Source organism: Dictyobacter sp. Z7_2 (assembly GCF_057551105.1).
The window spans coordinates 230,685-461,370 of sequence record NZ_BAAJPE010000002.1; the positions used below are offsets into that span (position 1 = coordinate 230,685).

A 230,686-nucleotide genomic window follows, 5' to 3' on the forward strand; every position below is an offset into this window, starting at 1 on the left:
TACGCGAGAGGCGAGCATTGACCTCAATTACTGAGTATTCAGAGGTGAGAGGATTAAGCGCATACTGCACATTACATTCGCCCACAATCCCCAGGCTACGCACAATCTTCACCGAAGCCGAGCGAAGCATATGATATTCAGCATTCGTCAATGTCTGACTGGGCGCGATCACGATCGACTCGCCTGTATGGATACCCAGAGGGTCCATATTCTCCATATTACAGACGGTAATACAATTATCAAAGGCATCGCGTACTACTTCATACTCAACTTCTTTATAATGATGTAAGTATTGCTCAATCAAGACCTGTGGAGCAAAGGCCAGCGCACCATTGACAATGTTTTCCAGTTCCTGACGATCTTTCGCGATACCTGATCCCTGCCCACCGAGAGCAAACCCGGCGCGTACCATGACCGGAAAACCAATCTCTTCGGCAATCGTGAGAGCATCATCGAGCGTCTCAGCGGTCCGGCTCTGTGGCGTCGGAATAGAGATGGTACCAAGATGCTCGGCAAACTCCTGGCGATCTTCGGTCAAGATGATCGCCGAAATCGGAGTGCCCAGAATTTGTACTCCATATTTTTCCAGAATGCCTTCCCGATATAGAGCAATTCCGCAATTCAGTGCGGTCTGTCCTCCAAAGGAGAGCAGAATACCATCCGGACGCTCCTTCGCGATAATTTTCTCCACGAAGAATGGCGTGACTGGCAGGAAATAGACCTCATCGGCCATCTCCTTCGATGTTTGGATAGTTGCAATATTAGGATTCACCAGTACAGTGGCAATTCCCTCTTCTTTTAATGCCTTAAGCGCCTGTGATCCAGAGTAATCAAATTCGCCGGATTGCCCGATTTTAAGAGCTCCAGCGCCAAGCACCAATACTTTGCCTGGCTTATTCATGTTCGCCCCTTACCCTCTCCAAAAAGTAGTCAAAAAGCCAATTTGTATCCTCAGGTCCAGGAGCGGCCTCCGGATGAAATTGAGCCGAAAAGAAAGGAAGATGAGTATGTTTAATCCCCTCATTACTTCCATCATTTGCGTTAACAAACCAGGGTTCAAAATCTGTCGGCACTGTACCGACCGCAAAACCATGATTCTGCGTGGTGATATAGCAGCGTTTCGTCCCCTGCAAGATAGCAGGTTGGTTCTGTCCCCGGTGACCAAACTTCAACTTATATGTATCGCCACCCGCTGCCAGTGTAAGAATCTGATGACCCAGACAAATCCCCATTGTCGGGATGTTACGCTCCATGGCTATACGAATTGTATCGATCGTTTTCGTCAGTAACTTTGGATTGCCTGGCCCATTAGAGATCAGGATACCATCAAAGTCGAACGGACACGTCTCCGAGAACAGATCATAATCCCACGGAATGGTGATCACACGCACATGCTTTGTCAACAAGCTGCGCAAGATATTTCTCTTCGCACCGCAATCGACCAGGACAATGGTAGTATCGCCCTCGCCATCATCTTGGACTTCCGTACTCGACACCCGAGCCACGAGATTCTCCGTATTCGGGTCCCAGAACTCTATATCCTCATCAAACACTATCTTCCCCAACATTGCCCCATGCGTTCGGATATGTTGTGTCAGCATGCGTGTGTCTTTGATTTCCAGGGCGGGTATGCCTTCACGCTCCAACCAGGCTCCCAGGCTCATTTCGCTCTGCGGATGTGAAGGAGTGTCCACATAATTCGACACGATCAACCCTGATACATGAATATGATCATCTTCCCACAATGACTTAGCGGGCACACCATAATTCCCCATAATGGGAAACGTCATGGTTAGAATCTGACCTGCAAAAGAAGCATCAGTTAGTGCCTCAGGATAGCCAACCATCCCGGTACAGAAGACTACCTCACCGGCTGCCGCCCCTCGATAGCCAAATGACAGGCCTTCGAAGCGTGTCCCATCTTCCAGGACTAAAGCTCCATATGTCGGAGTAAGACTCTCGTGATCCTGCTCAGACTGTGTTGCTTCAAGCAGACCACCGGTAATACTTTTATTAGACATGGATTATTCCTCTCAAACGTGATAAATTTCCAGAAAAATCCGCTCCTAGATCAGGCTATCAAGCGCCGTGTGGAGCGGACACACGTACATGGATTATGACAAACATTGCGTAGCAAGCAAAAAAAATGCAAGATACTTTATGAATGTGAATTATATTCTTCCTAACACAAGTGCCATCAGAGCCATCCGTGTATACAGGCCATTTCTAATCTGTGAGCGCAAATAGACTGCCCGTTCATCTGCATCCACAGCCGGATCAACCGATCCAACCCGCGGTAGAGGATCCATCAAAATCATCTCCCGCTTCGCATAGCGATCCAGAAGTTCGGGTGTAGCTACCACAATCTCATGCTGAGCCTGCTGATACTCTTCAAGTGAAGCAAAACGCTCCTTCTGTACACGCGTCCAATACCAGAAATCGCAATCTTGTGGAATTTCCTCTGCCCGATGAATTTCAATCAGACGCACTCCACGATCCTGTAAGCTGACATAATCATCGCGTGTCAGACTCAAGCAGTTTGGCGACAGGATATACATCGTATTGTTGCCGTACAGCGAGAGACCTCGCAGCAAAGAATGGATGGTACGACTATTCAACGCATCACCAGCCAGTAAGCCAGTCAAATTGTGCAAGCGCCCAAAGCGCTCATAGAGCGTATACATATCCAACAGCGTCTGTGTAGGGTGTTCATTATTACCATCACCGGCATTAATCACTGGCACAGACTCAGCAGCATACGCAGCCTGCTTGGCCGCACCAGAGATACGATGTCGTAGTACGATCGCATTGGTATATGCCTCCAGCACTTGAATGGTATCTTCAAAGGTCTCGCCTTTTGAGACTGAAGAAACAGATTCTGGATTCTGCATCTCCAGGGTCTGACCTCCCAGGCGTTTGACTGCGGCTGCAAATGAATTAAACGTCCGACTTGAGGGCTCAAAGAAGAGCAATCCCACTAACAATCCCTCTAATAGGCGTGAAGGCTCATTATTCACCGCAATCCGCTTCATCTGATTCGTCACATTGAACAAAAGGCTGAAATCTTCCACTGAAAACTGATCCAAAGAAATGATATCCTTACCCTGAAAGCAACCTCTAATCATCTCAATTTCCGGCTGTGGACGTGATGTGACTTGATACATAGAACCTCCTCAGGTCAGACATAACAATAGGTTGACAGGTCATCCCCTTCTTCCTCGCCAGTGCAACAATTCTCCCTTGATCATTGCCTTATCAAGAAAACCTTTACAGTCATGCAAATTCTTTGCAAAAAAAAATTCCTCACCCCTAAAATAAAAGGGGTGAGGAAAAAATAGTTTTCCTGAGAGAAACGGCACCGGGTCCATCATGAAAGTGAATCGAATGAAATATCTTTTGCATTGCTATGCTGATATTTCTCAACTTCTTGCCCATGTAGATGCCGTGTCCTTTGCATAAAAACTAATTGGGATCTGTTTCAAATTGTTACGAGTATACCTTATCAAATTCATCTCTGTCAAGCAGATTTGACCAATGTTCTATGAGATTATATAGAGAGAACCACTATAAACACTATGCCAGAGAGCAATGTAATCATCCTCATCCTATTGCTTTTACTGTAAAAGACAAAATTGAACGCACCACATAACCACAAAAAAGTCGCGTTGATTACTCCAGGTTATATATCTTTTCCACCCAAATCTGGCATAATCAACGCGACTATCTCTTACAGCATGACAGTCAAGTTCAGTTTTATTACTGTGACTGAGAGGCCGCTATTGCGGTTGCAGTCGCAGTCACATCGCCAAAGCTCGTAGCAGTCACATCAAAGATCAGCGTTGAATTCGCAGGGATGACAACTTTTCCAGATGAGTCCTTCTCAGCCGTCGAGCCATAAGCAAGAGATGGAGGAATAATCAAACGGCGTGTCTCACCAAGCTTCATGCCAACAAGTCCCTCGTCCCAACCTTTAATCACCTGTCCTGCGCCAAGGGTCACACCAAAAGGCGTACCACCATGGTCATAACTACTATCAAACTCTTTGCCTGTCTTCTGGAGCCAGCCAGTGTACTCAACATTAATTGTACTTGTAGACTGGACTGTAGCTCCAGTGCCTTTACTAATAATGATGTACTGTAATCCACCAGACAGATTTACAGGGGTTGCAGTCGTTGGCGGAGGGGTCGCTGCGCTTTTAGGGTTCGCTTTGATCAATCCCTCTACCGTTGCGGTCGCTTGAAGATTTTCAGCAGCTTTCGTCTGAGTAGCTTGCGCATACACTCCATTCGTAGTGGCTGTTGCATCTACATTAGCCTGTAGAGCTCTGTCCTCACTTTGGCGTGCAGCCAATATAACCCATGTCAATGCACCCAACAGGATCACGAGTGCAACAACACCGCTAATTAACAGCTGCCTACGACGGCGTCGGCGGGCCAGGCGTGTCAAGCGGTCCTGCTGGCGCTGACCAGGGCGGCGAGAGGTATTTGTGTTTTTTGTCGTCTGCGTCACGAAACTATCTTCTCCTCATTAAGCGGTTGGTATAATTATAGCAAGTCGAGGTTATCATTATTTTCAGCTTCTGACAAGAGGGAAATCGACTTGAAAGGCTGCTTAATTGCTTCACCTTGACATTCTTGCTACAATAAACACAACTACAGTACTACTCGGATCAGAAGTATACAGGTGACTTAGTTGTCCCATACTCACGATTATTCTTTCAGCTCGGAACAACTGAGCAAAAGATTTTACCATTATTTCAAGTCTGAGCATGTATCCCTACTCAGACAACTTCATGGTAGCCTCAATGATGCTGATTGCTATGCCTACACGACAACCCTTCTTCTCCGCCTCCTTGTGCTCTCTTTTCTGCAATCACAAGGATTACTCGATAACGACCTACATTATCTTTCTAACCACCTCCATCACACCCAAAAGCGTCTCGGCCAGAACTGTTTCTATCGTGAGTATTTACTTCCCCTCTTTAGAATATTGTATACAGGCTCGATGATTCTAGAGGATCAAATATCTCTGTTTGGCAACCTCCCAACACTGGCACTTCCTCTTTTTCAGCCCACCACTCTAGAACAAAACAACCAACACATTATCCTACCGGACAGCACATTCCTTCACCTGTTTCACTTCTTTGATACCTATCAATGGCAACTCGATACACAGTCGCGTCCTGGACAAAATACACTCCAACCTTCTGTTCTCGCTTACATCTTTGAGCATCAGAGCGATCAGAAACAGACAGGAACGTATTATACACAAGAAGATATCGCTACATACATTGTCAGTACAACCATCCTACCGCGCCTACTTTCAATGATGGCAGAAGAATTGCCAGATATGTTTAATGTACATGCCCCATGCTGGCATCTATTAAGCGATGATCCTGACCGCTATATCCACACCGCACTTCGTACTACAAACTATCTTCCCGAAGAAACGGAACGTGAATACACTCTGCGTCGGCGGCGTTATAATACGCTCCTGGTCCACTTGCGCACTGGTTCAATCCATTGTATTGCAGATCTTATCACCTACAACCTTGATCTGCAACGTTTTACCTTAGATATCCTCGTAACTTCCCAACAAATTCATTTTCTGCTGCTTTTTTTTCAACAACTGAAACAACTCACCATCCTCGATCCCACCTGTGGTTCAGGAGCTTTTTTAGTAGTAGCCTTACAGCTATTACAACCACTTTATACACAATGCCTCGAACGTATCCACTTTCTCACCGCAACAGGAATATCGTCGCAGAATAAAAGAGAATTGACACATCATGCAAATTCCATGGAGGCGCATGCACTTTTAGCGCAGGTTGAAAAATATCCAACGCAGCAACAATATATTCTGGCTACGATTCTTATCTCTAATCTGTACGGAGTCGATCTAGCACAGGAAGCGATCAATATATGTCAAATACGTCTCTATCTTGCATTTTTAGCATCCGTACACTGTATAGAGGAAGTTCAACCATTCTCGACGCTTCCTCTACACGTGAGGATAGGCAATGTACTGGCAAGCAAGATAGAAGACAAAACGCTCAGCCTTCCGGCGCATCATCTCTCCCAGAGAAAAAAACGCGGGATACAAAAAAACTCCGAAAAACAGGCCTATCAGCCATTCTCCTGGCATCTGGCCTTTCCTGAAGTATTTGCACGTGAAGGATTTGAGGTTATTATTGGGAATCCTCCATATTTAGAACATCATAAAGTTAAGCAGCAATATCTCATTGAGGGACATGAAGAAAAAAGCTGTGGCAATATTTATACAGCCATCCTTGAGCTGTCGTTAGTATTATGCAAGCCGAGCAAGGGCTATCTCGGATTTATTGTCCCAATCAGCCTATGTAGCAGTCAAAGATTTGAAATACTCCGTAAGAAGTTGCGATGCTCGACCGCGATGCTCTGGCTAGCCAATTTTGAGATTTTTCCGAGCAAGCTTTTTGAAGGTGCCTTTCAGCGTCACACGATTCTCATTACCAAACATCAATTCAATGAGTCAGAGATTCCTCCAGCGCTCTATGTCACCAGGATTCATCGCTGGTATAGCGCGGAACGCCCTTATCTTTTCCCACTCATACAGTACACGCATGTTCAAATGCTCCCCACCTTAGCCAATATTTTTCCTAAACTTGCTGCCCCCTATCAAGAAACGTTACTACAAAAAGTTCAACAAAAAGCCTGTGACATGACTATAAGCATTGCCCTCATGCAGCAATCAACCCCACACTTCATCTACTATCAGGAAGCCACAAATTACTGGACCAAAGCTGTCTGCCACATCCCTTTTTATAAAAAAAATGGCATCCCTATGGCGCCACCACACGGCCGACTCCTCTACTTTGCCAGCGCCTCCATAGCCCAAAGTATCATGGCAATTCTCAACAGTTCACTCTTTTACATCTGGTTTTCCACGTATTCCGATGGTTTTCACCTTTCACATAAGCTTGTTAGAAATTTTCCACTCAATAGTGACCTTTTATTTTCTTCTGAGCTACAGAGCCTCTCACAACGCCTTGAAGCCGACATCCAGCGGCATGCGCGTTTGAGCTCTCGCAACACCCAATATCAGCCAACTGCATCAAAAAGGGAACAGCGTATTGAAATTGTTGAGTACTATATGCGCTTTTCCAAGCCCATTCTAGACGAAATTGATCACGTCCTGGCAGCATACTATAATTTTACACAAGCAGAATTAGATTTTATTATTTATTATGATAATAAACATCGTATTGCACGGCGCCAGCAGGATGATGATAGTATAATGAGATAATACTACTGCTTTACAATTAAATAGATAAACAGTACTATAAATGTCGCAATATATTTTGCATCAGGTAAGGATCAAATATGTTTAGTGCTGAATACTATTCATCATTTCATAATATTGAGCAAATCACTAAGCATTTCTTTGCGCGTTTCAAAGTAGAACGATCCATGTTCCAGCAGCATTTTACGCATCAAGATCCCCCTCTCACATCGAACGAGCAAGAACAACTGATATCATTATTTATAAATCGCTTGATTTTGCTCTACTTTCTGCAAAAGAGAGGTCTACTTGATGGGAATATCAACTATCTTACCTACAAGCTTCAGATCACGCGCAACCGTACTGGCCCCGACATGTTTTACACAGCATTTCTGTGCATACTTTTCCATCAGGGATTAGGAGCAAGCGAACGTTCTCCAGATGTCAATGCATTGCTCGGAGAAATCCCCTATCTTGGTGGAAACTTATTTACACAACGCCAAATAGAATACCAGCATCCCACATTGACCCTTCCAGATAGCGCTTTCGAGAGGCTTTTCACCTTCTTTGACCTTTATCGCTGGCATCTAGATGAACCACCTCTCAACGAGAAAGGTATTCTCACGCCCAATGTGCTAGGGTATATTTTCGAGCAATATATCAATCAGCAACAAATGGGAGCTTACTATACAATGGAGGATGTCACAACATATATTGCTAATAACACAATCATTCCATGCTTTTTTGATATGCTAACACAACAGCATCCAGAACTCTTTGTCCCTGAGAGTCCTATCTGGTACCCACTGCAAACGATGCCAGAGCGTTACATATCAGAAACGATAGCCTGCCAAACATATTTACCCGATGAAACACCTCACGAATATATACAACGTCGCCATGTATATATACAAATCCAAGAGCATCTCAAAACCGGCCAGATTCAGACAATTGATGATTTCATTTCTTACAATCTCTATCTCAACCGCTTTGCCATTGACTTTATCAAGTCCCTCGCCGATCCTTCTTTACTACTCACATGCTATCAACTGCTCGTAACGATGACTATCCTCGATCCGACCTGTGGCTCTGGAGCATTTCTCCTGGCCGCCCTCCACACGCTACTCCCTCTTTATGAAGCCTGCCTCGATCAATTTCAATGCTTCCGTACTCATCCAGCCTGCCAGGCTATCCTCACGGGGATGTCCATACCCTCATCTCTACGCCGCTATCAAGTTGTAAAGACAATTCTTACCAAGAACTTATATGGTATTGATCTGATGGAAGAGGCAACGGAGATCTGTAAACTACATTTATTTTTAATATTAATCGCGCAGGTAGAATTGGCTCAAGATATCGAGCCCTTGCCCAATATCGATCACAATATCCATGCAGGCAACGCGCTAATGGAAATGGATCAGTACGCCGAAGGAGCCTCTTCATCTATCACAGTCAACGCCCATCAAACTGATGACGTACCGATCCCCTCCTGGCGTTATGCATTTAAAGACATCCTGGAACGTGGAGGCTTTAATGTTATTCTTGGTAACCCACCATATGTAGAATTCTCCGAGCAGACATTTCCTTATTCGCTCAAACATTTTGCCACGAGTTGCTGCGCGAATCTGTATACCTGCGTAGTTGAACGAAGCCATCAACTCCTCTCCCATCAGGGTCGGCAAGGGATGATCTTGCCATTAGCCGCCTTCTCAACAAAAAACATGCAACCATTTCTGGAAGCATTTCGCCGCTGGTTTCCAGTCAGCTGGCTCTCCTTTTACCATTTTCGCCCCTCCATGCTCTTCTCAGGAGGCAAAGTCGCCAATATTCCCATTGCCATCTATATAACAAAAGCCAATGGCTCTGAAAAACGTTTCAGCACACAGCTAATGAAATGGTCGCACGAACAGCGCTCCATCCTATTTTCCCGCCTGATTTACCACCGTATTACAGCATCTATCGATTCGGCCAACCGTCATTACTACCCCAAATTAAGTCAGAACTGTGAAGACATTATTTTGAATCGACTCCTCGCCCATCCAACAGTGAGCACCTATATTTCGCGCACGCCCAATCCCAACACGATGTATTATCGTACTGCCGGAGGACTCTACTGGAAAGTCTTTGTTAACTTCCCATGGCCTTACCATACAACATCTAACAAACAATGCTTCTTTCAGGAGAGCTATCATCGTGACATTTTTGTCGCTTTATTCAATAGTTCACTCTTCTGGTGGTATTACACAATCACATTCGATACATTTAATCTCAAAGACTACATGCTATTTGGTTTTCGTTTTACCTATCCAGACAATCCAGGATTGATTCAAGAACTTCAGAGACATAGCCACCAACTCATGGCAGACTTTTGCCATCATGCCAAACATCTAAAACGCGGACAGACTGACAGCTATACCATTTATGCTCGAAAATCAAAGCCCATCATCGACACGATTGACAGCCTGCTAGCGCAACACTATGGCTTGAGCGCCATTGAACTAGAATTTATCTTGAATTATGACATCAAATATCGTCTGGGGCGCCCATTCAACGAGCCCTCGACTGACTAACGCCTCATTGCCCTGTGATATACAAGAAATAGACCCCCACGGCAAAGCGTCACATAGTACAGCAGTTATTACATCTCTTCACTTATCCAGATGTAGCTCGTAAGCTATACCATTTCTTTGTCTACTACTAGACAAAGGCAAACTAAAAATTTACTATTAAAATACACACTTTAATAATGCGTCATAGATACTCATGTATTATCAAAATGTATCTTTACATTCCTTGGCAATCCTATTCACGTGGTGGTCAGAGAAATAAATGGGAGACATTTAGTAGCGCCGAAATCAGGAAAGCATCAAAGCTAACCATCCCTCTTAGAAATATCTTGCCGCAACGTGAAAGGGTCACAGCATCATGCGTAGTGGGTTGCCACCAACAACGACACAGAAAAATTTGGGCAGATACAGCGTTATCTGCCTATGTGTTGTCATCATACTCTTATTTATCACCTATCAATTTGTACGTATCCCCACTACTCAAACAAAGAGCAGCACCAGCCAGCATCCAACGCTTACTGCTGTTAATATAGGCTTTGATACGGTCTATCGATCAGGATATTGGACGCCTGTACGTGTCACTATGGAGAATAATGGCCCTGCATTTCAAGGGATACTGATCGTCCAAGCTTTTTCTGATGTCATCGTTAACACTCAAAATATCGACACTGCTTCACCATGGCATTTTGCACAATCAGTAACATTGGCACAAGGCGCCCAAAAGCAACTAACTATCTATGCACCTTACATTAACGGAGATCTCGTCACGCATGGATTTCTTGCAACATTAGATAATATGGCAGGACAAACTGTCAGCGAACAAGCTGAACAGCAAGGCAACGAAATTCAATCAGGGAATATACTGATTGGCGTTCTATCAGACAATCCCAAAATCCTGGCACAACTCGCCACAATCACGCTTCCCAATCAAACACAAGCGCTCACCGTAACACGTCTGGATATACAGACTATGCCCACCATAGAGACCATACTTGAAAGCTTCGACATCATCGTATTAGACAACTTTGCTACAGATACACTGACAACACAACAACTAATCACCTTACAAACCTGGGTCAATCGTGGAGGGGTGCTGCTAGAAATTGGAGGCTTAAATTGGCAACGGACGCTGTCCAGTTTACCGGCAACACTGCTCCCGGTTTCACTGCAAGGGATTCATTTCTTACCGACTCAAACGCATCTCCTTACATTTAACGGTGATACATCTTATGGAGAGAAAGATATCGCATCCATACAAACTATCATTAGCACGGCAACCCTCCCCAAACGAAGCACATTCACCAATCTCCAAACTATCTTAGCCAGCGCCAATAGCATTCCTTTAATCGTCCAGGGAGAATTGGGATCTGGCATAGTAAGCTATATCGCCTTTGATCCGGCGGTAGCGCCGTTGGATACCTGGAAACCATCCAGGACATTCTGGCAAATACTCTTTCAGAGAGCGTTGGGAGATAAAACACTGATCATCGGTAACATGCTAAGTTACGATAGTGGACCAGGACAGATTTTGACACGTGGAGGAATCATCAGCTTTCTCGCACCATCCATATCCAACAACATCATCAAACTCTTCTTGCTATTTGGTGGCTATCTACTTTTCCTGGGATCCGTGCTACTTTGGCTACGCCGTAAAAAACACACGATACGCCTCTGGAACTGGCGTATTATTTGTAGTGGCATATTGCTATTTTCGCTGCTCACCTATACCCTGGCCTATTACCAAAGAGATCAAGCCATTGCGGCCAACAGCCTCTCGCTACTACAAATTAATCAAGATGGTACAATGGCACATGCCATCACCTATATGGGCATTATGGCGCCTGGCATTGGAAAGATGCAACTGCAAGTTCCAGGCACAAACCTGACAGAACCACTTGCAGGACAATATCTCAATACCAATACAGAATTACCTATCCCATCACAAAACAGTATTCCAGCGACCATCCAATCTACCTCCGATGCCACAAATGTGACCTTAACAAATAGCCGTCTCTGGACATTAGATCCCATTATTTCCGAGCAAGATCTCCCCCTAAATGGCACACTTTCAGGTCATCTTACAGTACAAAACGCCCACATTGCGATTGCTATTCACAACAATTTAGCGACTGCATTGGTAGATACCTATGTACTTTTCCCCCATACCGCAATTCCGCTTGGACACCTTGATGCCTATCAAACTAAGACTCTCAACGTTGAAGTCAAAAGCATCTCGACCGCCTCAGAGAGTACACTTGCCGCACAAATCGCCACACAGGCAGGGCTACCAGCAAATTATTTTCCGTATCAGCAAAAACAGCAGCCCGGGACAACGCTCCAAAGCCACATTGCCCTCTTATCGGCACTCAGTGGCACAGGATACACCTATTCCGGCTGCGAAGGTTCCTGTCAGACACATGCCATCACGATCAAAAACTCCATCTATCTTACGGGTGGGAAAATACCCAATCCTAATCTCAAAAACAGCTATGATCCGCTTCTCATTCCGGGAGCACAAGCCACCTTCATTGGCTGGACCGATAAGACCCTCGCAGGGCAGCAAGAACCAGCCATCAATCATCAAGTGTTACAGGGACAACAGACCACATTCATACAGATGCCTTTAGCGGTCAATTTTGCTGGTTCCATGCTTATCCCACAGGACATGATTACCGGTACCGTCATTACAGTAGACAGCAATGACGCAAGTGCGATCCTGCCAGGGATGTATACACTCTCCACCGGAAACATCACATTTGAGCTACCAATACCAAATATTACGCATGTCGTACTCAAGAGTGTCACCATCACCGTTCCTGATCTCATCACCCATCCAGGTGGCCCTGGTTCGCGTGCAGCATCTACTGTCAGCAATCTTCAAGCGCAGATCTATAATTGGCAAAGTCATCAGTGGGAACAGGTAACACTCTCTGCCGATGATACATTCACAACTATGCACCCCAATTTTTATACAGGACAGTATGGTCGTATCCTCCTCAAACTGAGCAGCAAACCACATGCCCAGATATACTTTGGCAAACCACTCCTGAATGTTAATGGATACATTTTTCCCTGACAAAATCAGAAAATCCTGTCTACATTTCACACCATATAACAACTAAAGTATCTCTATCGAGATGACGATTGAGTCAAATATAGAGATCTCTTCCTGATCTCGCTTCTGCAAGTCGATTGAATATTGCAGCCTATCCTTGTGCTCTTTGCAGCAGATAAAGAACAGGTGTAACAACTTAAAGTTTTGCGCAAGTATATCGATTTATCCAGATAACTAAGCACAAGAGTGAAGCAAACGACAATAGGCAATCCTGAAACATGTGATATCGAGGAGGCAAAAGTCAAACATATGAATGAAACACGATCCAAATACTTATCCATCATCATCCCTGTTTATAACGAAGAAGACAGCATCGACCATCTTCACAAGCGTCTTAAGACTATCCTAGATCAGCGACAATTTTCATATGAAGTTCTCTACATCGATGACGGTAGTAACGATACTACATTCCTGCAATTGAGCCGCCTGATCGAAGATGATGAGCATGTGCAGATAATACGCTTTCGGCGCAATTTCGGGCAGACAGCGGCCATGGCCGCTGGAGTAGAACACAGTCATGGCGAGATCCTGATCTTCTTAGATGGCGATCTTCAAAACGATCCCGACGACATTCCACGCCTGCTCGAAAAAATCGAAGAGGGCTATGATGTTGTCAGCGGCTGGCGTAAAGATCGTCAGGACGCTCAATGGAGTCGGAAATTTCCATCGATGCTTGCAAATAAGCTCATCTCGCAGGTAACCGGAGTGCACCTCCATGATTATGGCTGTACACTCAAAGCCTACCGTGCTGAAGTGTTTCGCAACATTCATCTCTATGGTGAGATGCATCGTTTCATTCCCGCATACGCTGCACTGTCTGGAGCAACCATTGCTGAAATAGCAGTGACCCATCATGCACGACAATTTGGGAAATCCAAATACGGCATCTCTCGTATCGTACGGGTAATCCTTGATTTAACTACCCTTAAGTTCCTGGGTAGCTTTGGCACCAAACCACTGCACGCCTTTGGGACACCAGGCCTTGCCTCATTAGGACTAGGCATCGGCACAGGTGCCTGCGCCTTAGGACGTACCCTTCTATCGATGCCAGAACGTCGTCAACGCACGCCACTATTGCCAATCGCATTGCTCTTATCGGGATTTGGATTATTAAGCATTATCAGCGGCTTAATCGCTGAGTTGCTTATGCGAACCTACTATGAGATACAAGAAAAGCCGATTTACACCATCAAACAGATAAAACCTGATCAAAACCATACGATTCAACTTGTTGAATATCAAACGCCCGATGACATAGTCCCCCAGGCACAAAGAAATGGAAAAATGGAAAGTTTTTCCAGTCATTAATTCTAACCGAGGCGTCACAAGTTGCTTCACTATCAAGTACAGAGCGAGAAAGGACATACGGTGAAAATTTTGATGATTGCTCCCCAACCGTTCTTGGAGGAACGAGGAGCGCCTTTCGCCATTTACCATCACATCAAAGCCCTGCTGCACATGGGACATACGGTTGATCTGGTCACCTATCATATCGGAAAGCCTGTAGATCTACCGGGACTGCGTATTTTCCGCATTCCATCCATCCCAGGCATACATCAGATTAAGGTTGGCCCATCAATGGCCAAGTTCCCACTAGATCTCCTCGTCTTTTGTCTGACATTCTGGCGCCTGTGTATCACGCACTACGATTGCCTGCATACACATGAAGAAGCCGGCATTATCGGTGTCCTTTTAAGCAGTATCTTTGGGCGCAAGCATTTGTACTATATGCACTCAGATCTATCCCAACAGATTGTCAGTTCCGAGTTCACCAAAAACCCATTCTTGATTCGCACCGTCGAGTTTTTACAGAAGCTCATCGTCAAAAAGGCACACAGCGTCATTGCCATCTGTCCTGACATCGAGACAACTGCCAGGAGTATGACGAAGAATACTCCCATTTATATGATTGAAAACTCAGCCGTCGACGAGAGCCTGCCCATACCTCATCCCGATGAAGTTGAACAAGCCAGGCAAGAGCTCAATCTAGGAACAGGGCCAGTATTACTTTATACCGGAACCTTAGAAAGCTATCAAGGCATTGATCTACTTATCCGCAGCATACCAACTGTCTATGAAATTTTGCCCGATGTTCACTATGTTCTGGTCGGTGGTCAACCCGCTCAGGTTGAGCGCCTCTCCGCGCTGGCCAGAGAATTAGGCGTTCACAACGCGATACGCTTCGTCGGACAACGGCCGTTGGCCGAGATGCCCAAATATATGGCCCTGGCTGATGTGCTTGTAAGCCCACGCAGTAAAGGCACTAATACGCCACTCAAGCTCTATACCTATCTCCATTCTGGCAAAGCGATTCTGGCCACCGAAATCTATTCACAAACACAAGTGCTTTCAGCCGAAATCGCGCTCCTGGTTCCACCGACCATTGAAGGGCTGGCACAAGGAGCGCTAGATCTTTTACTTGATCCGCCGCTCGCCAAAGCTCTTGGCAAAAACGGACAATTGTTTGCTGAGGAGCACTATAGCTGGAATGTCTTTCTCAAAAAAAGCTCTCACGTACAGGAAGAATTTAATGCTGAATTACTTGCCGCCACAGCATAACCTGTCATGATGCCAGTGGCAAAACCATGCACAGAAGCAGTAAACCACCATCAAAAATCTTCTCTGTACACGTCAGAACATACATCACAGTTTATTACGAAGGAGAACATCATGCGCTGCTTAGTTACGGGAGCTGCCGGCTTCGTTGGTTCCCATCTGACAGAGCGTCTGTTAGCAGATGGGCATGAGGTCTGCGGAATTGATGCGTTCATCGACTATTATGATCGCGCTATCAAAGAAAAAAATTTAGATGGTCCGCGTTCATGGAACACCTTCACTTTTATTGAAGGGAATCTGATTCATTTGCCACTAGAGGAGCTAATCACGGGAGTAGATTGGATTTTTCATCAGGCGGCCCAGGCCGGGGTTCGTGCTAGCTGGGGCGAGGATTTTGCTCGCTATACAGAGTGTAACGTCTTAGCCACACAGAAACTCCTCGAAACAGCCTTACGCGTTGGTGGAGTCAAGCGTATCATTTATGCCTCCTCTTCATCCGTCTACGGTGACGCGATGATATTTCCAATTGTGGAGGATACACAACTTCATCCTTTCTCACCTTATGGGGTAACCAAGCTGGCAGCCGAAAACCTCTGCACGCTCTACCATCATAACTTCAATCTCCCGACGATATCACTGCGCTACTTTACCGTCTACGGGCCACGCCAACGACCGGATATGGCTTTCCATAAGTTCTGTAAAGCGATCCTTGACCATGAGCCCATTCGCATCTATGACGATGGTTATCAGACCCGCGACTTCACCTTCATTTCAGATGTCGTCGAGGCCAACATCCGTGCTGCAACCTCCGAGACTGCAATTGGGCAGGTCATGAACATTGCAGGAGGCTCCAGAGTCACACTTAAGAGTGTGATAGATATTCTCGCCGATGTGAGTAGCAGCAGGATCAATGTCACCTTTGAAGAAAAACAGCATGGAGATGTCAGACATACCTTTGCCGATACCAGACGAGCACAACAATTCCTAAATTATCGCCCCCTCATCTCGCTACATCAGGGATTGGCCGATGAGTTTGAATATACGCGTTCACTCTATCACCTTGTCCAATCCGCCTAGTTCATGTCAGGTTTTCCAGAGCATTGCAGCTTCGGAGAGGAGCAATGTTCTGGACAGTGAGAAAATGGAGGTGCGATGAGCACACCACTGCCTCAAAGATTTATACTCTCAGATGGCAATACCCAACCAGACACTGGCTCTCAGGCTGATTTGAAGCAGTTTCCGCATCAAAAAAAACCACGCTATACCTGGCTCAAATTCGCACTACGGCTTGGATGTACGCTCCTTTTGCTCACATTTCTTTTCAAATCATTTTCCTGGTCAAGCGTCCTACAGAAATTGCAACATCTTGACGATGGCTTAGTAGTAGTAGCTGTGATTATAGGATTGATCGGAATCATACTTAGTTCATATCAATGGCAAAGTCTATTGTATGGGGAAGGTATCCGCATCGACCTGAGGCGATTGATCAATCTTTATCTCATTGGGATCGCCTTCAATCACTTTTTACCAACTGGCATGGGCGGCGATGTAATCAAAGCTTACAGTGTCGGTAAAGAGGGACACAATCCGGGGGGCTCAGTTAGCGCCGTCATCATGAGCCGCGTCACAGGCTTTGCAGGCATGTTACTCGTCTCGATACCCGCATTAATCATCTGGCACCGCACGTTTGCTCTCTGGATGATGATTACATTCATGCTCGCTTCCCTGGCAATGTGTATAGCTCTGATTTGCATTTACTGTGCAGTTACATTATTACCCAAATGCATTCGCGGCCGATGGACACATTATCGCGTAGTTACATCGCTCTTAGAGATTGGAACCACACTACATAAGAGTCTCAAGCACCCGCGAGCTTTGTGTGTGGCGACAGTGTATGGATTTCTTTTTCATATCAGCGCAGCACTAAACTATTATGGATTTGCCATGCTTTTACATGTGCATATTCCACTTCCTTTCTACCTGGTAGCAATCCCTTTGGTTTCTTTAATCTCTTTTGTGCCAACAACCATCAATGGATACGGCTTACGCGAAAAGGCTTTTGTCAGCATTTTTGCCACAATGCACACTGATACAGCGACGGCAATGACACTTGTTTTATTAGTGGATGCGCAAGGAATTTTCTTCGCCATCATAGGAGGACTTACCTACCTGCTTACAAATAATGGGAAGAAAATTTCTTATCCGCTACTTCCACAGGAACATCCTGTCTAAAGCATTCACATCAAAAGAAAAGCTGTTTGTCTGGCTACTAGCCAGTAGATATGAATGAAGAAAGAGTGAAAGCAGTGAAAACTCAACCTTCCTTGCTAACATTTATCCACAATTCAACGTTCCAATTCCGAAAGCAATCAAAACGATCACGTTACCTGACAGGCACATTCATACTGGCACTTCTCCTGCTCATAGGAATGATCGCCTATACCTTATGGTACTCGCTTCTAGCCACTCAGCAGACCACAGTATTCCGAGTTGGCAAACAGCAATCGGTCACAGCCAATGTGGGCGGTGGCGGAGTGGTGGCCGCGAAACAGAATTTCAATGTGCAATTTCCACTGCCAGAACATGTGATTGATATCATGGTCAAAGAGGGTGATCAAGTCAAAACGAATCAGCCCTTAATAAAGTTCGATGCCACACAGCTCAATGCACAAATCCAGCAGGCACAAAGCAATGTGGACGCAGCTCAAGCCTACCTAAACTCGGTCGCCAGCGTCGCCATCAACCCGATAGCAGTGGCCGCAGCGCGGCAGGCATTTCAGGTTGCTAACAATCACTATCACGCGCTCATCGCTCAGACAAACGGCATGACATTACACGATGGAAATCTCATCTCACCCGTCAACGGCGTCGTAATGACAGTGCTCGTCAATCCAGGGGAGAACTTTGGAGCCAACGCCATCTTGATGACATTAATGGATCAATCCTCAGTATTGATTCATACGCAGTTACCGCTTGCCAATCTGCAACAGGTTCGGCTCAATGCACCCGCTCAGATCGTGCCCTCCGCGCTACCTGATGTGCATCTCACCGGCAAAGTAACAGCGATCATCCCCCAGGCAAATCCGCAGACCGATACGTTCCAGGTGGATGTCAGCGTCACGCATACCCAACAAGCGCTGCTCCCGGGAATGAGTGCCTTCGTACAGGTACAAAGCCAGCAAACAGCCTTTGTAATTCCACGTATCGCCGTCCTTAATCCAGACACTGAATCGAGCGTTTTTAAAGTCCTCAACGGACGTGCCTATATGCAACAGGTGCATGTCGTTGGAAGTAATCCAAATGTCATTTATATCGATAGCGGACTCGCGCCAAACGATCAGATTATTGTCCTCCCACTGAATCGACTTCATCAAGGACAGACAATCACCATCAATAGCGTCGAACATTAAAACTGAAATGAGAGGGGAAAAGCATATGGGCATGTCTGACCGACCCTGGTCTGCGCATCGCAGTTGGCCCCCCTACCGGGTCATTCTACCAGGGATTGCGGGAGTACTAATGTTGGTAGCGAGTATACTCCCCTGGTTCAACAATCCCAACGGGACACATCTAACGGCATGGCAACTGCCAATCGATCTTGGTTGGCAGTTACGCCTTAGCATCATCAATTATGGGACATTGTGTACCTGCTGTGCACTGTACATTTTTTTCGTCAGTAGACAAACCTGGAGTGCCTATCAAGCACATATTGCTGCTGACCCTGTCGGATTGCTCATAACATCGCGGCAATCGCTGGCTAGTTGCTATCGACGAGCTGGCTTGCTCTGCCTCGTCCCACCGTTAGTGTTTCTCTTTCAGTTTCTGTTTGTAGATATGGGCATGATCGCTGAAGTAACACGCAGCCAGATCCAACTTGAGCTTGCTCGTTCTCACTTCGGCTATGCCTCTGCACCAGAATTCATACCAATTCTACCATTCTCTTTTCATCAATTACACATGACGGGTCGCGTAGCCATCCTACTCGATCAGGTAAGCATTGGTCTGTTTGCGCCACTGCTATCTATGCTGATAATGCTCATAGCACAAGGGTTTTTACCTCATACTGCATCGCATTTGGCCAGACGTCGCAACGTCATGCTTCCTCAACGCCGCGTAACGCTAGGCATCATCGCCTTGCTCGCAATCATAGTGTTGGGACGGGCACCATTCGCGCTTGCCAGCGAATATCAAGCAGAACATCAACTCAGTGTCGGCAACTATGCAGATGCTCTTTCATGGCTCAATCGCGCACAGCGCCTCAATCCCTCTTTGGATATGTTACCGGAATATCACATTGAACGCGGTCAAGCCTGGTACTTTCTCCATCCCCAACGCCCTAATGCGGAAAGCAAACTATACCTCAACCACTATTACCTGGCCCAAAACGATGTGTTTTCCTCATACCAGGGACTTAAAAACATCTGGGACACTTATCCACATACATCCTGGCTCCGCGATGAGCTAAGCCTTTCGCTGGCAAAGCTCGCAGAAATGCAAAAGCCACTCAAGGGGCAAGCACAGGTCCGCATAAATCGTGACGAGCCGGCCTTACCCTGGTTAGATGAAATTATCAGCATCGATCAGAACAATTTCTATGCACAATTTACAGCGGGACGCATTCTCTATGAATTACATAACTACTCCGGATGCGAGGCCCATATGCGTATGGTCTTACGAACCAACCAAAGCCTTGAACTCACTTCGGCTGCATACACCTACATTGCGCTGAGCAGATTCGGCCTGCATGACTTTATCAACGCGCGTGAATATCTGTATAAAGCACAGGATTTTGATCCTACCTACCATAACAATACCGCTCGCCAGTATATGTCGGGCATGCGTTAACGCCTCACGGCATTACTTGCGAGATACGGAGAAAGGTTATGAGCGTAACATCTTCAGAAAGAAAAAATGTCATTCTGTCACCGCATAGCAAGCTACCGATACAAGCCATGCGACGCATGAGACAACATCTAGCCAGTTTCATGTTATGGTGTTGTCTTTTCCTTGCCTGTACAGGTACCAGCTGGTTTGCATATCAATACTTTTTCGTGCCACAAGTCACGACCTATACACCCTCGTGGAGGGACGCACGTTGGATACAACCCGTAGATATCACATCCCCAGTCGCCTATTATCGCTACATGACTAACTTCAATGCCGTACCTGATAATGCGTACATCATGCTCACTGCCAATCAAGTGTTTCGTATCTACGCAAACGGCACATTTATTGGTACAAACGCACAAGATTTTGTCATCGGTGATACGCCAAGAACCTACATGTTTGATATCGATTCAGTACTGACCACAGGCACAAACGCCATCGGTATCCGCATCGTTGATGCGGATAAGCAAAACCCCCAACTACGCGCCATTATCGGGACCACCTGGGGAGAGAGCAGCCATTACATCGGCACCAATGCCAGCTGGCATGCCACAGGACAAACAGTGCTAGCTCATCCACGCAATGCAGCCAATCCTTATAGCTGGACGCTACCTGCATTCGACACGACACAATGGCGGTCAGCACAACTCGTTACACCAATCCCAACCACGAATCCACTTCTCGCAGTGAATCCGATCATCTATACCTACCCACCACCGCAGCACTGGCTCAGCGCGAATGGCGCACAAGATGGCTACTTTGTACATCAAATAAATCTACCAGCACACAGAGAAAAGATTTTTCTGCGTATGGTTGCAAATGGAATTGCGAATGTTTTTATCAATGACCATCAATACATACAATGGAGCGGCCAACCGCCCGTACCTGATATGACAGTAGCAGATTCACTTGATACTACAGGTCTCCCAGTTGTGTATCGTAAAGGACTGATTACAGGGGTCTACGATGTCACACCGTATCTGCATACAGGTATAAACACAATTGCAGTGCATGTACAATCGCCGGGAATAAGTACGGCGAAGGTCGGACTGGATACGTTGAAGAGTGCGTTATCAATGGACCTTCTCATGAGCAACGGACCCTCAACACAGAATTTGCTCGCCAACGACAGAGGCTGGCACGTCTCCAACCAGGCAAGTACACAGTGGACACGAGCCAATAGTGCTATATTACAGTGGCCTGCACCTATTCCTGTCGAGCGTCCAGGAGCCAGCAATACCTTCTACCTTCCCAATACTAGTACCACACTCAACGTCCAAATAATGCCGCCTATGTTGATTGCTGAAACGCTTGTCTATAGCTTAATCGCCATCCTGATTGTCTGGATGGGCATGGCATTCATATTGCTACGACGATTTTATACCTCTCGTCGAGCGGCTTTTGAAGCAGCCTGCTTGATCTTTTTACCAGCATTGACGATTGAAGCCTTACTGATAGCGCTCTCCAGAGAGCCGCTCTTAGCGCAACCATTTCCTTACACGCGTTTCTGGGGATTATTCCTCATCTTCGTCGTTGGCTGTAGCGCCATCACCCTCTGGTTTCATGCCCATAAAACACACAGCTTACGGCTAGCCAGAGCAACGCGCCAACCAGAGGTTATCAGTGATGATTTAAGTTATCTGATAGATGATGAAGAAAGGCTTCAACAATCATCGTCAGAAAGCACTCCTCAGCAGTGGAAACAACGCCTGCTCGCCTGGTCACGCCAAAACTGGGGCCTGTTTATTATTCTGCTGCTAGCTATTCCAATGGTATGCTATAACATTGGCTATGAACCATTCTGGCAAGATGAACTATCCAGCTATAATGCAGCGAAGAGCATTATCACCCAGGGCATTCCGACCTTTCCATCAGGGTTCATTTATCCGAAAGGAGAATTATTCTCCTACCTGTTAGCCGCCATCATGTCCATCTTTGGTACGGCGGGACAGGTAATACCACGTACACTCAGTCTGGTCGAATACTTAGTGAGTATTCCTCTGTTTTACCTGATCACACAGAAACTCTTCAATCGCAAAATCGCCTGGTTAGCGACAGCGATGCTAGCTTTTTCCCCATATACATTGATATGGTCGCGTCAGGTGCGGATGTACGAGCAAGCCCAATTTATGGTCATCATCGTCGTCTACATGCTATACCGAGCGCTTCAACTGCGCGAAAAAAAGCGCCCTGCATACCTGGCATTGCTCTGTCTGCTACTGGCATACTTTAGCCATGAAGAGAACTTCATTATTCTGCCGGCTGCACTCTGTTGCGGCTTACTGGCGACACGCGCGGGACCTTATGGTATTCCGTGGATACTTCGTAAGAAGCACTGGTGGATTCCATCGTTGATCGTCTGTGCACTGATCATCAGTCAACTACTCGTTGTCTTCTGGACACATCCACCCACCTTCTCAACTGATCAGAGCCGCCAGCCACAAATTGGACCGAGTTTTAATAATCTACCATACTACTTTGGAATACTCTTCCAAATGAGAACACTCAAAATCAGCATCGCTCCCTGGTTACTAACCCAACCCTGGTTGATTATCAACTCGCTCCTGACGGTCTCAGGTTGTATCCTGGCCTTTCTACGCAAGGATCGCCGTCCACGCTATTGTGCGCTCTTCTTATTGATTGCCAGCGGCACGCTTATTCTCATGTTTACCATGCAAGCAGATCGCTACTACTATCCATTGCTTCCGCTCTACTATATGATGGGGGCCTATGCTTTCTGGAGTATACTCGACCGCATCTGGCAGTTTGCGAAACCGCACCTCATCTTCAAGCATAGCATGACCAATACCAATCCACGAGCATCACTCCCTGTGCGCATTATCATGATGTCCATGGCTGCACTTCTGCTTGCCAGTGTGCTCATCTTTCCGGCACTACCGTTGAGCAATTACAACCAATTCATCAGCAGGACACTGGGCTTAAATTATCGGCATCACTACGCGGATTACGATCACGTTGGTCAGTATATGAAAAGTCACCTTCGCAAAGGAGATATCGTCGTCACAGTCGCGCCAGCGGTCTCCATCCTCTACTACGTCGGTCAGGTTGACTACTACTTCTCAATTGATCGTGCCCTGTTTTTGATAGAAAACAACAAACAGATCATTGAAACGACATCTGGAGCTCATCCAATGCTTAATCAGCAAGAATTTCAGAATGTGCTGGCGAATAATAGCCGCGTCTGGTTAATCACCGACAATGGCGGCTATCAGGGTGGTGTAACTAAAAATAGTCGTTTCATCTTTCCTCCTCAGGACTTTCGTATGGTGTATGAAGGCTATGGATCGGCAATCTACTTCCGGAGTGACAACTAATATTCAGGGAGTAGATGCCGATATATAGAATCAATAGCCATGCGAAGAAGGCTATATGCATCTTTAGAAACTTTGCTTTCTCGCTTTGAGAGGTCCTAAACGTATTGCAGAGCTTCTCAAAGTGGGAAACCGAGAAGAAGAGCTAGCATCCTTTTCTTCCAGACCTATCACTATATGAAAAGGAAGAGAAAGTAGGTAATCGCATGCAGCAAACAACTCCAATGGCTGAGTTACCTGTTGCTAATTTTCCGCCATCAAATACCGATGGCTCAGCACAAGCATCTCGTCCACCGCTTGTTCCGCCCAATAAGCAAGTAGAGACCGATCGTGTCCGGGCTTATCTACTCTTATGGCTCACCTTTGGCATTTTTTTTGCATCGACCGGGGCAGGAAAGCTTTGGGATCGTTACTGGCATGCCACAGTACGCTTCGATACTTTCTGGTCTCCCCCACATTTCTTTGTGTTTGTCATGACTTCAATGACAGGATTGCTGGTTGCGTTTATTGCGTTCAATCCACGCTTACGTGGCTGGTATGGACCTGGTATCCGTTTTCCATTCCTCCCATTTGAAATTGCTGGCTCCCTTGTCATCCTTGGCGGTGGTTTAGTCGCCCTGACTATCACTATCATCTTTGATAATTTCTGGCACTCTACCTACGGGCTGGATGAGACACAGTGGTCAGTTCCACATTGTATGCTTGGTTGGTCATGGCTGACAGTCATCCTCGGTTTCGTAGCTGCTCGTCTGGCATTTCGCAAATATTATCCTACCCACTGGATTACCAACCTCTTTATGGCATTACTGATCTTAGAATTTCTCTGCCCCGCTGTGCTGGGACCATTTTACTTGATGTATTCCCCACACCTCGTCAATGCGCTCAAAAATATCCCCATTGTCCGCACAGAGCCATCGATACAACACATGTATCGCATTTATGAGCATTTCGCACTCACACGTCAAACCCATCCACTTTATATACCCATTGCGGCCATCTTTGCAGGTACAGCCATCATGCTACTACGCCGCCTTGATGCTCGTAAACGTGTCTTCTTGCTTGCACCCTTTCTCTGGTCACTGCTTATCATGGGACGTGACTGGTACACCATCTACTTTTTACACTACGGCGGTGCAAAAAAAATCGTCGACATTTTCCCGATTCTTCAGAGGGAACCATCGCTTTGGATACCTATTCCACTTTTTATAGCCGTCCTCATCTACACCATCTTAAGCTACAGCAGCTTTAAAGAAAACCGCATACTCATATTGACGGGTATCATCTTCGGCATCGGCACATTTGCAATCTGGCACGCCAGCCCATGGATGATTCTCTTAGCCTTACCGGCAGGCGCTACTTTGCTCTTTGGAGCGTGGTTAGGCAACTACATCTATGACATGATAGAAAAGCCTCGCCTGGACACTCTCGTGCACTTTCTGCTGGCGACCTGTGCCCAGATACCAGCCACCCTGGGCATTATCGATCTGTTTATGCGCCGCGCGACGCCTTAATCATACGCTTAAAAGTAGCCCATAAAAAACTTCCTATCCCAACGAGATAGGAAGTTTTTTATGGATCAAAGCAACCTGATATTTTTTATGAAGTACTTGTGCAAGATCCATGACCAGACTGAGGTCTTTGTATAAAAGATTCGTCATAAGACAACTATATCTAATGACTATTTTCCTGCGAGCTTCGCATATAATCCAGTCTGTGACACATAGATGTCGTAGGTCTTATTATCTGCTGGCTCAAAGACAGCATTGCCATAGGCGGCATCCACAAAAGGCGATGTCCAGGCCTGCTTGTAGACAGATTTAAAAAAGTCACCCGAACCTCCATTTAGTTCGACAACTGTATGCTGGGATGTTCTCTCCAGGTCAGGATCACTATATTGTCCTTCTAAACGTGTCAGCTTAAAACTCGAATGAATCCCAAAAATATTCATCCATGAAGGGAATTTAATCATGTTACATTCTAATAACCATTGATCCCCATTCATTTGAAGCGTCTTATTTGAGGTTGCTTTTCCATCACTATCCAGCGTAGTCAGATGGACAACCATATGATTAGGATCGTTATCAAACGTGGTTGCCTGCACTTGTGCCACCTTCACATCATTCGTAAGTCCCAGATAACTTTGAATCGCCACCGTGAGCCATAACAAACTGATCGCGGCCACCAATAACAGTATGCCACCTGTGCCGCGCTTCCAGCGTACTTCGCGCCGACGCTTTCTCCAGCGTCGATAGCGTTTTCCATACTCGTCTTCAAAAATCTCCTCTTCTCGTCTGCCGCCGAGCAGCCCCATCAAAGACGAGATGAGTAGACCAATTCCTATCACCAACAGGACAAATAATAATATTTGTGGCCCACCAATCTGTAAAGGTGTTGTCATCAAAAATTCTCCAATCTTGCGAATTGCGTTCCATTTCATTCAGATAAGTCAATGAATCCAGATTATTCCAACAATGTCTCTCATCAATACTATACGATTAAAACATTCTTTTCAGTTCAAGACACTTTGATAGGTAGAATGACATATCCTCTTGACATGATTTACCGCAATTGGCCTCACAGGCATCGATGCTTATATAAAGATAAACGTAGTCAGACGCTTAATCTCCCATCAAGCCAGCACTTTATGTCCACTTCCTAAAAATGCACGGCAGCACAATTCTGGCATATCGACTATTTTATAAGAGTTATCGTATAATAAATACTTTAGAGCATCTTGAGGGGACTGATATTTTCAGCTTATCTGTTGTCCACACTTTCAGCTCTTCAACGTTTAAAGACTAGGGGGCAAAAGTCCCTCATCACAGCATGCATATTTCAAAATCCCTACGGTACCGAAAGGAAAATTTTATGCCTATAGTAAAAGCCATCTTGTTCGACCTTGATGGAGTCCTCACCGATACGTCAGAATATCACTATCGTGCCTGGAAGCAGCTTGCAGACGAAGAGGGTATTCCCTTTACCCGCGAGGAGAACGATGCACATCTTCGTGGTGTAGGACGACGAGAATCGATAGGATATATTATCCGTAATCACAAGTATTCAGAAGATCAGATACAAGCTATGATGCAACGTAAAAACGATTATTATAACGAACTGATTAAGACCATGACTCCGAGCGAATTAATTCCGGGTGGTAAAGCATTACTACAAGAAATACGCCAGGCCGGGATCAAATCGGCAGTGGCATCAGCCAGTAAAAACTGTCAGACGGTACTTGAGCGCCTGGAAATTATCGATCTCTTCGATGGCATCGCCGATGGCAACAGCATAGTCAATAGCAAACCTGCTCCTGATATATTTATCTATGCAGCTGGTCTGGTAAAGACACCTGTTATCAATTGTTTAGGCGTCGAAGATGCAGATGCCGGCATCGAGGCGATCAAAACAGCGGGGATGTATGCCTTAGGTATTGGGCCTAAAACTAGATTTCAGCGTGCTGATGAAATCCTCGCGAGTATGGAAAATGTCCATTTAAAAGATCTATTACCACATGAATAATTACCTGCACAAGGTACTCTTTTGTAAAAAAGACGAAAGTAGAAAGGTTGTGAAGTGGGAAATCTCTGGCAAGTAAGCGAAGATTCCTTTAACACCAATCTCAAACAAATCCGCAGTCAAGAAACCGCATTCACGATTGGCAATGGCTATTTTTGTACCCGCGGTGCCTTCGAAGAAGGCTATCCGCATGAGACTGCGGCGACTTTACTCTTTGGTGTCTTCGATACCGTTCCCATCGCGAAAGAAGAGCTGGCTAACGTTCCTAATTGGATAGGGATTAAGTTATTCGTCAATGGTGAACGCTTCAGACTAGATAAAGGGAAGCTACTGGCATATACACGTACTCTTGATATACAAACAGCGGTACTGCATCGTGACGTCCTTTGGGAGAGCCCGACAGGCGTACGTGTCAGGATCTCGAGTGATCGTTTTGCCAGTCTGGCTGATGAACATCTAGGTATCATTCGCTATACAGTCACCTTAGAAGAATCGCCTAAGAATCATCCGGTGGAGGTAATATTGCGTTCCAGTTTCGATGTTGGAGTAGGCAACTATGACCTGATGCACTGGAATACGCAAGATCAAGGACACACATCAGATCTACTCTGGTTACAAAGTGAAACGAAACACACCCAGGTTGCTCTGGCCCAAACGATGAGCTTTACAACTGACACTCCCGACGTACAAAAAGAATTTATCGACTCAGATGGCGCTCCTGCGATCCATCTCACCTGTACACTCGCCATGGGAGCATCATTGACCGCCGAAAAAACAGTCATGATGTACACTTCTCGCGATGCTGATGACCCATTGTATGTAGCAACCACACATCATCAGCAGCTACTCAACACTGCCGACAAAAACGTCCCTACAAAAAAAAATACAGATTTTGTGTATGAGTCACAACTCGCTAAACAGCAGGAAGCCTGGAAAGCATATTGGCAGCAGGCTGATGTACTTATCGAGGGAGATGATAAAGCACAAATTGGTATGCGCTATAACATTTATCAGTTGCGCATCAACGCCTCAGATCATGATAGCCGCTACAGTATAGCTGCCAAAGGTCTCACAGGATTCGGCTATCGGGGACATGTTTTTCACGATACTGAAATTTTCATGTTACCGTTCTTCACCTATATACTTCCCAAACTCTCACGTGACCTCTTACTTTATCGTTACCATCTTTTGCCAGCGGCACGAAAAAAAGCCGCCAGCAATGGTTACAAAGGAGCGCAATATCCCTGGGAAAGTACTCTCAATGGAGAAGAGACCACTCCACCCTCCATCATTCATCCTGAAACGGGAGAACTCATCCCTGTACTTAACGGATTTATCGAGCTGCATATTACCTCCAGTATTGCACATGCCTTTTGGGAATACTGGCAGGTAACTGGCGACGACGATTTTATGCGTGACTACGGAACTGAGCTACTCTTAAGTACCGCTCTCTTTTGGGACAGTCGTGTAGAGAAGAACGAGCAGCACCACAACTATGAGATCTCCAACGTTATCGGACCAGATGAATGGCACGAGCATGTCAACAATAATGCTCATACGAATACCATGGCCCAAAATAACATCCAAAAAGCTCTCATCGCGCTCAAATGGCTCAAAAAAGCAGAACCGACCAAGGCCGCAGCGCTCACCAAACAGCTCGATCTAACAGAAGAACGTCTGGCCCATATGCAAGATGTCCAGGAGCATATCAGAGTTCCCATCAATCCTGACACTGGCCTGATTGAACAATTTGATGGCTTCTTTAAGCTCCCTAAACTCGACCTGGATAAATATAAGGGGCGCAAAGATTCCTATCAAGGTATTCTGGGTGTCGAGAACGTCCAGAAGTATCAGCTCGTCAAACAGGCCGATGTCTTAATGCTTCTGACGATGCTCCGGCAGGAGTTTGATAAGCGTACCAAAAAGATTAACTGGGATTATTACTTTCCCATCACCGATCATGACTATGGATCTTCATTGACGCCAGCCTTACATGCGATTCTTGGCAGCGAATTAGGCCATGTTGACGAGGCATACCACATGTTTATGAAAGGAGCATTAGTAGATCTCGAAAATCTGCGTGGAAATACGCCTGAAGGTATTCATGCAGCCTGTGCAGGAGCAGTCTGGCAAGCGGTAATTTTTGGCTTTGCTGGACTACGTGTGACAGACACTGGATATACGACATCTCCTCATTGGCCCACTGGCTGGAAACGTATCGCCTTCCAGTTTAAGTATAAAGGAGAAACGATCAGCGTCGATCTGCGCAATTCAGCATAATTGTATCAGTCCATACATTTCGGCATACACACAATGAGCAGTCAGGATGGTAATCTCTATTGAAGCCAATCACCCTGACTGCTCTCTAAAAACTCTGGCTTAAAGGATATTACAGCTCATCATATTAGCGCAACGAAATCAAGCGACCAGGATAAAATTGCGTTATTAGTCAGTAGGACAGAGCCACCAGTTCATGAGTTGAATAGCCAGATGATACCATCAAACTGTTGACAAAAAAACAGAGACAGGTATAATATAGATAGCGAGTTATACTCCCTTACGACACTGGGAGTAGAGAATCAGACTAAGGCGCATTCGTCTAGCGGTCCAGGACATCGCCCTCTCAAGGCGGAGATCACGGGTTCAAATCCCGTATGCGCTACCAGCACAAAAAACAACCTCCATCAACTGATCTTGTTTTTTTGTATCGCCTCTTTCCCACGATCGTATATGCTGGACGGGTTCATACAGAAAACCTGATATACCGTTATAAAACACGCATCATCTCTCCATCATCTTTGTCAAAGCAAGCGATTTTTTGCTATAGATATATAAGACACCTGGAGAGAGACAAAGCCAGATCGACAAATTAAACGTTATAGACTCGTGAGAAGATAACATAGAGCGACCATCCAGGCGGGCGGAGACATTTGTTAGCCAATAATGCTAGGAATTATTTTTTCTTAACAAACAGCGACCTATCTCTTTGCTATATTGGTGACATTTTGCTATAGTAGGAATGTCCCCTGACAGGTTACTCTTGTCATTATCGCAAACTCATGGAGACGAACAGATTTCTCAAGGAGGACTCCAAAAGAACGTTATGAATAGAAAGATCCTATTCGGCCTTTTAGCCTTTACGCTTATCACCGTTTTATTCTCAGCCTGTCGTGTCATCGATGCTGATACTATACCCAAAAACCCTGCTGTGCATATGGGCGCAGCTACGTTTCTCGTGCCCTCAGTCACCATCAAAAAGGGTGAGAAGCTCGATATTGTTGATGACGTAGCAGTAACCCATATCATTAAAAATGGTACGTGGAACGGTGCAACCCCTGATAATACAACCGAGCCAGGTGCTCCAACGGTAAATCTATCATTCTCTGGTAGCGATACCATTGCAGTTGGTCCATTCAACCAGACTGGCACATTTAAATTATATTGCACCATCCACGGTGGCATGAAAGTCTCAATCATCGTCCAATAACCGCAAAAGAGACCTTGTATCTTACAAGAAAAGAGTAGCGCTTCATATCGAAACCCATGCTCTTTTCTTGTACATCCATCCCCTCCATTTCAAAACGCTTCATCACACATCGAGAAAATGCCATAGTACTTTTTTAGCTGATAGAGCACAAATAGCAAGCCTTACACATATGATATGCTATACTAACCATCAGTAATGTAAGTTTTATGAGGGTGATAGCAATTTATGCAACAAGAAAACGCACAAAAACCACAAAAAAATAGATCTTTCGTCTCGCTCTCTTTTAAATATGGGTTTATTTTCCTCCTTCTCATGTTGAGCATCATCCTTGTCGCCTGTGGGGCCAACAGCAATGGTAGTACTGCGGTCGGTGCCGGTGCAACCGCTACTCCTAAAGCCACTACAACGATGATTAATTTTAACAAAATCAACCAGGTCAGCCCCACCCCGGCACTTCCCGCTCAGTGGTGTGGACTCTGGGTTACAAACGAGTCTCCAGCCTACAACGCTGGTGGCAGCATTCCTATTTATACGAAATTTGTCAAACAACAAGATGGCAATCCAGTAGGTATTGGTGGCGCATCAGTAAGCATTCAAATCCAATGGGGAGATTACACAACATCCCCGTTGACAGCAACGACAACTGCTGATGGGTTAGGAATATCATATGCTTCTATGGCTGGACACGCAGGAGCAATCAATAAGCTGTCCTTGATTACTGCTACATTCAACTCAGGAAGCGTCACATGCTCCGTAGGTAGCGATCGACCAGGCTCATTTGCACTGACGATGGGCGTCTCTGCTACTAAGGCACCAACAACGACAAATGGAAATAACCCTGGCCATGGCAAAAATCCATAATCTCAATACAGGATAGTAGAAGAAAAAAGCGCTCTCAACGATAATTCCGAGAGCGCTTTTTCTTGCACTGATGCATCTCATTTTTTCATTGACATCCCAACCCTGCGTGTGCTACGCTTTTTCTGTTAATAGAAATCACTTTTTATTTCCCTCACTCATCTCTAGGAAAGCGTATCAAGCTCTTTTCTTAGCGAGAGTGTGTATAGAAATAGAGAGCATCCACTTTCTACTTGATGAAACAAGGCACAACTAGCAGAGGTAAAGGGTACTATCAATGCCGACGAAACGTTCAATCACCATCACAGTTAATGGTCAGCAGCATCAAACAGAGATCGAGCCTCGTATGCTACTTGCCCATTATTTACGTGACGTGTTAGATCTAACCGGAACACATATCGGTTGCAACACCTCACAATGTGGCGCATGTGTTGTTCTGCTCAATGGTGAGGCCGTCAAATCTTGCACTGTTCTGGCCGTTCAAGCGGACAATAGCGAAGTGACCTCCATTGAAGGACTAGCACCCGAAGGCAGCCTCCATCCCATTCAAGAAGGCTTCTGGGCCAAACATGGCTTGCAATGTGGTTTCTGCACACCCGGGATGATCATGGCTTCCTATCAACTACTTAAAAACAACCCTCATCCCACTGAGACCGAGATCCGCAAAGGGTTAGAAGGCAATATCTGTCGCTGTACTGGCTATCAAAATATCGTACGGGCCGTTCAAGATGCCGCAGAACATATGAGCCCTGGGAATGTAGACCCGGTTCATAGCGGAGATTAGCTTCAGATTTTCATCACAATCTTTCGTTATTTTTCTCAACTATCTCTTTATGTCCTTTTGTGTGATGATCAGATAGTCAAGAGCAACCCGTAGAAAAGAGGAAAGAAGTATGTCTGTACCAACGGCATTCGATTATCATCCAGCGCAATCGGTAGAAGAAGCAATCGCGCTCTTGCAGCAATACGGTGACGAGGCAAAAATTCTCGCTGGAGGTCACAGCTTGATTCCAGCCATGAAACTACGCTTATCGCAGCCGGAGCACCTGATCGATATTGGAAAAATCACAAGCCTGGCATACATCAATCAAGAACAAGACATCATCACTATCGGGACACTAACATCCTACAGGCAGGTAGAACAAGCAGAAATTTTACAACGCTACTTCCCCATTCTCCCAGAAGGAACCTCAATGATTGGGGATCAGCAGGTACGCAATCGCGGCACAATTGGAGGCAGTCTTGTCCACTCTGATCCAGCAGCCGATCTGCCTGGAATTATCCTTGCGCTCAAAGCCACACTGGTAGTTCAGGGTCCCACAGGAACGCGTACTATTCCGATCGATGACTTCATTGTTGATACATTTACCACATCCCTGGAACCCGATGAACTTCTGATTGAATTACGCCTACCATTGCCAGCTGCTCATACATACTCAGCATATGAAAAGCTGGCCAACAAAGCCTCCCACTACGCCATCGCTGGTTGTGCCGCAGTGATTACGCTCGATGAAAACAATATCTGCGCTGCTGCCAGCATAGCCATTACCGGTTCAACCACCTACACGCTACGCGCCAGCGCGGTTGAAGAGGCACTATTAGGGAAGGTCCTCGACGAAACCACCATTGCTGAAGCCAGCAGTCACGCCGCCGAGGGAGCAGAGATTGTGGCAGATATTCATGGATCAGAAGAGTATCGACGTCAGATGACCGCTGTCGTCACACGCCGTGCCATCACACGTGCGCTGGAGCGACGCTAACAAGCCAGGATGCTCAGGGGCAATGGATAAGGTATTTAATCACTGAAGGGATTACAATTGTATGCACGATATTCGTATTGACCGTTGGGCTCATACGCTAGTCCACTATTGCTTATATCTTAAAGAAGGTGATATTCTCTCTATCCAGGCCACACCATTGGCAGCCCCTCTCATAGAGGCAGTTTATCGTGAAGCTCTACTCGTAGGAGCGCATCCAATCCCCCTGATCGAGCTAGAATCGCTGAACGAAATCCTTCTGCGTGAAGGCAATGACAGTCAATTAACTCAGCCATCTCCGCTAGCACAAGCGCTGGCGGAGAAAGCCAACGCTCGTCTGAGGATTCAATCGAGCAGTAATCCCAAGGCACTCAGTAATATCCCTCCAGATCGAAGTGCGAAACGTCGTCAGGCAGATTACGCGAATGCCAATCTTTTTCGTCAACGCGAGCAGCGGGGAGATTTTCGCTGGTGCGGAACCCTATATCCGACCACAGGCTATGCGCAAGAAGCCAATATGTCACTCAAAGAATTTGAAGAATTCGTTTTTGATGTCTGCTTTCTCAACGATCCCGACCCTATTGCCCGGTGGAAAGAACTCGGCAGGGAGCAGCAACGCTTTGTCGACTGGCTGGTAGGTAAAGAAAAAGTTCATTTGATCAGCGATGGAACTGACCTGACTCTCTCTATTAAAGATCGCATTTTTATCAACAGCGACGGCAAGCGCAACTTCCCAAGCGGTGAGTTCTTCACGAGCCCTGTAGAAAACAGTGCGAACGGAGTTGTTCAATTTGATATTCCTGCCAGCTATGATGGACATGCGGTTGAGGGTGTACGTCTGGTCTTCAAAGATGGACGTGTTGTTGAAGCCAGCGCCCGTCAAGGCGAAGCATTTCTCCAGCAAATGCTCGATCTGGATGCTGGATCACGCTATCTGGGAGAATTTGCCTTCGGGAATAATGTGGGAGTCACCCACGCTACCAAGCAGATCCTATTTGATGAAAAAATGGGTGGCACAGTCCATATGGCTCTTGGGGCCAGCTATCCAGAGACAGGAGGACGCAACCATTCCGCGCTTCACTGGGATATGATTTGCGATTTGCGTACCTCCGGTGAAGTATGGATTGACGATGTGCTCTTCTTAAAAGATGGCACAGTTTTAGTATAATTGTTGCAGCCAGACATTGTCACGCGTGACAACTATAGCTTACAATAAGAGAGATTTCACTTTTTAAGCACACTTTTTTATCCATCTGGAGGCTTACGTTGGAGCAGGCACAATTTAACAATCTGGCAACTATTGAAGATGTACAGCGAGCCATGCTTGCGCAGCATTATATTGCCGACCGCAGTCTGGCTACAGCGATCTATCTCTCACTCAAGCGACGTAAGCCACTGCTGCTGGAGGGGGAGCCGGGCGTTGGGAAGACAGAGATCGCCAAGATACTCGCATCTCTGCTCGACACGCGTCTGATCCGTCTACAATGCTATGAGGGCATCGATGTCAATACCGCTGTTTACGAATGGAACTATACGCGACAGATGCTCCACATCCGCCTCTTAGAGACCACACAGGCCACGCAAGGGAACGAGATGAAAGAGATCTTCGGTCCCGACTTTTTGATGCAACGTCCACTCTTACAGGCTATTGATCCGGCCAACCTGAAAGCGCCAGTCTTACTCATCGATGAGTTGGATCGTAGCGATGAGGAATTTGAAGCCTATCTGCTTGAGCTCCTCTCAGACTTTCAGATTACTATTCCTGAAATCGGAACCATCCAGGCCAAAGAGCCACCATTTGTGATCATTACATCGAATCGCACCCGTGAGATTCATGATGCGCTACGTCGCCGTTGTCTTTATTACTGGATCGATTTTCCTACCCTGGAGAAGGAATATCAGATCATTCTAGCGCGCATGCCAGAAGCGCCAGAGCGCTTATCGCAACAGGTCACACATTTTGTACATGAGCTACGCAACCTGGAACTATATAAAGCTCCGGGCATTTCAGAAACCCTCGATTGGATGAGTTCGCTGCTGGCGCTTGATCAACAGGAACTGACCGAGGGAGCAATCCGCGATACACTTGGAGCAGTGCTCAAATATCAAGACGATATTCTGAAAGTAGGCGGACTCGACATCAAGAAGATACTTCAGAAGATACAAGGAGCGTTATAGCTATGGATGCGTCTCTACCAGGTGGTGATACGCCATCTCAGACCTCAGTAACAACAGGTCAGGAGATCGAACGTGGTGAGCGCTTATTATATCGCCTGACCGAGTTTGGCCGTTTGTTATGGGAATCTGGTATCAACGTCGGTCCCCATCAATTACTTGATCTGGCGGAGACGTTGAACAGCATTGATATTACCAACCAGGAAGATTTCTACGCCACGCTGAAATGCAGCCTGCTTACTCGCCATGAGCAGGAACCCATCTTCAATCAGATGTATCAATATTTCTGGTTTATGCGCTCCAATCTGGAAAAAAAAGCGGAGAATTCCAATAGTAGTGGAGTAAAACGCAAAGAGCAACAATTACGACTCCCACCTTCTGAACGTAAGCGACTGGCGGAACATCTCAAATTGAGCGAGGCGCGCAAGGAATTGCGCGGTGAAACGCGTCCCAATGAGCGCCAGCGCTATCCCGATGAGAAAAAGGATGATGCAGACGACGATCGTGGAGATCCTCAAAGAACCGCCTACAGTGCGATTGAGCAGCTACGCAAAAAAGACTTTGAGAACTATACCTGGGAAGAGATCCAGGAGGCCAAGCGTCTCATGGCAGAAATGCATTGGAAACTAGGACAACGCATGACACGCCGGAAAGCTCCTGCCCGCAAAGGTTCTTATCCAGACATGAGGAGAATGGTCAGACGCAATCTCAAATATGGTGCGGAGATGATTGAATTGACATGGCGTGAAAACAGGTACAAACCACGCCCACTCGTTATCATTTGCGACATCAGTGGATCAATGAGCCTCTACTCGCGACTCTTGCTACACTTCATCCACACGATCTCAAATGGTCTTATGAACGTCGAAGCATTTGTCTTCGGCACGCGCCTCACACGTGTGACGAGACAGCTCAAGAAGCGCGATGTAGATGACGCAGTTCGCGATGTCACGAGCCTTGTCCAGGACTGGTCTGGGGGCACGCGAATCGGTGATGCCATTCATGTATTCAACTACCACTGGGCCAAACGTGTACTGGGTCGTGGAGCCGTCGTCTTAATTATCAGCGATGGATGGGATCGTGGCGATGCCGATACTCTCCATCAGGAGATGGATCGCTTACAGCGTAGTTGCCATCGCCTGATCTGGCTGAATCCATTATTGGGCTCGCCAGACTATCGTCCGCTCACGATTGGTATGAAAACATCATTACCTTTCATCGACAATTTTTTGCCTTCACATAATCTGGATAGCTTGATAGATTTGGGACATCTTCTCTCCTCTATTGACGATAGCCGCCCTGATCGTAGTGAAGCAGCACGACGTAAAGCGGTAAAAAGTTGGAGTAAACCAAAACCAGGATTCAACTAGGTTCTATTCTTTACATACTCATTGGAGGTCACACAAATGCGCGACGTATTACCAGATATCGAAAAATGGAAAACTCAAGGAGAGAGAGTTGCACTGGCAACTGTTGTCAGCATGGCCGGATCAGCGCCGCGCTTACCCGGAGCCAAACTTGCCGTCAGCGAAAAGGGTGAAATAACTGGCTCTGTTAGTGGAGGATGCGTTGAGCCAGCAGTCATTCAGGCTGCGATAGAGGTTATAAAGGATGGACATCCTCAGATGCTGGAGTTCGGTATCAGTGAAGCTGAAAATATCGAAAAGATTGGTCTCGCATGTGGAGGCACTATTCAAGTTTTCGTTGAACGTCTGGATTGGTAGTAGATATATGCTCTCTTCTCATGGGGGTAGTTACATGCAAAAGGTAGGAGCGAGTCGATGAGTGGACTCTACGAAAAACTTCACGAGGCATTAGAGCAAAACAAGGCCATTGCTGTTGCTACGGTGGTCCAGGATAGCGCATATTTCGGCGCTAAAATGCTTGTGTACCCTGATGGTACAACCGATGGAACTCTGGGTCATCCCCAACTAGATACACAGGCCAGTGTCGATGCAGCACAAGCGATCTGGAAAAGCACAGCCAGGATTTATAGCTACACAATCGACAACAATAGCCAGTCAGACGCATATCAGCACATCAACGTCTTTATCGAAGGCTTCTCACCCCCATCCGAACTCATCATTGTCGGAGCGGGGCACATAGCTATTGCCCTCAGCGGCTTCGCAAAATTGCTCAACTATCGCGTCGTGGTCATCGATGCCCGCTCAGCCTTCGCAACACCTGAACGTTTCTCCGCCGCCGATGAGCTCATCATTGCCTGGCCGGATGAAGTTTTGGAGAAAAGGACACTTTATCCGTCTACATCTGTAGCAGTTCTAACCCATGATCCAAAATTCGACGAGCCAACGCTCAAAATCCTGCTAGCACGCCATAGCGGCTATATTGGAGCTATTGGTAGCCGTAAAACCAGCCAGGAACGTGCAGAGCGGTTAAAAAATCTGGGCATCACCGATGAGCAACTCAGTCATATTCATGGCCCAATCGGCTTAAATATTGGAGCTACTTCTCCAGAAGAAATCGCTCTGGCTATTATCGCAGAAATTGTTGCTTACAGTCATGGAAAACTATAGGAAAACATGGTGTGAATGTAGTACCTCATTAGTATCAATGATTACTAGAAGTAAAATGATGAAACTTCTTTATCTCTCATTCGTCTTTATGTAAGAGCCTATATACTCTGCTTTTACGATTATGTGGTCCCGGCGACAAGGAACCATACGATAACGGTATTCCTCCAGTAGACGCTAAAAAGGGGTTCTCAAAGACTTGCTCGCCATGCAAAAATGACTTTGCAGACCGTATACTAACGATAAGCTCTATCCTATATAAGATAATGATCTCAAGTAAAGGATAAAAGATGTCAGATAAATTCTCTCGGCCGGATGATTCGGAGGGCAATCCTCCTTATCCACCTCAGCAGGGACAAGGGGCGCAAGGAAAACTGATTCTTGGCAGCTTTCAGCAACAGCCACCGCAAGCACCAGGGCAGCATGCACAACAACCTCGCGGTAGACAACCTTATCCGCCGCAACCTGATCCCCGGCAACCCTATCCTCCCCAATCTGCTGGGAGGCCACCTTATCCACCACAACAGCAACAGCCTGGATATGGACCAACGCAGAATCAGCAACAACACGGATATGCGCCACAAGGGACACCATCATCCTATCCATTCCAGCAAGCAAATCAGTATCGTGGTCCCGGTAAACCTCGCAAGAAGAGAAGCAAGCGCAGAATCGGCTGTCTGGCCGTACTAATCATCCTTCTTGTGTTGGGTGTAACAGGTTTTTTGACTGCGCAAAAAGTGCTGGCCTTCGGCTCAGCAATCTCAACCAAATCGCCGCTCAGCACCCAGACGGGCTATATGACTACCGGCGATCGAACTAATCTTCTTATTATGGGATACGGCGGTGGTGATCACGATGGAGCCAACCTGACAGATTCTCTCGTTGTTGCCAGTATGATTCCATCGACACAACACACATCACTCATCTCCGTTCCACGTGATCTCTGGGTTCAAAATCCTGAAGGCTCAAATAACTATACAAAAATTAATGCTGTCTATGCAGTAGCATCCTCTAATGGACAAAACCGCGTTGTTGGAGCCGATGCGATGGCAACCAAGATGTCGCTTGTAACCGGTTTGAACGTAAAAGATTGGATGATGATCGATTTTAGTGGTTTTAAAGATTTTATCAATTCCATCGGTGGCGTTGATGTCTATGTACCGGACTCATTCAATGCTTGCTATCCCAAAAATGATGATGCAGCCAAAGATGCAAGTTGGATTAAGGTCCAATTCAACAAAGGCCAACAACACATGGATGGAGCAACCGCCATCGAATATGCCCGTGCTCGCGAACCAGTAGAAGCATGCGGTATGGGAACATCTATCAACCAGGCAGAGCTTTCAGACTTTGGTCGTTCGGCACGCCAGCAAATTATCATCAAAGCTGCACTTGGAAAAGTGCGCAACATCACAACCTGGCCCAGCCTCTTGAATGCTCTCACCAGCCTACAAAAAACCATCTACACAAACATCTCGTTTGCTGATCTGGCGCTGTTTGCCAGCAAAATGGATCTCAATGATCCACATACAGCACGCATCGGCCTGAGTACTGATAACGTGATGGATTTTTCCACTGCCGATGATGGAGAATCTATTGTCATTCCTCAAGGGAACAACTGGGGGCTGATCAAAACGTATATCAATAGCAAGCTTTATAACTAGCCAGGCTAGCATCTAGCATCTATCAGCTATGTGCACATAGACACATATCAACCTATAGATACAGGGCGATTGATATCCAGTCAGGAAATGGATATCAATCGCCCTGTATCTATCTCTTCAGAAACAACGATTTTCTACAAATTTTTGCTAATCGCGACCAGATCTGCCAGCAACCCTTGACCGGTCTCCAGACGCCCGGCCCCAGGGCCACTAATTGTCACAGATGAAAGTGAGTCGGTATAAAAAGTAATCGCATTCATTGTTCCATCCAGATGAGCCAGAACATCTGTCAGAGGTAAAGCCATAGGTTCAACCCTAGCGGCCAGTGGTACATCGCCAACGCCACGCGTCAGTGAGGCGACTAATTTGATACGTTTACCTGCTTGCTTAGCTTGTTGGATTTGTTCACTGGTAACGGAAGTAATGCCTTCTCGATAAACCTGCTCTGGTTTGAGAGTATGCCCAAACACTAAAGCAGCCAGGATCAGAGTCTTTGCCACAACGTCATATCCCTCAACGTCGGCAGTAGGATCTGCTTCAGCGCATCCCTGAGCCTGAGCCTCAGCAAGCACGTCAGCATAATTGCGTCCTTGAACCATCGCGCTTAAAATATAGTTTGTCGTTCCATTGAGAATACCACGAACGGCCAGCACATTTACTCCAGCCATTCCCTCTCGAATCGTACTCAACACAGGCGTCCCGGCCATGATAGTCGACTCCATACGCAACTGCACGCCATGTTTATCAGCCAGTGCAAAGAGCTCATTAGCAGCCAGTGCTGCGGGACCCTTATTGGCCGTCACCACATGTATCCCAGAGGAGAGGGCTGCACGAATGTGGCCAAGACCCGGCTCTGCATCCCGTAGATTCGTCCCTGTAACCTCAGCCAGAACATTACTGTCAGATGCCATTAATCCTTGCAGAGGGCTCTCATAATGCTGCACGTCGCGATGATGAGTCAGAGGAAGACGCTCTGCTGCCAGATCAAGCAATCTGGGAATATCAAGTCCCTCTGCACAATAAATAAAGCCATCACGACTATTCGCGACGCCAACCAGCGAGATATCTACATCAAAATCTTGACGCAATAATTCTCGCTTGGCATGTAACAGTTCGGCCAGCCCCTGACCAACGGCTCCAAAGCCAAGAATTGAGAGACGTAATTGTTTCATAATCCAACAACCTATATCCACGATAATTTGAGGCGATCCAGAATGCGTTTAAAAGAGCCCAACTCTTGGATACCCATACGACGAGAGATACGAATGTACACAAACAAGCCAACGAATGCCTCTATACCAAGCTTAACCATCGCCTCTATAGTTCCAACCAGACCAGTGGATTGGGCACTGGTCGTATTCAAAATATGGTCAAGTAACTCGCGCACGATAAAGACTACAATCGCCATGATCAAAGAAGCCACTAAAACTCGTCCTATGAATTTTAACATTTCCTTCGTCTGCATCTCTCCGATACGTTGATCGAGCAGCCAGAAGAGAATAGACGCCTCCAGGATGTTTGCTACCGAAGTTGATGCAGCCAGACCAGCCAGCCCCCATCCAGTTCCCCAAACAGCAGCATTCACTAAGATCAAGCTAAGTGCAATCTTGAATACAAATTGAGCAATACTTACAATCACCGGCGTCTTGGTATCGCGCATGGCATAGAAAGAACGCGTCAACAGTTCCACAGCACACAAACCAGCCATACCTATAGCAAAAGCTGCCAGGGGCAAGTACGTAGCCTGTGCGCTACTCAGATCATAGTGACCATGTTGGAGTAGCACCTGGATAACAGGCAGGCCTAAGACAATTAAGCCAATACTTGAGGGAATAGTAGTGTACAAAATATTGCGCAATGTTTCCAGGATGGTATTTCGCACACGATCAAAACGTCCCTTTGAAATATTCTCAGCCAGCGTTGGAAACACGGCCGTGGCTGGTGACAAGCCAAAAATCCCATAAGGCAACAGAACTAATTGAAAGGCCTGATAATACTGTGTGACACCTCCCCCGACACTTCCCATCACGATCGAAATTAAAGTACGATCGACAAATGTGGAAAGATAGACCATCGCGGAGTTACCGATACGCGGCCCCATCTGTTTAGCAATTTGCAAAATACCAGGATCACGCCAATCAAAAGCACGAGTATATTTCATCCCCACCTTTTTAAGGCCTGGTATCTGGACGCCAACCTGCAACGCAGCGCCTGCCACGACGCCCCATGTTGCCGCCTGAACGGCAAAAGAGGGATTGTTATGACCGGACAAAGCGAAAATCATACCGGGAACCATGCCCCCGATCAATCCTACATTATAGAGCACTGAGCCAATCGCCGAAGACTTGAAATCCTGTTGCGCATTTAGGATCGATGTCACAATGACACCGCTTCCCAAAATGATCGACTGCAATAACATGACACGTGTTAACGATGCAATGAGATCTAATTGTGCAGCTGTAGCGCCAACGTTATAGAGTGGGACAAGTTGACGGGCAAAAATGATCGCCAGGGTCGCAAAAATCACCATCAACACGATTGCCAGATTAAGCGCAGAGCTTGCGATATGCCAGGCTTTTTTGTCATCCTTTTCGCCCACCATATAATTGGTAAACACAGGAATAAAAGCAGAGCTTAGCGCTCCTCCTGAAACGATGTTAAAGATCAAATCAGGAACTAAAAAAGCTTGCAAATAAGCATCTGAGAAAGCTGTTGTGCCAAAAACATAAGCAAACATTGACGAACGTAGCAACCCCAAAATGCGGCTCGCGACAAAAGCAATTGTCAGGATCGACATTGCCCGACCCACATTCACTTTTTGCAACATACCCGTATCCTGGGCAGTCGCTGCTGCTGGTTGTAGACCACTCCCTGAGCCAACCGGTGGGCGTTTAGGAAGCCTCATACCTTCAGGAGGGAGCGTCGATGAGCGCACAGGAGCGACCTGATCTTCATCAAAGCCTGGTCGCGGAGGAAGAGAGATGCCTGGAGATAATTGCGCTGGAGTCTCAGGCAAAAGTGTCTCTTCACTTACTTGAGAGTTTGACGGGCCGCCCCCTTTCCAGGGAAACATAGCCGTCACATCTCCACCACGAATACGGCGCTGCTGACGACGCATACGCTCTTCACGTAGCTGTTGCAAACGCTCCTGTCTCAATTGAGCCATCGGTTGGGAAGGCTGTGGCACATCAAAATAATGATTTTCTGTACCTTGTCCGTACCCCAGCGTCATACCCATATCCTGGATCGGTTGTTGTGACTTTTCCTGATAACGCTGCTGATACTTTGCGATCCTACTCTCCGATGGAGACTGTGTCTGCTCCTCTGGAGGATTATTATGCGGCGCCTTCTGGGAAGATGAGGAAGACCGAGGGTGAGCTCCTGATCGAGACTGAGGCCTCAGTTCTGTTGCATCCTGGTCATACTGCCAGCCATAATATCCTTGCTGTTCCGATGGCCCCCGTTCAGGTGGAGAGCCGTGCTGTCCTTCGTTTTCCACGTTCTTCTCTATTGATACATTGCAACAAGTATAACAATCAATTCAATCACGTTTCCCCATAGCATTCGTGCGTCAAGCATACCATACTAACGATGTTCCTGACTAGAGGAGAAACTTCCTGGCGGATCCTCTCATACCATCATCCTTCAGGTATAATGAAAAGAGAGTTCTCTCTGATCAAATAGTTTTGTTATTTGACACAACCGACAAACACCGATACAATCCGACCATGCATCATACCTTCAGCCCCCTCTCCACCAACATCAAGCAAGTTGCAAAAAGTTATCATCGCTAAAGCGTGATAAAAAGGTGAGCTGAAACGTTCAATGGTCGACAAGAGTTTTTCTTAAGCAGGTCTTTCTATGACCTGGATTTGGTTATTTTTAAGGAGGCGTCATTTTTCATTATGAAACATCTTAACGCCGTCATCTTGGCTGGCGGTAGTGGAACGCGCTTATGGCCGTTAAGTACTCCCAGCTTTCCGAAACAATTCCTACCTCTTCCAAGTGGTTTAAGTATGATACAAGAAACATTGCTCCGAGTAGCACCTCTTGTAAAGACTGAACAATATTGGGTGGTAACGGGCAACAGTATGGCCGATCTCGTACAAGAACACTTACCAACCGTACTTGCAGGCCATATTCTGCGCGAACCCATGGGAAGAAATTCTGCTCCCGCTATCGCCTGGGCTGCTGCCACCATCGCTCGCGAAGACCCGGACGCCATTATGGCAATTTTCAGTGCAGATGCAGTCATTGCTGAAGTCGAAGCACTTCAACAGACACTCCAATTGGGATATCAACTGGCCGAACAAGGAAAACTTGTTACTATTGGTATTCAGCCAACCTCGCCTGAGACTGGATATGGCTATATTCGCTTTGCCGATGAGATTTGCCAGGACTTTGGATATCAAGCCTTCCAGGCAGAGCGTTTCGTCGAAAAACCTGATCTGGCCACAGCACAGAGTTATCTCGATGACGGACACTATGTCTGGAATGCGGGTATTTTTATTTGGAGCGTCAAAGCTATTCTAGCAGAGTTCCATCAGCATCTACCAGAATTGATCAACCATATCCAGACAATTGTAGAAGCGGCCCCTTCTGGTACCAGTAACCCATCACTCGAAACACTCTGGCCTGATCTGCAATCCATTTCAATTGATTATGGTATCCTGGAAAAGACAAAGAATCTTGCTGTGATTCCAGCCAATCTTGGTTGGAATGATGTTGGAAACTGGGAACAATATGGTGCTCTCTTCCCTGCTGATCACCTCGGCATTCGTGCGGTTGGTGCCCACATTGGATTAGATAGCCAGAATGTTATTGTATATAATAACACTTCACGTAGAATTTACACTGTTGGTATGCAAGACATTGTTATCGTAGAAATGGATGACATGACAGTTATCTGTCACAAAACACAAGTTCAACGTGTTAAAGAATTGGCAGAACAGTATCAAAAAACGCGTTAAACCAACGCATCCGTTATTCGCATTATCTATAGATCAAATGGCACTGTGAAGCTTATTGACAACTGCATTACAGTGCCAGCCTCCTCAATCTGTGCAAATTTACAGAATAGCCCTACATATCCAGAGGCCTCAAATTGAGCTTTGTTTGCCCTATCTCTCTGAGCATCGCGTATGTTATAATTATTAGAAGATTGGTAGTACCTCAGACAATAAAGGAGTTTGCCATGACGCCCCCCCAATATGCTGTGTCCTGTAGTTATGTAGTAGAACTACAATGAGACCACTCCTGAACATGATACTTGCTGCATCAGCTCGCTATACTCGGCAGCTAACTCTCTCATTATCATGACTCACACATCTCCATCGTGCCACACGGAAAGGTGCTCGCCATGAGATATAAAGCGACACAATATGACGGGATTCATATACAATTTCTTACGACTATGATAGACTTTGAACGCTACGTCCAATCAGCCCTTTAGGATAGTGGTAGCACAGTAGGAATGCCTCGTTAGCAGAAGAACCCACTGCATGTGACTACTATTATGAACAACTTTCTGGTAACAATAACATCTCATTTGGCCATCAGAGACAGTCGGCATATGCTAAGTCAGATGCTTCATTGTTGCCCTGTTCGCGACATTCACCGGGAGGATGGTATGGGATCAACACACGTTAAAGTCACTGATGCATATATACTTCTTTTTCAGAAGACAGTTGGCTTGCGCATCTACCGCGCATGGTAGGAATGTTTCGTGGATAGAATTTAACGTAGCAAGGAAGGAAAATATATGACTACCCATCCATATCGTCAGGGAATCCCCGAAGAGATTCTTGCACTTTCACACGAGCGCGACCTTCTTCGACGCAAAGGAAATTACGCCCGAGCCGACGTCCTCAAACAACAGCTTGAAGACGCTGGCTACGCCGTTAAAGATAATCCTCACGGAGCCCATCTGGTCATACTCCCAAGCATTTTTGTCGATGGAACCCAATATCGCACAATTCATCAATTACCTTCTTTGCTTGAGGAGACCGACCTGTACACTTTTTCAGTCAATATTCTGGCACGTAATAATAGCGATCAGGCACGTCGCTGTGTAGAGAGCGTCTTAAAATTTGCCGGCACGGCCAGCATCGAAGTTATGCTTATTGATAATTCATCACAGGATGGATTCGATATCTGGTCGGAAGCACTCCATCACCGTGATGAACGCGTTCATGTACTTCGTTCGACGCGCAAGATGGGTATCGCTGAAGCCTATAATATAGGCTTCCTCCAGAGTCGAGGACACTATATCCTGCTACTCGATACGTCCATCGAGCTTACAGGAGATATCTTCACGCCTCTGGCTCAAACGCTCGCTGATCCAACCGTTGGACTCACGGGTCCACGTGGTCTCATCACGGATGATATGCGTCACTTTGAAGAGGCCGAAGAGGTTGAAGTAGAAGTTATTGACGGTCGATGCATGGCCTTCAGACGCTCTTCACTGAAAAAGGCGGGCCTGCTTGATGAGGGTTATCGCTATCCAGAATTCATGGACGTTGATTTCAGCTTTGCCATTCGTGATAGCGATGAGCAAGCTCTACGTACACCAGATCTCGCTCTCATCTATCATCCAGAAACACAGGACACTGGCTTATCCTCTGCTGAGCAGACACGCCTGACCAAGCGTAATTTTTATCGCTACTTGTCCAAATGGGGCGACCGCGACGACCTGCTCCTGGAAGGGCACTCAATTGATGACGAGGATGAGGACGAGGATGAGGATGATATGTAAACAGAGCGCCTAATCCCGCCACGCAAGAGAAAGCTATATATGTCGCTTGTGACTTTTTTATCGTTGGTCACAAGCGCATTTTTGTTAACGCTATCTCTACCTGATCCATCATCTTTCACGCTACCTATTAGAGGATTTAGCCAAATAACCTTCTATACTCTCGATGAAAGAAAACAAATAAAGCAAAAATAACATACATATCAGCACATTGAATCAAAGTCACTGGACACGTCCAAAAACATTGGGACCTCTACCTCCAATTTTTAGGGATTTTTCCTATGAAATTGAGTCACATATATGCCACTACCGACAAAAAATCCTTCCAAATAAAGAAATTAAGATTTTTTTAGCGTCTACACGCATATTTTTCAAATCTTTCCTTCGTCAGCAACGAGTAAATAGACTTGCACGTTTGGTCAATGCTAAAATCTCAGCCAGAGTTGATAAATTCCTATACTTTTTCGTCATCATTCGCCAATACAATTCACAAACATTGTTCTCTCTTAGAGATTGCATTCCATCCTTGCGATGGGGGGCATATGATATCATATGATTACATCCAGAAACAGACCGTTTTCAGGTTAATGAGGAAAGGTCGTATCAACATTGCAAACGTACAAGAAACGTGGTGACATCCCAGTTGCGTACACATGGAATCTCAGCAGTATCTTCGCCACAGATGAAGATTGGGAACGTGATTTTCAGGCGATACAAAAGCGTCTGCCCCAACTCGAAGCGTTAAAGGATACTCTTGCAACCAGTGGTCAGGCACTGTATACCGTGCTTCAAACACGCGACGAAATCTATGAGCCACTCGAAAAACTCTATGTCTATTCATCCATGCGTAAGGATGAAGATACTACCAACAGCAAATATCTAGGCATGGCAGATCGAGCGATGCAGTTATTTGTGCGTACCTCTACAGCTGCGGCATTCATTGAGCCTGAAATTCTAGCTCTGTCACCAGAGACACTAGATCAGTACATCCAACAGACGCCAGGACTTGACCTCTATACGATGCAACTCCAAGAGCTCAATCGCAAACGTCCACATGTACGCTCAGCCGAAGTCGAAGCCGTGCTTGCGGCAGCAGGTGAAGTAACCGACGCGCCTGATGCTATCTTCTCAATGATCGACAACGCCGATCTCAAGTTACCGTCTATCACGAACGAAGACGGCGAACAGGCAGAGTTGACGCCAGGTAATTATATGACCCATGTTCGTAGCAAGAATCGTCAGGTCCGCAAAGATGCTTTTGAAGCCATGCATGGCACCTTTCTAAAACAGCGCAACACACTTGCTGCGACGCTCTCGGCACAAGTAAAATCAAACATCTTTTATACACGCCAGCGCAATTACACCTCCAGCCGTCAACGTGCCCTCTCAAACTATAATATCCCCGAGAGTGTCTATGACAATCTTGTGACCTCGGTTGGTGAGCATATCCCGCTTCTCAATCGCTACATGAATTTACGCAAGCGCATATTGCAATTGGATGAGCTTCATATGTATGATCTCTATACACCAATTGTCGAAGAAACGACGGACTCCATTACCTACGAGCAAGCGCGAGATACCATTCTCCAGGCGCTCTCTCCACTTGGCGAGCAATATACCTCAGTCCTCAGTCAAGGCTTTCAACAGCGCTGGATTGATGTCTATGAAACGCCAGGCAAGCGTGGTGGAGCATATAGTGGAGGGGCATACGGGACCCAGCCATTTATCCTGATGAACTTTCAGGAAAAGCGTGATAGCATGTTTACTCTGGCTCACGAACTAGGCCATTCCATGCATTCATATTTCACACGCACAAATCAGCCCTATCAGTATGGTGACTACACCATATTTGTCGCTGAGGTCGCCTCAACCTTGAACGAGGGGCTACTGACTGAATATCTCTTACAGAATACCCAGGATAAAGCCATACGCATCGCCATTCTCAATCACGCACTGGAGGATATCCGAGCCACACTCTTCCGCCAGACGATGTTTGCTGAATTCGAGTACCAGATTCACAGTCATGCTGAAAAAGGCGAATCGCTTACAGCCGATACCCTGACGGATATGTATGCCGCCTTGAATGCAAAATATTATGGTGGAGAAGCGATCATTGATGATCTGATCGGCATTGAATGGGCACGTATCCCACACTTCTACTACAACTTCTACGTCTATCAGTATGCAACAGGTGTCTCAGCGGCCTCAGCGCTCGTGCAAAAGATACTTCACGAAGGACAGCCGGCGGTTGAACGCTACTTGAAATTCCTTAGCTCAGGCTCATCGGATTATAGTATTGAACTCCTAAAGAAAGCTGGAGTGGATATGAATACTCCAGAGCCAGTTCGTCAAGCCTTCCAACTCTTTGAAACACATCTCACACAAATGGAACAACTTCTCGACTAAGTAAAGCAATACAAAAGGAGCAATACAACAAATATTTGTTGTATTGCTCCTTTTGTATATTCATACATTTTCACAATGATGAGGTAATTTGTATCCTTTTACACACCTGTAAGAGTATCAAAGGGAAGGGAGACAAAAAATCGCTCCCAGAGGTAAATGTATTACCACAACATTCAAAGGAGAGTATAACATCATGAGTGATCACGATGACAAAAAAGATCTTGGCGACAAAGGTAACGAGAATACAATCAAGGGTAAAGTAAAAGAAGCTGCGGGTAAAGTCCAGGAGACCCTTGGTAAAGCCACAGATAATCCTAAGACTGAAGCAAAAGGCGACTCCAAACAAGTAGAAGGCAAAACACAATCCACTGTTGGGCACACAGAAAACAAGATTGATAACGCTCTTCACCCTGACAAATCCTAAGAAGAAAAGGTTTAACCACTTCGGCCTACCAGGACACAATTTCCTCAAAGTAGGAACAGTGAGGCTAAGATACTACTATCGATCCGTCTGAAGAGGCTAAAAAGTGTCAATCGGGTTTACCCATATTACACAAAGAAGAGCAATCAATTATATTGGCTGCTCTTCTTTTATATCCTTCACCAGCGAGGTACTTCAATTAAGGATTTGTCCATTGGCGACCATCTCTGGCAATTAAATCATCAGCTTCTTTCGGTCCCCAGGAACCAGCCGCGTAAGGATATACAGTCTCCCCACCCATCTGTTTCCAGGCACTGGTAATACTGTCAATGATGATCCAGGACCGCTCAATCTCATCACGGCGAATAAAGAGAGTCGAATCACCTACGATACAATCAGCAATCAAGCGTTCGTAGGCATCCGGCAACTCAATATCAAAAGCACTATTATAGGATACACTCATATCGATTGAAGTCAGCTTAGTGGCCGCTCCTGGAATCTTAGAGCCTATTTTAAGTGAAATCCCCTCATCTGGTTGAATACGCAACGTCAATGAATCAGGTCGTAGACCAGCAGTTTCACTGGGAGTATACAGTTGATGGGGCACACGTTTAAATTGAACGATGACTTCAGTACTACGACTGGGAAGATGTTTGCCGGTGCGAATGTAAAATGGCACACCCGCCCAACGCCAATTCTCAATAAACAACTTTAAAGCCATATACGTCTCTGTCACCGAAGTAGGACTAACGCCCTTCTCATCTTTATAACCTACCACCGCCTGACCATTGATGGTACCGGCTATGTATTGTCCACGCACCGTCTGTTGAGCAACCTGCTCAGGTGTTAAAGGATTAATCGCACGTAAGACTTTCACCTTTTCATCGCGAATATCATCTGGAGAGTAATCCGCAGGAGGCTCCATTGCAATAAGAGATAAAATTTGCATCACATGATTCTGCACTATATCTTTGATTGCACCAGCCGTCTCATAATATTCAGACCGACTCTCGATGCCCAGGCTCTCAGCAACTACAATTTGGATATTATCAATATACTTTTGATTCCATAATGGCTCAAAAATGCTATTAGCAAAACGGAGAGCGATAATATTCTGGACGGTCTCTTTCCCCATATAATGATCGATGCGAAAAACCTGATTCTCATGAAATACTTTGCCAATATCTTGATTAAGCTTCTGGGCAGACTGTAAATCATGTCCAAAGGGCTTCTCTGTAATGATGTGTACCCAGGATGGCTTTTCGCCAGTCTCTACTTTATCTGATTGAGCCAGGCCAGCTTCTCCAATATGCGCTATAATCTCTGAGTCTGTATCAGGAGGAGTGGCCAGATAAAATAGCCGATTACCGCCAGTTCCCTGCTCTTTATCCAACTTATCAAGTAACTGACCCAAGCGCTGATATCCTTCAGCTTCATCAAAATTCGACTGACAAAAAAAGAGTTGCTGTGCAAATCTTTGCTTCGCAGCATCATCTAATTTATCTTCGGCGGGCATATATTTATCAAGGGATGCAAGCACCATCGAGCGCCAGCCATCATCACCGAGGGGGCGGCGAGCAAAGGCAACAATACACATTTTCTCAGGTTGGGGATGGTCGTTAATCAGATGGGCCAGCGTGGGTAATATCTTTCGCTGTGCAAGATCGCCAGTAGCTCCAAACAACACAATAGCACATGGCTCTGGCGTATGACCATCTTGCCAGATAATATGCTTTTTCAACTTGTGGATACTCTGCTCTTCAATTTGTTGAGTCATTAAATTCTCCTCATAGGGATTTGTTCAAATCGCCTCTATGTATATATACGTATAACGCACAGAAGACTTTGACATTCTTTTCACCTGACACTAAAACTGAAAACAAAGATCTGCATAAAAATAAAATACAGGATACCTCATACGAGATATCCTGTTGCTTACGGCAAAGTGTTAGCGTATTCTCTTTTTTCGAGGTGCACTCAAGTACATATTCTTAAAGAATTGAAATGGTGGACTAGCAACCATCAGAGCCACAAACGTACACACAATAATAGGGGCCAGGATAGCCAGAGTTCCAAGGGGGCCAAGCGTAACATGAAAAAAGGCAAGAAAAACAAACTGCAAGACAATCAGCAAAGCCAATAACCCCACTGAAGTTACAACTGAAGTCGCCTGCCAGCGCAAACGTAAACGATCATCGAGAGCTTTTTGGCGTAATGCAGATTGCTCACTCACGCTGTGCTGAAAGGCGACAAGTTGCTGCCGCTCTTCTTCCAGCTGATGTCTCTCTTCTTCCAACGCCTCCGCCACGCGCTCCACTTCTCGTTTCAAATGCATAGCTTCTGCTAAGAAACGCTCTCCATTCACCTTGGCCTTCGCCTCTGCCGTCCTCACAAATATCTGAAGAGGCTCGGGAGTCCAATCGGAGGCTATCTGTGCATCAGAAAGCTCCTGTAAGCGTTTCTGAGTCTCCTCATCCACCATCTCATCGAAATGTTGCAGAACTTCCTGATGCGTTTGAACAAAAGCGCTATACTCATCCTGTAGACGATTACGCTCGTCCATCAACTCGAGCAAATGTGTCTGATAATGCGCAATCTCTTGTTGATGACCACTATGAACAACGGCCAGATCACTTTCAAGTCCACTTTGTGCGGTAGACTTCTCTGCATAAAGCTGCTGAATTTCCGTCTGTAACGCATCAACAGAAGCACGTAAGCGACTATTCTCCTCACGAAGCTGGACCATTTGACGCCAAACCCATTTGGCTGAAGGAGACTCAGAACCAAGAGACGGCAATGCATCCGTCTGTTTTTGCTGTATAATATGCTGCCGACGTTCATTCAGAGCACTACGACGATCGAATGTACGGGGGAGCTTTTCAAGGGTCTCTGTGGTCTGTGCTGTCTCCTCGGATGAAAACATATTTACCGTGTCTCCTTCATGTACAGAAAAACATGCGCGAACAATTTGCATGAAATGCAACGACAATATACAGCGCGTCTCGTATTTATTATGCACGCAAATAGACAAAGATTCAAGTGTATTTGCAGGTCCTGACAACAAAAGGCATCCTATAATATACTAATGGCGCTCAGGAAGGTCGCTTAGCAAATGCTTTGCTAAAAACGTTTCGATAACATTGTCGTATTGCAGTGGATTCCAACCATAAGCCCCACAATGAACATCTGCGTCAACAAAGTAAGTCTCAAGCGGTGCACCTGAGGCAGCGGCCTGAGCCTGGATTTGATACGCGTGCTCAATGGGAATCAGATCATCTCCTGAGGAATGAATCAACAATATTGGCGTCGGCTGATATGGCAAGAGCTTTGTTGCACGCTGTTTCCAACGTTTGAACGTCATATCCGGGCGCGCAATAACAGTGAAACCGAACCGCAGGCGAAAAACAATGCTACTCATAGCGACAATACATCTAGAAGCGAGAGAGATCAGAGCACGAACTAAAGGCACGCGAGGATAGCGACGCACCCACTCATCAGTCAGACGAAACGTCACCAAACGACGTAAGATATCATCTGAACGCGAATAGGGACTATCGGCAATAATAGCAACTACATCAGGATGCGGAGGAGTCAGTAGCGCCACAGCAGCACCCATAGAGAAGCCGTGAATGATAATTTTACCCGCCAATGTCTCCGCTTGACGACCTGCGGCAAAAATGGCGGCCTCCATGTCACGAATCTCGGCATTCCCAGCTGTTGTCATAACACTCTCGCTCTCGCCATGTCCCCGAAAATCGAAGAAGAGCACATTATAGCCGCGAGCATATTCTAACCGTGCAACTGGTCGCAAATGTAAACGGGAGACACGATACCCATGACAAAGAATAATAGTTGGCGCCGCCACAGGCTGAGCCCAAAAATCTCCATAGAGTAATGTGCCGTCAGTTGTTTTAAAGTAGAGGGAACGTTGTGCGGACAGAGGTGGCTCATCAGGTACCATCTGGGGCATCCCCCAGGTTAAAACAGATTCTGGTAGAGTAATGTGAGGACGTGAAAATTCATTTACAAAGAAATGTGCAACTAACGCTAACCCACTGGTCATAGTAAGCCCCAGGATACTTGCTGTACTTGTTGCGATGCTAGCAGCGACAGCCCATCGATGTTGCCCAGCCATAGAAAAGAGCTCCTTCCAGGTAATGAACATGCTGGATCATCGATCAACAGATGAATGCCGACCACGCAGAAGAAGAGATTGTGATACCTGAGAAAGAAGAGACCTTGCTTCTATCATTTCTGATAACGATATCACAACGCAAAACCACAAGAGACCAGAGTCGCAACAATCAGAAAACTCCTAATTTTTGCGACTGGCTCCAATCAAATTTTGCATCTCCTGTGCTGGCACATTTCCACCAATCATATCTGCTACTATTTTACCCGAACTCATCACTCCAGGCAAACCCGCACCGGGATGAGTTCCCGCTCCAGCAAAATAGAGATTAGGAATATCTTCGCTGACATTGTGAGGGCGAAACCAGGCCGACTGGGTCAGGATTGGTTCCACGGAGAAGGCGCTCCCTAAATAGCTATTAAGAGTATCACGAAAATGAAGTGGATCGATGAAATGCTCTGTCACAATATGCTTGGAGAGATCTGGCATATAATGCTCTTCAAGATAGCCAATAATTGCGTCGCGATACGGTTTGGCGGCTGTCTGCCAATCCGTGCCGCTTCCTAGATGTGGCACGGGCGAGAGCACATACCAGGCGTCATGTCCTTCAGGTGCTAATGATGGATCAGTCACCGTCGGTCGATGCAGATAGAGTGAAAAATCCTTTGCCAAAACCTTTCGTTTAAAGATATCGTTTAATAAGCCCCGATAACGTGGTCCCATCAATATTTCATGGTGAGCAATATTTTCATACTTACGATCTGTACCAAAATAGATCACAAAGAGAGACATCGAATAGTGCCTCTTTTTAATTTTGCGATCCGTATTTCTGCGTCTAAATCTGGCTGGAACGAGATTCAGATAGGTAAAGGCAACATCGGCATTACTGACCACGCTATCGGCTGGAAACAACGTCCCATCGCTCGTACGTACCCCCTCTGCACGCCTCGTTTGAGGATTGATGACAATTTCAGAGACTTCCTGATTAAGCAGAACCTGACCACCGACATCCTCAAAAAGTTGTACCAACGCACGTACCAATCTTCCGGTTCCCCCCATAGCAAACCACACACCAAATCTCTGCTCCAATGTGTGAATCAAAGCATAAATTGATGTGCTCTGAAAGGGATTACCACCAATCAAAAGAGGGTGAAAGCTAAATACCTGTCGCAGACGCTCATCTTTAATATACTGATTTACAAATGCGGCCACCGACTTCTGCGCTCGCAAACGGACCAGATCTGGCAGGACCTTTATCATTGAGGAAAGATGTGTAAAAGGCTGATCGATCAACTCAAAGCCCGTCTTATAAATCTTCTCGCCAGCGCGCGCAAAGCGCAAATAGCCCTCTACATCCGATGGATTAAAGGCGCGTATCTGGCTTAATAAGCTTTCGCGATCAGCATTGTAACGAAAGACCGAACCATCTTCAAAACGAATATTATAGAAAGGATCAATGGGGACAATATCCACATACTCTTCCGTTTTTTTACCACATAAAGTAAAGAGATCATTAATCAACCAGGGAGCGGTAATGATAGTTGGTCCCCCATCAAAAATAAACCCATCTTGCTCATAGACATAGGCGCGACCGCCTGGCTTATCACGCTTCTCAATGATCGTCACTTGATGCCCTTGAGCTTGCAAACGAATCGCAGCGGTCAGGCCACCAAACCCGCTACCAATTACAATTATCTTCATTACAACTCCTCACAAAAACTACCTACACTTTAGGCTATATGAAACCAGGGCGCACGCTTAACAATATCTGTACTTTCCAGTAATATCCACATATATTCTACTTACACCTGTATCAGATAAGGAGCTGCCTCAAAATTGATACACGTTACAGATATGATAAAGACGCTATCCATGTACTAAAAGGGTATTCTGTTGAGCGCTTGTGCTTGCTGAATATGATACAATAATAACCACCAGAGATATTGTATTAATTACACTAAGTCGACATGTCACACGAAAGAAGGAAGGGAATTTTTATGCATCGCCGTATGCCTAGCTTGCATCCAGGATTGATGACAGATATGTACCATCCAGACTCAGCATATGTTTCATGGCGCACAGGTCAGAATGGGCAGACAACTTTTGATCTCTATACACGAAAAGCGCCCTTTGGTGGAGCATATCTTCTTGTAGCAGGCCTTGAATCAGCCCTGGAGTTTGCCCATACCTTTCGTTATACATCCGAAGAACTCAAATTCCTGGCAACTATTCGTGATTATGATCCTGCTTTCCTCGATGAACTGGCAGAATTACATTTCACAGGAGAAATCCTGGCTCTGCCAGAGGGTAGTATTGCTTTTCCCGACGAGCCTATCGTTCGTGTCACAGCGCCATTTCGTGAAGCAATTTTACTCGAAGCCGGACTCTTACAAGCAATCGGACTTTCAACATTAATTGCCACGAAGGCATCTCGTATCGTCTATGTAGCGAATCAAGGACGCGATCGTCGCATCTCTGAGTTCGCCTTTCGCCGTGCTCAGGAGCCAATGACGGTCGCAAGGGCCTCATATATTGGAGGATGCTCCAGTACCTCTCTCCTCAACGCCGCTTATGAATACCGCCTTCCTGCTACTGGTACCGTCCCACATGCTCTTATCGAGATGTTTGATACCGAGTTGGAGGCATTCGAGGCTGTCGCTGAAGCGTACAATCGCTATACGCTCTTATTAGACACCTACAATACACGCAGAGCCATCCACATCGCCATCGATGTTGGATTACGCTCACAGGAAACTCAGGGCCATACGCTCGCTGCTGTTCGTCTGGATAGCGGTGATCTAGTCGCTGATACTATCTATGTGCGAGAGCAGTTGGATCAGGCAGGTTTACATAATGTACGCGTTCTCGCCAGTGGTGATCTGGATGAATGGAAAATCCAGGACTTGCTTAAGGCCGGAGCCGCTATCGATGCCTTTGGAGTGGGAACTTCACTGGGCAGCGGAGCGGGCTCGGTTGAGCACGATATCGAAGGCGGATCTTTAGGAACTGTTTACAAAGAGTCCTGGTATATCAACGAGGACGGTATCGAACACCCAAAGATCAAGATTGCGGGAGAGAAGAGTACCTGGCCCGGAAAAAAAGAGATCTATCGCCATCCTGAATGGAAAGAGGACATTATTCAACTAGAATACGAACCACGCCCGGATAATTATCATCGACTCCTCAAACCAGTCATGCGTAATGGAGAAATCGTGCCCGGCAGTCTACCTCCACTTTCTGAAATCAGAGAATTAGCGCAATCCAACCTTTCACAATTACCTGAGCACTATCGTCAACTCATAGTTGACAAACCTTACCCTGTACGTTTCAGCATAGGGGCCCAATCATTACGGCAACAAGCAACACAACAAGTCAACCAGGATCAATAATGCAACGAGAGCATCAGGCGATCAGACGTCTGATGCTCTCGTTCAGGTGCAAACAAATAGGTTCTATATAGAGGCAACGAAAAGAGTTATGCTGAATTGTTAACCACATCTAAAATGTGCCAATAAGTATATCTTGTTCGTTACAAAAAACAGAAGAATAAAAAGTAACTCTTTGATATTAAAAAGAGTTACTGTGTATGACTTGTATATTTTTTACAGATAAGGCAATTTTTGTGACTGATAAACACATGCATATTTCAACAAATGATATGGCACCACAATCAGGCGGAGCTAAGCCATCCCTGGAGCAACCAGCCTCAGACGGAATACTTTGGACACCAGCATTCATCTTATTTTTCGCGCTGCTCCTTGGTCTTGGTCTTAGTATCGCAAGCCTGCTCTCTTATATCTGGGTCAATAGTCAACTTTACCCGGTAGATAAGATAGGGCAAGCCTACTCAGTTGTATTATTAGGAATATGGCTCATTGTACTGATACGGGCACATTCAGGAGGAGTACGTCTGGGAGCTGCATTTGGCTGCATCTGGGCGCTAGGAATGTTCGGCCAATTTTGGCTCAATAGCCATGCCATCGCACCACAAGCAGATATTATGACAGAGATGCGTACTATCAGTAACAGTGCACTCCTCGGCAGTGCACTCTGCTTCTCAACTAGTCATGCGCAGTTGCGACGATGGGATATTTTTTTCTTGTCGATACTCCCATTGCTGTTTTGTGGCTATCTCGCCTACAGCTATCTCAAGGCTCCCTCAGATGTACGCTCATTACTATTTATAGACGGCAAAATTGCCTCTATCACAATCTACCTGATCATAGGAGTCTGGTGGTTGCGCATGAGATGCTGGCAAGACCAGACAGGACCAACCTTTTTGTTTGGCTTAGCTGCGATTCTATGGCTTGCCACAGATACTATAGGAAATATCAATACTGAATTGTCTCTCTTTACGCTTCAACTCTTTTTCCTATGTCTCATCCTGGCAGCTATACGCCTTCTACAAGGAGAGAGACGTCTAAAAAACAAGTAGCTCATCTTATGCAATTAGAGGCACGCATACCACAAAAGTGAGAGGTAATTGTCTTCATTTATATAAGATATATTCCTCTCACAAAGGTATTTTTGCATCACAAACTTATGGAAGATTAATATTATGCATAGCAAGTATCACTAATATAGCCCCCAATGCATTATTTAACAGATGCAATATTAAACCAGGCCAATATGAACCAGTCAAGAGGCGCAAAAGAGCCAGAGCCACTCCTATACAAACAAGCACGGGAAACGATGATGGATCACCATGAGCAACTCCAAAAATTAAGGCACTCATAACAATTGCACCGACTACGGACATTCCGTTTTTCAATCCCATAAATGTAAAGCTTCTGAAGAAAATCTCTTCACAAAACGGAGCAACTAACACAGCGACAAAGAGAGAGACATAAGTAGTGATAGGCTCAATTTTCGCATTCTTTAGCAGCACCTGATCATTCGTCTGTACATTCCAATGGAAAGTCGTGATCAGAAAATCATACATTTGATTGAGCAAGACGATCAAGACCAGGGCTGCAAGCACCAGTATGATAGCATAGCCCGGATGAAAACGACGAAACCCTAATAATTCTCTTATTGAACGTGTGTCAGCAGTAGGAGCGCGTTGCGCACGCCTGGCATAATAAAATGGGGCGACCAGAAAAACGCAGTAGACAAGCAATGAGAATATTAGAAAGATAATAGCGTTTTCGCTATCAAGCTGAGGGGAAAGAGGTTTTGTAGACTGGCCTGAGGACCCCATTCGTGCATTCAAAAGCGAATCAGCAGCGAGAAAACCAATCCAGGGAATCAGGGTAAATAAGACCCCCTTAAAGGTTTGATTTATCGTCCAGGGAACACGGTCGAACTTCTGTTTAAGCAAGAGCTTACTCCAATTTTTTCATCTCCTAGTATACCATTACTCCCCCGCTGCTGTCTGTAATCGCGCCCCTATTGCCATCAAAATAGTATGGTATACTAAGTTCAAATCCTATTCACCTATATAGCACGTCACACATAGTTAGGAAGGATACCTGGTTGGCAGGGACAATCGAAACACATCCAGAAGAAAATTCAAACTGGCGTCGGCACAAAAATGCTTGCCCAAACTATCGGGAACGTTGGTTCCCCTGTAACGATGTTTCAGGCGAACCTATGTATCAGGTCTTCTGTCTCAAAGGGACCCCCCCAGAGACGCTGGAAGAACAAGAAAAATGCTTTCGCAGCAAAGTGGGTTGCTGGCGTCTCGCGCAGCGAAACAAACAGCATCAGCACATGGCTGAAGAAGAATCAATGCCAACGGCTCAAACCGCATCTCGCTAAGTGCATCCTGGTAGTCTACCTTAGATTGGATCGACGATCATCATCAACGATCTACACCCTGGTGAACGACACCATGTACTCTATGCCCGATCCAAACTAGCAGCCACCCTTGAAAAATTCAAGCGTACACCAAACAACACGTTGCCTGCATCCTCACGACGCACAACATTTTCCATGAAGCCTTCTGAGCTACAATAAGAGAACGTCAACACGTGTGTTTGTATCTCACCATGGCATCTATTCAAATGCTAAGCGTGTTCTTGTGGGATGAATTCTACATCTTGGAATTTGCACCTTATATCCAGACCCATAAGTATACATCTTACTATCTCAAATAATGATGATTAGCTCATTAGAAGGGTTAGATAGATGGAGAGTCAACACGTCAGCATGCAAGTATCATCATAGTCATCGTGTTAAAAAGCTTCCCATGACAGAAAAGGGAGTCAATCAAAAATTGATCGACTCCCTTTTCATATTTTGTGCACGACTGGTAATTTAGCGCTCTCCAGAATTATAGAGATAGCTTTCCAGGGCATCTTCATAGTCAAAAAGTTCTTCCGGCTTAAAGAAGCGAGGAACCTCAACTTGAGCGGTCTCTAACGAATCAGAGCAGTGGATCAGGTTGGCTTGCACGCTCATAGCAAATTCACCACGGATAGTGCCAGGAGTAGCTTCGCGAGATTTTGTAATGCCTGCCAGTAAGCGTACAGCATCAACACTTTCAAACCCTTCAAGGCAGAGAGCCACTACCGGGGTACGTTGCATAAACGATTTCACTTCTGGATAGAAAGGACGGCCCACCAGGTGGCTATAATGCTCATCTAATAGGTCACTGGACAAGCTGATAAACTTCAAACCAACGATTTTCAGTCCTTTATGTTCCAGGCGAGAAATAATTTCACCGACAAGATCTCTCTGAACTGCATCAGGTTTTAACAATACTAGTGTACGTTCCATAACTCTACGAGTACTCCTCTTTTACTATTGATTACATACTAGCAACCAACTGAATCAGTTGGCGGCAGGCTTTTTTCATCTCCACGCGGACGCGACCAAGATTGCCACTTCCTTGCGTCGTGACGATGAGGATAAGATCACCTGCTTCTTCCATCTGGATCGTCCCCTCCTTCGTCTCAACAATCACATGTTGTGTTTCACCGTTATGCACCTGGGCGGTCAAATCACTAATGGAGCCAAAGGCGGCTGCGGCCATTGCACCAATAACCTCCTCGTCTTCGCTATGAAGTATACCAGAGACAATCAGGCCATCTTTGCCAACAAGAATCGCATCATGTACCTCTTCCAGGTCGGTTAAACGTTGCAGGATCGTTTCCACTTCAGGACTCCTTTTCTTTCTTCGTGATAGTAACTACTTCACGCCTCTTAACCCTTAGCCTTCTTCGCCATCGTCAGAGCTTTGTTGTACGACTCCATCGCTTGCAGGTACTCTCCCTGGCGCATATACGCATCACCCAGAACACGATAACCTGCAGAATAGTTAGGTGCTAACTTCAATAGAGCACGTACATTACTCACAACCTCCCCCAGCAATTCAGGTGCATTTCTAATGATAAGGCGATACTCTTGCATAGCTTCATCGAAATCACCGATCAGTTGCGCTTGATAACCTCTCACCAAGCGCTCACGATAGCTCACGTTTCCCTTACTCTCAGACTGACGTTGCCCGGAGCGCTCGCCTGTTCGACCGCGTCCCGCATGTGAAGGACCATTATGGTCACGTGAAGCCACTTGCTGCTGCATAGGCTGCAAGCGTACCGCTGGACGCTTCATAGTCGTTTCTAATTCGCTATCCAGCAGCACATTCATCCGAATGGCAGGAGCTGGTGCTGGGGTTGGGTTGGTTGGAACAAAACCTTGCTCCATAGCTGGTACTGCTGGTAGCGGATTCGTCGATTGCCTGACGAACGGAGTGGCAGGCATCGCAGGTACTCTCACTGTCGCATCTTCCACTGGCTTTTCGGGAGTTGTAACCTGAGCAGCAATAGAAGGGATCGGAGCCGGAGCATTGTTAAGCGACGATAACCACAACGGCTCAGATGGCTGCGCTTGTTCTTGCTGTATCTGGGGTGCAGGAGCATTCAAAGGCTCGCTTTTTGGTGCTTCAACCGGATTAGCTTCTGGTCGACCAAAATTCCCCAGTTCTGCCAGCGCCGATGAAAGTGAAGGTTCTGCATTTTCATCAGATGTAGAAGCAGATGACTCCGTAGCCGCAGGCTGAGTAGAGCTCCCCTCCTGAGTAGATTGAGCAATACTGGCAAGTGAATTGGGTTCTAATGGTGTAAAGCCACGTGAGAGAAGCTTCTGCTCCAGCTCTTCCAAAGTTGTGATCAGATTCTGTTCGGTCTTCTCTTGCTCAGCAGGAGAATTCTGTTGAACAGATGAAAATCCAGGGTTGGTCTCACGATAGGGCTCCGCTTTTGCAGGCTCTACAGGTGGCTGCTGACCAGCAAGCTGCGCTAACCAATTATAATCGATAGACTGTGCTGGTCCTTGCTGACTCAATTGTGCCCAGGGATCTACTGCATCTTGTGACGAAGATGAAGATACCTGATCTGAGAGGGCACTCCAAGGATCATTACCAGATGCCTGATCGGGTACTCTTTGCTGTCCATTAGCTCCTGACGCAGCAGAGATATCGGCTTCAGGTGATTGGCTATTCCAGGCCTCAGAGGATTGAGATGTCCAATCGGTATAAGCCGCTGCTGAGCTTTCCTGACCGCTCTGACTCAACTGACTCATCCAGGAAGGCTGCTCCTGATCAGTAGTTTCTGAAACTCCTTGTTGTGGTAACGACCAGAAACTTTGATCATCCTGGGGTTGATTTTTTAAATCGGGCCAGGGTTGATAGGACTCCTGATCAGTCGGAGAACTATATGAAGAGGCCGGTTTCCAACTGGCCCAGGCATCCTCCTCCTGAGTTACCTGAGGCTCCTCAGAGGTCGCATGTTGCGGTGGGGCTTCTACACCGTTATCGCTTGACGCCGACACATCTCGTGGTTCCCACGACACTATTTCAGCCGATTTTGGTTCTACATTGACCGGTTGTTCAGAAACCGCAGGAGCCTCTTCTGCCAACGAGGAAAAATCGAATGCACCAGTCCCATCTAATGAAGCTGCACCTAATGTTTTTAACCAGTTGGGGCCGAATAATAACTCTTCATCGTCATCATCTGCCGCTACCTCTGGTTGCGGCGTATGTGCCCGCCCCGATACTTCATTAGCCGCCACCTGAGGTTGTGGGGCCGGCGCTTGCGACTGTGGGACTGGCAACGGCGACGATTGCGTCACAGTTGGTTGCGGCTTACTAACAGGAGGTTCATTACTTTCAAAAGGAGAGGGTTCGACAGGTACATATGCAGCTTGAGACGCGCTTGCTTGTGAATCACTTTGATTCAACATACTCAGCCACGCAGGAGTTGATGAACTATTATTCGACTCGTGTTCCACTTCATAAGAAAAAGGTGCGTCGAAATTCTCTTCAATATTTGGCGCGCTGTTCGGCATACTTTCAAAAGATGGGGACTGAGGTGCTGAAGCATCGGGGCCTAGCCAGGAAAGATCTTGCGATGCGGATACCCCAGGATCTGATATCTGACGTACTACTTCAGGATTTATATTGTTTAACGCGTCTTGTAATGAATCCCATGGCTCCACTGGAGCAGCATCATCTTCCGGCTGCAAAGTCGCTTGACTCAAAGCATCGGGATTCCAGTCCTCACCACCCCATTGAGAAGTGGCATCCATGAAATTTGAGTCGGCAGAGAGCCCTGGTTTGCCAGATGATGTTAGCCCTTCGGTCATCCAAGAAGGAAAAGCGGCCCCACCAGATTCGGGTTGAGACATTGGCTCAGAGCGCGGCTTCACAAGAGTTGTATCATTATTCCAGTTGGCATTGTTTCCCCATGAGGCCAATGCATCCGCAGAAACAGTTCCAGCGGAACCATTCAGGGCCGCAAAAGGATCAGCGCTTTGAGCTGCTGGCGCCTGCGCAACCTGCTCCTTAGCGCCAAGGGTCACAGGAGGCTTCTGAAGTAGCTTTAAGAAAGGATCTCCCTGCCGACTAGCCATCTGATCTGCAAATAAATCCTGAGCCATGACCAGATCGGGATCAACAACCTCAGCTTTTTTCACCAATTCCTGCGAACGTAACATATCCTGTGGAGCAGTTACATATGCAAGCAGCAACAAAGCCTTTACACAGCCCGGCACATCCTGCAAAATCTGCTCGGCCAATTGGCTAGCACGATCATACACCCCCAGGCGCCAATAGACCTCCAGCAACCCGGTGCGAGCATCTAAGCGATCGGGTGTCATAGCCAGCACAATATCCCATTCCTGGACCGCCTGGGAGAGCAGATCGCCACGCATATAGAGGCGAGCCAACCCGGCACGCGAGAGCATAAAGCCAGGTTGCCCAGCCTTCTCGCTCAATTGATTAAAAGCTTTCCTGATCTGACCATTACCACGACTCAGTTCATATGCCTGCTGATAACAATCCAGAGCCGTATCATAATCAGATGATCGCTCACTAACCAGGGCACGACTGCAATAAGCCACCACATTTTCAGGGTCATTGGTGAGCACCCAATCGAAGGCTTGTTGAGCGTCTTCTAACTTCCCCTGAGCCAGGTATACTTCCCCTAGCAGACGCTGCGTCTCAAGCGATTCAGGAAAATAAGCCAGAATGTATTGACAACTGGCAAGAGCTTCATCGACGCGCTTCGAACTAATCGCGTCTTCCGTCTCTTGCAAATAATCACGAAGCGTTATTTGTGCCATAAAACTTGGTCTCCTCTTCCCGCCTTATGCACCTGCGAGCAATTTTTCAAATTGTTTAGCCCGCTGGGTCTGATCTGGCCCAATGACAGCCAGGCGACGCCACTCAGGAGCAAAGCACGTCCGCGCTACACGCTGTATATCCTCAACAGTGACAGCATTTACCTTTGCAATTACTTCATCTACGCTCCACACGCGATTGTAGAGACATTCCTGACTTCCCAACCAGGAGGCCATTTGTTGCGTTCCTTCCAGACCGAGTAGAATGCCACCACACACATATGCTTTAATACGTTGTAACTCATCCACCGGAACGGCTTCTCGGCACAATCGTGTCAACTCCACAACAATAGCCAGTATCGCTTCGTGCGTTCGTGAAGGATCAACACCTGCACTTACTATCAAACTACCAGTTTCAGAATAACTATTGAGATAACTTCCAATATCGTAAGCCAGACTTTGCTCTTCTCGAATAGACTGAAAAAGGCGAGAACTCATTCCATCGCCCAGAATGCCATTAATGAGAAGCAAGGAATAATAATCATCTGATCCATAGGCTGTACCCAACGTTGCCAAACAAATATTCGTCTGCTCGGTCTCTTTTTGAATCATCCTTACCGCAGGCACGCCCGTTGGAGGAAAACATTCTTGCCAGTCTGGATGAGCTCCCGGCTCCCAATCATCGAACAATTGTTTGACCTGTTCGATGACCACATCGTGATCGATATTACCCGCGATACTCAGCACAAGCGAATTTGGGCGATAGTAGGTATCCATATACGCCAGCATTTGCTCACGCTGTAAACGAGAGACAACTTCAATCGAACCAGCATCATCACGTCCAAGAGGAAGTCCCGGCCACATCGCCTCATCAACCAGAAGATTAACCCATTCCTGCGGATCATCCTGGGTGGAACTCAACTCTTCAATAATAACGCCACGCTCTTTCTCTATCTCCAGAGCATCAAAGAGCGGGCGTCGAATCATATCAGCCATAACTTTCAAGACTACCGATAAATATTCGCCCGGCACACGAGCTGTATACGTGGTCAGTTCCTTGCCAGTACTGGCATTAAAATTGCCGCCCACCCCTTCGATCGCCTCGGAAATAGCCTTTGCCGTTGGATACTCTTCAGTCCCTTTAAAAAGCATATGCTCAATAAAATGAGAGATTCCTGCGATAGAGTCGTCCTCATAGCGAGAGCCAACATTAAAAAAGAAAGCGATACTTGCGGAACGCATACCAGGCATATGGTTGGTAAGTAGGCGTAGTCCGTTATTTAGTGTAGTTGAGACGTAATTCATTTATAAATGGGCACAGAGCCTCTCGCGTTCATGCGTGGAAAGAGTACCCCGATTCTCCTTAATAGTACCTTATCAAAAAATACTGATACAAAATTTAACAGTTATACTGTTATGTACAATCTAGTATACAGATCTGAAAGTATCTCGCCGTATTATAGCATGTCTGTTGCCGAATGGAACCCCGCTAGGAATTTCTGATCACACGGCGCTGATGATGTTGTGGCGTGGGAAAGCATAACATTGAAGGTTTTTGTGAAGAAAGCACAGCCAAAGCACGGGACAGGTGAAATTTTTCGCCTCACCTGTCCCGGACAGACTCAGATCAAGCCAATATCATCGGCTAATCTACCCAGGCCACCCAGTGGCCCATTATCCTCATCGCGATGATGGCGATGGTGATGATTATATCCACCAAAGCCCATATCACCTTCTACGCGATTTTCAATCTGATTTTCAAAGCCATTGATCAGCATCTCACCGCCCAGGACTGCCGCAGCTCCGCCCAGAGCACCCATGGCATACTTTCCACCATTTCCCTGGAGGAAACCGCCAATACCCCCTTGCTGCTGACCCTGCTGACCCTGCATCGGTACGGGTATCACTCCAGCCAGGCTCGTACGACAACTGATGCAATAGGCACTTCCAAGGGGAGCCATAGCCATGCACGTAGGACAACGCAAAACCATTGGCTGTTGCCCTATCATCGGCTGCATCTGATTATTTGGCTGGCCATATTGTTGCTGAGGATAAGGCTGCTGATACTGCTGCCCGGGTTGCTGATACTGAGCAGTCGATTGTTGATATTGAGGATTATACGGTTGCTGATAACCTTGTGCCGGTGCATATTGTCCAGATTGAGCAGGCGGTCCACCTACAAGTTGAGTACCACATCCGCCACAAAAACGCACACCAGCAGCATTCTGGCGCCCACATTGCATACACTGTATCCCTGCTTGAGGAGGTGCAGGATTGCGCATGTCATGTCCACACTGATTGCAAAAAGCGCTCTCATTTGGAACGCGCACCTGACATGCCGGACAGGTGCGAATCATCGGCGGCGGCGGTGGAGTTGGTGTAGAAGCCATTAAAGATGTACCGCAATGCATACAAAACGATGTTCCCGGATTCACAACTCCATGACACTGCGGACAGGTCGAACCACTGTTACTGACAGAGGATGAACTATCCATCTGTACAGGTGTACCACAATCGGGGCAAAACTTCTTACCAGTGACATTATTTCCACAGAACGTACAGTTCGCCATTCCGCGCATCCTCCTCAATTTTAGAATGCTTAAATTACTTTATATACATTTAAACGCAGTGTAACATACTTTCTCAAATTCGTCGAGATAAGTATAACCAATCGAATCTCTACTTAACATAGCTATTTATTCGGCTAGAAGTTCATCGATTTTCCCTTCAATAGTCTGTGCAGTGGGATAAAAACATGCTTCCTCTGCCACACTATATGGAGCCGGTGGGGCTGGGAGCGCAGCGATAAATGCCGGTGTGCCATCCAGATCGTAGAAACAATGTTGCACGATCCAGGAATGGATATGGCGTCCAAAACTACTCAGATCGATCTCCTCGGTCACCACAATCACACGACTCGCCTCTTTTACTGCTGCCGCCACAGTCTCCTCATCAAAGGGAGAAAGTGTACGCAGGTCAACCACCTCGATGGAGATATCGCTACGGCCTGTAACATTCACTGCCGCCGTACATGCCTCTAGCACCATCGTTCCCCAGGCCACAATAGCCAGACCAAGTGGTCCATGGCCAAAGCGCAAACGGCGTGCTTTTCCCAGTGGCAAGGTATAATAGCCTTCAGGAACATTCCAGAATTCGGCCATTTCAGGAATAATTGCGCCAGACGCATCCTTTGGGGGTTCAGAACGATAAAGACGTCCACGCTCCAAAAAAACCACCGGCGACTGTGCACGAGCCGACTCCAAAAGGAGGCCTTTGGCATCAAATGGTGAAGCCGGACAAACTGTAATAATACCTGGTGTATTTGTAAACCATTGCTCTCCGGTATTAGAGTGACCATAAGCCCCTCCACCCACCGTGCTGCTGGAGATTGGTCCACCGCCACCACTACCCGATTTTGTACGGATAAGCATAGGGGAATCCCACTTACCGTTTGTCTGATAAGGAAAGCGTGCGGCCAGGCGTAATGTCTGTGCGGATGATTGATAATAATCTACAAATTGAATCTCAGCACAACGAGCTTTTCCGTCACGTAGGCCCGCTCCAGAGACAAGTCCAATGATCACCTGTTCGTTAAGAGGACTACTCATCGCACGCCCAGGCATTTTAGACACGAGCGCTGCCGTCGCACCAAAGACGCCTCCCTTAGGGCTACCCACATCTTGTCCATAGACAAAAAAACCTGGATCACGCTGCGCCAACTCCACGAGAGCTTCATTAATTGCACCCAGCATCGTTAACGTCCGTCTTGCACCGCCTGGAATATTCTCCTGCCATTCTGGTACATTCACGACGTGCTCTAAGACGCGCTCAGCCGTAGGCTCAGGCTCTTTAAGAATCTCGCGCTCAGCTCGTTCGAGTTCCGCACGAATTTCCTTGCGAATCCGCTCGACATCAGCCTCCTGTAATATCCCCTGGCGAATAAGCTGACTGGAAAAGTTCTTTACCGGATCTTTTGTAGCCGAAGTTGCAGCGATTTCTTCTTTTGTACGATATGATCGAATATCAGTGCTACTTGAATGAGCATCCAATAATCCCAGGCGTAAATGCATAAGAGCTGGACCCCGACCCGAACGGATATGCTCCACGAGACGGCAAGCCGCCTCATATGTAGCCATCACGTCGCTACCATCGACCTCTTCAGCATACACCCCACCACCCATTGACCATTCAACCAATGAACCAGACCACTGATTGCCACCTGGCATGGTAATGGCCCAATCATTATCTTCAATTACCATCAGGACAGGGAGTTGATGAATACCTGCTTGCTTATACAATGCATAAAAATCATTCGTAGCCGCTCCACCATCACCAGTAGAGCATAAAATTAGTTCATTACTTTGCTGCTGCTTGATTGAGAAACCTATACCACCGGCAAAGGGGCATAAACCTGCAACCTCGCTTACGCCTGGTAAAATATGATGATGCCTGCTTGCATAATGGGATGGCATATTACGACCGGCATTCATTGGTCCAGTAATACGCGAATAGGCTTCACGAAGGGGGCCATGAATATCGCCCGTTCGTTGGAGCCAGGCAGCCAGATCGCGATAATATAATGCGAGCCAATCATTCTCATCGAGTGCAGCAACCACCGCCGCCATAGCTTCGTGACCTGCACAACCTATATAAAACGGGAATCTTCCTTGCGTCTTACGTGTTTTAAGCAAGTCATTCATGACTCTAGCAGTTACCATCGTGCGGTAGAGCGCCATCACATCCAGCGGCTTTGCTGGAGCCTCTGTCTCTGTATCGCGAACATTTATTGTCATTTTGTACTATTGCCTCCACCTAATTGTCTGCATTGACGCTGTAGGCTTCATCGATGCTCCCTATAATAATTCACACCATCATTATAATGGTTGGTGGCTTTGAAATGCAATGATCAGAAAAGTTCTATACGAGATTTTCTGCCTGCTCTCTTCAAAAAGACGCCCTAAAAGGTATGGTCCTACAGGATGCTGTATCCACCGTGGAGCAGTTCTATCCTCTCTTTATTTACAGATTTTACAGTGTCAAGGTTGTAAATAGAGGAAAGTTTCATGTGCATAATTCGTACCCCCAAATATACCATCGACAGGCAAAAAAATACCAGGACAAACTCAATACGAGCACCATACTCACTAGACATTCGCTTCCATTGGACACTATAATGTGTCTAACTATTTTTTTATCGGAACATGTCTCGCCAGCACGATCCTGGTCAGTGGTAGAGAAGATAACAGGCCCTAAAGAGATGTATCAATAAATGACGAGCATAGCTCTATCTTCAGAAGTTTTAAAAGATATCTACACAAAGATGCTTTTGACACGCATCGTCGATGATTGCGCTCAGAGTTTATATACAGCAGGATACATCGATTTTTTAAGTAGCTGCCGGGGACATGAAGCGACACAGATAGCCACAGCTGTCTGCATTGAGGTCGGGAAAGATTTTACTCTCCCTTACTACCGAGATCTTGGAGTTGTTTTAACTCTAGGTATGACCCCTTACGAGATTTTCCGCACGTATCTACAATCACACCACAAATCGCAGACAGAGCAGCTTATCAACTCGCAACAGACCTTTCAACACTGGGGTTATCAAAAGCACAATACAATCACCGGCCCCGCCCCCGTAGGGACCCAACTACTTCATGCAGCCGGTATTGCTTTTGCCAGCAAACTCCGCAAAGCAGCGGTAGTCACAATAGCTTATTGCGGCGACGATGTCACGACAGATCCTGATTTCGTCGAAAGTATTCAATTTGCCACCCAGCACCAATTGCCAATCGTCTTCATCTGCGAACAGGACAATCCAGCGTTCTGTGCGGCCGATGCTTCTAACCCTGATAGTCTATCTTCTTGTTTTGAAGAAAGTGCGCTCCCTTCAGGTCTCGGCTATCAACTCATCGATAGCGGAAACGTTATCGCTGTCTACTCAGCGATGCGCCAGGCAATGCAGCATGCGCGTGAGGGTTATGGACCAACACTATTAGAAATGGCAGTTGCTCGCTCACATCCCCATATCCCTGTGTCACATACCTCCATCGTGACTTCCGCTGGTGTGACACAGCACGTGCCTCTCTCATCCAGCGTCTCCAGCGCTGAAGGCATCTCTGATCCTCTTGAATACTGTCAACGCGTTCTGCAAGAGAGGGGGATATGGGACAACGAATGGGCTTCTCAACTTTCCACACGCATAATGACAGAGGTTACGCGTGCACTTCAGGATGCATTGCGCGATACACTTCAGTCAAAATGAGAAAGCCGAGCAGACACATGACAGCTTCACATCGAGAAAGCATTGACGTGCGACATATTACAATCAATCAACCGTTCTACGCAGGAGTTATTCTGATTCAACAAGGCTGTTTGATTGTCACCCTTCATACTGATCGCCATCCCACTCAAAAAGCCGAGCAGGCAATCCTGTACCGCGTCGTGGGACCATATGGCAACCAGGAACCAGGAGAAACTATCTGGGAATGTGCTATCCGTGTAGCAAAGGACAAGCTTCAGCTGCAGGTGCAACTTCGTCCTTCAACGATCATGTATTTTCACGAAATCGACACCGGTGAAATCGATCCGGTCACATGTACAGACGCAGTGCCACCATTACTCCTGGAACGTCAGAGTAACCTTTATCCATATGTCCCTCTTCGGCGTGGCTTCCCAGTTGGACCCTACAGCTATTTTGGCATCTTTCTAACAGAACCTTTTCAACCCATTATCCAGCCCGACAATGTAGAAGGCATATTATTGATCCCCCTCAGCCTCTGGCCTGAATTACTCCAACAACCAACCTTAGAAACTATCTTACAACAAGGCGCCACACTCATCGAGCATGATCTACTACCACGACAACATCACCTTTGGATTCATCCCGGAGATACTTTTACCATGGCAGTCTCATTATTGCAAAAACATCCTGAACTACTCTAATTTTTATGCTCTGGAAGATCATATGGAGTATGTGTTCACTCAAAAAAGAGCCTGCACCCTTGAAAAAGCTAATGCGTATCACAAATCTATAAAAAAGCACCCAGACCTGCATTTTGAATAATGCAGGTCTGGGTGCTTTTTTTGGTATCTTGTTCGGGTCAAATTTACCTTCCAGCAGTATCTCCACTTAACCAGGAGAGGCGCCTCTGCCGCCATTTATTTACCCCGGTTGCTTACACAGAGCTGGCATGTTACTTTATTCAATATAACCAAACAGATTATTTAGCGCTTCTGCGAGCGTTGGATGAGCAAAAACACCATCGCGCAGGACGGTATAGGGTAGTTTGCCCAGCATCGCAATTTCCAGCATTGACATAATCTCGCCACCCTCAATGCCCAGGATACAGGCCCCTAGAATCTGATCAGTATCAGCATCCACAATAGCCTTCATAAAGCCACGCGCCTCATCAACTTCCAATGCGCGTGCAACATACGTCATCGGCATCTTCGCAACTTTAATCTTACGCCCCTGCTCATGAGCCTCTGTCTCTGTAAGACCCACCCGCCCAAGTTGAGGATCAATAAACACGGTATACAGCAAAGTACGATCCTTAATGCTGGCATGTCCATGTTCAATCAAGTTTGTACGTAAAATACGAAAATCATCATAGGATATATGCGTGAAAGCAGGTCCGCCCTTTACATCTCCGAGAGCATAAATACCTGGCACATTTGTTTCCAGGAAATCATCAACCAGAATGTGGCCCTTCTCATCAGTCTTCACGCCAGCCTTTTCCAGATGCAAAGAATCAGAATTAGGCATTCTTCCAGCCGCAGCTACTAGATTCGAACCTGTGAGGACGCGCTCCCCATCAGAGTTGCGAATAGTGAGCTGGATATGTCCATCATCGCTAGCGACTACCTTGACAGCCGATGTCTCCAAAAGAATCTCGATACCATCTTCACGCAAGATTTTCGCGACCTCATCAGAGACATCAGGATCTTCAAGTGTAAGAAGCCGCTTGCCGCGCTGGATCACAGTTACCTGACTTCCAAAGCGGCGAAACATCTGACTGAATTCCAGACCAACATATCCCCCTCCCAGCACAAGCAAATGTTCAGGTACATGATCTAATTCCATGATGGAGGTCGAATTGAGCACAGGAACACTGTCAATCCCATCCAGATGAGGCAGAGAAGGCCGATCGCCTACATTCAGACAAATAGTCTCGGCCGTTAACTGACGCACCTCGCCGCTTGTCAGGCGAACCTCTACTATCTTGGGAGATACAAAATATCCTTCACCAAATAGCAGATCAACGCCTTCAGATTTCTCTATACGACTCTGACTTCCTCCACGAAAGCTCTCGACAATATCACGCTTGCGTTTCCTGACCACAGACATATCAATATTGATTGAACCAGTTTGAACCCCATAATCGGCAGCCCTGCGAGCTAAATAAGCTACTCGCGCGCTGGCAACCATCGTTTTCGTCGGTGTACAGCCCTCATTGATACAGGTTCCCCCGACATGCTCACGCTCAATAATGGCAGTTCGCTTGCCAGCCTGACCAAATGCTGAGGCAAGAGGACCGCCAGCCTGACCTGATCCGATGATAATTACATCATACTGCTCTATATTAGACATGCCCATTTCCTCTACTTTCATCTACATGTACAGATTTCCAACTACGTTACATACAGCAACTCACAAACATAGCCAACAGAGAAAAATGTGTATTACTCATAAGGGAGACGTTGATCTTCTTCAGAAGAGCTTAGTTGGTTACGTACCACTGCCCGTTCTTGATTAAGGAGAGCATCGTTTACACGTTGTCGATGTTTCGGTAACGTGTTCGGAGGTAGATCTAGAGGAGAAAAATAACGACACTCACGCGACTCTTCAGTCTCAATCAATGTCCCGCCAACCACAAGGCAACGAAAAGTTAGCACGACTTCTTGCTTTTGTGGCTTCGAATACACACCCACAAACTGTCCAACCTCAACGACTAAACCCGTCTCCTCCAGTACCTCGCGACGCACAGCATCTTCTACCGTTTCGCCAATCTCCATTCCTCCACCAGGCAGATTCCACCAGCCGATATCTCGTCGGAGAGCTAATAAAACCCTTCCCTCGTTAAAGATAAGTGCTGACACGGCTATACGAAAATTCCTTGTTGAGGAGGTATCGGTGATCATCTTTTTTCGCTTTCGAAAACACAGCGTGTCTCTTTACACAGAAGGAAGAAGACGTACAGTCTGCTTCCTCAAGCCAGAGATATCAGGCCCATCTATTGATTTATTCGACCTCAATTACTGCATAATAAATCCGTTGCCACAGCATAGCACTTCTTCACCGTTGTCGCAATGGACAACTGCTAACTCGTTCGATCCAGGCGCATCCCTGAAGTTGATGGGCCAAAAGTCAGCAAAAGAAATCTAGATAACATATCTGAAACCAACAACTTGTGTTACACGTAATCTATTCAGTGAAAGATATAAAATTAAATACGATTGTCGCTATCATACGACAGTAGACATAGGGAAAGGATAGAGATTATGAATAACTTTTTAAAAGGCATACTTGTGGGGGTCGGTGTTGGTTTACTCGTCGCCCCTATGAAAGGTGAGGAGATGCGTAAAGTTGTTAACCAGCGCATCGGTGAACTCCGCGGCTATATCCCTGAGAATGAGCAACTCGACATTTACAAGAGTCAGATCTCCGATCGTGTTAACCAGACAGCTGGAACATTGAAAGATTACGCTCAGCAAGCTGCAACTACGGTAAAAAGTTCAGCCAGTACACTCAGCAACCTCGCTCAAGACGCTAGCTCAACAGTCAAAGATAGCAGCCAGGATATCGCTGACACAACCAAACGTACCGTGAACTCAAACAACTCAACCCTCTAAAAGAGAGATTTGCTAGCCTGATCAGCCAGTCATAAGATAAATATCTCACGATCAAGTTAGTTAAAATTCACTTAAAAGAGATCCTGCTCGTTACATATATTCTTGACGAGCAGGATCTCTTTTTCTATTTATTTCCCATTCATTTCCCCTCTCTATTGATTACCTCTGATATAAAGAAACGAGCATTCATAGAAGTTTCTTATCTATTTTTAAGCAAATATTTAGAAACCTCTCATCTATTGAGCACAGTATTGATGTGTTTTAATGTATCATTCTTTGTCATTTTCTTCGTACAAAGGATAGTACAAGATAAGTTTACGCGATTAAGCACAATAACAAAAACACATGTAAGATTCGAAATGGAATATGGAAGAGCCATTAGTCTCATCGTTTGATGAGGAAAGCACAGATGCACTCCTCTTCAAAAGATAATCAACATATAAGGAGAAACTAACATGGCAACTAATAATACACCTATCGTTAGCATTTTTAACGAACGCGGAAGCGCCGAGCGCGCTATTGAAGATCTTTACAACGCAGGCATTCCAAGCGATCAAATAAGCTATTCTGGAGGTGGCACGCCAGCGACCAGCGGCGGCGGATTTTTTGAAAGCATCAAAAGTCTGTTCACTGGCGGACACGATAGAACTTCCAATGATGTTCTAAATGACCTTAACAATATGGGTATCCCCCAGGATGAGGCTGCATATTATGCAGAGCAGTATGACGCTGGGCGTACAATCGTAGCTATCCAGCAGGAAACACTCAATCAAGATGCACTGACGATTCTACGTAGCAATGGAGGCTACGACTATCAAGGCAATTGGAACAGAGCTTCATCCGATAAATTCGCCAATACGACCGATGCTTCTACCACAGCAGATAGCACCTACGAGTCACCAAAGTTTAATCAGCAAACGGCGGCAGATGTAACCGATCGAACGGATGAAAGATATCCCAATCAGGCGAGTGGCACAACGACATCGCCGGATAGAAACTTTGCAGGCACTGACGCTGGTACATATAATCAGGAGACTACAAATCCTGCATTCACAAGCCAGAGACGATATGCTCAGGCAGCCGACAGCACTAATACCGCCGACGCTACCAATCAGGATGTCACAAATCCATATTCACAGAATTCGCTAGATCCAACCAACACATATAACCAGGATACTAATTCTGCTGTCTCTGCCAGAAAACAGGATTATGCCGGTACGCCGGATATTACGGAAGCTCCGACAGTTATTAACCCACCAATCTATGCTGATCCTAATCAAAACAACTTCAACGCTCCTAACAGTGCAAGTCAGCAAGCTTATACTGATCCTAATCAGCAAGGCTACAACAATCCTAACAATGCTGGTCAGCAAGCGTACACAAACGCGGCTCAACAGGGCTTTAACACCCCGAACAATACCGATCAACAGGCTTATGCTGATCCTGGCCGCCAGGGCTTTAATAATCCTAACAATGCTAATCAGCAAGCTTACGCCGATCCTAATCAACAGAGCTACAATAATCCTGACAACACCGGCCAACAGACTTATACAGATCCTGCTCAGCAAGGTTTCAACAATCCCAATTATACAAACCAACCACCCTACGCTGATCCCAATCGCCAGGGGTACAACGCGCCCAACCAACAGGGTTTCAACAATCCTAACAACGCTGGACAACAAACGTACACCGATCCAACGATGTATCAGGATACAAACAATCCTGCGGGAACCAATGCGCAGACCTACACCGACTCCACACAGTCCGCCAGCGCATACAACCAGGGTATTAACGTTCCACCAACCCCCTTGGAGAATCCAAACGCCCAACGTATACGTAACGAACGCGACGAAGCAAACCGTAATTCTGACCAGAACTACGAACGTGAGCAGCGTAATACGACAGATCAAAATAACCAATAAATTTATACAGTTACATCAATTGTGACTGTATAAAGAAGACCAAAGAGGACCCCGCTTACATATCGGTAGCGGGGTCCTCTTTGGTCTTACCACACTGTCTCATAGCAACATACTAACGAGAGGATCAATCCGCGACCAGACACATTTTTGCCTTTCCTCCAATCTCAATTATGAATGATTTCAACCGCAAGCATAACATTTTATGCACAGTGACCGATAGAAGAAGATAAGTTACAGATACAAAAAATACATAGATTGGAAAGGGCAAGTGCTACGATGAAGTTAGTATTAGACCAGAGACGCCAATGTCGTCCTGCTCATAGCGGTCTGCTTTTACTGATTATTCTACTCTCGGCCTGTAGTATAAACGGGAATACTTCACGCTCGATGGTATCACAGACTACAGCAACTCATTGCAAACAGATCGGAGTTCTTCTACCTGATACAGCCTCTTCAGATCGCTGGCAAGCAAAAGATCGCCCGTTACTAGAAGCAGCGATCAGCCATGCCTTGCCTGGCGCACAGGTAGATGTTGTCAATGCAGAAGGAGATGCAGCTACTCAACAAAATCAAGCAGAGCAAGCAATGACAAGAGGCGACTGTATGCTGGTAGTTGCCGCCGTTGATAGTATTCAAGCCTCTGCAATCGTCAACAGTGCCTTCAGACAAAATGTGCCGGTGATCGCCTACGATCGTTTAATTCAAAACAAACATCTAAAGTATTATGTATCTTTTGACAACAAACGCGTAGGTGTATTACAAGGGCAATATATAGCTAATCATCTTCAACAGTATTCTACTGACAAACAGATCAATCTTGTCATGATCAACGGATCAAAAACGGATAATAACGCACTTCTTTTCAAACAGGGAGTCATGAGTCAGCTCGATCCGCTTATCAGTACGCATAAACTCAACAAAGTCTATGACATCTTTGTGCCAGACTGGGACAACGATCGCGCCCGCACTTCTATGGAACAGGCATTAACCGCTAATCAGAACAATATACAAATCGCATATGTCGCCAACGATGGCATGGCAAATGCCGTTATTGCAGCATTGCGTGCACAAAAACTTGATGGAAAGGTTCTAGTGACAGGACAAGATGCCACAATTGCGGGTCTTCAAAATATTCTGCTCGGCAATCAGTCGATGACCATCTATAAAGCGATCAGCAAAGAAGCTGATGCCACCGCCCAACTGGTCTCGGCCATCAGCAACCAACAAGGGACATATTCGCTTACACGTGGGAACACTACAAGCACTCAAGATGGAGCTGCTATCCCTTCAGTACTCGAAACGCCTGTGATTGTCACCAAAGACACCATTAAAGCTACAGTCATCAATGATCATTATATAGTGAAAGCACAGCTTTGCCAGAATCTACCTCAAAACCTTGACACCCAGGGCATTTGTTAAGGCTGTACAAATATCAGGCAGGTCCTCTTCAAGCCACAGAGTAGTTCCCAAGAGGATACCTGCCTACTCTATAGGGAGCAGGTCTTATGGCAACAATCATCCAATCCGTATCGGCAGCATTAGAGATTCATACCGGGCCATTGCTATCTATGCGTGGTATTGGGAAAACTTTCGGTGCAGTACGCGCCCTGACAAATATTGATTTTGAGGTCTCAGCTGGTGAGGTTGTCGGGCTGGTGGGAGATAATGGAGCCGGAAAATCTACGCTGATCAAAACAATTTCAGGAGTAGGTCCATGTGATGAAGGAGAAATCATCATGGGGGGTCAGCCGGTCAAGATCAATAGCCCGCAGATTGCAGCGCATCTCGGCATTGAAACAGTTTATCAGGATCTTGCCCTCTGCGACAATCTGGATGTCATTTCTAATCTTTTTTTGGGTCGCGAAACTCAGACACGCATGCGTACACTTAATAATCTGGAGATGGAGCAACAGGCACTTGATGTATTACGTATCCTTGACGTCAAAATTCCATCTATTCGCGCTCAAGTGGCAACCTTATCTGGGGGACAACGCCAATGTATTGCTGTGGCCAAAACAATTCTACGCCATGCCAGGATAGTCTTACTTGATGAACCCACCGCCGCTCTTGGTGTTGCCCAGACACAACAAGTATTAAACCTGATCCTACGCTTACGCGCAGAAGGGCTGGCAGTAGTGATTATCTCGCACAACCTCGCCGACGTCTTTAAAGTCGTAGATCGCGTCATCGTTCTACGTCTGGGGACACGTGTCGGAACATTTAATATTAAAACAACTACACCAGAACGTATTGTGGCAGCTATCACAGGAGCAGAATTAGGAGAAGTCGCGCTCAAGACCACTGGTGAACTACCAGGAGGACAACAGATATGAGCATTGTCGATAAAAATATACGAGCACATAGTACTTCCAACCTGGTAGAAGCCACCTCTTATCTACCCAAACAATCATTGAGGCAATCATTGCGCAATGATCTGGGCTTCATACCGGTACTCATCACGCTTATCATCATCGCGGTCTTTTTTCAGATTGCCACAAACGGCCTGTTTTTAACGCCACGCAATCTCACACAACTTGTCCTACAGATTACCACCATTGGAACTCTGGGACTGGGTATCATTCTTGTCTTACTTCTGGGAGAGATTGATCTCTCCGTCGCTTCCGTTGCTACCCTCTGTTCAGTGGTCATGGGCATCTTGTCCGAGCGTATGGGATATCCCGCCTGGATAGCCATCCTCATTGCCATCACGATGGGAGCGGCAATGGGCTTCCTTAATGGTTTTTTTATCGCTTATCTACGCGTACCATCATTTATTGTCACCTTAGCAGCCGCTATTAGTTATTCGGGATTGCTCATCTACTTACTACAGGGACAGGCAACATTAATCATCGCCAATGACTACATTATTGGCATCGCCAATAATTATCAGCCGGGCATCATAGCAGGATCAGGTCTCCCGCTATTTGCCTTAGCGCTCTACATCTCAGGCATCCTCTATAGTACGCTCAAGCGCCAAAAGATGAACTTAAAAGCGATCTCACCGCTCCAGTTATCCGCCAGGATCGGCATTCCAAGCTTGATCACCCTTGGAGCACTCATGCTTTTCTACGCATATCTGGGTGTTCCACAAGCAATACTCATCTTGAGTGGATTAATTTTGATCATCTGGTTACTCCTCACAAAAACATCCTATGGGCGTCATGTCTATGCTGTGGGAGGAAACAATGAGGCCGCCCGACGCGCTGGGATCAATGTTGTGTGGCTACGCATCAGCATCTTCACACTCTGCTCAACCTTAGCTGCCATTGGAGGCATCTTAGCCGCCTCACGAGCCAGCGCGGTCGCCAGCCAGATCAACCCAACATTACTGCTACAAGCCATTGCCGCGGCCGTCATTGGAGGCGTGAGCCTCTTTGGAGGGCGTGGCTCAGTCTGGTCAATACTGCTGGGAGCGCTCATTATCGGCAGCCTGGAGAATGGACTGGATCTTAATAATCAGCCGGTCGAGGTCAAGCAGATGATTGAGGGTGCTGTCTTATTATTAGCGGTAACCAGTGATGCTCTGATTCGCCGTGCTCAGGCTCGCACAGGGCGTTAATGCAGGTTAGATCAATGAAAAGATATCAGACAGATGTAACAGGTAGAAATAATTCTCCAGGATTACATCTGTCTCTCTATGACTGAACATGTTATACTCAGACAATATCAAAAAGGTAGGCACCAGCGTAAGTACAGTAGAGAGAGCATAGGGATACAAACACATCCATGCAAAAGACACAGACAGACATTATCGCTATCGATCCACAGCATCCAGATATGCATCAGATTAAACACGCAGCGGAACTACTACTACATGGTCAGCTCGTTGTTTTTCCCACTGAAACTGTCTATGGATTAGGCGCCAATGCGCTGAACACCCAGGCAGTCGAGAAAATTTTCATAGCGAAAGCACGCCCATTCAGCGACCCATTAATTATTCACATTGCCGACGAGGACGATTTAGAGTCGCTTGTGACATCAGTACCAGCCTCGGCCCGCTTACTCGCAACAAGATTCTGGCCAGGCCCCCTCACCATGATCTTACCCGCCAGTGAGCGTATCCCTCGACTCGTTACCTCTGGCCTTCCCAACGTGGCCGTGCGCATGCCCGATCATCCAATTGCTCGCGCACTGATTCGTACTGCTGGCATCCCGGTGGCAGCTCCCAGCGCGAATCGCTTCATGCATATCAGCCCAACCACGGCACAGCACGTCTACACAGACCTTCACGATCGAGTGCCACTTATTCTCGATGGTGGTCCCTGCACTGTTGGAGTCGAATCGACAGTGATTGATCTCTGTTCCGAAGTACCAACGATGCTACGACCAGGAGGTGTCAGCCTGGAAGCGCTACGCAGCATCTTACCCCAGGTACAACCACCCCCAACACGATCAGACAATCCCGATCTACACCAAGGACCCCAATTAGCTCCTGGACAAATGCTCGTGCATTATTCCCCAACGATCCCAACTTTTTTATTTGAGGGTACTACATCCACTATGCACACAGCGATGCTTAAGGAAATCCAAAGGCACCACGACCAGGACGAGCAAGTAGGAGTGTTGATTACGGATGAGGATCTTCCCACCTTTCTAGAAAGTAAAGCTATCGTTTATAGCCTGGGCAGGACACCTGAGCAAATCGCGTCCAGGCTCTTTGCAGGCCTGCGCGTTCTCGAAGATGCGGGTGTCGATATTATTCTCTGCCGAAGCTTTGATACACAGGGCTTAGGATTGGCAATACGAGATCGACTACAAAAAGCCGCTGGAGGCAAAATAATACATTAATCAGAATGCAAAAAACGTGAAGTGTCGACGGACGATTATGGACCGTCTAATGTTTTTTGAGATGATGGATTTTCAAAGCGATTTGCAAAGCCAGACGCAATTCTGGATCTTCAAGCGATCGGCCCAGCAGAGCTTCGATACGATTCAAACGATATAGCAAGGAGTTGCGATGAAAGTGCATAGTGCGAGCCATCTCACTCAAATTACAGTTACTACGGAAGAAGCCTTCAAGGGTATCCACATAGGTACTATCATGATTGAGGAGTGGGCCTAAGGTCTCATAATAAAAGTCATCCAGTTCGCTATGCCCGTTGAGATGAAAGAGCAAACGATAGATACCAAGGCGGCCAAAAGAATGCAGATTGCCTTCACCAAAGAGCCGGCGACCAATCTCAAGTGCTTGCTGCGCCTCACGAAATGACAGTGGAATGCCCTGTAGATTTCTGGTGATACGTCCCATACCACAAGAATAGATGGGCTTGGCTGTACCATTGTTCTTTTGGGAAGAGATACGAAAAACGACACGCTCTAAGCGTGAGTAGAGAGAATTCTCATGTTCGCGCTCGGTCTCAGCCTGATCATCAAAAGGCGGCAACGGAAGAATAGCGATCACGCGCCGTGCATCATTTTGCACCCAACATCCCGACCACTCACGCAACAACTCTTCCCGCACCCTCTTACTCCACTGAGCATAGAGACTATTCGACGAAAAATCATGCTCGCTAGGAGAAATCTCAAAGACGACGACAACCTGGGGATTTGTTAAATCGTATCCAAGCAGACGAGCACGAGCCATCATCTCCTCGGGTTGATGATAATGACCCTGGACGACATCTGTAAATGCCTCCACCTGATAACGGCTCTCGACCTCGGTACGATCACGCTCGCGTGCAAACTCGATCGCGATAATTGGTGTGGCCTGCCCCAGAATGATGCGCTCGAGATAATCGAAATCACTCTCGCTACCAACAAGGGAAAGATAACCCGCGATCTCATGACGGCTACTTGGAATCGGCTCAACCACGCGTACGAGTCCCTGTAGGCGTAGCTGATCATCAGTGAGAGGACTAGAAAGTAGTAAAGGGGCCACGCCAGCTGGCGCAATCTGAAAGCGCACATGCTGATCGGCATCTTGTATGACGACCCATTTCCCACGGCTCGTCGCAAGGTGCTCACAAACCCCCTGTATACCTGCACCACGCAAACTCAACTGCATCAATTGACTGGCAATCTCTGTCGCCTTACGTTCCGTCTCACCGCGAAAACTGACAACGAACGTAATCACTTCCCGCTCTATCTCTTCGAGCTGTGCATTTAACGGAAGTAAGATCAGAGGAAGATGCATTTGGTCAGCAAAATCTCGCGTATCCGCACCTAGAGCCTCCACAGATGGAGCTGCCACTGCTACGACAGCGACACCTGCCTGATGCAGGCTTTTGAGCAGATGGGGAAGGGTTTCGTCCAGGCGTCGCAATTGGGCGAGTGTCAATAACGCGAGCTCGCCTCCTTGAACGCTTTCAAAAGCGGGGAGACGAGAACGCATGCGACAAGCCCACGTTACTCGACGCTCCAGACCTTCCCCACCAGCAACTAATTGTGCGTCACGTGAGGCGAGCAGGGTTAAAATGTTTCGGACCGATGCCGAAGATTGTGATGGTGATGGGGACAAGATGCTCATAACTCACACGCAAAACTTTGAGTAGACTACTACTTAGCGGCGAGCGGTCGCCGGAGTGACACTAGTGCGTTGCGCACGCTGCTTGTCTTTCAACTTCTTCGCTTTAAGCAAATGTTTATGCCAGGCAACTTTTTTGGTCTTATTCATGTATTATACAACCTTTCCTCTAAAAATGTTACTCTTCACTATCAGGACTGCCCTCAAATTCAAACTCATTCATATCTTCAGCTTCGTCGCCACCATCGTAATATTCATCATCGCCACCCAGATCATCATCATCTTCACGATCATGACGCAGAATAGAATCTTTGATGTATGCACGAACGGTTTCTCCACTCCCCTGAGATGGGAAGCTGACTGATCCAAAAAGATTTGGATGCTGGTATTCTTCACGAATAATAATGCGAACAAGATTAATGTCAAGAGTCAGAATACCTGCCGCATAACGATTGCCACCTTTAATATAACCGATCAAACGGCCCGCCAGGCGGGGTTCAATCTGTCCTATCGTCTCTTGTGCTGCATTACGCACCAGTAACCGATGGCCATCAACAAACAGATTCAAACGATCGCCGACTCCGATCCTCGAAAGCACAGGAGCGGGACCAAGATTTATCAATTCAGTAATGCCTGTCTTGCCAGTCTCTTCAATAAAGAGCCTGGGATCTATACGCTCGGCTCCCACAGAACCCGTCACGGATGAGTCTGGTAAAGCCTGAAGGCGTTCCAAATTTTTCTTGGCAATCGTATTCGCCGGGCTATATTTCAGAGTCTGCGCGTACGCCTGTCGTGCCTCTGCATACTGACCCAACTCACTATGCGCTTTGCCAAGGCGGTTATAAGCATCTGGTTCTTGAGAGAAGATATTCAAAATGCTTTTATTGGTCGAAACAGCTTCTCCCCATTGGCCTTCTTGAGCCTGCTTAATGGCTAAATCTGTCCACTGCTTCTTCAGTCGTAACTTTTCCTCAGCTGACAGTGCTTGCGTCATCAAAGCCTCCTCCAACATCGTGGGACATCTTGTGTTGTTTAGTTTATCTAGTGCCGTGCAACTTCCATTGCAACAGCTTCACCCTGTAATGACCAGGCCGTGGCCCGTTCGATACGCACCTGCACAAAGTCACCAGGTCGAAGACTACTCTGCTCAGCAGAGGCATCCACACTCGGGTCGGGACAAAAAACCAGCTTGTTGGCGCGATTGCGCCCTTTTAGCTGTCGACGTTCGGGTGAGATGTTTATATCCTCAACCATCACTTCCTCTACTTTCCCAAGATAAGACTGATTCAGTTCAAGCGCAATTTCAGCTTGTACATCTTCCACTGCGTGCAACCGACGCTTTTTCTCAGCCAGGGGGACATCATCCTCCCAGCGAGCCGCCACGGTTCCTGGTCGCACGGAATAAGCAGCCACATGCACTACGTCAAAACGAATCTTTTCCAACAAGTCCAAGGTATGCTGGAATTCATCTTCAGTTTCACCGCAGAAACCGACGATGACATCAGTCGACAAGGTAATGTTCGGCCATAACTCACGGACACGAGCAATGCGCTCGACGTACTCATCTAGAGAATAGCCACGCTTCATACGCTTAAGCATAGCATCATCGCCAGACTGTACCGGGATATTCAGATGCTCACACACTTTCGGCAAGTGAGCCATGCGTTCAATCATGCTATCCGTCATGTGACGAGGATAGGATGTCATGAAGCGAATACGAGCTAACCCATCGATCTCACTCAGATTGGTCATCAAACCGGCGAGATCAGGACGATCTGGCAGGTCCAAACCATAAGCCTCTACTGTTTGTCCCAGCAGAGTCAATTCTTTGGCCCCCTTCTTCTCCACCAACGACCGAGCCTCCATCATCAGCTCATCTAGCGGGCGGCTGCGCTCTCGTCCTCTGCGATAAGGCACAATACAATATGTACAGACCTTATTACAACCAAGCATGACTGGCAACCAGGCCGATGGGCTAGCTTGAGCAGGTTCAATCTTTGTAGGATAATGTGCAACACGCTCACCCGGCTTAGGGGTAATTGCCATTGGCAGCACTGTCCGCTTACCACTGCGGTTGAACGAAGTCGCAAACGTAGGTGCCACCGGTGAGATAGGAAGCTCTGCAAAAGCATCCTCTGCGAAAACATCTTCTTCGACACTCTCGGGAAGGAAATCAATATCGAGGCAGCCAGCACCTGAAATAGGCGTCCAACGTTCTTCTAAAAACTGAGGTAAGATATCAGCCTGCTCAACCTTCATAAAAAGGTCAACATGCGGATACCGTTTCCCCAGAGCATCGATCGTCTTCTGGTTACCAATCATGCATCCCATCAAAGCCACAAGGAGATCATCCCGTTGTCCCTTTGCCCGCCGCAAGCGGGCAAGCAGATTATGTGCCTTCTCTTCAGGAGCCTGACGGACACTACAGGTGTTTAGAACGACAAGATTGGCTTGCTCCATGCTCGCCTCTTCCCATCCTAATTCATCAAGCATCGTTTGAATGCGCTGAGAGTCAGCCTGATTCATTTGACAGCCGACCGTCCAAATATGATACTTCCCTCGCGGAATACTTGTTGTAGTCATTTCAGAGCCTCTCCTAGAGCATCAATAGCTTGTGCAGTAGTTCTATGGGATACCACGCTACCTACTTGTCCTTATTCTAAGTTGCACGGTATTATACACCATGCAACGAGCCCTGTCACCATCATTCTTACCAGGATTATGACATGGCCTCGATACTCATAACGCTACAGAGCCAACTTATTTGGCACGGCGATCTTCTACACGAGCACTCGCTGTCTTAGACTCGCCCCCAGTCGCACGAGGCAAGCTATCCTGAGGCAGTAGTTCCACCTTGGGAGTGTTACCCGTAATCGACTTCACAGCGGCAGCCATATGGCTCTGAAGCACCTTCACGCGCTCTGTATCATCCAGAATCGCCCGATCTTGTACTTCAACCTTCAAGACAAAAGTATCTAGATCATTCTTGCGATCCACGACTATACGAAAGTTCGAGGCAGTCTCTGGGAACTGGATCAGAGCCGCTTCAACCTGACTTGGAAAAACAATCAGGCCACGAATCGAGACAGCATCATCGCTCCGTCCTTTAATCGACGCAATTTTTGGATGTGTACGACCACAGGCACAACGCTCATCCCACCACAGGCGTGATAGATCACGACTACGATAACGAATCATAGCGGTTCCATCGCCAGTCAGCCAGGTCCAGACCAGCTCTCCATCTTTTCCCTCTTCGACTGGATCGCCCGTCTCAGGATCGATACATTCGACCAGGAAATTATCAGCCCAGGCATGCATCCCATCGCGCACCTCGCACTCACAGGTCATACCAGGACCAAGGAACTCAGTCATACCAAACTCATCAAAGGCAGTAATATGGAAAAGGCTCTCAATCTTGAGACGTGTCTCCCAAGGCCAGGGCTCGGCACCAAACAGACCAATCTTCAACTTGGTCTCCCTGAAATCCAATCCCAGCTCTGTCGCCTTATGGCCCACGTACAGACCGACCGAAGGTGTCATACAAAAAGCCTTCACACCAAAGTCCGTAATAAAATCGAACATGCGCTCATATTGACGCGCATCAGATCCCATCGGAATGGACATTACATCCATCGCCATCGCGCCGTAGTGAAAACCAAAACCACCAGTTGGCAGGCCATAACCATAGCAATTCATCATCACATCGCCAGGACGCAGACCAACCATCCACAACTCGCGAGCATTTAAATCCGCCCAATTCTGAATATCTTTTTTGGTCGCAAACACAGGGACACTCTTCCCTGTCGTCCCACTGGTCGCATGGAGCTGTAACGCTCCATTCTCACCACCCGGCGCGTGCATAGCCGTTCCATAAGGATAGGCAGAACGGACCGTCTTCTTCTCAAGAAAAGGTAACTTGCGAATATCTTCGAGTGACTGAATATCTGAGGGCTTGACACCTGCTTCATCATAAAGAGTGCGATAAAACTGATTTTGAGTATAAGCCCGTTCCACAACTGCTTGTAGACGCTCCAATTGCAGAGCCTGAAGCTTCTGCTTCGGGAGAGTCTCCATCTCCTCGTTGAAGAACTTGCGATGACTGCTCACAGAACATCCTCCAAAGGTATATCTCATCCCAACAAGCCGCCGGGTCCCTCGGCAACACCACACCATCATGAGGTAGCCAGGTCAACTACATACAACACGCGGGAATATGATAGTATCAACATAGAAATATTTCGACGCCCACATCTTGTCAAAGCAAACGTCAATTCATCAAAATATATGTATAGCGTCAAAAGCGTTGGCTTTAAAACCCATTCTATCATGACCACTCTCACGCGTCTATGCGAAACGTGAGAATTAGGAGTCACAGCCACAATACTTACCTGGAGGTTTTTAATGACTGATCAGATTCATGCCATCATCTGGGATCTGGATGGCGTTATCATCGATAGCGCCGAAGAACATAAGCGCTCATGGTACCGCGTCGCCGAGGAGGATGGCTTTTCCTTTAGCGATCAACAATTCCAGGACACCTTTGGCATGCGCAACGATGCCATCATTCCTCTACTCTGGGGAGTCACAGCCAAAGAACGCGTGCAAGATATCGCCGATCGCAAAGAAGCCTACTTCCGAGAATTTATCCGCGACAAAGCCGCTCCACTCCCAGGTGCCATCGAGCTGCTCAGCACATTGAAAGATGTAGGCTATAAGCAAGCCCTCGCCTCTTCGACTCCCACCAAAAACATCGAAGCCGTCAGCGACGCCCTTGGCTTGAAAAGATATCTCACCGCGCTCGTATCAGGCGAAAACGTCCCCCACGGGAAACCCGCTCCCGACGTCTTTCTCAAAGCTGCCGCCGAACTTGGCGTCGAACCTTCCCACAGCCTGGTCATCGAAGATGCTGTCGCTGGCATCCAGGCTGCACAAGCTGGAGGGTTCTATTGTATTGCCGTCGCAGGCGAACGCGATCTGCCTGGCCTCAAAGTTGCTAACTTAATGGTCAAAGATCTCACTCAGGTCTCCGTCGAAAAAATCCGCGCATTGGCTTGACAAGCACTACTGACCGTGGCATCATAGGATATATTCCTCTTAAGGGATCATGTGGAGGTGTAGGGATCCCGGTGGGTCTCACCGTCTTCAAAACGGCTGGGGGGTCGCTCAGCGCGGTCCCCGGTGAGTTCGACTCTCATACACTTCTGCCATATTTCCGCAACAAGACCCTTGACTGGCGACCACCAGAGAGGTAAAATCGTAACCAAGGGTAAGCACCCCTGGCTCTGTCCCGTGTGCTTCACAAAGGACATTCCAGAGGGGCAAAGTATGTTTTCACAATCGTCACGAATCTCAAGACTCATCCAACTTTTAGGCATCCCCAGGATACGAGGACGCGAGCCACTTGTGCTTGCATTTCTCATAGACTCATTAGGCACTGGACTCTACCAGCCCTTCTCGCTTCTCTACTTCCAGAAAATCGCTCATCTCGATCTTACCTCCATTGGAGGGGTACTCACCGTTGCCACTATCCTCACCCTACCAGTAAACTTGATCACTGGCAGCCTTGTTGATCGCTTCGGGGCCAGACGACTCGTTGTGGTGAGCCAGATTCTTCAGGCACTTGGCTTTCTGGGCTACCTCGCCGTTCACGACATCCCTCTACTGTTTGTAACAGCGCTTCTTGTGACGACCGGCAATCGCGTCTTCTACGCTGCCGCCACGACACTAATCGCTGAGGTCGCGGGCCAGGTTGAGCAAGACCGCTGGTACGGCTTCGTGGGGGCGACACAGAACGTTGGACTGATTGTGGGTGGCGGACTCTCGGGTCTCATTGTGGCATTTGGTGGCCCTAATGGCTATCGAGCACTCATTCTGGCCAATGTGTGTAGCTTTTTCCTGATGGCTCTCGCACTCTGCTGGCGGAGAACTGCTCATCGGCCCAACGAACTGATTGAAAGTCCATCCAGAGATCGGGTTGAGAAGCTATCAGGTGATTTGCCTGGCAAGCATGCTCTCACCGATGAGCGGAGTGGATATCGCGTCGTTCTGGCAGATCGCCCATTCCTCGTACTGGTCGCGTGCAACGTCGTCTTTGCCCTCTGTCCTTTGATGATGTTGCTTGGATTACCGATCTATGCCACGGAAACGTTGAAACTTTCGACGGCGACTGTGAGTGCCCTCTTCGCCTTCAACAGCCTGCTGGTGATCTGCACACAGACGTTGACAGTGAGGCTACTGGAGCCCTTTCGTCGCACGCGCTCTCTTATGATTGCGTGCTTACTATGGATCGTAGGCTGCATTTTATTAGTGCAGGCCCCACTGATTCCAAGCACGTTCCTTCTCCCCTATCTGTTTGGCACAACCGCCATCTATACCTTTGCAAGTATGATTGCTAGCACGATATCGGTAGCTCTGGCAGCGGCCAGCAGTCCCACGCATACGCTGGGACGTTCCATGGCTCTCTTTGAGCTGGCCTGGGGGATTGCCGGGGCGATTGTCCCGGCAATGTTTGCGTGGCTCAATGCCACTGGCCCATCGCGCGTGTGGATAGTGCTGATCGTGCCGCTACTTCTCATCTATCCTCTTCTACATTGGCTCGAAATGCGTCTTTCAGTGCGTGCCCTCTCTGTTCGCCACCAAATCGAGGTGAGGGCCACCAAAAAACACGAGCGGGACAAGCACAGCTAAAGCACTTTTTTGAATCTCAATCTTCACGCTTAAGTATTGTTTATGTTTTCATTTCACATACCAACACATACATAGCATTGCGTTTTTAGCACAAGATTGTTATGCTACACATTGATAATAATCGATTCATGGCGGGTTACTTAGTGAGAGGAGAAACATGAGAGCCACAAACACTCATGAGCATATCAAATTCTGGCACGACACCACGCTGAGTAACCTCGAATTGCTCCATGCAACATATGTGACGCACTCCTTTGCGCCTCATACACATGAGGGCTATGTCATAGGTGTGATTGAACAAGGTGCAGAACAGTTTACCTATCGCAGAAGCCAGCATATAGCGCCGGTCGGAAGCATCGTATTTATCAATCCTGGAGAAATGCATACCGGTTCGTCCGCAGCCGAACATGGCTGGACCTATAGGACGCTCTATCCATCAATCGAGCTATTACAGCGTGCGGTATCTGATCTCACTGGTAGGTCCCATGACATCCCTTTCTTTGCCGAACCTGTGGTTTACGATGCAGAAATGAGGGCTGAAATCGCCCTCACCCATCGGGCGCTAGAAGAGCAAGTATCAGACCTTGAACGGGAATCGCGACTCTTATGGACACTCTCCCGCTTAATTTTGCGCTATGCCGATGATCATCCGCGTCCGCGTCCGTTCGCAAAAGAGCATATGGGTATCCAGCGCGTCCGTTTCTATATCGAGGACAACTATGCAGAGAATATCTCACTCGAACAATTGGCAATCATTGCCCAACTCAGTCCATTTCACCTACTCCGCTCATTTAGAGACCACATGAGTTTACCTCCTCATGCCTATCAGATGCAAATACGCATCATGCACGCCAGGCACATGTTACGAATGGGACAGTCATGTATAGACACGGCAATGGCGGTAGGCTTTGCAGATCAGAGTCACTTTACCAAACACTTTAAGCGCATTGTTGGCGTGCCGCCCGGACTGTACAGCGGGATACGTAACAAATAGCAATATCAGACAAGACAGCCCTCCCTAGAACCTCCTATAATGATGCCATGATAACTTCACATTCTGAATTCTTACATGGCATCAGAGACGAGCTCCCTATACTGTTAGGGGTGCTTCCTTTTGGTATGATCTATGGAGTATCAGCGATCAGTGCAGGCATCCCAGCAAGTATCGCGCAAGCCATGTCATGTATCGTCTTCGCAGGCTCGGCGCAATTCGTGATCGCCCAACTCATCGCAGCAGGCACGCCTTTGCTGGTTGTCATCCTGACCGCCTTTATTATAAATATCCGTCATTTACTTTATAGCGCATCGGTATCGCCTTACACGAGCAAGCTCCAACCTCTCTGGAAGTGGCTGCTGGCATACTTATTAACCGACGAGGCTTACGCGGTAACCATCTTGCACTACCGGCAGCCTGGAAACGAGAGATACAAGCACCGCTATTTTTTGGGTGCTGGACTGGCGTTATGGACAACCTGGCAATTGAGTACTGCTGCGGGTATTTTCCTGGGCGGACACATACCTACCTCGTGGTCACTGGATTTCACATCTACACTTACTTTTATCGCTCTCGTTGTACCAGCTCTCAAAGATCGCGTGAGCACAACCGTCGCGTTAACTTCAGCATTGGCTGCACTACTTGTGTTTGCATTACCACTCAAACTAGGGCTAGCCCTCGCCGCACTGATTGGCATCACAGTCGGCCTCACGCTAGAAATGAAGAAAACAAAGTCTATTCAATAAGGAGCCTGCTATGTCACAGGGATGGCTTTGGGCCACCATAATCATTATCGGACTACTCACCTTAGGTATGCGCCTCTCTTTTATTGTCTTCATCGGCAAGATACAGATCTCGCCTGTGGCGCAGCAGGCTCTACGCTTCGTGCCAATAGCCGTCCTATCAGCGCTCATCGCCCCCACACTATTCTTCTCCAACGGCTCACTGGATGTATCGTTGAGCAACATCCGGCTCATATCGGGAATCCTGGCTATACTTGTGGCATGGCGCACAAAAAATGTCCTTCTGACAATTTTTACCGGCATGGCCTGCTTACTCATCTTGCAAATATTTGTGCATACTCATTAATTAGAGAGCATACTCATCCATATTTTCAAACACTCTTTCACTACCAGGCTGATATGTTATACTCTTAAGAGAATCTTCCGCATATATAAATGGAGACCACTTACGATGGGAATGGAATCAGTGATCTATGGATTTATTCAAGGTCCCCACTGGCCTCACGACATACCCCATATGTATGACGCTTACAGGAATCACCCTCAAAAACAGCTCCGCTACATTGAGATCGACCAGAAACTCAGAGACAAAGTACAACACAATCTCCAGGCCATTGCAATGCTACCAGAAGAAGATACATGGCCATTTCTTTCACGTTTTATGTTCTCATCCAGCACAAATTCGATACAAACGACGTATAAAAGTCAGATTATTCACTTTGGAGCTTCTTTTAAACAGATCGAGTGGGAATGGGAAGAATGGCTCACCAAGTTTGAAGCCTTACTAAGGCGCATGTATTGGGATGAAGTCCATCTCCATTTGCTGGCAAAAGGACTGAATTTTTCGCCTCTTCACTACTGTTGGAAGGATGATGATGATGAGAAAGCTATTTATCCAGATCATCCTCATCCTGTCACGCATTGGACCTTCTCAGGAGGGCCACGCACTTTTCATCAGTAGTCATCAAGCTTTACACCTTTTGACACTGACTATCCAAAGTACATTTTTGACGGCCTTATTCCCCAACCGAATGAGCAACATCATCAATGGGCTTTTCATCAAATCGTGCGGGCAACTGCTCAATCTTGCCAAGAAGTAAGACATAGCAAAGGATACCAAGTACAAGCACACCAGCAGCAATTATAAAGTTCAAGATAAAGGAATGAGTTGCATCAAGTACAAAGCCAGCCACGAGGGGAGCAATAATACCGGCAAGGTTATTAAAGAAATTCATGATTGATCCAACGACTCCAACAGTACCCTTGGGTGCAATCAAGGATGGAATACTCCAGCCAACGGGAGCCGCAAATGCCAATCCACCTAACGAGATCGAGAGCCACATAACAATCAAGGGAATGCTTGTAGTAAAGGCCGCCCCAAGAATCGCGATACCCATAAGCATACCAATGATAAAAATCGTTTTGCGTACCCTTGTTGGATCATATCCACGTCTGATTAAATAGTCAACGAGCCAGCCACCAATCACAACATCTGTTACCGTTGCTACGCCCCAAATAATAGCTACTAAACCTGCACTACTGAGAATAGAAATGTGTAGTTGAGTTTGAATATACGAGGGTAACCACGTTAAGAAAAGATAGAAGGTATACCCATAGGCTGCGAAGCCGAGGGCCATTCCCCATATTTTTGGCTGGCTAAGGAGATAACCCAGGCTTGCCATGGTATTTGCGGGGGCTACATTATCCGCCTGTGCGCCGCCCTCCTGAATGTATGTACGCTCTTCTTGAGAAATGCGCTTTGACTGGCTGGGATCACGATAAGTAATCCAGAAGAGTACTCCATAGAGAAGGCTGAGTATTCCTGTGGTCCAGAACGCTCCCCTCCACCCATAGATTGAGACAGCAAGTGCCACAAAAGGCACGCCAATGACATTTGAAAACTTTGCTGATGCATCAAAAGCCGAGGTTGCAAGACCACGCTCCTTGAGAGGAAACCAATAGCCAGTCGCCTTAGACGCCGCCGGAAATACTGGTGCCTCAGCGATACCTAAGAGCAGGCGAGAGAGAATGATCAGGCCATAACCACTCACAAGAGCAGTCATAAAGGTTGCCAGAGTCCAAAGAATGGTACCAACTCGCGTTATCCACTTCACGCCGATCTTGTCCAGCAAAACGCCTACGGGCACCTGAATAAGAGCGTATGTCCAGAGATAAGCAGATGCAATAAACCCAAACTGAATACTCGAGAGATGATATTCCTTTGATAAATCCACACCTGCCACTGCAATGTTTGCTCTATCCAGATAATTGATGATAACCCCAAGGCCAAGTAATACCGCAATGCCCCATCTCAAATTGCCAACACGCTTTTGCATCATAAGGCTAGTCCTCTTCTGTAAATATAGAATTCCTCTAAACTCAATGTGTATGCACTATGCGTATAGCACGTTAAGGATCAGCAGAAAGTGACAAGAATGAGCCCGCGCCTTACATCATTTGTTTATTTTTCACTCTGACACGAGCATACAACTCTTCCATGACACGAATAAACGACGTATCTTTATGCCAGAAGGCTGGATAATCTCCTTGCTTCTTAATTAGTAGCGCTGGGACACTCGCTTGAGCATCTGAAGCTTGCAACACAGGCTCTGGCAATCTTTTCGCGCCGGTCCAAAACTCTTTATGGCTGACTACCTCTGATGAAGGTGTATGTGTAGGCTGCGTATAATAAGATGCAACTGGTTCTACAACAACCTCTTTTGAGACTAATGCAGATGCCAGGATTTCTCCCAGCGGCGAGCGAGCCAATTCAGCACGAAGTTCTGCTCTGGACAGTCCTCTCAGTTCAAACATCACAAAAGGATCTTTATCCAGGGCGGATGCCAATAGATAGTAGACTCCTGCGATGTGTTTGCAGGGATTTGAATAGTCGGGACACGAACAGGTGGTCACAAAATCTCTCTGGCTGTGAGGCAGAAGGTGTAAATCCAGCGTGGAAAATGCCTCTTCGATTGTATCTGGCATCTCATTCATCAATAACTTCGTGACCAGATCCGCTCGGGATGCAATCTGGCGAATAACCTTTGTCCAGTCGGCGGGGCTGATCGCTTTGATGGTGATGTTGGTCTTATAGATCGGCTCTTCATAAACCTCAAAGTACGGGTTGATCGAACCACGTACTTTCGCCTTAACCATACCGTTTGTCAGCGTATAATTGAGGATGCGTCCATTGTTTGCGTAAGAGCGTCCTCGTCCGAGTCTGGAAGGATCAGTAAATTGTTCAAGAGCTTCAATAAAACGCTGTCCCCACCACGTACGACTATGATTGAAGTTTGTCATCAGTATCACTCCATAACCGCACTACGTCGCAATGCGATCAAATCTTTAAAGGTATCATTATCGAGTTCCGTCAGCCACGCTTCATCAGCCCCTACGACAAGAGAAGACATCCGCTTCTTATCCTGGATCATAGCATCGATACGCTCTTCCATCGTCCCCATGGCAACAAACTTGTGCACAAAGACATTCTTGCGCTGACCAATGCGGAAAGCGCGATCGGTAGCCTGGTCTTCAACTGAAGGATTCCACCAGCGATCAAAATGGAAAACGTGGTTAGCTTTGGTCAGATTAAGTCCTACACCGCCAGCCCTCAACGAGAGGATAAATAGCGAAGGCTCTGTCGCCGGATCTTGAAACTCAGTCACCATTCGTTCACGTCTGGCAACATTCGTTCCTCCATGCAAATAGTATGTGTTGTAATGACTGGTATGCTCAAGATAGCGCGACAAGGCTGCACCAATCTCCGTAAACTGTGTAAAAATGAGTGCGCTTTCGCCGCTATCAATCACCTCTTCGATCATTTCGTTGAGACGCTGGAACTTGTGAGAGCGCTCAGGAGTAAAAGCACTCTCATCCTGTAAGAACTGTGCAGGATGGTTACAGATCTGCTTGAGCTTGAGAATGGTGGATAAAATCAATCCTCTGCGCTGCATCCCATCAGCTTCCTTCAGTTGTTCGGCGACATCGCTCACAACGGCTTCGTAAAGGGAGGCTTGTTCATGAGTAAGCGTACAATACATCTTCTGCTCAATCTTATCTGGCAGATCATCGATAATACGTTTATCCGTTTTGACACGTCGCAGGATAAAAGGCTCAACTAACTTTTTCAAGAGTGACAATTTATGCGCATCATTACTTTTATAAATGGGCAACTCAAACGTTTTACGGAACTGCGCCTCCTTGCCTAGATATCCTGGATTGAGAAAATTGAAGATGGACCACAGGTCACGTAAGCGATTCTCCACCGGAGTACCAGTCAGAGCAAGCTTATGAGATGCATTCAGCTTCATAATTGCACGCGTTTGGGCCGCCTGAGGATTTTTTATATTCTGTGCTTCATCAACCACGACCCGATGCCACTGTATACCTTGCAAGAGTTTTTCGTCTAACCGAGCCAGAGCAAATGATGTCAAGATAACCTCATGCTCCCGGCAAGCCTTCTCAAAGATTTCCTTATCCTTACGCCGGGTACCTCCTTGATGCACCATCGTACGAATTTGTGGAGCAAAACGCTCAATCTCCTTGCGCCAGTTGCCGAGCACTGATGTTGGTGCAATTACAAGAGTTGGTGGCACAATAGTTGTACCATCTCGCTCCTTTACCAAACAGGCAATGACCTCCAGAGTTTTTCCCAACCCCATATCGTCTGCCAAACAGGGATTAAGCCCCAGGCTTTCTAGGTACTGTAGCCAGGCAACGCCACGTTTCTGATAATCGCGTAAGGTCCCTTGCAAGCCTGCCAAATCGCCTATCGGGACAAACGAATCCTTATTCTGGAGCCGAGACAACATGTCCATCAGATACTGGTCATGCTCCCATACCAGATCATCCTCAGACTCTGTCGCAACCTTCAACATATCGAGCAGGTTAATCTCAGGCTCTTCACCCTGATGTGTCTGCCAGAACTGAAGAAGCTCCTGCATTTTTTCACGATCCAGCTCAATCCATTGTCCTCGAAACTGCACCAGAGGCGTTTTCGCGTTCACGAGTTGCAACCATTCCTCGGACGTAACTTCCTCTTCTCCGACAGACAATTGATACTGGTAAGAAATTATCGCTTTAAGATTTAAGTGCCCCGAAGCTACCGCTGATGTCCCCGTTTGAGGTGCACGTGCGGTCGTCTTGAGACGAACCTTCGCACGCCGACGCCCCTTCGGAGTCCACCATGCAGGAACGACAACAATATATCCCGCATCGCTGAGGACCAAAGCATTTTCTTTCAGAAATGAAAACGCTTCGTCTAATGTGAGACGGCATCCGACAGGATATTCAGTAGCCAGACCACTCCAGATCTTGGGATAAATGCGCGCCGCATATCCGAGAGTAAGCAGCAAATTCTTCTCAAAGTCCTGACCGAAGGAATGAGAGACATCAGCACGACCTTGCAACCTGAGATGCCAGTAATCATCCAGCCCCAGTTTCAGTGAAGGATCACTTTTAGAGGCAACCAGAAAGTGCAGTTGCCAATTATCGATATCATCAGCGAGAGCCTCCTCAAGTCGAAAACAAAGCGTAAAACTAGCCTCCTCATGCTCTCGCGTAAAGTTCGCACGCCACGCCAACCAGTCCTTATAATCCGCCAGCATAGCAGCGGAGTCTTGTCTCAAATCGGGATGGAGGCAGCGATAAAGAAGGGTGCCTGCAATCTGCTGATCAAATTTTGTCGTAAACGGTGTTCCAAGCACAATATCGTGCAAGAGAGACTCTGAGAAATGACGTAGTAAAGATTCTTTATCGAATAATGAGGCATCATCAGGAGTATTCAGTCCCGACGTACACACCGTGGGCATAGCGGCTGCGTAGCTCTGTATAGACAACTCATAGGTATCGGAGAGCAATTCCCAGGCAGGATGAATCTCAAAGCGCGAGTCATCCTCTACAGGCTTACGCTTCGCACTGGCCGATGATGATAAAGCTTTACGCTTTGTACTGGCGGCCGATGCCGATTTACTCTTCGCCGTCGTAGTAACCGAAGGGATCATCTGATATTTTAAAGCAGGGATATACTGATCTCTGGCCACAATCCCCTTAAACATCTGGGCATACTGATACCAGAACAAAAGATCTGCCCCTAATTGGAAATCCTCAGGCGCATAGAGCGCGGAAAAATGGATATCGTTCAAGGTGGTGATGACATCCAACACACGATAGCAACTTACCTGCCAGGGCTGCATATCAAACTCAACAGGCTCTTCCTCATCAACGTAGCGCAACAATTCGAAAGAAGAAGAAGGCTTATCTTCAAAGGTGGGAAGAAAAAAATACTTCACAAAGAGTGTACTCTCTATGGCCCGCGCCATTGAATGCTGCACACCCAACGTTTCAGTAATAAATGCTGATAATGCTGTATGCATCAGATGCCTGGGATGGATGTTATCGCCACGGCGACGTGATGCATCAAATGTATCCGTCTCTACCCACAGATAGAAAGCACCGCTCTGAATAAAATCGTGCCCTTCATCAGGAATCCAGGTTCCATGAATAATGTGCATACATACTCCCAAGATGAAACAAAACATACGAAACATGCACGCGAAGTGGATTTTCTTCAGAGTATATCAGTCAGATATAATACTTCTATAGGCAATCGCCATTTATACTCCTACACCACACCCACCATATATCACTTCAATATTCTCTCATACAGCATAACACAAGGATCTGGCTACTGTCGAACCTTAAGAGACAAAGTTTCCGGCACAAAATACTCCATTTTGCTGCGATCCATGTGCGCTCTGTTTCACCTTTGCTATAATACGATAAACATCCACAGGATATAATCAGGAGCTGATAAATCGAATATGAAACAAACAACGATAGAGCCTGCAGCCAAAAGACGCTCTTTTATCTCACGCAAATGGGGCACAATCATAGGTCTGATTGTAATTGCCATTGCCATTGTTGCGACACTGCTCTCAGGCCCACATGAAGTTGAGCATGATACCTTATTTGGAGAGCCTCCCCCACCAACCGTGACAATCACAAACCTGAGTGCCCAAACCACTTTGCATCAAACATACGATTACGATGGTGTTCATATCATGTTCACCCAGGCGCAGCTTGCCACCAAGTTCTCGGACGACTTTAAGTCGAAAAACAAATATGTGGTCCGCATCTCAATGAATACAACCAACAAGCTTACAGATTCAGTTGGTATAGATTACGTTAATATGACCTGGCTTATTCTGCCCAATGGAGACAAAATACCTGGGAAACTGTCCTCAATCAACAAGGCCGTCTATCCAGGACAGGCACAAAGTGGCTACGTTGATTTTCCAATTCCGAATAAAATCGATCTCTCACAAATCAAGCTACAATTTAACAATACAATCCTCTCCTAAATATCTTCAGCGCTGTATACGGCATCTTAGAGAAGGTAGGAGAAATATGCTCAGCATTTTTTGAGATTTTCCTACCTCTCCTTTGATTCATCCGGCGGATCTTCTGCGATCTAAAGATCCTGGAAGCAATACATCTGTGCCATCATAAATTTCATCGCAAAACATTGACAGTACCACGGGCAAGACGTAACATAGACTCTTAAATGTTATTCAACTTATCAGTCTATGGCTGACCATTGCAAGCAAAAAGACATCCGAAAAAAAATTGGTGGGAGGGCCTCAGGTGTCAACACATAACAGCACAATTACACTTCTCATATCCTGTCCTGACAGGCCAGGCATCGTCTCCACGGTTTCAAGCTTCATCTATAAACACAATGGCAATATTCTCGAATCGGATCAACATTCAACCAATCAGGATGACTGTACTTTCTTTATGCGTATTCACTTTGCCGAAGATAATTTCCAATTAAGCGCTCCTGAATTGAGAGAGGCATTCAGTCCTATCGCAGCACAATTTCAGATGCAGTGGAGCGTCCATTATTCTCGTCAACGTAAGCGTGTCGGCATTCTCGTCTCGAAATATGATCACTGCCTGGTTGATCTACTGTGGCGCTGGAAAATGAACGAGTTAGCCATGGAGATCCCATTCATTATCAGCAATCACCAGGATCTGGAACCGCTAGCTATCATGTACAATATTCCCTATTATCATTTCCCAGTCAAGCGTGCAACCAGAGCAGTTGACGAGCAGAAAATGCTTGATTTCATTGGCGATCAAGTAGATTTTCTGATCCTGGCACGCTACATGCAAATTCTTGAGCCAGCCTTTATTGAAGCCTATCCACAACGCATCATTAACATCCACCATAGCTTCTTACCTGCTTTTATTGGTGCAAGCCCTTACAATCAGGCCTTCCAACGAGGAGTCAAGCTTATTGGAGCTACAGCACACTATGTAACAAACAATCTTGATGAGGGACCAATCATCGCCCAGGACGTTATTCATTGTAATCATCGGGATGCTGTCAATGATCTCGTGCGCAAGGGCCGAGATGTAGAACGTCTTGTCCTGGCTGAAGCGGTGAGATTACATACTAGCGACCGGGTACTGGTCTATGAGAACAAAACGATTGTTTTTTAATAAGATATACAGAGATCTTCATAGCAGCATCCATGTTTTTCATTGCCACGGGTGCTGCTTTTCTATATACAGAAGATAAGTTTATGATGTATGGTCTAAAAAGACCAGAAATTTTTAGCCAAATTCAATAAGAATCATATCAGGTACTGGCCTATTCATGCAGGTACGCTATTCAGCTTTTTATCGACTATGCTGGCAGCAACAAGGATTACAAAAAAGCTGCTATATATATTTTATCCACAATTTTTTACAGTTCGTAAACATTATATTTGCTTCTTCAGTATATTTATTGAAATACTGCATCCGCTTCTTACCTGCCAGACAGATTTTCCTCGCCATTTATGTAATAGATGAGCTATTTATTAAGCCCCTCTACAGGCTCATCCATCTGGTAGCACGTAACTAAAAAAACCATACATCTTGATAAACTAAAAAAACCTTGTATCAAGAAACATAGCAAAACTTCACAGCATAGGAATCTGAATACTCAAATACACTGTTGAATTATCATGAATAGGTATGATACTATAATGAAATACAGAAAGAGCGCCCCCATTGCAAAAGAGGAGTTTAAATGATCGATATGCTTCGGCTCACACCCACACCCTCTAAACAAAAGATTGAGCTGAGTATTGAAGAACGAGCTCAACTAAACACAATTGTTGACCTACTTATTCCGTCAGACCAGGATTTTCCTCCACCATCTAGTCTACATTTAATTGATGAACTGCTGCTTCATCTCCTGCCCAAAGTCGGGCGCAAAAGTATTCCAATGTTGAGCGAAAAACGTCTCCGTACTGCATTAAGTGAACTCAACCTATCAGCCGGTGGAAATTTCTGCCTCGCAAGCACTGAAAAACAGCAAAGCCTGCTACACCATCTGGAGTATCGTGACCCTGCCTTTTTCCAGGCTCTCTGGACACTCGTAAATCACAGCTACTACGCCACACTAGCCCAACGTTGGCACCATGGCCAATTCGCCTGACGATATTTTGATTTTGCATATGCTTATTACTTTCTCAACTTTACAGTCACGCAAGCCATGTTATTTATCACATTACAAGGACCAGAAAACCAAAAAGCTATGATAGCAAAGAGACAGTGAAGTTACTTACTCCAATGGCTGCGTCTCTGAAGAGTTAGCAAACCATGCCAAAAAGCCACAGGAGGCTACGGAAAATATCAGCTTCAACTGATTCCATACTATTTTCCGTAGCCTCCTCCCTATCAAGATTACTATCTCGGATCTCGACCTGCACCTCAACAGAGACTGAAGCAAAAACGCCCTATCTTATCCAATCAGCACTAGCACTCTTTTCTCCTCTCATTTAGAGCAAAAAGCAACCCAGGGCACAGAGAAAAACGTATGTTTTATAAAATCAATACGATATATCTTGACAAGAATGCGATATATCGTATATACTACCCATAGCGATAACGATATATCGCATTCTTGAAATTTCGAAAGGAAAACAACATATGTTTAATCACTTTAACAGACATTTTGCATTTGAATACGACGGCCCTCCCAGGGATTGGGAAGGTTGGACTCCACCCTGGTTACGTCAGGATGGACCTGAGCACCGACATGGTCACAGACACGAACATCATCCTCGCTTCTTCGAGATGCGTGGAGGCAGACATGGTTTCTTTGGCCCTGGTGGCCCTGGAGAGCACGGCGGCCCATTCAAAGGTGGCCCTCGTTTCTTTGGACGCGGCGATGTCAAATACGCACTGCTTGAACTTCTCCAAGAGCGTCCCATGCATGGCTATGAAATGATGAAAGCCCTCGAAGAGCGTTCTGGTGGTTTCTATGCACCCAGTGCAGGCACCATCTATCCAACATTACAACTGCTGGAAGATCGTGGACTGGTAACTGTCCAAGAGCAAGATGGCAAAAAGGTCTACAGCATCACCGAGGCCGGACAGGCTTTCCTGGCCGAGCGCCAAAAAGATGAAGAAAACTTTACTCCGCCCTGGGCTCGTGGACGTGGCGGACGCGGTGGACGTGGTCCAGGCTTCTGGAACGAGCCGGAGATCCAGGCCATACGAGCGGAGGCTACTGAAGTAGCTCGCCTCTTTGCAATTGCTGGCCGTTCTTCATTCCGTGATACGCAAAAACTAGCCAAATTACGTGCCATTCTGGAGCGCACACATAAGGATCTAACAGACTTCATTTACAGCAACCCAGAACAGCCAACTACCGAAACCCCACCGACAGATGCCGGACAATAAGTTTGTCATCCCAAATATCTTCAGCTTAGATGTTAACACTGCTGGAGGTATTTGGGACGCCTCGGTTCATTCCATAAGCATGATGATTACATTCTCAAGAGCAGAATTAACACGATAGTTACAATATGCAACAATTGATCCACCCAGATCGGGCCAATCAGTTTATAGCGTGATTTCAACGGATCAATCACAAAATGCGTCCCGAATAGCACAGCAGTCGCCAGAAAAGATGGATGAGCAAATAAGAGAAATGTTGCTGTATAAGTAGCGGAGTGATAAAAATTGATCTCCCAACTCTTCCCTTTCTCCATGCTCATCCATGAACTTTGAAAGGCAAAATCTCCCACAAAGTGACAGGCCAGCCAGATAAGTAACGTCGCAAACGAAAAACTAATGGACATCTCTATCTTCCCCTCGATTTGTAATTTCGATCATAATCTCAACATCGCCACATGTCATGCCTTCATCTGATACCTTTGTTAGGCGACCATCTGCATACACACTTCAATGTGAGGATAGTGTGACTTGAAATATTGTTTTAAGTATAGAGATATTTAGTAAGGCATTCAATGAACTATCTCGCAACCAAAATGTGAAATACAATACATCAAACAAAATCAATACTCCCTATGAAAATGAATCTCAATGAGCTGTTTGCATGCAAAAAAGAACTCCAGAAAGTTGTTTCTGGAGTTCTTTTTTTATAGAGCAATACTACACGTGACCCATTCAATTACCTTGCAAGCTGTGACACCTTTCTACTCAACTCATCAGTTCACCATAGATAAACAACAGCGATTGTGTTAGTCGTGTAAGTGTGACGCCGGTGATAGCTTTTTACTACTACCAGGGAGTAGCATACGCCAGGGCATGCCAAGCTGAAAGCGCATAACCAGAAGCAGTGCAACGAGTAACCAGAAACAAAACGAAAGATCTTGTGCTAAAAAAGAGCTATCGACCAATCCTTGAACCGTTGCACACAACATAGAAGCAGTTGCCGCCACAATCATCCAACGCCATTGCTCAAAGTCATCGCCCTGTTGCCGCGTCAGATAGCCTAGAAGCGCCGCAAATAACCAGAAAAAGAGGACCAAAAACGCGACAAAGGCGAGCAAGCCAAACACACCAATACTTACCCACACGTGCAAGAAGATATTATGCGGGTGTGATAACTCAGGTTCATCATACATATGGGTTGTTTTCCCATTTACTTCACCAACAATATAGTAGTGAGAAGCCATTGGACAAGATTGCATCCATGAGAAATTCGGATCATTGGGCTTATATTGAGGATCTGCAACCACAGCAATACGCGGATCTGCATAATGACAGAGCCAATTATCCAATCCATAACCAAATAAGGGTTGATCATGGATCATCGCAATCGCACTCTGCCACACATAAACACGTCTCTCCAGGGTACTCACATTATTCTTATCACTGTGTCCATTAATAATAGTATTCTCTACTACAGAATTCACTTTGTTGTGAAAGGCCCCATAACCACCCAGTGTCAGAACGATCACGATTGCGCCACCCAGAAGTAATACTTTGCGCTTGCGTATGGATAATATGATGAGAAATGCCAGTACGACTGGAAATGCTGCCAGTGCTGCGCCACGAGAGTTGTTCGTCAACAACGCATAGACAAATGGGATACACAACAACGCTGTAGCCAACCTGATCTTCCAGGATACCTTCGAAAAAACCAGAGCTAATCCTACAGGCAGCGTGTAATCAAATAGTAAGCCGACACTTGGAGGGCTACCATAAACCGCATCAGTCTGGTTCGAACCAAACATCTGATATTGAATAATCGATATGAATGCGATAACTAATCCAGTTGCAAAAAGTGCTATCAGTAAGCGTGTGAGATCCTGACGGGAACGTAAACCAGAGAAGATCAATCCAACATAGACAAGTGGATCAAAAATCTCCTCACGAAAAGCACGCACCGCAGTATCGCGTGAACTCGCCACAAAAAGAGAGATTACAGCAGCGAGCACAAAAACAAGTATTGGCCATAAAAATGGTCCAAGACGCTTTTGCATCTCTTGCCACGAAAGTCGATACCGCCATTGACGGCGATATAAAAGAAGCTGCGCACAGGCCACAGCGACGGTCAACCACAACACAATTTCAGCAGGACTAAAACTTGCAGAGTTAATAACATCTTTTGGAGCTAAATAATACGGCAAAGCGAGGGGAAGGAGCCCAATGGCAAATGGTAGGCGATACCAGCACAAAACTGCAAACGCAATTAAAAAAGGCAGCCCAAACCATGGACTCCATTGTGCCAGATTGCCGATGGGAAACTTCAGATGGTGATTCCCAATCAAATAATACAAGGTCATGGAAAGCACAAGGGCGCATTCGATCAAACGATTCTGCCAGAAGAGGGGCTTTCCTTCTATTACAGTATCGTCAGGGTGAGAAGGAGGAACGGTAGGCATAGAACGAGATACGCTCTGTTCCTCTGCATCAGCCACATGTGAAGACACATTGGTCTCCGACAAAGACATATGTGAATCGCTCATTAATTTATACCAATCAATCCGCACCCCAATGTGCATTTTTTAGAAGAAGAGATCTATAAAATGGATTGTTACCAGGAACGAGTATAGCAAAATTTCCACAGGGCGTCCATTGATAAGACGTTTCTAGGACGCCTGTACAGCCATTTGACTCATTAACCTAAGGTGAATGCAGAGATGACAACAATCAGATACACACATATCAATATACATAAAGAGGTCGTTTGAGTGATCACTCGCTGAAGTTTTTTTCTATCATGTGCAATTATGCCGGATTAGTTGGTATAAGGAACAACCCAGAGCTTTGAAGCTGCAACAGGGCTAATTGTCACAGTCCGATCATCAGCAGTCAGGGTCACCTCTTCATTTACATCTGGTTGATCAGAATGGGCGGATGCCGAAGCAGTATCATCTATCTGACTAAGCATTACCAATTGCGTGCCGGGAGTCAAACCTTTTTCATGCATATACATAATGAGAGCCTCTTCGTCCTCCACCACCTCAGAAACACAAAGAATGCGTACATGTGTACCGTTAGGTACCGTCGAAAGTCGCACAGCATGATTATCTTTGAGATAAGTACGCGCATTAGGAACCGAGCCAGGAATAGGATTGCCATGAGGACATGTCGTGGGCTGATTAAGACTTGTCATCACCCGTGACTCTACAGCACCAGAGATAAAATGCTCCAGGCGGCAAGCCTCTTCATGAACTTCATGCCACTGCATACCAAGCATATCCACCAAAAAACGCTCCGTTAAACGGTGGCGGCGCAGAACGGCTTCGGCAGCCTGATTCCCCTCTTCCGTCAACGTCACATGACGTTTATTATCCATCTCCACGTATCCATCTCTCACCAGACGCTTCAGCATCTCAGTTACAGTAGGAGCGGAAACTTGAAAACGCTCAGCCAGACGAGCTCCAATGACGGTTTCCCCTTCCATACTCATGTTATAGATCGTTTCCAGATATTCTTCAACCGTGGCACTCAAAATATCTTCTGTTTTCATGGTACTGTGTCCTATACTTCTCTACTCTCTCAATCAACTCGCCTTGAGGAATGGTAATTTTTACTATATATACGAATGTTTCATTTTATACAAATTGGCAGAGGAATAGCAAACCAAAATGTCCCTCTTTCTCCTGCAAATAGAAGCTCTTCATTTCATCTTAAAGCCCTATTCGGGGGATCATTCTACACTACTAGTGTAACACGTTTTGTTGCTAGAGTCTATATGAACGATACAATCATCATGTCATAAAGAACTTTTTATCATATATCATGCATAAAACCACACTAAACATTTTTAATTATAATTAACTATAATAAAACATATATATTCGCGTTTGACAATTTCCATCAGGGATATAGTGGATGGGAAAGGAGAAATATGGATAAGGAACCTCAATATCATTCATCGACAAAAAAAGGTAATTGTCTATTTCATCTAACCAGAAGTAGACCTATCCTTTGGCGGATCAGGTTTTCGAGACAGTTAGTAATCCTACTTTGCACTCTATTGCTGGTCCTGTTACCCTTTGGGGCCTCTGTACAACCCACAAAAGCACGCGCAACCAGAGCCAATTGTCTCTGGTATCATGTGGTTCCCGGTGATACTATGGGTAATATCGCTCATTATTATCGCGTCAATATCTGGGCAATTGCTCGTGCGAATAGAGTACGCAACATTAATCTGATCTATGCAGGACAGAATCTCTGCATACCACATGCAGCTAAAAAAGCCATCAGCGGCCTTTATTCCAGCGGAAAAGTCCGCTGGTATGCTTACAACGCCTTAGAGAGATCTAATAGGCAGCAAGCAAACAAGCTCATCCGTCGCGCTGCCGCCCGTCATGGGCTTTCAGCTAATCTGATGCTCGCAATTGCCTGGCAAGAAAGTGGCTGGACACAACATGTCATCGCACACGACGGCGGCATCGGAGTTATGCAACTGATGCCATACACCGCTCAAGGTCTCAATCGACAAGTTCATGGTCATTACGACCCCTATAAAACCAGTGACAATATCGAGCTTGGTGCAATTTATTTGAAATCACTCTCGCACGGTTTTCACGGAAATCTGACACGAATTATCAGTGCATACAATGAAGGTGGCTGGAACGTACAACATCGAGGTATTTTCAACTGGCACTACGTGCGTAATGTACAAGCCCTTATGGAGCGCTATTAGTAGAGGCACCAGCCGAACTATTGTGAGCCACATTCCAACAGTCTTCTTTCTCCCGATTTACTCACAATCAAACATTGAGTAAATCGGGATATTTCATACATGCATATCCGATACTGACACCAGTGCCCCATGATATACAGTGCATAGGAGGCAAGTCCAGACGTGGAGATGCACAAAAACTGTGACCATAACCTTGACAGTGTCAAAGATTCAGCTTATACTGTTCTCAATCAAGACAATTTCATCATGAAGCGACGAACAGGAAAAGTACATAGCGTTGCATAGAAACAGAGAGTCGGGGCTGGTGGAAACCGATACTAGTCTAGCTATGGAATGGGCCTGGTAGCTAAAGAGCAAACGTTTTGAGTCAGCTGACATCAGCTATTCAAAGCTAGTAGGACTCTTTCGGAATGTCCCCCGTTATTGAGGACAGGATATATTACACTGTATCCGGCAAGAGAGATGATTCCCTCCCAGATTTGTGCATCTGAGAATGCACGTGAAATCAGGAAGGACTAAAAATCATTTAAAATCAGGGTGGTACCACGGAAGTAGCTATTTCGCGCTTCTCGTCCTTGTAGAGGGATGAGGGGCGTTTTTTATTGGTCTTTTGCGGGACAGGAGCAAACGTATGTCAATCGAAGCAAATCTAGCAGCACAGCCTGTTGTAAAGGCAGAGCGCACGGCACCAGCGGTTAAAAAGCGTGTCTTTTCTGGCATTCAGCCCACCGGCAACATCCATATAGGAAATTATTTTGGAGCTATTCGCAACTGGGTCGAGACACAAGATCAATATGATAACATCTTTTGTATCGTTGATCTACACGCAATTACACTCCCTATCGACCCTAAAGAACTACATGCAAACATTCGCAAACTAGCAGCTCTCTACATTGCCTGCGGATTGGATGTACGCTACTGCAAACTTTTTGTGCAATCGCACGTGCACCAACACGCTGAACTAGATTGGATCTTGAGTTGTTATACTCCTATGGGCTGGTTAAATCGTATGACGCAATTTAAGACCAAGGCCAACAGCAATATGGATACCGTTGGAACAGGGCTTTTTTGCTATCCTGTCCTCATGGCTTGCGACATTTTGCTCTATCAGACACATTTTGTGCCCGTTGGTGATGATCAGCGTCAACACGTTGAGCTGACACGCGATCTCGCACAACGTTTCAATAGTCTCTATAACGAAGCTGTCTTTACTGTCCCGGAGGCACAGATCCGTGAGACCGGAGCGAGGATTATGTCACTAGAAGATCCGACCAAAAAGATGAGCAAAAGTGATGCTAACCCCGGTGCCTATATCACCTTATTAGATGATCCAAAAACCATTAAGAAAAAAATCAATCGAGCCACAACCGACTCTGAGCGTCTGGTCACCTTTGATCCCAAACGGCCCGGCATCACAAATTTGTTGACGATCTATCAAATTCTCACGCGTCAATCAAAGCAAGAGATCGAAGCAGATTTTGAGGGCAAAGGATACGGTGATTTTAAAGCCGCTTTAATCGAGCGCCTGGTCGAGACCTTAGGTCCAATCCAGCAACGTTACAACGAGCTCATTAATGATATGCCCGCCTTAGAAGATTTGCTGAAACAAGGAGCGGATAGTGTACGTCCGATGGCTGAGCAAACAATCAAAAATGCCAAACAAGTCATTGGTCTTGGCTAAAAACCAACTTTAAGATCACAAAGACGTCGGATAACGATCACCAGTCAATGTAACCACTCGAAGATGATGTTTCTATAATGGGATCAAGAAGCAGGTAATGAATATATGTACTATCCAACATTAGAAGAGGTCCAGCAAGTGCGTGAGAGCGAACAACATGCATCCAGCACTGGCACGCTGGATACACGTCGACCACTCTTACCGCTCTACAGCGATATTCTAGCTGACATGGAGACACCGGTTTCAGCATACTGTAAAACGGCGCAGAAGCCATATAGCTTTCTTCTTGAAAGCGTCTCTGGTGGAGAGCACGTCGCACGCTACTCATTCATCGGCATTGATCCTTATCTGGTCATGATACAGAGTGGTGAAACGGTCAAGTTACGCAAAATGCAAGATGTCCAGGGCCATTATAGTGAAGAAGAAATTGCTTGCCACGATCCACTCAAGCTACTTGAAGCTGAATTGGGGCAGTATCGACTTATTATTCCGCCGCATCTTACACAGTCACATGATCAGCTCCCCAAGTTTTTTGGAGGAGCCGTTGGATACCTTTCGTATGATACCGCAGCTCGCTTTGAACACTTACCAGAGCCACCTCCAAATGAGCTCAATGTCCCATTAGCTGTCTTTATGCTCACTGAAACGGTCCTGGTTTTTGATCACGTACGTCATAGTGTGCGCGTTGTCACACACATCCATCTGGACGCACCAGACATCGAGGAGGAATATCGGCGCGGACAAGCCGTGATTGACGATGTTCAGATACGCTTACATCAACCGGCACGGCTCCCGGCAGAGCCAGAACCAATCAGTGACCCTGACGCGCTACGCATCAAATCGAACCGCACCAAAGCAGAATTCGAAAGCATGGTGAGACGCTCCATCGAATACATCAAAGCTGGGGATATCTTTCAGGTCGTCCCGTCGCAGCGCCTGAGCCGTCATGTCAACGCAGCACCCTTTACAGTCTATCGTGCCCTACGAGCGATAAATCCCTCGCCTCACATGTTCTTCCTCGACTTAGGAGATTTTCATGTCGTCGGAGCTTCGCCAGAACTGTTGGTACGCTATGAGGATAATGAGGTAACCATTCGCCCCATTGCGGGTACGCGTCCTCGCGGCGCCGATAGGCCGAGCGATGAACAGCTAGCTATCGAACTACAGCAAGATCCCAAAGAGCGAGCCGAACATATCATGCTACTCGATCTGGCTCGCAACGATGTTGGTCGCGTCAGCAAAGTAGGCACGGTACAAGTTGAAGACTTCATGACGATCGAACGCTACTCACACGTCATGCACCTGGTCACAAACGTCTCAGGCCAACTCCGCGAAGGCATCTCCCCCTTTGATGCTCTACGGGCAGGCTTCCCCGCTGGAACCGTATCCGGCGCACCCAAGATCAGAGCAATGGAGATTATTAGCGAATTAGAAGGTGAACAACGAGGTGTGTATGCTGGCGCCGTTGGCTACTTTAGCCATACAGGAGATCAGGAGACAGCCATCGCGCTACGCACGATGGTCATCAAAGACGGACGCGCCTACATCCAGGCGGGAGGCGGTGTGGTAGCCGATTCACTCCCCGAGAACGAATACCAGGAGAGTCTCAACAAAGCGAAAGCCCTTCTGAGAGCACTCGACGAAGCCGAACTTATCGCTGATAACAACCGTCAGACGATTCATCAAACGTCCCCGGTCACTGCCCACGAAGGGATGAAATAACATGCTTTTATTACTCGATAATTATGATAGCTTTACCTATAACCTGTATCAGTACTTGGCAGAACTAGGTGCTGAGGTTGAGGTACGCCGCAATGATCAGGTAACCATTCAAGACGTCGCAGAAATGAAACCCGCATATATCGTCGTCTCGCCGGGACCATGCACGCCAAACGAAGCCGGGCTATCGTGCGCTATTATTGAACACTTTGGTCCCACAACCCCCACCCTGGGCGTCTGCCTGGGTCACCAATCAATTGGGCAGGTCTATGGTGGACGCGTCATACGAGCGCCAGAGCCCATGCATGGCAAATCATCGCGCATGCATCACAGTGGCAAAGGAGTCTTCAAAAGCTTACCCGAGCCATTTGAAGCCATTCGCTATCACAGCTTAATTGTTGAAGATAGCAGCCTACCAGACGAGCTTGAGATCACCGCAAGGACCGAGGATGGCCTGATCATGGGCCTAAAACATCGAACCTATCCAGTTCAGGGAGTCCAATTTCATCCCGAATCGATTATGACAACCGTCGGCAAAGATCTACTGCGCAACTTTCTAGAGCAGTAGGAACGAGATCAGGAGGAGAATATTCCTCCCCAGTTCTATACAGAGAGGAAAAAGTGCACTCATGATTCGCGAGGCTATTGCTCATATTGTGGGAGGGGCTACCCTGAGCACGGAGGAAGCTGCCGCCGCAATGGAAGAGATCATGACCGGCGAGGCGACATCGGCTCAGGTTGGAGCATTTCTCACAGCTCTCCGCATGCGACCTACGGGAGAAACGATTGAAGAAATTGCTGGTCTGGCTTATGTTATGCGGGAGAAAGCGCTACCAGTACATTTAAATGCACATGCAGCGTCTCAGGCGCTGGATACGTGCGGCACTGGAGGAGATGGTTCAGGCACACTTAATATATCCACCGCAGCGGGCATCCTTGCAGCGGCCGCGGGAGCCACTATCGCCAAGCATGGGAATCGTTCGGCCACGAGCAAGAGTGGAAGCGCAGATGTGTTAGAAGCGCTCGGATTGAAAATTGATCTGGCACCAGAAGCGCTGGCAAAGAGTATTGAGACGTGTGGCTTTGGATTTATGTTCGCCCAGACCTATCATCCTGCGATGAAATATGTAGGAGCAACGCGAAGAGAAATTGGTATCCGCACAGCATTTAATATTCTTGGTCCACTGACCAATCCAGCCCACACACCGTATCAAGTATTAGGTGTAGCGGATAGATCATTATTAAGAAAAATGGGCGCAGTTCTACTCCATATGGGATGCAAGCATGCGCTCATAGTTCACAGCGAAGATGGGTTAGATGAATGTTCACTGAGTGCTCCCACGCATATCTGTGAAGTCCGTGCGGGCCAGGAAATGCGAGAATATACGCTCACGCCTGAAGATGTAGGACTGACCAGCGTGACGAATAAGCAACACTTCCAGGGTGGAGATCCCACCTATAATGCAACCGCCTTGCGTGAGATACTCTCAACGTATAGTGCGACTCCTGCGACGGAGATGATCTGCTTCAACGCAGCTGCTGCTCTTATGGCGAACGAGCAAGTAGCATCTTTCCAGGAAGGGATTAAGCTCACCCACGCTACATTGCAAGCAGGAAAGGCCAAACGCAAACTTGCCGAGGTCATTGAATTTTCCCAAACATACAGTAGGTGATACCATGTTTCTTGACAAAATTGTAGATCAAACACGTATAGACCTCGTGCAACGTAAACGAGATCTACCAATAGAGGACCTTCGGCGTCTGGCCCGGGAGCAGCCGCATCCACGCGATGCCCTTAAAGCCTTCGAGCCACGTGATCGTGTGCATTTGATCGCTGAAGTGAAGCGTGCATCTCCATCCAAAGGGATGCTGGCTCCCGATCTAGATCCAGTTGCGACGGCACGCATTTACGAAGAACATGGAGCATCAGTCATCTCTGTTTTGACCGAGCCACATTTCTTTCTCGGCTCACCGGCATATCTGACGGCCATCAAAAACGCTGTCAGTGTCCCGGTGCTACGCAAAGATTTTATCATCGATGACTACCAGGTATACGAGGCTCGGGCCTGGGGCGCTGATCTCATTCTGCTCATCTGTGCTATTCTGGATGACCATCAGTTACAACACTTGCTTCAACTGACCCATGAGTTGCACATGCATGCGCTCGTCGAAGTTCACAGCCGTGAAGAGGCGCAGCGTGCCATTAAAGCGGGCGCACTGATCATTGGAGTCAACAGCCGTGATCTAACCACCTTCAAAATGAATCCTTATCTCCTGCGAGAGATCCGCCAGATCCTCCCAGAGGATCGGATTATCATCGCTGAAAGTGGCATCCATAGTGAGGCCGATGTCCGTCGCCTGGCTCGCTACGACGTGCAAGCCATGTTAGTGGGAGAATCACTCGTGCTATCCCCTGACATACCTGCCCAGATCCGCATGCTTCTCCATGGTGCCAATCACACCACGCAGGTGAAAATTTGTGGGCTCAGCGATCCTGACCACATGAATGCAGCCATCGAAGCGAGTGCCGATATGCTTGGGTTCATTTTCCATGAACCCAGTCACCGCTATATCCAACCGACCCGGGTACCAGCCTTGCTTGCATCAAGTTCAAGCTATACACATCCCGCACAGGGACAGGCACATCCCGATCTGGTTGGAGTGTTTGTCAATAAAGAGGTCAATTACATTAACGATGTTGTCGAGCAAGCGGGTCTAAACTATGTCCAGCTACACGGCACCGAATCTCCCGATTTCTGTCAGCAGATCTCACGTCCTGTCATCAAGGCATTAGCATTGAAGGAACAAAGCGATCTGTCACAGCTAGCAGACTATCAGCGTGTTACCTGGCGACTATTGATCGATACACCGACACCTGATTGGGGTGGCTCTGGCCGCACCAGCGATTGGCATCTCGCACATTTGGCGGCTCAGCAAAGTAAGATTCTGCTGGCCGGCGGATTAACTCCTGAAAATGTCGCCGACGCGATACAGCAAGTTCATCCCTGGGGACTTGATGTCAGTAGTGGTGTCGAGACAAATAAGAAGAAAGATCTACAAAAAATACGTGCGTTTCTCGACCAGGTACGCCAACGAGAGGCGCAAGACTAACTCATTGAATACATATAGACGCTCCGCATGTTTGAGCATGCCTGGCATAAAGGAAAATACAATGCAACAGACAAAATCACAAACTGCTTATCAGCACAACCTTTATCCTGATATCACAGGACACTTCGGAGACTTTGGCGGCAAATTTGTTCCCGAAAATCTGATGGCTGCTCTTACCGAGTTAGAGGTTGCCTATAAAGATGCATTAAACGATCCAGCGTTCCAGGAAGAGCTCCAACATGAACTGTTCAGCTACGTTGGACGACCTACAACTTTACATTATGTACCCCGCTTCTCTGAAAAAGTTGGCAATAACGTCAAAGTCTATCTCAAGCGCGAAGATCTGGCTCATACCGGAGCCCATAAAATCAACAATGCTCTTGGACAAGGAATGCTAGCCAAACGGATGGGCAAGAAACGTATTATTGCGGAGACTGGCGCCGGTCAGCATGGTGTAGCGACAGCCACGGTCTGTGCCAAACTTGGGCTCAACTGTATCATCTACATGGGTGAAGTCGACATTCATCGTCAATCCCTCAACGTCTTTCGCATGAAGCTTTTAGGAGCTGAAGTACGCTCTGTAGACAGCGGCACCAAGACCTTGAAAGACGCCATCAATGAAGCCATACGCGATTGGGTCACCAATGTCGAAGATACATTTTATCTGTTTGGCACCGCTGCTGGTCCTGCGCCCTATCCGCGTATCGTACGTGATTTCCAGGCCATAATTGGACGCGAGGCCCGTGAGCAGATTATGCAGCAAGAGGGACGTTTACCAGATAGCATCTATGCTTGTATTGGCGGTGGAAGTAATGCAATTGGCATCTTTTATCCTTTCGCCGATGCTAGCGAGGTCAAACTCATCGGAGTGGAGGCCGGTGGTACCAGTATGGACCCGGGACTGCATGCCGCGACACTTGTAGCCGGACGTCCAGGCGTTCTACATGGCGCGATGAGCTATCTGCTGCAAAGTGATGACGGTCAGATCCTTGACACACACAGCATCTCGGCCGGACTGGATTATCCAGGGGTAGGACCTGAGCATAGCTATATGAAAGATACTGGTCGTGCAACCTATGTCTCAGCTAGCGATGCTACTGCCCTCAAAGGACTTGAAACACTCAGTCGCACCGAAGGCATTATTCCCGCCCTGGAGTCAGCTCATGCCATCGGCTACGTGCTTGAACAGGGAGAGCAAGGCAAAATTCCCGAGGGATCGCTCATCATTATTAACCTGTCGGGTCGTGGCGATAAGGATATGATGACTGTCGCCAAAGCTTTTAATGTTGATTTATAGCGGCACATCCACAAAATGAGTCAGGGAGATGTGGTTACTTAGACAGCCAACAAGTCTGATCTAATCTTGCCACATTCTCTCACCAAAAATAGGAGCATAATGATGGGAACAATCAAGAGCGAGGTCGCAGAGCAATCAAACCAACAACAGACTGTTGGAAAGATCACACAGACATTTGAGCGAGCGAAGCGTGAAGATCGTGGAGTAATCATCCCATATTTCATGTGTGGTTATCCAACTGCCAAAGATTCAGTCGACTACATCCTTGCCGCCGCCGAGGGTGGAGCAGACATTATTGAATTAGGCATGCCTTTCAGCGATCCACTTGCCGATGGAGCTACCATTCAACACGCCGGACATGTGGCCTTAGAGCAGGGGATGAGTATTCAGGGATGCATGGATATCGCACAACAGGTCTCGGCAAAAAGCGATGTTACTTTGATACTCATGGGCTATTATAATCCAGTCCTATCCTATGGACTAGAGCGCTTTTGTACGGCCGCCAGAGACAATGGTATCAGTGGTCTGATCATTCCAGACCTCCCCGCAGAAGAGGCCGATCCTCTACAAAAGGTTGCGTACCGTTATGGCCTGGCCGTGATCTATCTGGTGCCACCAACCGCACCTGACGAGCGCATTCTTGCCTCCGCACAGCGTACGACTGCTGGTCCAGGTGGCTTCATTTATTGTGTATCACTGAGTGGAGTCACTGGCTCTCGCAATGAGCTACCTGAGAATCTACAGAGTTTCATCGCTCGCATTCGCAGAATCACGCAAGCACAACATTTACCTCTGGCGGTGGGATTTGGGCTCTCCACCCCTGAGCATATCGCGACAGTCACAAGTTATGCTGAAGGAGCTGTCATTGGTAGTGCCATCGTTAAACTTATCGACCAGCATCAGAGTGACGACACAGCAAGTGCGGTAAAAGAGTACATAAGGAGCCTCAGACAAAAATAAGCACTCTGGTCATATCATCTGCACATAAAAACTGTCACTCTAACGGTTAGATGATACAGGTGAAAAATTGCCTTCATCCCTTACAATAAGGAGAAATCCATTGGCTTTAATCATAAAGCAATTGGTATCGCCATCGAAAGGGATGAGAAGTGATGTATTGTCGCGGTATTCGTGGGGCGACCACCGTCGAAAATAATGATCGAGAGGAAATTCTTTCGGCAACCAAAGAACTGCTGCAGTTGCTGATTAAAAAAAACGATTTGAAGACAGAGGATATCGCCAGCGCGATCTTTTCTCTGACCGAAGATTTAGATGCCGAATTTCCAGCTGTGGCAGCGAGAGGGCTAGGTTGGACCGAGACTGCCCTCATGTGTACGCGAGAAATTCCGGTACCTGGTAGCTTACAAAAATGCATTCGTGTTTTAATACATGTGAACACAGATCAAAGCGCCGAAGCGATACAGCATGTATATATCCATGGGGCTGTGAACTTACGCCCAACGTTCAAGACGGAAGTATAGTTGAGAAAATCGCAACTTAAGCAGGCCGAAGACACCAAAAAGGTGTCCTTCTCTGGCTAACGATGATTTCTCAGCCTCAAAATAACCGTTGGAGCAGCTATTATGTGTTATAATAGCTCGATCTTCACCAGCTTGATCTTTTTGATCTTAAGGAGTTTTTTTTCATGATCGTCATAATGAAGTCTAACAGCAATGATGCTGATATCAAACACGTTTTAGCCTTTCTGGATAACCATGGCTTAAGCGGTCACCTCTCACAGGGAGTAGAGCGTACAGTCATCGGTGTCTTAGGAGCAGTCGGTCCTTCAGGAGCACCTGGCAGCATTGGCGGCATCAATCCATCCATTGGAGAAGCCCTTGAAGGGCTCAACATGGTAGAAAGCGTCGTCCGTGTCTCCAAACCATACAAACTGGCCAGCCGCGAATTTCATCCGGAAGATACTGTGATCAATATACCAGTCGCCTGTGTCGATGGTGGAGTCGTTAGTATCGGTGGCAAAGACATTGTCATGATGGCTGGCCCATGCACAGTCGAGACAGAGAAACAGCTGATGACCACGGCCGAGGCTGTGCGTAAAGCTGGTGCAGTTATTTTACGCGGCGGTGCCTTTAAACCATCTACTTCACCCTATGGCTTCCGAGGACTGGGAGAAAAAGGACTCAAGTTACTGGCCAAGGCCCGTGACGAGTTTGGTATGGCCATCATCACAGAAGTGATGACTCCTAGCGACGTCGCTATGGTTAGCGAATACGCTGACATCCTGCAAATTGGCACGCGCAACATGCAAAACTACATGCTGTTGGATGAAGTTGGTCGAACGCAGAAGCCCGCTGTAGTCAAACGCGGTATGTCCTCTACATTTGAAGAATGGCTACTGGCAGCCGAATACATTCTCTCTCAGGGAAACCGTAACGTTATCTTATGCGAGCGCGGTATTCGCACCTTCGAGAAAACCACCCGTAATACGATGGACATCAGCGCCTTCCCAATTATCAAGCATCTCTCACATCTACCCATCATCTCCGATCCCAGCCAGGGGACCGGACGTCGTGATATCGTTGGTGCCATGTCCCTGGCCTCAATTGCAGCAGGGGCAGACTCACTCCTGATAGAGGTTCATCCTAATCCAGATGAGGCTCTCAAAGACGGAGCACAATCACTCACCATTGAGCAATTCCAGGAGCTGATGCCTCAGATCCATGCTATTGCTGGAGCAGTTGGGCGTTCAGTTATCACACGGTAGCAACCTGCACCAATCAAGCACAAAAAGGTCTTCAGATACCGTATCTGAAGACCTTTCTTCGTGATCATGACCTTCCCTTTCTTCGTAATCATGCCCTTCAAAGCAAATGGATTTGGAAACGATATCTACTCTGTCTGGAACTCCTTACAGTAATAGGCCATCTGTGTCGGAGCCTCTTCCACCCCAACCATCAGAGTTGACAGATTTGCCGTAGCATATTCCGTTGATAATATACGATACAGTTCTTCACAGATATATTCAGCTAACAGCTCGGCACTTGAGTTTTCAATTGGCAGTGCAACCACATCAGAGAGGGGAAAGAGATAGCGTTTCTTCTGAAAACGGATTTCCCAGCTATCATCTGATCTGGTCAGTTCCAACAGAGGATTATGCAGCGGCAAAAGAAAACGATGATCCAAATGCTGGCAAATCTCTTTTGTGCGTTTTTTTAAGACGGTAAAATCAAAAACGACGCCGTCTGTTCCTAGATCCCCCTCAACTTCCACAAGTACTCCGTAATTGTGCCCATGTAACCGTTCGCATTTACCGCTATACGTAATAAAATGGGCAGAATTAAAATCAAGGTAGCCACCTTCTACCTTCACCTTCCGCAATATCCGCTTACCAGCCATACCAGGGGTCCTCATTTTCTCTCAATGTTCTTATTCCAATAGATTTACCAACAGCATATCATTGCTAAAACAGAGACACAAGAGAGGATAGAGGTAACATATCAATCTATAAGAGGGGGAATCTCAACTTTTAGTAAGCAATCTTAGACAATATGGGGTATACTCTAGAAAGACTAGCGGAGGCCTGCCCTGCGCATATAACAAAGGAGATAAGCACACTATGAGAGTTGAAGATACCTTTCCAGCAATGCAAAAACTCTTCAATCCAGCGGCAGCAGCCGGATTGAATAAGGTTATCCAATTAAATGTGACTGGCGAAGATGCAGGAGAACATGCTCTCAAAATCCACAATCAAACCTGTGAGCTCGTACCAGCAGGAGCCAACAAACCCGATCTAACCCTGACTGTAAGCGACAAGGATTGGATAGAAATCACACAAGGAAAATTAAATCCGATGAATGCTTTCTTATCGGGAAAAATCAAAGCCACTGGTGATATGATGCTGGCAATGAAAATCCCCAACCTCTTCCCCACTCAAGCCTCTTAATGATATGCTCTTTATGGCACGATGATGGAAATCATTTGATGAGAATATCACTCATCGTGCTATTTGCATTCTTCCCTTTCGATATATCCTTCTTCTTACAGGAGTCAAACTGATCAACCTTGCAGTACAAGAAGGCCCTATGGTATACTCAAAATGACTAAGTAATGTCTTTGCCAGGCACTTTTAGCATACGGCAAACCGTAGAAAGGGTCCGACATGGTTCTTAGGAGCAGTGAACTACAGCGTCACAATTTGCAATACCTCAACGGCATGTTAACCACCCACGAGGCTGCAAAGCATCTAGATCTAAGTTATTGGCACTTTATGCATCTGGTAGAAGCGGGTAGAATACCCGGTGTACGCGTAGTCGACCGATGGCTCTTCTCACCAGAGGATTTGAATGATTATAAACGCAGCAAATTTGGAGTATTAGAAGATCTCGCGAGATCAGCGCTCGAAAGCCCCAATATTGGCCTGACCGACAAACAATCCATCATTTGCAATTATCTCCTTGCCAATGAGCGACCCTCTGAAATTGCCCGCAAACTTCAACAGTCACGCCAGGCCGTCCACTCACAAATATCGTTAATACGCGAAAAAGTCACACGCATCCAAACAGTTCCACTTATTCCACCTGAAGCATCTATAGCCAACAATACAGCACCGGCGATGAAACGTGCAACACGAGCGAAACCCATCCAGCCATCGCTTTAAAGCGCTCTAAAGAGCTTCGACGTTCTTTTTTTGACGCGAAAACAGGCAAGCGCATAGGAACATGCTATTTTATCAAAGAGCATCACATTTTTATGCCGCAAATAGAATAAGTAGAATTCGGATTATGATCAGATGACACACATATCCTGTCATATATAGTTCTGTCGCTCAAAATTTCCCTCTTCTACTCTCCTATTCCTTTTATCAAAGCACGCAAACTGGCCTTGTTGTCAAAAACAACGAAAAAAGTCGATCGGCACAGCAAAAAAAATGACCATACATGATGACCGATATGACAAAACGATACAGATAATAGTGGGGATGAAAAAGTTATATTCATCTTAAGGAGAGAATAGAACGTATCAATTATAAAGACTGATATAAGGAAAAAATTATGGCTCAAGAACGTATCGCGTTTTCACCGAATGCTCGTAAGACGTATCAACCTATTGAAGACTATGGCGTGATTGGTGACCTTCACACGGTTGCGCTCATCGGCAAAAACGGTTCAATCGATTGGTGCTGTATACCACGTTTCGATGCCCCAAGTATCTTCGGAGCGCTGCTCGATGTCGACAAAGGCGGCTCATTTCACATCCATCCAGTCTTCCCAGAAACAACCACGGTTGGTCGTCGACAGCTCTATCTCCCTGAAACGAATATTTTAGTCACACGTTTTTTAACGGCCGACGGTGTAGGAGAAATCACCGACTTCATGCCTATCAAACAACCAGGCTCAAAAACACTCCAACATCATATTATCAGGGAAGTTAAAGTTGTACGTGGTTCCGTTCCCTTTGAAATCACCTGCCGACCAGCCTTCAACTATGGGCGTGATCCTCATACCACATCATGTGCCCAACACGGAGCAGTTTTTCATAGCAAAGCCTTACATCTAGCGTTAGCATCTACTATCCCACTGCACGAAGATGGTGAAGGAGGCGTTCGTGCCACCTTTACTTTACATAATAACCAGGCCGCCTACTTTGTGCTGGAAAGTGCTATGGATCAAGATCTTGATCCACGACCGCTGACACATCGTCAATATCAAGAAGCATTTGAGGATACAAGAAACTACTGGCAAAAGTGGCTCTCCCAATGTCGCTATCAGGGACGTTGGAGAGAGATGGTTCAGCGCTCAGCTCTGGTCTTGAAGTTACTTACCTATGCCCCCACAGGAGCAATTGTAGCTGCCCCTACTACCAGCCTGCCAGAAACACTTGGAGGAGCTCGCAACTGGGATTATCGTTACACCTGGCTCAGAGATGCATCTTTTACCATTTATAGTCTCCTCATACTTGGTTTTTATGATGAAGCCGAAGCATTTATGGGCTGGCTCAACGCACGCTGTCATGAGCTCAAAGATAACGGCTCGCTTCAGCCAATGTATACTATTGATGGTGGACATGATCTGACAGAATTCACTCTGGATCATCTTGAAGGTTATCGACAAAGCTCACCAGTACGTATCGGCAACGGAGCGTACAAGCAGAAGCAGCTGGATATCTATGGTGAAGTCATGGATTCCATCTACATCTTTGATCGCCATCAAGATATTTCCTATGATTTGTGGCGTAACCTTCGTGATCTGCTCGATTGGCTCATGAAACACTGGCAAGAGCCGGATGAAGGCATCTGGGAAGTACGTGGAGGACAAAAACAATTTGTCCATTCACGCGTTATGAGCTGGGTTGCCTTTGATCGTGCCTTGCGGATTGCCCGTCATCGTGGCTTACCTGCTCCTCTCAATGAATGGGCGCAGACCAGTGCCGAGATCTATGAACAAGTAATGCAACAAGGTTGGAGTGAAAAGACCAGAAGTTTTACCCAATACTATGGCAGCGAGGCAATCGATGCCAGCGCACTGTTGATGGTGTTAACTAAATTTACTGGTCCCACCGATCCACAAATGCTGGACACAATTAATCGCATTCAGCGTGAACTGACCAGTGACTCGCACGTTTATCGCTACATTCCAACCAAAGCCGCCAGTGACGGATTGGGAAGTGTTGAAGGAACGTTTAGTCCTTGCAGCTTCTGGCTCGCAGAGACCCTGACACGTGCGGGACGCCTCAACGAAGCTCGTCTCATTTTAGAAAAAATGCTCACGTACTCCAATCATCTTGGACTCTATGCCGAAGAAATTGGCGTCACAGGAGAGGCATTAGGAAATTTCCCTCAGGCGTTCACACACCTCTCACTTATCAGTACTTGCTACAACATGGATCGCGCTCTGAATGGGACACTTCAGGGCTAGACTTGCATCGCACGCAAGCTCTAGCCACAAAATCCTGACACAGTATGAGACAAACGTGTATAACTCTCACTTTGTCTCTAAAGACTCAGCAACCGCGTCTTTACACGCATACAGTTGCTGAGTCAGGTATGATGGAATAAAAAACGAGTTGGCTATGTTTTTAATAAATAGAACACCTCTGAATTTTATAAAAGCAATGTAATAGTATTCATAGACATACATTGTTCAGCTTATCTCATAAGCTTTAGACGAGGATTAGGCGAACCAGAACTGGACATTCTCTCCCATGTTCTTCATGACCAATTGGCCTGATTTCAGTACATGATTGGTCACTAAACTTGACGTGAAGAACCAAACCAAGTACAATGCCTCTTGGAAGTGTCGGTACAAACCAACTTATCCACCGGGCGACGAAGACCGTCCGGTTTTCTTATGCCCTCTAGGAGTAATTGCCAGCAATATGCAAACGATTGAAAACGCTAACAACAAATATGAAGAAACTTTGATGGAACGCACCGACATTCGCAACGTCGCGATTATTGCCCACGTTGACCATGGAAAAACAACTCTGGTGGATGGGTTATTAAAACAGAGCCATATCTTCCGCGACAATCAGCAAATGGGCGAGCTGATTATGGATTCCAACGATCAGGAACGTGAGCGCGGAATCACGATCTTATCCAAAAATACCGCCATCAGATACCATGACATCAAAATTAACATTATTGACACTCCCGGACACGCTGACTTCGGTGGCGAAGTTGAACGTGTATTAAACATGGCCGACGGCTGTATCTTATTAGTAGACGCCGCTGAAGGTCCTATGCCCCAGACGCGCTTCGTGTTACAGAAGGCCCTAGAACTCAATCTTCAGCCGATCGTGATCGTCAACAAAATTGATCGCAAAGACGCGCGTATCGAGCAGGTTGTCGGAGAAACACAAGATTTGTTCCTGGAACTGGCAACACGTGATAGCCATCTGGACTTCCCCATCCTTTACGCCATCGGACGCGAAGGCGTCGCGATGTATCATCCTGATGATGAGCGCAAGGATCTCCAGCCTCTCTTTGAGACTATTGTTAAAACTGTGCCTGCTCCTAAAGTAGATGTCAATGCCCCGTTCCAGATGCTGATTACAGCGCTTGATTACGACGATTATAAAGGTAAATATGCGATTGGACGAATTATTCGTGGGCGCATTACTCCAAATACGTCGATCGCTCGCATTAATCGCTCTGGTGATGTTTCACGCCAAAAAATTAATCTGGTTATGAGCTATTCCGGCTTACAAAGACTTGAAGTCCCTGAAGCGATCGCCGGCGATATTGTCGCGATGACTGGCGTGTCCGATGCGAATATCGGCGAGACACTCACCGATATCGATTATCCAGAGGCATTGCCTTCTATCGAGATTTCTGAGCCGACGCTGAAAATGACCTTTGGGGTAAATACGAGTCCATTGTCCGGTCGTGAAGGCAAATTCTCAACGTCACGGCAAATCCGTTCTCGCCTCTATCGTGAGCTCGAGACAAATGTAAGCCTGCGTGTAGAAGATGGCAATACACCAGATGAGTTTATCGTTTCGGGACGTGGTGAGCTTCACCTGTCCGTGCTCATTGAAACCTTACGCCGTGAAGGTTTTGAGATCCAGGTCTCGCGCCCAGAAGTCATCACGCGTGAAGACGAGCATGGTCATTTACAAGAGCCACTTGAGCATCTCGTTATTGATACCAAAGATACCTATATGGGCGTGCTCACCGAGGCACTAGCCATACGTAAAGCTCAGTTGACTAATATGACAAATGACGGTAGCGGAAATATTCGTATTGAATACGATATTCCTACGCGCGGCCTGATTGGGTTCCGCAATGCCTTCCTTACTTTGACCAAAGGTAATGGAGCATTGAGCAGCCTGTTAAAGGGCTTTGTACCCTGGATGGGAAAAATCAATAGTGCCCGCATGGGTGCATTGGTCGCTTCCGAGCCTGGTGTTGCTGTCACATATGGATTAAATAACGCACAACTTCGTGGTGATACGTTCATTGAACCCGGTACACCCGTCTACGAAGGAATGATCGTTGGATTGAATGCCCGCCCTGATGATCTGGTCGTGAATGTTTGCAAAGAGAAACAGAAAACAAATATTCGCTCCTCTACATCAGATATCGCGGTACGGTTAACTCCACCAATTCTGATGAGCCTGGAACAATCTCTCGATTTCATCAATAATGATGAGTTGGTAGAATGTACACCAAAAAACATTCGTTTGCGCAAACGTTATATGACTCAGCATGAGCGTTCACGTATGCGTTCTCGCGAATCAGAATAACCTTTTCAAGACAAACGTATTCAAAGAAGTTTCAAACTCTCACACCAGAATTCCAGAGAGTCTGAAACTTCTTTTTGTAAATTTTTCCTTTTTTCGTTCTGTATGCAGGCTTGCCAATCTGGTATATAATATCTACATATTTGTATTTACTTATCCGATAATGAAGTACAGATGACGGATTAGCGCCCATGCATAAGAACGTCGACGTTCTTTTCTATCAAGTAAGAAAACATTAGTTACAATGACAGAAATGGAGATTTCATCATGGATAAACTCCTGCGGGAAGCGGCATTCGTCCTATCCATTTCGCTGCTGCTCGTTAGTAATCCCAACATCCGCTTGACACCCAATATGCAAACCCATGTACAAGCGAGTTCTCACGCCCTTGCTCTCACTGAGACCAGCAACTCAGTGCTCATACCGTCTGTGACCTGCCCACCACCACCACGCGATTGTTGGTAATACACAAATTCATCTCCTAACGGCCTTATTTATAATGAGAGTGTTTGCATTCATGAATGCAAACACTCTCATTATAAATAGTCTTCTCAATTATCAGAGCATACATACTTTGACATAAGGCACAAATTATATGTGTTCTTATATCAAGCAGGTGCCTGGAAAGATGCCTGGCTAAAAGTTCTGAAGATTTTGCCCATCAAATCCTCTATGGTATAATTACAAAGAAGATTATGAATGGAGTTAATTACCGTGGATGAGCATACGCAAATTCAAGTAACCTTTTATACAAAGGCCGGTTGTCATTTGTGTGATGAGGCACGCGATATGCTCGATGAAATCGCTTCAAGCATACCATACGATCTCACAGAAATAGACATTCGTAAAGATATGGAACTCTTTGAACAGTATCGTTATCGTATTCCTGTAATTATGATCAATGAAACTATTGTTGCAGAGGGACGTATAGATGATAGCGATTTGCTAGCAGCCTTTCAACAAAGAGAACTATAATCATTCCAATGTAAAGCATATTAACAAGGAAATAATTATGGCCACTCAACCCACTTTTCAGCAGTCTCGGGCACGATATATGCCAACTCAATTCGGACCAGGCAAACCAAAGACAGCTTTCCAGCGCGTCGTAGATAATGCGGGTGACTTCTTGCTGGAATATTGGGCACATGTCATAACTATTGTGCTAGGTATTCTCGTTGCCATTGCCATCTCAATACCTTTTCTCGACTATTTCGGCCTGGAAAATATTTCCGCGCCACTTTTCTACGCGCTGCATTATGTCTGTGCTCAGGTACCATCGCATTCTTTTTATATCTTCGGACATCAGTTGGGCTTATGTGCTCGAAACTTCTCAATCTATACCTCAATGTTTCTCGGTAGTCTGGTGTTTCTGCTGAGCAAAAAACGCTTGCCCGGTCTTCCATGGTGGGCCTGGATTTTAATGCTGCTTCCAATGGCTCTGGATGGAACAACTCAGATGTTTGGTTTAAGAGAAAGTAGCTGGATCTTACGTATGATTACAGGTACACTCTTTGGCCTCGGGAATATCTGGTTTGTTCTACCACTCATGCACAAAACCATCCTGGAGACAACGCCAGCTCCCATGATGTATTATTCACAATCGATAGCCCCAGCCATGCAGCAGGCCTCCCATGTATCACAGTCAGATCCACATGACACTGCGGCTAAGATAGAGCAATAGCACCATCGTGGCAAAGTACAGCGAAGAATGCAAGACATTCTTGTCCCGTTATGTGCGACAAGAATGTCTTGCTGTGACAAACACTACCCAATGGTAGCACAATGAGTTATAATCATGCCGTAGAAACGAACGAAGAAAAAGTGCCACATATAGGCGTCACAATAGAGTCAGAAACAAGTTGAAAGTATGCCCAAAAATCCAGCTCAGGGAACAACCTTTGCGGTCACCACACTTGGCTGCAAAGTCAATCAAGCAGATAGTGAAGCCATCAGCGATCAGATGAACGCTGCTGGCTTTGAACAACGCGATTTTACAGAGCCAGCAGATATTTATATTGTAAACACCTGTACAGTCACACATTTAGGTGATAGAAGTTCACGCCAACTTATTGCGCAGGCTCACCGACGCACACCAGAGGCTCTTCTGGTCGTCACTGGCTGCTATGCTGAACTCAATCCCCAGGGAGTAGCAGCGCTTCCTGGAGTCAATCTCGTCGTTGGCAATAGTGGAAAAGATGAACTTATTACCACGATTAGAGAGAGATTGAACGAAAATACACAGGTAAGCAGCGATGATATTATGTCCTCCGATCCGGACATTCGGGTTGAAGCATCAGTCAGACGCACGCTTCCTGTCCTGCCACTTGATACACAACACATAGGCAGCGACGATGTGCTGAACTTTCAAGCACAAGAAGAAGAGCCACAACCCGAAAACCCTGCTCGTCTGACACCCTTTACCGATAGCATTCAGACAACCGAGCTGGCAAATAACCGCCTGTATTCTCGCACGCGTGTACAGATGAAAGTACAGGATGGCTGCGATAACCGTTGTACATATTGTATTGTGCCCTATGTGCGAGGAAAATCGCGAAGCCGCAGCATTGCATCCATCGTAGAGCATGTCCAGCGTAAAACGCGTGCTGGCTATCAAGAAATTGTCCTGACGGGTATCCATCTAGGAGACTACCATCCTGATGATAATGAGAAACTCGATCTGGGCGATCTGATTGAGACGCTATTACGCGAAACCGATATGCCACGCATTCGCGTCTCCTCTCTTGAGCCAGAAGACTTTCAGCTTGAGTGGCTTGAGCTATGGTCAGATCCACGCATGTGCCGCCACCTACACCTCCCCATGCAGAGCGGCTCTGACGCAATTTTACGTCGCATGGCGCGGCGCTATAACAGCGAGCGCTATCGTACCATTATTACCGCAGCAAAAAATCTCGTGCCAGGGATTGCCATCAGTACTGACATTATTACTGGCTTCCCAGGAGAAACAGATGAAGATTTTGAGCTTACATACCAGCTCGCCAGGGATTTAACCTTTGCAAAATCGCACGTCTTCCGTTTTTCTCCACGTCAGGGCACGCCGGCCGCCCGTATGCGTGGTCAGATCAAGGATGAGGTCAAAAAAGCACGTAGCCAGCGCCTGCTGGATTTACATGACCTACATAGTAAAGATTTCCGCGAACATTTCTTGGGCCAGACTATACCCGTGCTGATTGAGCAATTCAAGCAAGAAAAATGGGAAGGTTTGACCGACAACTATATTCGTGTCGAGATGAATGATCTCCCCGAAAACAGCAATGGCTGGCAACATACAGTCGTGCATGCCCGACTAGATCATTTGGTGGGTGATGGAGTCCATGGCACCTACATTGGTTAGCAGTCATCGGCATCAGCCCCACACATCCAACTATAGAGGCGTTAACGCCAGGCCAACGGCACGCCTCTATATACTCATCAAAAGCACCATCCTGCTTAGTCTTTTGCTCTGGACTACTGCTTGTCGCGACGCTATTTCGGAGACCACAAAGCCTACCTCAACGACTCAAGTAACAGGGGAGTTTAAAGAGTATCCCTTACCACAAGCGCAGAGCGGCTTGATGAGGCCAGCAATCGATCATCAGGGACGTATCTGGTTTGGTGAGATGGGACAAAATTATCTGGCATCCTTTGATCCCAAAACTCAAACGTTTCTACAGATCAAGCCGCCACGCGGACAAGCTGGCATTATGGGAGTGATTGTCGCTTCAGATGATACTATCTGGTTCGCAGAACAAAGTGCAAACTATATCGGACACTATGATCCAAAAAGTAACCACTTCAGCACATACTCCCTGCCACAGATCATGACGCCCGATCCGGAAAACAAGCAGCATCAGCTCAGTCTGCCTGCGGCGCCCAATGAGCTCATTATCGATCATCAAGGAGATATCTGGTTCACCGAAATGAATGCGGATGCCCTGGGGAAACTTCACGCACAAACCGGCGTGATCACCCAATATCCTCTGGCATCGCCTCCCACGGTACAAAAACTCAGCCCATACGGCCTCACCGCTGATGAGCACGGAAACATCTGGTTTACTGAATCAGGAGAGAATACAATCGGCCGCCTGACAACGAGTGATGGAGCGATACATTTCTATAGTCTTCCCAAAGCACTCCAGGGCACAAACATATCGTTAATGGAGATCATTGATGATTCAGCCGGCATACTTTGGATCACTACCTTCAACACATCCAGGATCATCCAATTCAATCCTAACAATGCCACATTTTCCGCCTATCAAGCACCGTCTATTGGAAATGGTATTAATGGCATCTACGGCATCATTGCCGCATCCAGCACCGAACTCTGGCTCACCGTCGCTGCCTCGAATGCCATTACACGCTTTGATACTACAACGAAAATGTTTACAAACTACACAATTCCCACTGAGCGCTGTACTCCCCTTGGGATTGTCATGGCACCAGATCATACGCTCTGGTTCACTGAATCAACTGCTGACCAGATAGGCATGCTCAGGCTATAGCATAGAAGCTACTGGACAAGCTTTCAGGCTAATTCAGATGAGTAGCAAACCACTCTACAAGATGCTGCAAACGAATAAGGCGTAGCTTTGGATGTCCTCCACGCGAGAGGCCATGGCTCTGCCCCTCAAAACGCACAAATTTGACCTCGCGTCCCATCCATTTGAGCGCTGCAAAGAGTTGCTCAGCCTGCTCGATATTACAGCGAAGATCCTGCTCGCTATGCATGATCAACAGCGGCGTATGAATATTTTGAACGTAGGAGATCGGCGACATATGCATATATTGGTCCAGATGTTCCCAGGGAGTAACGCCCACTACATCTTCCGCCAAATCCCAACCAACATCACTGCTACCAAACATCGTGGCCATATTACTCACACAGCGATCAGTTACAGCGACCTTAAAGCGATCATAGTGACCAACCAGCCAGTTTGTCATAAAACCACCATAGCTGCCACCAGTAACCGCCAGACGTTGCTCATCGATATATCCCTGCTGAATCACCTCTTCCATACCCAACATAATATCGATCGAATCTTTTTCGCCCCAGGCGCCACGAACAGCATCTGCAAAAGCATAGCCATAACCCATGCTGCCACGAGGATTACAATAGAAGACCACATACCCCTGAGCGGTCAATACCTGCATCTCATGAAAGAAACCATATCCATACTGAGTATTCGGACCTCCATGAATCTCCACAACCAGAGGATAGCGCTTACCTGGATCAAAATCCTGCGGCTTCATGATCCAGCCTTCGATCTCCCAATCATCGGCACCAGCATAGGTAATACGCTCAGGAGTAGACAGAGACAACCCATCGATAAACTCGTCATTGGCATGAGAAATACGTTTGAGTTCTCCCGCTTCCTCTATAGAGCGTACAAAGATCTCCGGCGCATGCGTTGGATCACCAACTAACAAAGCCAGTCTCTCCCCATTCTGATCAATACTGATATCACGTACATGTACATCGGCAGGAGTTAAAGCCAGCGGATGAGTATTATCACCCTGGCTCGAAAACTGAAAAACCTGTGTTGCTCCATGGTATGAAGCCAACGTATACAGCTTTTCGCCATCCTTTGACCAGATAGGAGCAGGCATCAAATGCTCATCGCCAAGATCAGAATTAGTAAAATCGACACATGAACCAGCAAAATCATTTGATAAACAGATCGGCTTAACCTGCTGTGCAGCAGCAGCAACGCGGTAAACAGCAGTCTGCCCGGCAGCATGAAACTTTTCAGATGCCAGAAACGCAATCTGTGTTCCATCATGAGACCATGACGGAGACATACAGCCAAGCTTACTATCGGTCAAGCATCGCTGTTCTCCAGTCTGGAGAGTTAATACATAGACATCATCGCCCATAACACGCCAGCGATCTTCATTGTGATTGGAGGTAAAGGCGATCTGCGTCCCATCAGGAGACCAGCACGCCTCACTATCATCCCAATCGCCATCGGTTAGCTGTTTCGGCTCACCACCAGCGCGATCAATCAAAAAGAGATGATTACGACGTTCATTAATGAAGCCAACGCCATCAAGACGATACCAAAGATGTTCTATCACACGAACTTTCGGCAGGGGTTTTCCATCGGACACCTCTTCATCAGAAGGGCCAACGGCAGCATTAAAGGTCAGTTGTTGGCTATCAGGAGACCAGGCAGGAGAAGAAGCGCCATGCTCCCTATATGTCAATTGCTGTGCCTCGCCACCATCGGTAGGTAGTACCCAGATCTGAGGCTTGCCTTTGCCAAGAGACTTTTGTTTGGCTGGATCTTTCTCATACTTCTCACCGATACGCTCAGAAACAAAGGCCAGCCATTTGCCATCGGGAGACCATACCGGACTATGAGCGTTGGCTGGCCCACCGGTGAAGCGCCGTGCAGAGCCACCCTGCACGGTATCAAGCCAGATGGCGGAGTGATACTCATGTTTCTGCTCATCAATCGTTGTCTCCACATAAGCAATACGCTGCCCGTCAGGAGAAATACGTGGACGGCTTAAAAACTTCAATGTATAGAGATCCTCGATCGTAATGAAGCGTCCCATGCTTGCGTCCTTTTTTCGAGAATAATGTCACCATACGAATCTCCTCACACACATCTTAGCTGCTCCAATCCAAAGCCAACTATTTTGCGTAGAGCCAGACAAACTGAAACAATCAGACTTGCCACCTCCGCACAAAAGAGCAAGCAGCTATAGATAGCAAGGAATTCCGTGCTAGTCACACGTCAACAATGAATAATTGAGAAGAGCTCATAAAAATGCTGGCCCAATTATAAACTCTCTCAAGCAATAAGACTGCGTAGTCAGGAGCACTGAACAAATTCAGTCTACAAAAAACCCCGTAGTACTTATGCATCTTTTGGAAGACCGTACCACGGGCATAGCTATTCGTGAGGGTCTACATCTCACGTCAGAAAAGAGCAAAACAGCCATTAGCGGCGGCGGCGGCTACGGCGATCACGTTCCATAGCAAGATCAAGCGTCTCATGTAGGCGCTCAAAATCATCCACATCAAGCTGGAGCTCCACAGCGGGCAGATCCTCTGGCCGAGCTCGTCCCTCTTCAAACAGTTGCAGCACCATTACAAGCTCGACCTCATCGAGACTGAGAATACTATCATCTACAGGTAGATCCAAGGGGGTTGTAATGACATCATCCTCATCCTCGTCATCGTCATCATCTGATGGATCAGCCCGAGGGATGAACTCAATATTTGTGCGCACACATTTCACACGACCAGTGATCTTCAGCGCATCAGTTGACATCTCCTCAGCAAGCTCGCGCACAACCTCCATCATCTGTACAAAGGCATCCTGCAACTGTTCCAGAGCATCTTCATCGCTATCCGTCTCCAATTCAGGAGTAAGCTCTGTACTACTCTGGCTACTTGAAGTAGCCTCTGGCAAACGCTGGCGGGCCAGTTCATTTAACTGTTTCAGTGCCTGGGCAAACGCTGGCGAAAATGCGCTGCTATCACGCTCCACAGACTTTATCCCATCCTCATGTTCACCACTCGTATGATCCACCGTAGGTTGTGCATCACCTGTCTCATCATCATCCTCATCATCCCCTGCATCTAAACCGAGGGCCGCCTCAATCATAAGAATCTGCTGATGAAGCTGTTCAGCCACCTCACGTGGGAAATAAGAAATTACCCGTGCCTGACGTGATGCCGCCAGTAATTGAAACTGAGGCCAATCCCGGTACCGTTCTCGGCCACGCAGATAGCGAACTTCAACTACACCTAGCGTGTCCAGCCGCAGCGAAATTTCCATGACTCCCTCCTCATAAACCGAACGAACCGGCTCTTCCTTCTTTTTTTAATGCGACCATCAGACGCTCCCTCACGCGCATAAATTGTACCGCTCCGTGAAACAGGGGATACGTTCGCCACTCATCAAAAAATAGAGATACCATTTATATGATTTATCACCTCGACATGTTGTACAAGTGATTCCTCAGCCACATCATTTCATAAAAATTTGTCAGCAGAAGCACTCCACATCTCGATGCAGATAGGCCCAGCGGCTTCAGTAACCACCTGTAACCTGAATAGTGCCTGCTTTAGAATATATGTCATCATCATATCACAACGAGCATGAATTGATACACATCTTATGACCAGTTTCCTTTTTCCAGCCAATATTAATGGCTCAACAGGCAACGGAAACATAAAAAGTGAAGAAGGTGTCCAAGATACAAAAACAGATATCTCGGACACCTTCTGCCGCTAAAGCTCATGTGCAATATACTTAACTTGCCTGTAACCACAAGGCTGTCAGGCGTGAGCGAATGAGAATCAATATGGTTGCAAGTATGATCAGAAAACCTCCGGTCAGGAATAGGGCAAGATAGGTAGGTATACCTAACGAAGGTAAAAAAAGTACGTGGATGGTAGCCACTATGATAAGTGCAGTTGCGCTCAAGATAAAAAAACGTAGCCGCGTAATAAACCCTAGCAAAAGCAACAGAATGGATTCACCGACTAATAAGAACGAGGGACCCACATTATTATGACTAAAGCTCAACCATAAGGTCGGACCTAATAAGAGTGTAGCTCCTAGCCATGAACATATCTGCCCCAGGAAAGTATGCTCTGGGAGAGTTTCATCTTTACTCATAAAAGGCGCGATAACTATAAGGTATACAGCAGGAGATGCACAGAGAAGAGAGAAGTCTGTTTGTGCTAATGCTAATAATTCACATGTGGCCACAAGTGAAAAAAACAAACCAGTGACATATAAAGTGCGTCTACGACGAAGGCCTTGTTGCTGCATACCAAACCATAAAAGAAGTACGCTAAAGACCAACAGTGAAATTGCTCCCATGTGAGCAAGCGGCTCACTCGCCGAGGATAATCTACTCCAAAAGATCGCGATACCTACCACTATGAGTTGTCCAAGCAAAGCAACCCATTGCGTCATGAGGGTTGAGGAACGTACATCTTTCAAACCAGGAAGATATCTCCAGATGAACTGCGAAACAAAGATAAGCATGAAGAGTACACAACAGCATCCCAATTGGAGCCAGAATGGTACAGACAAGTAAGCAATCGTCACGATAGCCAGCAAAACAACCAATAATATCAATTTATGAATACGCTCGATGAGCATAACCAGGAAAGCAAGCAAAACGAAAGAGCTCATCATGATAATATCTGGTATGTAAGATAAAGTGGCCCCATATATTTCGTTCCATATATATATAAGACCAACCGCGCACAAAGCAATTCCATACCATGTTGCGCCAGAGAAATTAGCTAGCTGAGATGAAATCCATCGCTTTAATAATCTCGTAGCGAGTATTCCCAATCCACAACTAATGAAGACCACACTCGCCAAACTATACGCGACCAGTTGTACTTGAGTAGAACAATCCACCGTGCCGAACAAAGAGGAAAGTACTACAGAAAAACACACATTGACTGTAGCCAGCAGTAGCATCCCCCACAAAGTAAACATCACGACAAGCCACAGTCCTATGGCCTTACGTTCATAAAGTGTGATGCCATACGCAATCAAGGCGTACACAAACAAGATGATTGGTACTGCCGCATAGAATGGGACGTTTATACCATGAAACACGCCAGTCAGACCTGTCAGCAGGGCAGCAAAGCAAGCCACTGTATAGATAGGTAGTACCTGAGGTAATTCCAGCCTACGCACGGTATGGCCTATCGCAGCGCTATAACGGTGCACAGAACGCATACAGATCCCCACACAAACAAATATCAGCGTGAATAAAGGAAGGCGATAAAAATCACCCTCTGAGCTGACGACAAACAAGCTCCAGCAGGTCAGGATCACAAAAGACCATAGCAATCCAAATTGTATAGGTTTATTTTTCTCAAAAATAACACCGATAAGATAGGTAAGACTGGCGAAGAGCAGCAACATCCATGCAGCAACCTGGTTTGATCCGTCGACGTATCCAGTATGATCCATCATCACAACCGACAGAAGAGCCAACACATAGAAAGGAAATGTCCAATCCGCTCCTACTTTAGAGCGCACCAGCGCTGCTACGATCAGTAATCCGAAAGCCAGGCCAGCTAAAAACCAGAATGGTAGAGCAGGAAACTGTATAGCTACTCCAGCAAAAACGGTCGAGACCACTAACAACCACTTTTCTTGCGTCAGAATAGCTGACACAAACCAGAACACAGCCAATAAGGCCATCTCAAGCACAAATGCATCAGGTATCGCCAGCCAGAGAGATAAAGTACTTACATATTCATTATTCACCTCGGACAGAATAAAAACCAGAGCATACAAGAGTCCAATCAGAAAAGCCGGCCACTCATAAAGATGCACTGACAGCCAGGAATTATCAGGTCGAGATTGTGCATACAGGGTAAGGGGATGGCTATTTTTCCAGCGATAGAAACCAGTCATAATAAATGGACTTACCATAACTACAAAGAAGAGCACCGTGGGAACCTGGAGGATGATAAACAAGGATAATACCGCAAGGATAACAGGTATTGTTAGCCAGAGATGAAGTCGGAGAGACGTCACCAGAAAGTATGAGACGACTATATACCATATCATAATCAGAGTTAGAGTGCTAAATTGAGCATTAAAACTCAATAATAGCGATTCAATGGCAATAATCAGAGACAAAAATGCCAGAGGATAAGACCAGTATTGACTCGTCAAACGATGTACTATATATGTTACGCTCGCACAAACCAGAGTGAAAGCAAACATTCCCCATAACAGCGAACCTGTACTCCACAACAGCCCGCTAACATATGTATAATTGAGCAACAGCCCACTCAGGAATAGAAGCCAGCACCAGTCACGCTGATTTGTTGCAGGAAGCTTTTGCCATCCAACATGATTAATCGTTATGCCAAAAACCAGCAAAGCAGCTAGCAAAATTGAGCCAAGATCCAATGGCATCCAATGATCAACCAAAGATTGTGGGGCAGCAAGAACATTCATCCCATAGCTTCTTAACAACATCTGCAAGACTATCAATGGATCACTGAGCAACACCACTAATAGAGCTAACACAACTATCATAATCTCAAGTTGCTTCATCACAGGTTTAACAGGCCAGGAGAAAGTAAACATCCTTTGTGTTAACGTCCAGTAACCAATCCCCAGTGCGGTAAAAGCCAGCATATAGCTCATATATTGAGAGGTATATACGTAGATGCATAAGCACACTGCAATAAACATGAGATAGGGAACAAATCGAGCCAGAAAATAGCGCCGTACACGCCAGATAAAGAGACTCATCCAGGCAAAAAAACCCAAAGACAAGATTGCAAAAGAAAGACGCATATCAAAACTTAGGGTAGATTGGTTCAATGCAAACAGCATCACAAAAGTAAATGCAGCCAGGCAACAGCTCCCATAAGCACAGGCATACATCAATACACGCGCAGGATCCTTTAATATATCCCAGGCGTGATCACGCCTGAGAGCCGGTTTGGAGGGCTGGGTGATAAAAAAGAGGAGCGGAAATGAGGGAAGAAGAAAGGCCCAGAACCACCATCCAGCGGACAGGTTAAAAGCCCACGATGTGGCAATATCTGCAACAGCGAGCGATACTGCGGCAAAATATCCAAAGGGTTTGAAATGCTGATAGATTGCCAGCATACTATAAACAATCATCGCATACACTGAGACAGAAGCAACCTGTGCCGGTGCGGAGATCTGAAAAATTTTCGTGTTCACCAGATTATAGAAAGCGAGTCCAACCAGCGGCACCTGTAGCGCAAAGATCGCTGTGTAAACGACCGAAACGATACGTATACTGGGAAAGCGAAAAGTACATGTTCCTGTCAAACCGAAGAAAGCATGCACAGCCAATAAAATCACAAAAGCTAATAAGGTATTAGACTCAGTAGCGACAAAGCTCAACGAACCAACCAGAATCAGGAATGCTCCCAGGGTAGCCACAATATTGATAGATTGATCGGCGAAAAACGAGGGCAAAGAAAAAGTCGGTTTAGGAACTACAGGCTCCAGAGCAGCCAACGGGGGATGATTAACAGTGGTATCAGCAGTCAAATCCGAGCCAACTTCAAGTGCTTGAGGAACAAGAGCGCCGCTCTCCTGAGACGACAGCGGAGACACAACCGGCAACAGAGCTATTGCTTGTGGCTGGACAGAACGCTGACGTTCAACAAGATCCAAATAAGATAATCTTTGCCGATAACCCCTGACTAAATCCCAGACCGTAAGGCTTCTCCCCTTATAATACGCCACACGTTCCAAGTCGTAGATGAAAGATTGAAGAAATGCTCGCTCTTTCGTTATATCAACCGGATACCCGCACCTGGCACAAACTTCCTGCGTACTATCATAAGCTGTTCCACAACAATCACATCGATCAGCCGCTCCATTTATAGACATATTTCCTCCTTAGTTACTCTCATTTATAAGGATTTCGACTGAATGCATTATTAAAAGGACAGAGAAAATAATAACTTCAATGTATCACAGTAACAATGTACAGTGACTCCTTATATACTCATGAGTGTCATATGAACCATTTTGTCGAGATTAGCTCTTCCTCGCCCAATATATGTCTATAAGAACACCTACTCACATCGACAATCTCTCATACTCAAATAAAACCTGATCACGTGATGGGGATTCTACTATGCTTCATAACGACCACGAACAAAGATACTCTTTAGCCATTTTAGCCCTTGTTTATGCTAGTAGTAAGACGAACAAGCTTGTTCGTCCAATTACCCAAATTTCTCTCGTCGTTCTTGAGAAAGGACATACATATCTCATGAAACAAAATCAAGATCAGTCTAAAAATCCAACCAACCAATTGCTAGATATGATTTCCGCCCAACGTGCCAGACGATCTGTGCTTAAAGGTGCAGTAGCGGGTATAGCTTCCCTCTCAGCTCTGGGCACAAATGCTTTTGTAAGATCTGGAAATGTATTTGCTCATGCTAAACCTCATCATGACGACAAACTTCAGAAAATTCTTGACATTGCAATCACGGCAGAACGCCTGGCCGTTACAACTTATAGCGCAGGCATTGCTAACGCGGCCCTGTTAGGCATCACAGGCAACAATCTGCTCTATCTTGAGGCTGCCGTTGTTGAAGAACAAATTCATGAATTCTTCTTTGAGTCGCTTGGTGGAGTGCCACTTACCAGCACCTTCAGTTATCCAAATGGTGCAACAACTTTCACAAATCTCACAACATTTATTAATACACAGCAGACGCTCGAGGGAGCTTTTGATTCAGCCTTCCTGGCAGGAGTAATTGAGGTTGCGCAGGCGGGACAGTTTAGACTGGCTCAAATCCTGGCGCAAATTGCCTGTATTGAAGCGGAGCATCGCGTCCTTGGTCGTACGATTATTGGCTACCAGCCCGCAGACAACCGTGCATATACACCTGTCCTGGTAAAAAAAGTTACCGATGCTCCCGGCGTACTGGCAGCAGCAGGATATCTCAGTCCAGCCATTGGCAACACATATTACTATGTGCCTGTCAATACTAATTTTCCGGGTATCGAATACCGCACACCGTATTCTATTGGCTATCCCAAGGGCTAATCTGATAGGTAGATAAAACAAAGGTCCAGATACAGTACATATTCTGCCTGACATATCTCACCCGGGTAAATAGTATTGTGATCTTACACTTCTTGAGTTATCGCGATGATGGCAGATACAACAGCATATATCTACCATCACGCCTGATCTAGAAAAATTTCATCCTCAAAACAGCACCACGCCTCTAAGATCCTGCCTTCGAATACTAATAGTTATAAAAAGCCATACTTGTGACCTTGTTAGCAAATAGAGTATAGTATTTGTGTTGCTACTATTTGTGAGAGGTCAGGAAAGAAATGAATCCATTCGATAGAATATTTGCCCGCTACCGCCACTTCCCAGACGTGGATTTGACAAAAGGGAGGAGTATTGCCTATTCTCGCAGCTCTACTCGACGCATGATGGAGTTAATCGATGCCAATGGACAGGGAAATGTTCATGGTGGGGCGATCATGCGTATGGTAGATGAAGCGGCTGCCATCGTTGCCCTGAAGCATAGTCAGAGCCCAACGGTCGTTACGGCTCGTGTAGAGCGCTTTGATTTTCTGGCGCCGGCGTTTATTGGAGACGTTGTCTCGGTTCATTGCACGATGCACTATGTTGGCAGAACCAGTATGGAAGTAGGAGTAGAAGTTACCGCCGAAGATGTTATCTCCCAGGAGATACGCCAAATCGCCAGTAGTTATGTGATCTATGTCGCACTGGATGAAAACCGAAAGCCCCGGCCAGTACCACCACTGGAGCCAGCCGACGACGAAGAAGCACAACTGATCAGGCAAGCACAGCTACGTCGTCAGCAACGCAAAAAGATCGATGAAGAATTTCAGCGCATGCAGCAAGACATGGCGGATAAGCACGCTACAGGCGAATAAATATCTTTGGCACATTCATCGATGCCGATAAATGTGCACTCTTCAGATACTTACAGATGCAACGCTTCGATGGTATCAAGAACCTCTTGAGCATGACCATCCGGCTTCACCTTATGCCAGATCTTGCGTATCACACCCTCTTTATCAATCAAGAACGTCTGGCGATCGACCCCCATATATGTTCTCCCATACATACTCTTCTCTTTCCATACATTATACTGCTGGACAACTTTCTTATCAGTATCTGCCAGCAATGGGTAAGGTAAAGAATACTTATCAATGAATTTCTGATGGGACTTGATATCATCGACGCTAATACCAAGCACGATCGCACCTCGTTTTTGCATTAAATGATTGGCATCGCGGAATGAACACGCTTCGGTGGTACAGCCGGGAGTGTCGTCTTTTGGATAAAAATAAATCACAATAATATGGTTTTTTAATGCGCTTAGCTGAACATGACCGTCATGTACTACCGTCTCGTCTCCAATGGCTGGAAGTATAAAATCAGGAGCGGGTTGCAGCTCTTTGACCTGGGTTTCACTCATAATAACATCCTCATTTCAAAGCAGTTCATAAAAATACGTGCTTTGATTAGTGTATCACAGGCTATACAGATTCAGTACGAGGCGAGATACCTAATATCACTTCATATTTATCCAAAATCTCAAGGAAACTGATATTGCCAAGATGCTGCTGATAGCGCAGCATCCACATTTCCTTATAGGTTTCTTCGGATAATAGGCGCACCGCGGTGGATAGGAACTGCCCTTTTTTTCCATCGCATCCAGGAACGCTTCTGCCTTGGCTATAAAATCAAACAAACTTTCTTCGTTCGACCTCATAATGGGATCAACAAAAGAAAACATCGGATCGAGCATGATTACACAGCCTCGGCATGCAATAGGAAACGCAGTATAGCTGTATTTTACCATTACGCTAGCAATGTCGGAAAGTTATGTCAGTAAATCAACATAGCGCTAGCGTAACATATTGGAAAGTTGTAAGGGTGGAGCTATTCCTATACATACACGATTATGGTATTATCATCACTGTAGTCGGTCATGACGACGGATCGCGAGTGGGCAAAACTGCAACTGGATGTCGAAATTAATGTGATTCGCTGATGCTAGGAATATCCAAGCCTATCCATTTCATACCCATTCTTCCAAACATGCCCTCTCCACTCTGGCTTAGTCAAACATAACATCCTTTATGTTGGTAGTGATTCCCTGCCCTACACCCTGCTCATATTCACCCCTCTTCCCCTACCCACGATATACATTTATGACTGCTGTATCTGTCACGGCTATCGTTGATTTTTATTGTATTAAAATGTCTCGGTGGGACATTTAGTTATCTTCTCAGTGCTTAACTCCATATTTTCTAGGAATTGATGAGGTTTTAGAAGAAAAAGGTCTCACTATCTGTCAGTGGGAGGAAAAATTTTGAATGAGGGGATATTTACTTAAGCAGCAAGTGCAACAGAAGAGAAAGAAAGGCTGGCAGGAGTAGACTTTTTTTTATATTCCATAATAAAGTGCACAATGAAACTAACGATACCAATAACACATTCAAAACCTTGCCAGGCTGGATCGCTAAGTATTTGATGTATGATTTGTGTTACGTTCATCACACTGGTCACTACCTCTCCTACGTCAATCTGAAGATGGATTGTAAAGAAAATGGACGGGATGATTCTATAGAAACCGCTTACGAGAACGTACTGATATATAGAGGTAAATTTTTCTGCAATATACGGGACATACATCGTTATGTCAGCTTGGTCGAAAACAACCACACTCTCCATGAAATACGCATATAAACCTTTATTCCTAATATCTTCTAAAGGCAATATCTCTTTTAGAGATGTTGTGTTTAGTGGCGAGAACATAAAGACATTTGCAAGCTCTATCATCGGAGCCTTATAACTTTTTATCTGTCCGCTAATAGTTTTAGCGAGATTATACAACTCATTAAGTAATTGTAATCCGAGGTACAAATCTCTTTTACGTCTAGAGCCCGCAACATAATGAGAAGCACGAGATAGTGAAAATAGATGAATATATCCATTTGATCTTATCTCTGGTTCATCTATTGATGATGAGGCAGGAGTAGATAATGAAGAATCATGTTGGTAGATATGGTAGGATTTCTGTCGTTTTCTGACGGGTTCTGTTTCCAGTCCAAGTTCTTGAAGAGTTGTATTGAGTGTGGCACAAAGCCTCTGATGGAATTGTGATCGTGGAAGTGTCTCACCTCTTTCCCATCGAGCGATGGTCTTAGAGCTACTTCCTATTTGTTCTGCAAGCTGAACCCTTGTTAAATTGTGTTGCTCTCTCGCGATTTTTAAATTATCGCCGAATATCTGATCTTCCACTGCAAGATGCATCCAAAGGTATTTGTATACGATCTCTATCTTACTCTATAAGTGCACATTAATAGCGTTATTATGCATGAAAAATCTTGCTTAGTCAAGTGGATAGCAAAAAGAACTCTATGTAAACCACGCACTCAATGTCTTCAATAATCAGTAAACAACGAAAGGCCGAAAAAGCGATGCACACCACGCGCTAATTGTAAATGGCAGGAAACGGAACCCACCTTCTCCTATTCCGCCTCATCATCCATCGTTTGACGATTCTTCAGCCACGTATCCAGATCCGCACGTCTTACCCGGTACTCACGCGCAGAAATCTTTATGGCAGGTAGCGTCTTTTGCCTCACAAATCTCCTAATAGTCTCGATATGAAGTTGTGTTATTTTTGCTACCTGGGCGAGCGTCAGCAATTCATCTGACAAAATCCACCACCTGTTTTTCCTAGATTATAATCCGGTTGTACGAAAGCGTCAATCATTGCGCTTTGATGTTTAAAATAGCGTACTACTTTCATTTAATTGACAATGTTGTGTCAAGTTGTGTAAGATAGTGAAGGACGGCATCAATATTGGTGAGGGAGGTCCCCCGCGCTAACAAGGAGAAGCTTTTAGGAACATCAAAACCTGTGTAAGTCGTCAATGTTTCCAGTCAAGGATATGGGAGTATATGACAGAGAAACCAGCCACCCCTACGCGGCAGACACCGCTGCACCAACGGAACGCTATTACGGGGGGCTGCCAACGAAAAGCCTATCCCGTCGCGTTCCAGTTTAAAAAATACATGTGGATGTAAGCCATACTGGCCATGATATTGAACTCCACACCGTTACCTATCATGAATGGTCTACCATTTTATTGCCAAAAGTATCAGCCATATGGGCAATCCCCATGCTGAGAATGCCGGGTATATCACCGGCTGGTAAGCCGCTCTGTTTGAAAACACCAGTATGCATGTGGGCAATGCAGAAGACAAAGTACATTTGCAAGTTATTTAGTGTAATGTTATCCTCTACAGAATATAATATATATTACATCAGTAAAAGGACTCTATATTTTACAGCCCCTTTTCCTCTATCCAAGGCAAGGAAAGATAGGTAAACGTTTTGCTTAACCATAAACAGGAACCCGCCACCCATAAGCGTGCCGTCATTTATTGCCGTGTGAGCACGGACAAGCAGGAACAGGACGGCAAAAGCCTGGAATACCAGGAAGAAAAATGTCGGCAATATGCGGAGTTGCATGACATGGATATTGTGCTTGTGCTTAAGGAAGCCAAAAGCGGGTTTATCCATTATTCTTTCCGTGAGCAGCTTACGCTCGCCCGCCAATTTGTCCGCGATCAGATGGCAGAGATGATTATCGTATGGGACTTACGTCGTTTCTCCCGTAATTTTGTCCACTCTGCGATGATTTTCGAGGAAATCGAGAGCTTAGGAGCGGAGATTGTCAGTGTCAGCGAGAACATTGACAACAGCCTCACCGGCAAGCTTATCCGTTCTATCCTTGCCTGGAGTGCCGAATCCGAGCGTGAGAAGATTGTAGAATATGCCAACCGCCATTGGCAGACACGGCTTGAGCATAACCTGCCTGTAGCAACGGGGCGTGCTCCCTACGGCTGGCAGTGGGGCGATAAAGACAAAACCTATTATGTGATTAATCATGAAGAAGCCGCCGTGCGCTTTTCGATCTTTGAGATGTTCGTAAAATTGAATATGAGCATACGCGGAATCGCTAATAAGCTTACGGAAGACAATATTTTGCCACCCGCTAAATCCCGTGGAGCAAATGTCAAGAGCATTGCCTGGCAACTCTCCACTGTCCATATGATTTTGAAAGACGAAATCAATATTGGCGTTTTGAGGATACTCCGAAGCAAGAAAGTCATTACTCCGCGTGGAACCGAAGGCCGGGTTCCCAATGAGCTGATGAAGGTCATCACTGATGGCATTCCACCGATTATTCCTCTGAAACTTTATGAGATGGCGCAGATGAAGCTGGAAACCAACAAAGTAAACCTAAGCCATCTTCATAGGAATCCAAAAGATTATCTCCTTAAGTCCCATGTTTTTTGCACGAGTTGTAATTATAGGATGGTAGGACGTTACCAATACAGTGGAAAAGCACATTGTTATTCCTATTACTGCTGTGTTAATAACAAAAACAAGTACGATTGCTGCTGTGCTCCTCAACTCGTAAGGACAGACAAAATAGATGCGTTGGTCTGGGAGGATTGCTGCAAGGTATGTGAGCAGCTTGATATGATACAGGAAGTGTTGCAGCGCAATATAGAGCAATCACTACAAATTATTTTGGAGGATACCAAAGGCAAGCAAATCATTGAGCAGCTTTCCGCAGAAGTGTCGTATGCCAGAATGGAGCGGGATAAGCACCCCGAAGGCAGTTATTATTATAAGCTGATTTCGCAGGATATTCGGGAAAAAGAAGAGCGGCTGCACAAATGCGAAGAGCAGTACAGGGAATCTTCCGATATCATACGATTATCGGATATATATCAGAAAAGTGTTGTGAATTTCCTGGATTTTCTTAATACGATGAAGGGAAGATACCACGAAGCCGATTTTAAGGAAAAGCGTAATGCGCTGAGTGTGCTGGGCGTGAAAGTATATATCCATCCCGATACTTACAAAGCGCCAGAGCCTGTAGTTATTGAATCGGATCAGGAATGGTTTTCCATTGCCGAAGCCGCCGAGGTAAGCGGAATCAAAGAAAAAACGCTTAACTATCATATGAATTCCGGCAAGCTACAGGTACACCAAAGACCTTTACCGCGAAAAGTGATGCATCGGGAGACACTTATTAAATATCTTTCCTCAAGACGTTCTTACAAGAATCGCGCCATTAATCTAGACGATTACGAAGATGAATGGTTCACCGTAAATAAACTGGTGGTGAACAAAGTCACAACATGGCACACGCTGCACCGCGCTATTAACAGAGGGGAAGTGGAACTGGATACGATTGAAGAGTTGCATTCTTTTATTCACCGCGACGAGCTGAACCGTTTTTTGCGGGAAAATGCGCTCCGGCCAAGGAATGAGCGGGAAAACATCATGCCAAGACTAGAAATCACGTATACCCCAAATTTCACAGGTGTTCAGTTCTCCTTTGGATAAAAGTAAATAATCACTGGATGTCCATGGAGATCGGCCAGATGAACCTGACCATCTTTGACAATATCGTCACTTCCAATAGCTGGAAGCGTGAAATCGGGAGCTGGCTGTTGTTCCTGCACGGTTATTGTTTCGCTCATAAGAAACCTTCAAATCAACTATTTACTGCTAGTATATCATCTACAGAGCAGCATCATCGCAAGCGCTTTTCATGAATCTCACATAGCGTCGCGCTGTACACCAAGAAGTTCAGCGGTCGCCAGCGCCATCACTTTAATCGAGGCCAGAAGATCCTCGATTGCCAGCGATTCGTCAACGATATGAGCTTGCGTGATCTCGCCGGGGCCATACACGATACACTGTTGAATACCAGCATTCTGCACCACAAAACGTTGATCGTCTGTTCCCGGACTACAGACATAACCGGGATCTCGCCCAAGCACCTCCTGTATAGAGCGCGTAAAAGCCTGGACAAGTGGTGTTTCGGCACTTACCCAGGTAGGAGCAGCCGCATAACGCTCAGTATATTGATAGCGAAAGTCGGGGACAATCTGCTTTCTATGCTCCAAAATATCGCGCAATTCATGACGAGCATCATCCAGACGCTCACTCGTCACCAGGCGACGATCAAAGGAGACGGTACAAGTATCGGGAACGCTATTCACGTTCGTCCCTCCCTGTATCATAGTAAAGGCAAGGCTGGCCGCGTTGGCATTGATCGGCACAACCGGATGATGGTTTAAGCGTTGCAGCAAGCTTGGAGAGAGTTGTCTGGTTGCCTCCTCGATAAAACCGGCCATATGCTCAAGCGCATTCACTCCTTGTGCCGGCGTGCTGCCATGCGATAGCCGGCCAAAGGTTTGAATCTCACCCCAGATCGCTCCACGGTGTCCTAAACAGATATTATCAACATTTAAAGGCTCAGTAATCACTACATAATCGGTATGCTCAAGAGAAATATATCCACGCTCGACTAACACCCCCATGCCAGCATTTCGATTACCGGTACTTTCCTCATCAACCACGCCACTTTGCTCCACACTTCCCAGCAGATGCAATCCTGCACGCCTGATCGCCTCCACTGCATAGATCTGAGCCGCGATTCCGCCTTTCATATCCGCAGCACCGCGCCCATAGATGCGTTCGTTACGCACCTCTCCTCCAAAGGGAGACGCCGACCAACCCGAGCCAGTTGGGACAACATCCATATGTCCATTAAAGTGCAAGACAGGTGCCGGCTGAATTCCCGGTAGACGTCCAAGTACATTTGTACGCGGTAAACTTTCGCCATATGGAGCCAGTTCTGCTGACTCGGACTCCGTCAACTTTATGTAATCAACGTTGTAGCCCAGGAGCTGTAAATGATCTCCAATATAATGAGCGCATTCATGATAAGCATTTCCGGGTGGATTGACACTGGGAATTTGTATTAATCCCTGTAGAAAAGTAACGGATTCCTCAATTAGCGCTTCCGCTGCACTCAAAATGGCCTGTTTATCTATTTCACGTAAGGTATCTGGCATGCAGGACTCCCTCTGGTCTGGTCGCAATGGATAGGTTACAAAAGGCGCTTATCTTTACACTCACACATTAGTGATCATCCTTGATCTTGCAATCCCAACATTAAAAAGTATAAAGATTCACCACGACAAGCACAACACATACAGCGATGGTCAACACAAGTGCGATACGATCAAAGCGTTCAAAATGTAAGGCCCGCAACTTCGTCCGTCGCCAACCGTGATGAGCTCCGTAACAGCGAGCCTCCATAGAAACGGTCAAAACCTTTACTTTTAAGAAAGCGCTCACAAATAATGGGATCAGCAATAATGTCATCTTAGAGACGCGTTGAAAGAGATTCCCCTGATCAAAATTTAATCCTCGTGCCGTCTGAGCCTTCATCAGACGCTCAACTTCCAGAACAAAGATGGGGACAAATTTCATAGCGATAATCACAACCATCACAAGAGCACTGACAGGTACACCAATTTTTTGCAACGGAGAGCCTAAAGCCTCCATACCATCCGCCAGGTCGACAAGTGATGTAGTGAAGCTCAACATGGTCGCCAGATAGTAGAGAAAAATCACACGCACGATCGTCAAGACGCTGATAATAATCCCCGCCCATGAGATATTTAGCACCCACCAATGCCATAATGTCTGCGAAGGCTGGCTGGGCACATAAAACAGAACCTCAAAGACAAATGCAATCAGGAGAAAAATCACAAATGGTTTCAGACTACTTAAGACATAACGAATTGACACTTGTGCTTTCCAATGTAATATGCTACAAAAAATAAGGCAGAGGGCAAAGGCCACAAAGCTGGAGAGAAAAGAGACGATGGCAATCAGGAGAACAGCGCAAATGAGCTTCGCACGCGGATCCATACGAGAGATTGAAGACCCATTATTAATATATTGTCCAAAGGTAACATAACGAGAAAGCTCAATCATACTCATACTCCATCACAAGTACACCTACAAACAGAGAACACCAGCATATTTCCTTCAGGGTAATTCCCAGTGTATGGCACTTTAGCGTACACTCGAATGCACCATCTGCAACGCAGCCTCAAGCTCTGGGAGATCAAGCACATCGGTACGCAGCGATGGAAAATTTTGCCGTAAAGATAAAGCAATCTGAGCAGCCTCAGGCAAAGCGATATCAAGAGAGCTCAACGTATGAGCCTGATCTAAAATCTCACGTGGTGAACCACTCAAGAGCAAGCTCCCCTGATCGATGATGTGGATTGTATCTACCAATTCAACCACATCTTTGAGGCTACTTGAACTATAGATAATAGTCAAACCTTCGCGTCTCTTTAAGGTTCGAATCAACTCAAAAAGCTCGTCGCGTCCTCGAGGATCTAGCCCGGCCATCGGCTCATCAAAAATAATTACCTTCGGCTCCAGAGCTAATACGCCAGCAATCGCAACGCGGCGCTTCTGGCCGCCACTCAACGCATAGGTATAGCGTGAGCGAAAATCCTCATAAGGTAGCCCCACAGCCTCAAGCGATGCCTGGACCCGGCGACGTGACTCTTCTAACGAAACCTTATACTGCCGAGGTCCAAAAGAGATATCTTTCCCGACGGTCTCCTCAAAAATTTGTGCCTCTGGTGATTGAAAAACGATGCCTACATGTGCTCTAATCCGCGTCATCTTAAAAGAGCTGGCTCGTGTATTCTCACCCTCAAAATACAGAAGGCCCGAGGCAGGCTTAATCAATCCTGCCAACATGTCGCAGAGCGTCGATTTTCCCGAGCCAGTTGGTCCAACGATACCGACAGATCCACCCGCCTGAAGTGAGAGGGAGATGTGCCTCAATGCTTCTTGCGCAAATGGTGTATTACTACGATATGTAAAAGAAATATCTTGCAAATCAAAAACAACCTGCGGCGTAAAAGTATCTACCGCTGACACAATCTGTTGTTTTGATATGAAAGCATCAGATACTGATTTGTCTGGACCTTGTACATCATAGCCCTCACGCTCTTCTTCTGATCTGGCTTTATCCTCAGGCTCTGGCGGCCGCGCCTGCAACAACTGTTCAGGAGTTAAAACAACTTCAGGCAGATCTCTCCATCCTTGATGAGATAATTCTTGACCAAGTCGTGTCGCCATTGGAACATCTAACCCAACAGCCTGTAACTCATCTGCCCGAGCAAAAACCTCTGCTGGAGTCCCATCCATCAATACGCGACCCGCATTCATTACGATCACGCGATCAAAAGATACAATCTCCTGCATAAAATGAGTGATATGTACAACTGTCATACGGCGTTCATGGGCCAATTTCTGTACCGTATCTAATAACTGACGCACGATATGCCCTGAGATCATCGTCGTAGGCTCATCCAGAATCATATACCGAGGACGCATCGCCAGCACACCAGCAATCGCAACACGCTGCTTGAGACTAATGGACAGCTCACTAATCGACATTTGCTCATATCCTTGTAGATCAAGCAGTTCGATAGCCTCTTGTACGCGTACAGCAATCTCAGCACGAGGCAACCCTAGATTCTCAGGCCCAAACGCAATATCGTCAATAATGGTGGTAGCGATCAGCTGATCATCCGGATTTTGAAAGACAACGCCCACGCGTTCGCGAATAGACCAGAGATCTTTTCCCTCAAACTTGGCTTCCAGACCATCGATCTGTACTGCTCCGGACTGAGGGAAGATAATGCCTGCAATTAATTTCGTCAGCGTACTTTTCCCTGATCCATTATGTCCAATAATTGCCACAGTCTGGCCTTCAGGGATACTCAAGGAAATATGTTGCAGAGCAGGAGCAACAGTTTGCTGCTCCTGCGTACTATAGTTAAAGGTTATATCCCTTAGTTCAATCATAATTAATATGGAAGCTCATCACGAGGTTTCGTATCCGGGGCATGCACAAGACGCGCTTCCAGGATAGTAAATATACGCACGAGGACGACAGTGAAAACAGCAGCAATAATAGCCTCGATAATTGACTGTAATAGCACAGTTGGAATAATGACCTGAGCAGGAACATAACCTCGAATAATAATCGCAGCAACTACTAGAATAGTATTAGTAGCAGCGCCAGCAAAACCAGCCACGGCGGCGGCCAGATCGCGGTTGATACGTACTAGAGCCGCAAATACGGCCCACGCCACCAATCCGATAAAGAGGCGAGGAAGAATCGCAACAAGGGGATCTTTAAAAATAGGAGTGGTTGATCGAAAGAAACTGACAACACCAAAAATCAAGCCTGAAATGATCCCCACAATAGGGCCTGCAATAATACCTCCAACAATCGTTGGGATATGCTCGATCGTCGCACTACCGATCACACTAGGAAGTGGAATAAAACCAATGTTAGGCACCACACCTAAAATAATCGTGATGGCAGCCAGGACACCCGCAATAATAATACGCTCCGTTGTCAATGACCATGGTCGTGTACGAACAGAATTAACATCAACATCGCTCACGTGCATACTCCTTACAGAAGTAAAAGTCCACAATAAAACTGGGAAGATTGATGCATCAATACAAAAAATGATTCCTTAAGCAAAAGGACAATGAAAACTATACCTCTACACTAGCGTAACTTCTCTTGCAAGCTTACACAAATACCTGAACATTTGTCAAGCATTGTTGACAAATTTGACAAACTTAGTCAATAATATATTAGTGATATTTTGACAACACTATATTTAAAAGCAACTCGTGTCCGTACCAAGAAAAATAGTGAGCTACGCATTATAGCTACTATTCAAAATTTAGTAGTAAGCAGGGGGATTATAATGAGCACAGAAGAACACCTGGGCACAGAAAATGAAGAAAAAGCATTGGAAGATTTACTAAATTTCCCTCTTACCGATGCTTTATTTGGTAGACGATCACGCCGATTTTTTCTGGGAGCAGAAATACCTGATGGTCCGCTTGCATTCAAATCCAAACACGATCCAATTCCGCTCACAGAGCTAGAGAAATTATTGATTCTCACCTCGGTTGGAGGAGTCACAGGCTGGCATCACTCCATCACCCGTCACGAACGCTATGCCCCCCATCTTTCAAACTATCCGGGCAGCGCTGGCGGACGTACATTCCCTTCAGCGGCAGGTTTTCACACCAGCGAAGTTTTTTTTACCGATGATAGTGGCACCTATATCTTTAAGACACGTGATGCCCCAGCGCTTGTCCCACGAGCAGATGACGGCTCAATCTCGCTGGTAGAATTAGTCAAAGCTCATCGATCCCTCATCCACAAAATATCGGACAAGCGCATCTACATTCCTCCCAAAGAGCCGTACATGGAAGGGCATAACACCTGGGTCGCCAACCGACCCGGCTCTCTACTGGTCATTCCGACTGGCGATGTCGCCCAGCACGTCATAGCCAACCTCTGCTTCTACGCTCAAAATGGCTTTACTATCTATGATGATATCAATCATCAACATATTCCAGGCATCGAAAAGTTCTCAGATATCGCAGACGTTGAAAATCCCTATCCGCTAACCTTCCTGGATCAGTATTCTTTGACAGAATGTACGGCCGAGCTTTCGACCGCTGCATACGCAGGCATGCTGATGCAACAAGCTATTGGGCTCGGTGGCTGGATGTACAATGGTATCGACCGTTTGACGATACTGGGTGCAAGTGGTGATCCAGCCGTACCTGGCCTGGGTTTCCGTTATGATACCGATGAGCGCTGGTCATTACCTAATCCTACCGGTCTGGAAGGGATTTTCGAGGGACATACGCCACCCCACTATTCAAATATGCGAGCCGCAGTCGATCATTTTTGTGAGCGGAAATTTGGCACTGGAGGACCTTTCAATCCAGAGACAAGGGGACCATGGAGGGATAGCACTAAAGTTCGTGGAAGTGCGCAGGTCCACGATGAACATTTCAGAGAGCTGGTCGCCCTGCAAGCACAGTACATGTTTGATACCTTTGGCAAATTTCCTGCCACTGTACCATCCATTTTTATCTTGATGTATCTTCAGTCACATCACCTTGATCTCGAATATTACGATACGTTATTCGAACCTGGAGCCTATCTCAAGACACACGCTGAACATCTCGCAAAATGGCATCAACTGGATCATAAGTCAGAGCTCTAAATCATTCAGGCTTATGATACCATATCTCCATCACACAAAACGGCTTGTGAAGCATCTGGTGCGCTTCACAAGCCGAGAATTTCCTGCACGGAAGATGTACTGATAGATCAGGCGGCAAGAGAGAGCATACGCTCCAATGCAATGCGTGCCCAATATGTCATTTCTTCGTCAACGCTCACTTGATTAAGTACCTGACCATCCAGTAGCGACTCCAAGACCCAGGCAACATATGCCGGATGGATACGATACATGGTTGAGCAGGGACAAACGATCGGATCCAGGCAGAAGATGAATTTGTCCGGATTCTCTTGCGCAATACGATGGACGAGGTTAATCTCAGTCGCTACTGCCCACTGACTGCCTGCGGGAGCTTTCTCTATCTGCTCAATGATATATTCAGTCGAGCCATACAGATCAGCGGCCTCAACCACTTCCTGGCGACACTCAGGATGCACTATAACATTGATCCCTGGATAATCGATGCGTGCCTTTTCAATCTGCTGGACGCTAAAGCGCATATGAGTGGAGCAATGGCCCTTCCAGAGAATAATTTTCGAGTTCTCTAATACGGCCTCTGCATCATCAAAAGCCATCGGATCTTTAGGGTCCCAGACAACCATCTGATCGGGTCGAATACCATAATGCGATGCGGTATTCCTACCCAGATGCTGATCTGGAAAGAAGAGGACACGTTTCCCTTGCTTAAACGCCCAATCGATTACCTTTGGTGCATTCGACGAGGTACAGACAACGCCACTATTTTTTCCGCAAAATGCTTTAAGATTAGCCGCAGAATTCATATAGGTGACTGGAATAATACCAGCATCATCACCTATCGTCTCATGCAGAAGCTCCCAGCACTCTTCAACCTCGGCAATATTTGCCATATCAGCCATCGAGCAGCCCGCCGCCGGATTAGGTAAGATCACCTTTTGATGACGCTCACTGAGAATATCAGCGCTCTCTGCCATAAAATGGACGCCGCAGAACACAATATAATCAGCATTTTTTCGCTGAGACGCAAGTTGAGCCAGCTTAAATGAATCACCTCGATAATCAGCATATTTAATAATCTCATCACGCTGATAATGGTGTCCCAGAATCACCAGACGCTCACCCAGAGCGGCTCGAGCCTCCATGATACGTCGATCCAATTCGGCGCCATCCATCTCCGCATAAAACAGCGGAATTGAATCGGCACGTTTCGAGACATCATAGCGGGCACGCTTCTGTGGGTTTAATAACGGCAAGACATGATTTTCCTGGCTTACTGCACATTCTGACTTGATAGCCATGAATTCGCTCCTTATACATCAGCTATGTTTATGCAAATTCTAACGAGATATTAAAGTTTGGTGCTGAATGTGTCAGGGCACCAAGTGAGATAAAATCCACTCCGGTCGCAGCAACGGCAATGAGACGTTCCGGGTTAGTGCCAATATCGCCAGAAGCTTCAATCAAGACCTGCGGAGCCTGCTGACGAATAAAGGTCACAGCACGGCGCATCATCTCAACATCCATATTGTCGAGCAGCACAACATCGGCTCCAGCATCAATAGCGATCCGAACCTCATCCAAAGTTTCGCATTCAACTTCAATCTTGAGCAGATGTGGGGCCATGCATCGTGCAGCAGCAACAGCCTGTGCAATTCCCCCAGCCGCCTTAATATGATTATCTTTGATCAACACACCATCGCTCAAACCGAAGCGATGATTATGTCCCCCACCCAACTGAACTGCCATCTTTTCCAGAGCACGTAGCCCTGGAGTCGTTTTACGCGTATCCAAAATACGCGTCTGCGATCCCTCTAACGCACGCACGCTCAATGCAGTCAGGGAGGCAATCCCGGAGAGCCGACCCAGGAAATTGAGCGCCACACGCTCAGCGCTCAATAGTGAACGTGCCGGACCTTCCAAAAGGAGAAGAGTATCATTCTCCTGCACATGTGCCCCATCCTGCACCACTTGCTCAATCTGAATACGCTCATCAAAGACACGGAACGTCTCGCAGGCAACTGCCAGCCCTGCAATAACACCCGATTTGCGTGTAAGAATACGTCCTTTAGACCATTGATCGTCAGGGACGGTGCTCTGCGTTGTAATATCCGCATAAGCCCCATCCTCTTCTAAAGCACGCGTAACCAGATCAGCTATCAGCCTAGACATAGGAGCCTACCTCCTTATGAGCTAACGGTGATCCATAAGGATCAATGCGCAGAGGCTCAAAAACAAGGTGCTGTGACGCCATCTGTACATCAGCCGCTTGATAATCTGAACGCCAATGGCTGCCGCGACTCTCACGTCTTTCCAGAGCAGCTGCAATCACCAGTTCGGCTACATGCAACATGTTCACCGTCTCCAGGGATTGAGGATCTTGTCCCGGCGTTCGCAATAAAACTGCACGCATCGTACGTATCTGCTGGCGAGCAATCATCAGACCTTCCTCGTCACGGCGTAGCGACACATACTGCCACATTAACTGCTGCACACGCTGACGAACCTGTAATGCTGACCGCTCACCCACGAAAGCGGTTGACTGCAATTCAGCATCATCTAACGTATCATCATAGTGAATAATTGAACCAGAACGTCCAACAAAAGAAGATGCGCTTGTATTAGAGGACAACTTTCCACCTAATAGATCTGCAATACGAATACCGTATACCAGACCTTCTAAAAGTGAATTACTGGCTAAGCGATTGGCCCCATGAACTCCGGTACAAGAGACTTCTCCAACGGCATAGAGATTCGGTACGGTTGTACGTCCGCAAGTATCTACCATGACGCCTCCCATACAATAGTGGGCCGCTGGAGCCACAGGGAGCAGATCCGATGCGAGATCCAGGCCATATTGCTGGCAAAAGGCAGAAATGGTAGGAAAGCGCGCCCGCATTTTCTCCGCTGGCAAATGACGCAGATCCAGATACTGACAGTCGGTATGCTCTACCAGCATCTCACTGAGGATTGCGCGTGCCACCACATCGCGAGGAGCCAGCTCATTCTGAGCACTATAGCGCGGCATAAAGCGTTCACCGGCATGATTGCGCAGATACGCTCCCTCACCGCGCACAGCCTCCGAGATTAAATGAGAGACGCCATCAGTGACCAACACAGTTGGATGAAATTGCATAAATTCCAGATCAGTAAGCCCTGCACCTGCACGCCATGCCAACGCCATGCCATCAGCAGTGGCCCCACGAGGATTGGAGGTATGAAGCCAGAGACCTCCTGTCCCACCATTTGCCAGGACGACCGCACTTGCCGATAGTTCAAACGTTTCACCATCGCGCCGCAAAGCCTGCAAACCAACACAGCGACCATCGCGCACAACCAGGTCGCGCACAAATGTCTCTTCATAGACCTCAATTGAGGAACGTTTCTGTACAGCTGCCATCAAAGCGCGTTCGATCTCAGCGCCTGTCGCATCACCACCTGCATGCAAGACACGCCAGCGACAATGAGCACCTTCACGGCCTAAGAGTAACCCATCTGGTGTTGCATGAGCGTCAATTCCAGGCTGTGCGCGATCAAATTGGACGCCCATCTCGATTAGCCAGCGTACAGCAGCAGGACCTTGCTCGACCAGAATACGTACCGCCTCCTCATCACACAGGCCAGCACCTGCATCCAACGTATCCTGCAAGTGGAGCTGGGGATTATCATCTGCTCCCAAAGCCACAGCAAGACCACCTTGCGCATAGCGCGTATTGCTCTCACCAAGTTGTCCCTTGGTCAAAAGAGCCACACGTACATGCGCGGGCAAGCGTAAAGCCACTGAGAGTCCTGCAATGCCGCCACCTATGATAGCAACATCAAACGGTTGGCAGAGAGTCATGCCTTATTCTCCTTCGAATAAGTGTACATTGTACACTTACGACTCAGACAAAAAAAGAAAGGTGTTTATATTACACTAAGTTACCTTTCCTGACAGTGTACACAACTTTTTGGCGTTTGTCCAGTACTTGTTCCGGGGGAAGAGGATTTTTTTGCTCTGTTTGGAGATTAAGAGGCCAAAGGAAATTCCTCCTCCCGCAGCTTAAATGCATCAATTGATATATGCAAATTAGACACTAAGTGAGTCAATTTTTCCATCGTATGCATCGTCTCGTGCATTTTTTCATTGCTTTGTCTGCTGACTTCTTCCATATTTTCTAGCATATTTAATAGATACTGCAAGCTTTGTGGCTGGCGCTGAATATACTCATTAATACCGCCCAGGCCATCCATATGATGGCTCATTTCGTCGCAAAGTGACAGCATTTCTTCACTCTCATGTGCGCGATCCACCGTGTGCAATTTCTGGCACGTTTCATGACTGGTCTGTGCCAGATGCTGCGCTTCCTGGGCCACTATACAGGTCTCAGCAGCTATTTGTTCCACTGTTTTGATAATTTTTGTCGTGATCTGTAATTGATGCTCGCTACTGCTGGACAGTTGGCTCATCCGTGACTCCATAATTCTGGTCTGATTTTCAGCCTCATGAGTCACTGTCTTGGCGCGTATCACCAGGCAACTTAGTTCGTCGAGCATGTAGTTGAAAGAATGCGCCAGAAAACCCAGAGCATCTGAGGTAACTTCAGCGCGTGGACGCAAATCGCCTGAACCAACACCTTTCACTTCAGCAATCAGGCTCTGCACACGCGTCTCCAAGAACTCATGCTGGAGCTGAATATTTTTCATCAGCCGGACAATACTATCCAGCATAGCATTCATAGAGGCCGAGACCAGCGCTGTTTCATCGTGACCGGTCACGGCCGCCCGAGCATTTGTTTCGCCGCGTGCGATACGTTCAGTCAGGGAGACAAGCTGGCGCAATGGACGCGTGATTGTAAGGTTGATCAGGTAGCTGACAGCAAAGACAACCAGGATACTAAAAACGAACGCGACAACCGTCCACGTAATGATAGGATTGATTTTGAAAGTATTAATCTCGGCCACAATCTGACTCATATTCTCAGTCAGATCCACGAGATTATCCAGATTCCCCTTCAGGGGAAGATACTCTATATTGGCTTGAGCCACTCCTGCGGCCAGAGTAGCGTTACTCTTCCCTTGATCCATATCGAGCAAAACCTGATGCTGAGCATCGCTATAGATATGCCATTGCAAATCGACCACGTAAATCATGCTATGCTGGCTCACATGGACCTGATTGCCCTGACTATCATTTTGCAAGCTATCGTGAATACTTTTCATCTTTGGAGACGTGCTGATCTGGTAGTCCCGTTTGTAGATTGCCAGAGAAGAATTAAAATCATCTGTGAGCTGAACGATCTCGTGACTATTTTGAATATTGTCAGCGGTCGAACTGGTAGAGGCGTTAAGCACTTCTAGGAGCGCGTCCATGCGCAGAAGGTCAGCCTGCATTTGAGTCACAATTTTGACTGCACTATTGCCGGCCTGCACCGTATCATTAATGGTACTTAATGTATTAATGTACGAGCTACCCAGGATTGAAATCACCAGGCCCGGAATCAAGGCAGTTATGACTGCTGCCGCCATCAAGCGGCGTGCGATTGGCATATTCCTCAAAAATCGCCACATGGCCCATTGCTCCTTTTGAAGCGGTCAATAGCGCGTACTTAAAATTCGCACTAATATAACCACACAGAATCATCTATCCCAATGATAGCGATAGATAATATTAAAACGAGTGAGATGATGCATAAATAGATTTCACCTCATCTGTAAGCTTGAGCAGGCGAGGTTTCACTGTAGCTCCATGTGAGATCTCCTGTAAAGCTGTCACCACAGCAATAGCGGCAAGACTGTAACGGGGACCAAATGCAGGCGGCCTCATGGTCGGGATGACATTATTGATAAATGACTGGCTAATAGGATCAGCATAATATTGCTGATAGAGTTGAGGCTGCGTATTATAACTCCTATGCGGAAGCATGCCACCTTCAGGAATAAGGAAAGCTGTGATCACCTCTGATGACGTAGTCAGGAAATTGATGAGTTTCCAGGCCAATGCCTTGTTGCTGGCAGATGAGGCTATCGACAAATTGTGGATGTCCGCGCACGTCACTGGCTGACTGACGCCCCGACCCAAGGGAGTTGTAGTTACCGCGAAGGTTTGATTGACCTGCTGGATGGTACTAAATGCCGGGTTGATAGAGCCCATAATGCCTGTTAGATAAGGACCATCTAACTTAAATGCGATCGTCCCTTCCGCCATTAACTCTCGCTCTGCCTTGATAGCCAGATCAGGTGGGGTCCATTTTTTGCGCACAGCATCCTGTAACCACTGGAACGCTGCGATGGTTCCTTCATCGGCCCAATTGATCGTCATATCGCCATACCGATTAGCGACCATTGGATTGCCTCCAAAGGTCCATATCCAGGGCCAAAAACCTATCAGAGCATACTCTGTCACAGAGGTATCGAGCGCTATCGGATAGCTATTCGCTGGCAATTTCGCACGCAGAATGCTCATAGCCTGATTAAGCTCATCGATAGTACGCGGGGGACGAGTTGGATTCAATCCGGCTGCTGCCATCAATACTTTGCTATACCAGAAACCATGAGGTGTAATACTAAATGGAACTGCATACAGCGTATTTTTATAGGTACCGGCCGCAAAGCTATTGGGGAAAGCATCTTTCTGGAGCCAATCAGGAGATACATACGGACCTAGATCCGTCAGCGCTTCCATGCCAGCCAGCACATACGGACAATTGCCACTTAATTCCATCACATCCAGAGCGATCTTGGCCTGGATAAGATCGGTCGTTTGTGTCAAAACACCATCAAACGGCATCGCGATGTTATTGACCTGAACATTGTTCAGATTTTCAAAAGCTTGCAGAGCCGTATCAATATCATCGCGTGTTGCCGTTTCAGCAGAAGCCCAGTTAGCAAAATTCAGACTACTTTTAAGGCTACTCTCCTGAGCACTTGTGCCGCAACCCTGGAGCAGATTGCCAGTCACACCCAGCGAGAGCCCCAGAGCAAGTGCTCGTTTGATCAGATCCCGACGACTAACCCTTTCTTCGATCAAGGAAGGTACTAGTGTTTTGTCCCACATTGAGACAGCTCCCGTTTTGCTCCGTAGCAAATACTATCTACAGCGATAACTCTATGTGATCGGAGGCAAAGCAGAGCCAGACGTTTACCCTTTGAGACCACTCTGCTTGTAGCCTTCCACAATAAAACGTTGCAGCAGGAGAAAGATAACAACTAATGGGAGGATTGCAATCACTGCTCCGATAAACAGCTCATGTAAATTTAATACTTGAGCATTCAAAAAGTTGGACAGCACAACCTGGATAGTCCAGGCAGATGGATCTTGCCCAACCACGAGCGGCCAGAGAAAGGCATTCCAACTGGTGATAAAAGTAATGACGCTTAGAGCAGCAATAATACCATAGGAGTTCGGTATTACGATACGCCAGAAGATGCCCACATAGCCCAGACCATCGATACGGCCAGCCTCTTCCAACTCATGAGGAAAACTCAGGAAAAACTGACGAAAGAGAAAGGTCGTAAATCCAGCAAAGATGCCCGGTACTACCAGACCCTGAAATGTACTGACCCAGCCCAGATCAGAAACAATCACATACGTTGGCACATAAATCACTGCACTGGGAATCATCAGGGTAAGGAGCACTGCGAAAAAGACCACGTTTGACCAGCGGTAAGGAATACGCGCCAGACCATAGCCAGCCAGAGCAGAGACTAAGATCTGCCCCACAGTCTGCAACAGAGCGACCAGAGCAGAATTGGTCAGGCCGTCGATAAAGGGTACATCAGGATCGGAAAAAAGATCCTGGATATTCTCAAAGTGGAGCGTGCTCGGAAAAACTGTCCAGGTGCGCGAAGTGATATCTGCATCAGTTGACAGACCATTGCGCAACATAAGGTAGAAAGGCAGCAAGAATAATATTGCCAGGATGCTCAATACAATATAGCGCACGATCAGGCTCACTATATGCTTTGGTCGCTTGACCCGCCTGGGACGGCGTAACTGCCTCATGGACGTGGTTGTTGCCATATCTTGTCTTCCTTTTTTATTAATCGGCGCGACCAAAGCCCAGGAAACGCGCTTGCAGTAAGGTAAAGCATACGATGATGAACGTCAGGATCAGCGCACCAGCACTCCCATAGCCAAAGTTACCATCAGTCATCGCTATCTGATAGAGATAGACGAGTGGTGGCCGTGCCAGGATAGAGTTGCCGTTAGACATGATGTTGAAAAACTCATCAAATGCCTGGAAGGCTGCAATTACATTGAGCAGAAGGATGGAAATGGAGACATTCCGTAATCCTGGCAGAGTAATATAACGGAAGGTTTGCCAACCACCACTTGCGCCATCAACAGACGCCGCCTCATACAGCTCACGAGGAATATCCTGCAAACCAGCAATGAAAATAATCATATATAAGCCAAGTTGCAGCCAGAGACGTACCGTTACCAACACCAGCCAATACCAGGGAGGAACAGATGTAAAGACCCATTGGATGGGAGCAACATGGAAAATTGCCAACACCTGATTGGCCAGACCATAAGAGGTACCATTGAAGATGCTTACTTTCCAGATCACCGAGGCCAGCACGTAAGAACAGGCGGCTGGTAGAAAGAATACGAGGCGAAAGAAGCCCTGAGCAAAGGTAATACTCTTGACCAATAACGCGAGTGCCAGCGCACAGATAAAGGTCAATGGCACAATGAAGAGTGCAAAAACCAGGAAGGTTTCCAGAGCCAGCACAAAGTTAGGATCTGTAAGCATGGTATAGTAGTTAGCAAATCCTACAAATCCTTGTGGTGTGAGGGTCGAGCGTGCATCAGAAAAGCTGAGCACGACACTCCAGATGATCGGAATAAAGAAAAATACCAGCAGGCCGATGAACAAAGGCCCAACAAAACACCAGAAAGCGAGGGTCGTTTTCAGACTTTGGAAGTGCTGTTGGTTTTTGTGTATGTTCTCTTCCTTCGGCGAAACAAACGTCGTATCTGAGGTAGGAGAGAGTGAACTAAACCGTTTCATAGAACAATCCTCTGGAAATGGAGAGAGAGCATATATTGTCTCTCTCCACTTCATATTAGCTCAGTAATTTCTGAAGTTCCTTCGTGCACTGTTCTGCGGCCTGATTCAATTGCGGTAACGCATTGCCACCGTTCTTGATGATATTACTCACCGCTCCAGTCAAAGCTGTATCCATAGCAGCATCCCACAGCGGTGGTCTGGAGTGTCCGTACTGGTTCAGGATATTGACAGCAACTGCCGCCTGACCAGATTCCAGCTTTGTGGTTTGAGCTGCAATGCTCTTACGTGGAGGTACATGGAAACCATAACCAACATTCCAGTCCGTCTGAACTGATACCGTATCCAGCCAGAGAGACTTCACATAGGCCTTGGCGGCATCAACATCTTTGCTCTTAGCGCTAACCGACTCGGCCCAACCACCTGCGATGGTGGCTGGTTTACCCTGCGAACTTACGGGAGGCAAGGGGAAGATAGCAAAGTCGTCGCCCAGTGCCTTGGTGATACCAGGCATAGCCCAGAGGCCACACCACTGCATGGCAGTCAGGCCTTGCTCAAAGGCCGAGGGATCTGTCCAGTCAGTGGGGGCACCAATCAGCAACGCTCCAGATTTGTTCAGAGCATACAATTTCTCGTAACTGGCAGCGATGGCGTCCGTATTAATAGTGATTTTATTGTCCGTAGAAATTAAATCACCGATGGTCCAGAGAAGAGGATAAGTCAGCGAAGTAACGCCACCATCATTACCAATATAGAGACCCTTGTGGCTACTATTGGTCAATTTCTTGGCAGTTGTGATGAGATCATCAAACGTGGTGGGAGGCTGCTCGATGCCTGCCGTCTTGAACATGCTTTTGCGATAATAAATAAATTGTGGATCGCCAATCATGGGAATACCATAGACATGGCCATTGACAGTATATGGAGCCAGGCTTGCGGGCAAGAAGTCACTCTTCACGGAACTAATGATATCGTCCAGTGGCTCAACCAGGCCTGCTTTGACCTGTGACAATGAGACGTTTTGCAACTCAAAGACATCAGGGGCCTTACTACCCAGCAACGCTGTCTGCAATTTGCCCGGATAAAGGTCGGCAGTGCCAGGTATCCAATTGACGGTCACGTTGGCCTTTTTATAGGCTTTCGCATAGTTCAAAACTGCTGTATGAGTGCCTGTCTCACCATACTCATGATACCACTGAGCAAGTGGAGGAAGACTATTATTCGTTGTACTGCCTGTGCCAGCACAGGCAGCTAAAAATGAACTTCCCAGTGCGGCAGCTCCCAGAGCTCCACCTGATGACTGAAGAAAACGTCGGCGCGAGAAGGTTGAAGATAATGATCGACTTTGAACCATGTGAACCCTCCTTGGGGATTTCCGCTATTGTCGTTGTTGGCAAAAAGCAAGAGAGACTTACTCTCATCGGAGGACATTCTTCAGTACTAAAGATCAGATCTCAACATCGCTGGTTTTAGATGTGTATCCTCATCACCTGCCAGGCATCCATACCGCAAGAAATCAGGTTTTGTCTAACCATATGTACATCAGCGTTCCAGGATTCACATTTCCTCTGGTCCACCTGTTCGTGTACAACCACGAAAGAAATCTATTGACGTTGCTAATAGTAGCATACTAGCTTTTTATTGTCAACATAGTTTACAATAAATCTGGCACACCCTTTTCTGGCGCGGCGACGAGCGTAAAAATCATTTCAATCGCCTTGCGATTTCTCTTTCCTGTTGTTTACGCTACGAAAAAAAAGTGATAAGATCGGCAAATACTGGGTATGAATAAGGGGGAAGTTTATGCCTGCATGGCACCAACGCATCCTGGACCGAGGACGCCACAGTCAAAAATCCATCAAAGACAAGAGCATCAAAGGGACGGATCAACATCGTGTGCGAGAAGCCAATCGTCTCCTTGTACTAAACTACATCCGTGAGCGCAGTGCCGTCCCACGTGCGGAACTGGCCCCCTATACAGGTTTATCACGGACCGCTATCGGGAACATTGTGGATGAGTTGGTACAAGAAGGCATCATCCAGCAAGAAGAGCATCACAGCGGTAGTGATCGTCGTACAATTTTACTGTCCTTCAACGCCACTGCTGGCTATGTATTGGGAGCCACATTGGGGCATCAGCATCTCACAGTGCTCCTGACAAATCTTGCGGGCGAACCCATCCAACATTTAGAAATCCCTTTTTCTACCAGCAAAGGACCAGAAGAAGGGCTCCCTCTCTTAGGAAAGTTTCTGAAAGTGTTTGCTGCCGAGCAACAGATTGCCTGGGAAATGATTGTGGGCATTGGCCTGGGAATTATCAGCCCACTTGATCTCTTACCTCAGAGAGCTCCTATGCCAGCCTCATTCTCGCGTTGGGCAGGCACCAATATTCAAAAAGTCTTAGAGGAAGATCTTAATGTGCCTATCTATCTGGACAACGACGGCAATATGGGGGCTCTGGGAGAAAGCCAATACGGCGCTGGACGCAATGAAGAAAGTATGCTCTATGTAAAAGTCGGTTCGAGTATCTCTGGTGGCCTGATTCTCAATCATCAGGTGTATCGCGGTCATGTCGGAATCGCGGGTGAGATAGGGCATATTCCTGTGGATTTTAATGGCCCTCCCTGTCACTGTGGTCGTTCAGGTTGTTTGGAGACCATAGCCGGCAAAGAAGGTATTTTGCGCGAAGTGCAAAGCACGCTTCCTACGCTTACAACCGTCGCGCAAGTGATAGAGGCAGCAAAAAGAGGTGACGTTGTATGTACAGAGGTCTTAGATCGTGTGGGAAGATATCTGGGACTCGTTCTGGCTGGTCTGGTAAATACACTCAATCCCGTACTAATCGTTCTTGATGGTAGTACTATCATGCAAGCCAGAGAATTAGTCTTACACTCTCTACTTATGATGCTGGAAGCTCATAGTTTACCCATTGCATTTGCCCATACCCATGTCACGTTAGCGAAATGTAATGGTCTCGCTATCCCTTTTGGGGGTGTAGCGACGATCCTGGATGCACTCTTCTAATCTACTATTTTTTATGTCAACTGCGTTGTTATTTCTAATCTCTCAAACAGATAAAGCTAAACTTGTACGAAGACAGTGTCTCTTGAAAACACCCTTGCGATTCTACTACAAGTTATCATATTCTGCATATGACAAAACTTCATTGTAGAATGTGAGCAGAGCAGATTAACAGGATAATAAGGAAAACATATCATGGGTATCCAGTCGATCAATCCAGCGACAGAAGAAATCCTAAAAAAATTCGAAGCCTATACGCAAGATCAAATTGACCATGCACTCGGTGAGGCATCAAAAGCCTTCATCACATGGCGCAACACCTCCTTTAGTGAAAGAAGTGCCTTATTCACGCAACTAGCTGGCTACTTACGAACGCACAAAGATCGCCTGGCAAAAATCGCAACCCTTGAAATGGGAAAGCCCATCAGTGAGGCTGAAGCCGAGGTCGAGAAGTGCGCATTAAATTGCGAATACTATGCAGAAAAGGCTGAAGAGTTTCTCGCGCCCCAAAAGATGGAGAGTAATGGAACCGAAAGCTACGTCAATTTTCAGCCCCTGGGAGTTGTATTAGCCCTGATGCCCTGGAACTTTCCATATTGGCAGGTGATGCGCTTCGCCGCGCCAACACTGATGGCTGGCAATACGGCTGTCCTGAAACACGCCTCCAATGTCTCACAGGTCGCATTAGAGATCGAGCAGATGTTTGAGAGTTGTGGTTTTCCTCAAGGAGTTTTCCGCACAGTGCTGGTCCCTGGAGCCAAAACTGAAGCGCTCATCAAAGATCCGCGTATCGCAGCGGTCACGCTCACAGGAAGTGAAAAAGCGGGTATGCAAGTCGCTTCTGCCAGTGGTAGTGTTCTTAAAAAGAATGTGCTCGAACTGGGCGGCTCCGACGCGTATATTGTACTGGCCGACGCCGATATCGATGCTGCCGCTAAAATGGCAGTGCAAGCACGCAATCAGAATAATGGGCAGAGCTGTATAGCAGCCAAACGCTTTATCGTAGTCGAAGACGTCTACAACGACTTTCTAACAAAGTTTGTCGAGAACACCGCCAAACTTCAAATGGGGAATCCGCTAGACCGCAATGTACAGATTGGTCCTCTGGCTCGAGCAGATCTACGGGATGAGCTTGATCGTCAGGTGCAGGCATCGTTGCAGATGGGCGCGAATCTGGCGCTAGGTGGAAAAAAGGTCGGAGATAAAGGCTACTACTATGCCCCAACGATCATCTCAGAGGTTACTACAGAGATGCCTGTATTTAAAGAGGAAACGTTTGGTCCCGTGGCAGCAGTCATTCGCGCCCGTGATACCGAGCATGCCATCGCCCTCGCCAATGATTCAACCTATGGCCTCAGTAGCAACCTGTGGACACAGAATATCGAACTGGCAAAAAAATTAGTTACACACATAGAAGCTGGAGCTACATTTATTAATGGGATGACAGCTTCAACTCCGGCTTTACCCTTTGGTGGAGTCAAGCATAGTGGCTATGGAAGAGAGCTTTCTTACTTCGGCATCCGCGAGTTCGTGAACGTTCAAACGGTATGGATTGGTCCTAAAGTGTAAGCAGATCCAACTCCAAAAGTTACATAGCCGTATACATATAGAGAAGTGCAGCGAGTCTTCTTGTGGGGCTCTCATCTGAGATTACGTATCAGCATTGTATCAACCGTAGCCTCAAACGAGAGACCATCAGGAAGACATGCCTGTTTATAGCTCAATGTACAGAGAATCCTTAATTCATACAATATCCCATTCAGTATTAAAAATCTATCAGATTATGATCCATTCAAACTGTATGTACTAGATTCTAATTTGAGCACGTGACAGAGATGGCCACAATTATACATTATCTAGAAAAAAAGAAATATGGAACAAAACGAACAGAAACGAGATAAGCAACTCATTCGGAGGCGTAACTTTGTGAAAGGAAGCCTTTTTACAATTCTCGGCCTGGGTGTAGCCGGTGCTGGAACTATTTATTACGCAAAAAACATCGAGCCAAGCTGGTTTGATATTACCCATCATCAATTACATCTCTCACACATGACCAAAGCCTTCAACGGCTATCGTCTGGTACAGATTACCGATATCCATGCTGATGATGACTTCATGACAACCGATCGCCTGGCCGGACTAGTCCAAACAATCAATGCATTGAGAGCGGATGTCGTTGTGATCACAGGAGATTTTGTGACCGATTATCTACCAGCGGCCCAACGGATACTTACTGAATTAAGCAAGTTACGAGCACCGGATGGCATCTTTGGCGTGCTTGGCAACCATGATCATCCATCTGGAGTAGAGTGGGTACGCGAATGCTTACAAGCTGGTCAGGTCCAGGAACTTGCCAATACAACGCACACGATACGCCGAGGAGATCAGATGCTCCATCTTGTTGGCATGGATGACCTCTGGCCTCGTAATCGAGGGGTACCTGCACCTATCTGGACACACCAACCTCTATTACAGCAACTTACATCAAGCCTACCTGACCAAGGAGCAGCCATATTACTTGTGCACGAACCAGACTTTGCCGATGTCACAGCCCAGAATCAGCGCATTGATCTCCAACTCTCTGGACATTCTCATGGAGGGCAAGTACGTATTCCTTTCCATGGAGCAGTCTTTTTACCGCCATTATCACGCGTCTATCCGAAAGGTCTCTACCAGATAGGCAATCTAACCCAGTACACCAATGCAGGCCTCGGCATGCTTTCACCCCACATACGTTTTGACTGCCGTCCAGAAATAGCCGTTTTTGACCTGTACACGGCCTGATGTTTTATCACGGAGCTTGTTCAGTTTGGTAAATACGGATGAAACTGTACCTCGACCGTTTCTTTCTCAATACTAAACGGAAAGCATCGATCGGCGATACGTCAAAGAATCAAAAAAGGGAAGCGCAAGTGGATGCACTTCCCCCACAATCAAAAGGCACAGGACCATTGAATACTCAATTTCTACATAGAGTATGAAGGTATTTTGACAATAGTGTGATAAAGCATATTTAATTGTTCCGCACAATCGTCCCAGGTAGGTAGATGCAGTTGTTCTGGGATCAGTGGATGGTCCAATTGATCGATGACCGCAGCAGCCAATTCTGCTGGCGTACAATTAGGAGCCACTGCACGGGCCAGATTCTTCTCAGCATATTCTCTGAGAGCCGAAGTGTTTGAAACCAACACGGGACGATGAAGCGCGAGCGCTTCCATAATCGCAATCCCCTGTGATTCATATTCGCTGAGCAACGCAACCAGTGACGCCTGTGAGATCAGAGACATCATTTCTTCACGATTGCTGGCTGGAATAGAGCGGATTGTCACATATTCGGCCACTCCGGTTCTTTGTGCTATCTCACGTAGCTCGGCTTCATAGGGACCTGCTCCCAAAATCAATACACGAGCATCGGGACGAGATTCGCGTATTTTAGGTAGCGCACTAATGAGATGCTGATGTCCCTTATAGCGCTCCAATCGCCCGACCGAAACAATCAGCGCAGATGCGGGATCTCGCGTGGGCACTAATGGCACTTCAGGCAAGCTAAAGCCATTAGGAATAACGGAGAAGCGTTGTTCAGGCAGATGCAATACATTACGGAAATAATTTGTCTCGAACTCAGAAACACCGATGAGTCTCTCAGCATCCTCCAACAAAGGACGAAGCAATTTCCATTGTGTATCCCTAAACGTCGTTCTCAAGCGGGATGAGTGACCACCTGAATGAAATGTCACAACATAAGGTATTTTTTTGGCTTTGGCCGCAAACATCACGAGAGGAGGGAAAAATGTATGGCATCCCTGGCAGTGAATAAGATCCCAATTCCCTTCCTTAATAAATGAGCGTATAGCAGGAGCAATATAAAAATCGTGTGGTTGTGTCCATGCATGAATACGAACCACTTTCATGCCATCAACATCTTCCACGGCTGGCACTGCTTCAGGATGATCATGAGGAAATGTCGTCAGAAGAGTTACATTAATTCCACGTGCAGCCAGACGACGTCCCACTTCGTGAACGTGCATCTCAGTTCCTCCTGTATCAGGGAAATAACGTGGCGTTGTCATCAATATGTTTAGTGAATGTTGATTTCTGGACACAACTGTTCCTTTCAAATAATTTTACATTTTTTAATATCTTCATCATAAAGAATATAGTATTTATTGTTCCTTCAAAAGCAGACAAGAAAGAAGTGTCAAGAAGTATCAGAGTGTACCTGATACTTCTCTCATCTCTCATCACTGCAATCTACTACTATAAGAGACGTATATAAAAATATGTGCGGTTATTTTTCGATACGTGTAATCCTGGTTGCGAGTCGTTTTCTGGACGGTGTGCGATTATTGGTAAATGAAGGGCTCCTCTCTTCCATCGTCTCGACTGGCGGCTGACTTTTAGCTGGCACCTCATCGACTGGCGGCTGACTTTTAGCTGGCACCTCATCAACTGGCAACTGCCCTTTAGCTGGAGTCTCCTCAGTCGACATCTGACTTTTGGCCGGCAGTTTATCTCCAAAGGGTTTTTGAAGATGCGCTGCGCGGTCTATTGCCGCTGGTTCTGATACCGGGACATTGACATTCTGCCGTGTTGGCATCTGATCAATGTCATCATCAGGAAAACCACCATTCTTTATGTTAAGCTGCCTCTGCATCCATTTAGGTCCGGATACTTGAACAGTCTTATCATCATCTTCATTTGCCACCGACGGCGTAGGAGTGCTGGTCACATGGAGAGTTTCCTTCTCTTCAATGTCCTTGTGTATTTTTTCATCATCATAGTGGGAGGCTATACCTGGAGAGGCCGGCGGGAGAATATGCGTGTCTGCTTCATTGCTGCGCCGGGTGCTTGAGAAATCAAGCGCTGAAGGCATCTGAACAGTTTCTTGATGTTCAAATCTTTCGCGAGCTGCGGATGAAAGAGTCGCTTTCTCTATTTGTACCGTTTCCTTCTCTTCAATATCCTCCAGCATGCGAGCCACAGGTTGCTCAATTCTCTCACGCGCTGTAGAAATAGGGACTACATTCGCCATGTGCAGTGTTGCTCTCTCCTCAATATCTTCTGCGATGAAGCTAGTTGCAGGTTGCTCAATTCTCTCACGCGCTGCAGATGAAAGAACCGCTTTCTCTATTTGTACCGTTTCCTTCTCTTCAATATCCTCCAGCATGCCAGCCGCTGGTTGCTCAATTCCCTTACGGTTTGCGGATGACAGAGCTGCTTTCTCTATTTGTACCGTTTCCTTCTCTTCAATATCTTCCAACATACGAGCCGCTGGTTGCTCGATTCTCTGACGATTTGCAGAGGCTGGCGTTACATTTGCCATGTGCAGCGTTGCTTTCTCTCCAATGTCTTCTGTAGACATGTTAGCCTGCAAATTTAAGATAGGCTGAGGTCTTACGCTACGAACAATGGCATCCTCACTATCTCCCACCCCGTACGATGAAGCGCCGCTACGCGTACCTATAACGAGCGGATGTGTAAGCAAGGCACCAAGATATCGTACCAGTCCCACATGCCTATATACAAATATATGTGCATGTGTCGTTTCAATAATGACAGCTACGATGCTAGCAATAGCCAGCGTCATCAGAATAGCCGCTGGTGACCAATGGTCTGTATAGAGATAGATGCCTGCCACGATACCATCAATAGAAAAGCTCAACGCGAATGCCAAAGCCACTTTATCAACAAGATCTTTCAGGTGAAGAAAGCGCACCAATGCCATTCCTGGGCAGATGAAGAGGAACAGCATAATCAGAGGTGGTCTCACTACAGTACCAGGAACAACAAGCATCACGAGCAGAGCAGCCAGGGCAGAACATACGATGATGATCGGCCAGAGCACTTTTATTACACGCACGATCTATTGACCTCCTTGTGCTGAACTGGCAAGAGCATATATTTGTACGTCTGTATTATGATAAATGAGCGTGAAATCGCCCGATTTAGCCACCGCGCTCTCTAACGTGGCCAGACTCCCTGATGGTAAACCAGAAGTAGCATTGAAGGTTGCAATCTCGCTGCGCGTGAAGATAAGATAGGCATTGGCCCCGTTACTTTCTCCCTGCATAGCTGTAACGATGGCAGGCACATCCACCTTTTGTATATCAGTAGTTGTTTCGTCTGTACTCCCCAGGTCATCAAGGGCATATTTTTCATAATCCTTGAACTGCCAGGGACCGCCTAGCCAGCACGTCATGAATAACGAATGGGCCGGGGCGACATTATATAAGTAACTCACGCCTGTATATTCAGCGTATGTCATATAATCGTCACGTTCGTTTCCATAGCGGGTGAAAAGAAATCCTGAAATCAAGATAAGGTTCACAGCCACCAGAGCTACATTTTGCCAGATAGGGCGTTGTAGAAAAGCAAGAGGCAAACGTCCAATAATCGGAACACGACGTATCGCGGCTATAGGTGAACTATAAAACAGAGCGGCAGTAAAGAAGGACATCGCCGGTAGCGCAAACATATAACTGCGTAACAGCATCTCACCACCATACGGCTGAGCGATAAATAATGGGAAAGGTGCCAGTGCCAGAATGACCAACGAGGCATCCTTCTTCTTATTCAGCATACGCACCACCGCCCCTAAAAAGGCAAGCCCCCAGAGAACCATCGACATATAGATACGCAGCTTCGCTACAATAGTATGATCAATATTACCTGCAACGCGACTTGAGACGTTGTTGCTAAACGACGAGAAGATATGTAAGCCGGAGAAGACCATACTCGTATGGCCAACAAGAAAGGTGTGAGCTGCCACCAACAGCCAGAAGGCCACCATTGCAATCATAGCCACCAGTAGCCACCAGAGCCGTACGCGATGAAAAACGATCAACCCACCCACACTTAACAGGGTAAAAAAGGGAGTTAGTTGATGACTACTGACATCGAAGGCAAAAATGATCAAGAAGCAGGCGAGCAAAAGCAAGCGCATAGCAGGGCTGGCCGGTGACTGCAAAGGATCGGCAGCCGTTGCCCACTTGTAAAATGGAGTTAAAAAAGGAATGCGACGGAGGGGAGACCATAAAGGACGGGCAGGCATATCCACTGGCATCTTGAACCATTTTACCAGGATAGCAATCATCATCATATACAGAAAAAAGTTAAAGCCCTGGGGAGAGAAATAATCTTGCCAGATCCAATTTGTCAGATAGAAAACCCAGAGGGCGAACCAGACAATACGCTTATCTCGCGTAAATGACGTAAAGATCATGTAAAGCGGACCAAAGTAGAACACAGCATAGGCAACAGGAGCCCAATCCGCATAGGGCAAGATACTACTAAAACCAGCGCTACTATTAAAAAAGGCGGCCAACGAGAAATATATCGGCCAGCTAAAATAGGCATCGAGGTTAGGATTGCTCGTCCCTGTACGTTGAATAAATTCGGTATAGCCAGCATGACGATACACAATATCAAAGCGAGGCATCTGCTCAACCAACATTGTGAAACCATAAAGCATAAATATCATGAGTGCTATATGAAGAACCAGGATAGGAACTCTATATGTATGGCGCTGTAACGTCAGGCAAAAACTCACAGTCATCAGTAGAATTGCCGCAATCATAATTGGCGGCATCACTGACACCAGACCAAGATCCGACATCTGCCCTACATTGACAGCCCCCAGAGAGAGAAACCAGACTAGAAAAATGACAAGAGGCAAGATGGCACATACGATATCCATCACTTGTATGCGTGGTATTGAAGATTGCGTTTTTATAGTATGTAGTGAGCGAGTAGTCTCTATCATTCATTATTCTCTATTCTTTAACGTGCGATTTATGTATGCACAGGTGCGTTTTAGTAATTATTTAATTCAGTCCCTCTCAATTCGCCCAAGATCAGTATCAATATCATCGCGTGACAAATCCCCATAGGTGGAAGGCACCCGAATAAGTAGACACGTCAACATATGCATAGCATAATCCCTAATAGATCGTGACAAATGTGAGTACAAATCTCCTATGAGATGATAGCACGTGAGAACATCAGAGACTAGGTATTGACTTCCTCCTCCACCGCTTTGGAATCGGGCCTGCTGACAACACGAGGATGTTCCATTGTATTCATACGTTCTACGCGCATTTTTTTGATTGGCCTATGTCGAGATGATCCCGACATATGATCATCTCCTTTATTAGCTGAGACCAATACTGGCTCAGGCTGATGCGAGTCCGAAGATGCTTCCTTAGATTGATGAGAGGCCGGCGGTGTTGGTATCTTAATACTACGCATTTTGAGCGTTGGAGCATTCATAAACTCTACGATCTGATCTCCTGAAACTTCTGTATCAGGAAGATACTTTTTCGCCAGATCATTGTCTGCCTGAGCTGCTTTACTCAAAGTTGCTTTATTCAATTTGACTGTCGGTGCATCCATCTCATCTTCATCATAGAGCTGTGATTTCTTCAACCTGACGGTTGGAGCATCGAGAAATACAATACTACGAATGGTATCTGTAGGAGAATCAATAGCCATGATCTTCATGGATACAGTAATTGATTGCTCAATACTACTCCCAAAGCCATCCAGTTGTGGTCCCCAATCATCCAGAGCACCCATCGCAGGAATATCAAGTCCTCTCAAGGTACGAACCACTGTCGGGCTCATAATGATCGCCTCAATAAACATTCCGGCAACCCAGCCCAGACTCAATCCAGACAAACCATAAAAATGTGTTCCGACCACCGCCATCACGAGTTCTAAAACGCTGCCGACTGTAATCGGGATGATCGCTTTTGCCACATGATCTTTGATACGATGAATGGCAAGATAGTGATATTTTATGATCAGGGGTAGCGAACCAATAGCCAGGATTCGTAGGCTCCAGGCGGCCTGACTGGCGTAGGCGGGACCAAAAAAGCCGAGAATAAATTGTGCTCCTACGATCAGTATCAAGCCTGCAATCAAGCTCACACTTAATGACAGTCCAACAGTCATACGCGTCTTCTGTGGTAATGTATGTATCTGCGTTGCATTGGTGGCATGGAGAACCGTGGTTAGTGAACCAATCACAGCAAAGATAAAATTTGCAATCATTGATGCATTGTAGAAATATGCATTAGCGGCCGCCGAGACCATAATAGTAGCAATTAATGGCAAGATTTGAGTTGGTGTTTGATAAATCAAGTTGAGGATGTAGTGCTGAATGGCTGAACGACCAACTTTGCGCATCATCCCCCAATGGGGTCGCAAACTTCGCTTTGTCTGCCTCGCCTTAACGATTCCGTAGACAATCAAAGGAAGCATGGAGATCAAATTGCTGGCTGACCAGGTCGTATAAATGGAAAGACCACTCTTTTCAGATACAAAACGTGCCGCCAGAAAAAGCAAAATTAATTTTAATATAGAAAAAAGTGCGTTCCGCCAAAACTGTAATCCTCCCCGCAACATAGCAATCATACAGGTATCCAGGATGATTGTCACCGAAGTAAGACCGACACCTAACGCAAACAGGATAATACTAGGAATGTTTGCTCCAATAGGCTCCAAGTCTTTCGCCAGAAAAGGACTGAACAGGGCACACAGGACACCGACAGCGGTTCCCACTGCGCCAACCAGAATAAGGGCTGCACTGATAATTGTGCCTTCTTGCCCTCTATTGCGTGGTATCTCACTAATCAACAGGGTACTCAAACCTAGTAAACAAATACTTGAGAGCAGCATCATAGCTGAAGTTGCAGCTGAAGCAAGACCAATCGCCTCCACGGGGAAAAGCTTATCAGCGACAATCCAATAGGCGAAACCGAGCCCCGATGTAATCAACATAGTACCGATCAGGGATCCAGTATTCGACAACATGACACTGTTATTCTTCACCCATTGAGTGAGTAGCGAAATTCTCACTGACAAAAACCCCCGCATCGTACAATTATATATTTGAATTCATACACATACATTGATAGATCATATAGTGCATTTTCGCCAGCAATACATTTCATTTCCATGAAGCAGCAATCCTTATTGCATAACTAGTCGGTCGATTAGCATTGTACCATCATCACTTGGAGATCAGTAACCATTAGCCATTTCTACCTAGACAATTTTTCTTTGAAAATTCTCTAAACCAGCCACCTTATCACCTTACCTGTTCATTCAAAGACTCCGCTACAGAAGACGCTTTAATCGCGTATGGTGTGCTCTCCATGGGTTTAGCAAAACAGCGACCAACCAGGTAGCCTGAGGTGGTGATCAATAATCCAGCCACAATGGCACCAGCCCGTGCCAGACCAGCAGCATCCCGCCGCCAGATAGCCGCATTCAAGTTACGCAGAACCCCTTTGGGCAATGTCTGTAACGTATAAGAGCTTTCTGCGGACAACGAGTCCTTAGCGCCCACAAAACGCGCCACAAACGCTTTTGAGATGCCTTCCGCGTAACATCGCGTCCAGAAATAGTGCCAGCGTGCACGTTGGGTCGGGACCCGATGAGAGACCTGTGCCAGAGGTAAGAATAGAAATGTACGTTGTGGCCAATGCTGCCGAGCGCGGATACACAACTCTGTCTCCTCACATCCCACTGGACGCGTACCCACACGCCCGATGCCACTGCGAAATCCGCCCACCGTCTCAAAAACTTCGCGGCGAATACACATGCTGGCGCCGATAGGATTACGCACAGGTGCGATCGTACGAGGAAGTCCAAGGTAGGTACATCCAACCACCCAATAAAATTCCTCTGGTAGCCATGATGGCTTCTGATCGACCCACTGTGGGAGGACGGTGCCTCCAGTTCCCAGTATATCGGGATCAAGCATATTCTGGCTTAATTGCTCCAGCCATCGCGCATCGGCAATCGCATCATCATCAAGGAAGGCCACCAGAGTACCCGAAGCCAGTACGATACCACTATTACGAGCCCCCGAAAGGCCACGCTCTTCCCTATTTTCCGTCACCACAATCCCAGCCAGTTGTTCCTGCGCACGCAGGAACAACTCGGGATTATGATCAATAACGACAATAATTTCTGCTGCCTGTCGTGTCTGATTCTGTACTGATGCAACTGCATCGGCAAGATCGTTCCAGCGCTCCAATGTATAAGCGCAAATAATAACAGAAATAGTCTGGTCTTTAACTGTTGTTAGACTCATAAGCAAATTCTTTTTCTCGAACGATTGAAATAAAGGTACATTCAATCCCGCACTACATCACAATTTCAGTCGATGATACCGGAGAGGCTATTCTCTCATAAGAAGGCTCAAATGTCACATCCGCTGGCTTAAATGTCACACCAGACACACGCCTCTCACGTAGAATAGTCATCAACACACGCCAACCATCACGGAATGTACGCAGATTGCTCTGACCATGAATACGTGCATGTTCCATACTTGGTACTTCAGCGATTTTCATGCGCGACTTGTACATGCGTAAGCAGAGCTGCGTCTCGATTTCAAAGCCAGTACAATCAAACTGGACATAATCAAGGCATTGTCGCCAGAAGGCATTGTACCCATAACAAAGATCGCTATACTTTTGACCAAACAATATATTGACAATAGTACATAAACCGTAGTTTCCCAGGGTGCGTAACCAGGTCAGATCATCACTTCCTCCGCCCTTAACAAAACGAGAGCCCTTAGCAAAATCGTAGCCAGCCGTCAAGACTTCAACAAAACGGTAGATTTCCCCTGGATGCGCTGAACCATCCGCATCAAGCATAATAATAATATCCCCTGTACAAGCCGCAAAGCCCATGCGCATGGCATCGCCTTTACCTTTACCCGTCTGCTCCAGGATACGAATCGAGGGATACAGCTCTTTAGCAACAGCGATTGTATCGTCGGTCGAATGACCATCTACCAATACCACCTCAGTCACGATGGAAGGAATTTTTGGTAAAGTATGATAAAGATTTTTGGCTTCATTCCTTGTAGGAATTACAACACTCACGCTTAGATTTTGTGTTTTCTCTTGCATAAAAGTACCCTGATCAACCTTATTTTACTAATCTAAAAAATTTTAGTTGAGAGTAAATTTCATATATTTACCCTCATTTACACTTTTTGGCTTTTTAAAGCTATTTTTATTATCAGTTTAGAAGCTTTCGCTCTGGTATCTCTTGTAAGCTGGTACCCAGACTCTCGGCAAAAGTCTGAAGCTCATCGACCAAAATGCTGTAGTGTGTACCAGGAACAATGAACGACTCTGTCTCTTTAATTTCAACATTATTCACCCAGAAATCTCGATCCCCACTTGTGAGTGCCTCACGAGCCCAGATATATGTAGCTTTACCTGGATAGGGACGATGGGTATAGTGTTGGAGCGCCCAGGAAAAAATTGTGTTGTAATCTTTCCTCAACGTTGTTATTGGCGGAAACAAATGGGTAAATTTTTGATCCTGGTCAATAAGCATCATGATGCCTTTCAATAATTGATCATCAACTGTATGGGAGAGTCGCGATAACATTGGACGGATTTTTCTAATGTAGATATGCCGCAAGCGAAGATAAATACTCCATTGCCGCCTCTCAGGTAAGTGCAAAACATGCTCGAAAAGGTTAATAAAACCCTTAGGCATTGAACTCGCCGCTGGATCAACCAATGCCAGGAAATCAACCTGTTCGCCTTGATTCTGCAATTGCTGGGCTATTTCATAAGCGATAACACCTCCATTACAATAACCTCCAAGATTGTATGGGCCTGTAGCCTGGACCGAACGCATCAGCTTGAGGTACGAACTCGCCAGCCTCTCAATAGTAGGTATCTCCTGATTATCATCAAACACGAATGGCTCCAATACATAAAATGGTCGATCAGGCCCTGCTTGACGTGCCAGCGTAAAGCAGTAGTATGCCCCTCCCGTCCAATCTCCATGTAAAAAGAAGAATGGCTTTTTCGATCCCGTAATCTGCACTGGAATCAATGGTGATCTTGGATTAGAATTCGTTTGCTCTTGCAGCACCCGTGTTAAAGCTTCAATAGTTGGACCTGCGAATAACGTTGATAAAGAGATCCTCTTCCCAAAGACCTGTTCAATTCGCGCGATCAAACGCGCGGCAAGCAATGAATGTCCACCAAGATGAAAGAAGTTATCTCGTATACCAATAGGTCGCACGGTATGAAGCTCTTCCCAGATATTAAGCAACTGATAATGGATAATCTCAGTTGGCTCAACATAGCTATCATCTGCGATGTCTGTCCTACTCGTATCAGGAGCAGGTAAAGCTTGACGCTGAACTTTACCACTTGGGGTTAAAGGAAAGGCGTCCAGATAGACGAAGGCAGTTGGTACCATATAATCCGGTAAGACCTCTTTAAGGGCCATGCGCAATACTTCGCCCGTCACTTGTTCGCCGGATGAAATCAAGTACGCAACCAAAAATTGGTTGCCAGATACATCTTTATGTATCTGAGCAATAGCTTGCTGGATCGTTGGCTGCAGGAGAAGAGCGGCTTCAATTTCACCAAGCTCGATGCGAAATCCACGTAGCTTGACTTGATAGTCAAGTCGTCCCAGATACTCGATTGCTCCATCATCACGGTAACGTGCTAAATCACCAGTGCGATAAAAGCGTGCACCAGGCTCAGAGCTCAGAGGATTTGGGATAAAGCGTTCCGCAGTCAACTCTGGTCGCTGATGATATCCACGTGCCAGACTCATACCACTGATATAGAGTTCGCCTGCCATCCCCGTAGGCACTGGCTGGAGCATCGTATCCAGGATATACAGCTGTGTATTTGCAATCGCATAGCCAATCGGGATATTCCTTTGATCACCTTCTCGTTGACACTCCCAGGCCGTCACATCAATGGCGGCTTCAGCTGGCCCATACATATTGAATAGGCGCACTGGTGCCGGGAAACGTGCAAAGAAATGCTCTTGTAGCTCGGACGTCAGAGCCTCACCACCACTCATAACCTGACGAAGAGCCGTGCAACTCCTCAAATTATCTTCCATCAAGAAGACTTGCAGCATTGCCGGCACAAAATGCATTGTCGTGATAGCAGATTCAATCATCACTGATTTCAGATATGCCGGATCTCTATGTCCTTCAGGGCGAGCAACCACCAGACTCGCACCAGCCAGCAGTGGCCAAAACAACTCCCAGACCGAGACATCAAAGCTAAATGGTGTTTTTTGTAGAATGCGATCGCGGCTATCAATCCGGCAGGAAGCACGCTGTCTCCACATCAATTGATTAAAGATGTTACGATGCGAGTTCATGGCGCCTTTCGGTTTTCCAGTTGAACCTGATGTATAAATCAGATAGGCAATATTTTCCATGCTTACTGACTTATCGAGGTTGTCCCCATCCCAATCAGCACTAAAAAGTTCTGCATCATCCAGAGAAAGCATCTCAATACCCAGAGAGGCAATAGGCTGGCTGGCAGATGTCTGAGTGAGAACTAGCGGCACATGAGCATCGGCAACCATATAAGCAAGACGATCTTGAGGATATGTAGGATCAAGCGGCACGTAAGCACCACCCGCTTTGAGAATGGCGAGCACTGCAATGACAAGTTCCACTGAGCGCTCCATACAGACACCCACCAGTACATCAGGCCCAATCCCTAGAGTATCAAGACGATGAGCCAGTTGATTGGCTCTCCAATTGAGCTCTTGATAGGTGATCTGTTGCTCTTCAAAAAAGATTGCAACCGCCTCGGGGGTACGCTCAACCTGCCGCTCGACAAGTTGATGAAGAGCACAATACTCTGGATACTCAACAGCGGTATCATTCCACGCAACTAAAATCTGTTCAAGCTCACTGTTTGAAAGCATAGGAAGCAGATCAATCGCTTGATCCGCATCCTGGACAATCGACGCTAAGAGACCTTGCCAATGCGTCAGTAAGCGCTCAATTGTCGACTGATTATATAAATCAGTATTATACTCAATACTTGTCAAAAGCTCTTGTTCTACTTCTTGCACAGTGAACGTCAGATCAAACTTTGCAGAGGTACTCTCAATTCGTGATGGACTCCAGGATAAGTCATCGGTCTGACGCGTACTTAGCGACATGCTCTGCATCACAAACATCACCTGAAATATCGGTGAATAACTTAAAGAGCGCTCCATTGATAGGGATTCCACGACTTTCTCAAACGGTAAATCTTGATGAGCATAGGCATCCAATGTTATCTGGCGCACCCGCAACAACAAAGCGCGAAAATCCGGATTATCTGATAAATCAACACGTAAAGCTAAAGTGTTTACGAAGAAACCAATCAATTCCTCTATCTCACGATGGGAACGATTTGCTACTGGCGTCCCAACTACTATATCATGCTGATCGCTTGAGCGCATCAAGAGTACCTGGAAGGCCGCCAGAAGGGTCATATAGAGCGTTACTCCCTCTTGCTGGCTCAAAACTTTGAGTGCTTGAAGCAGTTCAGCAGGCAAGAGTACTTTCTGCTGTGCACCAGAGGTACTTTGAACGGCCGGACGTGGTCGATCAGATGGCAAGGTAATAAGATCAGGAGCGCCTGCTAATTGTTGCTGCCAATAGTGAAGATGATTTTGTAAAGCTTCATCGTGCATCCATTGCAGCTGCCAGAGGGCATAATCAGCATATTGAACAGGCAAATCCGGCAGTGACGCAAGCCTATCATGTATGAGAGACTGATACAGCAATGTGAGATCTCTCAACATGACATCTACAGACCAGCCATCAAAGATAATGTGATGACATGTGATAAGCAAGAGATGCTTCTCTTCACCCAGACGTAGCAGTTGTACACGCATGAGTGGTCCCGTAACGAGATCAAAATGTGTATGAAGTTCTTGTTGAGTCAAACGAAAAATCTGCTCTTCATGTGCTGAACCTACCACGTCACTGAGATCGATCACTGGTACCGACGGAGAAAACTGCGATGCGATGATCTGAATAGGCTGGCCATCACGACTATCGAAGGTGGTACGCAAGGATTCATGTCTCTGTACAAGCATCTCCAGGCTACGCTTGAGCGCCTCAAACGAGAGTGGACCCTCCAGGCGGATGAGAAGAGGCTCATTGTAAGCCGTACTTAGAGAATCCAATTCATGGAGAAACCATTGGCTTCTTTGCGCAAATGAGGCTGGCAAGTCGGAGATACGAGCAGCAGGCACCAATGCTGGAACAGTGGTTGCTTGCTTAACTTGCATCTGCGTGTGCAGGTGATGAGCCAGGCCGGCAATCGTCGGAGTATCAAAAAGATGAAGAATCGTTACCTCAATCTGGAGCATCTGCCGGATATGTGCCACAACTTGCATTGCTAATAGAGAGTGGCCACCTATCTCAAAGAAGTTGTCATATACACTGATCTGCTGGATATGCAACAGATCCATCCAGATCAGTGCCAGCATCTCCTCTACGGGATCGCGAGGAGCAACAAAAGCACTACCATGATTGGATTCCAGGGTATCAGGCTCAGGTAGCGCTCGCCGATCAACCTTACCAGTCGGAGAAAGCGGAAAAGCATCGAGCAGGACAAAAGCAGATGGAACCATGTAATCTGGTAACTTGTCTTTTAGTGCAACACGCAATGTTTCGATACCAGGAAATGCCCCCTGGACAGTCAGCAGATAGGCAACTAATCGTTTGGTTCCTGTAGTATCCTCGTGGACAGTTGTAATCGCCTGCTGAATGCCGCGTTGCGCCTGGAGTGCCGACTCAATCTCGCCAAGCTCAATCCGAAAACCACGTAATTTGATCTGCTGATCAATGCGACCAAGAAATTCAATCAGACCATCTTCCTGATAACGTGCCAGATCACCAGTACGATAAAGATGCACACCTGGATGTTGACTAAAAGGATGCGGGACAAAACGCTCAGCGGTCAGATCAGGACGTTGAAAATATCCACGTGCCAATCCAACGTCACCTGTTTTACTGCCAATATAAAGTTCTCCCGCAACACCAATCGGGACAGGCTGCATATACTTATCAAGCAAGTAAATTTCCGTCTCAGCGACAGGACGACCAAGTGGCAGTACTTGACGTTGTCCATCACGTTCACATAACCATCCTGAAGCAAAAATCGTCGCTTCAGTTGGTCCATACATATTCCAGAGCGTTGCCCACTGGTTATGCGCATAGAATTGCTCCACAAGCTCAGGAGGAAGGGCTTCGCCTCCGCACATCACCAACCTGACGCTCTGACAATCTCTCCAGGCAGGCTCCTGCACAAACAAACCCAACGCCGATGGGGAAAAATTCAGGACGCTGACCTGATATTTTTGAATCAAGGAGAGCAGATAGATATGATCTGTATGCCCTTGAGGAGCCGCCACAAGTATGCCAGCCCCAACACATAAGGGCCAGAAGAACTCATACACGGAAGGGTCAAAACTAAATGTGGTCTTATTCAGTAGAAGATCACCGGGGTGTAATGGTTGCATTTGTTGCAGCCATTGCAAACGCATTGCGATGCTCTGGTGATCAATCATTACCCCTTTAGGACGACCAGTCGACCCTGAGGTATAAATCATGTAAGCAAGATTGTTTAACTGGACAGGAATATCTAGATTCTCATCATCCAAAGCTGCAGCAGAGTATGCTTTATGCGCATCAAGAATGAGGGTCTCTACGCCGCTCAATACGATACGTTCGAGCACAGCCGTTTGAGCAAGCACGAGAGAGATACGTGCGTCAGAGATCATATAAGCAAGTCGGTCGGGGGGATAATCTGGATCAAGTGGCACATATGCTCCTCCCGCTTTGAGGATAGCCAGTAATGCGACGACCATTTCAATCGAACGCTCCATACAGACGCCCACCAGTACATCAGGTCCAACTCCACTCTCATTGAGACGACGAGCCAACGCATTCGCTCGCTGATTGAGTTCCCGATATGTGAGACGCATATCCTCAAAGAGAACGGCCGTGGCATCAGGAGTCTGTACTGTCTGCCTCTCTATTAGTTGATGAAGGCAGACATACTCAGGATTATCGACTGCCGTGGCATTCCATGTCACCAGCTGCTGTTCACGTTCAGCAACGGTCAGCAAAGGGAGATTCGCAATATGCTGGTTAGGATCTGCTACGACAGACTTCAAAAGGACACGCCAGTGATCAACCATACGTTGCATCGTCTTGGGGTTCCATAGATCAGTATTGTATCTTAACTGAGCTTGAAAGCCATCAGTGCGATCATCAAGTGACAAGACAAAATCAAAAGGAGTATAGCCAGTTTCAACTGCCGAACGAGCTATCGTCCAACCCGAAGGAAGCATCGCCTGGGATGGCTCCATTGTAATGATTGCTCGTAAGAGAGAATCGCGCACAACACCATGCTCAACACTTAATGCTTTGGCAAGATATTCAAAGGGTATATCTTGATGCATTTGAGCATCTAATACAATATCGCGCACACGGCCCAGAAGATCCAGAAAGGTAGGATTCCCCGACATATCTGTGCGCAGTGCTAATATATTCTCAAAAGGACCAACCAATTGCTGCACTTCGCGAGAGATATGATCCCTACTGATACTCCCCACCAGAATATCATCCTGCCCCGAGGATCTCTGCAAGAGCACATTGAATGTCGCAACGAAAACCATATAAAGTGTAGCACCTGAATTATGGCTAAGCCTTTTCAGTCCATCGACCAAATCATGCTCTAACGAGAACCTCAAGCTAGCTCCCTCATACGTTTGCTGTGATAAGCGTGGTCGATCGGTTGGTAGCTCAAGTGCTGGAGCACCAGCCAGTTGCTGCTTCCAATAACCCAGCTGATCATCCAGATGAGCACTCTGTAAGCGTTCACGTTGCCAGGCTGCAAAATCAGCATATTGTACTGGTAATGGGGACAATAATGCATATTTTTCATGCACGACCGCTTCATAGTGTTTGGAGAGTTCTGATAGAAATATCGGATAGATTGTGCTATCAAAAAGCATCTGGTGGAGCGTCAGGTAGAGACGATGATCATCATCAGCAAAATGAATCAGCATAGCTCGCACCAATGGCAGTTCGGTTAGATCAAACATCGGTCGAACTTGCTCTGTCGCCAGATGTATAGCCTCTGTTTCTTGCTCGGCAATTGCATACTCGCGAAGATCAATAACCGACATATACAGTTGAAGTTTCGGATGCACCCACTGTACAGGCTGTTCATCAATCACAGGAAACGTCGTACGCCAAATCTCGTGGCGCTCAATGAAAGCGTTCAGGCTCTGTTCAAGAGCATCTGTATCTATATGACCAGGCAGGCGGACAATCAATGATTCATTGAAAATAGGCTTATCGGTGACAAACTGTGACAATATCCACATCTGTTGCTGTTCAAGTGATAACGATGCAGGTTTTGACATCTGGCGTTTGGGAATAGAGCCAATAGATTTGTGCATATTTTGCGTGATTTTATCTTGTAATTGCATTTCTGTGAAAGAATGCTGATTTTCTGAAAGATTTTCCGTTTTTAGCATCAAAAACGTTCCTTTATTCTATCTACGCTCATCAATATATTTTGTGTACAGCAAGAGAAGCGGCGAAAATGTTTTCGTTAAGGCGCATTCACAGTACACAAACAACTATCATCCTTGAAACCACATGCATATCCTTGCCATCCACCCACTCAATCTCTTCCCTGGTGTGGTAGTGATTGTAGTTGCAGCTACATCGACTTTAGACTGACTCACTGATGACTTCTATATATGTCATCCAGTGATGCATGAGCGACTCTGCTCGAATTGACAGGAGGGAAACCGAAAACGTTATAACTGGAAACACCATTGCCGTGGATTTCAATCCAGCCATCGAGGAAATAGCACATCTGGGTTTGCTTTCGTTACGAAGCAGTTTGGAGTACTTGCTCAATGGATCGCCTGGGAGGGTTTCTCAACCAGCTAACGGGCTTTCTTTTGCCGCGTTCCATCGCGTCATATTTAGTGCATCAAAAAGATCAAATAAGGCTTTTCCAACAGATGTTACACATAGAGCCTGTAACATTAGATTCTCCCGGCTTATTAACATAAACAGAACCTCCAATTCATGACGAATTAATCAGAAACCGAGAGGCATACAATGCCTTATAGACTTCATTTTTGATACGAATAAAAACATTATTGAGCCGCTCACAAACCATTACGTATATTTATTGAATTTGGATCAATCGACTTACTATCAGATAATAATAACTGCTCCTGGCTGATCCACTTATATCAAAGTACCTATACATTGGATACCAGTCTAGTTTAGCACGACGGTTAAGGATTGTCTTGTTTCGTTTTATGTATGAGAACATTTTCCTATAATTTGATCATTCTCATTTAATCACACATATATTGAATATTATCAACCTTGTATAATGTAAGGCGAATTACCTGTATAGCATGTAGGTAATCAGTAATTTGTAGCAAGTAGCTAGATATCAGTAGAAATAAGCAGATCAATATACATTCACTAATTTAACGCCGCAATCATGACTTTTCTGTCCTTCTATTTGATATACAGAGGGTGCCATTTTTCCTATCTATTTGACGCATGGCTACATTCTGTTATTACTATAGGACAGAGGAAATACTTTTCTTACGACGATACCATACCACAAAAAAGACCCATTTTATCTCGTACGAACACTTTCCGAAAACATTAGTAGAGCGTTACGAATAATCGGGGAAATGGAGATTTTTCTACGATTAAATCAATCCAACGCTAGTACTAAAAACAAGATTATTTACAAAGTCTTCTTCATATAATATATTGACCAATATCCATTCGTCAATGAAGAATACTGCGACATCTCTAGTAGTGATGCAGGAAGTAGGTATGGAGCGACTTTTTCAGTAGGCCCAAAAGTACTATTGGAACAGCCATACCTGATTTTTTTGCTCATTTTATGAGGTGGAATTGTACAAGAATGGGGATATTTATGAAAAACTGGAGGACGGACTCCTTCTGCTTTCTTTGTCTTCTTATCCTACTCATTCCGCTATTTGCATCATGTGCGAATCCATTCAATAAAGATAGCCAAGATATTACACAAAACAACAATTCAAGTAACAGTAATAGTAGTAACACTCAGAATCCTGGCAAGCCTAATACGAGTGCTACTGCTACTGCTATTTCTAATGCATTTTGTAATCAGGGGAATCAGACACCGAGTAGCAGTAATGCAACGATTAGTATTACAATCAAAAAGCAATGCACCATCACATCACAATACGCATCGGGCATCACCTTATCTGATGCTTCATTGGATCCAGGGCATGGAGGAGACCCAACAGCGACAGCCAACGTTGAAGACATGATCCAAAAAAGCGCACAATATGTGAACATGCCAATTATGGGTTGGGGGCTTCCTGACCCCTGGCCTGATCCCTCTACACCGGCTCCGACAGACTGGGCCACGCTTGACGCTCGGGTAAAATTGGCGGTAGATCTGGGAAAGACTCCCATTATAACCCTGGCAATAGCTCCCTGGTGGATGAAAGGAGAATACAATGGCAAGGGACACACCCAACAACTCACCGCTGATGATGAGTGGAAGGATATCGCGTATAACTCTCGGATTCTAGACAATAAAATGAGCGCATGGACACAACTAGTACAGGATGTTGCAACACGTTACATGCAACCACCTTACAACGTACGCCACTTCCAGGTCTGGAACGAGTTAAAAGGCTATTTCGATGCCGATACCAATAAATATGACTTCACCACCACTGCGGGTCAGCCCGATGGACCAAATGCGCGCAACGGTTATACCTATATGTATAATCAGGTCTACAGTACTTTGATGAATGTCGCTACCGCACAACACATCTCACAGCAGGACATCAAAGTTGGTGGCCCTTATGTCTTCGCAGATGTCTGGTCCAGCCAAAAACAGAGTGATCCATCGAAGATTTCTAAACCCTACGGCGTCTTCGATCAGCGTCCCCTCGACGTCTTACAATACTGGCTTCAGCATAAAACGGGGGCTGGCTTTATTACGTTCGATGCTTCGCTCGAAGACAGAGATACGATGAAAATTCTTAATCAACAACCGTTTGTCGCTGCAAACCTCTTTGCCGACATGGTCACATGGATTCGTTCGCTTAATCCCAATTTGTATCCAGGTGCCACAACCCTACCCATCAATCTCTCTGAATGGTTCTCCTGGACAGAAATCGATAACACAAGCGTCGATGAAGACAATGCGCTTAAGGCCTATACCATGATGCAATTTATTCAAGCTGGTGGAGGCACCGCATTATCCTGGAACAACTTTGGTAATGGAGGATCAGATTTCGGTCTCTGGTCGCCCCCATCCTCTTATGGAGGAGGCCAACCTCATCCCTGGTACTTTACCTACCAATCCTTACAGGATGACTTTGGTTCAGGAACAGTCATTTACAAAACGACTGTGTCCAATCCTTCCTCAGTTGCGGCCATGGCATCAAAAACGAAACTTATGCTCGTCAACAAAACTGCGAATAACCTCTCAGTAAACGTTGAAGGCACAACGATTCCGCTGACTCCTTATCAGGTCAGTATTACCAATCTGACATAGCACATTGTGGTACGATAACTACATAATCATAGAAAAGAGGAGGTATGTGTATGCCTCCTCTTTTTTGTGTACCTGAAAATACACCAGGACTTCCACCGATGAGAAACAACAAGATGCCAAACTCTTTCGTACAAGAAGGATGGAGAGCAAATATTTTCTGTTATAATCTCCTTCTATTACTGGTGACTATTGCTAAATTCAAAGAACGATAAAAATGCTTAGAAAAAAATGGAGAACAAACTCCATCCTGGCACTCATATTGTACATGTTTCTATTGCCGCTGTTATTTTCTTGTGCCGGTCCAACCAGTTCGACCAATTCCTCAAAAAAGAATACAACTCAGTGCAATAGTTCTGCCAGTAATAGCAGTGCACGGTCGTCCTCTACTACCAATGCGGATCAAAATACAAATATGGACACCCTTGGATACAATAAAAGCGCAACAGTCCAGGATAATCAAACCGTGACTGTTACATACGACAGGCAAGCAACAACCACATCCCAGTTTGAGCCTGGAGTAACACAATCAGATAATCAGATGATGCAAGTGTCAGATAACGATGCCTGTGCAGTATCCAGGGTGCAATCCCAGATCCAGCAAGGCATAAAATATATGAATACCTCAATCATGGCCTGGGGACTGCCTGATCCCTGGCCCAATCCATCCACACCAGATCCTACAGATTGGAGCGCACTTGATGCCCGTATAAAAACCGCTGTCGATTTAGGTGAGACGCCTGTCATCACGTTAGCAGAGGCTCCCTGGTGGATGAAGGGGGAATATGAAGGCAATGGCAAGACAACCCTGCTAAAGGCCTCAGATGAGTGGCAAGACATCGCCTATAGCTCTCGTATCCTGGATAATAAAATGAGTGCCTGGACCCATCTGGTCCAGGCAGTTGCAGAACGCTATATGAAGCCGCCCTACAATGTGCGTTATTTCCAGGTCTGGAATGAATTAAAAGGTTATTTCGATCCTGATACCAATAGTTACGACTTTACTACCAGCCCCGGCAAACCCGGCGGAGACAATGCGACACACGGCTATACCTATATGTACAATCAGGTTTATAGCACTTTGATGAATGTTGCTACCTCACAGCACATCGCTCCTCAAAATATTAAGATCGGCGGCCCCTATGTGGTAGTAGAAACCTGGTCCAGTGCCAAAAAGAGCAGCAACCCATCAGCCCTTGCAGAACCATATGGTGTCTTTGATCAACGTGCACTCGACGTCCTTCAATACTGGCTCCAACACAAAACAGGTGCTGGCTTTATCACCTTCGACGCATCGTTGCAAAATCGCGATACGATGCAAATCCTTCACCAGCAGCCCTTTGACGCAACCGATGTCTTTGCAGACACCATTAAATGGCTACGGTCGCTTGATCCAAACGTTTATCCGGGCGCCACCACGCTTCCCATCTGGCTAGCTGAGTGGTATTCCTGGAGCCAGACAAGTGGAACAAATGTCAATGAAGATAACGCACTCAAAGCTTATACAATGATACAGTTTATTCAGGCTGGTGGAGGGGTTACCTTATCCTGGAATAACTTTGGTGATGGAGGATCAGATTTTGGGCTCTGGACCTCTACCCAAAATGCCGATGGAGGTCAGCCTCGCCCCTGGTACGCCAGCTATAAATCTTTAAAAGATGATTTTGGCTCAGGGACCACAATCTTTAAAACCAGCATCTCAGACCCTGCCAGCATAGGTGCTCTGGTATCGAATAAGAACGTGATGCTCGTTAATAAGACTGCTAATCCGATCACTGTACATATCAATAACAAAACGATTGCACTCACGCCCTATCAGGTCAGCATTACAGCCTTAAGCTAAATCAGCAAGCATGACGGACCAATCAACCTACAGGACAAACCAGTAATCACGCTAACACGAAGTATCATACAAACAGAAAACACCAAACAAAAGCGGAATACAAAAAGTCGTTTCCAACCTCTTGTATTCCGCCCCACGACTAGTAATCGAGCAATTACTAGATATGTTTCTCAAGATTCTTGAAGAAGCGATCAATTGAGCTTTTCACAGCTGTTTTAATCACAAACTCAGGTGTGGAAGCGAGTTTACCTTCCAAAGTAGCTTCAGTGGCATACTTCAACGCCGTCTCAGCACCCTCTGTGCTCAGGTCAACAACGCAGCGGGCATGAATGGTTCCAACAGAGCTACTAGGAGAGCTGACCAGTACCAGATGTGATGGCTCAACGACATCTTCTGGCTTGATGAAGACATTATATGAACCCGACAGGCCAGGGATATTGAGCGAGATCACAAGTTTGATATGACGACCAGCTGCCCATGGGACTTCGACAAATTCGGCCTCACTACAACCGGGAACACTCTCTTTCAAAACTGCTGGATTCAATAGTGCCTGAAATACTTGCTCTTGAGTAGCTTTGAGTTTGTGCGAACCAGAGAATTCCATACTGAGATTGCCCTTTCTATGACGAAACACTCATTTTGATCCAAAAATAGTCAATTACTGTACTATTATTGAGGCATAAATTTTTAAACATATTTATACACACGCATTCTATCATAATAAAGTCGACAGGAGAAATCAACAAAAAGCAATTAAGTACTAGAAATACGTAGGGGAGAGATCTGCGATCAATCCACAGATCTCTCCCCTATCTAGAAACAGGCTCAATCTACAATAATTTGGCCTTCTGAGACGCTCCCCTGGGGGTCGATTTTAAAGACCCGTGCGTAGGGAGGCTCGGGATGATGGCGATGTGAGAAGATGATATATAGATAGCTACTACGCTTAGCCCAATCAATATCCCGTGCAGAGGGATACGCTTCAGTAATTGGATGAGAATGATAATAGATCATATCTCCATCGTACGCATCAATATCATTATAAATGCACACCATATCTGCCTCACTAATAATCGAAAAGTCATCAGGATGCTCAGCGGCATTTGCGGTTGGATAATTTTTTATGACGCGATCACCCTGGCTCCCCAACGCTCCACATGTCTCATTGGGATATCCAGCGCTCACATGTGCAACCATCTCCTGGTAGATAAGGGAAGGAATATGGAGGACAAAATTTGCATCAACTACCATAAAATTTTTGCCTCTAAAGATTCTTCGATCTGATCCACATCACGTGTCCAGAGATCTTCACTCAGATACTTCCAGCCACCATCAGCCAACAGAACAACGATCTTTCCCTGCTCCATACTCTCTGCGACCCGCAAAGCAGCATGAAGAGCGGCACCACAGGACGGGCCGGCGAAAATGCCTTCTTGATCCTTTAACTGTCGCGTGCGGCGAATGGATGCGATACTGGGTACAAATATCTTCATATCCAATAACGATTGATCGAGGACCGGTGGGATAAAGCCATCCTTCAAGCTACGCAAGCCCTGAACGCCATCCCCCTGTTGCGGCTCAGCGGCCACAATTCTAATCGCTGGATTATATTCTTTTAAGCGGCGGGATACACCAGTAAGGGTCCCACCAGTTCCCAAACCGGCTACAAAAACATCGATATCTGGGAGATCCTGAATGATTTCGACAGCGGTCCCTTCATAATGAGCCCGTGGGTTTGCAGGATTGCCATATTGATACAACATGACGTAGCGATCGTCTTCTTGTGCCAACTCTTTCGCCAATTTGACCGACCCATTGCTTCCTTGATGTCCGTCCGAATAGACAATTTTTGCGCCATAGAGCTCAAGCATCTGACGACGTTCACTGGTCACATTATCCGGCATCACTGCCACAAACTGATACCCTTTAATGCGAGCAATCATTGCCAGTGCAATACCAGTATTGCCACTTGTGGGCTCCAGGAGGATAGATCCCGGGCGTAGCGTCCCATCTGCTTCCGCCGCCTCAATCATCTTTTTCGCCACACGATCCTTTACACTGCCCGAAGGATTACTTCCTTCGAGCTTGGCATAGATCTCCACTCCTGGTCGAGGACTGAAACTTTTCAGTTCGACAAGCGGCGTATTCCCAATAGTCTCCAATATGCTGCCATAGCGCATATATTCATTTCTCCTAGCGGCCACCTGCCATTGCGGGCAAAAGGGTCACACTGTCGTTTGCTCCAAGCGGCGTCTCCAAACCTTGTAGATAACGCACATCCTGATCGTTAATATAGACATTTACAAAACGGCTTAACTCCTGATCAGGTTGGATTTGCTCCTTCAAAGCAGGATAGTTCTCATACAGGTTAGTTAATAATTCACCCAATGTGCTCCCCTGAGCACTGACCTGCTTGGAGCCGCCTGCGAACGAGCGCAGAACCGGCGCTAAACGAACATTAGCCATTGCTATATCCCTCCACTAAAATAGTGCTTGCTAGCATTTTCAATGACGCCAACCTCAGCAGGCCAGCGTCATTTGCATAATTAGACTCTATGATGTAAGCGTATCTGCATCTCAGGCAGGTATCGCGCAGACATCAGCATAAGTTGGAAGATCCTCAGGATGTCCATGTTCGCCACAGGCCGCACAGTTTGGATCACGGAAGAGCCGTAGCTCCATGAACTCACCGGAGAGAGCATCATAAGTCGAAAGACGTCCGATTAATGGCTCACCAATACCTAGTAACACCTTAATCGCCTCAGTCGCCTGTAAGATACCAATAATACCAGGCAAGACGCCAAGCACTCCAGCCTCTGAACAACTTGGGGCCAGCGCAATGGGGGGTGGCTCTGGATAAAGGCAGCGATAACATGGTCCATCATAAGGTTTGAAGACCGTTACCTGTCCTTCAAAGCGAAACACACTGCCATGGACGACTGGTTTGTTAAAGAGCACAGCCGCATCATTGAGCAGGTAGCGTGTTGGAAAGTTATCGGTACCATCAATAATCAGATCGTACTCGGAAACCAACTGCTTTACATTTGTCTCATCGAGGCGCTCAATATAGATATTGACCTTAACATCAGGATTGAGTGCGGTCAACGTTGTACGAGCAGACTCCGCCTTATATTGACCAATACGTTCTGTGTTGTGGAGAACCTGACGCTGCAAATTGCTATCGTCGACCACATCAGCATCGATAATGCCAATCGTGCCAACACCAGCCGCTGCGAGATAAAGAGCCGCTGGAGATCCCAGACCGCCTGCACCAATAAATAGCACCTTCGAATCCAGTAATTTTAATTGTCCCTGCTCACCAACCTCGGGAACCAGCAAGTGGCGGCTATAGCGTTTCGTCTGAGCCTCACTTAATGTACGTGGTTGCGTGAAACCTAAACCGCTTCCCTTCCATTGTCCGAAGCCACCAGCCATGGAGATCACATCTTCATACCCCATCTGCTGGAGCGTATTTGCTGCCATGAGTGAGCGCACTCCACCAGCACAATACAGGATAACGCGCTTTGACTTATCCGGAACTTTTTCTTCAATCTGCGACTCAAGGTGCCCACGTGGCACGTGAATAGCACCAGAGATATATCCCTCGTTCCATTCATCCTTCTCTCGCACATCCACCAGAGTAAAGTCTTCTTCCTTTTGCTTCCGATGACTTAAAGCATCATTTACTTGTGAAGAAGACCATTCGGGTACATGCTGTCGCGCTTGTCGCAGTATTTCGCGAAAAGCCTCACCCATGTTTGTTACCTCAATGTTGACTATATTTATCTAATTAGTTATAAACTATCTAACCAAAGAGTACCATGTACTTTTTTTTCTTGTCAAGGAAGCTCAACTAAATGATCAGCGCTACGCTGGCTCAACCTCGGAAGATCCATCAGGGGAAAGCATCATACATCTTCAAAGATATAAACAGTACACACTCCCTGAATTATTCCAAACAGCGTGCCCGCTCATTAAAAGCCTATCTGATTCCCGGTGCAGGGAATCAGATAGGCTCTCCAATCGCAACAACTATTTCTCGTCGAAACGAAACAGCTTCAGTTGAGAGATCTATTTATCTTTACTCAGGCCCTGAAACAGGCGCTCAGGCGTGATTGGCAACTCCAGGGATCGTACCCCAACAGCATCATAGATCGCATTGGCAATTGCACCTGCGACGGGGATCACAGGAGGCTCACCCACCCCTTTTGCTCCATAGGGACCTTTACCAGAAGGAACTTCTATCAGCAGTGTCGTGATGTTAGGGATATCAAAGCTATGAGGCATAGCATAATCCATCCAGGTAGCTGTCAATAATTGCCCATTTTCATCATGCTCAAGGCCCTCAAATAAGGCCCAGCCAATACCTTGAGTCACACCACCATGGATCTGACCCTCAACAGCAGATGGATTGATAGCGCGACCGATATCCTGAGCTGCCACGAAATCCAGGACACGTACTTCACCTGTCTCAGGATCAACCGCCACTTTCGCAAGATGAGCAGCATACATGGGTGAATTCTCATGAACAGCAGCACGTCCACGACCGTAGATAGGTCCACTGGGACTAAAACGTTCGGCCGCCGAAGCAATCTTCTTCAACGAGAGGCTTTTCCCTGGAACACCTTTCACAACCACATTACCATCAGTGATCTCCAGATCATCGACAGCGGCCTCAAGCATCTCGCTAGCTATCTGCAAGATCTGCTGCCGGGTATCTTGAGCTGCCGCCAGCACCGCCGGTCCCATCGAATAGATTGTCTTACTACCACCGGTTGCACCGCTAAAAGGCATCGTATCAGTCGTATCGTGAGCCACATTGACAGATTCGGATGCAAGACCCAATCCCTCTGCTGCAATCATAGCCAGAGACGTATCTGATCCAGTCAGATCAACGGTACCCACAATCACCGAAATCGTCCCATCCGGCTCAAGACGACAAGCAGCAGCCGCAGCGTCGGTCCCTCCGGGCCAGCCGCCAACAGCCAGACCGATACCTATCTTCCAACCGGCCAATCCTTCAGGAGGCGTTTTCTGCGTCGCACGCTCTTTCCACAGAGGATGCTGCTCAATACTCTCCAGACACTCGATCAACCCAAGTGCAGGCCACTCAGGACGTCGAGGATCACCAGAGGCATCACCCCCTTTGAGACCATTGAGTTTCCGAAAGGTAAGCTCATCCATATCGAGTGCGCGACATAGCTCATTGACGGTAGATTCTAGCGCAAAGGCCGCCTGAGGAGCCGCCGGGGCACGATAGGCGCCGACACTGACTTTATTCGTCAGGACTTCGTAAGCGCGAATATCTACATGTGGGCAACGATAGACATGAGAGATAAGATAACCAGCCAGGCCGGCCGCAGCTCCCGCGTAGGCACCAGCATCCATCACAATTTTTGCTTGAAGCGCGACCAGCGTTCCATCACGCCTGGCACCTAACTTCACTGTGATAAACGACTGGGGAGCTGGATTACCAGCCAGAAGCTCCTCATCACGTGTATACACCAGACGTACAGGCTTACGAAGAGCATACGCCGCAGCCGCTGCCAGAGGTTCTACCAGGCCAAATTTGCCGCCAAAAGCCCCACCGATCGGCATTGACTCAACACGCACCTGCCGCTCTGGAATATCTAGAGCCTGCGAGATATCTGAGCGTGCACTGAACAATCCCTGACTACTAGCATAAACCGTCAAATGCTTCCCTGACTTATCAGGTACGACGGTAATCGATTGTGGCTCAAGATAGGATTGATGCACAGAATGCGTGCGATATGTATGCTCAACAATCTCATCAGCTTCACGCCAACCTGCCTCAATGTCACCCGTATGCATATGCACACGATCCGTCACATTTGGAGAAAATTCTTCTTCCTCTTCTTCCTCCTGTGAGGTTGCAACATCTGCATGGGTTCCGCCGCCCGCGATCTCGGATACTTCATCTTCATCATGCGGACGCGTCAATGGGGCATCAAGCTGCATTGCCGATAAAGGATCAAGTACTACAGGCAATGGCTCATAATCAACATCGACAGCAGCCATTCCATCCTCAGCCAGCGCCTCTGACTCCGCAAGAACGATTGCGACTGGATGGCCACACCAGAACACCTCATCAAGGGCTAATGGAGCCTGAGAACGCGAACCGCTGTGTGTATTTGCCATCTTTAATGTTTTGCCAGTATAGACAGCCACTACGCCAGGGATAGCAAGTGCAGCCGAGACATCAATTGATTCAATGCGTGCATGAGCGTATGGACTGAGCACCAAACGTGCATGTAGCAAACCAACAAAGGGTAAATCGCCAGAAAAACGTGTATATCCAGTAATTTTTGCCTCTGCATCCATACGACGAGTGGGCTTACCGATAGAGAGATGCTTTGTCTCTTGATCAACAGTCTGTGCCATGGGGAAAATCACTCCATAAAATAGTGCATCGAGACAGATAGCAGCATTGCTTATCGACACAATAACAAATCGACACCATAAAAGTGTATCACAAGTTACGTCTATGTTGACACTGCTCGCTTACGAAGCAGAAAAATGAGGGACAATATGTTCGACAAAATGTTTGAGTGAGGCAACATCAAGGATACGGAACATAAAGTGGGTCACGCCCATCCGGCTAAATCGCTCGAGCTCCTCAATTACCTCCGATGTACTACCCGCGATAAAATGCTTGCTGGGATGGCGCGTAACTTGAGCAGGATCATCTGAAACGCTCAATGTACTCAGATACGAAAGCGAGATCTCAGCAGGATCGCGTCCTACGCTCTCACAATGCTGACGTAGAATTGTCAGCTTATGTGCATATTCTTCAACGGTACATGAATTAAAATTCCACCAATCAGCATAGCGAGCTACAATGGCAAGAGTCCGCAACTCTCCCCCACCACCAATGAGCAAAGGGATTGTTGGTTCGGGAAGAGGCGCACAATAGGCATTGTGAACTTGATAATGCTGCCCTTCAAATGTGGCAGAGTGAGTCTGCCACATCATGCGCAGAATCTGAATGGCCTCTTCTAACTCCTCCATGCGCATCTTCACGGGTGGAAATGGATAATCATATGCTCGATACTCATCTTCTTTCCAGCCAGCACCAAGTCCAAGGATCAAACGTCCACCCGTCAACATCTGGAGATTAGCAGCCATCTTTGCTAGCAGGGCTGGATTGCGATAGGATTGTGATAAGACCAACGATCCAATTTTAAACTGAGGATACTGCCCAGCTAAATAGCTCAGTGTCGTCAAACATTCTAATGCATCAGTAGCGCCAACCTGTAAATGATCCTCCAGCCAGAGCGTAGAAAATCCATGTGCCGCTACTTCAATGCACTGACGATTAAAATCAATCACATCCTGCAAGTGATGACCAGGATCATTCTGCCGTAGCATTAAACCAAACTCTGCAACAGCCATATACAGCCCCCTCCAATTTTGACTATACGAATTCCGTATTCTTTGTTGAAAGCTTTTTCATCCTTCTTTCAGCATAGCACACAGAAAGCCAATCTAGTAGACAAGCCAAAAATTTGCACAAACATCTCCAAAAAATTGCGTCTAGAGAGTTGAAGGGTCTTTCCAAAAAGCTAGCGAAAAGAGGATACTACTATAATCGTGATATTTCACCAATTATAGTAGTATAACTAGAATTGGAAGGAGCTAATATGTCGTCAATTTAATTTTCTAGAGGATGCGCTTCTTTGGGCTTTTTGGCATCATCGAGCACAATCTTCTCTAAACGCGGATCTGTCTCACGGTCCTCTTGCAGTGCTAGAAGAGTCGGCCGATACGCAATGATAAAATCGAACAATCCTAAAGTTTCTTCGGGAGTTAAATCAAAATTAATGCCAGAAGCATGCCTGAGAATCAAGCCTGACTCTTCCATACGTGCACGATATCGTCCGACGATAGCATCCATATGTAGCTCCTTCCCGCAAGGAATGATACAACACAATACTGTAGTGAAGCTGGAGAAATCTCTCTTATCAAGAGCTTATCATCTATTTCCATTCTAGATGTATAGCACACACTCGTCAACAACCAAACATTATTCTAGAGCCCAAAACATCCACATTTTCAACAAATGTGAAATGTTACCACTCCCCTGATCTACTTAGACAATGGGCCAATCCAGCCCTGCTGCTTCGTAAATAGCTTCAATGGTCGCCAGGTTTTCTAGTGTCTCTCCCAATGGGAGTATTGGGTCATGACCAGAACGAATACATTGTGCAAAGTGTTCAACCTCTAACTGATACTGATCCACGCCCGAAAAGCTCTGTTCTGTCATCTGCCCATTTTGAGTCACGAAGGTCGTCATATCGTAGCCGCCGGGAGTAAATGGCACTGGAAGTGTTATAATCCCTGTTTCGCCAATAATTTCGGCTCCTTGACGCGAAGGCAGGCCAAAGCTGGCATCCAGGATACCGAAACGTCCCTCGCCATAATCAAGCACAGCATTGGTCGCCAGATCAACGCTGGTGGGACTTAGCACATGCACACGCGCTGCAACTGATTGTGGAGCGTGCTCATATACAGCACGAAACAGATTAAGCGGATAACAACCAACATCCATCAGAGATCCACCAGCAAGCTCTGGCTGCAAGCGGATATTCTCAGCATGAGAGCGGATATCAAAAGAAAAAGATGCACGCACTAACCGTACAGGTCCAATAGCCCCTGAGCGTACCTGTTCCAATGCCCAAATAATCTGTGGATGAAAGCGATACATAAAAGCCTCCATCAATAACTTCTGACTGGCACGCGCGACATCCACCATTTCCTCACCCTGTTCACGGGTCACAGCAAGTGGCTTCTCGCAAAGCACATGCTTACCAGCCTGAAGAGCCTTGATAGTCCACTCCGCATGCAGGCTATTAGGCAATGGGATATAGACAGCTTCTATATCAGGATCTTCAATAATAGCCTCATAGCTATTATATATGCGCACGTTAGGAGCAAAGGTATAGAGCTCAGCCGCGTGCCGGGCATCACGGCTTCCAACTGCCATCAACTTCCCGTTGGAAGAGGCCCGAATCGCAGGAGCTACTGCACGCACACCAATGTTAGCCGCACTGATAATCCCCCAGCGCACGGGATCTTTTCTAATCAAAATCTGAGACTGCATATCTCCGAGATCCTTTCTCGCAATTTGGATTCTATTGTACAGAAATACAAACAATCAACAAATAAGTCATCGCTCATTCCGACCGATTTTACGTAACTTGATAAGCTTAACATAGCTTGCCAATAAACGAATCACGTGTATACAATCAAAGCGTGTGAGAATAAAACCACAAAAACGAAAGGTAATCTATCCGTGACTCAACAAACAACTCGCCCTATAAAAGTAGGCGTCCAACTCCATCCACAGCATACAACCTATAAGAATTTTGTGGATGCAGTACGCCGGGTCGAGGACCTCGGTGTTGATACGATCTGGAACTGGGATCATTTCTTTCCACTCTATGGAGATCCTCAGGGAGGCAATTTCGAAGGCTGGACACTACTAACAGCCATGGCAACATTGACGACACGTGCTCAGATTGGTTGTCTGGTCACCTGCAATACATATAGAAATGCAGCCTTGCTTTCAAATATGGCAAAGACGCTTGATCATATCAGTGATGGACGCCTGATCTTGGGTATCGGAGCTGGCTGGTTTGAACGCGATTACTCTGAGTTCGGCTACGAATTTGGAACAGCGGGTAGCCGCCTGGCAGCACTGGAAGATTCGCTTATCACGATTAAAAAGCATTGGGAGATCGATGAACCCAAACCAGTTCAAGGAAACATCCCGATACTCATTGGGGGCGGTGGAGAAAAGAAAACACTACGCCTGACGGCTAAATACGCTGACATGTGGCATGGCTTTGGCGATGCAGATACCTACGCACACAAGTTGGAAGTCCTTAACGACTGGTGTGCAAAAGAGGGTCGCAATCCCAACGAGATTGAGCACACCGCTGATGCCAAAAAGGATGCCACTCCTGAGGAACTCGATGCCTTAGTCGAGGCTGGCGCAAGCCAACTCATCATCGGGATGGGATCTCCCTGGGACTATACACTCGTCGAGAAGCTCGTTCGCTGGCGCGACTCTCATCGCTAGGTGACTTTCGCCGCCAGATAACCTTCCAGAACTGAGATGCAGCGTGGCCCCTGCATACTACACCTCAGCTCTGTGCAAGAAATTATAAACATCTCGCAATAGGCACAAACATTATGTAATCAGCTCTCCATCAAACTTTTGCTCACATAAAATCTCATTCACACGCTTGATCAAACATCTCACTTTAGCCTCTTCGCGAATATCTTGTGCCTCCTCAAAAAGAAGATCTTCTTCGATATCAGAGACAGCTTCCTGATATTGCCGATAGACGCGTATCCAATCGTCGGCTAATTCACGAGCCTTCACCTCTAATGCATCAAGTTTTTGATATCCATACGACTGCATTAATTCAGCCACTTTTTGTTTGCTCCACATAAAGAACGGCCGACCATTCTTAAGAGGAGTGGCAACACAATAATTCTCCTTGAGAGCCAGCTCGGCAGGATTTCCATTATCCTCTTTCAAGCCCAACTCTTTCAACTTCCGTCCCATTGCAATTGACGATAAACCAAATTGCTTCCCCAGATCAGTCTGGTTCGCCCATAGATGAGTAAACTTCTGACGACCATTCTTCCCCATCGCATCAACTCTCCACAATATTCATATATCATAGTATATACTCCATATTATACAGCGCATGAATTACCAATACAATATACTACGCTATCGAAGCTTGTGCTTGTCTTTCAGCCATTCCGGAGCTGTAAAAGCATCTGTCAACGCCGCACTCGCATGACTGGTGAAACCGCCACAGATTATCCATAGAAAGCGGATCACACGATCAGAAACGTCAGAGCACTCTGGCAGATACATTCAAACCATTGAATGGCAAGACATAAAAAAGGCGCTCTATCCTTATCAGATAAAGCGCCTTTTTCAGGGGTGACCGATGGGGCTCGAACCCACAACCACTGGAGCCACAATCCAGAGCTCCGCCTATTGAGCTACGGTCACCATGTGTGTTTGTGTGTATTTCTCAACACGTCGACAGTATACCGGACCACTTGCGAATTGTCAATAGCTAAATCGCTCTCTTTTTGAGGAAGCTAAAACACATTGGGCATCGACAAAGAGCAGAGGCAAGAAAATGCATCTGTATATGCTCATAAGCATCTGCTTATAGGAGCTCGTACACACAATTATCCCGCCTGGGAGCAGGTGCACATGATAAGATACTTGACAAGCAGATATCCCTGTCCTACACTCCAAAGAGAAGACATAGATAAAAAGTTGGTCATCGAGAGAAAAGGATATGAACAGGTATGTCACAGGGATCACAGAGTACACCTAAGGAGCCAGATATTCCCGCTCGCAGGCTACAAGAAAACGACCAGGATCTCTTCCCTCTGGGAGAGGGAGAAATGCTGACATTGCCTGAAATTCCACCAGGCATCTTCATCGCTGTCCCCGAAAAAACACCACGCAAGAGAACACCCTGGCCTGATGCGATCGATATTATTTTTGAAAAAGATCCCGCTTGTAAAAACATATTCGAAGCTTTACTGTATCAAAGTTTCTGGGCTATCCTTTTTCATCGTGTTGCTCATGCGCTCTACAACGCGCACATTCCCTTTATTCCCCGCCTGATCTCGCAATTTGCTCGCGTGATCACCGCCGGCATCGAGATTCACCCGGGAGCGCAGATCGGCAAACGCTTCTTCATTGATCATGGAGCCGGAGTCGTCATTGGAGAGACGGCAGTGATTGGCAACAATGTCATGCTATACCATCAAGTCACGCTGGGAGCTACTGGCTGGTGGCGTCCAAGTCGCACGCGGCGGCCAAAGCGGCATCCAACCGTTGAAGATAACGTAACCATTGGCGTTGGTGCGGCTATCCTGGGACCAATCACGATCGGACAAGGCAGCAAGATTGGTGGTATGACGCTTGTCCTCGAATCGGTTCCCCCCAATTCCATCGTGGTCGCCAAACCATCGGAGCTCCTGGTAAAGGGCGGCGAGACGCTTGAGAAGCATCAAGAACTGACGCAGGGTTGGAACGGCAGAGATCCCTGGGAAATGGATTACCAGATCTAACTCGACACAGAAGAATTATATTCTCTTTTCCCACCTGCGCAAATACATTCAATCGGGAGAACTAATTCTTCTGTCAGTCATAGAGTTGGAGCGTTTGGATCACCATCTGCCAGAAGCGCTCTACCTGCAGCGCGTAGCCAACGTGCACATTGGGCGTCAGACCACTTTTACTATATAGATCACACACCGTCCTCCCATCTGTCCACCGTCCTGACGTCTCAATCGAGACATGCATCTGCCGCGCTAAAATAATGCCAGGCTCAATTACTGCGGCAACCGCACAGGGATCGTGGATAGGAGGCGAAGGAAAGCCAAATACCTGCCGATACGACTCAGCAAAATAGCGCAACAGATCAACCACAAAATTGGGAACCGTGCACTTGAGAGCAAGAAGACGCTGAATGATCTCCTCAGTTGCCAGAGCCTGATGTGTGACCTCTAACGGCACCATCGTGATAGGCCGACCACAGGCAAAAACGATGGCCGCCGCCTCCGGATCAGCCCAGATATTAAATTCCGCACTCGCAGTCACATTTCCTAAACTGATCGCTCCCCCCATTAACGAAATAGCCTGGATCTTTGGCAAAATGGCTGGATCACAACGGATCGCAGTCGCAATATTGGTCAATGGCCCGGTTGCTACCAGCACCACATCGCCATCTGATTGCAAAAGCAGATCAATAATCACATCGACCGCATGTTGTGACAGGAGCACACGAGAAGGCTCTGGCAGATCAGGACCATCCATACCTGACAATCCATGAATATCAGCTGCATGTTGGGCTTGACGAATCAGAGGCTGCGGCATCCCTTGCGCGATTGGCACATCGATATGCGCCAATGAGCATACCTTTAACGCATTTAGAGCGGTCTTTTCCACCGACTGATTTCCCGCAACAGTCGTGATCGCCAGCAAATCCAACGCAGGATGACGGGCCGCTAATAAAATAGCTATAGCATCATCATGACCAGGATCACAATCAAGAATTATTTTTTGCCGCATAGAGTACATCCTTTCCTTGTAGACAACAGAGTAGACAAGAGAGCATAGTTAATGGGCAAAAGCATTTTCGCGTGCACTCTGTATCGTAACATGCAAGCAAGGCTCTTTCAACTCTTGTGCTTCTCCGAACGCCAGGCGTCAGAGCAATATCGCGCTAGCACTCGACGCATGACGACAGCATTGTTATAATGACGCTGGTACCGCACAACGCAGACAACTAGTAAACAAAGAGGATACTGTCTTGTCATCAAAATCAGCTGGAAATTTAATCATCGGGCAATCAGGCGGCGCAACCGCCGTCATTAACGCCAGTCTCGTGGGAGCAGTCGAGGCCGCTTTAGCCGATCAGCGTATTGGCAATATTTACGGCATGCATCACGGCATCGAAGGGCTGCTCAAAGAAGATATCATCGATCTACGTCAGCAACCGACCTCAATCTGGTCACAGCTTCTTCATACACCATCCGCAGCGCTTGGTTCGTGCCGCTACAAGTTACAGCCACACGATCTAGAACACACAATAGAAATTCTCAAGCGCAAAGAGATCCACTATATGCTCTACATTGGTGGCAACGACTCCGCTGATACTGCTCATCAACTGGCGCTGGCAGCCAGACAAAGGAATTACGAATTATTTATTATCAGCATTCCCAAAACCATTGATAACGATCTTCCGCTCACCGATCACTGTCCCGGCTATGGGAGCGCCGCACGCTTCCTGGCTCAGGCAACCAGGGACTCGACGCTTAATACGCTCTCGATTCCCTGGCACTATCCAGTCAAGGTGATTGAAACCATGGGCCGAGACGCTGGCTGGCTCACGGCATCGACAGCACTGGGGAAACGCAGCATTGATGACGCGCCACACATCCTGTTACTACCTGAACAGCCTTTCCGCGAGCAGCATTTTCTCACTCAGGTCGAAGATACCTACCGACACCTCGGATACGTGGTGATTGCTGTCGCCGAAGCGATACGAGATGAAAGTGGTCAGGCCCTGGGTACGGCAGGCCAGGCGGGACTGGACGCCTTCCAGCATCCGCTCCTGAGCGGCGCTGCCCAGTATCTGGTGGAACTGGTCAAGCGTGAATTGAAGATTCGTGCGCGTTTCGATAAACCGGGTGATATTCAACGCATGTCATCGACAAGCATCTCCACACCCGATCGGGACGAAGCCTATCTCGTCGGAAAAAGTGGCTTGCAAGCACTAATAGCCGGTGAAAGTGATAAGATGATAACGTTATTACGACAATCAGAGCCGGCCTATCACTGTACAACAGGCTTAGCAGATCTGGATCAGGTCGCGAATGTCCAGCGTCTGATGCCAGACGAGTTCCTGGATGCAGAAAAAACTATGGTCACACAAGCTTTTTATGACTACGCATTACCGTTAATTGGTGAGCCACTTGTAGGCTACGCCGAATTGGAAATGACGAGGATATAACGTATCATGACACAACTGAGGCGAGCAATCCTGATCGTGCTGGACGGCGTCGGAGCTGGAGAAAATCCAGACGCTCGGGCTTATGGAGATGAAGGGGCCAGTTCACTTGAACATTGCGCTCAAGCCATTGGGGGCTTACAGCTCCCACACCTGGGAGAGTTGGGACTGGGCAATATCACGCCGATCCTGGGAACACCACCACGGCAAGAGGTTATAGGCTCCTACGGTCGGATGGCCTCAGCGGCGGCGGGAAAAGATAGCACCACGGGACACTGGGAAATGACTGGAGTAGTCCTCTCTCAACCGCTGCCAACCTATCCGCATGGCTTTCCTGCTGAGATTGTCTCGGCATTCGAGCAGGCCATTGGCCGCCATGTGATCGGCAATAAGGTTGCCTCAGGCACTGAGATCATCACAGAGCTTGGAGCAGAGCACGTACGCACTGGTTCACCCATTCTCTATACATCTGCTGACAGCGTCTTTCAGGTCGCCGCGCATCAGGATGTTATACCGCTCTCAGAGTTGTATCATATATGTGAGATAGCTCGTAGTATGCTTACAGCAGAGCATGCAGTTGGACGCGTCATCGCTCGCCCCTTCGTGGGAGAAGTTGGAGCGTTCAAACGCACTGAGCATCGACGTGATTTTTCGCTGGCACCAACTGGTGTAACTTTATTGGATCGTTTAAAGGATGCAGGCAAAGACGTAATTGGGCTGGGCAAAATCGAAGATCTTTTTGCTGGACGGGGCATCACGCAGCGCGATCATACCGAAACCAACCGGGATGGGATGGCTTCGACACTCAATTGGCTTGAAAAAGATTTCACTGGCCTGCTCTTTGTGAATCTGGTAGAATTTGATATGTTATGGGGACATCGACGTGATAGCCAGGGCTATGCTCAAGCGTTACAAGAAGTTGATCAGTGGCTACCACAGGTACAACAACGCATGCGCCCCGGCGACGCTCTTTTCATTACCGCTGACCATGGTGTTGATCCTACCTATCGAGGAACTGATCACACCCGCGAATACGTTCCCTTATTAGCTTATGGAGAGCCCATTCTGTCAGGTATCAATCTAGGTGAGCGCCCAACATTTGCTGATCTGGGTCAAACGTTAGCCGAAGCCTTTAAAGTTGGAGCTCTAGCATCCGGAACGAGCTTCGCACGCATACTGGGGTTAGTATGACTGAATTACAACGAGATAATAAAACGCCACAGGAACAAGGGCAACTTTTACGAGGAGAACGTATTCATCTACGCCATCCATCCATGAACGACAAGAATTTTGTTTTTCATTGGGAGCGCGATGATGAAGTCTGGCACTACGATATCCATCGTCCTTATTCGCGCACCATGGGTGAATTTCTGCCCACCTTTGAACGCAACTACGTCCGTGGCAATGGACGCCAATTCTGGTTTATCATTGAAGACGAAACAAGAACACCCATTGGCACCATCACCTACTTCAATGTCGATAATCGTCTGGGACAGGTTGAGCTCGGCTTAGGCCTGGGCGATAAAACTAAATGGGGACAGGGATATGGGCCAGAAGCGATTCGCACCCTGGTCCAGTATCTTTTTACGCTACCAGGCATTCGACGTGTCTATGCTGAAACCGCTCTTGCCAACCATCCATCCAGACGAGCCTTCAACAAAGTTGGTTTCGCCGAAGTGGGACAAATCTACGATCCCCGCAGTACAGGTGAGCCATGGGTATTGCTTGAAATATGGAAATCACACAGCATATAGCTAAAGTATAAGAAAGGAGATGATTTTCTTTCTCCATCTCGCCATCTGGGTCAAGATACAGAAAGGAGATCATACACAGAATGAATACCTCTGATGCTTCCGTCAATCCAGCTATCTTTGGGGCATACGATGTGCGTGGTGTCTACGGAGACACTCTGAATGAAGAGACCGCCTACCGCATCGGACGTGCAGCCGCTCAATATTTGGCTGTGCCAGAAATTGCCGTCGGGAGAGATATGCGTGTCTCGTCTCCACAAATCGCGGCCGCCTTGATTCGAGGTATCGCAGATCAGGGTGTCAATGTGATCGAATTGGGACAAATTACTACGGATGGCCTTTATTTTGCGGTTGGAAAATTCAATTATGCAGCCGGCGCGATGGTTACTGCATCTCACAATCCAGGTAAATACAACGGCATTAAATTTTGCCGCGCCCAGGCATTTCCAATCAGCCTGGAGACTGGTCTGGGAGAGATTCGTGATCTGGCCGTGAGTGGCAATTTTGCTGAACCCCAAAAAAAGGGAGAGGTCACACAACGTGACGTCATCGACGATTTTGTCCAGCACGCACTCTCCTTCATCGATGTAAAAAAGATCAAACCATTAAAAATTGTCATCGATGCGGGTAACGGTATGGCTGGATTGATCATGCCTCGTGTCTTCAAACACCTGCCCTGCGAACTTGTACCACTCTACTTCGAACTAGATGGCACATTTCCCCATCATCCGGCCAGCCCCATCGAACCAGAGAACATGCTTGATGTCCAGAAAAAGGTGCGCGAAGTTGGAGCAGATCTTGGTGCCGCCTTCGATGGTGACGCCGATCGTATGTTCCCCGTCGACGAACATGGCGATCTGGTCGACGGCTCGATGGTGACAGCGATGGTGACCAATAGCCTGCTCAAAAAGAATCCAGGCTCAACGATCCTCTATAACCTGATCGTTTCCAAAAGCGTCCCCGAATTAATTGAGCAATTAGGTGGTACAGGGCTACGCACACGCGTCGGTCATTCATTTATCAAAGCCAAAATGCGCGAAGCTAACGGTATCTTTGGAGGTGAACACTCTGGTCACTTTTATTTCCGCGACAACTGGTTCGCCGACTCTGGCTTGATCGCACTCCTGATCATGCTCGAACTCGTCTCGATCGAAAACAAACCACTCTCTGAGATCATCAAGCCACTTGATCATTGGGTCCGTAGCGGAGAGGTAAACAGCACAGTCAAAAACACCAAAGAAAAAATCGCAGCATTGAAAGAGCATTTTGGCTCGACAGCTACATCCATCGATGAGTTGGATGGCGTGACCTTCGATTACGGTGATTGGTGGTTCAACGTTCGTCCTTCCAACACAGAACCATTGCTGCGCCTGAACCTCGAAGCCAGAAATACAACCCTACTCGACCAGAAACGCGATGAGGTACTTGCATTCATTCGCAGCTAATCGTTGCATGAATTTCGTAGATTGACACATCAGATCAAAGGCCCTCAATTCCCTGCTGTATTTGCGGCATAGAATTGGGGGCCTTTTCAGGAGCAAATCCTATGCGCTAAGGTGATAATTTCCTCGCTACCATGCAAAACTTATCGAATATCAACCTATAGTTCATTGACTGCCTATTGGATGAGTCATATAATGACAGAAGTCGGCGCAGAAATTTATCCTGATCGCAAGGAATGGCGTGCGCGTCAGCAGCTATTGATAGCAATTGTCTCACAATCAGCGCATTTTCGCGCTCTAAAATAATACATCAGTCGATACACAGTAACCTTGCTTATATACTCTGCGTCTCGGTATCAGATCAGAGGCAGACAATAAATATATTCCATGCTATCTTGCGCAAAATAACGTCTATTCTTTAAAATGGCAGGGAGTACGAAGATGTACTACATGTATCACAAGGAGCAACTATTTTGAAGATTCATGAATATCAGGCCAAAAGTATTCTGGCCCGGTATGGCATTCCGGTACAGCCCGGTAAAGTCGCCTTCACTCCAGACGAGGCAGAAACCATAGCCCGCGAATTGGGAGAACCAGTCGTTATCAAAGCCCAGGTTTACGTTGGCGGGCGAGGCAAAGCCGGTGGCATTCAGTTTGGAGATACTCCAGAGCAAGCCCGAGAGGCCGCCTCTCGTGTCATAGGCATGGATATTAAGGGGTTAACCGTCGAGAAGGTACTGGTTACCTCTAAAATCGACATCAAAGAAGAATACTACCTGGGTATTGTCCTCGACCGCAAGAGTCAGGCCCCAGTTGTGATGGTTTCTACTGCGGGTGGCATTGATATCGAAGAAGTCGCTGAGAATACACCAGAAAAAATTATTCAGCAGCCCATTGATATGCGGTGGGGACTGCGCCCTTTTGAAGCGCTAGATATCGTTTCTCGCGCGGGCTTCCCATCTCATGTTTTACGCCAATCCGCCGCTATTCTTGCCGCACTGGCAAAGGCATTTATTGAGAGCGATGCGAATCTGGCCGAGATCAATCCACTGGCCTACACAGCCGATGGCAAAGTCATGGCAGCCGATGGTAAAATCACCATTGATGATAATGCACTTTATCGTCAAAAAGAATATGCCACCTGGGCCGAGCCCGAAGAGGCCAATCCTCTCGAATATGACGCCAAAAAAGCTGGCCTGACATATGTCAAGCTGGATGGCGATGTTGGTGTGATTGGCAATGGTGCAGGTCTGGTCATGACAACACTGGACATGGTAGCCCGTGCCGGTGGAAAGCCAGCCAACTTTCTCGACATTGGTGGTGGTGCCAAAGCCGAAATCATGTACAAATCACTCATGTTTGTAGCACGTGATCCTCAGGTCAAAGGCATCCTCGTCAACATCTTTGGAGGCATCACCCGTGGTGAAGAAGTCGCCAAAGGTGTCATCATGGCTCAAAAGGAGCTGCCTCAAGGTTTGCCGATGGTCGTACGCCTCTCAGGTACCGGAGCAGAAGAAGGACGAGCCTTGCTGAAAGATGCGGGACTTGATTGGGGAAAAGATATGCGCGATGCATCAGAGAAGATTGTAGCCGCGATAGCTCGTACGGAAAAAGGACTGTAAAAAAGCATGAGTATTCTTTTAGATAATACAACCCGCGTGATTGTACAGGGCATTACTGGGCGCGAAGGCCAATATCATACGCACAATATGCTCGCTGCCGGTACTAACGTGGTAGGCGGCGTCACACCTTCAAAGGGCGGACAAACAATTGAGGGCGTACCAGTCTTCGACACCGTCTTTCAAGCTAAAGCAGCGACGAATGCTGACGCCAGTTGCATCTTTGTCCCACCAGCAGGGGCTGCTGATGCGATTGAAGAAGCAGCAGTGGCCGGCATCAAACTCATCGTATGTATCACGGAAGGCATTCCTGTGGTCGAAATGACACGAGCCATGCTTGTCGTACGTGAAAAGGGTGCCATCTTGATTGGCCCTAATTGCCCAGGTATGTGCACACCAGGATTTGGAAAAATCGGCATCATCCCTTATCAGATCTTCAATCCTGGGCCAGTGGGATTCATTTCCCGTTCTGGTACATTGACGTATGAGGTCGTCTCTCTACTTACAGGGGCTGGTATTGGACAATCCACCTGCATCGGTATTGGTGGAGATCCCATCATCGGCTCAACATTTGTGGACTACCTTGCTCTCTTCGAGAAAGACCCACAAACCAAAGTTGTCGTCATGTGCGGAGAAATCGGCGGCAGCGACGAAGAAGATGCAGCCGAGTTCATCAAAACGATGAGCAAACCGGTTGTAGCCTTTGTCTCTGGACGTACAGCCCCGGCAGGCAAACGTATGGGACACGCCGGAGCTATTATCTCTGGCAACACCGGAACAGCGCAAGGAAAAGTCGCAGCCCTTGAGGCCGCTGGCGTTCCTGTTGCTGATACTATTTTTGACATTCCCGAATTAGTCAAAAAAGTATTGTAAACCTATGATTGGATAATCTCATCTGTGTTCAAACGCAACGAGATCATCCATCTCATGCCGATGCTACCTATGTACATAGGTAGCATCGCTAGATAGACAAAGGAAGTTATGACTACGGCACTCGTCTATGATCCTATATTTCTTGAACACCTCGTGCCTCAAGGTCATCCTGAACGGCCTCAAAGAGTCGAGATGTCGATAGAGTACGTCAAAGCTTTTAAATGGCTTGAGCGTGACGATCTTGTCCTCCTGGCCCCCCGTGCGGCAAGTATTGACGAGCTGGCCACGGTCCATGATCGCGCATACATTCAAGACGTTGAGAACGCAAGCAAACAAGCAGCTGAAGCCACAATTGCCAATGGAACACCAGCCATTATCGAAATCGGAACCGATACCTATGCATCAGCCAAAACATATGAAGCAGCATCTAAGGCCGCTGGTGCCACGCTCACTGCCATCGATGCACTCATGCGAGGAGAGGTCAAAAACGCCTATTGCCTAGTTCGTCCTCCGGGGCATCATGCAGTGGCAGAAGCAGCTTTTGGCTTCTGTATCTTCAACAACGTCGCCGTCGCGGCCCGCTATGCTATCGATCACTATGGCCTTGAACGTGTGATGATTATTGACTATGATGTTCATCATGGCAATGGTACTCAGGAAATGTTCTACGATGATCCACGAGTGCTTTACTTTTCCATCCATCAGTCGCCATTTTTCCCCGGCACAGGACTCTCTGATGAATTGGGGGAAGGTGCTGGCGAAGGAACAACTATCAATATTCCTTTGCCCATTGAGTCAGGCTTTGAAATCTACGAGCCACTCTTTCGTCAGATACTGGCACCAGCCGCCGATCGCTTTGATCCACAATTGATTCTGGTATCAGCAGGCTTTGATGCCCACTGGAAAGAGGCCGAAAGCCAAACAGGATTACAGTCTCCTGGTATGCGTCTCTCCATAGCGGGCTTCGCCAAATTGAATGAGATTGTTCTCAAGCTCGCTGATACCTTATGTGATGGCAAAGTTATCATGGTACAAGAGGGTGGCTACGATCTACAAGTCATTGCCTCTGGTGCGGCCACCAGCATCAACCAGCTATTGGGCGGAGACGAAGCCATCGATAGCTATGGACAGGCACCCGATATTAAGTACCAGATTAATACCGATGTCTTGATCAGCGAATTGCGACGTATTCATCATCTGACAGGCTACCGCATGCGGAATAAGCCCAAACCAGATCTTGAAAAACTTCGCCGGGAGATGAAGGGGCCAGCAGCCTCGGCTCCAGTGCAAGAGCCGCCGGCTGAGGATACAGCCAGTTGTTGCCAGGAACCAGCAGCGGAATAATAGAGACGATAGAGTAAGAAGAAAACCTCTCCACACACTTGAGGTTTTCTTCCGGGGAGAGATAGACGTGGAAAGGTGGACTTTATCTTATTATTCACAGCAAAACCATCTTCATAGTATAAACGTATAAAATCTCGTATGATTATATTTCTCTATCCAGAGGGTCTATGCCAAATAAACAAAGACAGGTCCGTTTACTCACCCATGATGATATACCAGCCATTGAACGCCTTTTACGCACATCCGAATACGTCTATCAGCGTTTCACATTGAATGAGCTTCCCCTCTTACTTAAAAGGTATCCGGCGGTTGGTCTATGGCAGGATACCACGCTCTATGGATTCCTCCTTTCTCAGGCAACTAAAATACCCTTTGCCTGGTTTGGAGGCTTTGGAGTCAGTTGGACCGAAAGCAAAAATTACATTTCGATTCTTTCCACACTCCTTGATCATTTATATATCCACTTATTAGCTGAAGGAATACATGCGTTTAACTACTCTGGAAATGACTCCGACAACGATTGGCTCCATAGCCTGCTCTTAGCAAGAGGCTTTATTCCGTATCAGAATCTCTATTCATATGATAAATTTGACTATCAGGTGCCAACGGCTGGCAACCAGGAAGTGGTTATACGCCCTGTCAACCTTGTCAAGGATATATCCAGTCTACTTGCAATCGAAGAGGCTTGCTTTGAAGATTTCTGGCGGTACGATATCACGTCTTTCCACGATGTAGCTGACACTCATCCCTATTTCATGGTAGTTGAGCTGGATAGTAAAGTCATCGGCTATCAGTTTAATACGGTGGATGAGGATTACGGCTATCTTGTACGTATCGCAGTTCATCCGTCAGCAGCGCATAAAGGCATCGGGGCACGCCTGATGACTGAAGCCATTCGCTTTTTCGCAGAGGCACGGGTCTCGCGGATTATGCTCAATACCCAGGAAGATAATTATCACGCGCACCAGCTCTACGAATGGTTTGGCTTTATACGCCTTCAAAACAAAGGTTTTGTCCTGCGCAAAAACCTTTAAAGCACGCCCATCAGATAACGGACTGTCAATGGAGTACTTTTATTTTTTACTGAGAGAGAAAATGCTCTGCCTGTCTGCACCTGCGTCAATACCTGCTGAAACGTCAAGTCATTCAGCAAAATATTATTATCTGTTACATTATTCTGCAAACGCGAAGCCACATTTACGGCATCCCCAATTGCTGTATAGTTCTGTAAGCGTTCCTGAGCGCCAACATTGCCCACTGTTGCCAGACCAGTATTCACTCCGATGCCAAACGAAACCTGTACCTCTTGTGGCTGTGAGCGTTGATAATCAAGTACAGCCATACGCATCTTCCAGGCCGCACGTACGGCTCGTAAGGCATGATCCGACTGAGCCAGAGGAGCATTAAAGATCGCCATCAAGGCATCTCCCTGAAAGGCAGTCAGTGTACCGGACTCCTGCCAGATGGCATCACACATAATTTTGAGATAGCGATTGATCAGATGCATCACATCTTCGGGCGCCATGCTCTCACTCAAGCGCGTATAGCCACGAATATCTGCGAATACCACCGAGATTTCTTTTGTCTCGCCTCCAAGCTTCAGAGCCATTGGATCACGAATGAGCTGCTCAACCACACTCGGATGCACATAGCGCTCAAAGATACTCCGTACCTGTTTAGCACGCGCCTCGGAACGTTTTAATTCGGTCTGGTCATCAATTACCAGAGCCATGCCAATATGGACCCCTTGCATATCACGCAATGAACTCACATAGTAATTCAGGCTGACAATATCGTCACGCTCACGTCCTGGTACTCTACAATCGATTGCCTGCTTGATTAATGTGCCATGCTCATGATGTGCCTGTGCATTCGTAAATGTATCAATAATCCCCATACTCAGAGGCAACGCCTGAAAAGCCTCGCGATAATGTTTTCCCAGGGCACGATCCGGATGGATATGTAAGATAATACTGGCTGCCGCATTAAATGTTGTGATCATACCTTCAGCATTGGTTGTGATAACACCATTTGCAATAGAGCCAAATATATTATCCATATACTGCTTATCTTCGCGTACCGTACGGATAGCTTTATTCAGATCGGCAAACAAGCGAGCGTTATCAATTGCAATAGCAGCTTGATTGCAAAACGCAAGCAACAGTTCGAGATGTTTGGAGTGAAACAGCCGCGTATTAAACCGGCTATCAACATACACGGCACCAATACAATTATCCCGCACAATCAAAGGAGCGCACATAATCGAGCGAATGCCAAAGGCCATAATACTTTCCTGAGCCTTTAACATATCATCAGCTTGAGCATCATCCGTCAGCATCGGCGCCCGTGTACGAATAACTCTCTTGATCGTATTACGACTTACCTGGGCCGTGGCAAAAGCGCTCTCAGGAATAGTATTAGCACTTTTATCACGCGCAATTGAGAACTCCAGTTCTTCGGAGGAGGGCTGCACCAGAACCAGCACGCCACGTTCAGCCTTCACAAATTGAATCACTCGGTCCATTACGAGAGAAAGAACTTTATCAAATTCCAGGGTCGAGTTGAGTGTACGAGCAATTTCAGACAGCGTTTCTAACTCATCACGTTCCTGAATCAAAGCTTCTCGCTCACGCTCAAAGGTTCCCTTGGCAGGAGGAGGCAACGCGGTAGAAACTTTTGGCAATTCTTGAGAGGCTTTTACTGTACGTTGCATCGCCTGATAAATATGGCCTAACTCTAAATCAGCTACACGACTGACATGCAGAGCATCACTCAAAAGACGCACACGAGGATCGCCACTATCGTTTGCAAACTTTCCTTCAACCGCAATCTCTAGTTTTTGGGAATGTTCATGCAAAAGACGCGACATACGAATCACAGCTTCGCTGATAACACGCAAATCATCGCCAGTTTTTCCAGACAAATTAGCAGAGACCACGCAAACTCCTCCCTTTTAAATCTGAGCAGAAAAGCATACATGCAAATATTTCTGTTGACAACACCACAGAAATCGAATTTCAAGCAAGCACGAAAAAGTGAGCCTATTCATTATCTCTCTACACACTAAACGAATATGCTCACCCATTATAGCATAGCAACTATTTACTTGTATTTTTCTCCTTACACGCCCTGCGTCTCCAGATAGGTTTTAAAAGATTGAGGTTGGAAACCAAAATCGCGTTCCACACTATCGAGGTCCGTTGTATTATCAAACGAGAACAGCGTCATGGCGGCTTTTGTCAAAGGAGGCTTAGGCAAGACCATTTCCATAACGGCCGCCCCAATGCCAACTAACGGCATCGGTGCATAGACTTTCGGCCGATGTGTATGCGTGGTCTGCAACAATAGATCTAAAATGCGCGAAAAGGTGTAATAATCTGGGCCACCGATCGTAAAAATCTTGCCATCCTTATGTTCAGGATCGGATAAGACCTTCATAATCACCGTCACCACATCCTCCACAAAGATCGGCTGAAAACGGATCTTACCGCCCCCAAGCAGAGGAAGTACAGGAGAGGTCTTAATCAGATCAACCAGCCCCTGGACGAAGGGAGATCCTTTACCAAAGAGGATCGAGGGGCGAATAATTGTCCAGGCCAGACCACTATCTATCAGCATCTTCTCAGACAAATAGCGACCTTGCATATAACTGCCAGGCTTATCGGGTTTCGTTCCCAGGCCACTAATCTCTATGATGCGCTTCACGCCAGCCGCTTTCGCAGCCAGGATTAAATTCGATGTGCCACCCACATTCGTTTCTTCATAATGATTACCCTCAGATTGCTTCCTATCGGCAGTCATCAAGGCCGCATGCACAATCGTGTCAACGTCGCGAACTGCATCAACCAAAGTTGCTGGCTGAGTTGTAGACCCCTGAACCAATTCAACATCATTTGCGGGCAAAATACTTGTTGCACGCTGGATATCACGCACAAGGCAACGTGGTCGCTCTCCTTGAGCCACCAGACGTGCAACCAATCGGCGACCAATAAAGCCGGTTGCTCCTGTAATTAAAATCATGGGCAATGTCCCTCCCTTATAGTTAACCTATGCTAAAGATGCCTCTCAGGCCGTCTTCAGGTAGCATGCCACCATTTTTCAATGGATCAGTCTCAAAAAATATCACTCTGAAGCAAGTTTATAGAAGGGGCAATGCAAACACCAGTGAGCGAAGACATGAATTAAGCATGCAGGCAACCACCAATATCTTGTGGTCGATGCCCAAAAAAGGGAGACATAAGAAAGCAGCTATCGCAGAGTGTTCAACGGAAGGGAGATGCGTACACTGACACCTTCTCCTGGAGCAGTCTTCACAGTGACATTCCCACCGGCAATTGTCAGGAGAGCGCTATGGGTCAAGAGTCCACCACCTGTACCAGTCGTCGAGCTATTGGATGAGATAATTCCAACACCATCATCGGTGACGAGCACCTCCAAATCCGGACTACATGAAGCAGAGAGAGTCAGATGTAAGCGGCGATGAATGTCGGTTCCCCGAGCATGGCGAGCTGCATTACGAAGAGCCTCCTGCACGGCAGCAAAAATCAGCTCTGCGATAGCCGGAGGTACCAGATCGTCGATAAAGCGTGCAGTATCCTCAGGTACCTGCCATTCGACCGCATCAAAAGCATTTTGGAAATCGTGCTCAAGCATCGTGTGAATAGCAGACATCATGCCATCACGCTCCAAGCGATGTGGAGCTCCAGTGGACATGGCACGCATCATAGACGCCAATTGGCGATGGGCATCGCTGATTGACCCAATAGCTTCGTCAAGAGCCTGTTCTGAGCGTTCAGGAGCCGTCTCGTGATGGGTATTGAGAAAACGTAGTGTCTCCAGGCGCAACAATGCCAGATGGAGCATCGGCAAGGTCTCATCGTGCAAGACTCTTCGCTGTTGTGCTCCCAATAACTTCACATCGACGATCCGACGCCGTAACAGACTTGCCACTGCTAGCATAGCCTCATGATCACGTAGCGTATCCAGAATACGCTGTCCGCATGCCTGAGCTAGATCCATATCCTCATTAGTAAACGCGCCACCATCCTCGCGGGGTCCCAGATAGAGCCTGGCGACCAGTCCTAATTCATCATAGATTGGCAAAACCCAACAGATAACCGGTAATTCTTGAATCGTAACCTGGATGCGATAGGCATGGAAATCTAAACGCAAGCGCTGAGGGCGATCCCCCCAATCTAAGACATGCTCATGTGAACCATTTTCGCCTGGCGCCTCCGACAGGGCAGAGTTCTCAACCAGCGACCAGCGGTACACAAAACTACGCCGTACAGGACCAGAGAGGATCACCAGGCGAGCACACCTTACCTCTAACACCTCTTTACACAAATGGAAGAAAAGCTCCTCCATATTTTGCTCAGTCTTCGTCAGATCAGTATTGAGCCAATGGCGCATACTGGTATTATGTAAGAAAGGACCAAGTAGAGCCACGTAGCGATCATGGGCGGTATAGCTACTCCAGGTAAACAAAGCATACGCCACAGTCGCGATACACGTAATCAATAACAGACTCCCCAGAGAACTGTTTGTCGATAAACGTAAGAGCGCGATAAAAAATGCAATAGTCGTCGCCATAATTACAACGCCTCGCCATTGCTCAAAGAAGCCACGACGTGCAAGAGGGCGTTCAATTAAAATCCCATGTCTCACAATTGAATATCCAATCAGCAGCACAATCAGTGCCACGCATCCAGTCGCATACACATCTAAAATGATCAAGCTCATTGGAATAGTATCCAGATCAGAAGAAGGAAGCACTGCTGGGGTAGAGCTTCCTTCCACATTGAGCCAATTCACCAGCGCCCACATTCCAGAAAGGCCCAAACTTCCCATCAAACACACCATCACCAGTGCCGCCATTAATAAGATTGGGCGTGCCTGATGCCAGGAAAGCATCGGCTCATCAAGCTGCTCAGCTTTGACCTGATCCTGCCAGAAAGCATCCACCAGAGTACGACGGATAGACATCGTACGAGCACGCAAAATGCCAAATTGCCACAGCGCAACCAATAAACGCCAGACACGGGCGGGAGTAAACCAGGGTCCAATGGCACAAAAAGTCACATAGAGCACAAAAAGCACGGGCAACCACATGGTTGCAGAATACCAGCCAACATGAACCGTACCAATGACATCAGTACTATATGCAAGCAGAAGCAATGTTCTCTGAAAGGTAAAGGTTGATTGATGTGTCAATAAAAGAAATAAGACCGCACATCCTAACGCAGCACTACTAAGCAGCAAGAAAGGCCGCCGCTGCCTCCACTTATCGTTGAGGAATGAAGCATAATAGAGACCGATTACAAACCAGATATACGGTGCTCCAAGTGCTGGAAACCAGATCAAGTGCCATAAAAAGCCCGTGGTGATCGGGCCATTGGTTTTTATCAATGGCCCGGAAATGAGAAGCGCCTGAATAAAGAAAAAGAGCGCAGCCATACTCAAGCCAACAACGCCCACCCGAGCAATCATACTGCGCCGGTCGCCGTTCAGCCAGACCGTACAGGCCAGCCAGAGAAAGGCAATCAAATTAAAAATCGAGAGAGCTAGAGCGAATATTTGGAGAAAAAACGCTGGAGTATGAAAAAAAAATGCTGCCATAATTATTCTTCTTTATACAAAGGAATCCATGAGCCGCGACGATCCTGCACTAATGCCACCCCATTCTCATCCCACATGACCATACGATTAAGCAAATAAATCAGCGTCGCACGTGCTCGAGCAACCTTATCATCGACAGCATTTTCGCTCAATCCCCACGAAGCGTAAATACGTCCATTCGTTCGGCTCACAGCGCGCTTATCATGGAGCGTTAAACGCGTCGCAATCTGTTCATTTGTCATCCCTTGAGCCATCAGTTCTGCCACGCGTAACTCATTGGGCTCCAACAGGGCTCGTGGTGATTGCTCATCGAGATCGCGTACCTCTTGCACACGATCCTCAATTTCAGGATCAACCAGACTACGCCCGCTGACAGCATCGCGCAACAAAGGAACCAGCATACTGGGCAACAAATAATTACTCTTACGTACATAGGCATAATGCGTCAGAATACCCGAGGCTCGAAATTCGCGATAGTACTCATCATCATCCTGGATCGAATAAAACACCACAGGCATACGTGGACGTTCACGCCTGATAGCCACCGCTGCTCCCACGCCACTCAATGCGCGGCGCCCTTCCTGAACATCGCGCAGTTGCACATCCATCAAGATAACATCTATATCTAACTCAAGAGCCTGTGTCACCGCCTCACGGCCAGTTGCCGCCTCGCCTACGACTACCACATCCCTGGTCGCATCTAATCCTTCATACAGCGCCTTACGCAAAGGGCCATGATCATCAACAAGTAATAATTTGAGTATTCCCATTTATTAACCTGGCTACTCTATTCGATGTCTCCATCGATCTTTTTCAATCTGAACTCTCTATCATTTAGAATCTCTAAAAACCTGCTCCCCTTCACACACCGTGGAAAGTATACCAATATTTGGCTCAAGAAGATAGCATCCGAAACCGTTACAACACGCACGCAAAACATTCCCAGAGAGGGTTTCTGATAGTGTGCAATCACGACTATCAATCCATATCTGAAAGAGATAAAGCATCTTGACCAGCGTGTCAACAGCCGATTGTGGAAAAGAGCTAGTGATAAAGTAAAGGATAAGAACATCTGATCAAGTAAAATATATATTATACTGTCTTAAGCGGTATATTGTGCTGTAACAAAAATGGAGTAGTAAGGACAATGCACCATAAGGGGTAAAGATATGACGACTGAGCCACAAACGCAAAATAGTATTCATCTCGGGCTTCTGCTCCACAACCATCAACCAGTTGGAAATTTCCCCTGGGTATTCCAGCAGGTATATGAGGACTCATACCTGCCTCTGCTCGAAGCACTGGAGAGACATCCTCACGTACGCCTCTCTTTGCACTACACGGGATCATTGCTTGATTGGTTAAAAGAGGCACATCCCGCTTTTCTCAAACGGATTGCTCATCTTGTCGCAAACAAGCAAGTAGAGATGGTAAGTGGTGGCTATTATGAACCGATTCTGCCATCTATTCCCGATGAGGATAAAATTGTGCAGATTCGTCGCTTGACTGCAAGTTTGAAGAACGAGTTAGGAAGCAGACCTACTGGTATGTGGTTGGCTGAACGTGTCTGGGAACCAAGCTTACCACGTGCTTTGACCGAGGCTGGTATTGAATGGACCATCCTGGATGATATTCATTTTAAGAATGTTGGTCTACATGACCATGATCTCTATGGATATTATGCCACCGAAGATCAAACTGACATCCTAAAGGTATACTCTACCAGTCAGGCACTACGCTATACCATTCCATGGCGACCTCCGCAAGAAACGATCGAGACTTTACGCAAGCTGGCTACGACCGACGGAAATCGTATCGTTGTAATGGGAGATGATGGAGAAAAATTTGGAAGTTGGCCCGACACAAATATTCATTGTTGGGGTCAAAATGGGCACTCCGGCTGGGTCGATCAATTCTTTACTGCCTTAGAAAAAAATAGCACATGGCTGCATACAACCCCTTTAGGAGAATATGCACATCGGCATCCCGCGCTTGGACGCGTCTACCTCCCCACCTCATCATACATTGAAATGACCGAATGGGCACTCCCACCGAAGGAATCTTATCTATTTGGACAACTGCTCCATCAACTCGAAAAGGATCACCGCACCGATATCTTACCCTTTATGCGTGGCGGCTTCTGGCGCTCTTTTCTCATTCGCTATCCAGAGATCAACAACCAGCACAAAAAAATGCTCCGCGTTCATGATCTTGTCTATGCCGCTGGCGCGAACGATGAGGCTGGTCTGACCCATCTTTTAAAATCGCAGGCGAATGATACCTACTGGCATGGCCTCTTCGGGGGTATTTATATGGCTCATGTGCGCTCAGCCATTTATCACCACTTGATCAAAGCAGAGAATGCAGCCGCCCGCATCAGTCACCAGGAGCAATCCTGGCAGCAATATGAATTTACAGATTTCGAGCGTAGCACCTTCAAGCAACTCATCGTCGAGAGCGATCAACAAAACCTTTACATCGACCCCCAACATGGTGGAAGCCTCTTCGAGTGGGATCTGCGCCGGAGTGCTCATAACATGCTCAGCGTCATGACACGCCAACAAGAAAGTTATCATCAGAAACTGCGCCTCCATGAACAAGAGAAACGTCTCAAAGCGGCAGAGCTAACCACAGATCAGACCACAGAAGATCCGGGCAACCCTCATAACACACTGCGTACCAAAGAAGCCAACCTTGATAAATATCTGGTCGTCGACCGTTATCGTCGCAATAGCTTGATCGATCACTTCCTCCCTTCAGGTTTACCGCTGGAGAGTTATTCACAGGTTCGTTATGAAGAACAAGGTGATTTCGCCGATCAACCGTATGAAACCCATGTCGTGCAAGATAGCAGTGGTATCACGATCACATTGAGTCGTCAAGGAGAAGTCAAACGACCTGGAGCGCTGAGTCCGTTGCCCATCCGTTTGAGTAAAACTATCATAGTGCCGTTGGCAGAGGAAAAACTCATTGTGCGCTACCAGATAGAAAATCAGGGACAAGCGCGCCTACAGACCAATTTTGCCACCGAATGGAACCTGAATCTCCTTGGTGGTGGAGGCAATCCACAGGCTTACTGCACTCTTGATACTCAGCCTCGGGCAAAAGATCATTTCGATAGTACGACTGAGGCCGATCATATCCAGGAGCTACATGTTGGTAACACCTGGCTACAACAGGACGTAGGCTTTTTTATCGACCAGCCAGCAACCCTATGGCGCTTTTCCATTGATACAGTGACAGGATCAGAGGCAGGCTTTGAACGTACCCATCAAGGGAGCAATTTTACTTTTCTCTGGCCTCTCGTTCTGGATAGCGGAAGTGTCTGGACGGTTGAAATCATAGTACAGGGGAGTATTCCTGATTAGGAGAAAAGTCATCTACATCATCAAAGAGGACAGGCAAGACGTGCCAAAGCCAGGCAGATTGCTCTCTGTAGATATTGGTACGCATAGTTGATGATGGGTTCAAAATAATGTTACGCTACTACTAATCATCGATATATACGTATATAGGAAGGAGACAGAAGAAGAAGTTGAGTAAAGTTTTAATCTTGCAACATGACTTGGATAATCCCAAGGCCTACATTGGAGTGCTTCTGGATGCCCATCACATTGAACATGATGTCATCAATAGCACAGAAGAGCCGTTACCCGATCCAGCAGCATATACAGCTATCATCGCGCTGGGAGGTGCTCAACATAGCTATGCTGAGCAAGAATATCCTTATCTAGCACAGGAAAAAGTCTGGTTACGTCAAGTCATCGCACAAGATATTCCCTATCTAGGCATTTGCCTGGGAAGTCAGTTACTCGCCGATACGTTAGGTGGTCAGACACGACCCCACACAATGACAGAGATCGGCTTCTTCGATGTCTCCTTGACTGACAGTGGACAGCAAGATCCGCTGTTCACCGGGTTACCGGGATATCAAAAAGTCTTCCACTGGCACGAAGACACATTCGATCTGCCGGCTGAAGCAATTTTGCTCGCGACCCATCCAAACGCCAGAAATCAGGCCTTCCGTTATGGACACCATACATACGGCTTACAATATCATATAGAACTTGATGAAGATACGCTTAATCTCTGGCTCTATGAGCCATCAATGAAGGAGAGCATGATCGAGGTACTCGGACAGGAAGCCTACCAGGCTCTCGATCAAGAACGTGCGCTGAGCTTTCCGCTCTATCAACAACATACGGTCCTCCTTTTTGAAAATTTCCTGAGAATATGTCGTCTGATCGCTTGAAAATCGCCAGGCACGAGAGAAAAACCCTTTTCTTTTCATCCTGCTATCTGATATACTTGCACTCAATAGTTTTTATTCTACCAATACGAAAGGTTATGTACAATACACCGACTTCTCGAAATAACAATGTATGTAATCAGTGTGGTATGACCTTTGTCTCAATAGAAAGCAAGTATACAAAAAACAGATAAGCATACATTAACGGTGTTCCTGGACCACGTGGTCTGTTCTAATGCTTAATGGATACAAATGAATTATCAAGTAAAAAACTCAACATTTATAGTAAAATCATTTGAAAGGCAGCAAGCTACGAAGATGCCACATCAAACAAGACATCATAGACACAGTACAACTCATCTTCATCAGCGATCACCTTTCACCACCTCAGGTCGCAGCATTGCCAATGAACGTCATCCAACACGCAACGAAGACAACATTATTATTGATGAGCTTGGTGGCCTCTTCGCGGTCTTTGATGGTGTGGGAGGAAGTGCGGCCGCTGAAACCGCATCGCTCACCGCAGCACATTCGACCCGGCAATCCTGGAAACGCATCCTTACAAAAGAACGCAACCGACGCAAAATTTATACGTTCCTTGAGGACTATCAGGAAAGCAATCTCTGCGGAATTTTGGAGCAATTGATCCTGGAAGCGGACGAACAGGTTCGTACTCATGGAGCAAAAAAAGCTGGCACTGATGATCTGGCCACGACCGTTGCATTGGCCGCTTTCTGCAATCAACCAGACACACGCGACTATACCATGATTTATGCTCATGTCGGAGATAGCCGCATCTACCTACTTCGTGGTGATGAACATATCAAACGCCTCACCCATGATGATGGTCTCTTAACAAAACTCGTAGAAAACCAGATCGTCAACGCTTACCACGCATTTCGCATCGATCAAGCCATGCGAGCCGATCAGTTATCAGATGTCGAATATAGCTACTTCCGACTACGCGGTGGAATCACGCAAGCGCTGGGCGGCCCAATCCCTCCAACGATCCACACCGATAAAATTACCGTCTACCCGGGAGATCGTATTCTCTTGTGCACTGATGGTATTCATGATAATTTGACGGATGAAGAAATAGAAAACGTTCTCAGGACAACTCCTCGCGCCTCCGCAGCTCGTACGCTCGTGGAAAGAGCGCGCCAGCGTTCACATGAAGATCGCAATCAAACGATCCGCTCCAAACCTGATGACATGAGTGCTGTCGTTATGACATGTCGTTTTTGAGCAAACAACAATAAAAGGCCAACAATCCTGGCTGTGACGCTTTTGATACGCAAGGAAGGGGCCGTCCAGGATGAGAACGACCCCAGTGCCTTTTTAGCTTCGCCGCGCTACCTCTAATAGTAGCCATTTCCCATAGCAGAGGTTAACTCTCAGGCGATAAATACGTTTGCAGAAACCTGGCAATAGCTGGATACGCTTGCAAGCGGTTACTACGCTTTATGAGACCATGCCCCTCGTCCTCAAAACGCAGATACTCCACTGGAACCTGACGGCCGCGCAGTGCAGCAACCATCTGTTCTGCTTCTCCAACCGGCACCCGGGGATCATTGGCTCCGTGTACAACAAAGAGAGGTGCATTGATACGCTCGACAGAACGAATAGGAGAAATTTGCTCCAAAAATTCCCGATCGTGTTCAAGGCTTCCATATTCAACTTCGCGTAGCTTGCGGCGCCACGGGCCAGTATTCTCCAGGAACGTGACAAAATTAGCAATGCCAACGATATCGACAGCCGCCGCCCAGAGGTCAGGATAGGTCGTAATTGCCGATAGCACCATAAAGCCGCCATAACTCCCACCCATCACAGCGATGCGCCCGGCAGCAGCGACACCACTCTTCTGTAACCACGTGGCAGCATATTGAAGATCGGTCACTGAATCCATGCGCAAGCGTATGTCATCCAAAGATTGATACTCATACCCATAGCCACTACTACCACGCACATTGGGTGCCAACACAGCATATCCAAGCGAGACAAAATATTGCGTAACTGGATCAAAGAGTGGTCGAGATTGTGATTCAGGCCCTCCATGTACATTAATGACAACAGGCACATCTTGCTGTTTTGTTGATGGCAGATACAAAAAGGCTGGAATCTCTCGCCCATCAAAGGTCGGATAACGTATGAGCTGTGGTGCAACAAATGATGATTGAGGAAGCCCTCCTCGAGCACTCTTTGTCGCACGTGTCATGCTTGCAGTTGGCTTATCCCATACGTAGATATCAAGTGCGTCATCAGGCGTTGAATGAGATAAAGCCAGACGAGAACCATCTTGTGACCAGCATAAATCATAGATGACTCCACCGGATAAGCCGGGTCCTGACAAAACTTGCCGTTGCTCCCATCCATCCGTTACGTCGATAAGCTCTAACTCAGAATAGCCATCCTTATTGATCGACATGGCCAATGTTCTGCCATCATCAGTTACCTTAAGCAACTCAACATCCCAGGTATCTTCACGCAGATAGCGAAGTTCCCGCGTTGTCAGATTAAGATATGCCAGCGAACGAAACTGACGATCTCGATTACTTACAAGATATAAACCCTGACGATCAGCTGACCATCGCGCCGAACTATATACTTCCCCCCGCTCCCCTGACGCCAGATCTGGCGTTAAAGCCTGTGCTTCGCCCGAAGCCAGATCAACCAGGAATAATTGGTTGCGTGTATTGGCCGTATAGCGCGACACCAGTATCTGCAAACCATCAGGAGAATAACCAGCAGAATAATTCGTTCCATCGTGACATAACACCTGATGAGTCTCACCACTGGCAATAATAAGCTCATAGACATCAAAATAGCGAGCATCGCGTTCATTGCTGCTATATGTAATCTTGCTTCCATCGGGCGACCAGCCACCAAAAATATGCATCACCTCTGGCTTTGCAGTCAAAACAGTGAGTTGTGATCCATCATCACTTAAGAGAAAAAACTGAGTACGCTCATTACCACTAATATCTCCACCGACCAACAGCCTATCAGCAGTGGGAGAATATATGGCATAAGAGAAGCGCTCTCCTCGAAACGTCAGTTGCTCAGGCCAGCGTGGAGATAGTTGCTCAGGCTCAAAAGGGACACTCCAGACCTCAGCCACACCGGTAACATTGGTCAAGAAGCTCAGTGTCTTACCATCAGGAGCAAAACTCGGTCCAAAGGCTGTCCGCACATTCAAATAGCGTTCAAAACTATAAGGTTCATGTATCATTACAGGTCCCTTCATGACTTCTTATACTTTGCAGAGAATACTATTGCGCATCGATATTACGCATACTCAACTGAATACGATTACGCTTGATATCAATTTCCAGCACCCGCACTTGAACAATCTGGCCAACAGCAACGACACTGAGAGGATCGCGAACAAAACGATCCGCCATCTCAGAGACATGAACCAGACCATCATGCTTGACACCTATATCCACAAAAGCCCCAAAGTCCACCACATTGCGTACAGTCCCTTGTAGAACCATACCTGATTGTAGATCCTCCATCTTTAGCACGTCGTGGCGCAAAAGCGGTGGCGGTAGAGCATCACGCGGATCGAGTCCAGGCTTCTCTAAATTCTCTAAAATGTCGTTGAGTGTAGGCAAACCAACGCCCACCTTCTCCGCAATCTCTTTCCAACCAGTCGGTTCGCCACTTCCACCAGCATTGCTGCGTTGGCGATTTGAACGACCAAGACTATTTTGTAACTTGATCAATTGTCGAAACTGCTCAATACGCTCTGATGGCTTCTCCTGTTTCCCCTCGCCTGCAGGCAGTAGCTTCAGCAGGGCACGCACCGCATCATAGCTCTCAGGATGAATAAATGTGTTATCTAGAGGCTCAACACCATTGGCAATCTTTAAGAAGCCGGCCGCCTGCACAAAAGTAGCAGGACCCATACCAGGCACTTTCAATAAATCTTTGCGTGACTTAAAGGGACCTTTCGCCTCTCGATATTTAACGATAGCATTAGCCACACGTGTATTAATCCCTGAGACCCGTTTAAGTAATGCTGCCGAAGCGGAATTAACCTCAACGCCGGCAAAGTTAACACACGACTCGACAACGCGATCCAGCATAGCGGCTAACTCTTTCTGATCCACATCGTGCTGATACAAACCCACACCGACCGCCTTTGGATCAATCTTTACCAGTTCAGCCAATGGATCTTGTAGACGACGAGCAATCGAAATCGTGCCGCGCTGAGTAGCATCCAGTGTTGGAAACTCCTCCCGAGCGGCCTCAGAGGCTGAATAGACAGAAGCGCCGGCTTCATTCACAATCACATAGCCAAGTGGATCATTATCTTGATTGCCTGTTTCAAGTTCGCTTAATAAGCCCGCCACCAGCTGCTCAGTCTCACGGGAAGCCGTCCCATTGCCAATCGCAATCACTTTAATGCCATAATCAGTCAACATCTGCCGCAGCAACTGACGAGCCTTACCCTCCTGATACAGATACATTGTATCCGATGTAATATACTTACCTGTTTCATCCACCACCGTCAGTTTACAGCCAGTACGAAAACCTGGATCGATACCCAGCACTTTTTTACCGCGTAAAGGAGGCTGGAGCAAGAGATTGCGCAGATTGGTCGCAAAGACATTAATGGCATGCTCCTCCGCTTTACGCGTCAACTCGACACGAGCTTCACGCTCCATAGCGGGAGCCAGCAAACGCTTATACCCATCTTCCATCGCATCGGAGAGCAATTGCCCAAACGGAGAGGCTGCTTTTACGGGATAGTGCGACTGGATATCTCTCTGCGCCTGCTCATAGGGTAGAGAAACATTTATGCGCAGCACATCCTCTTTTTCGCCACGATTCAGAGCCAGAATGCGATGGGGAACGAGCCTTGTAATATTCTCATTAAACTCATAATAGAGCCGATAGAGGCCGTTGGGATCTTTCTCAGCCACCTTTTCTGGATCGCCTACATGTGCGCCAACCGCAGCTTGATGGAAAAATGTTGTACGCACATTTCCACGTACATTGGCATCCTCTGAAATCACTTCCGCCACAATATCGCTCGCACCGGCATACGCCTCTAGACTCGTCTCCACGCCTTTCTCAGCATTCAAAAATGGCTGAGCATGCTCTTCTAGCACGCTCGTGGCAGTGCCAGCGATCTCCAGTTGCTGCAAAATAATTTCAGCCAATGGAGCCAATCCTTTTTCGCGAGCCACACTGGCACGCGTTTTTCTCTTTTGCCGATAGGGTAAATAAAGATCTTCTACCGCCTGGAGGGTTCGCGCCTCTTCTAGAGCGGTCGCCAACTCAGGAGTTAATTTCCCTTGAGCGTCAATCAGACGATAAACATCCTGTTTGCGCTCAAACAGCGCTCGTAGGGCCGCTGTCCGATCGGCAATCGCCTGAATCTGGACCTCATCCAGACTATCAGTGACTTCTTTGCGATAACGCGCAATAAAAGGTGTAGTATTACCTTCATCAATCAAGGCAATTGTGCGAGCGATCTGCCCATTGCCCAGCTTCAACTCAGAGCTCAAAGTACGAGCGATATCTTCAACAGACAACACTGCCAGGGATTCATCAGCAGTGGTAGTAGCAGAATTGATCGGTTCTTGGATCGTCAAAGTATGTACGCCTACCTTCCCTCGACATTATAGACACATCCCTCACAGAGAGGTGTGCACTCTCCAGACATAAAAGGAGATGCTCACCAGTATAACACTTCAGCACTTTTGCTTCTACGTGCGCCTGGTAAGATTTAAGCGCATTTCTGGCGTTGGCACTGTTTTTATCAGGACAGAAAAGCTCCCTTCTCCATCCTCAAACGCATCAACCTTGCACCTCTCAGTGATGCCGCTTACGTGGGGAGGGATGCTTCTGGGAAGGTCAAAAGTTCCAGTGCGTACGTTAGGGACTGGTAGGATTTCTAGCAACATACCGTCTAGTTCCACTCAAACCGCCGATCCAACCAGCAACCCAGGCAACAACAATCCCGATAAGCATCAGGAGAATAAAATTGACAAATGGAGATTGTGACGCCGCAATTTGCGGTATAGCAGGCCATTGTGGCTGAACATCGCGCCAGGCCAGAGAGAACAACGTGCCACCAGGTGCTTGCGTATGATCCTGGGTAAAGGCCTGAAAACGTTGCAAGGCACTGACCAGCAGTCCAATCAGCAATCCCACCCAAAATGTAATCGTCCCAAATATTCCCGTCCAATAGCCTGACCACGCTCCTCGTACAGGACTCCCTCCTCGTCGCGTCGTCATATAACCAGCCAGAGCATAAAAAAGCACGCCCAACACAGTTGCCAGGTAAAACACCGCTTGCTCTTTTACAAACAGGACCAGGCCGGCGGCCAATACACCCTGTAAGACTCCCCACAAGCAACCTTGATCGGCTGGTAGAGGCAATGGACGCCTTGAGAAAGCCTGCGCACGTTTCCCTTTATTCTGTTGCGCAGGCGCGGCAGGAGCACCACCAGGTGGCACATAGGGATACATGCTTGGAGGAGGCTGAACTCCGATCCCTGGATAATTTGCTTGTTGTTGGCCATACGTCCCTGAACCATAAGATTGTTGAGGGGAGATAAATGGATATGGAGCTTGATTATAGCCTGGAGTGGCAGGAATTGTATGATCAAAATTGGCAGGATCAGGTACAGCATGAAACGGCGCACGATTAGGGGTCGCAGGATAGGCAGTTCCTGTATACCCTGGCAAGACAACCTGAGATGGTGGATTCTTCACGCTCACGGGATTGATCGCTACAGCCACAGTAGGATCATTATATTCAGCAAACGTAGGTTCACGCAGCGCTTGAGCGAACTCACCCATGCTTTCAAAGCGCTCATCAGCATGCAACGCCAGAGCCTTCAATAAAATCCATTCTAGTTTTGGAGATAAGGAAGGATTTAAGAGACGCGGGGCGATTAATTCATCATGGGCACTACGGCTGGTTGCGGTCGGAGGGAGACGATTCGTCCAGAGCAGATAAAACGTTGCGCCCATCGAGTAGATATCCGACTGTGGCGAAGTCTTCCCGATATACTGCTCAAGCGGGCTAAAACCTTCTGTCACTGCGCGGCCCAGTGTTTGGGTACTCACATTAGGATCGTAGAGCTTGGTCAAACCAAAATCAAGCAATACTGCCGTATTGTTAGGGGCTAAGACAATATTTCCCGGCTTAATATCTCTATGCATCACTGGTGGACGGCGACTATGAAGTTCCTGCAAGGCATCCATCAATGGTAGCAACCAGCTCAACACTTCTTGCTCACTAAACGGACCGGTCTTCAATCGACCAGGAGCCTGCGTGCCGACCTGGCCATTGGGGACACGCGTCCGCAAAAGTTGTAAAAGATTATTCCCTGCAATCAACTGCATAACCAGATAGAAGCGCCCATTGGACTCAAATGCGTCATAGACCTCTGGCAGATGAGGACTGCGCACCGTTAATAAAACACTTGCCTCCATCAAAGCCTGGCGCCTTGCCGCTGGCGTCACATCATACGTCTCTTTAATTGCGCAAGGGCGATTCCCTTCGCTGGTATCTACCCCGCGATAGACTCCTCCGAAGCCACCTTGATTGATAAGATCTCCTGTGATATAGTGGCCTCCGATGAGAGTCCCTGGCGCTAATGCTACTGGTAAGCTCATGGTAGAGCGACTTCCTTTACTTTCCACATAATATTTTCTGAATAGAAGATGGCATATAATATTTACGTTACAATGATCTAAGCGGTTACACTCTTGTTTCTTTTGACTATACAGTTATAAACGCTGTTGTCACTGGACTTAGTGAATGGACTCCTTGGCTGCCATATTCCAACACGCCACTTTGCAGGAGGAATAAGAACGAGAGCCATTCTGTTAGTGAATGTATACCTGAAGACGGCTTATCCCATAGGGTATGCGGTCCTGTTGAGATGGAACAGTTCGCCGACACCGTATTATGAGAAGGACAACGTAAGGTTAAAATCAATTAAGGTAGGCAAGATGTCGCTTGCAATACCCAATACGTATGATACAATAAGTCATGACTGAACTGATCTACGTACATGTTGCAGGAGAAGAGAGCAAGCACTTGGAACGAAATGTGATGTTTAACGGTAACCGTAATAAGACGGCTGAACCAGAACGTGAGAGTGTGCCGGAATCTGACATCAGTAGTCTGGCCCAAAGCGATAGCTTACGCCTCTATCTTCGTGAGATTTCACGTATCCTTTTGCTCTCAGCAGCAAGCGAATCCCACCTTGCACAAAGAGCCGAGCAAGGTGATAAGGATGCAAGAAATCATCTCATTGAAGCAAACTTGCGATTGGTTGTCAGCATTGCCAAAAAATATGTCGGCCAGGGACTTTCTCTGGAAGACCTGATTGGAGAAGGCAATATTGGCCTGATCCGCGCTGTCACCAAGTTTGACTATCGCAAGGGCTTTCGCTTTTCCACGTATGCTACCTGGTGGATTAAACAAGCCATCACACGAGCCATCCTTGAAGGCACTCGTGTCGTACGGCTCCCTGTCTACATTATGGAAGAAGTGATGCGCGTCAAGCGTACTACTCGTCAGTTGTATCAAGAGATGGGAAGAGAACCCAATCCTGAGCTGATTGGCGAACGACTCGGTATGACTCCCGAACGTGTAAGTGAGTTGCTGATCTGGGCAGAAAAAGTCTTTTCACTCGATGCCCCTCTTTCCGAGGAAGAGGAGAATACCCTTGGTGACATTATCGAGGATGTTCATGAGCGTGGGCCAAGTGAAATCACTGATCAACAGCTTCTGCGTGAGGAAATTCGTAAGGTTCTTGGACAGCTTACTGTACGAGAGCGTCAGGTCATTGAATTGCGCTTTGGCTTGATCGACGATCACGACCATACATTGGAAGAAGTCGGTAAAAAATTAAAAGTTACCCGTGAACGTGTACGACAGATCGAAGAACGTGCGATTCGTAAGTTACGTCATCCACAGGCAAGTCGTATCTTAAAAGATTATCTCGATTAATCCTACTCTTATAAAAACAGAGTGTAAGGTCGCGCTTGCACTCTGTTTTTATGGAGATTCTTTTCCGTTTTTCTGCCTGCCAATAAGAAGATGCACGAGACGGATAATTATACCTACTATCCACCGAGGATAACCTGATCTACCAAATTGTTCTTGTTGAAGCGTATACAATACGCAGAGAGATTAGGTCTTCGCTTGATTAACATGCGAGCCTGCGATTATTTTTTGGATCTACTCGCTATAGTGAAAGAAAGATCATTCGTTTATACTGGTAGAGATATCCTGAAGCATGGATCCTGGGATATCTACTACAGCCGTAGTGCCGTCATCCATCAGCAGAGATGGGTATTTCTTCATACCAGAAAGGAGAGCGGCATCCTCAGCACTTGCACGTTGGCTATTTCACATGCCGCAACCGATTATGAATGAACTGGCAGGGCATCATCTTGGTGGTTATTATCTAGAGGAAGAAGTGGGACGAGGGGCGATGGGCGTTGTCTATCGAGCCAAACAACTCACACTAGGACGCGAAGTCGCAGTCAAGGTGCTTCCACAAGGATTAGCGCGAGACGCATCCTATGTGGCACGCTTTACCCGTGAAGCGCGGATTATTGCCGGATTAAACCATCCCAATATTGTGCAAATTTACGATGCAGGAGAGCAACAAAACCTCCTCTTTTTTGCGATGGAGTTCGTACAGGGACCTACCCTGGCTAACTTACTCTACCTTGACGGCACTATATCTCCTTATTACGCTGCTGAATACGCAGCGCAGATTGCTGATGCCCTCGATGCGGCTTACCGGGAACGCAATGTTATTCATCGCGATATCAAACCAGAAAATCTTATGCTCAGCCGTTGGGGTAAAATAAAGGTCATGGACTTTGGCTTAGCGCGAGCACCCGGCTTGCAAGTGATTACTGTTGCTAAAACATTGGTCGGCAGTATTTATTATGCATCACCAGAACAGATCTGGGGCGAGATCATAGATAACCGTAGTGATATCTATGCCCTGGGCGTTGTTCTCTACGAGATGGTATGCGGACGTCGTCCCTTCTCCGGCCGAACAATGCCTGAAGTGACCCAGACCATCATCCAGGGTATCTTACAACCACCCAGTGCTCATAACCCTAACGTACCAGCAGAGCTGGAACAGATTATTCTAACCGCTCTGTCACGGAATCGTGACGATCGTTATGAAGATGCAAGTATCATGGCACGAGAACTACGTAATTTGCGTCTGGACCCACCAACAGGTCCAGTGCCATCACAATCAGCATATGGAGCACGTGGGAAAACAGCACCATATCTTCCTAAACGACCTCAAGTAACACTTCCGCGCTACCTCACGCTCGAACAGGAAAATACTCAGCTAACCCAGGCGGTTCAGCCACCCACGCAACAGGGAAACACTCAAATGCAGCAGCACCTAGGTGATATTCCACAAACACCCACCTTGCCTCCCTATCCTCAAAGTGAGGACGAAAGATTTACGCAAGAGCAGCAAAAACAGATGTATTCATCGTCAGAAGACAACACTCAACAGAGCCCAAAGAGATGGAACCAGATTCACAAATTTTTTAAAACACCCGAACAATAAAAAAGAGGGTCAGAGCATTCTGAAAGCGGATTTGTCGCCTATGCAGCGAGAAAGCATCCAGGCAGCATTAGCAATGCTTTTAGGGCCTGAAACAGAATACCACATTCGCTTACGTGCCACACGAAGGCTAGCTAAACAAGGAGCAGCGATTTTACCGCTGCTACTCACAACACTTAGCAATTATCCAGAGATACTCACACCAGCCTGGCCTTGGTGGCCACCACAATACGAACATACCAGTTACTTATTGTTCCATTTCAGCCAGCAAGAAAGCATCAGCCTATCAGATCTCTTATCTCATCCAACCCTCAATGCAACTGCCGGGCCAGTGCTATGGGTCAGCATCATCGAAGCAACCAACTTATCACCAGACACTGATAACGAAGAGATTCTTTGCCTGGGACTTCATACATCCTGGACATCGGTACGCTACGCAGCTGCGATGGCACTCGCAACACGTGCTCGTAACCACGCACTGCATCCAGCAACCATCGACCTGCTCCACCAGCAGCAAGAGGTGCCGGAGGCTTTTCCCATTCGCCTGACTATCGCGTATGCCCTATTGAATTGTGGAGATGTAAAGGGCTTCGAGGGACTTGACGCATGTCTCGATGATAGCGTCCCTCAAGAAATCCGTAAAGCCGCAACCTTTATTTTTGCTACAGAGCATCCCCTGAAGCTACCTCCTCCACAACAAGAAGCGCTTATCACCAGGCTTCTTCATCTCTTAAGCGATAGCGATGCAGAGATAGTCCAGCAAGCGGCACATACGCTCAGTATTATCGCCCTACCAGATACACTCGTCAAACTGTGTACAATGCTGGAGCATGCAGAAGAACGTGAACAAATCACCATACTCACTATCTTAGAGGAGATTGCCAGACAGAATAAAACCCTCCGTTACCATATACGCCAACATACATTTATCATGCGTTTCTTGCCTTTACTGCAATCATCCCAGCCCGACTTACGACGCCAGACCTACTACACACTGGCAGCATGCGGTGGAGAATATGTCGCAGCAGTTTTGGGTACAATAGTAATGAACAGTGAGCATCCTGGACAAGGAGAAGCAATCGAATGCTTGCGCTTTTTCCATGGCGTCTTGCGAGCGCCGTTACGTGGAAATATTACTCGCTGGTTGCTATCTATCCTCGCCACGTACCAGGAAGATTTGCAGGTGACGGCCCTGGACTCATTAGCACAGATCGTATGGCAAGCCAGGAATAGTGGACGTCAACAGATCTGGCAGGAGCTGTGTCAGGAGATTTTTGAAGCGGAAATTCTGCTGCAACTTCTACAAGCGCCGAGTCCTTTATTGCGTCAACGCACGTTAGAACTCCTTGCTGCCCTCGGAAATTTCCTTACCGGGGCACATAATCTGCATCCAATCTATTGCCAGATGCTCTTAGAAGATAGTGATAGTGGCGTACGAGCTTGCGCTGCTTATGTTTGTGGGCAGACTGATGCTCGTTGGGCCATTCCAATCTTGCTCCAGGTCCTCTTTGATCCAGATACAAACGTTGCATCTACGGCACTCAACGCGCTTGCCAGCCTGAGCACCTCTCATGACAGTATCGTCGTTTACGCCCTCACAGAGTTAACCAGACTGCAAGATGAAGGCAATGAGAGTTCTCCTAATTTGGCACATGCGGCGCGCCTGATACTCAAAAAATGGGAACATTTAGAGCACAA

General features: G+C 46.8%; 168 protein-coding genes and 3 tRNA genes (2 of these 171 only partly in view). 95 read left to right on the forward strand and 76 right to left on the reverse strand.

All coding sequences use genetic code 11. The features are described from left to right. The 4 genes from carB to AC27N8_RS14545 all read right to left on the reverse strand — a co-directional run. Positions 1–901 carry the 5' portion of a carbamoyl-phosphate synthase (glutamine-hydrolyzing) large subunit gene (carB, locus tag AC27N8_RS14530; RefSeq protein ID WP_487068099.1) on the reverse strand. The gene continues 2,306 nt to the left of window position 1, outside the view, so only the first 901 of its 3,207 coding nucleotides appear in the window; it begins with the start codon at positions 899–901; its stop codon lies beyond the left edge, outside the window. Continuing rightward, positions 894–2,021 carry a glutamine-hydrolyzing carbamoyl-phosphate synthase small subunit gene (carA, locus tag AC27N8_RS14535; protein WP_487068100.1) on the reverse strand — a complete coding sequence of 376 codons (1,128 nt, stop codon included), beginning with the start codon at positions 2,019–2,021 and terminating at the stop codon, positions 894–896. Before carA ends, carB begins: the two co-directional genes overlap by 8 nt. 150 nt (positions 2,022–2,171) lie before the next feature. Continuing rightward, the gene (gene pyrB, locus AC27N8_RS14540) at positions 2,172–3,164 is read right to left on the reverse strand and encodes an aspartate carbamoyltransferase (RefSeq protein ID WP_487068101.1); all 993 of its coding nucleotides are present in this window, start codon (positions 3,162–3,164) and stop codon (positions 2,172–2,174) included. A 592-nt stretch (positions 3,165–3,756) separates the two neighbouring features. Then, entirely contained in the window at positions 3,757–4,509 is a 753-nt protein-coding gene (locus AC27N8_RS14545) for an FKBP-type peptidyl-prolyl cis-trans isomerase (RefSeq protein ID WP_487068102.1), read from the reverse strand. Between the two features lie 183 nt (positions 4,510–4,692). Between AC27N8_RS14545 and AC27N8_RS14550 the strand changes: the two genes are divergently transcribed. The 11 genes from AC27N8_RS14550 to AC27N8_RS14600 all read left to right on the forward strand — a co-directional run bounded on the left by AC27N8_RS14550 (position 4,693) and on the right by AC27N8_RS14600 (position 25,228). After that, positions 4,693–7,284, forward strand: coding sequence for an Eco57I restriction-modification methylase domain-containing protein (locus AC27N8_RS14550; protein WP_487068103.1), 2,592 nt, complete (start codon positions 4,693–4,695; stop codon positions 7,282–7,284). 77 nt (positions 7,285–7,361) lie between these two features. Beyond that, positions 7,362–9,830 (forward strand): Eco57I restriction-modification methylase domain-containing protein, encoded by a 2,469-nt coding sequence (locus tag AC27N8_RS14555; RefSeq protein WP_487068104.1) that lies wholly within the window; start codon positions 7,362–7,364, stop codon positions 9,828–9,830. Between the two features lie 355 nt (positions 9,831–10,185). Beyond that, positions 10,186–12,903, forward strand: a complete 2,718-nt coding sequence (locus AC27N8_RS14560) for a hypothetical protein (RefSeq protein WP_487068105.1) — start codon at positions 10,186–10,188, stop codon at positions 12,901–12,903. Between the two features lie 288 nt (positions 12,904–13,191). Then, positions 13,192–14,250 (forward strand): glycosyltransferase family 2 protein, encoded by a 1,059-nt coding sequence (locus AC27N8_RS14565; protein ID WP_487068106.1) that lies wholly within the window; start codon positions 13,192–13,194, stop codon positions 14,248–14,250. Positions 14,251–14,271: 21 nt separating this feature from the next. After that, a complete protein-coding gene (locus AC27N8_RS14570; RefSeq protein WP_487068107.1) occupies positions 14,272–15,501 on the forward strand; it encodes a glycosyltransferase family 4 protein in 1,230 nt (409 codons plus the stop codon). 111 nt (positions 15,502–15,612) lie between these two features. After that, positions 15,613–16,575: an NAD-dependent epimerase/dehydratase family protein gene (locus AC27N8_RS14575; RefSeq protein ID WP_487068108.1), complete on the forward strand. Its 963-nt coding sequence runs from the start codon at positions 15,613–15,615 to the stop codon at positions 16,573–16,575. Positions 16,576–16,650: 75 nt separating this feature from the next. After that, complete coding sequence (locus AC27N8_RS14580) at positions 16,651–17,730, forward strand: lysylphosphatidylglycerol synthase transmembrane domain-containing protein (RefSeq protein WP_487068109.1); 1,080 nt, start codon at positions 16,651–16,653, stop codon at positions 17,728–17,730. A 74-nt stretch (positions 17,731–17,804) separates the two neighbouring features. Then, entirely contained in the window at positions 17,805–18,908 is a 1,104-nt protein-coding gene (locus AC27N8_RS14585; RefSeq protein WP_487068110.1) for an efflux RND transporter periplasmic adaptor subunit, read from the forward strand. A 25-nt stretch (positions 18,909–18,933) separates the two neighbouring features. Continuing rightward, positions 18,934–20,343 (forward strand): tetratricopeptide repeat protein, encoded by a 1,410-nt coding sequence (locus AC27N8_RS14590; RefSeq protein WP_487068111.1) that lies wholly within the window; start codon positions 18,934–18,936, stop codon positions 20,341–20,343. A 38-nt stretch (positions 20,344–20,381) separates the two neighbouring features. Beyond that, complete coding sequence (locus tag AC27N8_RS14595) at positions 20,382–23,720, forward strand: glycosyltransferase family 39 protein (RefSeq protein ID WP_487068112.1); 3,339 nt, start codon at positions 20,382–20,384, stop codon at positions 23,718–23,720. A gap of 203 nt (positions 23,721–23,923) precedes the next feature. Continuing rightward, positions 23,924–25,228 carry a hypothetical protein gene (locus AC27N8_RS14600; protein WP_487068113.1) on the forward strand — a complete coding sequence of 435 codons (1,305 nt, stop codon included), beginning with the start codon at positions 23,924–23,926 and terminating at the stop codon, positions 25,226–25,228. 167 nt (positions 25,229–25,395) lie between these two features. Here AC27N8_RS14600 and AC27N8_RS14605 read toward each other — a convergent pair whose 3' ends face one another. Further along, positions 25,396–26,115: a hypothetical protein gene (locus tag AC27N8_RS14605; protein WP_487068114.1), complete on the reverse strand. Its 720-nt coding sequence runs from the start codon at positions 26,113–26,115 to the stop codon at positions 25,396–25,398. A gap of 470 nt (positions 26,116–26,585) precedes the next feature. On the opposite strand from AC27N8_RS14605, the gene pgmB reads away from it, so the two are divergent. From pgmB to AC27N8_RS14670, 13 genes are all read left to right on the forward strand, one after another. Next, the gene (gene pgmB / locus AC27N8_RS14610) at positions 26,586–27,236 is read left to right on the forward strand and encodes a beta-phosphoglucomutase (RefSeq protein ID WP_487068115.1); all 651 of its coding nucleotides are present in this window, start codon (positions 26,586–26,588) and stop codon (positions 27,234–27,236) included. Between the two features lie 54 nt (positions 27,237–27,290). Further along, on the forward strand, positions 27,291–29,513 hold the full coding sequence (locus tag AC27N8_RS14615) for a glycoside hydrolase family 65 protein (RefSeq protein WP_487068116.1): 2,223 nt from the start codon (positions 27,291–27,293) through the stop codon (positions 29,511–29,513). Between the two features lie 308 nt (positions 29,514–29,821). Beyond that, positions 29,822–29,898 (forward strand) — tRNA-Glu (locus tag AC27N8_RS14620). Between the two features lie 438 nt (positions 29,899–30,336). Further along, positions 30,337–30,720, forward strand: coding sequence for a cupredoxin domain-containing protein (locus tag AC27N8_RS14625; RefSeq protein ID WP_487068117.1), 384 nt, complete (start codon positions 30,337–30,339; stop codon positions 30,718–30,720). Between the two features lie 225 nt (positions 30,721–30,945). Further along, a complete protein-coding gene (locus tag AC27N8_RS14630) occupies positions 30,946–31,581 on the forward strand; it encodes a hypothetical protein (RefSeq protein WP_487068118.1) in 636 nt (211 codons plus the stop codon). Positions 31,582–31,855: 274 nt separating this feature from the next. Continuing rightward, on the forward strand, positions 31,856–32,362 hold the full coding sequence (locus tag AC27N8_RS14635) for a (2Fe-2S)-binding protein (protein WP_487068119.1): 507 nt from the start codon (positions 31,856–31,858) through the stop codon (positions 32,360–32,362). A 109-nt stretch (positions 32,363–32,471) separates the two neighbouring features. Then, on the forward strand, positions 32,472–33,338 hold the full coding sequence (locus AC27N8_RS14640) for an FAD binding domain-containing protein (protein WP_487068120.1): 867 nt from the start codon (positions 32,472–32,474) through the stop codon (positions 33,336–33,338). 61 nt (positions 33,339–33,399) lie between these two features. After that, positions 33,400–34,503 (forward strand): aminopeptidase, encoded by a 1,104-nt coding sequence (locus AC27N8_RS14645; protein WP_487068121.1) that lies wholly within the window; start codon positions 33,400–33,402, stop codon positions 34,501–34,503. Positions 34,504–34,655: 152 nt separating this feature from the next. Further along, complete coding sequence (locus tag AC27N8_RS14650) at positions 34,656–35,513, forward strand: AAA family ATPase (protein ID WP_487074696.1); 858 nt, start codon at positions 34,656–34,658, stop codon at positions 35,511–35,513. 2 nt (positions 35,514–35,515) lie between these two features. Further along, on the forward strand, positions 35,516–36,880 hold the full coding sequence (locus AC27N8_RS14655) for a vWA domain-containing protein (RefSeq protein WP_487068122.1): 1,365 nt from the start codon (positions 35,516–35,518) through the stop codon (positions 36,878–36,880). 36 nt (positions 36,881–36,916) lie between these two features. Then, entirely contained in the window at positions 36,917–37,234 is a 318-nt protein-coding gene (locus AC27N8_RS14660; RefSeq protein WP_487068123.1) for an XdhC family protein, read from the forward strand. A gap of 57 nt (positions 37,235–37,291) precedes the next feature. Continuing rightward, on the forward strand, positions 37,292–38,044 hold the full coding sequence (locus tag AC27N8_RS14665; RefSeq protein ID WP_487068124.1) for an XdhC family protein: 753 nt from the start codon (positions 37,292–37,294) through the stop codon (positions 38,042–38,044). 287 nt (positions 38,045–38,331) lie between these two features. Continuing rightward, a complete protein-coding gene (locus AC27N8_RS14670) occupies positions 38,332–39,705 on the forward strand; it encodes an LCP family protein (RefSeq protein ID WP_487068125.1) in 1,374 nt (457 codons plus the stop codon). A 134-nt stretch (positions 39,706–39,839) separates the two neighbouring features. Here the strand turns inward: AC27N8_RS14670 and AC27N8_RS14675 are convergent, their stop codons facing one another. Beyond that, on the reverse strand, positions 39,840–40,877 hold the full coding sequence (locus AC27N8_RS14675; protein ID WP_487068126.1) for a homoserine dehydrogenase: 1,038 nt from the start codon (positions 40,875–40,877) through the stop codon (positions 39,840–39,842). Between the two features lie 11 nt (positions 40,878–40,888). Next, a complete protein-coding gene (gene murJ / locus AC27N8_RS14680; protein WP_487068127.1) occupies positions 40,889–43,204 on the reverse strand; it encodes a murein biosynthesis integral membrane protein MurJ in 2,316 nt (771 codons plus the stop codon). Positions 43,205–43,610: 406 nt separating this feature from the next. On the opposite strand from murJ, the gene AC27N8_RS14685 reads away from it, so the two are divergent. From AC27N8_RS14685 to AC27N8_RS14700, 4 genes are all read left to right on the forward strand, one after another. Beyond that, entirely contained in the window at positions 43,611–44,675 is a 1,065-nt protein-coding gene (locus tag AC27N8_RS14685) for a mannose-1-phosphate guanylyltransferase (RefSeq protein ID WP_487068128.1), read from the forward strand. Positions 44,676–45,466: 791 nt separating this feature from the next. Further along, positions 45,467–46,459, forward strand: coding sequence for a glycosyltransferase family 2 protein (locus AC27N8_RS14690; RefSeq protein WP_487068129.1), 993 nt, complete (start codon positions 45,467–45,469; stop codon positions 46,457–46,459). A 606-nt stretch (positions 46,460–47,065) separates the two neighbouring features. Beyond that, the gene (gene pepF, locus AC27N8_RS14695) at positions 47,066–48,862 is read left to right on the forward strand and encodes an oligoendopeptidase F (protein ID WP_487068130.1); all 1,797 of its coding nucleotides are present in this window, start codon (positions 47,066–47,068) and stop codon (positions 48,860–48,862) included. Positions 48,863–49,055: 193 nt separating this feature from the next. Then, on the forward strand, positions 49,056–49,286 hold the full coding sequence (locus tag AC27N8_RS14700; RefSeq protein ID WP_487068131.1) for a CsbD family protein: 231 nt from the start codon (positions 49,056–49,058) through the stop codon (positions 49,284–49,286). Positions 49,287–49,482: 196 nt separating this feature from the next. On the opposite strand, the gene zwf is transcribed toward AC27N8_RS14700, so the two are convergent. From zwf to AC27N8_RS14720, 4 genes are all read right to left on the reverse strand, one after another. Continuing rightward, on the reverse strand, positions 49,483–51,060 hold the full coding sequence (gene zwf, locus AC27N8_RS14705; RefSeq protein WP_487068132.1) for a glucose-6-phosphate dehydrogenase: 1,578 nt from the start codon (positions 51,058–51,060) through the stop codon (positions 49,483–49,485). Between the two features lie 171 nt (positions 51,061–51,231). Then, positions 51,232–52,206: a hypothetical protein gene (locus AC27N8_RS14710; RefSeq protein ID WP_487068133.1), complete on the reverse strand. Its 975-nt coding sequence runs from the start codon at positions 52,204–52,206 to the stop codon at positions 51,232–51,234. Positions 52,207–52,365: 159 nt separating this feature from the next. Then, the gene (locus AC27N8_RS14715; protein ID WP_487068134.1) at positions 52,366–53,418 is read right to left on the reverse strand and encodes an alpha/beta hydrolase; all 1,053 of its coding nucleotides are present in this window, start codon (positions 53,416–53,418) and stop codon (positions 52,366–52,368) included. A 180-nt stretch (positions 53,419–53,598) separates the two neighbouring features. Then, positions 53,599–55,116, reverse strand: a complete 1,518-nt coding sequence (locus tag AC27N8_RS14720; protein ID WP_487068135.1) for a phytoene desaturase — start codon at positions 55,114–55,116, stop codon at positions 53,599–53,601. Between the two features lie 296 nt (positions 55,117–55,412). Here AC27N8_RS14720 and pncB point away from each other — a divergent pair, with 296 nt between their 5' ends. Both pncB and AC27N8_RS14730 read left to right on the forward strand, forming a co-directional pair. Beyond that, positions 55,413–56,804 (forward strand): nicotinate phosphoribosyltransferase, encoded by a 1,392-nt coding sequence (gene pncB / locus AC27N8_RS14725; protein ID WP_487068136.1) that lies wholly within the window; start codon positions 55,413–55,415, stop codon positions 56,802–56,804. Between the two features lie 197 nt (positions 56,805–57,001). Further along, positions 57,002–57,850 (forward strand): hypothetical protein, encoded by an 849-nt coding sequence (locus AC27N8_RS14730; protein WP_487068137.1) that lies wholly within the window; start codon positions 57,002–57,004, stop codon positions 57,848–57,850. 105 nt (positions 57,851–57,955) lie between these two features. Here AC27N8_RS14730 and AC27N8_RS14735 read toward each other — a convergent pair whose 3' ends face one another. Further along, positions 57,956–58,735 (reverse strand): CPBP family intramembrane glutamic endopeptidase, encoded by a 780-nt coding sequence (locus tag AC27N8_RS14735; RefSeq protein ID WP_487068138.1) that lies wholly within the window; start codon positions 58,733–58,735, stop codon positions 57,956–57,958. Positions 58,736–58,890: 155 nt separating this feature from the next. Here AC27N8_RS14735 and AC27N8_RS14740 point away from each other — a divergent pair, with 155 nt between their 5' ends. Next, positions 58,891–59,175: a hypothetical protein gene (locus AC27N8_RS14740; protein WP_487068139.1), complete on the forward strand. Its 285-nt coding sequence runs from the start codon at positions 58,891–58,893 to the stop codon at positions 59,173–59,175. Between the two features lie 498 nt (positions 59,176–59,673). On the opposite strand, the gene ndk is transcribed toward AC27N8_RS14740, so the two are convergent. The 6 genes from ndk to AC27N8_RS14770 all read right to left on the reverse strand — a co-directional run bounded on the left by ndk (position 59,674) and on the right by AC27N8_RS14770 (position 68,768). Next, on the reverse strand, positions 59,674–60,135 hold the full coding sequence (gene ndk / locus AC27N8_RS14745) for a nucleoside-diphosphate kinase (protein WP_487068140.1): 462 nt from the start codon (positions 60,133–60,135) through the stop codon (positions 59,674–59,676). 31 nt (positions 60,136–60,166) lie between these two features. After that, on the reverse strand, positions 60,167–60,514 hold the full coding sequence (locus AC27N8_RS14750) for a roadblock/LC7 domain-containing protein (RefSeq protein WP_487068141.1): 348 nt from the start codon (positions 60,512–60,514) through the stop codon (positions 60,167–60,169). A 47-nt stretch (positions 60,515–60,561) separates the two neighbouring features. Next, complete coding sequence (locus tag AC27N8_RS14755) at positions 60,562–63,978, reverse strand: tetratricopeptide repeat protein (RefSeq protein WP_487068142.1); 3,417 nt, start codon at positions 63,976–63,978, stop codon at positions 60,562–60,564. 24 nt (positions 63,979–64,002) lie between these two features. After that, positions 64,003–65,280, reverse strand: a complete 1,278-nt coding sequence (locus AC27N8_RS14760) for a M16 family metallopeptidase (RefSeq protein WP_487068143.1) — start codon at positions 65,278–65,280, stop codon at positions 64,003–64,005. A 317-nt stretch (positions 65,281–65,597) separates the two neighbouring features. Continuing rightward, complete coding sequence (locus AC27N8_RS14765; protein WP_487068144.1) at positions 65,598–66,545, reverse strand: zinc ribbon domain-containing protein; 948 nt, start codon at positions 66,543–66,545, stop codon at positions 65,598–65,600. Positions 66,546–66,671: 126 nt separating this feature from the next. After that, positions 66,672–68,768, reverse strand: coding sequence for an alpha-ketoacid dehydrogenase subunit alpha/beta (locus tag AC27N8_RS14770; RefSeq protein WP_487068145.1), 2,097 nt, complete (start codon positions 68,766–68,768; stop codon positions 66,672–66,674). A 476-nt stretch (positions 68,769–69,244) separates the two neighbouring features. On the opposite strand from AC27N8_RS14770, the gene AC27N8_RS14775 reads away from it, so the two are divergent. After that, entirely contained in the window at positions 69,245–70,240 is a 996-nt protein-coding gene (locus AC27N8_RS14775; protein WP_487068146.1) for a thiamine pyrophosphate-dependent enzyme, read from the forward strand. Between the two features lie 17 nt (positions 70,241–70,257). Next, positions 70,258–70,920 (forward strand): hypothetical protein, encoded by a 663-nt coding sequence (locus AC27N8_RS14780; protein ID WP_487068147.1) that lies wholly within the window; start codon positions 70,258–70,260, stop codon positions 70,918–70,920. Between the two features lie 256 nt (positions 70,921–71,176). Here AC27N8_RS14780 and AC27N8_RS14785 read toward each other — a convergent pair whose 3' ends face one another. Both AC27N8_RS14785 and AC27N8_RS14790 read right to left on the reverse strand, forming a co-directional pair. Continuing rightward, on the reverse strand, positions 71,177–72,568 hold the full coding sequence (locus tag AC27N8_RS14785; protein WP_487068148.1) for a mercuric reductase: 1,392 nt from the start codon (positions 72,566–72,568) through the stop codon (positions 71,177–71,179). Positions 72,569–72,660: 92 nt separating this feature from the next. Beyond that, positions 72,661–73,077, reverse strand: coding sequence for an NUDIX domain-containing protein (locus AC27N8_RS14790; protein ID WP_487068149.1), 417 nt, complete (start codon positions 73,075–73,077; stop codon positions 72,661–72,663). A 402-nt stretch (positions 73,078–73,479) separates the two neighbouring features. Between AC27N8_RS14790 and AC27N8_RS14795 the strand changes: the two genes are divergently transcribed. The 6 genes from AC27N8_RS14795 to AC27N8_RS14820 all read left to right on the forward strand — a co-directional run bounded on the left by AC27N8_RS14795 (position 73,480) and on the right by AC27N8_RS14820 (position 80,540). Continuing rightward, a complete protein-coding gene (locus tag AC27N8_RS14795) occupies positions 73,480–73,830 on the forward strand; it encodes a hypothetical protein (protein ID WP_487068150.1) in 351 nt (116 codons plus the stop codon). Positions 73,831–74,285: 455 nt separating this feature from the next. After that, positions 74,286–75,752 (forward strand): hypothetical protein, encoded by a 1,467-nt coding sequence (locus AC27N8_RS14800; protein ID WP_487068151.1) that lies wholly within the window; start codon positions 74,286–74,288, stop codon positions 75,750–75,752. A 276-nt stretch (positions 75,753–76,028) separates the two neighbouring features. After that, positions 76,029–77,171 (forward strand): ABC transporter substrate-binding protein, encoded by a 1,143-nt coding sequence (locus tag AC27N8_RS14805; RefSeq protein WP_487068152.1) that lies wholly within the window; start codon positions 76,029–76,031, stop codon positions 77,169–77,171. Between the two features lie 86 nt (positions 77,172–77,257). Next, positions 77,258–78,085, forward strand: a complete 828-nt coding sequence (locus AC27N8_RS14810; RefSeq protein WP_487068153.1) for an ATP-binding cassette domain-containing protein — start codon at positions 77,258–77,260, stop codon at positions 78,083–78,085. After that, positions 78,082–79,311 (forward strand): sugar ABC transporter permease, encoded by a 1,230-nt coding sequence (locus AC27N8_RS14815; protein WP_487068154.1) that lies wholly within the window; start codon positions 78,082–78,084, stop codon positions 79,309–79,311. The genes AC27N8_RS14810 and AC27N8_RS14815 overlap by 4 nt, the downstream gene beginning before the upstream one ends. Positions 79,312–79,478: 167 nt before the next feature. After that, positions 79,479–80,540: an L-threonylcarbamoyladenylate synthase gene (locus AC27N8_RS14820; protein WP_487068155.1), complete on the forward strand. Its 1,062-nt coding sequence runs from the start codon at positions 79,479–79,481 to the stop codon at positions 80,538–80,540. Positions 80,541–80,586: 46 nt separating this feature from the next. Here the strand turns inward: AC27N8_RS14820 and AC27N8_RS14825 are convergent, their stop codons facing one another. The 4 genes from AC27N8_RS14825 to AC27N8_RS14840 all read right to left on the reverse strand — a co-directional run bounded on the left by AC27N8_RS14825 (position 80,587) and on the right by AC27N8_RS14840 (position 86,322). Beyond that, positions 80,587–82,218, reverse strand: a complete 1,632-nt coding sequence (locus AC27N8_RS14825) for a helix-turn-helix domain-containing protein (protein WP_487068156.1) — start codon at positions 82,216–82,218, stop codon at positions 80,587–80,589. Positions 82,219–82,393: 175 nt separating this feature from the next. Continuing rightward, on the reverse strand, positions 82,394–83,209 hold the full coding sequence (locus AC27N8_RS14830) for a tetratricopeptide repeat protein (protein WP_487068157.1): 816 nt from the start codon (positions 83,207–83,209) through the stop codon (positions 82,394–82,396). A 47-nt stretch (positions 83,210–83,256) separates the two neighbouring features. After that, complete coding sequence (locus AC27N8_RS14835; protein WP_487068158.1) at positions 83,257–84,798, reverse strand: MiaB/RimO family radical SAM methylthiotransferase; 1,542 nt, start codon at positions 84,796–84,798, stop codon at positions 83,257–83,259. A 177-nt stretch (positions 84,799–84,975) separates the two neighbouring features. Then, positions 84,976–86,322 carry a phenylacetate--CoA ligase family protein gene (locus AC27N8_RS14840; RefSeq protein WP_487068159.1) on the reverse strand — a complete coding sequence of 449 codons (1,347 nt, stop codon included), beginning with the start codon at positions 86,320–86,322 and terminating at the stop codon, positions 84,976–84,978. Between the two features lie 294 nt (positions 86,323–86,616). Here AC27N8_RS14840 and AC27N8_RS14845 point away from each other — a divergent pair, with 294 nt between their 5' ends. From AC27N8_RS14845 to AC27N8_RS14875, 7 genes are all read left to right on the forward strand, one after another. Then, the gene (locus AC27N8_RS14845) at positions 86,617–87,270 is read left to right on the forward strand and encodes an HAD family hydrolase (protein ID WP_487068160.1); all 654 of its coding nucleotides are present in this window, start codon (positions 86,617–86,619) and stop codon (positions 87,268–87,270) included. 53 nt (positions 87,271–87,323) lie between these two features. After that, positions 87,324–87,422, forward strand: a tRNA-Sec gene (locus tag AC27N8_RS14850). Between the two features lie 118 nt (positions 87,423–87,540). Continuing rightward, positions 87,541–88,902 (forward strand): MFS transporter, encoded by a 1,362-nt coding sequence (locus AC27N8_RS14855; RefSeq protein WP_487068161.1) that lies wholly within the window; start codon positions 87,541–87,543, stop codon positions 88,900–88,902. A gap of 157 nt (positions 88,903–89,059) precedes the next feature. Then, positions 89,060–89,896, forward strand: a complete 837-nt coding sequence (locus AC27N8_RS14860; protein WP_487068162.1) for an AraC family ligand binding domain-containing protein — start codon at positions 89,060–89,062, stop codon at positions 89,894–89,896. Positions 89,897–89,943: 47 nt separating this feature from the next. Next, positions 89,944–90,642, forward strand: a complete 699-nt coding sequence (locus AC27N8_RS14865) for an AzlC family ABC transporter permease (protein WP_487068163.1) — start codon at positions 89,944–89,946, stop codon at positions 90,640–90,642. A 10-nt stretch (positions 90,643–90,652) separates the two neighbouring features. Beyond that, the gene (locus AC27N8_RS14870; RefSeq protein WP_487068164.1) at positions 90,653–90,985 is read left to right on the forward strand and encodes an AzlD domain-containing protein; all 333 of its coding nucleotides are present in this window, start codon (positions 90,653–90,655) and stop codon (positions 90,983–90,985) included. Between the two features lie 105 nt (positions 90,986–91,090). Continuing rightward, on the forward strand, positions 91,091–91,600 hold the full coding sequence (locus AC27N8_RS14875) for a hypothetical protein (protein ID WP_487068165.1): 510 nt from the start codon (positions 91,091–91,093) through the stop codon (positions 91,598–91,600). A gap of 55 nt (positions 91,601–91,655) precedes the next feature. On the opposite strand, the gene AC27N8_RS14880 is transcribed toward AC27N8_RS14875, so the two are convergent. The 3 genes from AC27N8_RS14880 to AC27N8_RS14890 form a co-directional block, all read right to left on the reverse strand. Continuing rightward, positions 91,656–92,978 carry an MFS transporter gene (locus AC27N8_RS14880; protein WP_487068166.1) on the reverse strand — a complete coding sequence of 441 codons (1,323 nt, stop codon included), beginning with the start codon at positions 92,976–92,978 and terminating at the stop codon, positions 91,656–91,658. A gap of 109 nt (positions 92,979–93,087) precedes the next feature. Then, complete coding sequence (locus tag AC27N8_RS14885) at positions 93,088–93,939, reverse strand: SWIM zinc finger family protein (RefSeq protein WP_487068167.1); 852 nt, start codon at positions 93,937–93,939, stop codon at positions 93,088–93,090. A gap of 5 nt (positions 93,940–93,944) precedes the next feature. Further along, the gene (locus AC27N8_RS14890) at positions 93,945–97,151 is read right to left on the reverse strand and encodes a DEAD/DEAH box helicase (RefSeq protein WP_487068168.1); all 3,207 of its coding nucleotides are present in this window, start codon (positions 97,149–97,151) and stop codon (positions 93,945–93,947) included. Positions 97,152–97,460: 309 nt separating this feature from the next. On the opposite strand from AC27N8_RS14890, the gene AC27N8_RS14895 reads away from it, so the two are divergent. The 4 genes from AC27N8_RS14895 to AC27N8_RS14910 all read left to right on the forward strand — a co-directional run bounded on the left by AC27N8_RS14895 (position 97,461) and on the right by AC27N8_RS14910 (position 101,379). Beyond that, positions 97,461–98,000: a hypothetical protein gene (locus AC27N8_RS14895; protein WP_487068169.1), complete on the forward strand. Its 540-nt coding sequence runs from the start codon at positions 97,461–97,463 to the stop codon at positions 97,998–98,000. Positions 98,001–98,283: 283 nt separating this feature from the next. Beyond that, positions 98,284–99,144 (forward strand): formyltetrahydrofolate deformylase, encoded by an 861-nt coding sequence (purU, locus tag AC27N8_RS14900; RefSeq protein WP_487068170.1) that lies wholly within the window; start codon positions 98,284–98,286, stop codon positions 99,142–99,144. A gap of 574 nt (positions 99,145–99,718) precedes the next feature. Next, a complete protein-coding gene (locus AC27N8_RS14905; RefSeq protein WP_487068171.1) occupies positions 99,719–100,129 on the forward strand; it encodes a hypothetical protein in 411 nt (136 codons plus the stop codon). Positions 100,130–100,623: 494 nt separating this feature from the next. Beyond that, on the forward strand, positions 100,624–101,379 hold the full coding sequence (locus AC27N8_RS14910) for a PadR family transcriptional regulator (protein ID WP_487068172.1): 756 nt from the start codon (positions 100,624–100,626) through the stop codon (positions 101,377–101,379). Positions 101,380–101,465: 86 nt separating this feature from the next. Here the strand turns inward: AC27N8_RS14910 and AC27N8_RS14915 are convergent, their stop codons facing one another. From AC27N8_RS14915 to AC27N8_RS14925, 3 genes are all read right to left on the reverse strand, one after another. Beyond that, positions 101,466–101,780, reverse strand: a complete 315-nt coding sequence (locus AC27N8_RS14915; protein ID WP_487068173.1) for a DUF3307 domain-containing protein — start codon at positions 101,778–101,780, stop codon at positions 101,466–101,468. A 402-nt stretch (positions 101,781–102,182) separates the two neighbouring features. Further along, on the reverse strand, positions 102,183–103,901 hold the full coding sequence (locus AC27N8_RS14920) for an O-antigen ligase family protein (protein WP_487068174.1): 1,719 nt from the start codon (positions 103,899–103,901) through the stop codon (positions 102,183–102,185). 287 nt (positions 103,902–104,188) lie between these two features. Then, on the reverse strand, positions 104,189–104,923 hold the full coding sequence (locus AC27N8_RS14925) for a metal-dependent transcriptional regulator (protein WP_487068175.1): 735 nt from the start codon (positions 104,921–104,923) through the stop codon (positions 104,189–104,191). Positions 104,924–105,532: 609 nt separating this feature from the next. Here AC27N8_RS14925 and AC27N8_RS14930 point away from each other — a divergent pair. From AC27N8_RS14930 to aroF, 10 genes are all read left to right on the forward strand, one after another. Then, complete coding sequence (locus AC27N8_RS14930; protein WP_487068176.1) at positions 105,533–106,105, forward strand: transglycosylase SLT domain-containing protein; 573 nt, start codon at positions 105,533–105,535, stop codon at positions 106,103–106,105. Positions 106,106–106,736: 631 nt separating this feature from the next. Further along, positions 106,737–107,786, forward strand: coding sequence for a tryptophan--tRNA ligase (gene trpS, locus AC27N8_RS14935; protein WP_487068177.1), 1,050 nt, complete (start codon positions 106,737–106,739; stop codon positions 107,784–107,786). A gap of 105 nt (positions 107,787–107,891) precedes the next feature. Continuing rightward, the gene (trpE, locus tag AC27N8_RS14940; protein ID WP_487068178.1) at positions 107,892–109,508 is read left to right on the forward strand and encodes an anthranilate synthase component I; all 1,617 of its coding nucleotides are present in this window, start codon (positions 107,892–107,894) and stop codon (positions 109,506–109,508) included. A gap of 1 nt (position 109,509) precedes the next feature. Further along, positions 109,510–110,073, forward strand: coding sequence for an anthranilate synthase component II (locus AC27N8_RS14945; RefSeq protein WP_487068179.1), 564 nt, complete (start codon positions 109,510–109,512; stop codon positions 110,071–110,073). Between the two features lie 61 nt (positions 110,074–110,134). Continuing rightward, positions 110,135–111,178: an anthranilate phosphoribosyltransferase gene (trpD, locus tag AC27N8_RS14950; RefSeq protein WP_487068180.1), complete on the forward strand. Its 1,044-nt coding sequence runs from the start codon at positions 110,135–110,137 to the stop codon at positions 111,176–111,178. A gap of 4 nt (positions 111,179–111,182) precedes the next feature. Next, positions 111,183–112,616 (forward strand): bifunctional indole-3-glycerol-phosphate synthase TrpC/phosphoribosylanthranilate isomerase TrpF, encoded by a 1,434-nt coding sequence (gene trpCF, locus AC27N8_RS14955; RefSeq protein ID WP_487068181.1) that lies wholly within the window; start codon positions 111,183–111,185, stop codon positions 112,614–112,616. A 61-nt stretch (positions 112,617–112,677) separates the two neighbouring features. Next, positions 112,678–113,913 (forward strand): tryptophan synthase subunit beta, encoded by a 1,236-nt coding sequence (gene trpB, locus AC27N8_RS14960; RefSeq protein ID WP_487068182.1) that lies wholly within the window; start codon positions 112,678–112,680, stop codon positions 113,911–113,913. Between the two features lie 99 nt (positions 113,914–114,012). Further along, positions 114,013–114,873 (forward strand): tryptophan synthase subunit alpha, encoded by an 861-nt coding sequence (gene trpA, locus AC27N8_RS14965; protein ID WP_487068183.1) that lies wholly within the window; start codon positions 114,013–114,015, stop codon positions 114,871–114,873. 152 nt (positions 114,874–115,025) lie between these two features. Beyond that, a complete protein-coding gene (gene aroH / locus AC27N8_RS14970; RefSeq protein WP_487068184.1) occupies positions 115,026–115,394 on the forward strand; it encodes a chorismate mutase in 369 nt (122 codons plus the stop codon). A gap of 164 nt (positions 115,395–115,558) precedes the next feature. After that, positions 115,559–116,638, forward strand: coding sequence for a 3-deoxy-7-phosphoheptulonate synthase (gene aroF, locus AC27N8_RS14975; protein ID WP_487068185.1), 1,080 nt, complete (start codon positions 115,559–115,561; stop codon positions 116,636–116,638). 125 nt (positions 116,639–116,763) lie between these two features. Here aroF and AC27N8_RS14980 read toward each other — a convergent pair whose 3' ends face one another. Continuing rightward, complete coding sequence (locus tag AC27N8_RS14980; protein WP_487068186.1) at positions 116,764–117,270, reverse strand: 6-pyruvoyl trahydropterin synthase family protein; 507 nt, start codon at positions 117,268–117,270, stop codon at positions 116,764–116,766. 220 nt (positions 117,271–117,490) lie between these two features. Between AC27N8_RS14980 and AC27N8_RS14985 the strand changes: the two genes are divergently transcribed. From AC27N8_RS14985 to AC27N8_RS15025, 9 genes are all read left to right on the forward strand, one after another. Then, the gene (locus AC27N8_RS14985; RefSeq protein WP_487068187.1) at positions 117,491–117,817 is read left to right on the forward strand and encodes an SCP2 sterol-binding domain-containing protein; all 327 of its coding nucleotides are present in this window, start codon (positions 117,491–117,493) and stop codon (positions 117,815–117,817) included. Between the two features lie 216 nt (positions 117,818–118,033). Beyond that, positions 118,034–118,531: a helix-turn-helix domain-containing protein gene (locus tag AC27N8_RS14990; protein ID WP_487068188.1), complete on the forward strand. Its 498-nt coding sequence runs from the start codon at positions 118,034–118,036 to the stop codon at positions 118,529–118,531. Between the two features lie 394 nt (positions 118,532–118,925). After that, positions 118,926–120,788 carry a glycoside hydrolase family 15 protein gene (locus AC27N8_RS14995; RefSeq protein WP_487068189.1) on the forward strand — a complete coding sequence of 621 codons (1,863 nt, stop codon included), beginning with the start codon at positions 118,926–118,928 and terminating at the stop codon, positions 120,786–120,788. A 460-nt stretch (positions 120,789–121,248) separates the two neighbouring features. Next, positions 121,249–123,117, forward strand: coding sequence for a translational GTPase TypA (gene typA, locus AC27N8_RS15000; protein ID WP_487068190.1), 1,869 nt, complete (start codon positions 121,249–121,251; stop codon positions 123,115–123,117). A gap of 264 nt (positions 123,118–123,381) precedes the next feature. Beyond that, positions 123,382–123,579, forward strand: coding sequence for a hypothetical protein (locus AC27N8_RS15005; RefSeq protein WP_487068191.1), 198 nt, complete (start codon positions 123,382–123,384; stop codon positions 123,577–123,579). 234 nt (positions 123,580–123,813) lie between these two features. Beyond that, positions 123,814–124,089 (forward strand): glutaredoxin family protein, encoded by a 276-nt coding sequence (locus AC27N8_RS15010; RefSeq protein WP_487068192.1) that lies wholly within the window; start codon positions 123,814–123,816, stop codon positions 124,087–124,089. 37 nt (positions 124,090–124,126) lie between these two features. Beyond that, entirely contained in the window at positions 124,127–124,795 is a 669-nt protein-coding gene (locus tag AC27N8_RS15015) for a DUF2085 domain-containing protein (RefSeq protein WP_487068193.1), read from the forward strand. Between the two features lie 186 nt (positions 124,796–124,981). Further along, positions 124,982–126,466 carry a tRNA (N(6)-L-threonylcarbamoyladenosine(37)-C(2))-methylthiotransferase MtaB gene (gene mtaB / locus AC27N8_RS15020; RefSeq protein ID WP_487068194.1) on the forward strand — a complete coding sequence of 495 codons (1,485 nt, stop codon included), beginning with the start codon at positions 124,982–124,984 and terminating at the stop codon, positions 126,464–126,466. Next, the gene (locus tag AC27N8_RS15025; protein ID WP_487068195.1) at positions 126,447–127,616 is read left to right on the forward strand and encodes a Vgb family protein; all 1,170 of its coding nucleotides are present in this window, start codon (positions 126,447–126,449) and stop codon (positions 127,614–127,616) included. The genes mtaB and AC27N8_RS15025 overlap by 20 nt, the downstream gene beginning before the upstream one ends. A gap of 28 nt (positions 127,617–127,644) precedes the next feature. Here the strand turns inward: AC27N8_RS15025 and AC27N8_RS15030 are convergent, their stop codons facing one another. From AC27N8_RS15030 to AC27N8_RS15040, 3 genes are all read right to left on the reverse strand, one after another. After that, entirely contained in the window at positions 127,645–129,672 is a 2,028-nt protein-coding gene (locus AC27N8_RS15030; RefSeq protein WP_487068196.1) for a S9 family peptidase, read from the reverse strand. 389 nt (positions 129,673–130,061) lie between these two features. Then, positions 130,062–130,904, reverse strand: coding sequence for a hypothetical protein (locus AC27N8_RS15035; protein ID WP_487068197.1), 843 nt, complete (start codon positions 130,902–130,904; stop codon positions 130,062–130,064). Between the two features lie 477 nt (positions 130,905–131,381). Continuing rightward, entirely contained in the window at positions 131,382–135,278 is a 3,897-nt protein-coding gene (locus AC27N8_RS15040) for a hypothetical protein (RefSeq protein ID WP_487068198.1), read from the reverse strand. A gap of 607 nt (positions 135,279–135,885) precedes the next feature. Here AC27N8_RS15040 and AC27N8_RS15045 point away from each other — a divergent pair. Both AC27N8_RS15045 and AC27N8_RS15050 read left to right on the forward strand, forming a co-directional pair. Beyond that, positions 135,886–136,668: a hypothetical protein gene (locus AC27N8_RS15045; RefSeq protein ID WP_487068199.1), complete on the forward strand. Its 783-nt coding sequence runs from the start codon at positions 135,886–135,888 to the stop codon at positions 136,666–136,668. 296 nt (positions 136,669–136,964) lie between these two features. Beyond that, positions 136,965–137,540, forward strand: a complete 576-nt coding sequence (locus AC27N8_RS15050) for an acyl-CoA thioesterase (protein WP_487068200.1) — start codon at positions 136,965–136,967, stop codon at positions 137,538–137,540. 50 nt (positions 137,541–137,590) lie between these two features. On the opposite strand, the gene AC27N8_RS15055 is transcribed toward AC27N8_RS15050, so the two are convergent. From AC27N8_RS15055 to AC27N8_RS15065, 3 genes are all read right to left on the reverse strand, one after another. Next, entirely contained in the window at positions 137,591–138,088 is a 498-nt protein-coding gene (locus AC27N8_RS15055; protein ID WP_487068201.1) for a peroxiredoxin, read from the reverse strand. A gap of 920 nt (positions 138,089–139,008) precedes the next feature. Continuing rightward, the gene (locus tag AC27N8_RS15060) at positions 139,009–139,920 is read right to left on the reverse strand and encodes a helix-turn-helix transcriptional regulator (RefSeq protein ID WP_487068202.1); all 912 of its coding nucleotides are present in this window, start codon (positions 139,918–139,920) and stop codon (positions 139,009–139,011) included. Between the two features lie 230 nt (positions 139,921–140,150). Beyond that, positions 140,151–140,342, reverse strand: coding sequence for a helix-turn-helix transcriptional regulator (locus AC27N8_RS15065; protein WP_487068203.1), 192 nt, complete (start codon positions 140,340–140,342; stop codon positions 140,151–140,153). Positions 140,343–140,586: 244 nt separating this feature from the next. On the opposite strand from AC27N8_RS15065, the gene AC27N8_RS15070 reads away from it, so the two are divergent. Both AC27N8_RS15070 and AC27N8_RS15075 read left to right on the forward strand, forming a co-directional pair. Beyond that, the gene (locus AC27N8_RS15070; protein ID WP_487068204.1) at positions 140,587–140,712 is read left to right on the forward strand and encodes a hypothetical protein; all 126 of its coding nucleotides are present in this window, start codon (positions 140,587–140,589) and stop codon (positions 140,710–140,712) included. 310 nt (positions 140,713–141,022) lie between these two features. Then, the gene (locus AC27N8_RS15075) at positions 141,023–143,053 is read left to right on the forward strand and encodes a recombinase family protein (RefSeq protein WP_487068205.1); all 2,031 of its coding nucleotides are present in this window, start codon (positions 141,023–141,025) and stop codon (positions 143,051–143,053) included. On the opposite strand, the gene AC27N8_RS15080 is transcribed toward AC27N8_RS15075, so the two are convergent. The 5 genes from AC27N8_RS15080 to AC27N8_RS15100 all read right to left on the reverse strand — a co-directional run bounded on the left by AC27N8_RS15080 (position 143,035) and on the right by AC27N8_RS15100 (position 148,014). After that, positions 143,035–143,190, reverse strand: a complete 156-nt coding sequence (locus AC27N8_RS15080; RefSeq protein ID WP_487068206.1) for a redoxin domain-containing protein — start codon at positions 143,188–143,190, stop codon at positions 143,035–143,037. The two genes, AC27N8_RS15075 and AC27N8_RS15080, sit on opposite strands and share 19 nt — an antisense overlap. 78 nt (positions 143,191–143,268) lie before the next feature. After that, positions 143,269–144,573 carry an ArgE/DapE family deacylase gene (locus tag AC27N8_RS15085; RefSeq protein WP_487068207.1) on the reverse strand — a complete coding sequence of 435 codons (1,305 nt, stop codon included), beginning with the start codon at positions 144,571–144,573 and terminating at the stop codon, positions 143,269–143,271. A gap of 100 nt (positions 144,574–144,673) precedes the next feature. Further along, complete coding sequence (locus AC27N8_RS15090) at positions 144,674–145,504, reverse strand: energy-coupling factor transporter transmembrane component T family protein (RefSeq protein ID WP_487068208.1); 831 nt, start codon at positions 145,502–145,504, stop codon at positions 144,674–144,676. An 81-nt stretch (positions 145,505–145,585) separates the two neighbouring features. Next, positions 145,586–147,406 (reverse strand): ABC transporter ATP-binding protein, encoded by a 1,821-nt coding sequence (locus AC27N8_RS15095; RefSeq protein WP_487068209.1) that lies wholly within the window; start codon positions 147,404–147,406, stop codon positions 145,586–145,588. A gap of 2 nt (positions 147,407–147,408) precedes the next feature. Beyond that, positions 147,409–148,014: an ECF transporter S component gene (locus AC27N8_RS15100; RefSeq protein ID WP_487068210.1), complete on the reverse strand. Its 606-nt coding sequence runs from the start codon at positions 148,012–148,014 to the stop codon at positions 147,409–147,411. 315 nt (positions 148,015–148,329) lie between these two features. Here AC27N8_RS15100 and AC27N8_RS15105 point away from each other — a divergent pair, with 315 nt between their 5' ends. Next, on the forward strand, positions 148,330–149,652 hold the full coding sequence (locus tag AC27N8_RS15105) for a hypothetical protein (RefSeq protein ID WP_487068211.1): 1,323 nt from the start codon (positions 148,330–148,332) through the stop codon (positions 149,650–149,652). A gap of 107 nt (positions 149,653–149,759) precedes the next feature. Here the strand turns inward: AC27N8_RS15105 and nadA are convergent, their stop codons facing one another. The 8 genes from nadA to AC27N8_RS15145 form a co-directional block, all read right to left on the reverse strand. Beyond that, positions 149,760–150,947, reverse strand: coding sequence for a quinolinate synthase NadA (gene nadA, locus AC27N8_RS15110; RefSeq protein WP_487068212.1), 1,188 nt, complete (start codon positions 150,945–150,947; stop codon positions 149,760–149,762). 28 nt (positions 150,948–150,975) lie between these two features. Further along, positions 150,976–151,818, reverse strand: coding sequence for a carboxylating nicotinate-nucleotide diphosphorylase (nadC, locus tag AC27N8_RS15115; RefSeq protein WP_487068213.1), 843 nt, complete (start codon positions 151,816–151,818; stop codon positions 150,976–150,978). Next, on the reverse strand, positions 151,811–153,487 hold the full coding sequence (gene nadB, locus AC27N8_RS15120) for an L-aspartate oxidase (RefSeq protein ID WP_487068214.1): 1,677 nt from the start codon (positions 153,485–153,487) through the stop codon (positions 151,811–151,813). The genes nadC and nadB overlap by 8 nt, the downstream gene beginning before the upstream one ends. Positions 153,488–153,654: 167 nt before the next feature. Then, positions 153,655–155,196, reverse strand: coding sequence for a HAMP domain-containing protein (locus tag AC27N8_RS15125; protein WP_487068215.1), 1,542 nt, complete (start codon positions 155,194–155,196; stop codon positions 153,655–153,657). Between the two features lie 100 nt (positions 155,197–155,296). Beyond that, positions 155,297–156,682: an ABC transporter substrate-binding protein gene (locus tag AC27N8_RS15130; protein WP_487068216.1), complete on the reverse strand. Its 1,386-nt coding sequence runs from the start codon at positions 156,680–156,682 to the stop codon at positions 155,297–155,299. A gap of 84 nt (positions 156,683–156,766) precedes the next feature. Further along, the gene (locus tag AC27N8_RS15135) at positions 156,767–157,648 is read right to left on the reverse strand and encodes a carbohydrate ABC transporter permease (RefSeq protein WP_487068217.1); all 882 of its coding nucleotides are present in this window, start codon (positions 157,646–157,648) and stop codon (positions 156,767–156,769) included. A 19-nt stretch (positions 157,649–157,667) separates the two neighbouring features. Next, a complete protein-coding gene (locus tag AC27N8_RS15140; protein WP_487068218.1) occupies positions 157,668–158,642 on the reverse strand; it encodes a carbohydrate ABC transporter permease in 975 nt (324 codons plus the stop codon). 55 nt (positions 158,643–158,697) lie between these two features. Further along, positions 158,698–159,993, reverse strand: a complete 1,296-nt coding sequence (locus AC27N8_RS15145) for an ABC transporter substrate-binding protein (protein WP_487068219.1) — start codon at positions 159,991–159,993, stop codon at positions 158,698–158,700. A 449-nt stretch (positions 159,994–160,442) separates the two neighbouring features. Here AC27N8_RS15145 and AC27N8_RS15150 point away from each other — a divergent pair, with 449 nt between their 5' ends. From AC27N8_RS15150 to AC27N8_RS15160, 3 genes are all read left to right on the forward strand, one after another. Then, positions 160,443–161,663, forward strand: coding sequence for an ROK family transcriptional regulator (locus AC27N8_RS15150; RefSeq protein WP_487068220.1), 1,221 nt, complete (start codon positions 160,443–160,445; stop codon positions 161,661–161,663). A gap of 192 nt (positions 161,664–161,855) precedes the next feature. Next, entirely contained in the window at positions 161,856–163,229 is a 1,374-nt protein-coding gene (locus AC27N8_RS15155; protein ID WP_487068221.1) for an NAD-dependent succinate-semialdehyde dehydrogenase, read from the forward strand. 303 nt (positions 163,230–163,532) lie between these two features. Continuing rightward, positions 163,533–164,444 carry a metallophosphoesterase gene (locus AC27N8_RS15160; protein ID WP_487068222.1) on the forward strand — a complete coding sequence of 304 codons (912 nt, stop codon included), beginning with the start codon at positions 163,533–163,535 and terminating at the stop codon, positions 164,442–164,444. 182 nt (positions 164,445–164,626) lie between these two features. On the opposite strand, the gene AC27N8_RS15165 is transcribed toward AC27N8_RS15160, so the two are convergent. From AC27N8_RS15165 to AC27N8_RS15195, 7 genes are all read right to left on the reverse strand, one after another. Beyond that, positions 164,627–165,688, reverse strand: a complete 1,062-nt coding sequence (locus AC27N8_RS15165) for a glycosyltransferase family 4 protein (protein ID WP_487068223.1) — start codon at positions 165,686–165,688, stop codon at positions 164,627–164,629. 260 nt (positions 165,689–165,948) lie between these two features. Beyond that, positions 165,949–167,520 carry a hypothetical protein gene (locus tag AC27N8_RS15170; protein WP_487068224.1) on the reverse strand — a complete coding sequence of 524 codons (1,572 nt, stop codon included), beginning with the start codon at positions 167,518–167,520 and terminating at the stop codon, positions 165,949–165,951. A gap of 3 nt (positions 167,521–167,523) precedes the next feature. Continuing rightward, positions 167,524–169,422, reverse strand: coding sequence for a hypothetical protein (locus AC27N8_RS15175; protein WP_487068225.1), 1,899 nt, complete (start codon positions 169,420–169,422; stop codon positions 167,524–167,526). Between the two features lie 245 nt (positions 169,423–169,667). Next, positions 169,668–171,473: a lipopolysaccharide biosynthesis protein gene (locus AC27N8_RS15180; RefSeq protein ID WP_487068226.1), complete on the reverse strand. Its 1,806-nt coding sequence runs from the start codon at positions 171,471–171,473 to the stop codon at positions 169,668–169,670. A 277-nt stretch (positions 171,474–171,750) separates the two neighbouring features. Next, complete coding sequence (locus AC27N8_RS15185; RefSeq protein ID WP_487068227.1) at positions 171,751–172,761, reverse strand: glycosyltransferase family 2 protein; 1,011 nt, start codon at positions 172,759–172,761, stop codon at positions 171,751–171,753. A 52-nt stretch (positions 172,762–172,813) separates the two neighbouring features. Beyond that, positions 172,814–173,590, reverse strand: coding sequence for a glycosyltransferase family 2 protein (locus AC27N8_RS15190; protein ID WP_487068228.1), 777 nt, complete (start codon positions 173,588–173,590; stop codon positions 172,814–172,816). A gap of 112 nt (positions 173,591–173,702) precedes the next feature. Then, the gene (locus tag AC27N8_RS15195) at positions 173,703–181,022 is read right to left on the reverse strand and encodes an amino acid adenylation domain-containing protein (protein ID WP_487068229.1); all 7,320 of its coding nucleotides are present in this window, start codon (positions 181,020–181,022) and stop codon (positions 173,703–173,705) included. A 1,445-nt stretch (positions 181,023–182,467) separates the two neighbouring features. On the opposite strand from AC27N8_RS15195, the gene AC27N8_RS15200 reads away from it, so the two are divergent. Further along, positions 182,468–184,090: a hypothetical protein gene (locus AC27N8_RS15200; RefSeq protein ID WP_487068230.1), complete on the forward strand. Its 1,623-nt coding sequence runs from the start codon at positions 182,468–182,470 to the stop codon at positions 184,088–184,090. Between the two features lie 463 nt (positions 184,091–184,553). Further along, positions 184,554–185,930, forward strand: a complete 1,377-nt coding sequence (locus tag AC27N8_RS15205) for a hypothetical protein (protein WP_487068231.1) — start codon at positions 184,554–184,556, stop codon at positions 185,928–185,930. Positions 185,931–186,087: 157 nt separating this feature from the next. Here AC27N8_RS15205 and AC27N8_RS15210 read toward each other — a convergent pair whose 3' ends face one another. The 9 genes from AC27N8_RS15210 to AC27N8_RS15250 form a co-directional block, all read right to left on the reverse strand. Next, positions 186,088–186,534: an SRPBCC family protein gene (locus AC27N8_RS15210; protein WP_487068232.1), complete on the reverse strand. Its 447-nt coding sequence runs from the start codon at positions 186,532–186,534 to the stop codon at positions 186,088–186,090. Positions 186,535–186,755: 221 nt separating this feature from the next. Further along, positions 186,756–187,181: a M67 family metallopeptidase gene (locus tag AC27N8_RS15215; protein WP_487068233.1), complete on the reverse strand. Its 426-nt coding sequence runs from the start codon at positions 187,179–187,181 to the stop codon at positions 186,756–186,758. Further along, positions 187,175–188,110 (reverse strand): PLP-dependent cysteine synthase family protein, encoded by a 936-nt coding sequence (locus AC27N8_RS15220; protein ID WP_487068234.1) that lies wholly within the window; start codon positions 188,108–188,110, stop codon positions 187,175–187,177. The genes AC27N8_RS15215 and AC27N8_RS15220 overlap by 7 nt, the downstream gene beginning before the upstream one ends. 13 nt (positions 188,111–188,123) lie before the next feature. After that, positions 188,124–188,396, reverse strand: a complete 273-nt coding sequence (locus tag AC27N8_RS15225) for a MoaD/ThiS family protein (RefSeq protein ID WP_487068235.1) — start codon at positions 188,394–188,396, stop codon at positions 188,124–188,126. A 111-nt stretch (positions 188,397–188,507) separates the two neighbouring features. Continuing rightward, on the reverse strand, positions 188,508–189,686 hold the full coding sequence (moeB, locus tag AC27N8_RS15230) for a molybdopterin-synthase adenylyltransferase MoeB (protein ID WP_487068236.1): 1,179 nt from the start codon (positions 189,684–189,686) through the stop codon (positions 188,508–188,510). Positions 189,687–190,001: 315 nt separating this feature from the next. Beyond that, on the reverse strand, positions 190,002–192,332 hold the full coding sequence (locus tag AC27N8_RS15235; RefSeq protein ID WP_487068237.1) for a xanthine dehydrogenase family protein molybdopterin-binding subunit: 2,331 nt from the start codon (positions 192,330–192,332) through the stop codon (positions 190,002–190,004). 120 nt (positions 192,333–192,452) lie between these two features. Beyond that, positions 192,453–193,343 (reverse strand): LLM class flavin-dependent oxidoreductase, encoded by an 891-nt coding sequence (locus AC27N8_RS15240; protein WP_487068238.1) that lies wholly within the window; start codon positions 193,341–193,343, stop codon positions 192,453–192,455. Between the two features lie 259 nt (positions 193,344–193,602). Then, positions 193,603–193,845, reverse strand: a complete 243-nt coding sequence (locus tag AC27N8_RS15245) for a hypothetical protein (protein WP_487068239.1) — start codon at positions 193,843–193,845, stop codon at positions 193,603–193,605. A gap of 195 nt (positions 193,846–194,040) precedes the next feature. Further along, complete coding sequence (locus tag AC27N8_RS15250) at positions 194,041–195,051, reverse strand: Gfo/Idh/MocA family protein (protein ID WP_487068240.1); 1,011 nt, start codon at positions 195,049–195,051, stop codon at positions 194,041–194,043. Between the two features lie 192 nt (positions 195,052–195,243). On the opposite strand from AC27N8_RS15250, the gene AC27N8_RS15255 reads away from it, so the two are divergent. After that, the gene (locus tag AC27N8_RS15255) at positions 195,244–196,032 is read left to right on the forward strand and encodes an LLM class F420-dependent oxidoreductase (protein WP_487068241.1); all 789 of its coding nucleotides are present in this window, start codon (positions 195,244–195,246) and stop codon (positions 196,030–196,032) included. Between the two features lie 111 nt (positions 196,033–196,143). On the opposite strand, the gene AC27N8_RS15260 is transcribed toward AC27N8_RS15255, so the two are convergent. Together AC27N8_RS15260 and AC27N8_RS15265 are read right to left on the reverse strand one after the other, a co-directional pair. Continuing rightward, positions 196,144–196,611: a hypothetical protein gene (locus tag AC27N8_RS15260; RefSeq protein ID WP_487068242.1), complete on the reverse strand. Its 468-nt coding sequence runs from the start codon at positions 196,609–196,611 to the stop codon at positions 196,144–196,146. Between the two features lie 302 nt (positions 196,612–196,913). Then, positions 196,914–196,986, reverse strand: a tRNA-His gene (locus tag AC27N8_RS15265). A gap of 308 nt (positions 196,987–197,294) precedes the next feature. Between AC27N8_RS15265 and epsC the strand changes: the two genes are divergently transcribed. After that, positions 197,295–198,068: a serine O-acetyltransferase EpsC gene (gene epsC, locus AC27N8_RS15270; protein WP_487068243.1), complete on the forward strand. Its 774-nt coding sequence runs from the start codon at positions 197,295–197,297 to the stop codon at positions 198,066–198,068. Between the two features lie 73 nt (positions 198,069–198,141). On the opposite strand, the gene AC27N8_RS15275 is transcribed toward epsC, so the two are convergent. Continuing rightward, positions 198,142–199,071, reverse strand: coding sequence for a nucleoside hydrolase (locus AC27N8_RS15275; protein ID WP_487068244.1), 930 nt, complete (start codon positions 199,069–199,071; stop codon positions 198,142–198,144). Positions 199,072–199,312: 241 nt separating this feature from the next. Here AC27N8_RS15275 and AC27N8_RS15280 point away from each other — a divergent pair, with 241 nt between their 5' ends. From AC27N8_RS15280 to AC27N8_RS15315, 8 genes are all read left to right on the forward strand, one after another. Then, on the forward strand, positions 199,313–200,515 hold the full coding sequence (locus AC27N8_RS15280; protein ID WP_487068245.1) for a 6-phosphofructokinase: 1,203 nt from the start codon (positions 199,313–199,315) through the stop codon (positions 200,513–200,515). A 6-nt stretch (positions 200,516–200,521) separates the two neighbouring features. Beyond that, positions 200,522–201,703, forward strand: coding sequence for a phosphopentomutase (locus AC27N8_RS15285; protein ID WP_487068246.1), 1,182 nt, complete (start codon positions 200,522–200,524; stop codon positions 201,701–201,703). After that, positions 201,700–202,266 carry a GNAT family N-acetyltransferase gene (locus tag AC27N8_RS15290; RefSeq protein ID WP_487068247.1) on the forward strand — a complete coding sequence of 189 codons (567 nt, stop codon included), beginning with the start codon at positions 201,700–201,702 and terminating at the stop codon, positions 202,264–202,266. The genes AC27N8_RS15285 and AC27N8_RS15290 overlap by 4 nt, the downstream gene beginning before the upstream one ends. Positions 202,267–202,346: 80 nt before the next feature. Continuing rightward, positions 202,347–203,708: a phosphohexomutase domain-containing protein gene (locus tag AC27N8_RS15295; RefSeq protein ID WP_487068248.1), complete on the forward strand. Its 1,362-nt coding sequence runs from the start codon at positions 202,347–202,349 to the stop codon at positions 203,706–203,708. A gap of 470 nt (positions 203,709–204,178) precedes the next feature. Next, entirely contained in the window at positions 204,179–205,327 is a 1,149-nt protein-coding gene (gene sucC / locus AC27N8_RS15300; protein WP_487068249.1) for an ADP-forming succinate--CoA ligase subunit beta, read from the forward strand. A 6-nt stretch (positions 205,328–205,333) separates the two neighbouring features. Continuing rightward, positions 205,334–206,197, forward strand: a complete 864-nt coding sequence (sucD, locus tag AC27N8_RS15305; RefSeq protein WP_487068250.1) for a succinate--CoA ligase subunit alpha — start codon at positions 205,334–205,336, stop codon at positions 206,195–206,197. Between the two features lie 108 nt (positions 206,198–206,305). Next, positions 206,306–207,541, forward strand: a complete 1,236-nt coding sequence (locus tag AC27N8_RS15310) for a histone deacetylase family protein (RefSeq protein WP_487068251.1) — start codon at positions 206,306–206,308, stop codon at positions 207,539–207,541. Positions 207,542–207,708: 167 nt separating this feature from the next. Further along, the gene (locus AC27N8_RS15315) at positions 207,709–208,575 is read left to right on the forward strand and encodes a GNAT family N-acetyltransferase (protein ID WP_487068252.1); all 867 of its coding nucleotides are present in this window, start codon (positions 207,709–207,711) and stop codon (positions 208,573–208,575) included. Here the strand turns inward: AC27N8_RS15315 and AC27N8_RS15320 are convergent. The 4 genes from AC27N8_RS15320 to AC27N8_RS15335 all read right to left on the reverse strand — a co-directional run bounded on the left by AC27N8_RS15320 (position 208,572) and on the right by AC27N8_RS15335 (position 214,929). Next, positions 208,572–210,479: an adenylate/guanylate cyclase domain-containing protein gene (locus AC27N8_RS15320; RefSeq protein WP_487068253.1), complete on the reverse strand. Its 1,908-nt coding sequence runs from the start codon at positions 210,477–210,479 to the stop codon at positions 208,572–208,574. The two genes, AC27N8_RS15315 and AC27N8_RS15320, sit on opposite strands and share 4 nt — an antisense overlap. 182 nt (positions 210,480–210,661) lie before the next feature. After that, positions 210,662–211,561 carry an SDR family oxidoreductase gene (locus AC27N8_RS15325; RefSeq protein ID WP_487068254.1) on the reverse strand — a complete coding sequence of 300 codons (900 nt, stop codon included), beginning with the start codon at positions 211,559–211,561 and terminating at the stop codon, positions 210,662–210,664. Positions 211,562–211,789: 228 nt separating this feature from the next. Beyond that, on the reverse strand, positions 211,790–214,159 hold the full coding sequence (locus AC27N8_RS15330) for a sensor histidine kinase (RefSeq protein WP_487068255.1): 2,370 nt from the start codon (positions 214,157–214,159) through the stop codon (positions 211,790–211,792). A 2-nt stretch (positions 214,160–214,161) separates the two neighbouring features. Next, positions 214,162–214,929, reverse strand: coding sequence for a response regulator (locus tag AC27N8_RS15335; RefSeq protein WP_487068256.1), 768 nt, complete (start codon positions 214,927–214,929; stop codon positions 214,162–214,164). Between the two features lie 399 nt (positions 214,930–215,328). On the opposite strand from AC27N8_RS15335, the gene AC27N8_RS15340 reads away from it, so the two are divergent. The 3 genes from AC27N8_RS15340 to AC27N8_RS15350 all read left to right on the forward strand — a co-directional run bounded on the left by AC27N8_RS15340 (position 215,329) and on the right by AC27N8_RS15350 (position 219,653). Further along, positions 215,329–217,527 (forward strand): alpha-amylase/4-alpha-glucanotransferase domain-containing protein, encoded by a 2,199-nt coding sequence (locus tag AC27N8_RS15340; RefSeq protein WP_487068257.1) that lies wholly within the window; start codon positions 215,329–215,331, stop codon positions 217,525–217,527. A 167-nt stretch (positions 217,528–217,694) separates the two neighbouring features. Beyond that, complete coding sequence (locus AC27N8_RS15345; RefSeq protein WP_487068258.1) at positions 217,695–218,411, forward strand: type 1 glutamine amidotransferase; 717 nt, start codon at positions 217,695–217,697, stop codon at positions 218,409–218,411. Positions 218,412–218,726: 315 nt separating this feature from the next. After that, on the forward strand, positions 218,727–219,653 hold the full coding sequence (locus AC27N8_RS15350) for a PP2C family protein-serine/threonine phosphatase (RefSeq protein ID WP_487068259.1): 927 nt from the start codon (positions 218,727–218,729) through the stop codon (positions 219,651–219,653). 142 nt (positions 219,654–219,795) lie between these two features. Here AC27N8_RS15350 and AC27N8_RS15355 read toward each other — a convergent pair whose 3' ends face one another. The 3 genes from AC27N8_RS15355 to AC27N8_RS15365 form a co-directional block, all read right to left on the reverse strand. Continuing rightward, complete coding sequence (locus AC27N8_RS15355) at positions 219,796–221,637, reverse strand: S9 family peptidase (RefSeq protein ID WP_487068260.1); 1,842 nt, start codon at positions 221,635–221,637, stop codon at positions 219,796–219,798. Positions 221,638–221,677: 40 nt separating this feature from the next. Then, positions 221,678–224,011: a Tex family protein gene (locus AC27N8_RS15360; protein ID WP_487068261.1), complete on the reverse strand. Its 2,334-nt coding sequence runs from the start codon at positions 224,009–224,011 to the stop codon at positions 221,678–221,680. A 283-nt stretch (positions 224,012–224,294) separates the two neighbouring features. Then, entirely contained in the window at positions 224,295–226,046 is a 1,752-nt protein-coding gene (locus tag AC27N8_RS15365) for a serine/threonine protein kinase (protein ID WP_487068262.1), read from the reverse strand. A gap of 427 nt (positions 226,047–226,473) precedes the next feature. On the opposite strand from AC27N8_RS15365, the gene AC27N8_RS15370 reads away from it, so the two are divergent. The 3 genes from AC27N8_RS15370 to AC27N8_RS15380 all read left to right on the forward strand — a co-directional run. Continuing rightward, positions 226,474–227,391: a sigma-70 family RNA polymerase sigma factor gene (locus AC27N8_RS15370; RefSeq protein ID WP_487068263.1), complete on the forward strand. Its 918-nt coding sequence runs from the start codon at positions 226,474–226,476 to the stop codon at positions 227,389–227,391. Between the two features lie 406 nt (positions 227,392–227,797). Continuing rightward, positions 227,798–228,991 (forward strand): serine/threonine protein kinase, encoded by a 1,194-nt coding sequence (locus AC27N8_RS15375; protein ID WP_487068264.1) that lies wholly within the window; start codon positions 227,798–227,800, stop codon positions 228,989–228,991. Between the two features lie 40 nt (positions 228,992–229,031). After that, on the forward strand, positions 229,032–230,686 hold the 5' portion of the coding sequence (locus AC27N8_RS15380; protein WP_487068265.1) for a HEAT repeat domain-containing protein. The gene runs 34 nt beyond the window's last position; the window shows 1,655 of its 1,689 coding nt (coding positions 1–1,655); its start codon is at positions 229,032–229,034; the stop codon falls past the right edge of the window.

Excerpts from the sequence above, each read along its gene's own strand:
- AC27N8_RS14775 (WP_487068146.1), top strand. The coding sequence starts at position 69,245 with ATGACGAGCATAGCTCTATCTTCAGAAGTTTTAAAAGATATCTACACA.
- AC27N8_RS15225 (WP_487068235.1), bottom strand. The coding sequence starts at position 188,396 with ATGGCTAATGTTCGTTTAGCGCCGGTTCTGCGCTCGTTCGCAGGCGGC.
- AC27N8_RS14985 (WP_487068187.1), top strand. The coding sequence starts at position 117,491 with ATGAGAGTTGAAGATACCTTTCCAGCAATGCAAAAACTCTTCAATCCA.
- AC27N8_RS15315 (WP_487068252.1), top strand. The coding sequence starts at position 207,709 with ATGCCAAATAAACAAAGACAGGTCCGTTTACTCACCCATGATGATATA.
- aroH (WP_487068184.1), top strand. The coding sequence starts at position 115,026 with ATGTATTGTCGCGGTATTCGTGGGGCGACCACCGTCGAAAATAATGAT.
- AC27N8_RS15085 (WP_487068207.1), bottom strand. The coding sequence starts at position 144,573 with ATGCCAGATACCTTACGTGAAATAGATAAACAGGCCATTTTGAGTGCA.
- AC27N8_RS15165 (WP_487068223.1), bottom strand. The coding sequence starts at position 165,688 with ATGCACGTTCACGAAGTGGGACGTCGTCTGGCTGCACGTGGAATTAAT.
- AC27N8_RS15050 (WP_487068200.1), top strand. The coding sequence starts at position 136,965 with ATGAATCCATTCGATAGAATATTTGCCCGCTACCGCCACTTCCCAGAC.
- AC27N8_RS14820 (WP_487068155.1), top strand. The coding sequence starts at position 79,479 with ATGCAAAAGACACAGACAGACATTATCGCTATCGATCCACAGCATCCA.
- AC27N8_RS15220 (WP_487068234.1), bottom strand. The coding sequence starts at position 188,110 with ATGCGCTATGGCAGCATATTGGAGACTATTGGGAATACGCCGCTTGTC.
- trpCF (WP_487068181.1), top strand. The coding sequence starts at position 111,183 with ATGTTTCTTGACAAAATTGTAGATCAAACACGTATAGACCTCGTGCAA.
- AC27N8_RS14915 (WP_487068173.1), bottom strand. The coding sequence starts at position 101,780 with ATGTCCATTAGTTTTTCGTTTGCGACGTTACTTATCTGGCTGGCCTGT.
- AC27N8_RS14805 (WP_487068152.1), top strand. The coding sequence starts at position 76,029 with ATGAAGTTAGTATTAGACCAGAGACGCCAATGTCGTCCTGCTCATAGC.
- AC27N8_RS15070 (WP_487068204.1), top strand. The coding sequence starts at position 140,587 with ATGACAGAGAAACCAGCCACCCCTACGCGGCAGACACCGCTGCACCAA.
- AC27N8_RS14855 (WP_487068161.1), top strand. The coding sequence starts at position 87,541 with ATGTTTTCACAATCGTCACGAATCTCAAGACTCATCCAACTTTTAGGC.
- AC27N8_RS14795 (WP_487068150.1), top strand. The coding sequence starts at position 73,480 with ATGAATAACTTTTTAAAAGGCATACTTGTGGGGGTCGGTGTTGGTTTA.
- AC27N8_RS15055 (WP_487068201.1), bottom strand. The coding sequence starts at position 138,088 with ATGAGTGAAACCCAGGTCAAAGAGCTGCAACCCGCTCCTGATTTTATA.
- AC27N8_RS14870 (WP_487068164.1), top strand. The coding sequence starts at position 90,653 with ATGTCACAGGGATGGCTTTGGGCCACCATAATCATTATCGGACTACTC.
- AC27N8_RS14595 (WP_487068112.1), top strand. The coding sequence starts at position 20,382 with ATGAGCGTAACATCTTCAGAAAGAAAAAATGTCATTCTGTCACCGCAT.
- AC27N8_RS14605 (WP_487068114.1), bottom strand. The coding sequence starts at position 26,115 with ATGACAACACCTTTACAGATTGGTGGGCCACAAATATTATTATTTGTC.
- AC27N8_RS14660 (WP_487068123.1), top strand. The coding sequence starts at position 36,917 with ATGCGCGACGTATTACCAGATATCGAAAAATGGAAAACTCAAGGAGAG.
- epsC (WP_487068243.1), top strand. The coding sequence starts at position 197,295 with ATGTCACAGGGATCACAGAGTACACCTAAGGAGCCAGATATTCCCGCT.
- pgmB (WP_487068115.1), top strand. The coding sequence starts at position 26,586 with ATGCCTATAGTAAAAGCCATCTTGTTCGACCTTGATGGAGTCCTCACC.
- AC27N8_RS14645 (WP_487068121.1), top strand. The coding sequence starts at position 33,400 with ATGCACGATATTCGTATTGACCGTTGGGCTCATACGCTAGTCCACTAT.
- AC27N8_RS15015 (WP_487068193.1), top strand. The coding sequence starts at position 124,127 with ATGGCCACTCAACCCACTTTTCAGCAGTCTCGGGCACGATATATGCCA.
- AC27N8_RS15375 (WP_487068264.1), top strand. The coding sequence starts at position 227,798 with ATGCCGCAACCGATTATGAATGAACTGGCAGGGCATCATCTTGGTGGT.
- AC27N8_RS14770 (WP_487068145.1), bottom strand. The coding sequence starts at position 68,768 with ATGACAATAAATGTTCGCGATACAGAGACAGAGGCTCCAGCAAAGCCG.
- typA (WP_487068190.1), top strand. The coding sequence starts at position 121,249 with ATGCAAACGATTGAAAACGCTAACAACAAATATGAAGAAACTTTGATG.
- carA (WP_487068100.1), bottom strand. The coding sequence starts at position 2,021 with ATGTCTAATAAAAGTATTACCGGTGGTCTGCTTGAAGCAACACAGTCT.
- AC27N8_RS14730 (WP_487068137.1), top strand. The coding sequence starts at position 57,002 with ATGACTTGTATATTTTTTACAGATAAGGCAATTTTTGTGACTGATAAA.
- pyrB (WP_487068101.1), bottom strand. The coding sequence starts at position 3,164 with ATGTATCAAGTCACATCACGTCCACAGCCGGAAATTGAGATGATTAGA.
- AC27N8_RS14930 (WP_487068176.1), top strand. The coding sequence starts at position 105,533 with ATGGGTAATATCGCTCATTATTATCGCGTCAATATCTGGGCAATTGCT.
- AC27N8_RS15340 (WP_487068257.1), top strand. The coding sequence starts at position 215,329 with ATGACGACTGAGCCACAAACGCAAAATAGTATTCATCTCGGGCTTCTG.
- AC27N8_RS14830 (WP_487068157.1), bottom strand. The coding sequence starts at position 83,209 with ATGACGCAAGCACTGTCAGCTGAGGAAAAGTTACGACTGAAGAAGCAG.
- AC27N8_RS14810 (WP_487068153.1), top strand. The coding sequence starts at position 77,258 with ATGGCAACAATCATCCAATCCGTATCGGCAGCATTAGAGATTCATACC.
- AC27N8_RS14640 (WP_487068120.1), top strand. The coding sequence starts at position 32,472 with ATGTCTGTACCAACGGCATTCGATTATCATCCAGCGCAATCGGTAGAA.
- sucD (WP_487068250.1), top strand. The coding sequence starts at position 205,334 with ATGAGTATTCTTTTAGATAATACAACCCGCGTGATTGTACAGGGCATT.
- AC27N8_RS14720 (WP_487068135.1), bottom strand. The coding sequence starts at position 55,116 with ATGAAGATAATTGTAATTGGTAGCGGGTTTGGTGGCCTGACCGCTGCG.
- AC27N8_RS14925 (WP_487068175.1), bottom strand. The coding sequence starts at position 104,923 with ATGAAAACAGAAGATATTTTGAGTGCCACGGTTGAAGAATATCTGGAA.
- AC27N8_RS14575 (WP_487068108.1), top strand. The coding sequence starts at position 15,613 with ATGCGCTGCTTAGTTACGGGAGCTGCCGGCTTCGTTGGTTCCCATCTG.
- moeB (WP_487068236.1), bottom strand. The coding sequence starts at position 189,686 with ATGGGTGAGGCTTTTCGCGAAATACTGCGACAAGCGCGACAGCATGTA.
- AC27N8_RS15215 (WP_487068233.1), bottom strand. The coding sequence starts at position 187,181 with ATGGTAGTTGATGCAAATTTTGTCCTCCATATTCCTTCCCTTATCTAC.
- AC27N8_RS15185 (WP_487068227.1), bottom strand. The coding sequence starts at position 172,761 with ATGAGTCTAACAACAGTTAAAGACCAGACTATTTCTGTTATTATTTGC.
- AC27N8_RS15005 (WP_487068191.1), top strand. The coding sequence starts at position 123,382 with ATGGATAAACTCCTGCGGGAAGCGGCATTCGTCCTATCCATTTCGCTG.
- AC27N8_RS14715 (WP_487068134.1), bottom strand. The coding sequence starts at position 53,418 with ATGGCTGGGCAACATCGATGGGCTGTCGCTGCTAGCATCGCAACAAGT.
- AC27N8_RS14910 (WP_487068172.1), top strand. The coding sequence starts at position 100,624 with ATGTTTAATCACTTTAACAGACATTTTGCATTTGAATACGACGGCCCT.
- AC27N8_RS15330 (WP_487068255.1), bottom strand. The coding sequence starts at position 214,159 with ATGGCAGCATTTTTTTTTCATACTCCAGCGTTTTTTCTCCAAATATTC.
- AC27N8_RS14665 (WP_487068124.1), top strand. The coding sequence starts at position 37,292 with ATGAGTGGACTCTACGAAAAACTTCACGAGGCATTAGAGCAAAACAAG.
- AC27N8_RS15145 (WP_487068219.1), bottom strand. The coding sequence starts at position 159,993 with ATGGTTCAAAGTCGATCATTATCTTCAACCTTCTCGCGCCGACGTTTT.
- AC27N8_RS14815 (WP_487068154.1), top strand. The coding sequence starts at position 78,082 with ATGAGCATTGTCGATAAAAATATACGAGCACATAGTACTTCCAACCTG.
- AC27N8_RS14630 (WP_487068118.1), top strand. The coding sequence starts at position 30,946 with ATGCAACAAGAAAACGCACAAAAACCACAAAAAAATAGATCTTTCGTC.
- AC27N8_RS15035 (WP_487068197.1), bottom strand. The coding sequence starts at position 130,904 with ATGGAAATTTCGCTGCGGCTGGACACGCTAGGTGTAGTTGAAGTTCGC.
- nadC (WP_487068213.1), bottom strand. The coding sequence starts at position 151,818 with ATGTCTAGGCTGATAGCTGATCTGGTTACGCGTGCTTTAGAAGAGGAT.
- AC27N8_RS15240 (WP_487068238.1), bottom strand. The coding sequence starts at position 193,343 with ATGGCTGTTGCAGAGTTTGGTTTAATGCTACGGCAGAATGATCCTGGT.
- AC27N8_RS15365 (WP_487068262.1), bottom strand. The coding sequence starts at position 226,046 with ATGAGCTTACCAGTAGCATTAGCGCCAGGGACTCTCATCGGAGGCCAC.
- AC27N8_RS15010 (WP_487068192.1), top strand. The coding sequence starts at position 123,814 with ATGGAGTTAATTACCGTGGATGAGCATACGCAAATTCAAGTAACCTTT.
- AC27N8_RS14780 (WP_487068147.1), top strand. The coding sequence starts at position 70,258 with ATGACAGCTTCACATCGAGAAAGCATTGACGTGCGACATATTACAATC.
- trpE (WP_487068178.1), top strand. The coding sequence starts at position 107,892 with ATGTACTATCCAACATTAGAAGAGGTCCAGCAAGTGCGTGAGAGCGAA.
- AC27N8_RS15295 (WP_487068248.1), top strand. The coding sequence starts at position 202,347 with ATGAATACCTCTGATGCTTCCGTCAATCCAGCTATCTTTGGGGCATAC.
- AC27N8_RS15245 (WP_487068239.1), bottom strand. The coding sequence starts at position 193,845 with ATGGATGCTATCGTCGGACGATATCGTGCACGTATGGAAGAGTCAGGC.
- AC27N8_RS14865 (WP_487068163.1), top strand. The coding sequence starts at position 89,944 with ATGATAACTTCACATTCTGAATTCTTACATGGCATCAGAGACGAGCTC.
- AC27N8_RS14995 (WP_487068189.1), top strand. The coding sequence starts at position 118,926 with ATGGCTCAAGAACGTATCGCGTTTTCACCGAATGCTCGTAAGACGTAT.
- AC27N8_RS14655 (WP_487068122.1), top strand. The coding sequence starts at position 35,516 with ATGGATGCGTCTCTACCAGGTGGTGATACGCCATCTCAGACCTCAGTA.
- AC27N8_RS14920 (WP_487068174.1), bottom strand. The coding sequence starts at position 103,901 with ATGTCTTTGTCGGAGACCAATGTGTCTTCACATGTGGCTGATGCAGAG.
- AC27N8_RS15125 (WP_487068215.1), bottom strand. The coding sequence starts at position 155,196 with ATGTGGCGATTTTTGAGGAATATGCCAATCGCACGCCGCTTGATGGCG.
- AC27N8_RS14580 (WP_487068109.1), top strand. The coding sequence starts at position 16,651 with ATGAGCACACCACTGCCTCAAAGATTTATACTCTCAGATGGCAATACC.
- AC27N8_RS14905 (WP_487068171.1), top strand. The coding sequence starts at position 99,719 with ATGATCGATATGCTTCGGCTCACACCCACACCCTCTAAACAAAAGATT.
- AC27N8_RS15260 (WP_487068242.1), bottom strand. The coding sequence starts at position 196,611 with ATGGGGAAGAATGGTCGTCAGAAGTTTACTCATCTATGGGCGAACCAG.
- AC27N8_RS15130 (WP_487068216.1), bottom strand. The coding sequence starts at position 156,682 with ATGTGGGACAAAACACTAGTACCTTCCTTGATCGAAGAAAGGGTTAGT.
- AC27N8_RS14755 (WP_487068142.1), bottom strand. The coding sequence starts at position 63,978 with ATGGCACAAATAACGCTTCGTGATTATTTGCAAGAGACGGAAGACGCG.
- AC27N8_RS15310 (WP_487068251.1), top strand. The coding sequence starts at position 206,306 with ATGACTACGGCACTCGTCTATGATCCTATATTTCTTGAACACCTCGTG.
- AC27N8_RS15095 (WP_487068209.1), bottom strand. The coding sequence starts at position 147,406 with ATGATTGAACTAAGGGATATAACCTTTAACTATAGTACGCAGGAGCAG.
- AC27N8_RS14555 (WP_487068104.1), top strand. The coding sequence starts at position 7,362 with ATGTTTAGTGCTGAATACTATTCATCATTTCATAATATTGAGCAAATC.
- AC27N8_RS14875 (WP_487068165.1), top strand. The coding sequence starts at position 91,091 with ATGGGAATGGAATCAGTGATCTATGGATTTATTCAAGGTCCCCACTGG.
- AC27N8_RS14835 (WP_487068158.1), bottom strand. The coding sequence starts at position 84,798 with ATGACTACAACAAGTATTCCGCGAGGGAAGTATCATATTTGGACGGTC.
- ndk (WP_487068140.1), bottom strand. The coding sequence starts at position 60,135 with ATGGAACGTACACTAGTATTGTTAAAACCTGATGCAGTTCAGAGAGAT.
- trpD (WP_487068180.1), top strand. The coding sequence starts at position 110,135 with ATGATTCGCGAGGCTATTGCTCATATTGTGGGAGGGGCTACCCTGAGC.
- AC27N8_RS14800 (WP_487068151.1), top strand. The coding sequence starts at position 74,286 with ATGGCAACTAATAATACACCTATCGTTAGCATTTTTAACGAACGCGGA.
- AC27N8_RS14590 (WP_487068111.1), top strand. The coding sequence starts at position 18,934 with ATGGGCATGTCTGACCGACCCTGGTCTGCGCATCGCAGTTGGCCCCCC.
- AC27N8_RS14560 (WP_487068105.1), top strand. The coding sequence starts at position 10,186 with ATGCGTAGTGGGTTGCCACCAACAACGACACAGAAAAATTTGGGCAGA.
- AC27N8_RS14880 (WP_487068166.1), bottom strand. The coding sequence starts at position 92,978 with ATGATGCAAAAGCGTGTTGGCAATTTGAGATGGGGCATTGCGGTATTA.
- AC27N8_RS14860 (WP_487068162.1), top strand. The coding sequence starts at position 89,060 with ATGAGAGCCACAAACACTCATGAGCATATCAAATTCTGGCACGACACC.
- AC27N8_RS15325 (WP_487068254.1), bottom strand. The coding sequence starts at position 211,561 with ATGATTTTAATTACAGGAGCAACCGGCTTTATTGGTCGCCGATTGGTT.
- AC27N8_RS14710 (WP_487068133.1), bottom strand. The coding sequence starts at position 52,206 with ATGTTTTCATCCGAGGAGACAGCACAGACCACAGAGACCCTTGAAAAG.
- AC27N8_RS14980 (WP_487068186.1), bottom strand. The coding sequence starts at position 117,270 with ATGGCTGGTAAGCGGATATTGCGGAAGGTGAAGGTAGAAGGTGGCTAC.
- AC27N8_RS15160 (WP_487068222.1), top strand. The coding sequence starts at position 163,533 with ATGGAACAAAACGAACAGAAACGAGATAAGCAACTCATTCGGAGGCGT.
- AC27N8_RS14690 (WP_487068129.1), top strand. The coding sequence starts at position 45,467 with ATGACTACCCATCCATATCGTCAGGGAATCCCCGAAGAGATTCTTGCA.
- mtaB (WP_487068194.1), top strand. The coding sequence starts at position 124,982 with ATGCCCAAAAATCCAGCTCAGGGAACAACCTTTGCGGTCACCACACTT.
- AC27N8_RS14895 (WP_487068169.1), top strand. The coding sequence starts at position 97,461 with ATGAAACAAACAACGATAGAGCCTGCAGCCAAAAGACGCTCTTTTATC.
- trpB (WP_487068182.1), top strand. The coding sequence starts at position 112,678 with ATGCAACAGACAAAATCACAAACTGCTTATCAGCACAACCTTTATCCT.
- AC27N8_RS14990 (WP_487068188.1), top strand. The coding sequence starts at position 118,034 with ATGGTTCTTAGGAGCAGTGAACTACAGCGTCACAATTTGCAATACCTC.
- AC27N8_RS14845 (WP_487068160.1), top strand. The coding sequence starts at position 86,617 with ATGACTGATCAGATTCATGCCATCATCTGGGATCTGGATGGCGTTATC.
- AC27N8_RS15290 (WP_487068247.1), top strand. The coding sequence starts at position 201,700 with ATGACTGAATTACAACGAGATAATAAAACGCCACAGGAACAAGGGCAA.
- AC27N8_RS14825 (WP_487068156.1), bottom strand. The coding sequence starts at position 82,218 with ATGAGCATCTTGTCCCCATCACCATCACAATCTTCGGCATCGGTCCGA.
- trpS (WP_487068177.1), top strand. The coding sequence starts at position 106,737 with ATGTCAATCGAAGCAAATCTAGCAGCACAGCCTGTTGTAAAGGCAGAG.
- AC27N8_RS15175 (WP_487068225.1), bottom strand. The coding sequence starts at position 169,422 with ATGATAGAGACTACTCGCTCACTACATACTATAAAAACGCAATCTTCA.
- AC27N8_RS14635 (WP_487068119.1), top strand. The coding sequence starts at position 31,856 with ATGCCGACGAAACGTTCAATCACCATCACAGTTAATGGTCAGCAGCAT.
- AC27N8_RS14650 (WP_487074696.1), top strand. The coding sequence starts at position 34,656 with ATGCTTGCGCAGCATTATATTGCCGACCGCAGTCTGGCTACAGCGATC.
- zwf (WP_487068132.1), bottom strand. The coding sequence starts at position 51,060 with ATGACTCAACAAATTGAAGAGCAGAGTATCCACAAGTTGAAAAAGCAT.
- AC27N8_RS15195 (WP_487068229.1), bottom strand. The coding sequence starts at position 181,022 with ATGCTAAAAACGGAAAATCTTTCAGAAAATCAGCATTCTTTCACAGAA.
- AC27N8_RS14625 (WP_487068117.1), top strand. The coding sequence starts at position 30,337 with ATGAATAGAAAGATCCTATTCGGCCTTTTAGCCTTTACGCTTATCACC.
- AC27N8_RS15105 (WP_487068211.1), top strand. The coding sequence starts at position 148,330 with ATGAGCACAGAAGAACACCTGGGCACAGAAAATGAAGAAAAAGCATTG.
- AC27N8_RS14945 (WP_487068179.1), top strand. The coding sequence starts at position 109,510 with ATGCTTTTATTACTCGATAATTATGATAGCTTTACCTATAACCTGTAT.
- AC27N8_RS15080 (WP_487068206.1), bottom strand. The coding sequence starts at position 143,190 with ATGAGCGAAACAATAACCGTGCAGGAACAACAGCCAGCTCCCGATTTC.
- AC27N8_RS15250 (WP_487068240.1), bottom strand. The coding sequence starts at position 195,051 with ATGCAGTCTCAGATTTTGATTAGAAAAGATCCCGTGCGCTGGGGGATT.
- AC27N8_RS15285 (WP_487068246.1), top strand. The coding sequence starts at position 200,522 with ATGACACAACTGAGGCGAGCAATCCTGATCGTGCTGGACGGCGTCGGA.
- AC27N8_RS14600 (WP_487068113.1), top strand. The coding sequence starts at position 23,924 with ATGCAGCAAACAACTCCAATGGCTGAGTTACCTGTTGCTAATTTTCCG.
- AC27N8_RS15335 (WP_487068256.1), bottom strand. The coding sequence starts at position 214,929 with ATGGGAATACTCAAATTATTACTTGTTGATGATCATGGCCCTTTGCGT.
- AC27N8_RS15210 (WP_487068232.1), bottom strand. The coding sequence starts at position 186,534 with ATGGAATTCTCTGGTTCGCACAAACTCAAAGCTACTCAAGAGCAAGTA.
- AC27N8_RS15190 (WP_487068228.1), bottom strand. The coding sequence starts at position 173,590 with ATGCAAGAGAAAACACAAAATCTAAGCGTGAGTGTTGTAATTCCTACA.
- AC27N8_RS14670 (WP_487068125.1), top strand. The coding sequence starts at position 38,332 with ATGTCAGATAAATTCTCTCGGCCGGATGATTCGGAGGGCAATCCTCCT.
- AC27N8_RS14785 (WP_487068148.1), bottom strand. The coding sequence starts at position 72,568 with ATGTCTAATATAGAGCAGTATGATGTAATTATCATCGGATCAGGTCAG.
- AC27N8_RS14885 (WP_487068167.1), bottom strand. The coding sequence starts at position 93,939 with ATGACAAACTTCAATCATAGTCGTACGTGGTGGGGACAGCGTTTTATT.
- nadB (WP_487068214.1), bottom strand. The coding sequence starts at position 153,487 with ATGACTCTCTGCCAACCGTTTGATGTTGCTATCATAGGTGGCGGCATT.
- AC27N8_RS14700 (WP_487068131.1), top strand. The coding sequence starts at position 49,056 with ATGAGTGATCACGATGACAAAAAAGATCTTGGCGACAAAGGTAACGAG.
- nadA (WP_487068212.1), bottom strand. The coding sequence starts at position 150,947 with ATGGCTATCAAGTCAGAATGTGCAGTAAGCCAGGAAAATCATGTCTTG.
- pncB (WP_487068136.1), top strand. The coding sequence starts at position 55,413 with ATGCATCGCCGTATGCCTAGCTTGCATCCAGGATTGATGACAGATATG.
- AC27N8_RS15150 (WP_487068220.1), top strand. The coding sequence starts at position 160,443 with ATGCCTGCATGGCACCAACGCATCCTGGACCGAGGACGCCACAGTCAA.
- AC27N8_RS14685 (WP_487068128.1), top strand. The coding sequence starts at position 43,611 with ATGAAACATCTTAACGCCGTCATCTTGGCTGGCGGTAGTGGAACGCGC.
- AC27N8_RS15155 (WP_487068221.1), top strand. The coding sequence starts at position 161,856 with ATGGGTATCCAGTCGATCAATCCAGCGACAGAAGAAATCCTAAAAAAA.
- AC27N8_RS15200 (WP_487068230.1), top strand. The coding sequence starts at position 182,468 with ATGAAAAACTGGAGGACGGACTCCTTCTGCTTTCTTTGTCTTCTTATC.
- AC27N8_RS15140 (WP_487068218.1), bottom strand. The coding sequence starts at position 158,642 with ATGAAACGGTTTAGTTCACTCTCTCCTACCTCAGATACGACGTTTGTT.
- AC27N8_RS15350 (WP_487068259.1), top strand. The coding sequence starts at position 218,727 with ATGCCACATCAAACAAGACATCATAGACACAGTACAACTCATCTTCAT.
- AC27N8_RS15090 (WP_487068208.1), bottom strand. The coding sequence starts at position 145,504 with ATGATTGAGCTTTCTCGTTATGTTACCTTTGGACAATATATTAATAAT.
- trpA (WP_487068183.1), top strand. The coding sequence starts at position 114,013 with ATGATGGGAACAATCAAGAGCGAGGTCGCAGAGCAATCAAACCAACAA.
- AC27N8_RS15030 (WP_487068196.1), bottom strand. The coding sequence starts at position 129,672 with ATGGGACGCTTCATTACGATCGAGGATCTCTATACATTGAAGTTTTTA.
- AC27N8_RS14675 (WP_487068126.1), bottom strand. The coding sequence starts at position 40,877 with ATGAAACAATTACGTCTCTCAATTCTTGGCTTTGGAGCCGTTGGTCAG.
- AC27N8_RS14760 (WP_487068143.1), bottom strand. The coding sequence starts at position 65,280 with ATGAATTACGTCTCAACTACACTAAATAACGGACTACGCCTACTTACC.
- AC27N8_RS14890 (WP_487068168.1), bottom strand. The coding sequence starts at position 97,151 with ATGCACATTATTCATGGAACCTGGATTCCTGATGAAGGGCACGATTTT.
- AC27N8_RS14765 (WP_487068144.1), bottom strand. The coding sequence starts at position 66,545 with ATGGCGAACTGTACGTTCTGTGGAAATAATGTCACTGGTAAGAAGTTT.
- AC27N8_RS15355 (WP_487068260.1), bottom strand. The coding sequence starts at position 221,637 with ATGATACATGAACCTTATAGTTTTGAACGCTATTTGAATGTGCGGACA.
- AC27N8_RS14565 (WP_487068106.1), top strand. The coding sequence starts at position 13,192 with ATGAATGAAACACGATCCAAATACTTATCCATCATCATCCCTGTTTAT.
- AC27N8_RS15180 (WP_487068226.1), bottom strand. The coding sequence starts at position 171,473 with ATGTTGTCGAATACTGGATCCCTGATCGGTACTATGTTGATTACATCG.
- AC27N8_RS15045 (WP_487068199.1), top strand. The coding sequence starts at position 135,886 with ATGAAACAAAATCAAGATCAGTCTAAAAATCCAACCAACCAATTGCTA.
- AC27N8_RS15135 (WP_487068217.1), bottom strand. The coding sequence starts at position 157,648 with ATGGCAACAACCACGTCCATGAGGCAGTTACGCCGTCCCAGGCGGGTC.
- AC27N8_RS15025 (WP_487068195.1), top strand. The coding sequence starts at position 126,447 with ATGGCACCTACATTGGTTAGCAGTCATCGGCATCAGCCCCACACATCC.
- AC27N8_RS15235 (WP_487068237.1), bottom strand. The coding sequence starts at position 192,332 with ATGGCACAGACTGTTGATCAAGAGACAAAGCATCTCTCTATCGGTAAG.
- AC27N8_RS15275 (WP_487068244.1), bottom strand. The coding sequence starts at position 199,071 with ATGCGGCAAAAAATAATTCTTGATTGTGATCCTGGTCATGATGATGCT.
- aroF (WP_487068185.1), top strand. The coding sequence starts at position 115,559 with ATGATCGTCATAATGAAGTCTAACAGCAATGATGCTGATATCAAACAC.